Origin of the sequence: Croceivirga thetidis, from assembly GCF_012272815.1 — a bacterium.
Classification (GTDB): Bacteria; Bacteroidota; Bacteroidia; order Flavobacteriales; family Flavobacteriaceae; genus Croceivirga; species Croceivirga thetidis.
Genome location: NZ_JAAWWL010000002.1, coordinates 1,254,368 through 1,485,053 on the forward strand (window position 1 = coordinate 1,254,368; position 230,686 = coordinate 1,485,053).

Below are 230,686 nucleotides of genomic sequence, written 5' to 3' on the forward strand. Positions count from 1 at the left end.
TTGGAGTAAAGATGGCGTTGACCTTTATGCGGATGTTTCATCAGTACCCAACTCCGCATTACAGACCGACCCGACTTTTCTATTCGGATATCGTGGTACACCAGAAACCTATTTCCCCAATGAAGATGGAGCTTACGAGTTTATTGTTTTTGACGGCAGTGGTTGCCATGCAATCTCAAATACGGTGTCTATTCAAGATTTGGGTTCCATTTCGATTTCAGGAAGCCATACACAAATCGTATGCGCTGATTCTGCAACCTCGACTTTGACCGTTTCAGTATCTGGTGGAACAGCACCTTATCAATATAGTCTTGATGGCGGAACGACCTATCAATTAGCAAATAATTTCACCAACTTATCCGCAGGTATATATGAAATTACCGTGATGGATTCGAGTGGCAACGGCAGTGCCAATTGCGTTGAAAATGTCAGTTATGAAATTGATCAACCTTTTAGATTAACTGCTGCTGCAGCTATTGTTGAAGACGCTTCATGTAATCCAAATGGTGCATTGGTTAACATTCTAAATGCTACTGGTGGACAAGCACCATACGAGTACAGTTTTGATGGGGGAAGTAGTTTTGGGGTTACTAATTCAAGGAATCTATTACCCGGAAATTACACCCTTTTAGTTCGAGATAATTTGGGATGCAGCTATACGATGGATTTGACTGTTCCGACAATAGCTCCTGACCCTAATCTAAGTACTACTATAGACTATGCCTGCGATGGACTTGGAACCATTACTGTCAACACTACAAATAGCACAGATTTTTCATATTCATATAGTCTTAACGGTACCTTGAATAGTCCAGCTGATAATAATGTATTTACCAATGTTGCTGATGGTACACACACAATCACAGTAGGATATTCCTCTGCAATAGCACCAGACCAAAGTACCCTGTTCTTAGAAAACTTTGGGGCTGGACCCACTACTCAAATTGCTGAAATTGGACCTGATTACTGCTATGAACCACAAGATTATTCATTGACCTCTTGTAATAGAGGACCCGCTGGAATTTTGGTGAATGGAGAATATACCGTTACCAATTTTGTAACGAATCCTGTTCCTTTTTGGACCAGTCCTCAAGATCATAGTGGGCTCACAGATGGTAGGTTTTTAGCTATTGACGTAAGTACGTTCTCAGATACTGGTTCACCTGTTTTAAACTCGGTGCTGTGGACTAAAGAAAATATTGCGGTACTCCCTAACCGAGACATCACGTTAAGCTTTTTTGCTTTTAACTTAATGGATGTTTCCGGTGCTGGCAATAACCCTGAAGTTCTTATTGAAATCTTCGACAACTCGGGTACGCTTATTCATAGTGAAGTAGCCCCAGAAATTCCAAAAAATTCTGGTGATACGGATTGGCACGAGCGAACAATAACTTTTAACCCTGGTACAAATTCCGACATCGATATTGTCTTTAGAAGCAATGTCAACAGTAACGATGGAAATGATTTGGTTCTTGACGACATTCAAGCAGTTCAACTTCCTGAAGTTTGTGAAAAAACTCAAGACATAACAGTTGTAATTGAACCAAACCAAGCATTTGCTGCCCAACTCCTAGGTACAACAGACCCTAGTTGTAATGGTATTTCTGACGGTTCTATTCGATTTGAGGTAACAAACTTTGATTCTGTTTTAGGTTTTGAATATTCGTTGGATGGCGGAACAACTTGGACGACCGAATTGAGCTCACCAGTAGTTACCCCTTCGAATTTGGGTGATGGAACATACAACATCCAGATTAGAAAAGTGAACGATAACTCCTGTATGGCAAATTTCTCTGCGACATTGACCGAACCGAGTGCCTTAGCTGTTAGTTTGAGTCAAACATCAGATTTTACTTGTCTTAACAGTGGGGCAACCCTTGAAGCTTCTGCGACAGGTGGAACACCAGGTTATGAGTATCAACTTGAGACCACCGCTGGTGTTATTTTCACAGCTTACCAAACCAGTCCAATATTTAATAATGTGTCGGATGGGGATTATCAAGTCAGGGTGCGTGATAACAATACTTGTGAATTGCTTTCTTCCACAGTTGTTTCTGTAAGTCCACCGCAGACCATTGCGTTTAGTTCAACTGCAACCGCTTGCTATGATGGTTCAAATAATGCATCAATCGCAGTAACAGTTACAAGCGGTAACGGAGGATATACCTTCAGAATCAATGGTGGAGCATGGTTGACCCCTACTCCAGCAACTTCAAATAATTTTACGTTTAACAGTTTGGCAAATGGCACCTATACCATTGAAGTTGAAGATGCCTATGGTTGTGGGCCTATTTCTGAAATCGTTAATATTAGCTCACAATTAACGGCCAATGCTGCGCTACAATCTGACTTGACCTGTGCGGCGGATGCCATTATCAATGTCGATGCAACCGGAGGTTCTGGAACATTTAGTTATGAATGGTCCAATAACAATACTGGACCTTGGAATACAACGGGATTCACCGGCAATTCTTTTGCTACAGCTACTGCCGGCACCTATTACTTTAGAGTTACGGATACGACCGTACCTACTGCTTGTGAATTTATTACAGGTAGTGTAGAGGTCACAGTTCCCGCAACTCCTGTAATCAATAGTGTTACACCAACACATTTGAAGTGTAATGGTGATGACTCCGGGTCTTTGGTAATCGATATTGATACTTCAATTGGGTTGGCACCTTACAACATCAATGTCTTGAATACTACCTCTGGTTTCGATTATGGAACCCAAACCACAGGACTAGCGGCTGGTAACTATACTATTACCGTTACAGATGGGAAAAGTTGTTCAATCACAGCTAATACCACAATTAATGAGCCATTGGCAATAGTATCTAATAGTACTAAAACTGACATTGTTTGTGGTCTATCAGGTACTGAATTGGGAACCATAACTATTGATGCTTCGGGCGGAACTGCCGATTACATCTATCAAATAAACAATAACGACTTTAGTGTTAATAGTACATATGACACCTCAACAGGAACTAACGATCATACATTTACCGGGCTCGATTTTGGTGATTACACCCTTACCATCACGGATAGTAACAATTGCCAGTTTATCGAACAGATTGTTATTGCAACTGCCCCTAATGTTTTGATTACGACCTCTGGTACATCGGGTTGTACCCCTGGTAGTGGCGAAATGTTAGTAGTTGCGAACACATCTAGCGGAACTCTAAGTAGTGGCCCGTTCTTCTTTGCAATATATCCGGCCGCCCCTTATAGTGCTACGGATCCTGATTGGTTTGCTTCAGATCCATTACCCGCACCAGCCAATAGTCATAATTTTACGGGTCTAACACCAGGTGTAACCTATACCTTCATTGTTTATGACGCAAACTCTATGTGTGAATATACGCAAGAGGCTACTGTACCTGTTTCTACAACGTCAACATTGACATCCACTATTGACAACATAACACCAATCACTTGTAATGGTAGTGCAGATGGTATAGTTGAATTTACAATTGATAATTACAGTGCGAGCAATGTTAATTTTGAAATATTTACAGCAATTACCAATACCACTACAGGTATTAGTGGGAATATTTCAGGCAGTGGTCCTCAAACAGAAATTAGTGGTAGTCTTTCGCCAGGAGAGTTTTACATCTTATTTACTGAAATGGATGGAGTGAATAGCAATTGTGTTGTTGCTTCTGATGATTTTGTAATCGCTCAGGCTCCTACCCCACTATCAGTAACCACAAACTCAACCAAAAACGAAAACTGTAATGAACTAGGTACGATTAATGCCATAGCGAATGCAGGGGTAGCTCCATATGAGTTCCAATTTTTGGATGCAGCCTTAGCTGCTCCGACTGCTACATCAGCGGGCTGGGTATCAAGTAATACAGCGAACGTTGCCGCTGGAAATTACATAGTATACGTTAAGGATGCCTACGATTGTATTCGACAGGATGCTATCACTGTTGGTTTTGATACTGCGCCCGAAATTGACACTATTAATGTAGTCGATTATTGCGTTGCAAATGGTAGCTACGAAGTAAGTGTTAACTTGACTACTCCTGACAACGCAACTTACAACCTAAGTGTGAACGGCGGGGCACCCCAGACTATTTCATTTACAGGGGGTGTAGGAACCGTTAGTGGATTGAGTTCTTCAACCAGCACGCAAAGCATATCAATACAAGACGTTAATGGTTGTGGCAATTCTGAGTCCTTCGAAATTTTACCAAAGTATCAGGCAACCGCCCAAGTAACAAAATTGTTGGATTGTAACTCCAACGCTGAAATTACCATAACAGCTTTTGACGGATATGGTCCATTTGAATTTGAAGTCTCCGGCCCTGTGGGTCAGGCTCGAACTGCAATTCCAAATCCTTCAAATACTTTTGTATGGGACGGCACTTCGCCAGCAGTCACTATGGTACCTGGTACATATACCGTCTCTGTTTATGATACAGGAACGCCAAGTTGTTCCCCTTTAAACTTTACAATTGAAATTGAAGCTCCGGTCGAGCCAAATTTCACGTATAGCGTTCAAGATGTTAGTTGCAGTGGCGCTTCTGATGGTATTATAGCCGTAAATGAGGTAAACAATGGTGTAAGCCCTTTGACTTTTACTATTGATTCAGGTCATATCTTCAATACAACAACAAATAGTTTTGAAAACCTGCCACAAGGAACTTACGAAGTCACTGCTACAGGACAAAATGGATGTACGACTATTGTTAGTGGAATTGTTGTTGGCGAACCGAATCCAATTACTTTCGATACCCCAACTGTAAACGCATTTGGCTGTTCTGCAGCAAATGTTACCGACAACGCTACAATAAGTATTAATACCTCAAGTATTGCGGGAGGTAGTGGCACATATGTACGCTATGAGTTTACTGATAATACCACTAATGCGGTACTGCAAACAGGTAATAATGCTACTTATATCCACACAGATTTTAATCAGATAGATGTTCGTGTTCTTGTGTTCGATGATGAAGGTTGTTCCGCACAGACAGTAGTCTCAATACCCGCTTATGATGAATTGCAGAATGCAGTGGTCGTAATTGACGATTCAATGAGTTGTACCAATGGAGGCGAAGATATTAGTATCAATGTTACTGGAAGACTAAGTACTTTTGCTTCGAATCCTGCGAATTACGAATTCAGATTATTACCAGCTACGGTATACCAAAGTTCAAATCAATTTTTGGATTTGCCTTCGGGTAACCATGCGTTTGGTATAAGAAATGTAAATACTGGATGTGAACTGACCATAAACCATGTGGTGGAAGAGCCGAATACGTTTGATGTTACTATTGAAAAGCTTGCTGACGCAGTCTGTTTTGGAGACGATGGAAGTATAAGGTTATCGATTTCTGATGCGACTTACTCGGCAGGATTCAATTGGAGTATTTTCAATACCAACGGAACCCCAACTGACAGAACAGATGATGGCCCAGCAGTTTTAACAGGAAATTCTGCTACTATGGGACCAACTTCGGCAATTGCTGTGCCTGCAGGTGAATACTTGGTTGAAGTAACTCAAGATGCATTCCCAGAATGTAGTCAAATACGTTCGTTCTCCATTACTACACCAACGGCACCAATTACCTTGAACCCAATTCAGTTAACAGAAGTTGGTTGTTCAAATGACCAGGGTACCGCTTTGGTAAATCCGCTAGGTGGAGAGGGACCATATGTAATTAACCTGACCCATTTAGGAACAGGGACAACCACGGCTATTTCAAATGTGAACGGTCATATGTTCAATTCGTTGACCGCAGGGCAATATACAATTACAGTAATCGACAATTTAGGTTGCTCTGAAACCTTTGCAAACGCATTTGAGCTTCTATTACCGGACCCAATAACAGGTTCAATCGCAAATACCGATTTGGTTTGTGAAGGTGATAACGATGCGTCTGTATCGATTTCATTAAACCCGAGAAATATAACTGTTGATTACCGTTATGTATTGAATACTTACGACGATGCCACAGGAACCATTGTATTGAGCAATTCCTCATCGCAGACAAATCAAGTTTTTGATAATCTTGGTTCAGGTTTTTATAGCATCACGGCATTGGACGACATTGGTTGTTCTTTTGAAACCCCAATTATTGAAATTGTGGAACCAACTGATGTACAAGCCCAATTGGTAACAAATCAGAGTTTAACCTGTACGTTAGGAGCTGAATTATTGCTGACTGCAACTGGCGGGACAGCACCATATACATGGAGTGCTGATGGGATTAATTTCAATTCAATGAATGGAATCAATGGTGCAAACACCCACGTTTTCCAAAATGTTGTTCCTGGCGCTTACAGCTATTTTGTTAGGGATAGTTTCAACTGTATTTCAATCATTTCGAATGAAGTGACCATAGAAGCTTTAGAAAGTCTTGGAGTAGTATTGGACACTTCAGCTGCAATAATTAATTGTAATGGTGATAGTACAGCTCTGATTGATGCAACAGCAAGCGGAGGTCTAGGCAATTACCAATATGCACTTTTTGCAGATGCAGCCATGACTTCAGAAATCCGTCCAAATCAGTCGGATGGGGAATTTGCGGATTTACCAATTGGAACCTACTATGTAAGGGTTCAAAGCGAAGACTGCGAAGTATTATCAGAAGAAGTACGAATCGAAGAACCTACTCCTTTACAGGTAATACCTAATATTGAAAACATCAGTTGTGCTGGTGAAGACGATGGTCGTATCTCAATTGATGTACAAGGTGGTTCTGGCAATTACCAATTCGCGATTTCACCAAACTTGAACCAATTTGATGACCAAAACACCTTTACAGAACTTTCTCCCGGATCATACACCGTAATTGTTCAAGATGCCAATGGTTGTTTTGAAGTTATTGAATTTGAAATATTTGAACCCCAACCAGTAATGGCCGAGTCAACCGTGACCAATGAAATTTGTGTAGGCAGTGAAGACGGTTCAATAACCTTACAGATTACAGGTGGTACCGCTCCTTATTTTACTAGCTTAAATAGCAACAATGATACAGATTTTGCGCAGGATGTTTTCAACTATGAAAACCTTGCAAGCGGCAATCATGTTGTTTTTATTAGAGATGCAAATGGTTGTGAAATAACTGAAATTTTTGAAGTCCAACCTGGTATCAATCTTGAAGGAGAAGCGACGGTCACATATGAATGTGATTCAAGTGGCACGACCCAAAATACTGTACTGGCCGCCCTAATAGACCCAAGTGTAGCAAATGAGGTATTGTTCGGTTTAAACACCTACGATGTGGCTGCCATGCAATTAGATCCATTCTTTGAAAATGTACCTGTCGGTGAGCATTTTATTTCGGTCGTTCATAACAATGGTTGTATCAACACCTTTGAATTTGAAATTGAATCATTTGACCCATTGAGCTTAGATTTAAGGGAAAGTGACATCAATCAAATTACCGCAATGCCTTATGGTGGTTCTCCTGAATTTACCTATGTAATCAACGATGAACCTCCAACCGATGACAATAGGTTCCAAATTACGGCCACTGGGGTTTATACCATAACTGTAACAGATGGAAACGGATGTAGCGTAACCGAAGAAATCTTTATGGAGTTCATTGATATTGAAATACCAAATTTCTTTACTCCAGATGGCGATGGACTAAATGATACTTGGGGCCCGAGAAATGTTGAACAGTTTCCTAACCTATTTATCAAAATCTTTGATAGATACGGCCGTGGTCTCTACTTGTTCAAAGGAAATGAAGATGCATGGGATGGTACGTATCAACTTAATGACTTACCATCAGGTGACTATTGGTATATCATAAAACTAAATGGGGAAACCGATGATCGAGAGTTTATTGGCAACTTCACCCTTTACCGATAATTTGAATGGCACCGATTGAATAAAAATCAATCGGTGTTTTCTTTTAAACTACAGAATTAAAGCATTTTACAACATAGTTTATCAAAAATTTTAGGCATGTGGTAATTTTGAATTGTGAATCTTAACCTAATTGACAAACTAAGTAAGAAACTACTTTGGTTTCTAGTACTTTTTTTGGGTCTTCATTATGCAAATGCCCAATTAAGTGATTTACATTACCTGCCACCTTTGCGTCAAGGACAAAACAATGGCGCAATTCAACAACAATCCGTATACCTATCTACCCCAGAAACAACTGCTTTCACGGTTAATGTTTACCAAGGAACCAGTGCAACGCCCGTTACTTCATTTTCCATTTCAAATACCGCTCCGGCAGTTTACAATCTCGGTAATGGCAACAATAATGTTACGCTGGTCAATGATTCAAATACTGGTGTAATATTGACCAACAGTGGGCTTCGGTTTGAATCTGTCGGAGGAGAGAATTTTTATGTCAATTATAGGGGTCGATCAGGTTCTCAAGCAGCTTCATTAACTTCAAAAGGTAGAGTGGCCTTAGGGCAAAATTTTAAATGGGGTGGTGTTCCAAACCTTGGGAATCATGTATCTAAATCAAATACATTAGGTATAATGGCCACCGAAGACAATACCACAATAACGCTATCTGGTTACGACCCTGATTGTGAATTTAGAGTTGGTACTGATAGAGCAGGAATTACAGCGGATACGCATACCATAGTACTTGATGCAAACGAATCTTTCGTTTATGAAACCTACATCGGAACTTCACCTACCTTAGCCCATGAAAGAGGTTGGATTGGTGCATCAATCGAAGCAGATAAAGACATTGTAATAAGTAATGGTTCCCTAAACTACGGAAGACAAGTTGGTTCAACAAATCGCGATGCCGGTATCGATCAGCCAGTTCCTGAAAATAGGTTGGGCAAAGAGTATGTATTTATACGTGGTAACGGGAACGCAAACGGATGGACCGAATTTCCTTTGATAATTGCCACTGAAAATAATACCCAAATATTTGTCAACGGTTCAGCTGCAGCTATTGCGACCCTAAATGAAGGTGAGTTTTTTGAAATTCCCAGCAGTAACTACAGTTCGAATACCGTCGGTGCCAATATGTATGTTGAAACTTCAAAAGATGTTTATGCGTACCAATGTATGGGTGGTTCCAATCAGGCCTATACACAAGGCTTAAATTTCGTTGCTCCAGTTAGTTGTTTACTACCTGATGCCATGGATAATATTCCAAATATTCGAGATGCAGCTGGCATTTCATTAAGTGGTGGTGTTACAATTACTGCCGCTACCAATACCCCAGATGCCAATATAACCGTTACCGATGGATCAGGAAGTGTGACACTCCCCGCGTCTTCTCCGGTAGCGGGAACAACCGATTGGAAAACGTTTTACATACCAAACCTAAATGGTGATGTAAGCGTACAATCGACGGGCCCGATAGCGGTCGGATTTTTTGGATTTAATGGAGCAAGGGGAATAGCAGGTTACTATTCCGGATTTGATACCGTACCAGATATAAATCTCCAAATAACAGGAAACAGTTGCCTACCAGGAGCGGTATTGGAGATATCAAGTGGTGAAAGTTTTGATGCCTACCAATGGTACGGGGATGGTCTATTAATCCCTGGGGCAACTTCATCCACTTACACCGCAACCTCAGCTGGGGATTATTTTTTAAGGGTGACCAGAGGGCCATGTAGTTACGACTCCAATTCAATTGCGGTTTACTACTGTGATCCTGATGTTATTTTGAATAAAAACGTCGATCTCAGTAACATCTCGGATGGTTCCAATGTTATTTTTTCAATTACTGTCCAAAATTTTTGGGATAATCCAGTGACGAACCTTGTGGTGACCGACCTGCTTCCGGAAGGACTTGAATTTGTTTCCGCTACCGTAACAACTGGCTCATTTTCCTATCCAAATTGGACGGTAGGAACTGTCAATCCAGGTGATTTGGAAACCTTGACATTAACTGCGAAGGGAGTGATGACAGATATTTATCAGAGTTCTCAAACCTATACCAATACCGTTACCAACACTCAGGATCAAACCGATTTAAACATTACTACGGACAATCCTAGTACGGATGTTACCGTATCAATGATTCAGCCTACAACTGTAATCACAAATCGAAGAATTACAGTGCGTGTGAATAAAAACTGATTTTAAGTTCCGCAAAAACAAAATCGGAACTTGATGTAACAAAAAGAGAAGAGTGTCGTCTAGTTGGTATCAACCAAAAAACACTTCTCTTTTGAGTACAATTCTAACAGTTGACAACCTAACCAAAAAATTTGGTTACCTGACCGCAGTAAAGAATCTTTCATTTACCATTGAAAAAGGAAATGTATACGGGATTCTCGGTCCGAACGGCAGCGGAAAATCCACTACCCTGGGCATAATTCTAAATGTGGTCAACAGGACTTCAGGAAATTTTAGTTGGTTTGATGGCAACACTTCTACCCATGATGCCCTGAAAAAGGTTGGTGCTATAATTGAGCGCCCTAACTTCTATCCTTACATGTCTGCAGTCAAAAATTTAAAACTGGTCTGCAAAATCAAGGAGGTTTCTGAGGATAAAATTCAAGAAAAATTAGAATTGGTAGGCCTTTGGGAGCGGAAAGACAGCAAATTCAAAACGTATTCTTTGGGTATGAAGCAGCGATTGGCCATCGCCTCTGCCCTATTGAACGACCCTGAAATTCTAATTTTAGATGAACCGACCAATGGTTTAGATCCAGCAGGAATTCATCAGATACGTGAAATCATCAAAAAAATAGCTGCTCAAGGCACTACCATTCTCTTAGCCTCTCATTTATTGGATGAAGTTGAAAAGGTCTGTACGCATGTGGTAATACTTCGAAAAGGCGAAAAATTATATTCTGGCCCCGTAGATAGTATGTTGGCCAGTCATGGCTTTTTTGAATTGGCCACTGAAGATCTTGATGCTTTAAAATCAATTCTTGAAAAACATGCGAGTTTCAGTAAAATCGAGGGATATAACGGTACCCTAACAGCCTATCTCAAGGAAGAAATGGATGCAAAGACCTTGAACAAATTGCTGTTTGATAAAGGCATTGTCTTATCCCATCTGGTTAAGCGAAAAGAAAGTCTCGAAGAACAATTTTTAGAATTGACAAAAAACAACTAAGCCATGGTACGACTATTACAAATAGAATTCATAAAACTCTGGAACAACAGGGCCAGCAAGGTCTTGATTACGAGTTATTTTGTCTTGCTTACTTCCATAGCTCTTATTGCTGCCATAAAATTTGACATAGGGCCAGTTAAATTTCACCTTGCCGAACAAGGTATCTTCAATTTTCCTTACATCTGGCACTTCAACACTTTTGTAACGGCAATTTTTAAGCTCTTTCTGGCAATTGTCATTGTATCGATGATGGCTAATGAATATAGCAATAAGACCATCAAGCAGAATTTGATTGATGGACTTTCCAAAAAGGAATTCATACTTTCAAAATTCTTGACAGTTGTTTCATTTTCAGCAATTTCAACCCTCTTTGTATTCGTTGTAAGCCTGATTTTGGGACTGATTTATTCCGATTACAATGAGTTTTCCATAATCTTCTCTGATTTAGAATTTTTATTGGCATTTTTCGTGAAACTTGTTGGCTTCTTCTCGTTTTGCCTCTTTCTAGGGATATTCGTGAAACGTTCGGCATTTGCACTCGGATTTCTAATTCTTTGGCAAGTTTTTGAAGGTTTTGTTAGAGGCATGCTGCGTTGGAAAGTCTTTGATGGCAAAGGTACTGACGCGGTTATGGCGTTCTTTCCATTAAATGCAATGTTCAAGCTTATAGATGAGCCATTTAGTCGATTAAGTGCTGTTCAAAATGTAGCAAGTCAAATTGGTGAGGAATTCAAATTGGATTACTATGTACACTGGTACGAAATCCTCATAGTTCTTGGTTGGACGGCTATTTTTATCTATTTGTCCTACGCCCTATTAAAAAAGCGCGATTTGTAGTAACTTACAGCGTCGAGGATGCTGTATGATGAAAAAATTGCTCCATATTACCCTTTTTTGTTTTGGGTTGTATTCATTTGGTCAGGATTGTCCTGATTTGTTGAGCCCCTTCAATGGTGAAACAAATGTGCCTGTAGATACGAATATAACCTGGGAGGTTGTCCCAGGAGTCCCCGGTTATGAAATTCTTTTAGGTACGACTCCAGGAGGCAATGACCTTGGTGGTGGCGTGGTTGGTAGTGCAACTTCCTACACCCCGCCTTTAGGATTACCAGAGAACACAGAGGTTTTTGTAACGATTATCCTCAGCTTCTTTGCCCAAAGTGGTGGCGGAGACGACATTCCCTGTGATGGGTATTCCTTTACCACAGAAGATGTTACTACCGCCCCTGGCTGTACGCAAATGGTGGTCCCGGCAGATGGTGCAACAAACGTCAGTGTATTTACAAATATCTCTTGGTTATATGCCTCCACTGCGACCAGTTATGACATAACGATAGGAACGACCCCTGGAGCTGGGGACCTTTATACAATTAATGACATTCAAAGTCTGAGTTTTTTCCCACCTACGGAATTTCCACCTAACACCGAGATATTCGTTCAAATTATACCAAAGAACGAAAACGGGTCCGCCAACCCTTGTCAAGAGTTTAGCTTTACCACTCGAGAAGTTTCCCCTTTACCGGGTTGTACAAATCTATTAAGTCCATTGAACGGTTCAGTCAATGTGCCTTTAACGCCCTTGATAGAATGGGTCGCGGTTCCTGGCGCCACAGGATATCGATTGACGATTGGTGACACCCCTGGTAGTAATAATGTATTGGACAACGCCGTATTTACCACCAATTCAACCTTTGTCCTTGACTTTGAGCCAAACAAAACATTTTTTATCACCATTGTACCCTTTAATGATTCCGGTGATGCAATCGGTTGCAACACTGAAACTTTCTCCACACTCCTGGGTTGTGGTCCGTTTTTAGATTTGGATACCGGAGAACTGGTATCCCTAAATCCAGTGTTCGATTTCCCCCCTGTATTTTCCTTTTGTGAAAATGAAGATCCGTTGGTGATATCGGCCCCGATTATTGCTGATGGTTATCGTTGGTTCGAAGTTGATACTTTTGGCAATATTGACCTTATTTCTGAAGATCGACAAATAACCGTTGATGAAATTGGTAATTTCCAATTGGAAGCATATTTCTTGATATCCCAGCCTGGTGATGTTATAGAATGCGCAACCTTGGTTGATTTTGAAGTGGTTTCATCAGAAATTCCAACCATTAATAATTTAAGGGTAACCGATACCGCCTTAGGTCTACGAATAGAAGTAGAAGCTTCGGGCATTGGTGATTATGAGTATGCTATAGATGATATAAATGGTCCCTATAAGGATAGCAACGTTTTTAATAATGTTACCCCTGGTAGCCATGTCATTTATGTTCGGGACAAAAATGGTTGTGGTGTTGCAGAAGAAAGGTTTGAGCAAGATTTAACCGTAGAAGGTTTTCCTAAATTCTTCTCTCCTAATGGTGATGGCGTAAATGACTTTTGGCAATTTATTCAGCCTGACGGTCAAAATATTGTGCTGACTAGTATTCAAATATTTAATCGGTTTGGGCTTCTGCTAAAACAAATTGATCAAAACTCCCGAGGGTGGGATGGCACTTTTAATGGTAACGATTTACCAGCATCCGATTACTGGTTCATTGCCATTGATGATTCAAACAAAGAATTCAGAGGACATTTTTCCCTAAAACGATAGGGCCTAAATCAGCTCAAACTTGATTATTTTCGAGTAATGAAATTCAAAGTCGTATCCGAATTTTCGCCAACTGGTGACCAGCCCCAAGCAATCAAACAACTATCTGAAGGCATTGAAAATGGTGACCAGCACCAAACCTTACTAGGGGTAACCGGTTCCGGTAAAACCTTTACCGTCGCCAACGTGGTTGCTGAAGTACAACGACCAACATTGGTATTGGCTCACAATAAGACATTAGCGGCGCAATTGTATTCGGAATTCAAACAATTCTTCCCAGAGAATGCCATTGAATATTTTGTTTCGTATTACGATTATTATCAGCCAGAAGCCTACATCCCAACCACGGGTACATATATCGAGAAAGACCTTTCTATTAATGAGGACATTGAAAAGCTTCGCCTTAGTACAACTTCGTCCCTACTCTCTGGGAGACGGGATGTTCTAGTTGTTGCTTCGGTTTCTTGTCTATATGGTATTGGAAATCCGATAGAATTTCAAAAAAATGTCATCCAGATTCATCGAGACCAAGTAATTGCTAGAACCAAACTGCTTAAGCTTTTAGTTCAAAGCCTTTATTCCAGAACTACAGCTGATTTCAGAAATGGAAATTTTAGGGTCAAAGGAGATGTTGTCGATGTGTTCCCAGGATATGCTGACCATGCCTATCGCATTCATTTTTTCGGTGATGAGATTGAGGATATCGAGGCCTTGGACCCATTTAATAATACCGTAATCGAGAAATATGAGCGCCTAAATATATACCCGGCCAATATGTTCGTGACCTCCCCGGATGTATTGCAAAATGCTATACGGGAAATACAGGACGATTTGGTCAAACAAATAGACTATTTCAAAGATATTGCCAAGCCTTTGGAAGCCAAACGCCTTGAAGAACGAACAAACTTTGATTTGGAAATGATACGAGAACTAGGGTATTGCTCTGGTATTGAGAACTATTCTCGCTACCTGGATGGCCGTGAACCCGGTACCCGACCCTTCTGTTTATTGGATTACTTTCCAGATGATTACCTAATGGTGATTGACGAAAGCCATGTAACCATTCCACAGGTTCATGCTATGTACGGTGGGGATAGGTCAAGAAAAGAAAATCTGGTAGAATATGGATTTCGATTACCTGCGGCGCTAGATAACCGGCCATTGAAGTTTGAAGAGTTTGAAATGCTCCAAAACCAGGTAATGTATGTAAGTGCCACACCTGCAGATTATGAACTTCAATTGAGTGAAGGGGTTTACGTAGAGCAAGTTATTCGACCCACCGGTTTATTGGACCCTATTATTGAAGTTAGACCAAGTCAAAACCAAATTGACGATTTAATTGAAGAAATTCAAAAACGGGTAGAACTAGATGAACGAACACTTGTCACAACTTTGACCAAACGAATGGCCGAAGAATTGGTAAAATACCTAACGCGAATAGATATTCGATGTCGCTACATTCATAGTGATGTAGATACTTTGGAACGGGTTGAGATCATGCAAGATTTGAGAAAAGGGCTATTTGACGTTTTAGTTGGGGTTAATCTGCTGCGTGAAGGTCTTGATCTTCCTGAAGTTTCTTTGGTGGCTATTTTAGATGCAGACAAAGAAGGGTTCTTGCGAAGCAATCGCTCGCTTACCCAAACAGTCGGGCGGGCCGCAAGAAACCTAAACGGTATGGCAATCATGTATGCCGATACGATTACCGACAGTATGCAAAAAACCATTGATGAAACCAATTACCGAAGGGAAAAACAAATGGCATACAATACCGAAAATAATATTGTACCCAAAGCTTTAAATAAGAGCTTGGACAATGCATTGGCCAAGAATTCGGTTTCGACATATCATTTTGAAAAAGAAGCCATGCGAGCTGCTGAACCTGATTTGGAATACCTTACTCCTGAACAACGGGAGAAGGTGATTCGTGAGAAACGAAAGGCAATGGAAAAAGCAGCCAAAGAACTCAACTTTATGGAGGCGGCAAAACTCAGGGACGAAATAAAAATGCTTCAAGAACAGGAGTAAAAAAAGAAAGCGCCACAAGTGTGACGCTTTCCCTAACTAACCAACTAAACAAACCAACCATCATGAAACACCTTAGTTGGTGCTCTCTGATTTCTTAACCTATTTCAATCAATCTTTTTGGTTTTGGCAATGCCTCTTCTTTTTTGGGCAAAGTCAATTTTAATATTCCTTCTTCATGCTTTGCATGAATTTTGTCTTCATCTATTGTTTCAGGTAATGAAAACGCTCTTTTAAAAGATGAGAATGAAAATTCCTTTCTGGTAAAATTGGCCTCCTTGCTTTCACTTTCGTGACGTGCCTCTGATGAAATGGTTAAAATACTCTCGTCAACTTCAATATTTACGTCTTCTTTCTTTAAACCTGGAATCGCCAACTCCAACTCAAAATTATCATCATTCTCCTTAATGTTCACTGCAGGAACATTTCTGTTTCCATTTTCCAATCCTCCAAACCAATCTGGACTAAGTAAGTCGTTAAACAATGAAGGAAATAACACTTGGTTTCTTTTAACTAAACTCATAACTAATATCTTAAAGGTTAAACTGATTTTTAAGTTCACCAGTTAAAGGACAAAAGCTATACCAACGCTATTTTAATGCCATTATGGCATTTTTGAAAAGAAAATTAATGACGTTTTGTCATTAATTGTAGTGGTTCCGAAATATCTCAATGAGTTTTTTAGGAGGAATGGCAAAATTGGGGTATTTGTGCATTTCAGACAATACCTCTTCAATAGCTGCTGGCGAAAGTCCTAATTTAAAACCCATCTCGTGCAATTTCTTAAGTTCTGAAAGCTGTTGTTTTTGATCAATATTCATTAGCAACAACAACCTATGAAATTGAACAATACGCTCACCTAGCTTTTTGGGCATTACGGGTTCAGGTGCGTCACCAAGTAGCTCGTCGAAGGCTTTTTTGGTCACACCTAGGGTCTGGGCAACATTGAATATAAAATCGTATTCAGATTCTTTGATGGAGTGGTCCGATTGCGCAAAGGCAATCATTTGCGATAAGATGCCGATTTTTTCTTCGTAGGTACTCATAGTTGACTTGGATTACTATAATTAACTCATTTTGAACCCAAATCGTATAAATGAAAAAAATCCTGGGGGGAAATCCCAGGATTTTTGACTAATTCAAATAACCAGTTTTTTAGGCAGTAATCCGAACTGGGACGGTGTAAATTTTTCCTTCCTTAACTTGGCTAAGCTCTACTTTTTGATAATTCAATCGACCTTTCACAAAGCCTTCTAAAGCCTCACTTTTGGTTTCAATTGACAATACAACGATTTCACCTTCTTGATTAACCGTAAATCGCACATCAGCGGTCAAGTCGTCCCTAACCTCTAAGGTGTTGCCATCAAGCATGGCATGAATTTGTTCAGATAGGTTTTTTGTTGGGCCATCAGCTGGACCAGCGGCGTAAGAAGTTGCTACAAATAATAAAGCGGCACTAAGGAATAAACTAATTTTTCTCATGATACATTCGTTTTTTTAAGATTGATAATTTGATGAATATGCAATAAAGACGCCCAAAAATTGATAACGTTACAGGAAAAAATATTTTTAACAGAATTTTAATTAATTGGAGGTCTTGGATTTTTTTGATTCTATTTGAGCCTTGTTGTTTTTAAAATTGAAAAAGGGTAATGCTATGAACATTACCCTTCAACTATCAATCTTAAATAGTTACCCTTACCTCTACAACATAGACCTCATCATAGGAAACTGGGTCAACCGATAGTTTTTCCCCTGCTAACTTATCACCTATAAGTCCTTTCAAGTCTTCTCGTTCGGATTGAATGCGGATCAACTCAATTTCTCCACTTTCATTGAGCTTAAATAGTACCCTTGCTGTAACATCATTGTCAGAAACATCGATGTCATTTTTAGATAAAAGACCCTCCAATTGCTTTGAAATCTTTTTTGTTGGGTTCTCAAATACGGGTTCATTGGCCGATACCAATGCAAAAGCGAACAAAGCCGCCGCTAAAGAATAAATTTTCGTCTTTTTCATGATTGAACGTTTTAAAATGATTACTAATTGATTGATGAATTCATTTAAAAGACTTAATCCTTTTGAAGAATGTTACAGCTAAATATTCTTTTAACGTGTTTTTAAGTTCCTTCTCCTTGGGCATAAAAAAAGAGGCAAAATGCCTCTTTCCTATTTTATATGTTTCTTGACAACTTTAGGCCAACACTTCTTTTACTTTATCAGCTGCTTCTTGAAACTGAACAGCGGAGTGAACCGCAAGACCAGAACTGTCAATAATCTCTTTGGCTAGTTCTGCATTCGTTCCTTGCAATCTTACAATAATTGGAACTTGAATGGCATCACCCATATTCTTATAAGCATCAACAACACCTTGTGCAACACGGTCACATCTAACAATACCTCCAAAAATATTAATGAGGATTGCTTTCACATTAGGGTCTTTTAGTATTATTCTGAATGCCTCTTCTACTCTTTTCGCATCGGCAGTCCCTCCAACATCAAGAAAGTTAGCCGGTTCCCCACCAGCCATCTTGATCAAATCCATTGTAGCCATTGCAAGTCCGGCACCATTGACCATACAACCAACGTTACCATCCAAATCAACGTAGTTCAGACCCACAGCTTTAGCTTCAACTTCAATCGGATTTTCTTCTCGAATATCGCGCATCTCAGCATAGGCCTTTCTTCGATAAAGGGCATTATCATCAATAGTAACCTTCGCATCAACAGCCATTATCTTGTCATCCGATGTCTTTAAGACTGGGTTGATTTCAAAAAGACTGGAATCACTCTCAACATAAGCTCTGTACAAAGCAGTGACGAATTTGACCATGTCTTTGAAAGCAGCTCCAGACAAGCCTAGGTTGAATGCAATTTTACGTGCTTGAAATGGCAATAGACCCACTGCAGGGTCAATTTCTTCCGTATGAATCAAATGTGGCGTTTTCTCAGCAACTTCCTCAATATCCATACCCCCTTCAGTAGAATACATGATCATGTTTCTACCAGTACCCCTATTCAAAAGAACGGACATGTAGAATTCACTGGTTTCGCTGTCACCTGGATAATACACATCTTCGGCAATCAACACTTGGTGAACTTTTTTACCCTCAGCAGAAGTCTGAGGAGTGACCAAATTCATTCCGATAATGCTTCCTGCCAATTCTTCAACTTCTTTCAGGTTTTTGGCAAGTTTAACACCACCACCTTTTCCACGGCCACCTGCATGTACCTGTGCTTTTATCACATGCCACCCAGTACCTGTCTCTTGTGTTAATTGTTTTGCGGCATCAACAGCTTCCTTGGCATTGTGCGCAACAATACCACGCTGAATTCGAACCCCAAAACTGGCCAAAACTTCTTTTCCCTGATATTCGTGAAGATTCATATGTCTTAGTATTATTTAAATCGGCACAAAAATAGGAAACGTGAACCGCAATTAACAATTGAATTGCGAAGAAAAAAACAATGCTAAAGTAAAGTGGCTATTTCACCTCGAAATCATTGAAATCCAAGGGGTCGAAATTCTTAAAATGCCCATTCATTTCAATGGTGGCTTTTGTGCGGTTTATCTGATTGAGAATTTCGATGGTCCCATCCAAATGGTTTGTAATGAAATTCAAACGATCAGTTTCATTTGCCAATTGTAGCAGTTCATATTCTTGCTCAAAAGAAAGGCCCATCTTGTGTGCAAAGGCGTAACTATTGAACTTATCCAAGGTTGTTGGAGGCATTTGAACGGCCATTAAATCATATAGGACCTCGATTTTTTCGAGTACGCTCTTTCGCAAAGACTCTGGCGCGTCGTTGTTACTGTCCAAGAATTCAACCAAGCCACCAGCGTACAACTTTCCATCCATCTCGTTGTCAAAAGTCAGGATACGAAATACCTGTCGGGCAACACAAACAACATCCATCTCGCCACCCTCATAAGAATTTACCACTTCTACCAATTGTACTTCAGTTCCAAATCGCACCCCGTCATCGATATATACCGGAATACCGAATGTAATGGCTTCCTCCCTACAATCGTTGATCAATTGTTTGTATCGTTCCTCAAATATGTGCAATGGAACTGTCTCCCCTGGAAAAAAAACGGACTGCAAAGGGAATAAAGGTAACTTCATAAATGTACTTTGCATAAATGTAGGAAGCACCTCAAAAAGAAACAACTTTAGAATATGTTATTTTTATAACAAATTGTTTGTTTTCTATATTTAAAGAAAGTTATTTTTGCTTTGACCATAGACCTAGACTACATTTACTAAAAATACTTTTGATGAAATCGGAAAGACTTGTAAAAATCGCTGAAGAATTTGGTGCTCCGCTTTATGTATACGATTCTGGAAAAATAAAATCACAATACCAAAGGTTGACAAATGCGTTTTCAGGAGTTAAGAAACTTCGGCTGAATTATGCGGCGAAGGCGCTTTCCAATTTGAGTATTTTGAAGTTATTGAACAGTTTTGGCAGTGGATTGGACACGGTTTCGATACAAGAGGTCAAATTGGGACTCTTGGCAGGTTTTGCTCCTGAGAAAATTATATATACGCCCAATGGGGTCTCTTTAGAAGAAATTGAAGAGGCCGCTGCGCTGGGTGTACAAATCAATATTGACAACCTTTCCCTTTTGGAACAATTTGGGCACAAACATCCAGATATTCCTGTTTGTATACGAATCAATCCGCACGTAATGGCGGGTGGAAACTCAAATATTTCAGTAGGCCATATCGATTCCAAATTTGGTATCAGCATTCATCAAATACCGCACTTGCTCCGTATTGTTGAATTGACTAATATGAACATTAATGGTATTCATATGCATACCGGAAGTGATATTCTTGATATTGATGTTTTCCTTTATGCTTCTGAAATTCTATTCGAAACGGCTAAAAACTTTAAAAATCTAGACTTCATTGATTTCGGTAGTGGATTTAAAGTACCTTATAAAGAAGGGGATATTCAAACAAATGTTGAAGAACTCGGTAAAAAGCTTACCGAACGTTTCAACCAATTTTGTGAGGAATATGGAAAAGACCTCACTTTAGCCTTCGAACCAGGAAAATTTTTGGTCAGCGAGGCGGGTTATTTCTTGGCAAAAGTCAATGTAGTCAAACAAACGACTTCAACTGTTTTTGCAAGTATCGATTCCGGTTTCAACCACCTAATACGCCCAATGCTCTACGGAGCGAAGCACGAGATTGTGAATATTTCAAACCCAAAAGGACGGGAACGATTTTATTCCGTTGTGGGATACATATGTGAAACGGACACGTTTGGAAGCAACCGTCGAATCAGTGAAATTTCTGAGGGCGATGTTTTGGCCTTTAAAAATGCTGGCGCATATTGCTTTACCATGGCAAGCAATTACAATTCACGTTACAGACCTGCAGAAGTGTTGTGGCATGATGGAAAGGCCATCTTAATCCGTAAAAGGGAGACCTTTGATGATATCTTAAGAAACCAAGTGGACACTAAAGATTTATTCCAACCAAAGAATCAAAAGGTTGCCGTAAAGTAATCTAGGGCTTAAGATGCCTACATGAGTGATAATTTTTTGGCACAATTTTCGTTAGTTTTGATATAGTTTCAGACTAAGAAAAAAACACCCCTCATGATTCGCATGATTACATTTTCCTTGTTGCTATTGTTTTCAGCTTCAATCGCTGCACAAGAAATCAATTGGATATCCTTTGAAGAGGCAGTGACAGAAGCCCAAAAAGAGGGTAATACCAAAAAAATCTTTGTCGATGTTTACACCGATTGGTGTGGTTGGTGCAAGAAAATGGATAAGGATACTTTCCAGAATCCTGAGGTGGCAGCATACATGCAGGAGAATTTCTTAATGGTAAAGTTCAATGCTGAGGGAAAAGAACCTATTGAATTTGATGGCAGAACATTTGAATATGTGCCTTCAGGACGTCGTGGTTACCATCAATTGGCCTTGGCGCTATTAAAGGGAAGGTTGAGCTATCCTACCGTAGTTTTTCTTGATGAAGAAATGAAGATGCTATCCCCAGTACCGGGCTACCAGAAGGTAGACCCATTTATGCAAATTGCACGGTATTTTGGCGAAAACATTTACAAAGAACAGGACTGGAAGAGTTACTCTGCCACTGGAAAGTAACGACTTTTTCTTCCGGATTCAGCACCTCAATCCGTATTCCAACCATCTTCGCCCAACGCAGTATTTCAAGACACTATTTAAATTTATTGCAGTCATTTAGTAGCTGTCAACTAGTTAACGGCTTTCCTTAAAGCAGCTACTTAGATGCTATAGTTTGGGAATCTATTGGTTTTCCGAATAAGTCCATCCTTATGAACTTGACCGGTATTGATGTCACCTGTATCCTAGCCAATAAAATTGTAACTTCTACATCCTAAACAACCCAACATGAAATTTCACAAGCTTCAAAGTTTCAGTATCATCCTATGTTTTGTCCTTATGACTTCTTGTTCAAATCTGAATAAGGAATCTGCCACCTTATTGATTCATGGTGGTCCAATTTATACTGTAGATACTATTCAGCCTATGGTCGAAGCAGTTGCAGTAAGTGGAAATCAGATTGTATTTGCCGGCAACTTGGCAGATGCAGAAAAGTTCAAAACCGAAACAACAAAAATCATTGATTTAAAGGGAAAAACCATGACTCCGGGGCTTATTGAAGGCCATGGCCACTTCATGGGAGTAGGCTATAATGAACTGAATCTAGACCTACTCAATACCACTAGTTACCAAGAAATTGTGGATGCGGTTGCAGCCGCTGTACAAGAAGCCGAACCTGGTGAATGGATTACCGGGCGTGGTTGGCACCAAAGCAAATGGGATGAACTACCCGAAGATGCCGTAAAAGGTTTTCAAACGCATTATAAACTCAGTGAAGTTTCTCCTGACAACCCCGTCTATTTAAGACATGCAAGTGGTCATGCAGGGTTTGCCAATGCAAAGGCCATGGAGGTTTCAGGTTTACGACTATTGCCAAAAGAAGGAATTGATCAAATGTCGGTTGAAGGCGGAGAAGTCATTCGTGATGGTTTGGGAAGGCCAACTGGAATTTTCAATGAGCGGGCCATGACCCTAATAACACAACATATTCCCGAAACCACACCTGAGAAAAACAAAAAGGCTTTTGAATTGGCAGTTGCAGCTTGCCACCGATTGGGAATTACAAGTTTTCACGATGCCGGTATTGGTCGTGAGACCATAGAACTCTATGACGAAATGAAAGCCAATGGAAACCTTAAGTTACGTATGTATGGCATGGTAACGGGCTGGGACAAAGAACTAATCGAGGAGTGGTATGAAAAAGGTCCTCATATTGACCCTGATCATATCTTTACCATACGATCTATCAAGCTTAACTGCGATGGAGCGTTGGGGTCAAGAGGTGCTTGGCTTTTGGAAGAGTATACTGACCGACCAGGTCATTATGGCCATGAAACGCTACCTATGGAATTTGTAGAAGAGACCTCCTTTAATGCATTACGCAACGGCTTTCAGGTTTGCTCACATGCAATTGGTGATAGAGCCAACCGCGAAATATTAGATCGCTACGAAACCGCATTTAAAGAATTACCAGACCTAAAAGAAGATCATCGATTTAGAATTGAACATGCACAACACTTACACCCCGATGATATTCCACGCTTTGCTGAACTTGGAGTAATACCCGCTATGCAGGCGGTACATCTTTCTTCTGATCGGCCTTGGGCCATATTCCGTTTAGGATTAATGCGTATTCAACATGGCGCATATGTTTGGCAAACACTTTTACAAAGCGGGGTTCCTATAGTTAACGGTACCGATGCCCCTGTAGAACCATTGAACCCAATACCAAGTTTATACGCGAGTGTTACGCGTAAAACCCTTAAGGGACTGCCAGAAGGAGGATATGAACCCTCGCAAAAAATGACTCGGGAACAGGCCTTAAAGTCATATACCCTTGATGCCGCCTATGGTGCTTTCGAGGAAAATATTAAGGGCTCCATCGAACTTGGAAAGCTTGCCGATTTCACCATTTACAACCAAGATTTAATGACGGTACCTGAGGATGAACTATTGAAAACCGAAGTGGAAATGACCATTTTTAATGGAGAAGTGGTCTATACCAAAACAAAATAGTCATTTAGTATTTGGATAAGGACTTCGAAAGCAAATCAAGTAGCTATCAATTTTTTAATTGAATAAGGCGATTTTTTGCATTTTGATTGCTTGAATCCAACCGAAGTGAAGTTTCGAAACTTGATATGGCTTTTTCGTTATTTCCCATAAAAAAGTAACCCTCACCCATACTATCATATAGGTTTGACGATTCTGGATATAGTCTTGTTGCAAACTCAAAAACTTTGATACCCTTTTCCGCAGTTTTTGGATTAAATACCAATTGCAGGCCCAAATTGTTGAGAGCTCCTTCCGGTATTTCCAATTCAGGATGCTCTTTCCGAAATTCAATGTAGCGTTCAAAAATATTTTGATAATCGTCTTCACGCACCAGTTCATGAAAAACTCTAAAATCAAAATTGGCGGTCTTTGGTTTTTTAGACTCTTTCTGAACTAAATCAGATTTAAGGCCATTTTCCTGTGGTTCGTTTTCCAAAAATTGTAAGGCATCAACTGAACCCTTCAAATGGCCATTAAAAAAATTTAAAACGTATTCGGATACCCATTTATAGGATTCCATTATTTCGGAATCACTTTTGTCCTGTCGGATGTCCCTAGTCTGAAACAACACCCCTAAAGTGCTAAAATACGAGTGGCTCAAAGCATTGAATTTCATTTTATAGGCTGTGCTGTTTTGAAGGGAGTCGTACAACTGAAATTTATAGTTCAGTTCAGGATTTATATTATCCTTTTTAATCACTTCTTCCGGAATTTCCTTTTGTGCAATATGCAGATAGGGAACATCTATTTTTTTAAAATCAAAGAATGGCGATTTTTCAAGTAATTCATATCGATAGCGTTCCGTTCCATCCAAACTCATAACCGCTTTGATATTTGCATTCCGCATTTGCACAACCATATTTGAGAGTCCACCAAAACTAAAACCTATGAGACCCAATTGGTCCATATTGGCAATTTCCATCTTTCGTACCTCTTGAATTAAAAATTCAACGTCCCTAGCCTGCGTTTCCATATCCTTAGCCGTTCCTCCTTCAAAAAAACGATTATCAGCTCCCCTACTTGTACTTGCAATGACGACATAGCCATGGCTTGCCAAGTATTCACAAAGTCTAAAGTTTTCTATGGAAACAGCCTGATAACTGGGGGCATACACCACGACAGGAAATTTGCCCTTGACCGCCCTGAGTTCAGAAAATGCTGTGGTTTGTTCTGATAGGTGTTTTTGATTTTCAGTGGTGTTAGCATAGTAAAACCAATTCAAAATATGCTCATTTGGTAGGTATTCCCACTCTTCCTCAACTTTTAAAATTTCCATATAATTCAATACAGAAAGTGGCTCGAGTGGTGGTGAGGTTTTAATGGCGGGATACCAAATACTGGTTAAGATAGGCCTAGCTGTACTCTTGGTGTCCCAATCAGCAATTCGTTGGTAGGTTCTTGAGCTATCGTAAGTCTTGTAATGACTAAAGCCCACAGCATAATTTCCATTTTTTAAGCCGATTTCACTTAATGAAGTTTGACCCGTGAGTAGATTTATAGAAACAAATAGTAATACTAGTAAAGTTTGGTTGATTCGCATCTTTATTGAAGTAAGGTTTCTTTCGAAAGATGCAAAACCAAAATTTATGTTACAGTTTAAGGCGAAATCATTTCGTCTACCAGAATCTCAAACTGTACTAGTAGTTTTTCGTAACTACCGACAACCATTTCCGTATCAGAATAACCATTAAAACTTTTCTGTTGTAAAACCGCCATTTCATTGTCCTCAGATATGGCATTCCAAAAAATCTTGGCATTCAAGTCCCAATAATCCTTATCTTTTTGGCTTTGTGGCTCTGTTGGCAACAACATAAAAGAATAAAATTGGGTGGTCTTTTCATCAATGGGAACAAAGGAAACGACCATAATATGATCAGGCTCGATTAAAATGACCGTATTGGGAAAAATATGAATCAATATGTTCGCCCCTTGACGAAGTCGCCATTCTGTCTCTGGCAATTCTTTCATTTTTTCTAAGGCCCTTTTTGGAAATACAATTGTACTATGCAATTTGTTTTCCATGTTCAAACTCAAATTGTCCAAAAAGTACTTTCCAATGGTGTTCGCATGGGCGATTTTAAAATGGTAGCCCTCCAAGGCGCCATCAACCACTAATTTCCAATTGCAATCTAAAGTCTCACTGGTGAAGTGGTAAGGATATAAATCACCAAATTCAAAGTCCTCGGTTATCGAGTACACTTCCGAAAGCCAATCATCAATATCAAATTTGCCCTTGAGTTCAGGATTTGGGACCACAAATAGCATCCCGAGGCGTACCCAACAATCCAATTCTATTAAACTGTGCGTTTCAGCATTGACACCATCGAATCCCTGTTCATGAAAAACTGCCTTCAGGCAGCCTGTCGTATCATAGGCCCAAGCGTGATACGGACAGACAATATTTCGCTTTATTTTTCCCTCGGACTCCTCCAATAGTCGAACCCCCCGATGCCGACACATATTTAGAAAAGCACGAACCACGCCATCCTTACCCTTAACAATGAGTATAGGTGTACCTGTCAAATCATGTAAAAAATAATCCCCGTTACTTTGTAATTGACCAGTTGCACCAACTACAATCGGATGGCTTTTGATGATAAGTTCCTTTTCTCGCTCAAATCGTTCTAGGCTTGTATAACGGCCTGCATCAATGATATGGGTGATTCCATCAGCATCCGTTTTATTTTTTTGTTTTTGGAAGTTTTTGAATACCGTTTCAATAATTTGGATTTGTTTGTCCTTTATCATGCTTGTAACTTTTTAAGTACAACCTAAAAATATAGCGGGCATTTTAGAAAAGTCTTGACATTAATCAAGAAATGGATTTGGAACGAATTCGGCTTAAGGTCTCAGGAGTCATTCCTAGCATGGAGGCCAAATAATGAAGTGGAAGTTCATTGAACATTGCACTATCAGATTGAAAGAGGTGCTGATAACGCTCCTCTGCGGTCATAGATAAATGGGCGTAAACCCTATTTTCAAGGGCCGACAGTAATTTAATCAAGAACAATTTTTCATGCTTGTCCCACTCCTGCACTTCTACCCTCAATCGCTGGTAATTTTCAAAGGTCAGGGTTTGCACTTCCACCTCGGTCATGGCCTGAATATTCCATTTAGCAGTTTCTTGAAGAAAGAAGCTAGCCACATCAGTTATCAATTGGTTTTTGCCAAAAATCCAATGGGTGATTTCCTTTTTTTCTGTTGATGAATAAAATCGGAGGTAGCCTGAAGTAATAAAACACAATCGTTTTCCGCGTTTTCCTTTTTCTACCAAAAACTCATTCTTACTTAGAACTTCTTCTTGATAAAACCCTAAAATGTCTTGAATCAGTCGTTTGGGCAGATTCATATCGTTTTGTAGGAAATCACAAAGTTCATTCATAAGTCAAAATTAAAACTACATGAATAAACCTTTTGAAAGCATATCAAGAAAAATAGGGCTACTTATCCGACCAAACAGCCAGTTCATTGCCCGCGGGGTCTTTGAAATGAAATCGACGTCCACCTGGAAAGGAAAATATGTCTTTAGAAATCGTACCCCCTTGTTCCGAAACGGTTTTTTGAATGTGTTCAAGCTTGGAATGATATATAATAACCAAAGCTCCGTTCACAATCGTTTCGTTGCTTCGTTCAAAACCACCTTCCAAACCACTTTCCGCAAAGGCACAATAATCTGGTCCATAATCAGTAAAAACCCATCCAAAACACTTGGTATAGAAGGTTTTCACCGTCTCAAGGTCCTTAGCTTTGAACTCAACGTAGTTGATGTGATTGTCTTGCACTGTTACCTGCTATAGTTTGGGCTTTCTTTTGTAATGGTCACATCGTGTGGATGACTTTCTTTGATGCCACTAAAGGTGATTTTCACAAACTTTCCTGAATCTTTTAGGGTTTGAATGTCTTGGGCACCACAATAGCCCATACCTGCACGAAGCCCACCTATAAATTGGTGCATGCTTTCATATAAATCACCCTTGTAAGGAACTCGGCCAACGATACCTTCTGGAACCAGTTTTTTGATGTCGTCTTCAACGTCTTGAAAGTAGCGGTCCTTACTGCCTTCTTTCATGGCCTCAACAGAGCCCATACCACGATAGCTCTTAAACTTTCTCCCTTCGTAGATGATGGTTTCTCCAGGAGATTCTGCTGTTCCTGCTAATAATGAACCTAACATTACCGAATCAGCACCAGCAGCAATTGCTTTGGGAATATCACCGGTATACCGAATACCACCATCCGCGATTACAGGAACACCGCTTCCTTTTAATGCTGTAGCAACCTCTAGTACGGCGGAGAATTGCGGAAAACCTACGCCAGCAACAACACGAGTCGTACAAATGGAACCTGGTCCGATTCCAACTTTTACTGCATCAGCACCTGCTTCAACCAAATATCTGGCAGCCTCTGCTGTCGCGATATTACCTACCACAACATCGAGATTGGGATACGCCTTTTTAACTTCTTTAAGTGTATTAACCACGCCTTTGGTGTGGCCGTGTGCTGTATCAATGATAATGGCATCGACCCCGGCATTTACCAAAGCCCCTGCCCTATCGACCGCATCTGGAGTTACCCCTATTGCGGCAGCTACACGTAGACGACCGTATTGGTCTTTATTGGCTATCGGCTTCAAGGTCAATTTTGTGATGTCTCGGAAGGTTATCAATCCGACCAACTTGTAGTTGTCATCAACTACCGGAAGTTTTTCAATCTTATTCGCCTGTAAAATATCTTCAGCTTCGTCCAAAGTTGTTCCAACACCGGCGGTTACCAAATTCTCAGAGGTCATCACCTCTGCAATTGGACGGTCGTTGTTCTTTTCAAATCGTAAATCTCGGTTGGTCACGATACCAATGAGCTTGCCTTCGTCATCCACAATCGGAATACCACCAATGCTATGTTCCTTCATATTGGCTTTGGCATCCCTTACAAGTGAATTCAAGGGCATGGTTACGGGATCCATGATCATGCCGCTTTCAGCACGTTTGACCTTACGCACCTTCATGGCCTGTTGCTCAATGGTCATGTTTTTGTGCAACACACCAATGCCTCCTTCTCGAGCCATGGCAATGGCCATTTTTGACTCGGTAACTGTATCCATTGCCGCAGAGACAACAGGTACGTTTATTGAAATATTTCGCGTGAATTTTGAGCGAATGTCAACTTCGCGCGGCAATACTTCTGAATAGGCTGGAACTAGAAGAACATCGTCGTAGGTCAATCCCTCACCGACGATTTTATTTAGGTGAGCTTCCATGGCAATTACGGATTAATTGCGTGCAAAGATACTCTTTTTTACTAGGAAAGATTTTTAGGAGTAATCAGAGTAATTTTATCTTTAATTTTATTTAGACTTATTATAAATAATAATATATTTGTTCGAAAGAAGAGCTATGTGTCCAAACCATCAATTACTAAATCAGAGTAAAAACGGAACCCTTTCGTTTTGCTGTCAGAATAAGTTTTTTAGACTGGTTTTCAACAACCTATGTTTCGAACTGTATGAGTGGGAACTTCAAAAGTTCAAAAAATATTTACATGAAATTGATGTGCCTTATTGGGAGAAACGTTTGGCCGTCAGTATCAATTCCAGAAGAATCCCGATTACTATCGGATGTAAACATGTGATGGTTTTGGTTAACCGACATGAATTGTTTGAATTACAGCAATTACTGGAAAATGAACAAAAAATGAAGTGGCTAGGTCTAAAGGATATCGATTATAATTTTATAGAAAATTAGTCCCTGTCTCCCTACCGTGATATTCTTTTGGATATGAGGACAATCTCAACCTTTTTGAGGACTGAATTATTCCTTATTTCGTTCACCATAAAAGTAAAGGGTATGGTCATCAATATTAATATTGAAAACCTCTTCTATAGTCTCTTTGATATCTTTTATCCTGGGGTCCGTAAATTCCAATACTTCTCCTGAATCCGTAAGAATTACGTGGTCGTGCTTTTTACTAAGGAAAGACTTTTCATATTTGGCCACGCCGTCCCCAAATTGATGTTTGCGAACCAAATGCGATTCTTTCAAAAGCTCCATGGTATTGTACAATGTGGCCCGACTCACCCGATAGTTCTTTTGCTTCATTTGAACATAAAGTGAATCCACATCAAGATGGCCCTCGCTGTGATAGATTTCTTCTAAAATCGCATAACGCTCTGGAGTCTTGCGATGCCCATTCTTTTCTAGAAATTCGGTAAAAACACCTTTGATTATTTTATAACTGCTGATACAGGCCATAATGGATAAACTTTATCAAAATTCGGGATGCCATTAAAGAACCACTCCCTCGTTTCAAAATTACATTATTTTTACTAATTCTAAATAAGGAGCCGCTAACGCAATTTCCCGACAACTGATCTTAAATCGGATTTTTAAAGCACACGGCCAATCAACTTTTTCACCACCTTGGGATTCTCCAATGCGTTCCATACGGTTTCCTTGTCCATTAAATTGGTAATCCTCGGTTTATTATGCTATCTTATGACACCAATACACCTAACCAATGGCACTTTTTAAAAAGAAGTATCCAACACCACCCATTCAAAGTCTTGATTTTTACCTCGAAAATTTCGACAGGCTATGCAGAAAACTTAAGTTGGAAAATGATTTGAGAGAACTACGCGAAGTACTCAAACGAGAATTGGCACCATCGGTTATAAAAATACTTGAACAATCAAATTATGAGGCCCTTGTGGTCACGAATAACGATAAGAAAATAGTTTGGGCCAACAACGGTTTTAAAGAAATGACCGGATATGGAAAGATATTTGCCATGGGTAAGAAACCAACTTTTCTTCAAGGTCCAAATACTGCTGAACAAACAAAAAAAGAGATACGACGGTTACTAAAAGCACAAAAACGCTTTTCTAGCAGCTTGGTCAATTATCGCAAAAATGGCGAAGAGTACATTTGTCATATTGATGTCATTCCTTTAAAGAATCTCGATGACCAGGTTACCCATTTTCTTGCCATGGAGCGGGAAGTAAATGCCGCCTAGACAACTATTTTCAATAACAATCCATCAAGAGCTGTTCTTGATGCTCACTTTCGAATGCTCCTTAAATTTGATACTCACGCAACTAACTTGCCTTAGTCTGCATTCAACTCAGAGCGAACCTTTTCTCCCCAAGCAATCAATTTTGCCTTCTCTGCTTCGGTTAAATTACCATGCATCCAGGTATAGGAATCTTCGGGCATATGACCCTCTTCTACCTCTTCAACCAATTCATCCATTTTATGGTCTTTCTTTTTCAAACTCCAAGAAGCCCAATCCGAAACATTAAAGTGTTCTTTACCTTCTTCCACATGGCCATCAATCCATAGCGAAATCGGTGCAACCTCTGCATACCAAGGATAGACCGTATTATTGCTATGACAGTCGTAACACTTTTTTTCCAATATAGTGGCAACCTCTTTAGATGGCCTAGTCTCTTGCTCAAAGTCAAATACTACGTTTTCAGTGGAGGTATTTTTCTCAGGTCTCCAAAATTGTAATAACAACAGCGCTAGCAATGCAATAGAGAGTATACGTTTAACTAATTTCATTTCTTTCTTGATTTTGGTTAAAAATTGTTTGTTTACTTAGGCTATAATCTTCACACGGTACTCCCCAACTGTTGGACAAAAACTTTAACAGTTTCTAATTGGTTGACAATGAAAAGATAGCATCATGTTATTTTTATTTATTCTAAATAAGCTTTGTTATCTCCATTTAGCATTCTACTTTTGGAGCAATCAAATATACTATTTTTAACCAGTCTAAATAAAATGAGATACTATTTCTTACTGCTTGCACTAACATTAACGCTCTGTGTGAATGGGCAACAACAGTCCTCAAGCATGGATTCCATTCGATTAAAGGAAGTCACTATATCGGCCAAAAAAATCTTTGGTTCAAAATTCGAGGCCAAAAACCGAACGGGTTCCTCCTATTATATTTCACCCGAGGAGATTCAAAAATTTGGCTATACCGATGTCAATAGAACATTACGCCAGGTACCAGGTGTCAATATTTATGAAGAAGACGGTTTTGGTCTGAGGCCCAATATCAGCCTGAGGGGAACCTCACCTGAACGCAGTGCTAAAATAACCGTGATGGAAGATGGGGTGCTTATAGCTCCTGCCCCCTACAGTGCACCCTCTGCCTATTATTTTCCGACCATTGCACGAATGCAGTCGGTTGAGATTCTTAAAGGAAGTAGTCAAATTCAGTATGGTCCCTACACCACTGGTGGTGCCATCAATATGTTATCTACAGAAGTACCCAAGAAGTTCGGTGCTTTTTTGAACACCAGTTACGGTAGCTTTCAAAGTGGGCGGGTTCATGCCTTATTAGGGGATAGTAAAAAGAACTTTGGCTATGCGGTGGAATATTTAAACTACAATTCCAACGGATTCAAGGAACTGGAAAATTTTGACAACACCGGTTTTGACAAGAACGATTTAGTTGCCAAATTTCGATTGAACACAGGTCCAGAGGCTAAAGTGGCACAGGCCTTTGAGCTTAAGTTCCAATATTCCGATGAGACCTCTAACGAGACCTACCTCGGTTTGACCGAAGCTGATTTTGGAGCAAATCCGTTTGCACGCTACGCGGGTTCGCAACGCGACCAAATGAACAATGAACACCTACAATTTACGGGCACCCATACCTTAAAATTCTCTGATTATTTTCGAATAACCACAACAGGGTACTACAACAAATTTGAACGAAACTGGTACAAGGTCGATTTTATTACTGTTGATGGTGAACGCGAAGGAATTTCAAATGTTTTGGGCAATCCTGATGCTTTTGGTGCCTATTTGGACCTGGTGCGTGGAACAGTCGATAGTGATGCTGATGATCTTTTGAATGCACGAGCTAACAATCGCGAATATTATGCTGCAGGGGTCCAGACTAAATTGGATTACCACTGGACCGGGAATCAAACCTTTCATGACCTCGAAGTTGGTTTTCGTTACCATTACGATGAAGAAGACCGTTTTCAATGGATAGACGACTATGCCATGACCAATGGCATAATGCAGTTGGTGAACGCTGGAATACCCGGTACCAATGCCAACAGAATAAGTGATGCTAGGGCTTTTGCTTCTTATGTGCATTACAAACTCAAGTGGAACAATCTTACCGTTCAGCCTGGTATCCGCTATGAAAATATCAACTTGTCCCGCACCAATTTCGGCAACAACGATACCCAACGAAGTGGTAGTGATTTGGCCATTCGCGAAAATCAAGTTGATGTCTTTATACCAGGTCTTGGTTTTAACTACAACTTTGAAAACATCTCTGTTTTCGGTGGGGTGCACAAAGGGTTTTCGCCGCCTAGTAACCAACCGGGCGAGGATGCTGAAGAAAGCGTCAACTACGAACTCGGAACACGTTTTTCATTCGGTGGGCTATCAGGTGAGGTCGTGGCCTTCCTTAATGATTACAGCAACCTTTTGGGCAGTGATTTCGCTGCAACAGGCGGTACGGGTACCCTGGACCAGTTCAATGCGGGCGAGGTCAATGTACAGGGGCTTGAAATACTGCTCAATTATGACCTATTGGCGAACTCCAACAAATTTGCGTTGCCCATTACTTTGAGCTATACGCTGACCGATACCGAATTTCAAAACAGTTTTGGGAGCCAAAACGACATCTGGGGCGAAGTCACTGCAGGTGATGAACTACCCTACATTGCCAAGCACCAATTCAACGGTACTTTCTCTTTGGAGCACGAGAAATACGAAATCAATTTAAGTATGCGGTACAATGGGGAGTTCAGAACCTTGGCCGGTACTGGGGCCATACCTGATGCCGAGCGTGTGGACTCGAACTTTATTTTTGATTTGGCCGGTAAATACCGATTGGGAAAACACCTTAGCCTTACCGCAAACGCCATCAATCTTTTTGATGAGACCTATGCTGTGGCCCGCGTACCAGCAGGCCTACGACCAGGACACCCTTTGGGCATTTTTGGAGGTCTTGAACTACGGTATTAATGTGAGTTTAATTTCGTTTAGGTTTAGTAAGAAACCGAGGTTAGCACCTCGGTTTTTTTATGACCACAATTTAATGCAATCAATATAAGCTTTCAAGCACTGTAAGAAACCTCTTATTTGATAACGAATTATAACTAAAATCATCGCAAAACCCCAGATTTTTTAAGGGTTTTCTGTAGTTGAATGTTACACTAAGCCTTTATATTGCAGGTACTAACCGCTCCCCTAAAATGTAACAATAGAAAAAAAATAGATGATATCATCTATATATTATTATTGGCTAACCTTAGAAAAATACCAAAAATGAAAACAAAACTTAATAGATTTAAAGTATATAATTTTCGCTCAATTGAAGAAAGCGATTGGATTGATATATCAGATAATTCATGCCTTGTCGGTACAAATGAAGCTGGAAAGACTAACCTATTAATTGCACTTTGGAAATTGAACCCAGCAAACGATGAACCTATTGTTCCATTGGACGATTTTCCCAGACATCTATATAGCAAATATAAAGCTAACAACCATTCAGAAGACGTATTTATTGAAGCTGATTTTCTACTTAGCGAAGATATTCAAACTGAAATCGCAAGCGAATTGAAGTGTGATAAGGAACAAGTAGCTATGGCTTATGTGAGAAGGAAATATGATGGTAAGTATTACATTTCTTTTCCATATTCAAAAGTCGATTCTTATCCAATAGAAAAACTACATAAACTAATCGAAGACTTTGAAGAAAAACTGTTTAGTTCAGATGCATTCACAAAAGAAGCTGTAGAACTTCAAGACGGTATTAAGGCTTTCTTAAATCAAGAAAAAGAAGCATTCCCCAAAGAATCATTCAAAAAAGAAGAAACGACGAATCTCAAAAAATCAATTGAAGAATACATTCTTCAGAATTTTGGCAAAAAGAAGAACTTACCAGAAATCTTTAATCGAAATCTGTTAAATCATCTCCAAAAAATGATTGAATCATTTGATGGAGCTCCTGTTAAAACAACTCCAGAGGTTAGACAAAAAGTTCTTAAAGAAATTCCAAAATTCGTTTATTATTCGGACTACGGAAACCTTGATAGTGAAATCTATTTACCCAGAGTAATAGAAGATTTTGAGAGGGATGACCTTTCTGAGTCAGCAAGAGCGAAAGCAAGAACACTTGATGTCTTATTTAAATTTGTAAAGCTTTCTCCAAAAGAAATTTATGAGCTTGGTAATGAGAGTAAAACGATAATTAAAAAACTAAACCATGTAAACCAAGTAGTTAGTACTGAGGAACAAGAAATTTCAGAAGAAGAGATTCAAGAATGGGCTGATAAGAAAAAAGAAAGAGGAATTCTTTTACGGTCTGCCGCAACTCAACTAACACAGAATTTTAAGAGATGGTGGCTTCAAGGAGATTATATTTTCGATTTCGAAGCTGATGGTAGACACTTTAGAATTAATGTCTCTGATTCTCTTCGCCCTGAGCAAATTGAGCTTGAAGGAAGAAGCAGAGGACTTCAATGGTTTTTTAGTTTTTTCCTAGTTTTTCTTGTTGAGACAAAAGAGGGACACTCGAATACCGTGTTGCTTTTAGATGAACCAGGATTATCCTTACACCCTATTGCTCAATATGATTTAGCCAAGTTCTTTCGTAAACTATCAGAAGAGAATCAATTGATTTATACATCACATTCACCTTTCTTGGTTGACATGGAAAACTTAGCAAATGTCAAAGCAGTTTACATTGATTCGCAGACAGGTAGAACTATTGTTTCATCGAATTTAAGATACAATGAAGCTGATGCAGAAAAATCAATATTTCCAATTCATGCTGCTTTAGGGCTTACTGTTTCAGATACCTTACTCCTTGGTTGCCTTCCTATTTTAGTTGAAGGACCAAGCGACCAAATCTATCTTAATTTAATAAAGAGACATTTAATTGGAAACGGAGATTTGAAAAATTCCAAAGAGATTGTGTTTATTCCTACAGGTGGAGTTCGTGGAATGGGGCCTGTAACAAAACTTGTTTCTTCTAGAGATGAGTCTCTTCCATATGTGCTGTTGGATTCCGACAATGTTGGAAAAGATTACCAAAAGCAACTAAAGAAAGGAAGATATCGTGATGAAAAGGAAAAAGTTCTTGGTGTTGGTGATTTCTTAGGTGATAAAAATTGGGAGATTGAGGACTTAATCCCTGCTGATTCACTTGTCACAATTATTGACAGACTTTACAGGTCTGACCAATATTTTGAAGATGTACACAAAAAAGACGTACCAATTGTTGACCAGATTGAAGATTGGGCTAAAAATAATTCAATTGACCTTGGAGATGGTTGGAAAGTTGAAATTGCAAGAATTGCTCAATCTCGATTTGATAGCATTATGAAGTCGATTCCTCAAGCAACTTACAATAAATGGACTAAACTGTTTCAATCATTAACTAAAGAATAAGAACTGTAGCCAACAAAACTTTTATCCTATACTCTTAGTAGATTGGGTTTAGCTAAAATGTTGGTTCGTAAAAAGAAAAAATATGGATATAACTGAAATCGTATCTCGTTTGGATGAAGCTATTGGTTCTGAATTTGTTGCATCACTTGCCGGCTTGTCCTTGGCCGCTGCTGCTTTTTTTATTCCCAACGCAAATAACACACTTGAAAAACTTCAAGAAAGGATAAAAGTTTTGGATAAATCTATAAGCAAAGGAATAAAACACGGGTATAAAGAAACACCATTAAAAAAAGAACTCGAAAAATTAGAGCAACAAGTAGAATCGACAAAAAAAGCTAAAAAAGGACTTATCACTGCTTTTATGATTTTCACCTTTTTTGTGGTTTACACAGTTGGGTTAGATTCGTGGATTGATGAAAATCTTTTCACCCCTGGACTTTTAGAGTTTAACTCCTTAGAATTTACCTTCCAAACGGTAGATGTTGTTATCAGCTATATCTTTCTAGGCTTTGCTGGGCGTTATCTGTGGACTGGCACTAAGGCCATCGGAACTTATTTTGACATTGATTTTAATGAAGAACAAAAACGTTTGAAAGATATTTTTTACAAAATGCATAAGGGTAATAACAACATCTAACAATTTACTTTTACCTGTCCACCAGTGAAAATCCCAGGGTTTTCAGTGTGATGCGTACTTGCTAATCAACTAAAGTAAAATCTAATTAAAAAGAATGTAGGATGTAATTAAATGAAACAAAATGAGTGGACAATTAATAGGAATTTTAGGAGGATTGATTGGTTCAATTCTAACGGTAATTATCTCGAAAATTCTTGATTTAGTTCAAAAGAAGAATGAATATTCATATGACTTAAAAAAGCAATTTTTCAATAAAAAAATGCAAGCTGCCGAAGCAGCTATAATTCAATATTCTCTTTTTTCAGATGCTTTAAATCAATTGATAATTCTATTTGGGAGATATAAAGAAGGAGAAACGGCTGTTGGAGAAAACTTGAATAATAACCTTTTGAAACAAATCAATGAAAAAATAACTCAAGCTAATAGTTCTTCTTTAGTATTATCAAGTTCTATTGGTCTCTATTTTGACTTGAATTCAAATTATACAGCAAACGAAATTCTAAATGGATTTTATGATAATTTAAATAAGTTGGCGCCATATTTGGAAAATTTGGAAATGACTTACGAACAATATTTAAGATTTATTGGAACTGATCAAGAAAAAGAAGCTTTTGAAATATACAAACTAGCTGAAGATTTTATGGCTGAAGCAATGAAGAATGTAGCCGAAGGATACAAATTATTTGATGAAGAATTGGGGAATCAGATGAGCCAAATTAGAAAAGAAATGAAAAAATATGAATAAATAACCACCTTAAAAAACTAACTCTAGATAATTGCTTGTTCTCGGCTACTTTTGATAATTATTGAAATAACTTATGCAACCCACAATCAAAATCCTCCAACCCAAAAAACTCGTTGGTCTTTCACTAAAAATGAGTTTGGTCAAAAATTTAACCGGCCGGCTTTGGGGGCAGTTTGGGCCAAGAATACGCGAGATTCAAAATAGGGTTTCTGAAGACAAGATTTCGATGCAGGTGTGTCCGCCCGACTATTATGCTAAATTTAGTCCCACTACCGAATTTACCAAATGGGCCGCGGTAGAAGTGAGTTCGTATGACATTCTGCCAGAAGGGCTACAAACCTTTGATTTGCATGGCGGGTTATACGCCGTTTTTGATTATAAAGGGTCCAGCGCTGACACCTCCATTTTTCAATACATCTTTACGGATTGGTTGCCGAAGTCCGGTTATGTCGTAGATGACCGTCCCCATTTTGAAATCCTCGGTCCCAAGTACAAAAACAACGACCCCAATTCTGAAGAGGAGATTTGGATTCCGGTGCGGGAGAAGTAGTAAAAACCAAATTTTTGAAGCTCCCCTCTTTTGAGAAGAGGGGAATGAATTATCCGCAACAGGCGGAGAAGAAAGGGGAGATTGAAAAATCAATCCCTCCGTCAGCTACTCTCCGTTCGCTGCCACCTCCCTTTTCTAAAGGGAGGAGCATCATTAAACTCCACCTTAAAATGCTAAATTTGAACTTATGCACCGCCATCACAATAAAAAGCACTTGATTGAGCGTAGAAAAGAGCTTCGAAAGAACCTAACTCCAGCAGAGGCGTATTTATGGATGCAGCTTAAGGCAAAAAAACTAGAAGGCAGACGCTTTCAAAAACAACACAGCATCGACAACTATATTGTTGACTTCTACTGCGCAGCTGAAAAACTGATAATTGAATTGGATGGGGAGACACATAACAATCCCGTAGCTGAAGAACAGGATGCAAAACGGGATACCTACCTACAAAACCTCGGATTTACCGTATTACGGTTTGAGAATAAAATGGTGTTTGAACATTTATCCACGGTTCTTGAAGAGATAAAAAGGCATTTAACAAGCTCCTCCCTTTAGCGAACCTGTGCTGAGCGCAGTCGAAGTAGGGAGGTGGTCTCGACTTGACGGTGAGCGGAGGAATTGAAAATCCCAAAAATCAAAACTGCACTATTACATGCCAAAATTTTACATCTCTCAGGAAACCAATTAAAGCAATTTCGCGTCTATATAGAAAAAGGGCATTTTTGTCAATCAACTAACAATCAAAAAAACACATCATGAAAATACAATTCACCTTACTTCTGGCCCTTGTTCTAGTGATATCGCTTCCCGCGCAGGAAGCAACTAAAACAAAAGACGTTTTACTTATCGGCACCTTTCATTACAACAACCCTGGTGCCGACGTAGCGAAGACCAAATCCTTCGACATACTAAGTGAAAATGCGCAAGAGGAGCTGCAAATGCTTACAAAAGCTATAAAAGGGTACAATCCGACCAAGATTTTTGTGGAATGGCCGTATGACGAACAGAAGGAATTGGATTCCCTTTACCAAAAATATCTTGAGGGCACCTATTTTCAGAATGATAGCCTTTCTGATTTTTACAAGAAAAATGAAATCTTTCAATTGGCGTTTAGAGTGGCTAAAGCCAATAACATTAAGCAGGTGCACGGCATAGATTACAAGACCTCTTTCCCTTTTGATGAGGTATTGGAGTCCATTGAAAAGAACAAACAGGAAGACCTAAAAGAGCAGCTATTTGCTGGCATATCTAAATTCACCCAAGAATTTGACGACAAAATAGCCTCTGGCATTTCACTTACTGAACTTACGCTCTACCTCAACAATCCTGAAATGCGAGCCTTTTCCAATGATTTTCACACCAATTTGATGCTAGGAGCCGGTGCAGTAGATGATTTTTCAGGACCGCTATTAACCGCAGAGTGGTACAAACGGAATTTATACATGTGGTCGTTCGTTCAAAAGCAAACTACAATAGCTGATGAGCGCATCATGGTATTGGCAGGAGCCAGCCATGTAGCCATGTTCGAATTGTTTGTCAATGAAGACAAACGCTGGACAATTACAGAATTAAGCGAAGTTGTTGGGAAATAAGGCGGTACTTCGATTTCTAAAAGTCCTTTCCTAATTTCGTCCTTCCATGAAGGTATTGAACGTTCACTCGCGCATTATCAACCAGCCCAAATCTAAGGTTGTCGAACTCGTCGAGACCTTATCAACGGAACATGATGCCATTTGGCCCAAGGAGAAATGGCCCAAAATGAAATTTAGGGGTGGTATTCAAGAAGGCGCCAAAGGTGGTCATGGTCCAATTCGCTACTCGGTAGAAAAATACGATCCAAGTACCATTATTCAATTCAGATTTTCAAAACCGGAAGATTTTCATGGCATTCACAAATTTGAGATTTGGGATAAATCCAAAGAAAAAACAAAGATTGCCCACACTATTGACATGACAACCTCAGGAAAAGGCACCTTGCTATGGGTATTTGGCATTCGCTCTCTACACAATGCCTTAATTGAAGATGCCTTTGACAAGATGGAAAACCACTTTTCGTCAGAAAAAAAATCCACACCATGGAACCTCTGGGTTCGAATACTTAGAAGCGTGTTAGCATAGGGAAGAAAACAAAAATATAGGCAGTTCGGTTAGAACTCATCATGAGCGATAACCTAGCTCTATTTGATTTAATGATAAACCGAAAATAATTCAGAAGCTTTGTTATAAGCAGCCTCAAAAACCAACCAGTTCACACCAGAGTCCGCTTTTTGTTCTGTAAAATAGGATAGCATTTTTTCGGTGGGCATATTGCCCGTTAATTCGTCTTTGGCCATAGGGCAACCGCCAAAACCTTGAACAGCCCCATCGAACCTTCGACAACCAGCTTGATAAGCGGCTTCTACCTTTTCATGCCACTTGGTTGGCGTCGTATGCAAATGTGCACCAAATTCGATATGGGGATACCTGGGTATCAAGTTTGAAAATAGGTAGGTAATCACCTCGGGGGTTGAACTACCTATGGTATCGGAAAGCGAAAGAATCTTTACGCCCATAGCTGCCAACTTCTCGGTCCACTCCCCTACAATTTCAACATTCCATGGATCTCCATAGGGGTTTCCAAAACCCATTGAGATATAGGTCACCACTTCTTTGTTGGTATTATTGGCAATGTCTAAAATCAGCTTTAGGGTCTCTACCGATTCATCAATCGTTTTATGCGTGTTCCGCATTTGAAAATTCTCAGAAATGGAAAACGGAAACCCCAAATAGTCAATTTCTGGGTGTGTACTGGCATCATTGGCCCCTCTAACATTGGCAACGATTGCCAACAATTTACTTTTGGTTTTTGATAGGTCCAACTTGGAAAGCACCTCGGCTGTATCGACCATTTGCGGAATGGCCTTTGGGGAAACAAAACTCCCAAAATCAATGGTATCAAACCCACAACCCAACAGCGATTGAATGTATCGAACCTTTTCTTCGGTAGGAATGAATGGTTTGATACCCTGCATGGCATCACGTGGACATTCAATTACTTTGACGCGAGAATTAGACATACCCAAAAATACCACTATTCAAGATAGTAGAAGGTAGGCAGCAATACCCAAAAAGACCACTATCTGTAACCACTTTAGAAAAACGCCAACCCCAGGAGTTTTAGCGATATAACTGGAAATTGTTCCAGCTCCAAGGGCGATTGCACCAAAAACCAGTGAGGAGAAAAATATGAACAGTAGACCCAAAATGTAAAACTGAACTACCGTACTAATGGTCTCGCTGAAGAGAAATCCAGGAAAAAAAGCCAAGAAAAATATGGTCACTTTCGGATTGAGGACATTCATCCAAAATCCTTTTTTGAACAGTCCAAAAAGTCCCTTTTGCGTACCATTGGCATTGCTTAATTCAATTTTTCCTTCACTTCTAAAAACCAAGAAGGTCAAATAGAGCAAATAGGCCACCCCCAGCAATTTGATTATTAAAAACAAGGACTCATTCTCTCGGACCAAAGCAGAAACCCCAAAGGCAACCAAGGTCGTATGAATCAGGCAGCCTGTCATTAAACCAGCGACAACGGCCAATCCTTTTTTACTTCCATTGGCCAAACTTATGGCCAAAACAAAAATGTTATCAGGGCCTGGAGAAATTGAGAGGGCAAGGGTTGCCGTAATAAAACCTATAAGTATCTCGTAATCCAAAAGCTGAAATTTACCAGGTATATTCTGGTGGTTGAATATCATTCATGCGAACATAAAGATTTGATTTAGATCGGTGATTTGCCATATGGTCCTGCACATAAAAAAAGGCAAAGGCCCTACTTACAATATTGCCACTATGGTACATCTTACAGGTTTCGTCCAACTTTGCTTGTTCAACAGTATAAATGACTTCAGTCGTGTAATCAAAACTGTCTTCCAACAACTTTAGAATCTCTTTTTTACCCATTTTATTGGCATCTGGGGTATTGGGAGTGACCTCCATGCCCAGAACATAGCGTTTGGTCAATAATTCTGTTGCAGCCGCAATGTGGACCATTTGTTCGGCAAAGGATTTACTTACTTCAGTGGGCTTGTAGTCGTAGCGGTTTTCGGGCATTGCTTTAGCAACATCAAGGCAATGCTGCTTTGCCTCCAACCAAACAGGGAGGTACATTTTTGTGAAATCTGTTTTGGGTGTTCGTTCAGTTTGCGCATTGGAATAAAAGACCGCTCCAAAGGCCATTAGGAGTACAACATATTTCATTTTCAAGGACTTAGTTCTGTTGTCCTAAAATAGCTTTATTGATGTTCTTGACCAAACTAGGTCCTTCATAAATAAATCCGGTATACAACTGCAAAAGGTCAGCTCCGGCTTCCAATTTTTCAATGGCATCTTCAGCAGAATGAATACCCCCCACCCCAATTATCGGAAAGGCTTTGTTGCTCTTCTCTGCCAAAAAGCGAATAACCTCGGTACTTCGTTTGGTCAAAGGTTTTCCACTCAATCCCCCCTTTTCTTCCGTTAGCATAAGTTCAGAGTTCAGGTTCTCGCGAGAAATCGTGGTATTGGTAGCAATAACTCCTTCTATTTTAGTCGATTTGACAATTTCGATAATGTCCAACAATTGTGAATCGGTCAAATCTGGAGCGATTTTGAGTAAAATTGGTTTCTCTTTGGTACCGTGCTTTTTAGCCAACTTGGTATTTTCCTTCTTCAAGGTGTTAAGAATATTCTCCAAGGGTTTTCTATCCTGAAGTGCACGAAGACCAGGTGTATTCGGTGAGCTCACATTTACCACAAAGTAGTCTACGTGATTGAACAAGGCATCAAAACAGATAAGGTAGTCGGTTACGGCATCCTCATTCGGCGTGACCTTGTTTTTTCCAATGTTGCCACCAATAAGAACGTTTTTGTTTTTTTCCAACCGTTCAACTGCTTCAAAAACACCTTGGTTGTTGAAACCCATTCTATTGATTATCGCCTCATCTGGTTTAAGCCTAAACAGCCTCTTTTTAGGATTGCCGGCTTGTGGTTTAGGGGTTAGCGTACCTATCTCAATAAATCCAAAACCAAAATTTGACAGTTCTTGATATAACTTGGCATCCTTATCGAAACCAGCCGCTAGACCTACTGGATTTTTAAATTTCAAGCCGAATAGTTCTTTCTCAAGCCCAGGGTCCTTAAGTTGAAATTTGCTTCGAAAAAGGGCTCCGAAACCAATTTTCGAAAGGAAACGAATCATTGAAAAAGAGAAATGGTGTGCTGCTTCTGCATCAAGTAAAAAAAGAAGCGGTCGGAGGAAACTTTTATACATTAAGTTGGTTTCCGCAAAAATAGAAAGTATCTCCCTAGAAAATGGAATTTATTTGCGCTTTTCGCTCTCTGACCTATTCGCAAAAATCGGACTTAAAAGCACTGAATTGCATAATTGAATGTACAAGTTGTATTGCTCATTATTGAAGGTGCCAAGCATACGCTTGTCTATCATTCTCAGATTGCCACGCATCGAATCTAAATGACCTCTGTAGATGTATGACATCTTTAGCAAATCTTCATGTGAGGAGTTTGGATGGTTCTTAAGCAAATATTCCGCACGAATCACAAAGATTTCATTACGGTATTTTAATTCGGCACCCCAATTCTTAAGATTTCGAATCTGTTCTTCATTTAAATTGAATACTTCGGCAATGGTCTGATCATCGTTACCACCAACGCCAAGAAAACAGTCTTCCTGAGCGGTTACCGATATCGAAAAAAGAAAAAATAAAATGGGGGTAATTTTATTCAAAAAGCGCCTGATTTGGAACAATTTCAAAAATATGTCCGCTTCGTTCCGATTTACAATAAAAGCGGTTGAACAAACCGTATTTTTGTTAAAATGCCCATTCATGGAAAAACTACTTCCCCGATTCCTAGATTTTGTACGAATAGACACACAAAGCGACCCGAATTCTGACAGCACACCCAGTACGGATAAACAATGGGTATTGGCAAAAAAGTTGGTTCTCGAACTACATCAGATTGGTTTAGAAGAAGTTTCCATCGATGAAAATGGCTATATCATGGGTACCTTGCCCAGTAATATTGACAAAGAGGTGCCTACCATCGGATTTATTTCACACTACGATACCTCACCTGATTTTACTGCTGAAAACGTAAATCCCCAACTTGTCGAAAATTATGATGGTGGCCCAATATTGCTCGATGAAAAAGAGGGCATTGTATTAGATCCAGATTATTTTGAAGAGCTGCGACAATACGTTGGTCAGACCCTAATCACTACAGACGGCAAAACCTTATTGGGAGCTGATGATAAAGCAGGGGTAGCTGAAATCATTACTGCGATGGAATATTTGGCAACCAACAAAGAAATTAAACATGGTAAAATCCGTGTGGGATTTACACCGGATGAAGAAATAGGCCGTGGAGCCCATAAGTTTGACGTTAAAAAATTTGATGCCCGATGGGCTTACACCATAGACGGCAGTGAATTGGGTGAACTCGAGTTTGAAAATTTCAATGCCGCCTCGGCCAAGGTGACATTTAAAGGAAAGAGTGTTCATCCAGGCTACGCAAAAGGGAAAATGGTCAATTCAATTCTCTTAGCGAATGCTTTTTTAAGTCTATTGCCTCCGCACGAAGTGCCTGAAAAGACTGACGGGCGACAAGGGTTTTTTCATGTTCACGATATATCCGGTACTATTGAACACTCTGAAATTGAATTGATTATAAGGGACCATGATGAAGAACAATTTGAAGCCAGAAAAACCTTGCTTCAAGATATCGTTCAAAAACTAAAAGAAAAACATGGGGATGTTGTTGACCTTGAAATCAAGGATCAATACAAGAATATGCAAGAGAAGATAGAACCCGTATTTCATATTGTAGAAATTGCTGAAGACGCTATGATGAAATTGGGTATAAAACCCATAATCAAACCAATTCGAGGTGGTACAGATGGATCACAGCTAAGTTTTATGGGATTACCATGTCCTAATATTTTTGCTGGCGGCCATAACTTTCATGGTAAATATGAGTATATTCCATTAGAAAGCATGCAAAAAGCAGTCCTGACCATAGCAAAAATATGTGAGTTGACTGCTGAGCGTTTTTAATTCCTAACCAATGGATAAAGCTGCAAAGATTGAGGCTTATTTTGAAGAAGAACATGAATTCAAAAAAGCAATAGGCACGCTACGTGAAATCATCTTGAAAACACCTTTGGAGGAAACTTTTAAATGGATGTTTCCGACCTATACCCTACAGAACAAAAACGTACTCGCCATTTGTAAATTCAAGAATCACTTTGGCATATGGTTTTTTAATGGTGTTTTTCTAACAGACCCGCTGAATGTTTTGGAGAATGCCCAAGAAGGAAAAACCAAGGCGATGCGGCATTGGAAGTTTTCAAATGAATATGATATTGACCCCAATCAAGTAATGGCCTATGTTAACGAGGCTATTATCAATCAAAAGAACAATAGGGTTTTGACTCCCACAAAAAAGTCTACAAAACACATAGAAACTCCTGAACTTTTAATGGAAGCATTTAAAAAGAATGCCAAACTGAAAAAAGCTTATCAAAATTTTTCAGAATACAAGCGGAAAGAGTTCAATGAATATATCAGCACGGCAAAACAGGAAAAAACAAAACTCAAGCGGCTTGAAAAGATTCTACCAATGATTGAGGACGGTATCGGGCTCAATGACAAATACCGATAAAAAAACCCCTCAAGTGAGGGGTTTTTCATTTTAGCATTTTGCTTTCTTATTTCTTAGAAGCAGCCGGGCTCATTTTTTTACTACCCTCCATTGAAATTGCCGATTTGTCGAATTTCAATTTACCTGCCATGGTTTCAATAATGCACCAATTGTTCTGTTCATTGAGGTCTACTACTTTACCGTAGAGTCCACTCTTGGTCATTACTTTGTCACCTCTTTTCAGTTCAGAAGCAAATTTCTTTTCATCTTTTTGCCGCTTTATCTGAGGGCGAACCATAAAAAAGTACGCCACAACAAAAATTAGAATAAGCGGAAAAAATTGTCCTAATCCTTCCATCAAAAATTAGCTTTTCACTGGTCCTGCAACTGCAGCTGCATTTCCTTTAGGATTTACAAAGGCTTTGATTCTCAAAAGTTCCTTGCCTTTTTCCGTATTTGCAGTTACTGTAATGGTCTTGGTTACTTGGTTTTGTCCTGAACCATTGAATTTAACTGTCAATTCACCTTCTTCACCCGGTGCAATTGGCTTGTCTTTTGGCCATTGTGGAACAGTACAGCCACAGCTCGCTTTAGCGTCTGTAATAATCAAAGGCGCCTCACCGGTATTGGTGAACTTAAATACGGTTTCCTGAGGTGTACCTTGCTCAATTGTACCAAAGTCATGTTCCATTTTATCAAAGGAAATAACAGCAAGTTTCTTTTGTGAAACATCTCTGTTCGCAGCTACTTCTACATTTTCTGCATTGATTTTATCGGCAGCTTTGTCTTTACATGAGGTGTTGAAAGCTACCAAGGCCGAAATAGTTAAAAAACCTAGAATTCTTTTCATTACTTGAATTTTTGTTTTGCAAAATTAATAAAATACAATCAAAGTAAGCCTCTGCCTACCTTTTGAAGCTTACCATTAGCTTTATATTCTTTAACGAGTTTATCGAGAATACCGTTTATGAAAATGCTACTTTTTGGAGTAGAATACTCTTTGGCGATTTCCAAATACTCGTTTATGGTTACTTTTTCAGGTATGGAAGGGAAATTCAAGAGCTCGCAAATACCCATTTTCAAAAGGATATAATCAATCTCTGCGATTCTATCCTTGTCCCAATTAGGGGTTTTACCTTCAATCTCTTTTTCAAGTATACTGTTATTCAGCAAAGTCTTTGTTAGTAGGTCATTAGCAAAAACCATGTCTTGCTGGTCTTTTAAAAGCTGTGGTGTAAAATAAGATGGTTTTGCGTCTTTTGATGCCTTCCTTATACGCTTTACCAAATACGTATTTACGATTGGCAAATCATCAATCCATGTCAATTTCTCATCCTCGAAAAAATCGTAGATTTTGTCATTAGGGGCGATTATTTCGCTGAACAAAGTGATAATGATTTCTTTATCCTCGTCGTAGGTCGACTGGGGCTTGGCCATGTATTTTTTGTAAGCCTCGTGGGTCTTGACCTCATTATAAACCTTTTTTACGTATTCTTCGTTCAATGACCACTGGTTTAGTTTCCGCTTTGAAAGCTCTTCTTTCAAAATAGGGTTGTCAATCAATTGGGCCATTAGTTGATTTTTTACAAATTTTTCCCTGTTCGGATAATTATCGTCCTCTGAAGCGATGTATTTTTTCGAGGCATGTGTAACATGTTTATTGGCCAGTGAATGCAGTTCCAATAAAAAAGAAAGCAGTAACAAATAAAGTGTATACATGTTATCAACGCTTACTTTCAAAAACTTCTCCTGTTTCTGCAAGGAATCGTCATTTGTTTGGATCAAGGCGTAAATGCACTGCATTACTTTGACACGAATATGCCTTCTAGTCAACATTTAATAAGAACTTTAACGGGTTGATGGTCATTCACGGGTTAAAATTAAGGCTATATTTCATCTCTACCCAAACGCTTTTATCTTCTTATCAGTTTTATAACATTTAGCTTGCTTTCGAAAAACTATATTTGTGCTCGCTGGTTTCAATAACAGCGCTCTATTTAATGAAGGAACTTCGCTATTTAAATAAATACCTTAAAAAATATTGGTTAAAGCTGTTTTTGGGAATCATCATTACCATTATCGCACGAATTTTTTCTTTGGTGATGCCTTCCTACGTAAACAAGTCAATCAAAGCAGTTGAAGATTTTGTAGGAAACAGTCTTTCAAGTGAAGAAGCCAAATCGGTATTACTAGAATACATTTTGATCATCATTGGAGCTGCATTGCTTTCAGCCTTGTTTACTTTCTTAATGCGCCAAACCATTATCAATGTATCGCGCTACATTGAATACGATCTAAAAAATGAGGTTTTTGATCATTACCAGCTCCTAAGTCTAAATTTCTACAAACGTAATCGTATTGGAGATTTGATGAATCGTATCAGTGAAGATGTCGGTCAAGTACGAATGTATGCGGGACCCGCAATCATGTATGGAATCCAAACCCTGACATTGTTCGCATGCTTGATACCACTTATGTTCATAAAGGCTCCGACATTGGCATTTTACACGCTAACACCCTTGCCTATCCTTTCCATTCTAATATATCAAATAAGTAAGGTAATCCATAAGCGGAGTACTAAAGTTCAAGAATTTTTGTCAACCTTATCAACATTTACCCAAGAGTCCTTTTCAGGTGTTGCGGTGATTAAGGCTTATGGTCTTGAAGGAAAAATAAATTCGGAGCTTGAAGACTTGGCTATTGAAGGAAAAGATACCAGTATGGCCTTGGCGAAGGTCAATGCATGGTTTTTCCCTTTAATGATATTGCTGATTGGCATTAGTAACATATTTGTCATCTACATTGGAGGTAGACAATACATAAATGGTCAGATAGAATCGATTGGTCTTATCGCTGAATTTATTCTCTACGTAAATATGCTTACATGGCCGGTTGCGGTTGTGGGTTGGTTGACCTCAATTGTACAACGAGCCGAAGCATCGCAAAAGCGGATAAATGAGTTTTTGAAGCAAGTACCATCCATTAAAAATGAAGTTGTCAAAAACACCCCAATTAAAGGTAAAATTGAATTCAAGAACGTTAGTTTCACCTATGAAGACACTAATATCGAGGCTTTAAAGAACGTGTCCTTCACGATTGAAGCCGGACAATCAGTTGCGTTTTTAGGTAAAACTGGTTCAGGAAAATCGACAATTTTAGATTTGGTCGCCCGTCTTTATGATGTGACCAAAGGAGAGATTAAAATTGACGACATTCCCTTGCAAAAATTAAACCTTGACTCACTCAGAAGTTCAATTGGTGCAGTACCCCAAGACGCATTTCTTTTTTCAGATACAATCGCCAACAACATTCGTTTTGGTAATGAGGAAGCTTCTCAGGACCAAATTGAGTTGGTGGCGAAAAAAGCGGTTGTTCACGATAATATAATAGGATTTACCAAAGGCTATGATACTGTATTAGGGGAACGTGGCATAACCCTAAGTGGCGGGCAAAAGCAACGGGTTTCAATTGCTCGGGCGCTCATGAAAGATCCCATCGTATATCTTTTTGATGATTGTTTATCGGCCGTGGATACTGAAACAGAAGAAGAAATACTAACCAACCTACAACAGGAATCAAATAGCAAAACAACCCTTATTGTCAGTCATAGGGTGTCTTCAGCTAAGAATGCGGATAAAATTATCGTCTTGGAAGATGGTAAAATACTTCAAGAAGGAACCCATGCCCAGCTTAACAACAGCGAAGGGTATTACAAAGAACTTTACCAAGACCAACTCTCTGACAAAGATTAAACAAAAGTTGTAAGGTTAACTTTTTTTTTACATTTTTGATAGACTAATTCAATGTTTTAGAGACACGAAACACGATGGGGGGAAAAGATTTGATTGAACAAGAAGAAATCTATTCTAAAGTACTTAGGGCAGGTAGACGCACCTATTTCTTTGATGTTCGAAGCACAAAAGCCGGTGACTATTATCTAACAATTACCGAGAGTAAAAAGTTTACACATGATGATGGTTCTTTCCATTACAAAAAGCATAAAATTTACCTTTACAAAGAGGATTTTTCAGCTTTTAGGGAAATAATGGAGGAAATGATGGACTACATTATTGACGAGAAAGGAAATGAAGTAATATCCGAAAGGCACCAAAAAGATTTTAAAAAAGAGGACGAACCTTCAGAGAATGGTTCGACAGCTGAAAATTTTACCGATATCGACTTTGACGATATCTAAATAACCATCAAATATTCTTTGAAGACGGCCCCGCTAAAACGGGGCCGTTTTTTATCTTTAGCTGTATTGAACCGAAAACTTTCCAAATGAAATTTTTACCGAACTACGTCATATTACTCTGCACCTTCATAAGCTTTGCACAGAATGAAGTAACCTTAGATTACTATCTGCCACAAGACATTAGTTACGATACCAATATCCCTACACCTAAAGAAATTATTGGTCATGAAGTTGGGGAATGGCATGTAACCCACGATAAACTAATGTTCTACATGAAGACTTTGGCAAATGCAAGCGAAAGAATAACCATCGAAGAACGAGGTACAACATTTGAAGGGAGACCTCTTTTATTATTGACGATTACGTCTAAAAAAAATCATCAGAATCTTGATAATCTACGTCAGGATCACCTAAGCCTAACAGAGCAAGGAAGCGCTAGTTTAGATACCAGTGAGATGCCGATTGTAGTTTATCAAGGATTTTCAATACACGGAAACGAATCAAGCGGTTCTAACGCTGCCTTAGCCTATGCATATTACCTAGCTGCGGCACAAGGGCCTAAAATTGAGGCAATGCTTGACAAAATGGTCGTGCTATTAGACCCTTGTTTTAATCCCGATGGGTTACAAAGATTTGCCTACTGGGCGAATATTCATAAAAGTCAAAATCTAAATCCAGACCCGAATGATCGCGAATATGACGAAGTCTGGCCCGGGGGACGAACAAACCACTATTGGTTTGACATGAATCGTGACTGGTTACCGGTACAATTACCTGAAAGCCGTGCTAGAATTCAAAGTTTCTATAAATGGATGCCTAATATTTTGACAGACCATCACGAAATGGGCACGAATTCAACCTTCTTCTTTCAGCCTGGAGAAGCGAGTAGAGTCCATCCATTAACCCCTAAAATAAATCAGGAATTGACCACTGAAATTGGTACCTATCATGCAAAGGCACTTGATAGAATTGGTTCCTTGTATTATTCTGAAGAAAATTTCGATGACTATTATTATGGCAAGGGGTCTACTTTTCCAGATGTAAATGGTAGTATTGGAATCCTTTTTGAACAGGGCAGCTCTCGAGGTCACATTCAAGAAAGCGAAAATGGAATCATAACCTTTCCCTTTACGATTCGCAACCAATTTACTACCGCACTTTCAACAATCGAAGCTGCGCATAATATGCGCCAAAAAATTCTTGATTATCAACGTGAATACTTTGCGACAATTAAAAATGAGGTTGGGCGAAATAAAGTCAAGGGGTATGTTTTTGGTGATTCAAAAGACGTAGCTACAACTTGGCACTTGGCAGAAATATTAAATAGGCACAAGATAAAATTCCACGAACTTGCTTCAGATGCAACCATTGGTGGAAAACGATTTGAAAAAGGAGCGGCCTATGTGGTTCCAATGAATCAAAAAAACCCTCGTTTGATTCAGGCGATGTTCGAAAAACGCACCACCTTTATTGATAGTCTATTTTATGATGTTTCGGCTTGGACGTTACCCCTTTCTTTTGGTTTGGATTATACTGAATTGAACTCGCTGAACAACGCAGGTGCTATGGTTGCTGAGTTCAACAAACCATTTGGTACGGTATCCAATAAAAGTAGCTATGCTTATCTATTTGAATGGCACGAATACTATACCCCTAAAGCTCTAAATGCAATTTTAGAAAAAGGATTACGAGCGAAAGTAGCTAAATCACCATTTACACTTGAAGGTAAAAATTATGATTATGGCACCATTATGGTTCCCGTTCAAAACCAAAAATTGAACACAGAAGAACTTCACGAATTCCTTTCTCTTATCGCCAAAGAATGTCAAATTCAAATAACTTCGGTTTCTACTGGTCTCACTAGAGGAATAGACCTAGGTAGCAACGATTTCGATGCGGTTCAGAAACAGAAAGTTGCGCTTTTAGTAGGAGAAGGTGTTCGCTCTTATGATGCTGGTGAAATTTGGCATCTTTTCGATACGCGATATGATATGAAAATAACCAAGCTTGATACCCGTAACTTCAATTCAACCGATTTAAGTGATTACACTGATTTAATAATACCAAGTGGCTGGGGAAGCTCCATGCTGGATAAACGCGGCGCTGAGAAAGTAAAGGAATGGGTAAAGAAGGGAGGAACTGTTATAGGGTTTCGAAATGCTGCGGATTGGTTCAAGAAACATGAATTTTTGAAGTTTACAAAAAAGAAAGACAGTCTAGTCGCTAAGGATATTCCTTTTGACCAAAAACGAGACTTTCTAGGGGCACAAGTAACCGGAGGTGCGATTTTTGAGGCAAAATTAGATCGTTCACATCCTGTCGGATATGGATACAAGAACAATCGGATTTCACTTTTCAGGAATACAAATATTTATCTTGAACCAGAGAAGAACAGTTACGACAACCCAATTCAATACACCAATGCTCCTTTGCAAAGCGGTTATATTTCGGAAGAAAAAGCAGAACTAATTAAAAAAAGTGTACCGTTTAAAGCAAGTCGAATGGGTCGAGGTCGGGTAATTTTATTCACTGATAATACAAATTTCAGAGCCTTTTGGTATGGCACCAATAAACTTATGATGAATGCTATTTTCTTTGGTGGGATGATGTAAGCCCTATTTTCACTAATAAAAGATTTAAGACGGCATGACCAACAACTATGGTTAATGCCGTTTTTTCTGTAGCAAAAAATGGTAAAACGAACAGTATTAAAAGATAAAAGAAAGGATACCCAAGAAGAACAAATCCGAATCGGAACGTAGCCATAAACTCAGGCTCGGGAACTTTTGGTTTGAGTATGGTCCTCCAGACAAAAACCATAGGAAAATTAGTTATATAAAAAATTATTTTGAACGACCTTGAAATTGGATTGGTCTGAAATCTAGGCAAACCTGTAAAGTCGGATTTAATCAAGGCCTTATTTATTTCTTTAGGAAAAAGGAAGTTCGTACTATTTTGCTCTAGTAGCGATAAGGTCCTTTCGTAATCCTCCTCTTTTATATGTGTGGTTAATTGTTGAAGTGATTTAGAGACCGCTTGTCGCAACGATTCAATTTTATTTGGTTTGTCCCAATGATCATTTACTGCTATCGCTTTGCCAAAATATAAAGCTGAACTATCACCAGCCTCTGTTGGTGATTGATAATTTTGACCAACTGTAACAATCTGTATATCAAGTCTTGGGTCCTTTTCTAGGGCATCTTCCAAAATTCGGGTGAAACCTTTACTCAATGGCCGAACCTTTCTTTTGAGTGAGTGATTTGCCTCTGGAAAAAGAAGTATTGCTTCATCGTTTATTAGCAGTTGGGCACATTTAGCAAAGATTTCCTTGTTCTTATTTAGTGAACTTCGCCCATCACGAATACGGTAAATAGGGAGCATTTGCAAGAAAGAAAACAGAGGTCTGAACAAGATACTTTTAAAGACATCAGCTCTTGTTAAATACCACGGTTTCCGTCGGCACTTAGTTGCAATTAGAAAGATATCCAAAAGGGCATTTTGATGGTTGGAAAGAAAAAGAACAGGCCTATTTTTGGGTATATTCTCAACACCTACAACTCGGACTTTTTTATAGTAAAAGAACAATCCTAGGGAGACCCATGCTTTAAAAAAAAGGTAACCCAATGTTTTCATACCAATTCTTCTTTTTTAATTGGTTTGTATCCCCAGAAACTTCCTAAAAGTAATCCTGAAACCAAATGCCAAATACCCCAAAAAGCGGTAAGTATGGCCATACCACCGAGTCCATCAAAAAAAGTAAAAATCAATAACAACCCTAATCCAGAATTTTGAATACCTGTCTCAATCGTTATGCTTCTAATATTTTCAACTGAAAAATTAAACGCCTTTGCTAAAGAAAAACCTGTAGAGAAAGCTACCAAATTGTGCACTATAACCAGCCAAAACACATACCATATGTATTCAAGGAAAATATCAGCGTTTTTATAGAGGGCCAAGAAAACCAAAGCGACAAAAAACAATAGCGAGCCAATCTTAAAAAACTTGGCCAATAGTTTCGCGAGGCTCGGTTTCTTTTGATTTACCCACATTCCCAAGACCAAGGGCAATCCTAATAACAGTGCTACCAATTTGACCATTTCTAGTGGTGCAATGGAAATTTCTTCTAGAATAGTTGAAGTAGGCTCGTACAATGAACCCCAAAGTTGAAGATTGAGCGGAGTCATAACAATTGCCAATAGCGTGGCAATAGCTGTTAGTGTAACGGAAAGTGCAGCATTACCTTTCGCCAAATTTGTAATAAAGTTCGAAATATTACCACCAGGACACGCAGCCACCATAAACATACCCAAAGCCATACTTGGCATTGGTTCAATAACCATGACCAAAAGAAATGTCATGACTGGAAGCACAACAAATTGACTGGCCACTCCGACCAAAACCGACTTTGGTTTTTTAAGAAGTCTTTTGAAATCGTCGATGGAAATTTCTAAGGCGACGCCGAACATAACCAAAGCCAAAGCAATATTCAACGTCCAAAGTGATTGGGCATCAAAATTTATATGAACGTTATCTATTAGTTGGTCCAAGTATAGTTGTTGTAAATACAATTATAATCTTTTCTCTTCGATTACTTTTGCAAAAACAAAACTATGGCACGAACTCCTAGCAATATGTTACCCCTGGGTACTCTAGCTCCAAATTTTGAACTCGTTGATACCACAAGTGAGACGAAAATGACGCTTGATGCATTGAAAGGGGCTAAAGGAACCTTGGTAATGTTCATTTGTAACCATTGTCCATTTGTAATACATGTGAATCCTGAACTGACGAAAATTGGTAAGGAATACCAACAAAAAGGAATAGGAATTGTTGCCATTTCAAGTAACGATATCGAGAATTATCCGCAAGATGCGCCACAGTTAATGAAAGTAGTTGCTGCAAAAGAAGGCTATAGCTTTCCATATCTCTTCGACGAAACCCAGGAGGTAGCGAAAGCCTATGATGCTGCGTGCACCCCTGATTTTTATCTTTTCGATGGTGATTTAAAACTGGTTTATCGTGGTCAATTGGATGATTCAAGACCTGGAAATGGTCTGCCGCTGAACGGGCAAGATTTACGGAATGCAATGGATGCACTTCTAAATGGAATTGATATCGACACAGAACAAAAACCAAGTATTGGTTGCAATATTAAATGGGCAACACCTTAAGATTTGCAGTCTTTATCTAATGGGCTTGAAAAAGTATAAGCCCTTGAATTCGAATGGAAATCAACTTTGAAGCGCTTACTGAAAAAACCATTCCAACCTATTCTTCACTAGGAAAACAATCCTATGTAGAACACTACCTACATCTGTGGCAAAATAGCAACCCCAAACCGTATATTGAATCCAGTTTTACTGTTGATGTTGTCACAACGGAATTTAAAGATTCCAATTGTCAAAATTTTTTGGTTAAATACAATGGTAGTAATGCTGGGGTTTTAAAAGTTTCTATAAATAAATCTTGCAACGGTTTCACGGCTGAAGAGGCACTTTATTTACATCGCATTTATTTGCTAAAGGAATTTTCCGGAAAAGGAATCGGTAAAGCCACCTTGAAATTTGTAGTCAAACTTGCTAAGGAATTTCAAAAAAAAGTGATTTGGTTGGAGGCCATGAAAAAGGGGAAAGCACATCAATTTTATCAGAGCAATGGTTTCAAAACCATTGGTGAGACAACGGTGAACTTACCAAATGTTCTTCCCTGGGAAAGTGCAATGTGGATACTCGCGAAAACTATTTAAATCACCAGCCTTCTCGCTGAACTAAATTTGATATATGCGCATAATGGTGTGAACCATGCCAAACGTAACGGCCTACGTTTTCTTTAAGCGTTGTGACCTCATTACCATCTGGATGGGTAAAGGTTCTATTTAGTTGTTCATCTGAAAGGCCTCTTAAGAGGTAAACCAATTTAAAGTGCACTGCGCTTAAATGGTCGAGAGACATTTGGATAGGGGCGGTACGGGTATCGAATAAATTCGCCCACTCTTGTTCAAAATAAGGTTTTATAACAGGATTATCCTCCGTAAGACCCCATTTAAATCTAATATAACTATTGTGATGGCTATCGGAAACGTGGTGCACAACTTGACGCACGGTCCAACCTTGTGGACGATATGGGGTATCTAGTTGTTCATCGCTCAGGGATGAAGTTAGTTCTGCAAATTTATGCGGTAATTCTTCCAATATCGAAATCCAATTCGATAATATTTCATCGGTTATCGGTTTTGGAATTTCGTATTTACCTATGGGATATTTCAGTTTTTCAAGGTCCGTTTCTCTCATATATTAAAAATACAAAAGTTCGCTTGGCATGACATCAAACTCCAATCTATTTTGATTCATAACGTTTACTTAACCCCTTTGAATGCAACCAAAAGCGGACATCGTATCTATATTAAAAGTTTAGCCATTAGATTCGACTAGTACAAAGCTTGTTATTGGTTTTACTGGTATTAAGATGATGTCGTTTTTAGCGACTACTGACAACCTAATAAAATTATCAATTGGAGTTTATTGCATACCCTTAGGAAATTTGACTTATTTCAATACGATTTAAGCGCATATCAATCTAAATATGAAGTGATTACATCCAATTCTTTAATAATTTCGTATCTTAAGTTCAACAACACTACTAATAAATAACCATGACTATTTTTCTCGGAATTTTACTGTCCCTACTCGCCATAAATGCTCTGCTCTTACTTTTTTCTGTAAATAGAAGTCAAAATAAGTAGGGTTTTTCTTCGTTTGGTTGTTATATCAACACCCATCACCTAACGAATCTTATTTATGGAAACATTTTTTACTATCCTTATTCTACTTTTGATAGTTAACGTTTTGCTCCTTTTCTTTAATTTGAACAGGGTCAAATAAAAAGCCCCCAAAAGGAGGCTTTCTTATTTAAAATTTCAAGAATACATTCTGTATTCTCGAACTTACCAACGTATTATTTAACGTCCATTAATTCAACATCAAAAATTAAGGTTGCATTTGGAGGAATAACGCCACCTGCACCTCGACTTCCATATCCTAAATCAGAAGGAATAACAAATCGCGCCTTATCTCCCACTTGCAATAGTTGAATACCTTCGTCCCATCCCGAAATAACCTGGCCAACACCTAATTGAAAGTCAATAGGTTGTTTGCGCTGGAAAGACGAATCAAAAACTTGACCATTGGGCAAACTTCCTTCATAATGAACCGATACCATTTTGCCTTTTTGCGCTTTGGCACCACTTCCTTTTTGAATCATCTTATATCGAAGTCCAGATTCGGTCGTTTCAAATCCGGCAGCTAATTTTTCGAGTTCAGCCTCTGCTTTGGCCTTTTTTTCAGCTTCACGTTTTTCACGCTCTCCATTAAATTTTCGAAAAGCTTCAATAGCATTATAACTTTCAGCCTCGGCCCCAACACGAACAATTTCAAGACTTTCTATGGTGTCATTTTGAGCTATGGCATCCACTACTTCTTGACCTGATTCAACATGACCAAAAACAGTATGTTTTCCATCCAACCAAGGTGTAGGTACATGGGTGATAAAAAACTGGCTTCCGTTAGTACCCGGACCGGCATTGGCCATAGAAAGTACTCCAGGGGCATCGTGCTTTAAATCGTCATGAAATTCATCTTCAAACTGATAGCCTGGACTACCTGTACCAGTTCCTTGAGGACACCCCCCTTGTATCATAAAATCAGGAATTACCCTGTGAAACTTCAAACCATCATAATAGGGATTACCCTGTGGTTTAGCTCCATTCTCCATGTTTCCTTCAGCCAAAGCCACAAAATTCCCAACAGTACCTGGGGTTTTATCATGGGTTAATTTAACTAAAATCTCTCCCTTACTCGTATTGAATTTGGCGTAAATACCGTCTTCCATTATGTCTATTATTTTTTTATTGTAAAGGCTGCAAAGATAACCTAATTAAGGCCTTCCGAAAAAAGCGATATGTTTACCAATAGCCATTGACTGTAATTAGATTGTTCTACCATTTCTTCGATTACAATTCTATTATTAACTTCGGATTGGAACCAATATAAAAATCAACGCCCAAATGAGTCATTTGAAGATTTTGCCTAAACAAGTATTCTTACTTTTCGTCATTACCGCTCTGGGCATTCAATGTAAAAACCAGACACAAAAAGAAGAAAAAGTTGCTGACGCCAGTAGTACTGAAGAGTGGAATCTTGTTTTTGAAGAAGAATTCGACAGCGATTTATCCCAATGGAATGCTTGGAACAGTGGTGCCTTTAATGAAGAAATTCAAATGTACCAGCCAGAACAACTTTCATTGGAAAATGGCCTACTTACAATTTCCACCCAAAGAAAAACAGTATCGGGTGCGAGTACCGTTGCCGATAGTACAACCAAAGAGTTCGAATATGTTTCAGGCAGAATCGAAAGTAAAGAACTCTTCGGACCAACTGAACTTGAAGGTAAAAGAGAATATAAATTTAAAGCTCGGATCAAACTGCCAAATGGCCATGGCATGTGGCCTGCATTTTGGACCTACGGAGATCCTTGGCCCCTACAAGGTGAAATTGATATTCTAGAGGCCAGAGGCGGAAAACCATTGGAATTTCTTTCAAATCTTTTTTATGGTACACAACCAGGTATAAGTATTATAAATGAGATTGACGTGCTTCATAACATTGGGCAAGATTTAACCAAAGAATTCCACGTTTATGAAATGATTTGGAAGGCCGATTCCATTTCAATTCTTTTCGACGGAAAACTACTTCACACTTATCAGGCAAATCAAGAGAATTATGTTGCTGAGTTTTTTGATAAGAAACAAAAGGTAGTATTGAATATCGCCGTTGGGGGTTGGTTTTTTGAAGATCAAAATTCGGCAAATTATGCTGATTCTGCTATAATGCAAGTTGATTGGGTTCGTGTTTTTTCTAGATAAAATCATTTCTTTAAAGTTAGTTGCATGACCGAAAAAGAAAAAATGCTCGGCGGATTGGCCTACGATTCAAGAGACCCAGAATTGTTGGAAATGTACCACCGGGCTAGAAGTCTATTACTTGACTACAATACATTGAATTCAAGAATGCTCGAAGAAAGGATTGCTATTTTGGCAAAGCTGTTGGGCACTTGTGGGCTAGGCGTATGGATTGAGACCCCCTTTTTTTGCGACTACGGAACCAATATTTCAATTGGAGCGAACACCTTCGTTAATACCAATTGCATGTTTCTCGATAATAATACAATTGAGATTGGTGAAAATGGACTCATTGCCCCTTATGTTCAAATATATACAGCTACCCATCCGATTAAGGCTTCGGAAAGAATACATATCAATGATGGCAAATCACGCTACGTAACTTCAACAAAACCAGTACGAATTGGTGATAATGTATGGATTGGTGGAAACTCCATAATATTTCCTGGTGTAACAATTGGTGATAATGTTACAATCGGCGCAGGTAGCGTTGTTACTAAAGATATACCCAGTAACGTCTTCGCCTTTGGAAATCCATGTAGTGTACAAAAAGTACTTTGATTTTATTTCTTATTATTTTTAAAATAACAACCTTAATTCAACACGATGGCAACGACACCAGAACATGATGCGCGAATTGCAAAAATGACCTTTTCATCTATCTACCCCCATTATGTAAATAAAATTGAGAAAAAAGGAAGATCTGTTGACGAGCTTCATAGGGTTATCCATTGGCTCACAGGTTTTGATGAAAAAAAACTAAATGAACTAATTACTCAAAAGGTAACCTTTGAAGAGTTCTTTGCCAAAGCCCAGTTGAACCCGAATGCCCATTTAATAAAAGGTGTAATCTGTGGTTATCGGATTGAAGAAATCGAAACTCCCTTGACCAAACAGGCACGCTACCTGGACAAGCTGGTTGATGAACTTGCCAAGGGCAGGAAAATGGAAAAAATATTGCGTGCTAACCCTTAACCTTTATTGGTTGAGTAAACCCGTATTTGTCAACCAAATAAATCAAACTCGTCATTGTGGCAGCGCCAAGCTGTAATTCGCGTTTATTGACATGTTCAAAAGTATCGTTCTCCGCATGATGATGGTCAAAATAACGTTGACTATCAGGTCGTAGTCCAGATAGCACAATATTCTCATTTTTAAGTGGGCCAACATCAGCACCACTGCCCCCACGAACAAACATATGAATCAAATAAGGTTCGAATAGGGTTTTCCAAGTTTCGATTTTTTTAAAATTTTCATCGGAACAATCGAAAGAGAATCCTCGTGGTGTAAATCCTCCTGCATCACTTTCTAAAGCGAATATGTGGTTTTCACTCTTTTTCTTAGCTACTTCGGCATATTTGTTTCCTCCACGCAGACCATTTTCCTCATTCATGAATAGTACCACTCGCAAGGTACGTTTCGGCTGGTAACCAGTCTTCTTTAAAAGATGAAGAACATCCATGCTTTGCACGCAGCCAGCACCGTCATCATGGCTCCCGTCTCCTAAATCCCAAGAATCAAGATGACCACCAACAATCATAACTTCATTCGGATATTCGCTTCCTGTAATTTCACCTATAACGTTATACGATTCTACATCTGGTAATTGTTTGCAATTTTGATTGAAATAAAATTGAATGTTGGGATTCAATTTCAAAGTAGTACTTAATAACTCTGCCCCATTGGTACTTATCGCAGCAGCTGGAATACGTTGCGTAACTGGGGTATCACCATAATTCATCGAACCGGTATGCGGATAATCATCCAAACGTAAATTCATGGAACGAACAATTACCCCTGCAGCACCATACTTAGCTGCCTGTTCTGCCCCGGAATATCGCTGATTTACACAGCCTCCATAAGCTTCAAAAGTGCTTATGAGTGTAGGGTCCATTGGACGGTTGTAAAAAACGATTTTTCCCCTTACCCTATCAGTACCCAAAGCCTCTAGTTCTTCAAAACTTTGTACTTCAATTACATTTGCTTTTAGTCCTCCATCTGGTGTAGCAACTGAACCACCAAGAGCACAAATAGGAACATTTGTCGTCAATCCAGGTCTTGTTTCGATATAAGCAAACTCAGGTACACCCCTTACCCATTTTGGCACCATTACGGGTTGTAACCATACTCGATCTAGACCGAGTGAATCCAATTGCCTCTTGGTATATTCTACTGCTTGTTGGGCTTGTACCGAACCTGAAAGGCGACCTCCTATTTGATTGGAAAGATAATTAAGCCAATCATATCCCTTTCCTTCGGTAAGCGAAGCATCATAAATCTTTTTAATTTGCTGTTCATCCGCAGATTGGGCCAATACGTATGAAGAGGCGCATAAAAGAAGTATTACTAAGAGGTTTTTCATCATTATTCTTTTTCAAGTTCTTTTTTGAATGAATCCAAGTTAGCTTTTATTTTATCATCGAGTTCCGGTTCATCGATGTCTTTGTATTTTTTTAACGCATCAAAAAGAATATGGGCCACAATACAACGTGCGGCCTTTTTGTTATCGGCAGGAATTACATACCACGGAGCATTTGAATTGGAAGTTTTATTTATCGCTTCTTCATAACACTCCTGATAGTTATCCCATAGTTTCCGTTCCTTTAAATCACCAGGTGAAAATTTCCAATTTTTTTCCTTTAAATGAATTCTACGCAACAGTCGTTTTCTTTGTTCTTCCTTGGACAAATGCAGGTAAAACTTGAATATTAGAGTTCCATTTTCCGCTACATGTCTTTCGAAATCATTGATTTGACGATACCGCCGCTCCCAAAATTCTTCATTAATTGACTCAACCGAATCAATCCCAGGTATGTTTTCACCTAAAATATATTCGGGATGAACCTTAGTTACCAGTACGTTCTCGTAGTGTGTTCTATTGAAAACTGAAAACTTTCCCCGTTCGGGCAAAGCAATATAATGACGCCATAGATAATCATGCTTTAATTCCTTCTCAGTTGGCACCTTAAAACTATGCACCTCTACTCCTCTCACATTAAAATCTTTAAATACTTCACGGATAAGACTATCCTTACCAGCAGTATCCATACCCTGTAAACAAATCAGCACCCCATATTTTCCATGGGCATAAAGGGTGTCTTGAAATTTTCCGAGTTTTCTCCGTATGCTTTTTAGCTCATCTTTCAAATCATCATTTGATAATCCAAAATCAAATGATGTACTACGTTCTGAGAGTTTTATAGGAGCGTCAACCCTATAACTGTTCCAATTTTGGTCTTTCATAAGATGAATATAGGATTTTTGACCTGCCATTCAAAGATGTATATGAACACTTTACCCAGAAAAAATTGGTTGAACTGCTGATTATAGAAGAAAAAAAACCAGTAGACGAACTTTTTTCATAGCTCAAAATTCACATCCTAATTTTGGGTCACCAAACTTATCGAAAATGAAGACCTACAAGACGATAATTCTTATTATCTGTATTATACTTGCCATTATCGGGTTTTTAATGATGGCCGCCTTCAAAAGTTATAATGCTTGCGAATATGCAGGTAGCAGTATCAATTTCATAAAAATTCAAACCGAAACAGCGCTCAATTCTAAGAGTCATACCATGATGAAGTTCTTTAGTGGTAAGGCTTTGAAATCAATGAAAGCAACCAAATCAAATTTTAATGAATGTGGTTGTTTAACGGCTGATAGGCACTTGACTTTCGTAGAACAAAATTTACTTTTTGCGATGCGCGCACCTCAACTATTGAAATCTAAACAACATTTACTCATTGTATTAAGTGGTGTGAACGAGAGTATCGAATTGTTGGAAGATTTTGAAAACGATGTCAGTTATTACGGAGAATCAATATTAACTTTAAATACCAAAACGAATATAGAGCTTCAAGGTGGGGTTGCTTTTTTGCCAAAAGCAAAAGAAAAGGAACTTCAAGTGGAAGCTAGTTTAGAGGAATTTCAAAAATCAATTTCCAAAGTGGTAAACGAGGTTGAATGCGAAGAGGCCTTTAGGTTTATTTCGAATATACATAACGAGGCCAAGAACAAAATCACTTTCGAAAATCTCTCTGATTCGAAAAAATTCTATCATACCCGGGTTATGGAGATTGCTCAAAAGGCTCTTGTTGAATTGGAGGGGTGCCCTGCCAAATAGAAAATTAAGATTATTATTTACTAGCGAATAATTTTACGTCATCTTCCGAGACTTCTTTCCCACCAAGAATTATAAGTCTTTCTACCACATTGCGCAGTTCACGCACATTCCCTGTCCAATCATAGCTTTTAAGCAGCGCTATAGCCTTATTAGAAAAGGACTTTATTGAGTTCCCTTGTTCAGCGGCAATTTTATTGGCAAAATGTTCAATTAATAAAGGAATATCGTTTCTTCTGTCGTTGAGGGCCGGTACTTTTATTAAAATAACCGCTAATCTATGATAGAGGTCCTCACGAAATTTACCAGCTTCGATTTCCTTTTTTAAGTCTTTATTCGTTGCTGCCAGAACCCTAACATCAACTTTTATATCCTTATCGCTGCCAACACGAGAGATTTTATTTTCTTGTAACGCCCGCAATACTTTTGCCTGGGCCGATAGACTCATATCTCCAATTTCATCCAAAAAAATGGTACCCTTGTTTGCAGCCTCAAATTTTCCAGCTCTGTCCTTAACCGCAGAGGTGAAAGCACCCTTAACATGACCAAACAATTCACTTTCAATCAATTCGGATGGTATAGCTGCGCAGTTGACCTCGATAAACGGGGCAGCAGAACGAGGGCTTTTTTGATGTAACCAATGTGCAACTAGTTCCTTACCTGTACCATTTGAACCCGTAATCAAAACCCTTGCATCGGTTGGCGCGACTTTTTCAATCATTTCTTTTATAGAATTGATTTCGTCACTATCACCAATCATTTCATAATTCTTACTGACCTTTTTCTTGAGTATTTTATTCTCGACGACCAGTTCTTTTCTATCGAGTGCATTGCGCACAGTGGTCAATAACCGATTTAAATCAGGAGGCTTTGAAATATAATCAAATGCTCCAAGTCGCATGGTATTAACGGCGGTATCTAAATCACCATGGCCCGAAATCATAATAAATGGAATCTCAGGTTTTACTTTTTTTGCTGCCTCGAGAACTTCAACACCATCCATCTTGGGCATTTTAATATCACATAGAACAAGGTCATAATCTTCCTTTTTCAAAAGTTCAAGGCCTTTACTACCGTCTTCAGCCTCAAAAACCTTGTAAGCTTCGTTTTCTTCGCTTAAAATTTTTAGCAACACCCTTCTAATTGCTGCTTCATCTTCTATGACCAATATTCTCGACATGTTCTTATTTAAAAAAGTGAAAATCGTATTCCAGTTCTAAAGTACTGATTAGATTCATTATTGAGTAAAAATGTACTTTGGCGTTTGTCGTTACGCAATCTACCCCATTGCAATATGGTACCCCCACCAATCAGGTAAAAACGCAACTGTTTTGTAATGTTGTATTGATAACCCAAACCGGTAATTAGAGCTGAAAGTGAAACTTTTGATCCAATTTGGTTATCAGGTAAAACAATATCGTCCTGTACATTTATAAAATAACCATCCAAGAACAATGCCAATTCTATCGAATGTCTTTTTTCTTGAAATTTAAAATTTGATTTTGAAGTCCCTAAGGTATAGGACCACTTGGGATGGAATTGCTTGTAATAACTTACCAACGGTAATGGTACCGGTAGGCCAGTTGTGCTATTAAAGGTTAAACCCAAAACAATTCTAAAGGGTTTATCCGCATCGGATGCCTCTTTCCATAGAGTTGCTGTAGCATTAAAAAAGAAATCATCCGATTGCGCACCATTTGTAAAGTTTGAAGCCATCCGCGGAGTAATGATGCTTATGAACCGCCAATTCTCGTTCCAATTCGTAAGATAGCCAACGTTCATATCGACGATATAGAATTTTTCTAAGCCACTAGTATCAAACGGAAAAGGTTTGGAAAAATCAACTTGAAAACGATTGTATTCCCCTCCTACAAAAAGGTAATTGTCTTGCTTTAATTTAATAGGATAATTGGCCAATACCCTATACTTAGAAGTGGTAATTCCTGAACTATTTTCAGGCAAATGAGAATATTCAACGCGAAATAAGTCTGTGCTTTGGGCACATAGCCAACCACTCATCATTAAGATGATAAAAACAAATGAAAATTTTGGTTTAAACCTCACCAATTCAGGGCTCACAATTATGATTTTTGCTGAAACAGATGTACATCGCGCTGCGGGAACGGAATTGTAACGTTATTTTCCCTGAATTTCTTATCTATTTTAAATCTTATATCACTTTTTATTCTAGGATCCCTAAAGCTCTCATTGGTAAAGAATTGCACTGAAAACAATAATGCTGAATCTCCAAAGTCCTCAAAAAGTACAAAAGGCTTTGGATTTTTGAGAACACCTTGCTGCTCAACCACTGACTCAATCAACAAATCTGAAACCAATTCGACATCACTACCATAAGCAACACCAACTTTTACCGACTCCCTGGTTGTCCTATGGTTCTGTGTGTAATTATATACAATGTCGCTTATAAATTTATGGTTTGGAATAATTATTACCTTATCATCTCTTGTTATAGCACGTGTCGTTCGAAGTTTAATTTCAAAAACCTTTCCTACTTTACCATCTACCTCTACGATATCACCTACATGTAAAGACTTGTCGATAATTATCATTATACCCCCAATGATATCTTGAAATAGCTCTTGCAGCGCAAGACCCAAACCGACAAAAAGTGCAGCCGAAGCAGTAAGAATTACCGTAACATTGATACCAGCTGCATTCATGGTCAATAAAATGACGACCATGTAAACAACGTATTTGATGAATTTGAAGACACTTATGAATTTAAGTTTGTCTTCATTCTCCATTTTTCGGGTCAAAAATTTCCGGAGCCATTTCATTAAAAGTGAAGTGACCAAAAAGGCAACAATCAATAGCAGCAATAGGCCTATTGTCAAATGTATGTAACCTTCACCCGCTGGAATATGAAATCCAAGATTAAGAAAATCAAGAATCGTCCCCCAGATATCCTCTTCAATGATTTCTTTTATTTCTTGTGTTTTATCCTGTATCAAAACCTTAATATTTCAGCCATTTGTAAAGCTCCTTGTATGAAGGCTTTTTGCCATACATCAGAATTCCAACACGATAAATTTTAGCGGCTAGCCATACAATGGCCATAAATGTAACTACTAAAAGAGCGATAGATAGTACAAATTGCCAAATTGGGACCCCACCAGCTCCAATACCACCTGGCAATCGCATTAACATTACAATTGGAGAGGTTAATGGAAACAAAGAGAAACCAACAGCAATTGGACCGTGCGGATTACTAAAAACAGAAAAGAATCCGACATAAATCGCTAACATTAAGGGTAATATAATTGGAAAAATGAACTGTTGAGTATCTGTTTCGTTATCAACTGCAGCCCCAATTGCAGCGTATATTGAGCTATAAATCAAGTAACCCAAAACGAAGTAAATTAAAAAAGAGGCAATCAACGTAAACCATGGTATACGGAGTATCTCACGACCTACTGATTTTATTTTCTCAAAATCGTCTGGCGAAAAATCGCGAGCGGCACCTGCTGTCATGGCCTTGATATTTGAACGATCGAGCAGAATCATTGGATCAATACCAAAAATAGCAAGGGCAATAACCAATAAAATGCCGGCAGCAACCACCCAAATGGTAAATTGAGTAACTCCTGCCAAAGAAGTGCCTATAATCTTTCCCAACATCAGTTGAAAAGGTTTTACAGATGATATGATAACCTCTATTATTCGTGTCGTTTTTTCCTCAATAACACTTCTCATCACAAAACCTCCATAAATTATGATGAACATCATGATGAGATATCCAAAACCACCACCAACCAAAGCCCTGATAATATTCAGGTCCATTAGATTTCGTTCACCTTCAAATGTGGCCAAACTCACTGTATAATCTTGTTGTATTTGAGTGAACTCTTCTTTGCTCAACCCAAGTGATTGTAATCGGTGTTCCCTAAGTCGGATTTCAAAGACCGACTCTACTTTCGACAATACTTCACTTATTGGACTGTCTACCGAATAGAATACTGTACTATCAGCAACGGTCTCTAAATTTTCATAAGAAGGTATATGAAGTAATCCGTAAAAACCTGAAGAATTCGTAGAATCTTTAGCGGTCTTTAGGTCAATGTTCTCGAATTGCAAAAAAGAAAGTGTCTCGCGAGGGTTAAATGATTCAGAAAAGAATTCGCTTTCATTTAATACCGCAATAACCCTTTTTTCACTGTCATTTAGTTTGGTCAAGTAGGCAATCAAAACAACCATACCAACCATTAGTACAGGACTTAGAAAAGTCATTATAACAAATGACCTATTCCTTACCTTAGCCAAATACTCCCGCTTTATTATTAGTTTCAGTTTTTTCATCTAACTGGCCTCTCCCACTGCTTTTATAAAAATATCACTGACCGAAGGAACGGTTTCTTCAAAATGAACAATGTTTCCTTTTGAGGACAACGTAGACAAAATTGATCGGGTATCATTATTCGGCAATTGAATCTGGAGGTCCATTAAATGCTCAGCTGTGCTATATTCGGAAGTCTTGACATTGTAGTTTGAAGTAATTTCCTTTAATACATCATTGGCATTACCATTTAATTGAACCGAAATGTTGTAAATATTGTTCTTGTAGGCTTTCTTGATATCTTTTAATTTACCATCCAAAACCTTTTTTGCATTATTCAGCAATGCAATGTGGTCACAAAGCTCTTCTACAGATTCCATACGATGGGTAGAAAAAATTATTGAAGTTCCTTTATCCTTTAATTCTTGAATTTCTTCTTTAATTCGGTTGGCGTTTATTGGATCAAATCCACTAAATGGTTCGTCAAAAATTAGGAGCTTAGGTTCATGTAAAACGGTGACAATAAATTGGATTTTCTGAGCCATTCCTTTTGAGAGCTCTTGGATTTTCTTGTTCCACCAATCTCCAATTTCCAGTTTTTCAAACCACATTTTCAATCTTGATTTGGCTTCGGCCTTTGACAACCCTTTCAATTGGGCAAGGTACATGGCTTGTTCGCCCACTTTCATACTCTTGTAAAGTCCCCTTTCTTCAGGTAAATAACCAATCTGGGCTACATCTTCAGGTTCGAGCTTACGACCATCAAATAAAATAGAACCCGAATCCGGGTGCGTGATTTGATTAATAATGCGAATAAATGTGGTTTTACCAGCACCATTTGGCCCTAGAAGCCCGTAAATGCAGTTTTTTGGGATGGATAATGAAATATTGTCCAACGCTACATGACCCACAAATTTCTTGGTTACCCCCTCGGCAGCAAGAATATGCTCCATAAAAAAGAATCGATTTAATCAAAGATACATATAAACATTAGCTATGAAGGCCAGTTGTAGTATTCAGATTTACTCTGAGGCAATGGTATAAAAAACAAAACCCACCCTTAAAAGGATTAAGGATGGGAAAAAAATTGCTATGAAAAAGAAAATTAGATACTTAAACAGTATCAGCTCCAAATATACACTTTTTCGTTAAACAAAATAGATTTTACTTATGAGAACATATCTTTTACCTTTTCAAAAAAAGACTTATCAGACTTAGCTGGATTGGGTTCAAAATTCTCATCGTTCTGCATTTTTTCAAAGAATTCGCGTTGTTCTTTGTTCAATTCCTTTGGAGTCCAAACATTTACGTGAACCAACAAATCCCCACTTCCATAACCGTTTAAGCTAGATATTCCCTTTCCACGCAAGCGCAAGATTTTTCCAGATTGAATTCCAGATTCTAATTTTATTCTCACTTTACCACCAATTGCATCAATTTCCTTTGAACTGCCAAGTACGGCCTCAGAAAAGCTGATATACAAATCGTAATGAAGATTGTCTCCTTCACGCTTTAAAGTAGGATGCTCAATAGTTTCAATAGCCACCAATAGGTCGCCTGCAATACCGTTACCAGGTGCGCCATTTCCTTTTCCTGATACTTTGAGTTGCATACCGTCTTCTACCCCCGCTGGTATTTTAACGGAAACCGTTTCTTCGACAGCAATTAGACCTTGGGCATCAGCACCTGAAGGTTTTTTATCAATTATTTGCCCTGCACCACCACAGGTGGTACATGTGGTCGCTGTTTGCATTCTACCTAATATGGTATTGGCAATTTTGGTTACTTGACCTGAACCATTACATGTAGGGCAAGTCTTATAGGTAACCCCGTCAGCTTGTACTTTTCGTTTAACTTTTATCTTTTTTTCGACCCCATTGGCAACCTCTTCCAAATTAAGCTTAACACGAATTCTTAGGTTGCTTCCCTTAACCCTTCTTTGACCACCGCCAAAACCACCAAATCCTCCAAAACCACCGCCAAATGCACTACCAAAAATATCACCGAATTGGCTGAAGATGTCGTCCATATTCATGCCTCCACCTCCAAAGCCTCCACCTTCGAATGCTGCATGGCCGTATTGGTCGTATTTAGCCTTCTTGTTGGAATCACTTAGAACTTCATAGGCCTCCGCTGCTTTTTTGAACATTTCTTCAGCTTTGGCATCACCAGGATTTTTATCAGGATGGTATTCCAGTGCTTTCTTTCTGTATGCCTTTTTTATTTCTGCTGCAGTAGCACTTTTTGAAACACCCAGAATGTCGTAATAATCTTCTTTCATCTTTTAGATTTAGTTACCAACAACCACTTTAGGGTGCCTGATAATTCGTTCACCTAGCTTAAAACCTTTTTCGATTACGTCAATAATCTTTCCCTTCATTTTTTCTTCTGGAGCAGGAATTTGGGTAACCGCTTCATGAATTTCAGCATCAAAAGTGTCACCAGCTTTTACCTCAACTTGTTCTAAGCCTTTGTTTCTGAGCGTGTCTCTAAATTTATTACTGATCAATTCAACACCCTTGAAAAGTTCTTTGTCCTCGGATTTCGAAATTTCATTGAGCGCACGATCAAAATCATCCAATACTGGCAAAAGGGAAACCATGATATCTTGGCCAGCGGTTTTGAACAAATCCATTCGTTCTTTAGATGTTCGCTTTTTAAAATTTTCAAATTCTGCAAAAAGTCGCAAGAACTTGTCTTTTTCTTTGGCCAACTCTTCCTTTAACTTGTCTTCCTCGGTTAAATCATCATCCTTAGTTCCTTCTTCTTTTTCGTTTGTATCGTCAGATTGTGTTTCGAGTTGTTCAAGATCTTTTTTCTCCTCTTCCAATATGTCTTTGGACGTATTTTTTTTGCCCATGGCCGCTTTAAAATTTGAATTCGTTTTAAGTTGGCAAAAGTATTGCCAATTCTGTTAAAATGTCAAAATGTCATTTTAGAAATAAAAAAATCCGCCAATGGCGGATTTAAGGGTGTCGTTATTGGTAAAATCTAAATAAAGTTGTTTTCTGTATATGCATTTGAAACTTCCTTATCAAAATCTTCAATGTAAAAGGATTCCAACGCATTGGTGATATTGGTAAATGTAAAAACAAATCCTTCGTTTTCAATTTTTTTACTGCTCACGCGCTGACTAGCCAATAGAACATAAGCCATCTCACCAAATATCATTTTAAGAACAAATCTAGGCACATTAGGCAGCACAAGTGGCCGCTTTAATATTTCAGCAATAGCCTTTGTCAATTTATTATTGGTAACAGGGTTGGGTGCAACGCCATTAAAAATCCCATTCAAGCCATTTTCGAAAATATGTATGAATATCTGCGAAAGGTCTTTAATATGTATCCAAGATTGCCACTGCTCGCCACTACCCAATGCAGCGCCAGTGTAATTCTGGATAGGTTGTGCTATTTGTGGTAATGCTCCACCGTCGTTAGAAAGAACCAAACCAATTCTAACTTTGGCTACACTGAATCCTTGATTTAAAAATTGGTCTGCTGCATTTTCCCAAGCTTGAACCACTTCACCCAAGAAGCTGTCATCAATTTTAGTATAGTCTTCATCATAGAAGGTGGTATTTGAATTCGGATAAATTCCGATTGCAGAGGCCGAAATAAAGGAAATTATCCCTTTGTTTCCCGATTTTTCCAATCCCTCATTCAGGGTGTTTAGGGAATCGACCCTACTGTTAAGGACAAGCTTTTTATATTCTGAAGTCCACCTTTTGGCTATACTGGCGCCCGCCAAGTTTATGATGACCGAGACATCTTCAAAACAATTAGAATCAATCTCACCCACTGAAGGATCCCAAAAAAACCCTTGGAAATTTGATTTGTTTTCAATTTTTGATTTATTCGTTGTGAGATAGTTGACACTGTAGCCTTTCTCGAGTAAATCTTTTGTCAATTGCTTTCCAACCAGACCGGTGGCCCCGGTAATCAATACTTTCATTCCGCAAAATTTAAGCAAATGTAAGGGGTTAACAATCTGATACTTACCCCTTATAAAAGGTTTAACAGTATTGTTTGATCTTTAGCACAATTTAAGACTTAATTGAAGTCTTGTTTTAACAAGCTTTTGATAAGTAGTCAGTGTTTTTGGGCGACAAGCATTTCGCGCTTTCCTGGTGGCCCTTCAGTTCGCTCAACCAAAAAGCCAACAGACTGCAAAGCCCTTCTCACCGCACCTTTAGCTGAATAGGTAGTAAGCCATCCTTTGGGTTTTAGCGAAACATACATTTTCGAAAAGATTTCTTCAGTCCACAATTCGGGTTGTACCCGAGGGCCGAATGCGTCAAAGTAAATTAGGTCGAACTTACTATTGAACAAAACATCCTCAATCTTCATTTTGTACTTTGTCAGGCAGAAGTCAGCTGAAATTTTAACGGTTTTTGACCATTCACAGGCATGCATTTCTTGGAAGACTGGCATTTTTTCATGAGAATTCAAAGCCTCCGTATAATTTAATTGCTGTACCTCCCTTAAGGTTACCGGAAATGCCTCAATACCCGTATAGTCAATAGTTTTACCTGATTTCTGACTTTCTATGAATGTGATTATAGCGTTTAAACCGGTACCAAAACCAATTTCAAGAATGGATATTTCTTTTTTCTTTAATCTATCTAATCCGTTTTTGATAAAAACATGGTAGGCTTCCTGAATTGCGCCATGTTTTGAATGGTATTGCTCGTTCCAATCTTCAAGCTGAATGGTCTTGGAACCATCGCCAGTTACTATGATTTTTCGTTTCACTTACTTTTAATAAGCACGCCATCCGCCTCGAAACGGAATGTTTTTTTGGGTTCGGTGATTCGAGCAAGTTCTTCCTCTGTCGCTCCCTTATCCGCAGCGTAATGTTTTTGGTCTTCAACCGACATTTCTTCAATAAACGCTATCCCATTTAATACCGTTGATTTTTCTGCAGAATCTGTAGGGACAAAAAAGCCGTAATCTTTAAAACGCACGAAGACCTGCTCACCATCCGTTAAATCTACCTTCATCCAACAACCTTTAGCTTGGCATACCTCTACTATTTTACCCTCTAACTGAAGGGAAATTGAATCTTTCTTGGTTAACACTTGTAGTTTGTCAGACTTTGTGGCTACCATTTTAGCCTCAAAAGAGTCTCCGTAAAATTTACCTTCAAGTTGCTGTCCTTTCAAGTGGCAACTAAAAAGTAGAAAAACAACAAATAATCGAACAACTATGTTAAAATGTTTCATAATTCTGAAAAAACGTTTTTCTATTAACAATAAGCTATTGTAAAATTACAAAGACCGACTAAAACTAGGCGGAAATGGCTATTTTTATTCTTCAAATTTCAATTATGGAGACTTTAGTGAACAACATATCGATTGAAAAATCATCAAGCTCAAAAATAGGTTCTGTAGATTTTGACAACCTACCATTTGGTAGTATCTATACCGATCACATGTTGGTCTGCGAATACGTTGATGGTGATTGGGAAAGACCCAAAATTAAGCCTTATGCCAACCTAAGTCTCGACCCGGCCTCCAAAATATTTCATTACGGACAATCCATATTTGAAGGTATGAAAGCCTACAAAGATGAAGATGGTCAAGCTTGGCTGTTTCGACCAGAAGATAATCATGCACGATTGAATATATCTGCGTCAAGAATGGCCATGCCAGAATTACCAAAGGAATATTTTATGGAAGGTCTCACAGCCCTTTTACAATTGGAAAAAGATTGGATTCCAACTACCGAAGGAAGCTCTTTATATATTAGGCCCTTCATGTTTGCTTCAGGAGTTGGGTTTCATGCCTCACCCGCTGACCGTTATACTTTTTTAATCTGCCTCGCCCCATCTGGGCCCTATTTCGGCGGTAAAGTAAAAGTTTTGATTGAAGAGAAGTTTGCAAGAGCAGCCAATGGTGGTGTTGGTTATGCTAAGGCTGGTGGTAATTACGCCGCACAGTTTTACCCAACAAAACTTGCTGTTGAAAAAGGGTACCAACAAGTTATTTGGACCGACGACAACACCCATGAATTTATAGAGGAAGCAGGAGCAATGAACATATTTGTACGAATTAACGATACCTTGTTGACGGCTCCAACAAACGATAGGATATTGGATGGCATTACCCGAAAAAGTATTCTGGAATTGGCCAAAGCAGAAGGCATTCAAACAGAAGTTAGAAAGGTAAAGGTATCTGAAGTTGTTGATGCTGCTCAGAATGGTTCCTTAAAAGAATTATTTGGTGCCGGAACGGCTGCCGTGGTCTCACCCATCGCCGGGTTTGGTTATCAAGGCAAGGATTACGAGCTTCCTGAATTAGAAAATAGTTTTGCCAAACGTCTTAAAAAGAGAATTACCGATATTCAATACAATAAAGTCGAAGACCCTTTTGGGTGGAGGTTTAAGGTTTAACTATCAAGTATTTGCCCAATTTTAGGCTTAAAATAATTTGGTCCTTTTAATACTTTACCATCTTCTCGGTAAATTGGTTTGCCATCGGCTCCAAGTTTGCTCATATTGCTTCGTTGTATCTCATTAAAAACCTGTTCGATCTTATGTTGCATACCATGTTCGAGAATGGTTCCACATAATATATACAACATATCGCCCAAGGCATCGGCAACTTCAACTAAATCACCATTTTCAGCAGCTTCCAAATATTCCTCATTCTCTTCTCGCATGAGCTTGTAACGTAAAAGAATTTTGTCCTTGCCCAAATCAGCCTTTGGTTCATTTAATATGCCAAGTCCAAAGGCTTTGTGAAATTCTGCTACTGCATCAATTTTTTCTTGCATTTTTTCGGTTATTTGTGCTAAACCTACAAAATTATGTTCAGCACAGGTCAACTTATTTTTGCACTACTTTTTGTCATCGCATTTGTACTAATTATAGTATTTGCCTACAAAAAGGATACTAAACTCCATCAAAAGAATTACAAAGGTGCTAAGTGGGTACTTGTATCTTTTGTCATTTTTATAATTTTCCTTTTCCTCGTCAAGGGTTTGCTAAAAAATTGACATAAATCTTACCTATACCACAAAAATTGCCTGTTTCACAACATTTTACGACCATTCGTCGATAAAGATTGGAAAAAATGTAATTTTGTTTCCTAAGAAATAACCATCAGTAAATGACCTTTTTCTTTGGCATTTTAATAACGCTACTTGTCATCAATGTTGTGCTATTGGTTTTCACCACTAGTAGCTCACAAACCTCTCTGAATAAGACTATTCAGAAAGCTTCAGAAGGCTCAATAACAAAACTTTTCCCTCGTCAAGCCTCTGAAAACGAATACAAAAAAGCGGTTTAGTTTATACCTTTAGGGTATGAAACAAGTAATTCTTGTCTTTATAGGGGGCGGACTCGGCAGTGCGCTTCGATATTTAATTTCAATTAGGCTCAATCCCATTTTAAATCATTTCTACCTAGGAACTTTCTTGGTAAATATTATAGGGTGCCTGTTAATAGGGTTATTACTTGGTCTTGGAAGTAAGGAAGATATTATTTCACCTTCAACTTCCTTATTATTGGCTACCGGCTTTTGTGGAGGTTTTACTACTTTTTCAACCTTTGCTTTTGAAAAATACGATTTACTAAAGGCCGGAAACCTGATGGCATTCTCCCTCTATTTAGGACTTAGTGTGATTGTTGGAATCATTTCGGTTGCCTTAGGCCTATATTTTTCAAAAAGTCTCTAGTTTTTAGCCCTGCATTAGACAAACTGCATCAAACTTCGTTTATAGGTTAAATAATTGTAACCAAAAATTACTTTCCCTGATATTTTGATAATCAAAATTTAAAATAAGTAAGGTTTTTTTTGACTACCCCTAAAAAAAAGGGGGGCTATTTTGAATATACCTAAAAAGTGGTCCTGTTAGGTGTAAAAAAATTAGGTTAGTATTCGCCTTAACATATATTTGGCACTTCAAACAATTATTTAATCATGAAAAAAGTCGAGGCAATTATTCGAAAATCAAAATTTGATGAGGTGAAAAAAGCCCTTCATCAAATTGAGGTTAATTTCTTCAGTTACTGGGATGTAACTGGGGTTGGTAATGAAAAACAAGGTCATGTTTATCGTGGTATTTCATATAGTACTACAGACATTCAAAGACGCTACTTATCAATTGTGGTTTCTGATGAATTCTTGGACCGTACAGTTGAGTGCATTTTAGACAATGCTGTAACTGGAAACGTCGGAGATGGTAAAATCTTTGTATCAGAAGTAACAGAAGCGTACAGAATACGAACCAAAGAAAGCGGTCACGCAGGTATCAACTAAACAATTAACCAACTACAATTTATTTGATTATGGAAGCAGGATTATTTACAGCAAATAACGTATGGATGATGGTTTGTACCGCTTTGGTATTCTTCATGCATCTAGGATTCTCTTTTTTAGAGATTGGACTGACCAGACAAAAAAACACGGTCAATATTTTATTTAAAAACGTATTCATTATTACAGTAGGATTGCTATTGTACTACATAGGTGGATTTAACCTTATGTACCCAGGAGACTTTAATGGATTTATTGGATTTGCAGGTTTTGGTTTACCCGCTCCTCTGAATGAAGCAGGTACTCTTGATTTAACATATAATGAAGGCTATACCTATTGGACAGATTTCCTATTTCAAGGAATGTTTGCCGCAACTGCGGCCACTATTGTCTCAGGAGCTGTTGCTGAACGTATCAAACTTGGGGCGTTCATGGTATTTACTCTGTTATACGTAGGATTCGTATACCCAATAGTCGGCTCTTGGCAATGGGGCGGAGGATTCCTTTCTTCATTAGCTTATGGTGAGGCTGAAGGTTTCTACGATTTTGCCGGTTCTACACTTGTTCACTCTGTTGGTGGTTGGGGTGCTTTAATTGCAATCTACCTTTTGGGAGCTCGTATCGGAAAATTTGGCGAAGATGGAAAACCAAAAGCGATACCAGGACACAATCTACCATTAGTAGCTGCGGGTGTTTTGATACTTTGGTTAGGATGGTTTGGATTTAATGGAGGTTCAGTTCTTTCTGCAGATCCAGAATTGACTTCATTGGTATTGGTTACTACTTGTTTAGCTGCTGCCGCTGGTGGTGTATCGGCATTTCTAACTTCCTATATTCGTTACAAGAACTTTGATTTAACCATGTTTTTGAATGGTATTCTTGGTGGTCTAGTTGGAATCACTGCTGGTGCAGACCAAATGTCACCAAACGAAGCCGTTATAATTGGTCTACTCGCTGGTGTCATCATCGTATTCGGTGTTGCCCTTATTGATAAATTAAAACTTGATGATCCTGTTGGTGCCGTAGCGGTACACCTTATTTGTGGTATTTGGGGAACTTTAGCGGTTGGCATCTTTGGCGCAATGGCAGGTTTCGACCAATTCTTGGTTCAATTGGCTGGTGTTGGAGCAGCTGCTACTTTTTGTTCTGTTTTTGGTTTCCTAATTCTTTTCGTAATCAAGAAAGTTGCTGGTCTTCGAGTATCGGAGAAAGAAGAACTTGAAGGTCTTGATTTGCATGAACATGGTATGGAAGCTTATGCTGATTTCCACGCACACGAGAACTAAAATTTAAAAATGCAAACGGAGTGTTTGGCAGAACACTCCGTTTTGTAACCATTTCAATTCAATAACACAATTCTTAAAAACAACAGCCTGTTTTTTGGGCAGGCTTTAATAGTAATTATTATGAAAGCGATTACAATTACAAAATACGTAAAAAAAACACTTTTATTGAGCTTGTCAATGATGACAATCGGTGCAATGGCACAGGATGATGAAGAGAAATCACCGTTCAGTCTTAGTGGTAGCATAGACGGCTATTTTAGAACAACAGGTATGGACGCAGGTCTGGGCACGACAGCTACACCAACCTCTTTCGCAAATCAGACTGGATTCGCCCTAGGTATGGCAAACATAATTGGAAGCTATGAAGGAGCTTCAACAGGTGCTGTTGTAGACTTGGTTTTTGGCCCAAGAGGTACAGAAGCAACTTTTAACAATGACATCTTAAATGGTGTTATCAACCAAGCGTATGCTTACTGGAATGTTTCAGACAAGACTACCTTAACAGTTGGTCGTTTCAATACCTGGGTAGGTTATGAAGTTATTGCTCCGGCAGCGAATTTTAACTACAGTGTATCTTACCTTTTCTCAAACGGACCATTTTCACATATTGGTGCCAAGGCAGATTTCACATTATCTGACGATGTTAGTTTAATGTTGGCAATCACCAACCCTTGGGATACCAATGACATCAGTACGTCAGGCATTTATGCTCTAGGCGGGCAATTGGGTGTTTACGGTCAGTATCTAAATGTTTATTATGATGGAGGTGGCCAGGGAGGTCTTGGATTTGAAATAGACTACACTGGAGGATTTGATGTTTCTGAAGACTTCTTCTTAGGGATTAATGCTGCATACAATGATAACTCTGAAACTGAAACTGGATTTTATGGTGTTGCCCTTTATCCTCAATTATCAACATCTGATAGCTTTGCAATCGGTTTAAGAGGTGAATATTTTCAACCAACCGCTGATGCTTTTGACCCTGAAGGTGTGACTGCAATAACCTTAACTGGTAGTTATACCAAAGAAAATTTAATCATCAAACCAGAATTAAGATTGGACTCTTCTGACGGACTATTCCTTGATGGTGACGGTGCTCCATCAGATAGCTTAGCTTCATTCTTGATAGCTGCAATTTTCTCTTTCGATTAAAACTCGATATTGAATATATGAATAGGCAAAAAGTCCCCCACACGTTTGTTGGGGGATTTTTTATTCTTTTTTAAAATCACGTACTCCTGCCATCACTTTGGTCGTTAAATAATTTTGCCTTGGCACCAAGGGGCAGGAGTATTTTTTATTGTAGACACAATAAGGATTATACGCCCGGTTAAAATCAATGACCAAAGTATTACCCTCGGGTATTCGCAAATCAATATAGCGCCCCCCACCATAGGTTTCATTACCGTTGGTTTCGTCTAAAAAAGGAAGAAACAGATAATCTTCGAAACCATCATCTTCCATTAAATCCAAGTCCTGATAAATTTCCAATTGAAATCTCTTACCATTTAAAACAAAACTGGCAATGCCATAAACCCGCTCAAGTGACTTTCTCTCCGTAGTTGTGGGCATCATAAATGATTTTGAATCAGGAGTAAGTTCTAGATTAGCCTCAACGATATAATTGGTATCTGCTTCGAAAAAGTCCAACGATTCAAATTTTGCACGATACCTATCTGGTAATGGAGATGTTTCTGGATTTTTATAAGAAGCATTTAATTCTTTTTGAAACTCCAATATATCATTCAACAATTTTGAATTTGTATTGACAGCTGATCCTATTTCATCATGATACTTCTTTCCTTCTTTACAAGAAAATGCGAACGTTACTAAAAGCAACAAAAAAAGTTTACGATTCATAAATCAAAATTACGGCCTTTTGCTTTTTGCTATCTTACTCCAAATATCAAAGTATGAAAAAACTGTTTTCCCTTGCGTTTTTATTATTGTCGATTGCTTGTGTTAAAGAACAGAAATCCAATTCTCCACGTGTACTACCAGACCTAAAACCCAATCATTATAACGTGGCTTTTTTAATAATGGAAGGGGTATATAATACCGAATTTACTGCGCCATATGATATCTTTCAACACACACAATATCGTGACAATATTAAACCTATGAACACTTTTACGGTTGCGAATACGCTTGAGCCGATTCGCAGTTTTGAAGGCGTACGTATACTTCCAGATTACGACTACACTAAAGATTCATTACCTCAGATAGATATTTTGGTTGTACCGAGTGCTGAGCACCATCTTGATTCTGACCTCAAAGATTCCATAATGCTTGATTTTGTTAAACGAGTTGATGAAAAAGCATTGTTTGTAACCTCTCATTGTGACGGTGCCTTTGTACTTGCAAAAGCCGGATTGTTAAACAAGGTTACCTCAACCACATTCCCGAGTGATATTGCATTGTATAAAAAAACCTTTCCCGAATTACAAGTAAAGGATAGCGTACTATTTGTGCATGATGGCAAATATATTACCTCAGCAGGTGGGGCCAAAAGTTTTGAAGCTGCCCTCTATTTATGTGAACATCTATATGGTGCCGAAATTGCCAGATCATTGGCAAAAGGATTAGTAATCGAATGGGATTTAAGTAAATTGGACTATCACGTTATTCCTTGATTTCATACCTGGCCGATTTCAAGTATTTCTCTACAACTTCGTTAAATTCAGGGGTAATTCTCAATAGTGCCGTATTTGATAATTTGTATAACCTATCTCTATCAGTAAACCCTTTTTTTAATAGCTCCTCAAGATAGAATATAGCAGTACCGAAATCTTCATATTTGGCACTCAATGAAATTACCCGCAGATAGGAATCCGTGGTGTCTGGCGAAGTAATGGTTTTTAGCATGTTGAGAAAAAGTAGGGCTTCATCATCTTGTTTTCCTTCCTCTTTTAATTGATTAAAGTCGATTGCATCATCTATGAGTGCGTTTACATATCCCGCTAATCGCTTCGCCATTTTTTGTTGTTCAATGCTCTCGCCTTTATCTAATTTCTGTAGTTCTTCTATTTGATATTTCCACCAACCTAGATTATTGTAATTAAAAGTCCTAACGTCCTCATCTAGATAATACTGATAATCTTCCTTTAGGAACACTTCTTTAAAGAGGGCATCTTCATGCTTTCGTTTTTGACTTCTATAATTCTTATCACGCTTTAGTTCTCGAATAGCATTTTCAATAGAATCAGTGTTTATCAAAACGCGAAAAGCATTTTGAATTTCTTTTAATTCACGATGAGCTAATAAAAATTTGTTAGTGCTAATTAATGTTTTAACATCATTTAAACTTTCAGTCAAAACCCCTTGAATGAAAATGGAATCCATTTCTGTGTAAACTTTAGCCATTGAGCGCAACTTCAAATAATCCAGCGCTTTAGATAGTTGTCGCTTCGGTGGCCATACCTTACCACCTTCATGTAATAAGATATTGTTGTCAAACTTCAGTTTATTAAAAAACGCTTCGTTGTCCCGTAGATTTATGTAATCAAAGTCTTCTAAGCCCACTATACCAATAAAATGAAATGGGTTCTTAGAATCTACCAGTTCTGTATTACTAAAATTGGCACCACATGATATGACGCCGTTTAAATTTTTAAAGAAAATAGGCATCAGGTTTGCCAATCGACCACCAGCATCAAATCCGCCCACATATACCCTGTTGTTATTCAAAGGAAACAAGGCGCTTAAACTTGCAAACAACCGTCCCATTCGCTGAACATTTTCAGTTATGGAGAGTGAATCGTTTACTGCATTGGAGGCCGCCATTATATAACCTTTATCCTTCCCAGCTTCACTAAAAGTTGATAATGATTTTTTGCCCCTACCCTTTTCATCTATGACCACTAACAATGGCCAGGTTCCTTTATTTTCGAAATTCTCTGGAAGGAATAAAGCAAATGTTTCCTCAGGGGTGCCTTTGACATTTATAGAATCAACAACGATTCCTTTTTTAATGATAAGTTCTTGTGCATTACAAAAATGCAGCGCAAAAAATAAGACTAAAAATAGGGAAGGTAATTTAGTGTTCATGCACTAATATCATCAAAAATCTAGCCAAAAATAGGTTTCATTCTCAAATTTTAGGGTCTTTTTAACGGAGCGTTAGAAATTACACTTGATAGAATAATGTGTGTTCTGGTTTCACCATAGGTAATTAAGGTGTCAATGAAACCTTCCAAATGCAATTGATTTCTAAAAACAACTTCCATTATTATATTTTCATTTCCTGTTATACGATAACAATTGATGACCTCGTCAAAATTTTTGACCTTTTCTAAAAAGGGTTTCAGTTTCCCTACAAAAGCCCTAAGTGTAATTATGGCTTTTAATTGAAACCCAAGCTCTTGATGCTCTGTAACGGTCTTAAATCCTTTGATGATACCATTGTCTTTCATTTTAGCAACTCTTTCAGCAACCGCAGGCGAAGTTAAGCCGACCGATTTACCTATACTGGTAAAAGATGCTCGCGCATCTAATTGTAACTGCTCTAAAATTTTCCAATTAAGATCATCCATAATTTAAAGAAAATACGCTTATTTCTTTCAAAATTAAAATTTAAATAGCAATATCCTTTATTTTTTAAATTGTCTTACTCTAAAAGCGAAGTAATTTTATAGGGTATTTTTACCATAATGGGTCGATTCAATCCTAATACTTCTTCGATATTCCAAAAATCCCTTGCTGTATGTGATATAAGCACGGCTGTGTCATCCTATTTTGCTACTGAATCTAGCTTAGTTCGATTGACCAAGTTTGCGCCATTACGATACGAAATCGCATTATCGTTGGTAAATGATGCCAACCTGATTCCAAAATCGGTAACGGAAGTTCTGACTTCTGATTCGAAGGAACAACGGGTATATCAATTGTCTTTGATAAATATCAGGTTGAAAAATTTACTATCTTATTGTAATGGCCTAGAGAAAGATGGGGTAAAGGAAAAGGAGTATGTAAATCTACTTAGAGCAGAAATAAAATCGTTTAAGCGAAGTTTTAAAGCTTGGCGAAAATCCCTTCGCTAATTTCTCTTCACTAAGTTTTTCTTTTTTGTGGTTTAATTCTTTACTTAATTTGAAGGGATTTATAAATTACCTATTTGAACCATATTATTCTCATTAATTGCAAAGACCGGGCTGGAATTATACGTGCCGTAACCAGTTTCATTTTTGAAAGTGGTGGAAACGTTGTTTACCTCGACCAACACGTTGATAAAGACGCAGGTATTTTCTTCATGAGAATTGAATTTGAATCCTCGGATAATTTTGAAACTATGAGATTCAAAGCGAATTTTGAATCTAAAATTGGCCTTCCCTATCAAATGGATTGGAGCATGTATTCACCCGAGACAATTCCTAATATGGCCATTTTTGTTTCTAAATACAACCATTGCCTTTATGATATACTCAGTAGATACAAATCAGGTGAACTTAAAGTTAACATTCCTTTTATTTTGAGTAATCATAATGACCTACGATACATATCAGAACAATTTGAAATACCGTTTTATCATATACCCGTAACAAAAGAAAACAAAGCTCAAGCGGAATACGAACAACTTGAATTACTAAATAGACACAAGGTTGACTTTATCGTACTCGCCAGATATATGCAAATAGTGACCGAAAATATCATTTCAAAGTTTACCAATAAAATCATCAACATACACCATTCGTTTCTTCCAGCATTTGCAGGCGCTAAACCTTATCACGCGGCTTTTAAAAGGGGTGTTAAGATTATTGGTGCTACTAGTCATTATGTTACTGAAGAGTTAGATGCCGGACCGATTATAGAACAAGACGTGGTTCCAGTATCCCATTCCCATAGCATTAAGGATTTTATTTCAAAAGGCCGAGACTTGGAAAAAATTGTGCTTTCGAGAGCGGTAAATCTTCATGTTGAGCGAAAAACCATGGTTTACAACAACAAAACAGTCATATTTTCTTAGGCTATAGGCTATTTTTTAATTTTAGTATTTAAAACCCCAATTATGAAAAATGCAAGCATCTTCTTTTCAATTCTACTTTTTGTATCGTGTGCTGAACTGCAACAGGTTGTAAATCAATTGCCACAAGGAGGGCCCCTAAGTGAACAGGAAATTGGCGCCGGACTTCGACAAGCACTGGATTTTGGAATCGAAAAACAAGTAACTTCATTAGCAAAGGAAGGAGGTTTTTTCAAGAATGAATTGGTCAAGATTCTTTTACCCGAGGAATTACAAAAAGTAGACAAAACTTTACGTGATATCGGCCTTGGCAATCTAGCCGATGAGGGATTGAGAATTATGAATCGTGCTGCAGAAGATGCTGTTGGTGAAGCCATTCCAATATTCGTAGATGCGGTTAAAGGAATCTCTTTCAACGATGCCAAAAACATACTCTTAGGTGAAAAAGATGCAGCAACCAGATACCTTCAACAAGGAACTGAAGAAGCCCTTTACACCAAATTCAATCCAGTGATAAAAACCTCATTTGAAAAGGTCGGTGCCGATGAAATCTGGAATTCAATTATAACGAGATACAACCAAATTCCACTTACGAAAAAGGTTAATCCCGATCTAACCGACTATGTTACCCAAGAGGCTTTAGAAGGGGTATTTACGATGATTGAAGTTGAAGAAAATAAGATCAGGACTAACTATTCTTCACGAACAACCGATCTTTTACGCAAGGTTTTTGCACTTCAGGATAGGTAATTGAAATATTTCTGTCTAAAGTACAATAGAAAAAAATCCACTGCGTTATAACTATATAATAACAAGGCATTTATGAATCTCTTAGTGCTTTTGACAAAAATTCAAACACACTAAAATATTTTTTACCAAGTTATTTGAGTTAGCATTTTTTTTGAGTTAGTTAGTTTAAAACCGGTGACATTCACCGGTTTTTTTATTGAAAAAACTCTAAAACCAAAATAAAACGCACCTTTTCCCCTCTACCAAATATTTGGCATTCAGAAGGTAAACTCTTATCGGGACTTACCGTTTTTAAATTTTTTTTAACGCTACCTCTATTTCAATTTTATACCTTGTTAGAAGTCTACATCATCAATCAAACAAACGGGACAATACTTGAAGCGAATTGTCTTTATAATGGTATTGCTCCATGCTTTCATTGCATGGGGTCATAGCGGCTCATACAAGAAAAACTTGAGTGGCCCTAACTTGTCATTTCAAGACTCGATAGAATGGGCTGATTATTATTATAATATTCACAGGTATAAAAAGGCGATTCCCCTTTACAAAAAGAACCTTTCTGATTCGGCAATTAAGAACACCCGAATACTGAAAAAATTAGCATTATGTGAAGCTTCATTAAACAATCCTCAAGAGTCAGTTGATTACATACACGATTATCTCTTAATTGAATTCAATCCTTCCTTTTTGTTGAATGAAGATTTTTCATCAATACGAAATAGCAAAGAGTTTCAATTGATTTCAGAAAAAGTACTTCCTAAAATATCTCTGTGGCCTGTTTTTTATTTTTTCATCGCTGTCATTGGCATTTACATTGTCATGGTCTTGATGGGAAATAGAAAAATAGGATTGGAATCAAGAATTCTAGTATCACTTTTTGTTTTTATCCATAGCCTTTTCATGTTAAACCTTAGTGTTAACCTATCAAATTACGTGTTTGAGTTTCCCCATACTTATCTCATGTCAACTTGGTCTTCCTTTCTCTACGGACCTCTGCTATTTCTTTATTTTAAGCGAATTTCACACCGACGAAGATTGAATCACATTGACTATTTACACTTATTACCAACTTTACTTCTAACCTTATTTTTACTTGAAGAGGTCTACTTAAAAACTGGGCAAAGTAAAATAATCTTAATGTTAAACAGGATTCGTTATGGACTGTTGCCGGGTGATTCAGAAAAACTAATTCTCATCGTAGTCCTTAAAACAATTTCCCTTGCCATATATGGTCTTTTTGTTTTTAAAATTCTAAAAACAATCAATAGGGCCAATTCAAATTCCAAAACCACAAGATGGCTAGGAAATATCTATTATATTCATATTGCTTATGTCTCAACTTATATAATCTATGGCATATCAATAATTCTAGGAAGTAATTCTGGTGTCTTTTACCATACCCCAATTCTAATGATGGCGGCAATGGTTGTTTACATCGGCTATGCGGCAAATGTTCAGCCCGGTGTATTCAGTGGGCAGTACGAATACATTAATAAATTATTCACCAAATACTCGAAATCAGGTCTCACTGCAAGTCTTTCTGAGGAACTTAGATCTGAACTTGCGCGCTTGTTCGCCGAAGAAAAATTATACCGCAAGAGTGATATTAATCTTGATTTCGTTGCATTAAAACTAAATACATCAAGACACAATACTTCTCAAATTATTAATGAACACTTCAATATGGGATTTCATGAGTATGTGAACAAACATAGAATTGAAGAGGCCAAAGAACTATTAGCAAATACTGAAAACCTTAATATAATTGATGTGGCTTACGAAGTTGGATACAACAATAAGGTAACTTTTAACAAGGCGTTCAAAAAAGAAACCCAATTGACCCCAAGTCAATTCTTAAATGAAAATAAATTCGATAATTGATAAGTAAACTCTTATCGGGCGAACCTTTTTTGGCTTAATTAATTAGTAACATAGCACTATCAATCAAAATCAATAGTCATGAAAGTATTTATTCAACAACTTCGGTTTTATCAAAACAAACAAGTACATCAGGAATTAACTGAGCGAAAAAACAGCGAGAAATACAAAAAGTCAGGTTTGACCCCAGAAAAAGCCGAGTATATTAAAGAACTCATATTCGAGGCCTTTGAAAAAGAACAGCTTCACCGAAACAATCGACTCGATTTGAATCAATTGGCCGAAACAATCAAACAAGACCGTTATAAAATATCAGAAGTTTTAAATTCTTATTGCTCCAAGAACTTCTATGCATTCTTGAATGAATATCGAATTAGAGATGCCAAAAGCTTATTGGCACAAAACCCATTCGTTAGTGTAAAATCGGTTATGTACGAAGTGGGTTTTAATAGCAAGAATAGTTTTTATACTGCCTTTAAAAAAGATACCGGTTTAAGCCCAAACGAATTTAGAAATCTAGCAAGGTATCAGTACTCTACACAAGTAGCTTAGTTAATTGTAGTTCTGATTATTTAGTTTGTAGCCCTTGAAAATATCAAGGGCTACTTTTTTGCTTAAATAGCTAGAAACTTGAATTTGTTAAAATTGGTACTCACCCATGGGACGTAAAATCAAATTGGTTCTGCCCGTTTTAAAAGTACTTCTTCAACAATTGTTATGAATTCTTTTGTTACGCAATTGTAAAGGTTGGGCGGTGAGAGGCCTTACCACTTTCAATATTTAGATTCCATTAAATCCAATTTCATTGGTGGTATTATTTGAATTAGCTATTTAGAATACTTCTGCCGCCTGCCTTTCTCAGTTGCATTGACTCATTTAATTACTAACAAATTTTAACTCTATGGAAGTAAAAAAACTGATTAGGGCATTAGGGCTAATACTAATGGTTTGCACCGCTGGTATTTCCCAAGAAAAAACAATTACCGGTACCGTTTCAGACCAAGATGGTATCCCTTTGCCCGGCGTTAACATTGTAGTTGAAGGGACCATTAATGGAACTCAAACTGACTTCGACGGCAACTATACCATTAGTGCCAGTGAAGGTCAGACCCTTCTTTTTACCTATTTAGGACAAACACCAGTTAGAAGGGTAATTGCTGCATCTAATATCATTGATGTTCAAATGTTGGAAGATGCTCAAAACCTACAGGAAGTGGTTGTTACGGCCCAAGGTATTCAACGAGAGGAAAGGTCTCTCGGATATGCGGTCACAACGGTTGATGAAGAACAAGTTTCTTCACGACCTGAAGCAGATATCGGCCGAGTGCTCCAAGGTAAAGTTGCTGGGGTTAACATAACTTCAAATAATGGTTTATCAGGTTCCGGAACGAATATTATTATTAGGGGCTATTCTTCGGTAACCCAATCAAACCAACCTCTATTTGTGGTTGATGGAGTTCCGGTAGATTCCGGCACCAATACCCAGACCTCTTTCTTGGACGGTAATACGGAATCAAGCAGATTCTTGGATATTGATCCCAATACGATTGAAAGCCTCAGCGTGTTAAAAGGTTTGAGTGCGACCGTGCTTTATGGGAACAGGGGTAGAAACGGTGTAATCTTAATTACGACCAAAGGTGCATCGACTGGGGAATCAGTTAGCAAGACAGAGGTAACTTTCAATCAATCCATTTTCATGTCAGATGCCATATTGCCTATTTATCAAAATAATTATGGCGGGGGTTTTCATCAGGGCTTTGGTTATTTTTTCTCTAATTGGGGACCGCGATTTGACAGACAGGATGACGATGGTATTTCTCAAGCCGCGCAATTTACTGGTAACCCAACAGGCACGGCAATTCTTTTGCATCCCTATAACTTCATAGCGGACCAAACATTGATTGCAGGTAACGAAGATTTACTTGGCCAACCTTACGAATATCGGCCTTATAATGGTGTCGAAGAATTCTTTAGAACAGGTTATGTTTCAAGTACTTCTTTGAACATAAGGGCAGGGGCCGAAAACGCAAGCTTTAACTTGAATTATGGTAGAACTGAAGATCGAGGTATAACGCCTGGTAACAGATTACTAAGGAACAATTTTAGTATTGGGGGTAACGGAAGATTGTCAAACAATCTAAGTATCAACGGGGTATTTAACTTTATAAGAACTGATTTTAAATCTCCTCCAAACGCTGTAAGTACAGGAAGTGGGGCCGCATTTAACGGAGGTGCGGTATTTGGAGATCTCTTATATACCCCTAGAAGTGTAGATTTAACTAATCTACCTTTTCAAGCTTCTGATGGCAGAAGCGTTTACTATAGATCGGGTAACGATATTCAAAACCCTTATTGGACTGTCGCCAATGTAAAAACCGCCCAACAAACCGACAGGTTTTTAGGAAATGCTTCATTGGCCTACCAAATCAATGATTGGATGAGTTTATCTTATCGTATGGGCCTTGACACCTACACCGAATTCAACTTATATGGCCAAAACAAAGGAGGGGTTGATGGCGTGCCATTGGGCGTTTTACGTACAACCTCGGTTAGAAATACAATCTGGAATCATGATATTATTCTAACGGCCGACCGAGATATAACCGAAGACATTAATTTAAAAGCGATTGCTGGCGCCAATAGTCGTCGAGACGAATACGCACAAGATGGTATTGAAAGTCAAGGACAATTGGTTTTCGGTGTTTTGGAACATTTCAATTTCACTACACCATCTTCTGTAAATTCCTTGGTTAGAACTGGGAATGCCAATCTAAATCAAAACTTTGAAGAGAATCTGGTTGGGGTGTATCTTGATTTGACCCTGTCCTATAAGAACTTTCTATTTCTAAATGCAGTTGGGAGAAATGATTGGTCCTCTACCCTAGAATCTGAAAACAATTCACTGTTCTATCCAGGGGCCAGTATTTCTTTTGTACCCACAACTGCATTTGAGAATATGGGTGGGAATGCCCTCAATTATATGAAGCTTCGTTTCGGATACGGCTCTTCAGCTGGCTTCCCTACTCCTTTCAGTACAAGAAGTGTCCTTGGCCTTAATTCAAGAAACTTGGTTGATATCAATGGTAATGTTATCTCATCGAATACAGTTGACAACGTTTTGGGAAATAGAACCTTAAGACCTGAAAGAATCGAAGAGTTTGAATTAGGGTTGGATACAAGGTTGTTCAATAGGATTAACCTTAACGTAAGTGTTTTCCAAAAAACTACCACAGATTTAATTACCAACAGAGCACTTGATAGTTCAACCGGATTCCAGAGTACAACGGTCAATATTGGTGAGATTCAGTCTGAAGGTGTTGAAGTAGATTTTGATTTTGACATATTCAAAGAGTATGAGGACAAAGTCGGTTTTAATATTGCCGGTAATTTCTCAGCTATTGAAACAACCGTAACTGACTTAGCTGAAGGAACCAACAATATTTTGCTAACGGACGCTATCGGTGGAGAAGCAGCGAATTATGCGGTTGAAGGCAGACCGTTTGGAGTTTTACTTGGTAGTACCTTTCAACGCGATGAGAACGGAAATAGACTTACGAATGATGCTGGTAGGTATTTATTTGATCCTACCATCAGTGAAATCGGTGACCCAAATCCTGATTGGACCGCGGCATTGATTCCAACAATTCGATTTAAAAACTTTACGCTATCAGCCAATTTACAATACAGACATGGCGGTGATATTTACTCTGTAACCACTGCTGCACTATTAGGCCGAGGGGTAGTTGACTTTAATGATCCAATTGATCGCGAGTCTCAATTCATATTGCCTGGTGTTAAGGCATCAGATGGCACACCAAATGATATTGCCATCACAGCGACCGAATACGGTTTCAATACATTTTTTGGTGGAAACATTAATGAAATAAACATTTTTGATGGTACTACCATAAGATTGCAAGAAGCTTCATTGGGTTATTCCCTTCCTAAAAAGCTTCTAAAGGATACACCTTTTGGCAATTTGTCCTTTACAGTATCTGGCCAGAATCTTTGGTACGATGCGGTAAACTTTCCTGACAATGTGCGATATGATACCAATGCCTCCAGTACCGGAGTAGGTAATGGTCAAGGTGTTGACTTTTTCACAGGTCCTTCGGCTAGAAGGTATGGATTCACAGTAAGAGCAACTTTTTAAAGCGTCAAGAAATGAAAAACATGATAAAGAATATGAAAAAAAGGTTTAAGTCGATAAGGCTAATTTTGGCAGCTTCATTAATTATGCTGACTAACGGTTGTGAAACTACCAGCTTAGATGTAGTTCCCAGTCCTAATTTTTTGAACCCTGACCAAGCAGATGTTGATTTCTTTTTAAACAGCATACAGCAATTGGTGGCAAAATTACATTCGGGTACTGAGGGGAGAGCTGAAAATGGATGGGCTCAATTCGGCATGGAAGCGGTGCGAATGCAGCACCAATTTGGTCCAACATATCGAGAGTCTTATGAACCATCGGATTTTGATCAGATTTGGGATGATGCTTATTCCGAAGCTCTTATTGATATCCGAACGATGACACCATTAGCAGAAGAAGCCGGACAATTTACCCACATAGCAATTGGGCAAATTTTAGAAGCCTATATAATCACGACATTGGTAGACTTATTTGGCGATGTCCCTTATACAGAAGCAGTTCGAGGAACGGAGAATATTTTCAATCCAGCGGTTGATTCCGGGGCATCCATCTACGCCGCAGCTGACCAGTTATTGGTAGATGCCATTGCCAATCTCAATCGAGATGAAATTACGCTTCCTACAAATGATCTCTATTATGGTGGCGACGAGTCAAAATGGCTCAAAGCTGCCAATACCATGCGTTTACGTCTTGCCGTACAGTCGAGGCTTGTAAATCCATCTGAATCAACAAGTGTTATCAATGGCCTAATAGCAGATGGTAATCTCATTCTAGGTAACAGTGATGATCTTCAATTTCAATGGGGAGTCAATATTGCCGCTCCTGATAGTCGTCACCCTTATTTTGATGCCAATTATGATGGCCAAGGCCCAAGCTCGGATTTTTATACCTGTAATTATTACATGAACTTAATGGCGAATCAATACAACAATATTGATCCAAGAATTAGGTATTACTTCTACAGACAACAAAGTGATTTTTCAGGAGCTGATGTAATTACTAAGGAGTGCGCTACTGAAGTTGTTATACCTGCTTGGTGGGCAGATTTCGATATCTATTGCCTTGTTCCAAATATTAATGGTTACGATGGCCTTTGGGGCCGAAACCATTTGGATGATGACGGTATTCCTCCTGATGATGCTTTTAGAACGTTACATGGCGTATATCCTATTGGTGGGCCATTTGACGCCAACGATTTTAGAAATGTTTCAGGTTCTGCCGCTATTAATGAAGGTTTGGCTGGAGCTGGAATTTCACCAATTCTTCTAGCTTCCAATACGAATTTACTTTTAGCAGAATCAGCACTAGTTCTCGGAACAACCGGGAATGCGAGAGTATATTTAGAAGCTGGCATCAGAGAATCTATGACCAAGGTAACCGCTTTTGGTGCTTCTTTGGCCTTAGGTTCCGGGTTTGATGCCACTAATGACCAAATAAATGATCACGTAAACGATATACTTACTGCATATGATTCGGGTAATGACACTGATAAGCTCAGGATAATTGCTGAACAGTTATTGATTGCCGATTGGTGTAATGGAATGGATGCATATAACGCCTATCGTAGAACCGGTCAACCCGATAATTTGACACCTGCAACTAGAGTTCAAGATCCAGGGCTCTTTTTAAGATCAATGTGGTATCCTCAAGTCGCTGCAGATAACAATATTAATATTACTCAAAAGACAAATCCTGATACACCTGTATTCTGGGACACTAACCCTGCAGGATTTGTTAACTGATACTAAAAATTTACACAGATGAAAAACATACATAGGTACATTGTTTTATTACTTCTCATCCCAATCGGATTTATCTCTTGTAAAGATGAGGACAAAGACCCCTTTACAGTGGCACAGCAAGAAGAAAATATAGCGCCATGGGTTCGAATTAAAGACTTTACGACTGTGGTGGCAGCCGGAGACATTGGCTCAAGTAGTTTCGACGCAACTGTAGATGTCGTAAGGGATAATGTAAGCTCTTGGGATCTTTCGGTAGTCTTGGAATCGGGAGACAACTCTGTGGGTCCTGCATCAGTTACCACAATAACTGATTTTCCTTCAAATATTTCGATTCCGTACACGGATATAATTTCGTCTTTGGGATTAACCACCGATGAAATAAATGGCGGAGATTTCATTCGGTTTTTAGGAAGGACGACGGCAACGGATGGAAGGGTATATACCTTCGAAAATTACAGTGGGAGCGTTACCGGTCAACCGGAACAACTACAAGCATTGAATTTTGTAGTTCTAGTAAAATGTTCTCCAATAAGTGATGCCACTATTGCAGGAACTTGGGTAGTTGAAATGACAGATCTTTTTGGTGATGGTTGGGACGGCGCGTTCTTGACTTTTGAAATTGATGGCGTAGCCACCAACTACACGATTACCGCAGGTGATAGTGCTACCTTTAATATAGTGGTGCCTGAAAGTGCATCTGAATTGGTCATTTCATATACCAGTGGAGCGTTCGAAGAAGAACACGTCTACACCATTGAAACACCCGATGGAGATGTTAGGGGACCTTTTGGACCAAATCCCGCTCCTTGTATAAATTAGACGTAACCTAATCATTCTTAAATACAAAAGCAGTCGGTATTCTTCTGGCTGCTTTTTTATTAAAAAGTCCTTTTAAAATAATATTCAGTCATTATTGGTGGGCTATGACCTTTAAGATTTAAATAGGTCATACCTTTATATTATGAAAGAAACGGCCCTGTTATCGCTTCAAAAGATTTTGTTTTTATTTGATAGTAGTTTGAATTAGTCATCAAAAAAACAGGGCTGTCTTTTCATTTTTTTCTGGTATAGCTACCATCAAACAAAGTCTTATTTACCTCGCCTTCTTTTAAAACTTCCCAATGTTGTCGAACGGTTCCATCTTCATTAGATGTCCAGGTAATTCTATTAACCAATATTTCGCCATTCTGAGCTTCGAATTCATCAGATTCGAGTATCATCTGATTACCCACTTTTTGCCCATAAAGCTTAAGGTATTGTCCTTGGTTATCAACCCAGAGTTGTTCCCATCTTTTCAATTTGGAATTGTAGAAATTATAGCTGGTACCTGTGTATCCGACTTGAATACTTGTCCAGTTCTCTTTTATGACACACCCATTTTCAATTTCTGAAATTACGCTTAAACCTGCTTCAGAACCATCCGTATTGGTTACAATCCACTCTCCAACCCAAAAATCGAAGGCATTATGGTTTTCAGAACAACAAGCACATGCATTTTGCTGGGCCTTAACAACTGAAATGCACCAAAAAAGAACGAATACCAATCCGAATTTGAAATTCTTCATCTCGCGAGTCCGTTTAAATAATCAATGGTGGCAGTATTGAAAATCTCAGGTTTTTCAACGTTTACAACATGACCACAATTTTCAACTACAAATAGCTCGGACTTTGTGTGTGCTTTTACAATTTTGCGAATACTAGGTAGAAAAAGATAGTCTTCTTCACCCATTACATAGAGCGTAGGTATTTTAATGTCAGCTGATCTGAAAAAGCGAAGCAGGGGATTAATCTCAGAAGTCAATCGAAACCAACGAATGAATTCCTTTTGATAGAGTTTCTTGGCTTCGCGAACAAATAAAAGTCTTGACTCTTTATGATTCCTGTTTGGCATTATTATGAATGCAAAAAACTTATACAACCATAAGTATGGGACGATTGATTTACATATGATTCCCAATCGCATTAGTACCTGAGACCGAAAATTCAATTTCATGACTGCACCACCCATTATCATACTATCTACTTTCTGCGGATATTTTTCGGCCAAATTCCTTATAAGAATTGTTCCCAACGATATTCCTATAAAATGGGAACTTTCAATTTTCTCATGTTCAATTACTTCAACAATATCATCGGTTATGCTATCAAATGTGTATTTGTCGTTAAAGGCCTGTTTTAAATTGAGTTTGGAATTGCCGTGACCACGTAAATCCAAAAGAAGGATATTGAAATGTTTTTTAAAATCTCGCAGTTGTTTGTACCAAATAGAGGAACTCCCACCAGCACCGTGTACGAAAGTCACCCATTCTTTAGTGTTTTTGTTTGGATAAACGCTGTAATGTAGCAATACAATTTTTTCTTAAAAGTAATTGAAAAATACCCCAAAAAGGGACCAATAGCCTTTACATTCTCTGAATGTTTCGTTAAAAATAGACAAACTGCTTGATTTTTAGTTAAATAGCCTACAACACATAGTCCAATATTTAAGTTTCAAACGTAATTTTATAGCAACAAATCTTTAGCTATGAATAATCAGTATTGCAAGGTGGGAAGCACCACTCCAATTACACAAGTGAACCAAGCGATGTCAGTCTTGGAATCGCAATATCGAATTTTTGTCGAAAAAGCCACCATCGGTATGGACTCAAAACTCAATGAGTTCTTCGAAGCAAAAGCTAATGGCTTGAGAAAGATTTTAGACGAGCTTGTTTAACAGTTCTTTTTAATTCAAGAACGTAGCCATCTGTTCTTGAAGTTCTTTGGCCTTATCAGCTGCCGCTTGCGCAAAGTCCGTGCCGGACGAAGCATAAATAATACCGCGTGAAGAGTTAACGAGGAGCCCTACGTTATCCGTCATACCGTATTTACAAACTTCTTCCAAACTACCTCCTTGTGCCCCCACACCTGGAACAAGCAAGAAGCTGTTTGGAACTATTTCACGGATTTGTTTAAGAAATTCGGCTTTTGTTGCACCCACTACATACATCAAACGTTCTGCGTTGTCATAAGTTTTGGATACCGACAAAACCTCCTTATACAACTCTTGATGTTCGAAAGATTTGGTTTGAAAATCAACAGAACCTGCATTTGATGTTAAAGCTAGAAGTATAGTGTGCTTATCCTTGAATTCGAGAAATGGTTCGACTGAATCCTTACCCATGTAAGGGGCTATGGTAATGGAATCAAACTCCAATTCTTCAAAAAATGCCTTTGCGTATCGTGTAGAGGTATTTCCGATATCACCCCTTTTTGCATCAGCTATGGTGAACTGTTCAGGATAATTTTCGTTGAGATAATTTATTGTTTTCTCTAACGAGAGCCATCCTTTTAGCCCATACGCTTCATAAAAGGCAATATTCGGCTTGTACGCTACACAAAACTTCTGTGTTGCTTCAATAATGGCCTTGTTGAACTCAAAAATTGGGTCTTCAAGTTGCAAAAACTGTTTCGGAATCTTATTCAAATCAGTGTCTAAACCAACACATAGAAAAGATTTCTTTTTCCTGATTTGATAAACTAAATCTTCAAGCTTCATTAGAGTGTTTCAGAGGCTTCCTTTAATTTCTCGGTGTTATCAACCAACATTAATTCATCAAGTATTTTCTGTATATCCCCATTGATTATATTCTGAAGATCGTACAATGTTAGTCCAATCCTATGATCGGTAACCCTACCTTGTGGATAATTGTAAGTTCTGATTTTTGCAGAACGGTCACCACTACTCACCTGGGAATTTCTTTTAGCTGCATCTTCGGCTTGCTTCTTTGCCAATTCAAGGTCGTACAACCTAGAACGTAGTACCTTAAATGCTTTATCCTTGTTTTTATGCTGTGATTTCTCGTCTTGACATTGGGCCACAATACCGGTGGGTAAGTGTGTTAGACGAACCGCAGAATAGGTTGTATTAACCGATTGTCCACCAGGCCCAGAAGAACAGAAATAATCGATACGCACATCTTTCGGGTCTATTTGAACATCGAATTCTTCAGCTTCTGGTATAACCATCACAGTTGCCGCTGAAGTATGTACCCTGCCTTGGGTCTCTGTCTGTGGAACTCGTTGCACACGATGAACGCCCGCTTCAAATTTCAAGGTTCCGTACACATCGTCACCGCTAACCTCAAAATGTATTTCCTTGTAACCTCCTGCCGTACCTTCGTTTAAATCAATGATGTTGGTTCGCCAACCACGACCTTCGCAATATTTGGCGTACATACGGTACAAATCTCCTGCAAAAATACTAGCCTCGTCACCTCCCGTACCAGCACGAATTTCCATTACCACATCTTTGGCATCTTCAGGGTCTTTAGGAATCAATAGAAATTTGATTTCATCTTCCAGTTTAGGAAGCTCATCCTTAGCCTCATCAAACTGCATTTTGGCCATTTCCACCATCTCAGCATCAGAACCATCAGCAATGATTTCTTCGGCTTCCCGAATTCGTTCTGTTAATGTGATGTACCTATCCCGCTTATCAACAAGCACCCTAAGATCCTTATATTCCTTGTTTAAAGCTGCATATCTTTTCTGGTCAGAAATAATGTCAGGTTGGATAATAAGGTCGGAAACTTCATCAAATCGCTGTTTAACAATATTCAGCTTATCTATCATAAATCAGTCGACAAAAATTAGTTAGCGAATTTACGATTTTTGAAAGTATCGTAATCGACAAGCAATGGTTGAATCAATCCAAAATAAAACTGGTGCCCAAGGTGAATATTGAAGCATCCAATCCATTATTGCGTTGATAATAGCTATAGCGTAGATCAATGGTCTTCAATCCAAAAAACCAAATTTTAGTTTCATTGAAGATATCTTTGTACTGAACACCTATGCTATATTGGTTGGCATTGTAATCTGAAAGGTCAAAATCAGAGGTGTAAAAATCAAAACTTGAAAGGGCCAACTCCTTTGCATAAAAATAGTCAGCTGCGGTTTGGGTATAATACCGAAATGCCGGATATGCTGTAAATCTATCCCCTAGTTTAAGAGGAACTTCAATGTTAAAGGTATGGGAGCGAATACCCCAATCGTCAAAATAATAGCGATAGTAGGTTCGTATTACCATTGCATCATTCAAATAATAGTTTAGACGTGCCCCCAAAGGAAATTTAAGCCTTGAATCGGGTAACCTTTCCACATCATCTGCCAATTGAAAGTCTTCAACGAAAAAGTCGTCCCTGTCACCAAAGTAAACGCGCTGAAAAGGTGTACTCAACAATCCGTTCTGTAGCACGGCATCGAAAAATATTGCCCCTTGCAACTTTTTTGAAAGTATCTGAGAAAACCCAACGGAAGCAGAATATGAATTTCTACCCAAATTCGAAAAGGTAGTAAAAAGAGGGTCATATCCTGCAACAGAACCCGCAAAGCCGCCACGGAACTCTATGGGGTATTGTGGATTCCAATTATCGATAAAAGCATTTGCAGAAATCGAAAGTTCCGTATTTTTTTCATTGAACAATCGCGCAAAACTTCCACCAAAACCAATTGAAAAATAATCATACTCGTTGGACACATAACCATTTACACTCCAAATGGTGTTTCTATCCTCTGAATACTTTTGATAGGATGGATTGAAATAAGCTAAAACATCTTTTCTTGAAGCTCCGGAGGACGTGTCGAATGGGTTAGCAGGATTGCTGCCATCAAATGGGTCAATATTGCTTGACGAAGCAGAAGTATAGGCTGAAATACCTGCGTCTATTGTTAAAATTCCATCTTCAGAAATAGGCATTCGTAAAACAATCGTAGAAGTAGCATCGGTTAGTTCTTCGGTGCCTTCACCGCCAGTAACTGCAGCATTTACCCCCTCTTGAGAATAATAACTAAAAAGCAAATCTACTTCACTTGATTCAAGCACTCGTTTTTTATAGGTGGTGTCTGTTTGTTGTGAAAACCCACAAAGGCAATAGCCCAATAGAAGGTAGACCAGTTTTTTATGAGCTAATGTCAAGGAAATCGTCATTAGTTCTCGTTTTTTAAATAACAATCGTCTCTTAAGAAACCCTTCTTTTGCAACTGTGTTTTGCCTGATTTTTATTTTAAAAGAGGGGTTTCATTATTACTTGATAAAGTTGTTGCGGTTAGCTAATTACAACCACAACCACCACCGGTTTTACCACCATTGGCCCCAGCCGCAGCTTCGCGATAGATTTGAAAATTCGTTTCAAATCTTTCACATGCCTTTGCCGACAAAACCATCTCCGCATCATTTAAATACGCTTTGTCATATTCCCTAACCACAACACAAGAAGAAAGTGTTGTCATCAAAATGAAAAACAGTAAATATATTCGGCCATCCATATTCTAAATTTACGATTTAATGCGAAGTATTATCAATTCATTTCTTCCGTCTTGTTGAATATGATACCAGAACTTTTATGCACCTTATTGTCATCATCGATTACAACCACTTCGACACCGTCTAACTGATTTACCATGTGAATTCCACTGTCCCGGCCCATTACAAAGACTGCAGTGGCCAGCGCATCACATAGTTCTGCTTTTTTAGCAAATACGGTAACACTTCGCGTACCAGTGGTCGGGTAACCGGTTCTTGGATCAATTATATGGGTATACTTTTTGCCTTCGTAGTGGAAAAAACGTTCGTAGTTTCCTGATGTGGCCACAGAAGACTCTACCACCGGCAACCACGAAAACACTTTCTCTTTATCCAAAGGATTGGTTATACCTACTGTCCATCGTTCTTTTGTTTCCTTGGTACCCCAAGTGGTTAGGTCACCACCAGCATTGATAACACCACCAAGCACTTCTTTTTTTACCAAAAGTTCTTTGGCTTTGTCCGCAGCATAACCTTTACCAATAGCACCAAATCCTATTTTCATTCCGCGTTCAGGAAGGAAAACTGTACTTGCCTTGGCATTTAATTTGATTTTTTCGTGACCTACTTTAACAATGGATAACTTGACCTCTTCCTCCGTAGGGAACCGATTCATAGACCCATCAAATCTCCAAATTTTGTCCATCGAGGCATAGGTTATATCAAAAGCCCCACTTGTGATTTCCGCAATTTTCATTGAACGTTCTATCAAGGCAAAAACCTCAGGACTTACTTTAACAGGTCGTATACCTGCAAATCGATTAATCTCGGATGTCTCTGAGTCCAAATCCCACGAAGAAATCAATTTTTCAATGCGTTTGATTTCCATTACGGCCTCGTCAATATTGACGTAGGCAATCTCTTCATTTGGAGCCACTACGGTAATTTCAAACCGCGAACCCATCAATTTCAAGACCTTTTTTACCGAAGTATGACGATTGCTATTCTGACCAAAAGTCACAAGAACGAATAGGAGTGTAAACAAAGGCAACAATCGCTTCATGGAAGGAGTGCTTTGATTTTCGCAACATAGGCAGTAGGGGGTATATTTTCATAACCCATCTCTCCAAGGGTATTCCCTTTTGAATCCAACAGAACCACTAAAGGAAAGTAACCTTTGTAGTTGTATTTCTCAGCTAGTACTTTATTGGAATTTGTCAGCTCTTCCGCAAGCTTATTTTTCTTTTTTTGAGGAAAATCGGCCCGATACAATACCAAATTCTCCTTGGCATATGATTTAAAAGCCTCAGACTCCCAAATATTCCGTTCCAACTTCATACAAGGTATACACCAGTCAGAACCTGAAAAGACGAGTAACAAGGACTTATTATTTACACTAGTACTTTTTAGGGCTTTTGAAAAATCAGCCTCCCATTCTTGTGCAATACACAAATTTGAAACAACACTAAGAACCAAAAAAACAACTAGATTACGCATACCTCTTTATTCAAAAACACGTAACACGTCTCCTTGCAGCTCTGTTTGAAAGATTTTTAGAGGGTTACTTGTTGTAGCCAAGTTCAATGAAGTTCCATCTTGGGCAAATTTTGAACTGTGCGTAGTACAAATGAAAACGCCGCCGTCTGCAGTACTGAAACGAACCTCTTCTGTTTGTTGATGACTACAAATTTTACTAGCGGCTATTAATTCTCCTTCGAGGTTTCTGGCCACTACAATATCCAAATAAGGTAATTCAGGAGTGGATTTCTGAAAAATGAAACCGCCATTGTTGGCCAAGGGGGCTGCCTCAGGCGAGGTCAAATCAACGGTAAAATTTACACCTGTTGGTTCAGGAAAAGTCTCCAAATCCTCTCCGTCTTTTGAACATCCGTGAACACAAGGGAACATCAACGCAAATGCAGCTCCTGCGCCAATGCTCTGTAGGAATTCCTTTCTTTCCATAGCATTTCGTTTGTGGGGTTAATAATCTAACGGGAAATACGAAGAATTTCGTATCGGCAGATGTTTTTCTTAAGGTTTTCTTAGTATTAAGAATACTCAAAAACCCCAAATTCACTCTTAATGGTCAACTTTTTGGTGTTAGAAGTCTCCACCCGACCAACTATTTGAGCATCAATACCAAAGTTTTGGGCAATTTCAATTACAGCACTAGCAACACTTTCTTCTAAATATAGTTCCAAGCGATGACCACAATTGAAAACTTGATACATTTCTTTCCAATCGGTTCCGGATTGTTCTTGAATTAATCTGAATAATGGTGGAACCTGGAAAAGGTTGTCCTTAATTACATGCAAATCTTCAATGAAGTGTAAAATTTTAGTTTGGGCACCACCACTGCAATGTACCATGCCATGAATTTCATTTGACGAGTATTTGCTTAAAATCTCTTTTACAACGGGAGCATATGTTCTTGTAGGTGAAAGAACTAGTTTACCAGCATCCAAAGGGGAGTCCAATACATCATCGGTCAATTGTTTTGTTCCTGAATACACCAAATCGTTTGGTACTGCAGGGTCAAAGCTTTCTGGGTATCGTTTTGCAAGGTAATTGGCAAAAACATCGTGGCGTGCAGAGGTCAGTCCATTGCTACCCATTCCGCCGTTATATTCTGATTCATAAGTTGCTTGACCAAATGAAGACAATCCTAAAATTACATCACCGGACCTAATGTTGGCATTGTCAATTACCTGGCTGCGTTTCATTCTTGCCGTAACTGTAGAGTCGACTATTATGGTCCTAACCAAATCACCTACATCGGCGGTTTCACCACCGGTGGAGTGAATGGAAATTCCATGGGCTTTCAAATCCGAAATTAGTTCCTCAGTTCCATTGATTATTGCCGAAATCACTTCTCCTGGAATTAGATTCTTATTCCGGCCTATTGTAGAGGAGAGCATGATGTTATCCGTAGCACCAACACAAATCAAGTCATCGATGTTCATTATTAGTGCATCTTGGGCGATGCCCTTCCAAACACTCAGGTCTCCCGTCTCTTTCCAATAGAGATAGGCCAAGGAAGATTTTGTGCCAGCTCCATCAGCATGCATAACCAGGCAATGTTCGTCGCTACCCGTTAAATGATCTGGAACGATTTTACAGAACGCTTTTGGAAACAATCCTTTATCTATATTCTTTATGGCATTATGAACATCTTCTTTTGATGCCGAAACACCTCTCTGGTTATAGCGTTTACTGTTTTCTGATGACATTAATTGAGTTTCGTCAAAAATAGGCATTGTTGACTTTTTACAACGACTACTTTTTCCACTCAATTAGAGGATGACTAATGTGAAAAAAATCACAATTTATATTTTGTTTAATTATTTTATGATTTTATTAAACATTCTTCCCATTCTATTGTAGTAATCTTGGATAATCATAAAAACAAAACACTATGAAAAAGCTTTTATTAAGCGCCTTAGTCTTAGGTAGTATAACTGCTGCCCAAGCAATCAATCCAGAAAACGACAACAAATCAATCGATGCTGTTGAAGTAAACGCAGATGACAAAAAAGACAATCCAACGATTGTAGGAGTCGCTGTAGGAAATGAAAATTTTTCAACTTTAGTTGCGGCAGTTAAGGCTGCTGGATTAGTTGAAACCCTTAATGGTGATGGACCATTCACGGTTTTTGCACCAACAAATGACGCTTTTGGAAAATTACCGGAGGGTACAGTGGCCGGTTTGTTGAAACCTGAAAGCAAAGAAACCTTAACTGCGGTATTAACGTACCACGTTATCGCAGGTGAATTTAGAGCTGCCGACGTTGTTAAGGCTATTCAAGACAATGGTGGTTCTTTCTCTATTACAACTGTTCAAGGTGCAACTTTAACTGCTTCATTAGAAGGAGATAAAGTGGTATTAACAGATGCCAAGGGCGGAAAATCTACTGTGGTTTTAACTGATGTTGAGGCTTCAAACGGAGTAATCCATGCAATTGACACTGTAGTGATGCCATAATTATAGCAGGCTATGAAAAAGATGAGCGGTCCATAAAGGGCCGCTTTTTTTGTGGCTGTAAGTCAAATATTTACCATTTGCATACGCGTTAAGCAATTCAAAAAATGGTCGGATTTTGTGGTACAAGCCTTATTTTTGATTAAGGCAAAATTATCAATATGAAAAAATTAGCACTTTTATTTTTAAGTATGTTTATTTTTGGGTGCTCAACAACGAAGAATATTGCATATTCTTCAAAAGACAAGAGCAACAAACAAATTTTACCTCCGGACGTTCCGTCCAATAAATATTCCAAAACAAGACAAGGGGGTTGACCTGTAATTATGAAATTACTTTAAATTGGCCTTTCATTAGAATCAAACCGAAAATATGAAAGGCCAATTTTTTTTACCCTTTTTCGCATTTACTTTAATTATTTGCTCGTGCTCTCAAAAAAACAAGAAGGAAACGCAGCAATGGAATACTAAAAAATTGGCTCTTGAAAATCAGGCACACAACCAATTATTGGACATTGAAAAGGAACAGGGCTGGCAATTGCTTTTTGATGGCAATACTTTGGATGGTTGGCACCTTTACAACAAACCGGATTCCACCTTATTCTCTGCTTGGGAGGTAAAAGACGGTTTGCTCCATTGTGATGCTGCAAATGAAAATAAAGTGTTTGGGGATCTAATAACCAATACTGCCTATGAAAACTATGAACTGGTCTTTGAGTGGCAAATGGCATTACGGGGCAATGGTGGTGTCTTCATAAATGTACAGGAATCTCCGGCGCACGCTGCAACCTATAGAACAGGACCAGAGTACCAATTACTTGAACCGGCCCATAGCGATACACAAACCCCAAAAAAAAAGGCAGGCAGTCTTTGGGGGGTATCTGAACAAACCAACCCAACCGTACCTAAACCAGCTGGGCAATGGAATTTATCTAAAATCATTCAGAAAGATGGGAAGGTCGAATTTTATTTAAATGGCGTTTTAACGGCAAAAGAGGACTTCAACTCTTCTGAGTGGAAAGCTAAATTGAACGATAGCAATTTTTCCGATAATCCTGATTTTGGAAAAGTGACCAAGGGCAAGATTGCTTTGCAAAATTGGTATTTTGATTCGTGGTTTCGCAATATGAAAATTCGTGAACTGTAAGAGCCGATTTTGGGATTTTAAAGCTAAAATCCTACTTCAGTAAAATACCTACCGCTTTACAAACTCCATTTACGGCCAATTTCTTTCAAAGGCACACAACCATCGTAAGCTCCAGGAATAGGGTCGTAATTCAAAACATTCTCACCTATTTCTTTCGAAGAAAGATATGCCCAAAGGGTCATTGATTTTAAAGAACGGTAAAATCCTATTTCTTCCTGAGGGCCGACTGGAGTTCCCCAGACACCTCTGCCGAACTGACCAGAATTTTCCTCTTCTGACCTTAAGAATTGATTCTTATCCGACGTAGATAATTGACTAAAATCCTTACCAAAATTTGATTGGCATTTCTGGTTAAACCTCAATATTTCACTTCTCAAGTTTTCTTGACCCTCTGCATCGTAAAGATGCGCAAAAACCTTGTCCAAAAAGATATCTGCCTTAACATCCAACGCGCCAGGCGTATCTGTTTTTGGCAAAATCGTATCCACAAAATTTGAAAGGAATTCGGCCTCACCCGATGTTAAAAATTCGGGTTGCCAATCGGGACGATGAACCTGATTACACGATTGCAAAAGGGATAGCAACGAAGGGGCTGTGATTGCAATTGCAGCTAGATTCCCTGAATATTTTAAAGCTTTTCTCCTATCCATAATCAAAGGTTCATTTTTTTAAGTTCTTCAACGGCATGATTGGCAGCCCTTGCGGTTAATGCCATGTAAGTCAGTGAAGGGTTCACGCAAGAGTTGGATGTCATACAGGCCCCATCAGAAACAAATACATTTTTAACGGAGTGTATTTGATTGGTCGCATTTAAAACGGAAGTTTTGGGGTCTCGCCCCATACGCGCCGTACCCATCTCATGTATACCATAGCCTGGTTCGTGTTTATTGTCAAAACCAATAACCTCTTTGAGGCCAATTTTTTCTAACATTTCCACGGCATCTTCTTGAATCTGTTTGTTTAACGCAAGTTCGTTTTCCTTATACTCACAGTCTATTGAAAGGGTAGGTTGCCCCCACTTATCGGTAACCTCGTTATTTAAATAAACTTTATTTTCATGGTAGGGCAAACATTCTGCAAAACCCGTAATGAAAAATTCCCAAGGTCCTGGTTGCATGACCTTTTCCTTGTAATCTGCTCCGAATTCTTTGATGTTAGCCGCATTTCCACCTCGAAAACCACCGCCTTGAAAACCAAAGCCACGAAGAAACTTATCCGATTTTGAATTTTCATCAATATTCCAATATCTAGGTATGTAAATTCCATTGGGTCTACGGCCGCTATAATAGTTATCTTCAAATCCTTCAACTTTTGCGGTAGCACCAATGCGATATGTATGGTCCATTAGGTTATGTCCCAATTCACCACTATCGTTACCCATCCCTTCCGGGAACCTATCTGACGTTGAATTCAACAAAATTTGGGTTGTACTCAAGGTAGAAGCATTACAGAAAATAACCTTCGCCTTGTATTCGATATCCATATTGGTTTCAGCATCGATAATGCGCACGCCCGATGCCTTGCCACTTTCATTATCATACATAATGGACTGCACAATGGAATAAGGTCTAAAGGTTAGGTTTCCTGTTTTGTTTGCCGCGGGAAGCGTTACAGCATTACTACTGAAATATGCGCCATACGGACAACCGCGACTGCAACGGTTACGATATTGACACTGACCGCGACCGTTTAAGGGCTCTGTCAGGTGTGCAACCCGACCAATTATCAAGTGCCTACCCGGAAAATCACGTTCAAGTCTTTGCTTTACTTCTTTTTCAACACAGTTCAATTCCATTGGTGGCAGAAAATGACTGTCTGGCAATTGAGGTAATCCCAGTGGCTCTCCACTGATACCGGCATATTTTTCAACATACGTATACCAGGATTCCAAATCTTGATATCGTATCGGCCAATCTACCCCATACCCATCCATAGCGTTCGCCTCAAAATCCAACTCACTCCAACGGTACGTTTGCTTTCCCCAAAGTAGTGACCGCCCACCCATTTGATGACCACGAATCCATAAAAAGGGTTTTACTTCTGTATAAGGGTTCTCTTCATCATTGGCATAAAAGTGTTCGGTATCTTGGCCAATAAACCCGGAGCGTATACTTTTATAGTGTTTTTTGCGCTGCTCAGGCGTGATTCCACCGCGAAACTCCATATCCCACGGGTCTAAATTTGCAGTCTTGTAATCGACAACATGTTCAACTATAGGGCCACGTTCTAAAACAAGGGTTTTAAGTCCTTTTTCGCAGAGCTCCTTGGCCGCCCATCCCCCACTTATTCCCGAGCCAATAACAATGGCATCGTAGGTATGTTTAGGGTCGGCATCAATATTAAATCTAGGCATCTATTCAATTGGTTATGATGCCTTAAGATACCAAAAATTTGAGTGCTATTTCTTTTTCTTGTAGGGAAGGATATTGAAGTAATAAACGTTCACCTCATCTGAATTGGCCTCAATAATATCTAAATATCCATTACCATTAAGGTCGACAAATTTTATGTCGTAGGTATCATATTCAAGAGAACTAAGCTCCATTGGTTTAAAACCTTGCCCCTTTCCTTCATTTTCATATACCAAGTTTTTTTCTTCGGCATTGCCCACCAAAACATCTAAATGTCCATCGTTATTAAAATCGCCCAAGTCCAACGAAAAAGTGACATCTTCAAGGGAATGTAACAACATCTCATTTTTAAAAGTCATCGCTTTGTCTCCGAAACAGATTGTATTTGCGGTGCCAATATTTCCTAGTACAATGTCATTTAAGCCGTCGCCATTTATATCACCAACTGCGACACTTCGGGTGTCATCATCACCAGAACCAAAAGGAATCTTCTCCTCAAAACTCAAATCGTCATTCAAGTAAATATAATTCTGCATGCCGTCACGGTTGGCAAGAACCAAATCTTTATCTCCGTCTCCATCCATATCAACAACATCAACATCTATTGTAGAATCATCTTCCTCGCCAAAGTATCGTACCTCATTGAATTCTCCATTACCATTGTTAAGGCAAATTTCATTTTGGCTGCCCCTATTGGTAATTAAAATATCAATATCACCATCATCATCGATATCGGCCAAGGTGATATTCCTAGTGGGATTGGTATCCCCTCCAAAGGTTCCTTTTTCTTGAAAATTTCCTTCACCGTCATTGAAGAATAGTCGATTTGGTGCTTCGTCATTCCCAGTAGCTACATCTAAAAATCCGTCCCCATTAAAATCGCCCAGTTCAGCGGCATAAGTAGTCGATTTATATTTACCCAATTGGTAAGAAGTATTAAAAAACCCTTCCCCATTGTTTAGATAAACTTCATTGTAATCGGCCCAATGTCTACCGTTAGCTATGACAACATCAATATCCCCATCACCATCAATATCGCCATAACTTGCTGATGAAGTTTTCTTTACGTCTTTTCCAAATGAGATTCGATTACCACCAGGATTATGAAAAACTTGACTTTCAATAGTAATAAACGAACAGCCAAAGGCTAAACACAGGAGTAAATTCTTTGAAGACATTATCTTTTTAGCTATAAGTATCGCTCCAAACAAATCTGTTACATTCTTACATGAAATAATAGTTTTTAAAGACAATACTTACCTGATCATATTTGAGGCTACTAACCCAAAATTCGAATCTTCGTTGATTATGATAGTTAAGGTGTTTTTGTTTTGGTAAAGGTCTGCTACGCTAAATCATACTTGAAAACACACCATGTTTTATTTCCGGCCAATCATCCTTTAAAATACTGTAGTAGACTGTATCTCGACGAAAACCATCAGACATTAGGGTATGACTTCTAAGGGTGCCCTCATAAACCCCTCCGATTTGTTCAATCGCGTTCTGTGATTGAAGATTTCGTTTGTCGGTTTTAAATTCCAAACGCTCAAATTTTAGTTCTTCAAAAACATATTGCATCATCAAAAACTTGCAATTGCGATTGAGTCCAGTCCGCTGAAAGTCTTCACCTAGCCAAGTGGAGCCAATCTCTAAGCGTAAATCCCTTTGTGAAATATTCATAAAACTTGAGGACCCTGCGTAGGACTTTTGCTCTTTGTCATAAATGGCAAAGGGATATTTGAGGTTTTGCGTTCGTAGCGCAATGTTGTTTTCAACATAGGCCTTTAAAAACTCTTCTGTCCCAAATTTTGGTGGTGAATATTTTAATAAGTCAGGATGTTTTAATGCTATTGGTATTAAGAAATCAATATGCCTTAACTCGAGTGGCTCGATTCGTACCCGCCGATTTTCAAGTACTATGTTTTCTTTGAAATCCAATCTCATTCCAAGCTGCGCTCATTTTCAAAATAGTCCATCGCCCTTAAGTATTTTTGACCACCAACCTCTGTCTGATCATTAATAAATCCGTTCAATTCAGGATGGTATTGATCAATCCAATTCACAAGTTCATCCCGATTCTTTACAAATAGGGAATCATTGAAGTTTACGTACTTAATGGTTTCGATACTTGAAATTTTATCATTCTTAAACCGCAGTATTTGGTTCGTAATAATCGGTTCTTTGTGCAGAAATTCTATCCTTTTATCAATTTTTGAAACCCGAACTTTCACCTCATCATTCTCTTCTACCATCTCAATTACCTCATAGGTTGGTTCAAAAGCGGCATCCCATTTTAACCATTGCACATAGTCTTTCATGGCATAGGTATATTCGTAATTGTATTCCGTTTCTTTGGTTAGAATACTATCTGCCAACAACGGTACTAACCCAACATCATCTGAGGTATCGAGCATCTTATAGTATTCTTCAGCAATTTTAATCCGGTCAATTTTAGCTTCTTGCTTACATGAGCTTGCAAAGCTTACCAACACTAGGCAGCCTATCAAAATTTTCTTCATTCGTATTTAGTTTATCGTAATTAGGAATTTCAAAGGTAATTCGATTCAATTTTGGTTTCAACTGCTATTAAAGTTTTAATCAAAATCCGCTACCTAATCCTTCTTCCAGCTTTGTAATTCAATTAAATTGCCCTCTGGGTCGCGAACATAGACAAAAGTGATTTCCCCTACCCCATTAACGTAACGTTTTACAATTTCACCATTTGCTTGCCCTCCATTAAGCAATACCCTTTTCAGCATCTCTTCTACCTCATCTACTTCAAAGGCCAGATGGCCAAAACCACGGGTGTTTGGCGAATTCAAAGATTGCGCTTCAATGTTTTTGTATTGGTATATTTCAAGAGTAGGACCATTACCACTATGACCTGGCAACAGTAAGTGTGCCCCTTCTAAATTTGCATTTTTTACCCCAGTACCCTTGTCGAGCCATTCTCCAGATTGTTTGCGAATCGGTGGAATTATTTTACAATCAAAGGTTTCAACATAGAATGCTACTAGAGCCTTCCAATCCGTACTGACAATATTGGTATGGGCAAATTTAATTTTCAAATTGTTTCTACTATTTAAGGGACTTTATTATTGGATTTATTAGTATTTCTAACTGCCATGGCACAACTGAAAATCCAAATTATAAATGTGGCTTCAACAACCCTCTGTATTAGCCCAACGAATTCTGAATTGACTTCAGAAAATAAAACAACCACGAATAACAGCGCCAGTATGCCTAATACTGTTGATTGAAGGGAAAATTTTTTGTCATCTGAACTTTTTCGTAAACCTTGACCGATTACTATCATGGTAATTGGAACAAAAAGATACGTCAACATTCCAACCAAATTATGGATTAATTGAGAAACACTGGGGTCAATTAAATCTGGATTGCAGCCGCTATCACAAGGAAATATCGAAACGACTACAGTGGCCAAGCCGTAGAATAATGCGATACCATAAAACCCTATTTTAACCGATTTGGAGCCGGGAAAATAGTTTATGGCTAGAATGCTAAATAAGGCAAGTAGTACACCACTGGGCACAAAGCCGAACATTCGCAATGCCAGACCATGTTCCGTATCAATAGCATAGGCCTCACTGATGTATTGACTTATAACACTGTAGTCTTCAATGAGGAACCCGCCGACAATACTTGTTACGACAAAAAGAACGGCCCCAACAATTCCAAGTACGGAAACGGATTTGTTGTTCATAACACTTTTATTTACCTAAGGTATTTGAGTGCAGTAGCCCGATTTTGTTACAATTAAATTTCTGCCTTGACGCTCAAAATGGGCATTAGGCTAACAAATGAAGTTAGATTTATAGTGTCTGAACTAGCTGAATGTTATTGCCGCAGGTATCGTTGAAAACCGCAAACTTTACCGTTCCCATTTCTGTTGGTTTGACGCTAAATTCAACATCAAGACCTATCATTCTTTGGTACTCAGCTTCAACATCTTCAACATCAAACTGAGTCCACGGGATACCGGCCTCGAACAATGCATCTTGAAAGACTTTACAGGGTTCAAAATGGTTGGGCGCAGGTTCTAGCAGCAATTCAGGGCCGTCTTGCCATTCTGGTGAAACCAAGGTTATCCATCGGTTACCACCTTCCAATGGTGCGTCTTTCTTTATGAGGAAGCCTAACTTCTCAGTGTAAAATTTTAATGCTTTTTCTTGGTCTCTTACCGGAATGCTAATTAATGTTACTTTCATCTTTGATTGGTTCTGTTTTCGTTTTCAAAGTTTAAAAGTCTCATTCTAAATTGCTTCTCGAAACTTGCTCTTTTTGAAATTGACTTGGTGATTTACCGGTCTTGGTTTTAAATAGTTTACTGAACGAGCCAAGACTTTCAAAACCAACTGCAAAACAGGTTTCGGTCACGGAAATCCCGCTTTGCAAATATTCTTTCGATTTTTCAATGCGTTTGTCAATTAAGTATTGTCTTGGAGTAAGGCCGTAATACCTCTTAAAAAGTCGTTGTAGATGAAATTTTGAGGTAAAATTGATGTGGGAAAGCACATCCAATTTTACATCTTTTTCAAAATTATTGTCTATAAAATTCCGGGTCTGCTTTACAGTTTCCAACTGCTTCTCGTTTGAATAGCAGCTGTTTTTGATATGCTCTAATTTTTCTTGGTAGAAATTCATAACAATCCTGTTGGCCCTTGTATTTAAACCCGATTTTGATTTAAGAACTTCAATTTAATGAATTAACAATACAATTGGTGCTACGAGTTCGGAAGGGTCAACTCATTTCTTTCAGCCCATTCTGTCCATGAGCCATCGTAAATCTTAATGCTCGGACCATGGCCCAATCTTGATGCAAGCATTACGATACAAGCCGTCAAACCAGAACCGCAACTAAATACGAGGTTTTGCTCACCCTCGCACTTTTCTTGAAAAATAGCATTCAGTTCTTCAGTTGACTTGAATTTACCGTCGGTGAGGACGTCTTGAAAGGGAATGTTGACAGAATGTTCGATTTTTCCGCTTTGCAGGTGTTTTCTGGGTTCTGGTGCCGTTCCCTTAAAGCGACCTTCGGACCGGGCATCAACAACCAAAAAATCAGGATGCTTCACATTCGCACCAACCTGTTCGAATGTTACGACTTGATTTTCATCATACTGGGCTTTAAAATCTCCCTCGTAGAATTCGGTCAAATGATTCTTTACGGTAGGATGCCCTTCGTCAATCCAGTTGGGGAGCCCCCCATCAAGAACAGCTACTTCATTATGCCCCATCACCTTGAACAGCCACCAGGCCCGAGGACTTGAATACACACCATTCGTATCAAAAACAACAATTTTTGAATTCTGATTAATGCCCAGTTTTTGACAATCGCGCTCAAAGTCCTCGGGTTTTGGCACTGTGTTGGGGAATGCACTTGTTGCATCACTGAACACATTTTTTATATCAAAACGACGGGCATTCGGTATGGTTTGGTCGAATGTTTCAAAGGCCTTACCACTGGCACTGGCGGCAATACTAGCGTCTAAAATGATTAAATCAGGATTGTCGAGGTTTTGGTTGAGCCAATCGGTTGATACGATTTCTTTCAATGGTCTGTTATTTTTTGGTTTTGTTGGTTACATCAACGGTTTTCAGTTCTTTATGATAAGCATCTATTCTTGCATGTGCATTACCGTCAACTAAGAGAATAACAATCAACATGGCTATGGTTGTGATGCCTATGGCACGCCATGTTGGTGTATTTAGCAATAAAATCAACAAAGCTGCGACGATTATCAAGACTGGTATTACCTTGAATACCACGGTGTACTCTTTTAACGTACTTTCCGAACGCTCCAACTTTGATTGGTAAAAGGCTGGTGTATTGTTGTTAAATTCTTTTTGAAAGGTTTTCACACGTTGCATATTGGTAAATAGGAGTCCACAACCGATAATCAACAATAGTAGACCTGCAACTAAAGTGGGTATGATATAGGCGCGAGCCAATTCGGTTTTACCGAGTTGCCAAAACCCGACACTGGCTACCAAAAATAGCAGGGCAAATAAGATAAAAAATCGAGTGGAAAAGACCTCAGCTTTGGCCCAATCTGTTGCCAGTTTTAATAGTTCCATTTTAATTTAGTTTATACTTTTCTTTGAATTCCGTCGGACTTATTCCTTCTTTCTTTTTGAATAGTCTCGAAAAATATGCTGGATATTCGAACCCTAATTCATACGCAACTTCTGATACATTTTTATTAGGTTGAAGTAAAATGTTCTTTGCTTCATCGATTAGATGCAAGTGTAAATGTTCAGTAGTGGTCTTACCTGTTTCTTTTTTAAGCGTATCACTTAAATATCGTTGCGAAACTGACAATTGCTTTGCAACCTGCTCTATATTCGGAATTCCATTTTGTTGTAGTTTTCCCGATTCAAAATAGGAATCCATAAAATGATTGAACCGCTCCAACAAATCGTTGGATAATTCCTTACGATTTAAAAACTGTCTTTCATAAAAGCGGTTGGCGTATTTGAGCAAGGTGTCCAGCTGAGCAATGATGATATCTTTACTAAACTCGTCTTGGTTGCTTTTATATTCAAATTCAATATTTTCAACAATGGATTCGATTTGTCTTTCTTCTTTAGGCGAAAGGTGTAAAGCTTCATTTACCGAATATGAGAAGAAACCATATTTTTTTATGCGTTGTGCTAATTCCGTTCCCTTTAGGAAATCCTCATGGAAGTTTATTGAAAATCCTTTTTGTTCAAAAATTACGCTGTTATCCCATTGCAAGACTTGTCTTGGTGAAATAAAAAATAGCGCACCATTGGTGAAATCGTAATGGGTGCGACCGTAGCTTAAATTACCTTCAATAAATTTTTTAAAACTTATGGTATAACAGTCATTGGTAATTGGGGGTGAGCTTTTTTTTGGACAAGGCAAATAACCATCCCCTCTTGAGTTAAAAACACTCAGCATAGGATGCTCCGGTCTAGGCAACTCCAAATACTCCAAATAGGACGATAAGGTTTTGAAGTGTTCCATAGAACTAAATTAAATATTCCATTTTACTCCTGTCTCTTTTTCTGAAAGCTCCCAAAGTCGTTTCGCCACTTCTTTATCTTTTGCATGTGGTTCTATTTTGTGTGCTCCAACGGGACCTACCCAATTACTTCTTCCTGTGGGACCGTAAAAACCGCTTTGATCTAAATTTGGTTCAGTTGCACACATTAATTGTGGATATGCACCTTTTTCAGCTGATTGTGTTAAAGGCATCATTAGATAAAACATAATTCGCATCATTAAACTTCCACTTGTACTTATTAGGTTTGTTCTTGAGGCCCCTGGATGACAAGCATAGGCTTTAACAGCTGTTTTACCAACTTCTTGCAGCCTATCTTGCAATTCATATATTGACATTATCTGCGCTAGTTTACTTTGGCTATATGCATTATTCGGCGTGTAGCCATTATCCCAATTCAAGTCATCAAATTTTATGGTTTTGATGCCCATATCATAACCCATACTCCCAACTGTTACAATGCGTCCTTTGGATTTCTCAATAATTGGAAACAATAAAGCTTGTAAAGTCCAATTTCCATAGTAATTCGTTCCCATTTGACTTTCCCAACCATCTTCAGTTATCATCTGTTTTGGTACTTGGGCGATAGCAGCATTACAAATAAGAGCATCGATTTGAGATGTTGTTTGTAGAACTTCTTCAGCGGCTTTTTTAACTGAGGCCTGCCTAGATAAATCCATTTGAATGTTAATGACATCAATATCATTACCTAGTCCTTGTTTTAATGATCTAATGGTGTCTTCTGCTTTTTTTAGGTTTCTATTGAGCATTACCACTTTCGCACCTTTTGAAAGTAGGATTTTTGATGCTTCAAAACCCGTACCGCTTGTAGTACCTGTTATAACGAACACCTTGCCATAAAGATTACCAATTCTATCAGGGGTCCAACCATTTTTGCCAAATTGATTTGCTTCCATTTTCATCTTTTTTTATCAAAAGACAAAGGTCATTCGGAAGTAAGTCAATATCCTTATACAGAATTTCGAATATCGAATACTTTTTGGTTGGTTTTATCCAAATATGTAGCGGAGCTCGGCTAAGATTTCGTTGTGTGGTTTAACCTTAAACTGTGAATTCACACCAAACAGAAAATCCACTAGGTTTTTCAGAAGCGATGGCCTGAGCTCGTCGAATACCAGGCGAGAATGGCTTCATTGCTTATAGCGATTTTTATGCTCAGTTTTTTAATTTTCCAATTCGTTGTCCTTGTTCAACAGTCAAAGAACTCAATTTTCCTTTTTCGAAAATTAGTAATACCGTCGAACCGCCGTATTCAAAATGACCAAGCTTTTCTCCTTTGTAAATTCGTTTGGGATTATCACTATGAATTTTCTTAAAGTCATCTTCAAATACTACAGAACCCACCGTCTGTAATCCTATGGGAATCATTGCTATGTATCCATAATGGTCTGTTTCTATAATAAAATAGCCGTGTTTAAAATCTTCAAAAACACTGTAATCTTTGTTGTAAGCTACATTCCCATTATTAATCATATCTAGCATGTTGGGCATCCCAAAAAGTCTATTTCCAACACTCTCGTTCGATTCGACTATTTTCCCCGTTGTGGGCGAATGGTAATGATGGTAATTATCTGGCATTAGAAAAATGGCCAATGCCGAACCTCCAATAAAATTTTCTGCATATTTAGAATTGTCGAGCAGTGAATTCAAACTCATGGTCATTCTGCCTTTTGTCGGAATTTCAGTGTCCAATTCAAGTTCATTAGCTATCATATTTATTATTCCATCCGCTGGCGATACAAGAATGGATTCATCCGTAGCATCGTCTATTGGTCGCGTTCCGGGTTTTAAATCTCGTGTGAAAAACTCATTGAATGAATTGAAACCCCGTTCAGGAAATACGAAGTCTTCATTTTTAAGGGAGTTATCGGCTAACCATTCGGCAATGATTTTTGCTGACTCTGGGCTATCCATAAATTTCCCGCGTTCCTCAATGAATACGTTAGTCCAACTAAGCCCTGGTTCTGATAGAACGAATTTCATGCCTTCAGGGTTTTTGTAATACAGAAAAGTGAATTTTAGAATTCTATCAAGTCCATTATGGGTATTTGGAAGAAAGTAAAACCATTCGTTTAAAAAACTATAGAGATCCTCGACATTCTTGTTTTTCCAAGGATTTGGATTCCCATTTGGCAGTTCGTGCACATTCTCGAACATCGAGTCAATAGTCTTTTTGAACTCTTTATTAGACGCGTAAAGGCTTTTTAGATTCTTGACGGGAATGCATTCTTCCTGAGCTGATGTATTTAACCCAATAAATAAAAGTGTGAGCAGACAAATAAATTTTTTGATCATATGGTTGGTTTTGATTGCGTACGAAGGTTCGTAAAACCTCCATTTACAGGCTAATTTGCTTCAATTTTTGATTTAGAACTGAAAATAGCGATTCCGAGTGGATTCTAGCCTGCCCTGAGCGCAGTCGAAGGGTAGTCGTATCCGCCGTAATTGCGGTTATTCATTGTTGTAAACAATACTTTTTTCATTCCAACCAGTTTTTTGATATTCCAAATATTTTGTCAAAGTCATTTCCTTCCAAACTAATAATTTGATTTTCCTTCACGTAACTGTAAACCAAATTTAGTCTACTAAAATCCATTTTATTTTCCGCGAAAGGATGTTCAAATAGCCAATAATTAGCATTAGGAATATTTGACGGAAACACTTTTGTTACCAAAACTCCGCTTACGTTTTTTAATTTAGGTTTTCCTGAATTATAAAATACACCATCCATTGCTCTAGTCATTCTACCATCTCGATTATCCGGGTTTGTAGAATAAGTGTATTGTAAAGAACCCCAAATCACATTTTCAATATCAATTTTACCTGAAGTTTTTTTACCAAGTGCATTTACGCAGATTAAGTACGGAATATCAAATTTTCCATATCGCTTTGCTTTTTTCAAAATTGACTCTCTTAAAGAATTTTCACCACCACCCCAAAAAGTCTCGAAAGGAAACATTCCAATAGGGTTCTTACTAATTTTATCTCTTTTAGATTTGATTAAGGGCATAGGTTGTATTAAGATTTTAAAATCGTCATTTTCATAATTAATGAACGGAGAACCTTCAAATCCGTATTTTTCCATTTGTGATGTAATTGCTTCAGGGTCTAGTAAGGATATTTCAGTTTCAATTTTTGAGATTAATTCCTTAGTTCTTGGTTGTTTAGTTGTTTTAAATTCAAGTTCTGCAATCCTAAGTAAAAAACCTTTAATTCTAGTTTTATTTAAAGAATCATAGAATTCATTTCGACGCCGTTCAAAAGCCATTTCACTTTCAGATTTGTCATAACAGATTTTTGCTTCAACATAGGCTGAGAAATCTTTCTTTTGAATTAAAAAATCAGGTCTCTTACTTGAATCTTTAAGTTTTGGATGTATCTCTATTTCAAAATTTAAAGAACTAAATAATTCGTGTAAAAAGAGTTCATAAAATGCAGAATCCATATCCTTTTTGAATCTGTTTTTCAATTCCTTTTTTTCTTTGTTCGGGTAATTGAAAAACCATTCTTCTAAAACTTTTCTAATAACAGCCATATCTTTCCTATCACTTTTATGATAGTAGTTAAAGGCATTTTCATTGTTATTAGAAGGACCTTTTATAACTTCTTCGGTATGGTCAAAAAGTTTTATCAAATTGATAGGTGCCTTGGTATTGTTGCCAACGTTTAAGGCTATGTGCAGTATTGCGACGGTGCGGACCAGAAATGCGAAGCATTTTAGCACCGCTCCGGTTTACCACAATGAAAATGCCACTATTGTACCATAGCCCATGTTGGGCTAAGTAAAAATACCGTTTTAATGGTTTTTTGCGGAGTCTTACCCCTGCCATTTTAAATGAAATCCACCCAAACCTAGCGGGCGGGGGCACTATGGGATAGCGGGCAACTGCCCCAATTGGTCTTCTTTCCAAATTTTTTGGGTGGTGGGTTGGTCCATATTCCCACCAGAGACAATGACCAAAACCCGTTGTTTGCTCACTTGGGTTTTTAACCATTCAACGACGGCTCCCATCGGCATGGCACAGGTTGGCTCCAACCGACATTTCAACAAGTGAGTCAGCCACTGGGTCCAATACACGATCTGCTCTTCAGCAACTTCGTAGAAACCATCTAATTGCTTGAGGTATTCAAAAGTAATGTCGCCCACAGCCATGGTCATGGCGCCATCGGCCAGGGTATTGGGTATGCCTGGTAGTCGCTGAATAGTTCCCATACGCAACGATTCCGCGGCGTCATTGGCATTTAAGGGTTCCACACCAAACATTTTGGTTTCAGGTGAGAGTCCTTTGGTGGCCACCAATGATCCTGAAGTCAGGCCACCACCACCACAGGGCGTAAAAACGGCATCAATGTCATCCAATTCTGAAAGGGCTTCGTAGGCCGCCGTTCCCTGCCCACAGATTACCTGCTCATGGTTGAAGGGGGGTATCCAATAGGTGCCTTCTTCTTTTGCGGCTTCACGTACCAATGCATCCGTAATATCGCGGGTCTTGCTCAAAACCACCTCTGCACCATAACTTCTGGTAGCTTGAATCTTTACTGCCGAGGAATATTCAGGCATAAAGATGGTGGTGGGTATACCGAACTGTTGGCCGGCATAGGCTACCGCTTGGGCATGATTGCCTGAACTGTTGGCCACAATACGTTCCGGTTTCTGGCCGGTTTCAATTAACCAAGCCACGGTATTGAGTCCACCACGGGCTTTAAAGGCCCCTATCTTTTGAAAGTTCTCGCATTTAAAATAGATGTCGTGCCCCAACCAGCCATTCAATAAAGAAGAGGTGAGAATTGGGGTTTCGTTGATATAGGGGTCAATCCGTTTTTTGGCGGCTTGAATGTCACTTAATGTCAATTTCATAAAGTGAATTTATGGATTCCTGCCTTCGCAGGAATGACAAAAAACTATTATTTGATAAATAGTAGCTCTCGGTATTTGGTCAAGGGCCAATGTTCGTCAGAAATCAATTTTTCAAGTTCATCAGCATGGGTTCGAATCTCATCAAAATACGGTCGAATGGTATCGCAATAGGCCTTTGCCTTTTTGGCCACTGTGGCCATATTATCAGCACGGTTTTTGGCATCGAGCATGGCATCGGTCAGTTTTTTCATTTCTGAGGTGTGTTCCGCAATCTGCTCCAAAATGTTATGCTGTGGTTCGGTAAAGTTTTTATGGGCGGCACCGTAAACTTCCTTCATGCCTCGAATGTTTTGCAACAACACATTCTGATAGGTCAGCGCTGCGGGCAAGATGTAATTGTACACGAGTTCCCCTAAAATTCGGCCTTCAATTTGAATGTTGAAAACATAGTTGTCCAGCTCTACTTCTTGGTGGGCAGAGAGTTCTACCTCACTCATGACCTCGGTCGCTTTAAACAGGTCGATACTCTCTTTTGAGGTCAACACCTGAAGTGCTTCAGGGGTGTTCTTATTATTGCTCAGTTTTCGCCTTCTGGCCTCTTCTTGCCATTCAAAGCTATAGCCATCGCCATCAAAGCGTATGCGTTTCGAATTTTTAATATACTCGCGGAGTACGTTGAAAACGGCCTCGTCTTTCTTGAGGTTCTTTTTGTCAATAAGTACATCAACCTCCTTTTTGAAATCGACCAATTGTTTGGCGACGATGGTATTCAACACAGTCATCGGTTTAGAGCAGCTCATCTTGGCTCCTACCCCTCTGATTTCAAATTTATTCCCGGTAAAAGCGAAGGGTGAAGTTCGGTTTCTATCGGTATTGTCCAATAAAATCTCAGGTATCTTTCCGACCACATTCAATTTAAGTTCTGTTTTTTCCTGAGGAGACAATTTTCCTTTGGAAACGCCTTCGAGCTCATCCAACACATCACCCAATTGCTGACCAATAAATACGGATATGATAGCGGGTGGTGCTTCTTGCCCTCCCAAACGATGATCGTTGCTTGCCGAAGCAATAGACGAACGCACCAATTCTTCATAGGTATCAACTGCCTTTATCGTGTTGACAAAGAAGGTCAAAAACTGTAGGTTCTTCATTGGCGTCTTACCCGGGCTCAACAAATTCGTACCCGTATCCGTAGCCAATGACCAATTGTTATGCTTACCTGAACCGTTGATTCCAGCAAATGGTTTTTCATGGAAGAGCACCTTAAAACCGTGTTTGTCAGCAATCTCATCCATAACGTCCATCAATAATAGGTTATGGTCCACAGCCAGATTGGCTTCTTCAAATACCGGGGCCACCTCGAATTGGTTCGGGGCAACTTCGTTGTGCCTGGTTTTTACAGGAATACCCAAAACCATGCACTGTTGCTCCAATTCATTCATAAAGGCCAGCACTCTAGAATGGATAACCCCAAAATAATGGTCATCAAGCTGTTGGCCCTTTGCCGGAGAGCGCCCCACCAAGGTTCTACCTGTCATCAATATATCTGGTCTTGACTGGGCCAAGGCTTTATCCACCAAAAAATACTCCTGTTCCCAACCAAGGGTAGCATTCACCTTTCGCACGTTCTTATCAAAATACTGAGCTACTGCAGTAGCGGCCTCATCAACTGCATGCAGTGCGCGCAATAAGGGTGCCTTATTGTCCAAAGCTTCACCTGTATAGGCTACAAATATTGTTGGAATACAAAGTGTGGTTTTATAAACGAATGCAGGGGATGTAGGGTCCCAGGCAGTATAACCGCGAGCTTCAAAGGTGTTACGAATTCCGCCACTCGGAAAACTTGAAGCATCGGGCTCTTGCTGCACCAATTGTTGACCGTCAAAACGTTCCATAGGTCGACCGTCATCCAATAAGTCGAAAAAGGCGTCGTGTTTTTCCGCAGTGGAACCCGTCAACGGTTGAAACCAGTGGGTATAATGGGTCGCGCCAAGCGATAAGGCCCAAGCTTTAATGCCCTCTGCCACCTGATCAGCGATTTTTCTATCGATTTTCTTTCCTGAAAAAATTGCAGCTTCTACTTTTTCAAAGGCATCCCTTGATAAAAACTGCAACATCTTGTCACGATTGAAGACGTTTTTAGCAAACAAAGTTGACCTTTTTTCAATCTCTCCGATAGCAATGGTTGACCTATTACTACTTTCATTTAATGCATCGAATCGCATGGTAGGCATTTTAGTGGAATTTATTGGTCGACAAAATTAACAAATTGGTAATATTGGGCTAAAAAAATCCAATTTTTCGTAATCTACCCCCTCTTAAAAAGGGGTGCTATTAAAATTAAAGGATTTTTTGGTAGTTCACCCATTAAAAAGTTGCTATTTATCATTGATCATATACTTTTGTGACTTCGTTCAATTGAAATTTTTAAAAGTTAATAATCAACATTATGAACAAGGCAAAATTAGAGTACATCTGGTTGGACGGTTATTCGCCAACTGCCAACATGAGAAGTAAAACCAAAATCGAAAAAGATTTCAGTGGTAAATTGGAAGACTGCCCAATGTGGTCTTTTGATGGAAGCTCAACACAACAGGCCGAAGGTGGTTCTTCTGACTGTTTGTTAAAGCCAGTAGCTATCTACCCTGACCCAGCAAGACACAATGGGTTTTTGGTAATGTCTGAGGTTTTGAATTCTGATGGAACTCCTCACGTTTCTAACTCACGTGCTACTATTGATGATGAAAACGACGATTTCTGGTTCGGTTTCGAGCAGGAGTACTTTATCATGGATACTGAGACTCAATTGCCTTTAGGTTTCCCAATGGGTGGTTACCCTGGTCCTCAAGGAATGTACTACTGTTCCGTAGGTGGTAAAAACACACACGGAAGGGATTTGGTTGAGCGCCATGCTGATATGTGCTTGGAAGCTGGATTGAACTTTGAGGGAATCAACCAAGAGGTTGCTTCTGGTCAGTGGGAATTCCAGATTTTCGCTAAAGGAGCTAAATCTGCAGGAGACCAAATTTGGGTTGCCCGTTACATGTTAGACAGATTGACTGAAGAATATGGTTTCTACATTGAGTACCACCCAAAACCTATTAAAGGTGACTGGAATGGTTCTGGTATGCACGCTAACTTCTCAAACTCCGTTTTGAGAACTGCTGGTAACAAAGAAACCTACGAGAAGATTTGTGAAGCCTTCCGCCCAGTGGCGAAAGATCACATTGCCGTTTACGGTGAATTCAACGATCAACGTTTGACCGGTCTTCATGAGACTGCTTCAATCAACGATTTTAGCTATGGTGTTTCTGACCGTGGTGCTTCTATCCGTATTCCAATTGCAACTGTAGAAAGTGGTTGGAAAGGTTGGTTGGAAGACAGAAGACCAGCTTCTAATGCTGACCCATATAAGGTTGCAGCTAGAATCATTAAAACTGTAAAGTCTGCAGACGTATAGTCTTTTAAATAAACTTTAAGGCAAGCCCGGTATTGAGTTAATCTTAATACCGGGTTTTTTTATTCTACCGATTTGAGCGGGGTATTCATCCAAAGCCCCTCAAGTGATACATCTTTTGGTAGAACTGGCTGATTGAAATGGTTCAATGATTTGCTTTTGTCTACCCATGCGCTGTTAGGCTGTGAACCTGAAATAGTTTCTACCTTTTGGGCAAAAAACTCCCGGAATTGCTCCAATAGTTCTGACTTGCGTTCACCCAATCGGTTACCTTCGGCATCGGTCATATTTTTGACCTGAACCACAAAACTTGGTCTGGGATTTTCGGTCAAATCGGTCAATAAGTCATCAAATTGCTTTTGAAGGTTCTTGTTTTGCAAGGCGAACGTAAGGATAAATGCAGAGTCACCATTTCTTAACGCACTTTTCATTTGCATTTTTCTTCCGTTGTGCACGACATCAAAATCTTTTATTTCCAAATCATACCAATTGGCAATGGGCTTGTTCAACCTGACTTTTAGTTGTTTCTCTACAGAATCCAACTCAGCCCCAATTATGGCAAACTTAGGAGGGCGTACCAACTGAAATTGGTTGTGGAATGATATGTAATTTAAATACATCTTATCCCCAACATCTTGATATTCCACCAAAATCTCATAGAGCAACGTCCTTGGCAGTAAGACCCCTTCTGAAGAAGGATTCTGTGGCGGACTAAGCCTCCAAACCGAATAATCCAGTTTTCTGATGGAATAATCATCAACATCCACATAGATAATACCGTTGACCTCGTAGGGCATCACACTTTTTGAGATTCGAATCTTATATACCAATTCGTCTCCAAAGGTGGTATTCTCGAGTCTTTTAAAACGGTGTTCTTTTATGAAGTCTTCAATGAATTTATATACAAAGGAATAGGCATCTATATTGTGGTTGCGAATGGCATCGTGTATAAAAAGCAAAACCAATTCATTACCTACATAGTTACCCTGTAAAGTCGCATCTGGAATTATCTTGTCCCTGTTTGAATAATCGTAGGGTTTTGCAGCAAAAGAATCGCGCTCAAATTCAAGATTCCGCATATAATCATATAGACCAAACTGCAAGGTTTGGTAATCTTTAGTCTCAAAGCCTTGGTCACTTACCCGAATCAAAGCTTCATTTAAATTCAGGTACTTCTTATTCTTGAGTTGGTAGTCACGGTAGTAGCCCACAAGCTCAAAAGGTTCCTTTTGATAGTTTTGTGGTATTTGTTGAATGGCCCTTTTTAGAATTTGCTTCGCCGTTAGTCTTTTTCGTTTAGATGCCGTGACCACCGCCTCGGAAAGCTCAAAGGCCGAAGGTTCGAGATATATTCTATTAATTATTTTTTCCTTCAACTCGGCAAAAACGAGTGTTTTGGTCTGATATCCCATACATGAGATTTCAAGGGCCTCACCCTCTAATTGAAAATGGACCGGAACTTTAAATCCCCCATCATTATTTGATATTACACCAATAGCCTTGTTCTTGACGCGTATGGTTGCAAAAACAACCGGTTCACCAGATTTTGAATCAAGGAGCACACCGGTAATAAAGTCATTTAGATTTTGAGCGAGGAGGCTGTTGGAAAGGAATATCAAGAAAAAAAGTAGCCCTGCTTTTTTGCGAGATATCATATCGTTTTAAGTTACGGTCAGGTAGACAAAAGTGATATAACAAGTTAGTAAAATAAGTCCATCTCGCCAGCCTAGACGCAGGCCTTTAGGTATAAAAACCAAGGGCAAAATCAAGAATGATATACCTAGCATCCACCATATATCATTGGTCAACAATCCTGGGTCAACAACTGAAATTGGAGTGATTATCGAGGTAATGCCCAATACAGCGAGAAGATTGAAAATATTGGACCCAATTAAATTACCGACTGAGATAGCCTTTTCTTTTTTAAGAATGGCAATAATCGAGGCTGCAAGTTCAGGAATACTAGTGCCCACAGAAACCACGGTAATACCAATAACACGATCACTAACCCCCAACGAAGCGGCTAAATTTTTCGCACCTTCAATTAACAATTCCGATCCGCCCCAAAGTGCAGTTCCACCTAAGCCCAAAAACAATACGGTTCTGTACAACGGCAAGAGTACATCGTCTTCTGGCAATTCATCTTCAACGGCTTGTTTTTGAAATCGAAGCAGGTATACCAAAAAGAGAAACAACATAACAACCATGATGATACCCTCATATCTGGTCAGAACGCCATCAAAATAAATAAAGCCCATAAAGAGCAAGGAAGCCGCCATCATTACCGGCCAATCCGTAGTGTAAAAGCTTTTTCTAACGTTGATACTGCCCAGTAGTACCGTTACTGCCAAAACCAAACCAAGATTTGCAATGTTCGAGCCGACGACATTACCCAAGGCCAAATCAGGGAGGCCATCTAATGCTGCTTTTACACTTACAATAAGTTCGGGAGCCGAAGTAGCAAAGGAAACCACGGTCATTCCAATAACAATCTTCGGAATGTTCAATCGCAATGAAAGGGCCACCGCAGACTTTAATAGCCAATTGCCTCCTAAAATCAATAGGGCCAAACCAACTATGATAAAAACAACATCGAGCATTTTGTGTTTAGTATGGAGCAAATATAATCTAAGTTTTAGGAGGACTGTTTGGTATTAAAAACTAAATAAATAGTTAATAAACTATAAAAATAGTTGTTCAACTATTTTTTTCGTCTTATGTTTGGCACATACAATTGGAATTATGCAAAAATTGACCAACAAAGAAGAAGAAATCATGAAGATTCTTTGGCGTTTGCAAAAGGCATTTGTCAAAGAGATTCTTGAAGAAATTGAAGGCGAAAAGCCACATTACAACACGTTATCAACCATTGTGAGGAACTTACAGGAAAAAGGTTTTGTGGATCATGAGGCTTTTGGCAATACCCATCGCTACTTTCCGATAGTAAGTAAGGAGAACTACCGCAAACGTTTTGTGAATTCTGCTTTGGCCGACTATTTCGATAATTCTTACAAAGGTTTGGTATCGCATTTCGCCAAGGAGGAGAAAATTTCAGTCAGTGATCTAAAGGAAATCATCAAACTAATCGAAAAGAAAGACTAATGGAAGCCTTGTTTGTTCACGTTTTAAAATCAACGGCACTGACCGTTCTGTTCTTGGGCTGCTATTTGGTATTCCTCAGAAAAGAGACTTTTTTCAATTCAAATAGAATCTATCTCTTAGGTGGTATAATCATCTCTTTGCTGCTCCCTTTTCTCAAATTCACAAAAGTGGTTTGGGTAGAACGCCAACCTATTGACTATGGAGCGTATAATGTTGTTGAATCAGCAGCACCACTTGTTGAAGAAGGTTTCAATTGGTTCGGCCTCATTACTTCGGTATATTTTATAGGTATTGCCTTTTTCTCCATTCGGCTCTTGGTTCAATTATGGTCAATAAAACAAATAAAGAAAAAGAGTATTGTTTTTAAGGAAGATGATATTAAGCATGTGCATTCCGAAAAACAACTTTCTCCTTTTTCCTTCTTTAAAAACATATTTTACTGTCCTACTCAATTTGAAGAAACAGAACTAGAAGCCATTCTTACACATGAAAAGGCACATGCAAGACAGCACCATAGTATCGATGTGCTGCTAATGCAAATCGTTTGTATTCTTCTTTGGTTCAATCCACTGGTTTGGCTTTACAACCACTATATCAAGCAAAATCTTGAATTTCAAGCAGACGCACTCGCTTTGAAAGGAATCAGCGATAAAAAGCAATATCAATATGTAATGCTCAAACAAGCTGTTGGCCATGGCAATCTAAGAATCGCCAGTGCCTTTTTTAATTCATTAACCAAAAAACGAATTACCATGTTACATCAAAAACAATCAAAACAAATCAATTCACTAAAATTAGTACTGGTGCTGCCCTTTCTTGTAGTTTTTCTATTAAGCTTTAATACCAACGAGGTTGTAAAATTCAATGAAAGTAAGGTGCCAAAAACAGTTCTAGAAGACCTCCCACCAGATTTTGTAAGCCCACTGCGACAAACGGATATCAAAAAAGTCAGTTCCGATTTTGGTCCTACACGAAACCCCTTCACCAAACAAATGCAATTTCACAATGGCATTGACCTCGTTGCTTCTTTGGGCAAACCAGTAATGGCGAGCGCAAGCGGCATCGTAAGTACTTCTTCAATTGATTCTGAAAGGGGAAATTATATAGTTATAGAGCATGCTGACGGGTATAGCACCAAATACATGCACTTGGAGAACCGTTCCGTTGACAAAGGTGATAAAATTGCAACAGGTACTACAATCGGATATGTCGGTAATACCGGAAAATCTAAAGGTCCGCACCTACATTTTGAAATCTTGGAATCAGGAAAACCTGTCAATCCGGCCAGCTTTGTTCCGTTCAAAGTCACTGAAGAGGTCAATGCTGTCAAAGCCGTAAATAAACCCGCGGCCGCCAAATCAGTTAAAAGCATCGAGCTAATGATTAACAAAAACACCACCAACGAAGAGCTCGAAAAAATGAAGAGCGATTTGGCGAAGGATAATATTGATTTCAGTTACACCACCGTACGCAATGAGAATCGTGAGATAATCGATATTGCAATTAATGTATCAGGCGGTGGTGACAACGGTCGAAAATTTAGTAACTCACACAGTTCTTCTGACAATGAGAATGGTATTTCACCGGTCATCATTAAAATAGACCCTAAGAATAATTCTGCCTCGATAATGACCAAAGGGGATTACAAATCGAATATGAAGAAAATAAAGACCAGTGCTAATGCTACATGGATAAGTGCAGATGACGACAATCAAGAAATAATCATCAAGCAAGAGGACGGTGTACATAAAATAATCATCGATGGTGAAGAAGTGGATGTGGATGATATAGATGATGATAGTGTAGAAATACACTTAGATAAGAATGGCAAAGGCAAGACCAAATACAAACGTATCAAGGTTGAACGCAGTAATACAAGTGACGGTGATTCCAATGTTTTCATTATTAAAGATTCAGACGAAGAAAGTGATATGGAGGTCATAAGTGAAGATGACAGCTTCTTTTTTATAGATACTGATGGTGAAAAGGACCCTTTTTATGTAATAGACGGTAAAGAGGCCAAAAAGAAGGATGTTAAAAAAATCGCTCCTGATAGTATTGAAAGCATCAATGTCTTAAAAGGAGAAGCCGCTAAAAAGAAATACGGCAAAAAAGCCAAAAACGGCGTTATAGAAATAACTACAAAAAATTAGAATTAGTCATCTAATCATCAATCCAAAAACGGAGAAAGCCGGCCTACCTTTAGGTCGGTTTTTTTATGGCCCATCGAAACGAAAAGACCAAAAAGGGCCTTTTTTTAAACGAAACGCCCCTTGGTTTTGAAAAAAAGCTCGAAAAACCCCCTACAATTACTACAGTTTTGATATTAATCGTCAATTAAACATTACATATAGAAACTTATATCAAGGAAGTCACATAAATATTGAAGGTAAAAGTATTTAAAAACTTACATATTCATATTTAATTTCACTGATTTCCTTCAAATTTCTTGGAAACATGACATTCCTCATAATATATTGAAAACTCAATCATCAAAACAGGAGTTTACGCTCAATCAAAAACGAAATAATTCATAACAACTAAATAGCAATCAAAATGATCACCATTGTAAAATTCTTACTGACTTTGTTACTAAGCTTAATGGTAATTTTCTTTTAATCCAAGAAATAAGGGCAGCCTAATCAACTGCTTGTAAATACCCAATTATTCATCAATCAAAACCCCACCTTTAGGGTAAACGATAATCAACCAAACTAATATCGGGGGAACATTTAGTTTGGAATACACCCTGACATTACTGTCAGGGTTTTTATTTTTTGAACTTGGTTTGATTCTATTCTTCGCCAATTTTCTGCAAAAACTCAATATCGTTTTCAATTGTCAATAGAAGTAAGCTGGTAGCCGTGCAAAAAACTGGGCTTGTGATGCAATGATGACCGTTCCAGCTCCCATCTATATTTTGAATTTTTAGGATTCGTCCGCTCATATCGTCATACCATTTTTTCCAATCCTCATCATTATTGACCAACATCGATTCGCCGGTTTGTAGGTAACTCAAGAATTCTTCGCCCCCATTGTTGCCAAACCCATTCAACACATCTTCTTGCTGCGCAGTTGTTTTGGCAGCATTATATACATTATAAGCCGCTTGATATTTCTGGGCCTCCCCTTTTACATAACCTATTGCTTCTAAATTTTCTGCAGTGATTTCAGCATCAGTGGCCAATTTACCTTCAGCTTTTGCCTTTTCTATATCGGCTTTTACTTTACGTGCCTCTTTCGCACTTGCCCTAACACTACCACTAACAGCATATAGCACAATACCCGCACCATCATCGGCCCGTACGGTACCATCTTTATTGTAATTATCTTTTTGATATTCCCTAGACCGACTCAAAACATCCTTGTCGATTTTAGCTCCAACTGCTTGGGCTGACTCCAAGGCACTGTTCGCCATTCCACTTTGCAATACCCCGGCCCAACCTGCACCTTTTTGAGTTCCATCGGCATTCGTGCCCTGCTGAATTTTAGAAATGCAAATGTCAAGGCATTTTTCAAGTCTTTTTTTATCCAATTCATTAAAATCGCGTTCAATAAGATTTGATAGGAATTGTGCGGCTAACACTGCATCAATATTCTCACCCAATTTTGTCTGTATCTGGGTATTCCTTATTTCAGTAATGTAGGGTGAATCTGGATTTACATTTTCAATTGTTTCCAAAAGGTAATCCACCAAAGCCCTTAAATTCTTTGAATTGGTCTGCCCTTGTATAGTGGTACCATTTCTTAACATTGCCATACCGACCATAGCAGAAGTAGCTGGGTCGTCATTGACAGCATGTGGGTCTTTTATATGTTGTGCGGTATGACTTCCCGCACCATAACCCCCATTTGGCAATTGAGCCTTGGATAACCAATCAAGCCCATCACGAACCGCAAGTTGCAAGTTCTCGCGTGATTTAAATTGGTCAAAGCCTTTTGAAGATTGATCTCCCATAACGGTCATAAAAACACATCCCTTTTCAGGTATTATTGTTCTATTAGGTTTTGAAGCAGTTAGTGCAAAATATAATATTGTAATTGCCAGACCCATTACCGGTAATAGTAGAATTTTGAGCTTTTTTTTCATGATTACTGTTTTTTAATTTGGGATGAAACTATCGAAGACATTTGGAGCTCCAAACCTAGATTTAGTGAAGGTAGCTTTAGAATGAGGGAACTGCTTTGAGAAAAGAGTAAACGGTAACACGAAGATTATGCTACCTTTAAACTTTGAAAAAGACCTAGCATAACCAATGGAAAAATCAATTTATAGAACCTTGGCCAAACTGAACAAAATCGTGTTGCCATCAATGACCAAAAGAAGACTGGACCTGGCCAAAGCGAAAAAATGGCAATTGGCACTTATAGGTTATCGCGCCTTTGTTACCAAAAAAGCGTTGGGTTAATATTTTAGAAGCGCTGCGACAGGATAGTCTTTGAGTTTAGCGGCCCCTTCTAAAAATCCCAGGTGTATCAAAAAATTACATTGAACGATTTCACCACCCAACTGCTTGACTAGTTTACAAACTGCCTGGGCAGTACCTCCTGTGGCCAAAACATCGTCGTGCACCAGTACCTTCTCCCCGTTTTTAATAGCATCTATATGGATTTCAAGGGTATCGGTACCGTATTCCAAATCATAAGACTCTGAAACCGTTTTGTGCGGAAGTTTACCAACTTTGCGAACAGGAACAAAACCGGCACCCAGCTTATTGGCCAACATGGGTGCAAAAATAAAACCACGACTGTCCACACCAACCACCTTATCTATGGCTTGGTCTTTAACCAATCGAAATAGAGCATCTGCAGCTGCTTCAAGAGCTGAAGCATTCATTAACAAAGGAGTTATGTCTTTAAAAACAATGCCTTTTTCAGGAAAATCTTCAACATCGCGAACGTAGGTGCTAAAATCCATGGAATAAGTTCTTTGGGTTTTGTGGTAAATTTAAAAAGAAATATATTTGCACCCCTATTTAAACGGCCTCGTGGCGCAACTGAATAGCGCATCTGATTACGGCTCAGAAGGTTGCAGGTTTGAATCCTGCCGAGGTCACTTAAAGCGTAAACCCTGTATGAAAATGCAGGGTTTTGTTATTTTAGGAAGTATCAAAGCCAAAGGTTTTTGTAAACGGAATAATATTACAAAACCGCATTGCCAAAGCAGTGCAGGACTTCATTTTCAGGAAGGAGCGCAAAGGATGTGCAAAGCGAATCCTGAAGAGTTCTTTAAAAACTGAGTCAAATAGATTTCAAAAATTTAGTTATCAATGCTATTTAGATAATGTGTATCTGGTAGCTCCTGAAGTGTCTTGGCAGCTTGTTCTGCGGTAATATCCCGTTGTGGATTGGCAAATAACTCATAACCTACCATAAATTTTTTCACGGTTGCAGACCGCAGTAATGGCGGATAAAATGACATATGAAAATGCCATGCCTCGTGTTCCCTTCCGTCTGTTGGAGCTTGGTGGATACCCATGGAATACGGAAAAGATGTTTCAAATAAATTATCAAACTTAGTGGTCACCTTTTTGATTGCTTTAGCAAAACTTTTTATCTCATTTGCATTGAGTTGTCCGATATGTTGCAAATGCCGTTTGGGAGCTATCATCACCTCGTAGGGCCAAACTGCCCAAAACGGTACAAGTGCAACAAAATTTGAGTCCTCAAAGAGTAAGCGTTCCTTTTTCTGAACTTCTTGAATTAAATAGTCTCCCAATATACTTCGTTGGTACTCCTGCCAATATTCCTCTTGTTTTTTACTCTTTTTCAGCACCTCTTCTGGAATGGAACTTTGCGACCATATCTGTCCGTGTGGATGTGGGTTACTACATCCCATTAGTTCTCCTTTATTTTCAAATATTTGAACGTAATTGATCCCATCAATGCTACCTAAACTTTTGTATTCATTACGCCAGAGTTGTATTACTTCTTCAATAGCGGCAACCTCCATCAATGGCAGTGTAAGGGAATGATCTGGTGAGAAACAAACTACTTTGCAAATTCCGCTTTCCCCTTTGGCACGAAACAATCCATCTTCAAATTTATCAGATGGTGTATCCGCTAAGAGTGCTGAAAAGTCATTGATAAAGGTGAACGTAGAAGTATAGTTCGGATTGACCTGCCCATTTGACCTTGTATTACCGGGACACAAATAGCAAGAAGGGTCGTATGAAGGCTTCTTTTCGTTTTGAACCTCTTCTTGTTTTCCCTGCCATGGCCTCTTAGTTCTGTGTGGTGACACCAATACCCATTCTCCAGTCAAGATATTGTATCGTCTATGCGGATATTCGTTCAAATCTAGGCTCATTGAAAATCCGTGGTTATATGGGTTCCTCGGCTTGGTACCGTTTGAAAATGCGAAAGTGGAATACCAAACTCCTCTTTGTAAGCCACTGAAGCATGGTTAACAAATTCATTTACAACATCTTTATGAATAAGGTTTAGTGTGCATCCGCCAAAACCGCCACCCATCATTCGCGCTCCTAAAATTGAAGGCTCATTTTTAGATAACTCCACTAAAAAATCGAGTTCAGGACAACTGACTTCGTAATCTTTACTTTGCCCTTGATGGGAAGCATACAATAACGCCCCCAATTTATTTAAATCGTTAGCCTTTAAAGCCTTCGCCGCCTCAAGAACGCGTTCATTCTCTTCTAAAACATAACGACACCTCTTATACCGGATTTCACCCAATTGCTCCCTACAAGCATCCACCATATGCTTATCAATGTTTCGAAACGATTTTTCAACACCAAATTGGTCACAAATTAGTGCGAGACCGGTTTCACTTTCTTCCCTTCTATCGTTATAACCGCTGGTTGCCAAATTATGGGTGACATTGGTGTTCAGCAATAGAATTACATAAGGATCAATTTGGGTAGGTATGTACTCGAATTCCAACGATTGGCAATCCAACAACATGGAATGTTCCTTTTTGCCCATTACAGAGGCAAACTGGTCCATAATACCGCATTTGGTTCCGACAAAGTTGTGTTCCGCTAGTTGACCAATTTTTATCAATTGCCACTTTTCTAAACCAAGGTCAAATAATTCATTTAAACCAAATGCCAAACCACATTCCAATGCCGCCGAGGAACTGACCCCTGAACCAATAGGAACCTTACTCTCCATTTGGCAATCAAATCCTTTAAGGCTACAACCTATTTTTTGTATTTCATTGATGACACCCAAAACATAATCATGCCAGCCTTCGGTACCCTTCTCAAGGTTTTCCAAATCAATAACGAGGGTACTATCAAAACCCTTGCTCTTTACCGTACATCTGTTTTCATGACCATTTTCTTTAAATGTCATGTAAATGCGTTTGTCAATTGCAGCTGGCAGTACAAAGCCATCATTGTAATCAACATGTTCGCCAATCAGGTTTATCCTACCTGGTGAAGAAACCTTTAGCATAATTGCCAACTTCTAAAATTCAACCGTTTGACTGATAGGATGTTCAGCAAGAATTTGGGTTTCATTGGCATTAATATTTTTAAAGTTAGAAGATAAAATAGGTGCTTAGAACGATGGCAGTGATTATGATACCGGCCAGTAAGGCATGTTTCCAAGGGGTGATATCGATTTCATCTGTAATTACCGGTTCATAAGGCGTAGTCTTTGGTTTGATTTTGGAAACCAATAGCATGATACCCACATTGATTACAAATAATATACCCATGATATGTAAAAAGTGGGGATACGCCTCTGCTTTTATAATGGAAAGCTCCTTAGCATCCGTAATTCCATTTGCCGCAGCTTCGGCTAAGGCAGCATCTACAGCAATTGGGCTTATTACAAATTGGCTTATCAGGTACATGACCACACCAGCGGTCAATACTATTTTAGCACCTAAGGCTGGAACTTTTTTTGTATAAATACCCACTAGCACCACTGCCAAAATTGGTACGCTCAAACTACCCAATGATTCTTGTATGTAAGCAAATAGACCATCTGGTGCGGAAGCAATAAAAGGAGCTATACACAACGAAACAAGTGCCAACCCAATTCCGAAACGTTTTCCCGCTTTTACTGTTTGTTCTTCAGATGCATCTTTATTAAAAAGTTGTTTGTACAGGTCAAAACCGAACAAAGTAGCACTACTGTTTAAAAGACTATTAAAAGAACTTAACACTGCCCCAAATAATACTGCTGCAAAAAACCCGATTAAAGAGGCTGGCAATACTTTTCGAACCAATTCAGGATAAGCCAAATCTGCTTTTGGTAAATTACCATCAAATACGTGCCAAGCGATCACTCCTGGTAGCACAACTACTACTGGAATCAAGAATTTCACCAAGCCAGCAAGGATGACTCCTTTTTGACCTTCCTTCAAATTCCTTGCTCCAAATACACGTTGCAAAATCGATTGGTTTGTACCCCAATAGTACATCTGAGCCAGTATCATCCCCGTGAATATGGTTCCAAAAGGAATGGATGAATCTACTTCACCTTGTAGGTTAAACTTTTCTGGATGCTCGTTCCATAAGGTATTAATCCCCTCACCAATACTCCCATCTCCAACCAACTTTAATCCAAAGTAAGGTATCAAGATTCCGCCTATTAATAGACCGATTGCATTTATCAAATCTGAAACTGCGACTGCTTTAAGGCCTCCAAATATGGCATAAACCGAACCTATAATTCCAATACTCCATACACAAAGCCAAATAGTTGCATTTTGGCTAAGCCCCAGGACGTTTGGCAAATCGAACATAGAGCTGAACGCCAATGATCCAGAGTAAAGAATAGTGGGCAACAGTACCAAACCATAGGCAAACAAGAATAGAATAGATAAAATGACCTTTGTCTGTTTATCAAATCGTTGCTCAATAAACTGAGGAATGGTTGTAATGCCAGACCTCATGTACTTTGGCAAAAGCACAATAGCAGTAATAATCATAGCTACAGCTGCCAATGTCTCCCAAGCCATTACCAATATCCCTTCTGTAAATGCCTGGCCATTAAGTCCAACAATCTGCTCTGCTGAAAGATTGGTCAATAACAAAGAACCGGCGATAGTAACTGCACCCAAACTGCGCCCTCCGAGAAAAAATCCATCAGCTGATTTTTCATTTGTTGAACGTGTTCCATACCATGCGATAAGGCCTACAAGTATGGTAAAGCCTAAAAAAGAGATTATTGATATTGGTTCCATAAGTTGTTGGTTTACATTTTTATTTGAAGAATTCCACTTTTTGGTAAAGCAAGTAAATTACAACCTTTTTTGAGTGTGCTATTGAATTCTTCAACTAATTCACCGCAACAATTATAAGCAACACCTGTAAATTCCTTAGTAACTTCAGAAAGAATTACCACATGTTCTTTCAATCTGGAATTAATAATATCAATGCTCCTTTCCTCTCCTGAAATGGATATGATATGATCAGAATAAAGTCCTATGATCTTCTTTCCACCCTGCTCGGCATACAGCGCAGGATAGTTCTCAGATGGGGCTTTTGGGTAAAAATTCTGAGAAAGTAGAATGTTCTTGTTTTCCTCCCAGTATTTCGTAAAAAAACCAATCATTCGAACATGCGATTCTGGAATCTCATCCAGCATTACAGAAACCTGCGGAACACCGAACAATGTATTCATGTAATGCAGTGCAGCTATTTCTACAGATTCATCTTTGTGCCAAGTAACCATATCTGAATGCACAGCAGTATTACCAGCAAGCATCTTTATGTCAGCGATACGAACTCTGTTCATAATGTAATCTCCAGGACAATCAAACGCCCTGAGCATATTGCCATACTTTCTTATGGCAGGCCCTGTGTACTTTTGACGAAATTCTATGAATATTTCAGGATTGATTTTCTTTAATTCACTGGATACTTCAGAAAGCAATCGGTCAACGGCGCCGTTAATTGAAAGTATATCCTTCCCATCCCATTCAAAACTGGTTTCTGGGTAACTCTTGAAATCATCAATGAAATCAAGTTTTAAACCATCCAATCCGTAATTTTTTACCGCTTCGACATAAGTCTCCACCAAATATTGGCGCACTTCTGGGTATCTAGGATCAAAAACAGGTGCCCATCTATGGTTTTCAGTTAAAAATTTTCCCTTGAATTTTTGATAAGCCTTTGATTTCACCCCACAAAAAGGAACCGAATACCAAATACCGACTTTCATTCCGATATCTTGAATTGACTTGACCAATTCCTTAAAATTCGGAAACCGTTCAGGTTGCCAATCACCAGTAAAATCGTACCCCCTATTATTATCCTTAGTCTGCCAGCCATCATCTATTATTATGGCTTCAAAACCCATTTTTTTAGCAATGGAACATTCCGATATTAATTGATTTTCATCTAAATCTTGATGAAACTGGTACCATGTTGAATACAGTGGTTTTTTTGCAATATCAGGCACATATGCAGGTTTTAAAGAATCATAGGATTCCCACCAAGTTGATACTTCCCTAAGGGACTGGGCAAAATGAATATCACGGTAATCAATTCGAATATCGACCGTAAATTCCTTTAAAGGATATCGACATTCCGTGAATAGTATAATTTTACAATAGAAATGATCATCCTCCTCTCTATACTTCGCAGAAAGTTCAATTCTATTTACAGCATTTGAACATGAAAAACAAAGCCTATTCTCATCTGCACTTCCAAAAAGGGATATCACCGGTGCATCAATGGAGATTCTAGATTCATGGTTTTGTAGTTCCCAATCCGCTTCTATTCTCTTCGAAAAGTCTGCCGTAGGCTTCCATACTCCCTGAACATTTTTTGCAGGAAATTTCCAACCTAAGGTAATCGGCTTTGGAATGAACTCTTGACTATTTTTTAGACTTAATCGATGAATAGCAAGATCATCTTTATCATGCAACGGGGTCAAGTAACAAACCACCTGATTGTCATTCTCTATTACTGCTATTTCTTGATTTATTCCGCTCAATACCATGGTTAGGGGTTTGGTTGAATTGAAAATGCTTTTAAACTATTATTTCGTTGTGCCGCCAATATCAATTTTTCAGATTCTTGACCTGTAATTTGAATTAAGGAAGTAGTATGTTCAGGAAGATAAAATCCGCTTTCTGAAGCAGATATGGCTCGAAAATTTCCTTTACCATTACCTTTCAAATAAATACCTGTTACGGCATCATACCTTCCAAAAACACTTTCAGCATAAAAGTCATTGCCCGCCAAAAGTGCATCTAAATTTCCATCTTCATCAAAGTCATCGACGAGAACACAACTTATTGGGCCTAATTGTGTTAAGTACGGTAATGGATTAATCGAAAAGGCGGCGTTTCCTTTGTTTTCCAAATAGATGCTTTGTGAATTCGAGACTTTAAAAGTTTCTTCAGAGAGATTCTTAATTTCCAATAAGGACACAAAATCGACTTCGGCAAAATCCTGATAACTATTTAATCGGTTTTTTAGCGCAGGTAATTGCTTCATAACATCGTCCCTAGAATGCAACGGCATTAATTTTTTGCCAGCCTCGGTATCATAATACATTCCAATAAGGGGATCGACACTACCATTATTATCAAAATCTTTAGTGTACAGGTATGCAGGATATTCCTCTGAAGGATTTATGAAATTATTGTTGCCCTGATTACCCAATAGAAAGTCAATATCACCATCGTTATCAAAATCTCCGGAAGCGATGGTATTGTACCAACCAGAAGTGTTTACCTCTACATCATTCCCATTGAAAAATTTGGTTTCCAAGGGCTCTAGATTTCCATCACGGTTCTTAAATATTTGTATGGGCATCCAATCACCAACAACAATCAAATCATCCCAACCATCTCCATCAATATCTTGCCAGGCAGCGTCTTTGACCATTCCTAGTTCTTCAAAAAAACCGGTTGTTTTAATAGAAAGTTTGCCATTTATATTTTCGAGCAGGTAATTTTTCGGTTTTGAAGGATAACTATGGGGTACAATATTGCTGCCAACAAATAAATCCATATCCCCATCCTTATCGAAATCAGAACTTTTTACACAAGAGGTTGAGGAAGGGGAAATTGGGAGCACTGTTTTGCCATACTCAAAATACCCTGCCCCGTCATTTAAATAGAGCCTATCTTGATAAATTTCTGACCCAGCAGGTTGGACATTTCCGCCACTTGCTAAATATAGGTCTAGGTCGTTATCATTATCAAAATCAAAAAATAGCGCATCTGTAACCTCGAACGGTAAAGTAATCTCTTGCACAAATTCATGCACATTGCCTTTATTACTTTTCCAAATCTGACTAGGCTTTGCAGTCGAATTACCTACAAATACGAATTCTGATTCCAAGTCGTTCAGTGGTGAACGTTTTAGGATTGGAGAATTCATTGAATGCTGTGTCATTAAAAGGTGTTGAAAAGCATATTCATTACTATACTCTTCATTATGTGTGAATTCTATTGTCGGAGTAACTGTCGTAAACAATTTACTGAAGTTGCCTTTTTCAATTGATTGGATTTTTGCATCATCAATGTCTAAATAAAGGGTTTGATTAGAACTTACCCTATTCATTTTAGTCACTTTCCCATTAGGCCAGACTACCCTAAGCGAATCCGCTATTGGGGCATTGATACCAAAAAAAGCACCATCTTCAACAGAGGACAAATAACCCCTTACAACCGACTGAAAATGAGTTCGTTCCAAGGAACCTTCCCAAATAGAAATTTTTGCTCCAATTGCACTAGGATTTTTTCGCTCCCCTTTCAGCTTTACTTTGATGTATCTAAAATCTTCATCTTCTGACGCAGTATTTTTTAGAATCAATGCTTTTTGGTTGATATTATTTATAATCAAATCAAGATCACCGTCTAAATCTAAATCGGAATATGCCGCGCCGTTTGAAAGTGTTTTTATATCAGGGAGCCATTGTTTTGTTCTGTCTTGAAATTTCAGCTCAGAAGTGTTCTCAAAAAGAAAATTATTCATTGATACAGGAGGTAGCTCGTCTATAAAACCTTTCAATCGAACATCCTTTGCCTCTCTAGTTCCGAAAATATTACTTTGTTGTGTGTAGTTTATAAAGTCGAGATTAGTAATGTCTTTTCCATAACCGTTGGTAATGAAAATGTCATTATCCCCGTCCATATCAAAATCGGCCAAAAGTGGTGCCCAACTCCAATCGGTTTTCCCTACTTCCGAGAAAAAAGACACCTCAGAAAACCTTACTGGTTCTTCATTAATAAAACCGCTATTTATATGTAACGTATTTCTCATATACTGCGGCGAATAGCTATTTCTTAAGGCAAGATTATATTTATCGTAGTTCATGGACCCTAGCATGGTTTTTTGTCTGTAATAATCTTGAGGTAGCATGTCAAGAACAAAGACGTCGGGCCTGTTATCGTTATTCAAATCAGCAATATCAACCCCCATAGCGTTATAGGTTTGATGCTGAAAATAGTCTTGAGATTGGTCAATAAATCCAATACTATCAACAGGTTTGGTAAAATTCATGTAGAGTAAATCGTTGCTTATAAAATCGTTTGCAACATAAACGTCTATTAATCCATTGTTATCAAAATCGTTAATACCAACTCCCAATCCAAATCCCTTATGTGTTATTCCCATTTTTTCGGAAACGTCAATGAATAAGGGATGGTCCAAACTATCTACTTTCACATTTTCGAAAAGGGCATCAGTTAAATGCTCTGGGAAGTATTTCTTAGGGATTGGAGAATTTTTATCAAATTTGAAATTACCATTCCTTAACACATAAGCATCTAAATCACCATCAAGGTCGTAGTCAAAAAAGACTGTTTGTTGTGAATAGTTCGCGTCGGCTAAACCATACTTTCCTGCCATTTCTTCAAAAAAGGGAATCCCGTTTTTGTTTTTACCTTGATTTATAAAAAGTAAGTTGTCACAATCATTTTGGCAATCTGCCCCACCCACATTTAAATAGATGTCTGCTAAACCGTCTGCGTTAACATCAACGATTGAAACACCGGTTAGCCAACTATCGGATATCAATCCGCTTGACTCAGTAATATCAACAAATTGCAAATCACCTTGATTCAAATAGAGCCTTGCCCCTACTTGATTACCCGAGAAAACCAAATCTGGTAATCCGTCTAGATTAAAATCACCAATACCAACACCACCACCGTTGTAGCAATACTGAAAGTCAATTACATTAATGGTATCATCGGTTTTGATTGTGTTTTCAAATTCAACATTACTTTTTGCAACTTCAACCAATTGAAAAAGCTGTCTTGAATCTTTCTCTCCAGAACAAGACAGTAAAACAATGAATACCAATACAAGTACTATCGAACGCATCATGCAAACATGCTACACTTTTTAAAAAGAGCCAAGTAACAAAAAATGTCACTTGGCCCTAAACTGATTAGTGAACTTAAACTAACTCAAACTAAACTTAAAATTTTAATATCCTGGATTTTGAACCAAATTGGGATTTGCATTTAATTCTGGCACAGGAATCCAAAGTAACTCATCACGACCAGGAGTAAAGAATGCTGATTCTCCTGCAAGAGATTTTGGATGTCTTCCGCCAGCGATTGTAGATCCTTGGCCCATTACATCATCAGCAAGACCCCAACGGACTAAATCTAGGTAACGGTGACCCTCTCCTGTTAATTCCATTATTCTTTCTGCAACAATAGCATCAAATACTTCTTGTTGTGAAAGGCCTGCTGGTAAATCGGCTATCTCGGCTCTTTGTCTTACTTGGTTAACCAAATCTATTGCTGCTGCTGAATTTCCATTTGCATTTTCAGCTTCAGCTAGCATCAACAAAACATCTGCATAGCGAATTAGTCTCCAGTTTACACCAACCGTTTGTCCGAAACCAGGTAGTTCAGCACGTGAACCAGCAAACAACATTGCATATTTTCTAGTAAACAAAGCGTCAACACCAGCTACTTGAGCAGCTTCAATATCTGGAGCAAAGTCTTCTAAAAATGGGGCTCCGCCATAACCAGTAGCACCTGGATAATCAAATGCAATAGTGGCATTTCTTCTTACCGTGTCACCATTATCCTCAAATGTCTGCAAGATGTGAGGATTGATGTAATGGCTTCTATCCAAACTAACTGTTGGTGGTGAATAGTCAATATAAAAATTACTTTGTGCACCAGTTAAGGGAACATCCGAACCCCAAACGAAGTTGTCTTGAGGTGCAAACTGCAATTCAAAAACCGACTCCGCATTGTTTTCATTTGCCGTGGTAAAGTTATCATCATACTGTGCAGCTGGAAGCAGTGAATACACTCCGCTATTGACAACTTGCTGAAAGTCTGCAGCAGCCGCAGCATAATTCTGCATAAAAAGATGTGTCTTACCTCTCAAAGCTAAAGCCGAACCACTAGTTGGTCTTCCTAAATCATTGGCAGACCAGGTAGCTGGCAACATTGAAGCAGCCATATTCAAATCGGCAATAACCGAATTGAATACTTCAGTCTGTGTCGCTTGACTTGGAAAAAAGTCCGCATCTGACTGTGGTGTGTTTAAAACCAAAGGTACGTTACCCCAGAATGCTCCTAGATACCAATTGGCAAAAGCCCTCATGAAATAGGCCTGCCCTAAAATCTCATCTCTAGCACTGCCCGCTGGCAAATTTTCATCATTGGCCTCTTCTAAAATAGTATTTGCCCTAAAAATTGCTTGATACAATTGTGGGAACATGTCTGTGGCCCATCGGCTCACGCCAGGAACACCTTGTAATGTTGACATTGTCGTGTTGTTCGCAAAAGGCACAACATTAAAAGCATCAGATCTCAATAAAGGTCCAGTATGAACCACACGACCCCAGAAGAATACTGCTGTAATTGGATGAATCATACCATTAACGGCCACCCTAAAATCAGCCTCATTTCTAAAAAAGTCCAATTGGGAAACAGTATTGGGATTGGAAATCTCCAACTTATCCTCATCACATCCGTTAAGCGGCATCAATAATGCCATGCATAACGTTAAGACTAATAATCTGTTTGTTTTGATTTTCATTTTATTAATTTTCATTATTCATAACCATTATTAAAATGCAACTTGTAAACCTAAGATAAATGTTCTTGGTCTTGGTTGCGCTCGCAAATCAATACCCCTACCAAAAATCGGTGGTGTATTGTTCGGATTACCAAAGAAACCGCCGCCAGTTCCGGCCAGGGTCGAACCAATTTCAGGATCGTAACCTTCATATCCTGTAATCGTGAACACGTTTTGCATATTGTAAAATATTCTTGCGTTGCTCACCCAAGGCATATTGATAACCTTTGTTAAATCATAACCAACTTCAAGACTTCGCAACCTCAAATAAGAACCGTTTTCAACATAGAAGTCAGAAGGCAATTGATTACCCGCAGCATTTGGCAAAGAAGCCCTTGGAATATTGGTATTCTCATTTTGCCCTAAGACGAAAGCGTCACGAACATAACCAAACTTGTTTCCATCTAAGAAGAAGGTTCCTGTAAAGCGTGTGGCATTAAATATTTCCACACCTTGAACACCGTTAAAGTTTAATCCAAAGTCCCAATTCTTATAAGTGGCATTAAAATTAATACCATAAGTGAAGTCTGGAATTGGAGAGCCAAGATTTGTTCTATCATCATTATTTATAACTCCATCACCATTTAGGTCAACCCTTCTAAAATCACCTGGCTGTAAAATAGCTCGGCGTTCTGGGTCATTGGCAACACCTGGATCACTATCAATCTCAGCTTGACTTCTATATATACCGTCGTTTTGGAAACCAAAAAAGAAACCGATTGGTTGCCCGACTTCATATCTGTTGGGCGTATTTCCTTCTTCATCAATTGAAGGACCTACCAAAGGATTTGGCAACTCAGTAAGTTCATTCTTAAGAGTCGCAAAAGTTAAACCAGCATTCCATTGGAAATCCCCTCCATTGTCATGGGTATAATTCGCTTGCAATTCAAAACCTGAATTTCGGATAGAAGCGGCGTTTTGCGTTACTGGATTTCCGGAACCAGTTGTTGATGGCACTGCTACTGGAGCCAATACATTGCTATTGTCTCTGACATAATAATCCGCGGCAAAGGTCAACCTGTTATTCAACATTGCCCCATCAATACCAACACTAGTTGATTTCGCAGTTTCAAAAGAAATATTTTGATCAACCAAATCGGTTATTGCAAAGCCCCCTGCAGTCGTATTGTTAAAACTAGCATTTGATGTAGAATTCAAAACAGATTGGAACAAATAGTCTCCAATATTCTGAGAAGCCAATTCACCGTAACCTGCACGGAATTTCAAGGTATTGAATAAAGAATCTTCAGGCCACCAGCTTTCGTTGCTGATTACCCAGCCAGCAGAAAATGCAGGTAGAACTATATTATTGAAATCATCCTCCGGAGAAAATCTCGAAGATGCATCCCGACGTACTATGGCCGTGAACAAATACTTGTTATCAAACTTGTAGTTTACACGACCAAAGACTGAAAAAATTCTTGATAGGAATCTGCCACCACCTGAATTCACAATTTGATCTGCAAAACCTGCGATGTTAGTGATGTTGTTTGAAGGCAAACCCTCTGCATACACCGCTAATGAATTGTTATCGATTTGCTGACGTGCACCACCTAACAAAACATCAAGGGAGTGCTTACCAAATGTATTTTTATAATTTAAGGTAGGCTCAATGTTTGTTGAAATAATTTCTCCTCGTACCTCAGTCAAATCATTCAACTCATTTAGGTTGACTTGCTGGTCTGTTGGACTCATATTAAAGGTAGGCTGAAAGAAGTTGGAATATGTATTTCTATAATCTACACCAACATTTACACTTGCCGTTAGGCCCTCTACGATTTCATAGTTGACCTTTAAATTCCCCAACACATTACGTTGTGTTGTTTGATCATTAAGTAGTTGAGCAAGCGCATAATTATTTGTACCGCCTGAACCGTTATACAAGTTGGAATCAATAGCTTCAAAACCACCTAAGTTTTCAGGCGCAGTTTCTCGAACAATGGGAGCAGTAAATGTACCGTTACCAAAGAATGGATTGGTATTCAAATCTCTTTGGTTGTAGGATAGTGATTCTTCGAAGGTGAATTTACCAGCTTTAAAACGACTATTTAATCTAACATTAAGTCGTTCAAAACCTGTACTTGTAACAATACCTTCTTCATCGTAGTAATTGGTCGAGAAGAAATATGAGGAATCCTCACCTCCACCCGAAATATTGAATCCGACATCGGTTATAGATCCTGAATTCAAAGTGAGATCTTGAAAATCAGTGTTTACTCCTGGATCTACAATATTAGCTGGTTGCCCTTCATTAATACTTCGCTGATTTAAAAAGGCAATAAATTCAGGACCATTCAAAAAGTCCAATGTCCTTCCAACTCCGTTTACCCCAGCTCGAACATCCACTGTTACTAGAGGTTCAGAATTCATTGAACCACGATTTGTCGAAATGATAATAACACCGTTAGCGGCCCTTGTACCATAAATGGCGGCAGAGGTGGCATCTTTTAATACCTGGATATCAACAATATCCTTAGAGTTCAAAAAGGTAATATCGTCAACTATGGTTCCATCAACAACGTACAATGGAAAGGTATTGGTCAACGAACTAATACCCCTAACGATAACGTTGGTTGGAGCACCAGGCTGACCACCGCCACTTTCAACTTGAACACCTGCCAAACGGCCCTGAAGCGCGTTTGTAGGGTCAGCATTTACGATTTGTCTTACTTCTTCTTGCTTAATTTGAGCAATAGCTCCAGTGACATCAACTTTGGCTTGGGAACCAAAACCTGTTATCACTACTTCATCAAGAGCTTGGGCATCAGCGGCCAAACTGACATTAATACTGCTTCTTCCGGCAACTTCAACCTCTTGGGTCATGTACCCAATATAACTGAATACCAAAATGGCACCTTCAGAAACATCTATGGAGTAATTCCCATCAAAATCTGTGGTAACTCCGTTTGTGGTTCCTTTTTCAATAATGTTCACACCAGGAAGCGGACCTTGATCATCCGATACATTTCCTGTAACGTTGGTCTGAGCAATGGCCATACCTGAAAACAGAAAGGCCATAAAAACCAACAGTCTTTTTAAGTGGTTTCTTTTCATATAGATTTAGTTTAGATTAGCAGTTATTATACTATGATAGTCTATGCTACTTTGTCAAAAGTATAAAATTATTGTTAATTTCAAATTTTTAATTAAATAAAATAAGGATTTAACAATTTAGAGGATGAATATTATCAATATCTAAATTGCACTAAATTGACCCTCTTTCTAATAGGCTAGTTGGAATAATGGAATTGTCGTAGCTGAGATTTCTTATATTTTTGGCAGTAAGGGTTGCCATTTCTTTAAAATCGGCTGATATGGTTGTGATGCCACCTGATATTATTTCTTTTACCACATGATCGTTAAAAGAAAGTACTCCTACATCCTTTCCTATTCTAAAATCACTATTACGACAGTCCTTTAAAAGTAACCACAAGTCTGCATCATCAATACAGATGTAAAGCGTGTCCTTTACCACTTCTTCACTTTCGTACATCGGAAGAATTTGTTGGTCAATGTCATTTGCCGAACAAAATTCTTCGAAAGACCTCTTAATACCTTGTGGGTAGTCTCGGTCTTCACGATAAAATAAAACAGACCGCTTGTATTTTTTCATTTTCGGTAGTAATTGATTGAATACTTTCAGGGTACTGTGATAGAATTCTTGAACAACATAACTGTATTCCTTCCCTATATCCAAATACCTGTCAATTACAATCAGTTTCTCGGGTTGCAAAGAAGCCAATACTTCTTTACTCCGCTCATGCTCAATTGGGGCAACTACGTACATTCCATATTTGCCAACAATGTTGCCGAAAATGGTTTCAAAAACATCTTCATTGTTATGATGAAAAAAAACGTCGATTTGAACCTTATCTTCCAAATTTTTACGCAGTGTATTGTAGAATTCCTGCTGGAATCGTTGAAATGAATACATAATAAGTGCAATCCTCAAGAAAAGTTGGGTATTGCTGTTAACAACAAAATAACCTTTGGTCTTTTTAGATTCGACCAATCCTTTCGCTTTTAGCTCCTCATATGCCTTTACGATGGTCTTACGAGCGAACCCAACTTCGTCGACCATCACATTTATTGAAGGTAATTGATCCCCAATGGTCAAATGGCCTGAATTGATAGTGTCAATAATTCCCAAAACCAACTGTTCGTGTTTTGACAATGTCTTGACTTCTTTAAGCTTGTCTATTAATTCTAAAAGCTTTTCGAGACTATTCGAATCCATTTTTTAGTTAAACCGATTTTTGAAAAATACCAACTTTTTCGGAATTCAAGTTTTTAGTTGACGATAATTCCAACACAAATTGAATTGCTGTGTTAGCATAAAAACCATTTGGAATTGAAATAAAACAATGCAGTTTCACTACAAACACTGCAAAGCCTTATCCAAGCAAAAATAAGTCAACGATTAAAATTTTAGACGCTCTTCAGCATCCCAAAGTCCCCAAAATGCCCCGACGTCGCCTTCAGCACCAACTTTCCATGACTCATCAAATGAAGAAAAATAAAAAATTTCCATTTGATCTTCCGTCGCCCATTTTTGGGTGTTCATGAAGTACTTTAAATAATTTTCAAAAGAAGGATAGGCGCCTTCCAAATTTGAGCCTTGACTAGGCCAGCCTGTTTCTGAAATAATAACTTTCTTTCCTTTAGCTGCTCTTTCAGCTTGTCGGTACATATCTTTCATATACAATAAGGAGTAATCAGCATCACATCCTTCCCAGAACGGATAACAATTTGCCAGAATAACATCACAAATCTCAGTTATACGAGGGCGTTCCCTAAACTCGTAATAGGCATCTACGTACCCGACAGGGATGTGGGTAATAGCTTCTTTACCGCGCTTAATAAAAGACAACAATTCTTCTTCCGTCAAGTCTCCCCTGTACATAACCTCGTTCCCAATTGCCGCAACATCAACATGCCCATCGTTCGCTAGTTTAATAAGGCCCTGCATTTCTTTTTCGTTGATCTCAGGGTCATCACCAAGCCAAGCACCCACCAAAGTCTTTATCCCATATTCTTTAGCAATCTTTGGGATGGCCTCGTTGCCTTCTGTACAGGAAAAAGACCTTATCCATTTGGTATACGGTTTTATTATTTGCATACGGCGATGAATCTGCTCTTCACTTACCAAATCTCCAGGTTGCTGATTTTCCATATAGGGACTAAAGCAAAGGCCATGCATTCCCTCTTGAAGTACGGCCCGGGCCATTTCCTTGAGTTCATCAGTGGATTTACCATCATAATCCAGCGATGCGAGGGATAGTAATTTTTCTTTTCTACCAGATGACATAAGGGATTATTAAGATTTCATCTCGCTTTTACGCGCTTCTAGCTGCAATCGTATTTCATTGGCCCGTTCTTCCGTAACATCGTAATCACGCATAATATACATGGCGGCGAGGGTCCCTAATAGCGGGAAAAAACAGAAAAAAGCATGTAATCCATTGACGGCGCCCAACTGCTCAGTAGTAGGCAAGTCTGAATTAAAACCAACGAGCCATATAATCAGGCCACTAAAAGCACCTGCTATTGCAAAACCAACTTTAACCATCCACCAATAAATAGCGCCAAAAATACCTTCTCTTCTTTTTCCGGTATTCAATTCATCGATATCGATTACATCAGCAGTCATTGACATCATTATGGTGAACAAACTACCGATACCAAATGAAAAGAATGGCAATGAGATGATATACATCCAAGGTTTTCCTGGAATAAAGAGGAAAAACATCATGACGTATCCAATTATTGAAATAGCCTGCGAAAGCATAAATGCTTTTTTCTTGCCCATTTTTTTTGACATTCGGGCAACGATTGGAATAACGATGAACGTTGTTCCCAAAGCCCCTAAACAACCAAATAACGAAACCCAGATACCGCTGGCTCCGGCGTCTCCGTTAAATAATTTATAGACAATAACAAAAAAAGTAAGTGAAGATACTGCCATGAAGGCGTTATAAATGAAGAAGGTGGCGCCGCACAACTTTCTGAACTCTTTTATTTTAAATGCTTCCTTAAAACTACCCAGAATTTTTTTCAAGCTACCACCAATGTTCGATAGGCTCAGTGGTTCATAATCCTTATCAAGAGTGGATTCACTTTTGATAAACAAAGCTGGAACGATTGCGCAAATTGCACATGGAACAGCAACCCATATGGCAAGTTCCCGGGCTGCAACATCAGCTGAAGGAAACCATTCAGGATCATACATTATTATCCAAAATAAAGGCGCTATTACCCAGGCCCACTGCCCTATCCACTGTGCTATCGCCATTATATTGGTACGTTCATGAAAATCATCACTCATTTCGTAACCCATAGCCACATAGGGTACGCTAAAGAATGTAAGACCCAAATAGAAAACAACAGACCATAAAAAGAAGTACCAAAAATTATATTGGACAGAGTTCTCAATAAAAAGCTGCCACATAAAGACATAGGCCACTCCCATAACAACTCCACCAATCAGCACATACTTGCGTCTTCTTCCCCATTTTGATTTTGTATTATCAGAGATGAAACCCATTAAAGGATCCGTAATTGCATCAAACAATCTTGGAAATAAGTAAATCATACCCCACATCAATCCGGTAAACTTCAAATCTTCTACCAAAACGACCATAAAAATTCCTAATATCGCTGGGAACATTTGATTGGCGAACATACCTATGCCAAAGGCTATTTTCTGCCCTAAAGGCACTTTCTTTACGGTTGTCAATTGATTTCTATTGCTCATTTGTCTGGTGGTTTAATTTGTTATTGTTGATTCGCCATTACATCAGGTTTTGAAGGGGGTGTTTTTATGTAACTCATCAGGTAGTCGAAATCACCATCGAAAGACTTCACGATTTCGTTACCGCCTCTGGTCAATCCTTTAAAAGCTCCTTGGTCCACTAAATCCCATATTACATATTTGGCCTCTCCGTCAACAGAAAAAAGTCCAAAATGGTTCTCAGAACCACCAGGATTTTCAGCATCTTTCCACGGTTCATCAAAGGCTTCAAAGTAAAAACAAGATATTCCTGATTTATTGGTCCAATCGCGCATTAAATTATAAAATAGGGCTTCTTTATATTGATCGCAGGCTATGGAACCATCATCTCCATAAAAACCATTAGAAAAACTGGCCCAACCTGTTTCACCAATATGAACAGGCTTATCAATGCCCAAGGATTTCATATAAGCAACCACACTATTGTATTGGTTCTCTGCATAATTTTGAGCTCGAATCATTGCAGCTTTAATCTTCTCCGGTTCCGAAAAACTTTCTTCGGTTTCCAAAACTCCCCAAAAATTTGGATTGTAATGGGTATCATGCATTGGATAAGTGTGCATCGATATGTAATCCACAGCTGCTATCAATTTGTCTAAATCCTCAATATGGTATTCTGAATCACCACCGCCCCAAGAAGCAAAATTATCAGAACTGGTAATCCATAGATCTTTGGAAAGTTCACCCTTCGATTTTAATTCTTGTAGATGGTTAACCCATTTCAAAATTACCCGAGGCTGCACAAAGTAACTTGTTGCCCATTTCACCATAGCTTCATTGCCAACCGCGATTACCTTAACAATTTCTGGATACTTTTTAGCTAGACGTACAGCTTCATCAATTTCAGCTGAATTTCGTTCACTTTCATATTCATGGTCAGGCTCTAAATCAGTCCATGCATTTTTGCAATCAATCCATGCGCCGAGCATCACATACATTTCAAAATTCGGATCTTCTTGTCTTAGTTCTTTTATTGCTTTCAATACATTTGAAGCATGTGGTAAATGAACCTTATAAGTGCGTAGCACTTTGATGCCCATTGCAGCAAGAATTTTCATGTCTTCTTTCAATTCTCCTATAGTAGGTTCAATTGAATGGTCGGCATGTCGATACCCTCCGTATGAAATTGCCTGATACTCCGAATTTCCTAAAATATCTGAAGCTGTCACTTTTTTTTCAATTTGAGTTTTTGGTATACTTCTATTGTTCTGTTCTTTACATGAATTCATCAATATTACAATTGATACAGCGGTAAATATTAAGATGCCTATCGTTCTTCTCATCTTAATTGTGTTTCATTAATATTGAGTCTTATAGCGATGATTTCACCAGACCTGGCAAACAGTTTTTCTGTTAATTCTTCTGTTAGCTCATTGGTATCGAATATTGTTTCAGAACCATCGTTCAACACAACAACCATCTTAGGTTCACTAGAAATCATATAAACAATGGGAACTTGACAAAGGGTAAATGCCAATTGACCTTCAATCAATTGTATTTCATTTTCATGACCCATCAAATCCCTAAACTGAAAAACTGAAGGCGTACTCAAGAATTCGGATTTACGCAGGAGACCAAAAGCAAAACAAACCTTGCCATTTTTTAGTCGAACACCAAGTTCACCAAAACGACTTAAGATATCTTCTTTCACCTGACCAGTCATACCTGGTTGCTGGGCTCCTTTACCTCCTGGAGTGTGTGAATATGGATCAGTGGGAAAGGCACCGTAAAGTTTAGGCGTCTTATGGACCCCAATACCTTCATTAATCTCGTAATAGTGTTCCAATAAACGACCAATAACCTCGTCACTTGCCTCACTTTCAATGGCATTAAGACAGCATTCTTGGACTGCTAATAACAATTTGGAAACCATATGCCAATAGATAGACCCAAGTCCTTCGTATCCATAAAATGTTCCCGATCGCCCCGTAAACGATTTATGGTTAAAAACACTTTCGAAAATATTCAAAATAGCTTCCTCCTCAGAATCTACCAGATTCGAATATTTTGTTTCACGAAGCTCGTCAAGAGCATTTTGAACATCATTTGCATTTCTAAAATTGCCATTGAAATGATAGGTACCCTTAACACTTTTTGAAATAAGGTCAAAGTTGCCCTCAGCTATCAACTGCTTTAGTAATTCAGATTTATCAACATCCTCTTCTGAAATACGATTCTTTTGAGCAAACAATGGCAAATCTTTATTGGGATAAAGTAAATAACTGTACTGATCCGCACGAAAAAGCTTGCTTTGTTTTAGCCCATCCAAAACCTCCAAAGCAGCTTCTGGACAAAGATATTTTGAACTCAAAACAGCCACTTGACCTTCTAACATTTCATCTAGGTGCGAAACGGAAATTTCTTTTTCATTCTCAACTGTCATTAAGTTGTAAGCATGGTACATATTGTCAGAACGCTTATTGGCTTCAATGGAATGCTCTAAGTAGTTTAGCGAAAGATGTAAGAAGTTCAACAGCTCTTTTTTTGAGATGTTTTCTTTTTTTCCAGAAAAGTGATTCTTGTAAATCTTAGTGCGGAATGTTCCTGCGGCATTACCTAAACCGTCAGCCACCCTTTTTCTGGCAGTATTGTCCACTTTACCTTCAAGGATAAATTTTTCAGCTTCGAAAGTTGCATTGATTTCTTTGAATAGGTCGGCTAATTCATTTGCAACTTGAAATTCTGATGCCTCGGACTTTTCAAAAACGGCGCTAAAAAAAGACAAAAATCTGCGCAGGTAATAAAGGGTTGCCATGGAGACCCCATTGCCTACCAATGCGTTGTTGGCATCATTCCATTCTGGGCGCTGGGTATTCATCCAAATACCAGCTTCTGGAATAAAATTCGAAACTTTTGCTAGTGCCGTGGCTAGGAGCTTTTCGACAAAATTAACGGTAATGATTTCGCCTTCCTTATTTCTTAAAAGTGCCCCATCTGCACCAACTTCATTCCTGGTTTTTCGAATTTCCTTATCTAAATCCTCGTCAAACTCTATGGTATCTTTGGGGTTCTTAAGAATATCATCATAGTCCTTGATTCGATAAGGTACATTAGCATATACAAATACATCCTTTGTAAATAGCTTTTGTAATTCACCAGGAGCAGTGTCCTCATAAAATTCCAAAAACTTCAAGAGATAAATTATTTGGTGATCACCCCAATAACCGATGTAACTCCAAGGATCGTCTGGTTCAATAATTTCCCAATCGAACCCACCCTTAGTTACCCGATATGGATTATATCCATCGAAAGTAGAAGCATTCAAAAACTTATGAATCATACTTTCAATGAATTGTGGATAGGATATCGCTAAAGCCTCCCAATTTTGAAAAATATCACGCCAGTTGCCTTCATAGTCCAAAATTTTCGAACCATCTTTCTCGCTTCGGGTATTTATTGAAAATCGATTCCATGGCCTACTTGGATCTCCGTGTCTTCTACTGAATTTTAGAGGCAGGTATTCTTTACAGAGTCGGGTGAAATTACTATCACCTATTTGATTCGCAAGTTCTTCTATGGTCTTACGATTAAAAGTTTCTGGTAGTCCATTTAGCTCCTTCCTTACTTTTTCAAATAAGGTTTTATTGGCGTTTTTGAAGTACTTTTCGATATCCCATTTCTCAAGAACATAACCGTGGTCAAAAATTCCACCGCGCATTATATTAAAGAGGGTATTGCTAAAATGTCGTGTATTTCGTTGAACATCTTTGGTTTTTTGTAAACCATCTGAAGCTGCACAAAGAGCGATCAAATTATCCGTACCTAAATTTATGTCGTTTAGAAGTTTTGTGTCAAGATTTGGGTCATTTTTTATGGCGCTATCCAAACCAAATACGGCGGTATGGTCATGACTAACGTTAGCAATTATTTTCCAATTCTTTTTTTGATCGGCCGATAAATGAAAATCATCTTGTACAAAGTATGCTCCTTTCTCCGCCTTAATATCAGTCTCTTGAAGCACTGATTCACCCTTTCTAAAATCATCTACCTGTAAAGAAGACAAGAGATGTTTAGGACTACTGAAACCCAACGACCAAACAACATTAGCCTTTAACGCCTCACTTGGTTCTGCTTTGTCGACAATAATTGCACTTAAAGCAAAAATGCCCAAACCAGATTCTTCGAGCAGTTCAGTTCGTTTATAAGCATCGACCAAATTACTTGAATTGGTTTGCGTATAACTACCTACACCATACGGAAGAACATTTTGAATGCCATCCAAAACACTGACGTTAACTTCTAAGTCGCCATTATTGATAAGATCTACCGAACGAACAAAACCATATAAATTAGAATTGGCCCATTGATATTTGAAGGTGAGCTTTAAATCTAAATTGACTTCCTCAAAAATAATTTTGTTGCCATAACTATTTTTATAGAGATTTCTAGCTATGCGATATGCAGTGTCTCCTTTGTCTGAAAAAGGTTCCCAAATTGCTGTCGAATTTTGCTTTTGAATTCGAATGATGGTCTTACTTCCTGTGGTTTCAACTGATTCTGTAATTTTATCATCAGTGTAATACGGAAAAAGCGCATATTCAGAGTTTTTACGGCCTGCAGTTAACCCACCGTTACTTGAAATGAACATCCAGTGATTGGAATCACTGACAATACTCATGAAAAAAGGCCTCATGGAATCATGATTGCGAATCTTGAAATACAATTCGCCATCTATGGTAACATGCTCTAACTGATTGTCTTCCAAATTTTTGATTTGTGACATGTAGTAGGTTTTGGTTGTTGAGAGTTTTTCGATTTTAAAAATGAAACAAAAAAGACCAGGAAGACCTGGTCTTTTGTTTAATTATTTTAATCCATTTATTGATACATTCTGATGTAATCAACTTCCATGGTAGATTCGGTAAAGGCTGGGTCGATATCGCCTCCAAGACTTCCACCCATCGCTACGTTGAGAATGAAGAAGAAATCTTTGTTGAAAGGTAAAGTCCCATCGTTTGTTACAGAATGGAATACAACTCCATCAACCGCGAACATAATACTGTCCTGTGTCCACTCCATTTCATATATATGGAATTCATCAGAAGCACCCTCAACAGTAACTGTTCCTGTTCTGGAGTTACCACCGAAATTATTAGGATCATGCGTAGAACCTAAAACTACGTCTTGATTGTTTCCGACATGCTCCATGATATCCATTTCACCAGCTCCAGGCCATGGGTTTGTTTGGTAGTCAGCACCCAACATCCATATTGCAGGCCATGTTCCACCACCTGTAGGAAGTTTAGCTCTGGTTTCTACCCTTCCATAAGTAAACTCTTGCAAGCCTTCAGATTTTATTCTAGCTGAAGAATAGGCTGGTGCAGCTGTTCCAGGGTTTCCAAAATCAAAGAAAATCACAATCCTATCGTAGTTAAAGGTTGCCGCCCCGCTGAAATCAAATGTCAGTTCTTCCCAAGCTCCAGATGTGCTTGTAGTTGCATCAACTTCAGCAAAGTTATTTCCATCATTTGAATCTTCGATTTTCAAACGAACAACAGCATTGGCAATGGGTGACCATGTTTTTACTGATATTGTAGGGTTCGCTGGAACGTCTATTGCTGGTGAAACATCAAAAAACGATGCAGCAAATGTCTCAGAACCAAGACTCTTTGTCGTTCTAGCCACTGTAGCCGAAGTGTTAACACCACTGGCATCAGGATTGGAGATTACCTCAGTTGTTGCACCTCCAAAATCGGTAAATGCTGGTGCTGCACCTTCAAAATCTTCAACAACACTTTGACTCACGCCTCCGGCATCCAATAACTGAAAATCATCGAAATAATAAACTCCTTCACCAGTAGCCTCTTCTGCTCTTGCCGTAATTTTGAGGTTTCCTCCTTCAACGATAACATTTGTAGCATCACTAGTGTAAGACTGTATCTCACCATTGCCCCATCCATTATCACCTGTTCCTAAATCATAGTCCCAATTTGCTGCGTCAGGAGCACCATCGGTATTGAATTCATCGGCCCATACTAAAGTGGTAAACACGGTAACCAAATCTTCGCCAACACCTTCACCAAGGGTATCGCTTCCGTCTCCTCCTTCTGTTAGGGATACATTATCGATGTTGACCATTCCGACTTCGCCACCATTGTCAAATAGTACACGGCTGTTTGCATCACCGAAACCATCCGCATTCAGATTTAAAGTAAACGTTTGCATGTCCATAGTCAAATTAACAGGAACACTGGAATTAGCAAAATCTCCGCCACTGAGGCCGATACCTGCAATTATACTTCTATCGCGATCAGACCATGCGTCAAATTGTAATACATAATTTGTTCCTGGAACTATATTCAAACCTGTCTGGCTTAAGTTTACACTAAAGACATCACCAGCAGTTTCAACCATTACCGAATAGTAAGTATTGCCATCAACAGTTACTACCGGTGCTGGATCAGAACCGACGCCAACGGTCCATGGATCTGCTCCTGCTTCAAAATCACCGTTGATAAGCTCACCGGTTCCCATTCCACCATCATCACCGCCATCATCTACTACAACATCGCTACCGTCACCTTTAACCATTTTGTAATTCCAATAGATACCCGCTGCGGTTTCAATAACAACGTTCATGGTTTCACCATCATCCGAAAGAGTTACATTGTATGTAATTGAATCCGGTAAATCGACATTTGGAAGTTCACCTCCATTTACGGCTTTCGGTAAACCAAGATAGGCGCCTGCACCAGAAATGGTCAACGTACCAGCAGTTGGATCAAAAGAATAGGTTGCATCAGCAGAACCATCATGAGGAGCTACTGGTGCTCCACAAGCATCTGCCATTCCACTTTGCCATCCTTCTAGCCATGTTTCATCACCAAGATTGTTTGTAAACGAACCATCATCACCAAAAACATAAGTATCATTAAAATAACAAGCTCGTTGAACAAGTCCTGCTGCATCTATAGCAAAGAAACTCACGTCTCCTGGAGCTGGTCCAACACCTAACGATCCTGCTTCATTGGCCATTACCCATGAACCAAAAAGGGGTTCGTTCGGATCAGCTTCTACATTAACGTCAACTGTTTGCGTGATTGTAGCATTACCCAATCCTTGTCCATAAGCTACGATTGTTATTGTGTAGCTTCCACCGACAGCATAGGTATAAGTCGCACTTTCACCCGCTTTTATAACGGACGAAGCACCCTCTTCAAAAGTAATCAAGAAACTGATTGCATTCTCCGCGGCGGGGGTAATGGTAACTGTACCTGAACCATCTGCCAAAGCATTTATTGCCGCAGTGACATTTGTAGGTGTTATTACCTGTTGTGTAATGTCATCATCCTCACAAGAGTTTAGGACGAAAAGGAGGCCAAAAATCAAAAGGCCATAAAGTGAGATTTTTTTTCTCATAACAAAATAATTTTGAAGTTTAGTTTTTGCAGGAAGACTAATGAATGTATGTAGCAAGCCTTAAAGCGCTTCGAAATTAAAAAGCATTATTAGGAAATTCGTATTCTTGGCCACAACAAAAAATATACATAATTGAAAATAATGCTCATTTATTATCAAATAGCTATTTAGAGCCCTTGTTTATTGACAATTTATCAATTCGAGGTTTTCTTGGAAAAACTAACTGAATTGTGTGAAATTCGGATTTGTATAGGTGATGTTGAGGTTTAATTGCCTTTTGTATAGGAATTATAGGTCTAAGATGTAGTCAGTCAAATTTTCATCATGAGACAAATTCATTTTTTTTCGCAATCGATATCGCTTTATTTCAACACTTCTAGGAGATATATTGAACAACGGTGCTATTTCCTTAGAGGATAAATTAAGACGTAGATATGCACATAAACGGATATCATTTGGTGTTAATTTGGGATGGGCATTCTTTAATTTTTTCAAGAATTTACGATCAGCATTATTAAAAGCTTCTTGAAATAATTCCCAATCATCGTTTCTATTTAAACTATTATCAATTATATCATAAACCCCTTCTAATTCCCCTTCATCATCAAACTTTTCTTTCAATAAATTCTTGACCTCGGTCAAAACATTATTTTTTCTGATAAGGCTCATGGTTGACGCAGCGAGCTCGTTACTCTTCATTTTATAACGCTGGTTTAATTGTTCATTTTTCAACCGAATCAATTCCCGCTCATTTTTTGCTTTTTCCAACTGCATTTCGCGTTGTGTCTTGCTTATCAATTTTTCTTGTTTTCTTCGATAATATCGCCTGTATGAACTATGCAACAAAAGAAATCCAAGTATTCCACAGATAACGTAAGCTATCTGGGCAACCGTACTTGCAAACCACGGTTTACGTATCGTAAAAGAATACGAAGCGATATTTTCAGAAAATGTCTTTCCAACCATAGAACGTGTTTCAAATTCAAATTCTCCGTAAGGTAGATTCTTGAATGAGATTGATGATTGATCTGACAATTCGCTCCAATTAGGATACAGGCCAAGAAGTCTATATTGATATAAAGGCTTGTCGTGTTTATTGTACTGAGCGGTAAACACCGAAAAGTTTATATTATTCTGGTTTTTGGAAAGTTGGACCGGACCTTCAAGGCTTAAGCGATTTTTGATTTCGTCTGGGTCCGTCTCTGAAATTTCTTCAATTTTACCAATCTGAATTAGATGTGGTTTTTGCTTTTGGCCATCTAGTTTCATTGTCAAGTAACCTGAACCACTGCTCAATATATAATGTCCTTTTTTATTCAGATTAGTGATGTTCTCGTATCCTGCTATATTGTTATGAAGTTCTTCACTTAATGGAATTTTTTCAATAATAGGGTTATTGGAAAGGTTACCAGAATTTACGGATGCTAAATGTGATTTTGCGAAAAACCACAACCTATCTCCATTGGAAATCATCTTACCAGAAACATATTCTTCTTCAATAAAAACCTTTGATAAGGAAGTATCTTTTTTAAATTCTTTAAGTCTCGAATCGTATTTAAAGACCCCTTCTTTATAGGTATAAATAATTTCATTTTTATATTTAGCTAATCCGGAATTATGCCCTCGAATTGTAGTATCGACATTAATTTGCAAGGCTTTTGTTAGGTCTGTATCCGTTTCGATTCGAAATACCCCTTTGTATTCATGATTCACAAAAATTTGGTTGTCCCAATATTCAATAAATCGTGCTGAATTATCAAAACCCTTAACCTTATTTCTTACCCGCCAAACATCTTCTTTCTTTTCCAAAACATACAGGCCGTCGTAATTTCCCTGAAGAATACGTGTTTGATTCTTCATGCTTTTAAATGTCCAAGTTCCTGGAATAGAACTGATTCTTCTCGCATTTACATCTTCAATAATGAATGTTCCGGTATGATGGCCGCAAAACAACTCGCCATTAATATTTTCCAACGACCAAACTTGACCTTGGGTACCTTCGATTAATTGAAAACCAGCATCATTCTCTTTTTCCCTGACATAGAGACCTTGATTAGTGCCCAAAAACAATCTTCCATCGAATTCACTTGCGGTATATACACTCCCAACATTACCTTGAATTCCGTTGAAAATCTTAAAGGGTGCTTTGGTATTTATACAACTCAATCCGTAGTCTTGCCCCAACCAAATATTACCATCAAAATCTTCGTGAAGTGATAACACCGTATTGTTTTGCAGTCCGTTTTTCTCATTTATTTGATAGATAAGATTACCTTCTTCATTAATTAGAAGATAGCCAGCGGAAACAGTACCAATGGCAATTTGTTTATTGGCAAGCTGTATTGCGCTATAAACCGTTGCTTGACTTAATATACCATCAACATTGGTATTCCATGGCTTCAAAGTATCATCTGAAATCTTAAAGAAACCCTGATGACGACTTAACACAATTAAATCGTCTTGAAGTTCAAAAAGGGATATAACCTCATCGTCAATAAAAGGTGTAAAATCGTAAACCTTGGTCTTTTTTCCTTGGTTCAGCTTGAATAATCCCTTATTTGTTATGTGAAAATAAATTTGACCATCCACATACCACATTCTTGGAAAGGAGGAATTTGCCTCAATTGTCGTTAGGGATTGCTCTTTTAAATCATAGGTATAAATTCTTTTTTTGGATTGAAAAAGGACAAAATCTTCCACATGAAGAATGTTCCAAAACTCCTCATCTTCCAATTGTTGTGAAAAATCCTGGGAAAGAGATTTATAATCCAATATTCCAAATTCATTTTTTTGCCAGTAGCCAAACTCTCGGTAACATCCTGTGTAAATTCTATCACCGACCACTTCAACAGAACGAATAGTAGTTTGATTCGGTGTTTTGTACAGCGACCAGTCTGCCCCGTTAAATTCCAATAGGCCCTCATTATTTGCAATATAAATGAGTCGGTCATTGGATTGTGAAATTGACCAGTTCTGATTTTCACCATTATAGTCTATGGGCGTGAAATAATTGATGGGAGGAATTTCCTGTGAAACTGCAACAGTGTTAATGGTAATAACACAAATCAATACTGTGAGAAGCCTCAATTTAGGGAACTTTTGTTTAGAGGAATATACAAAAACTTCAACGAACAGGAGGACTCTAAGGGCGCTTATACAATTTCAGCACTTAATCCAGCATCCAATAATTTGGAACATCTTGGTTTAAGATCATTGTATTCACCGGTCTTTACAGTACACTTACCCTTATAATGAACAATCAAAGAACATTGTTCAGCCTGCTCAGGAGTATGTTCACAGACGTTCATAAGGGTCTTTATAACGTGGTCGAAAGTATTCACGTCGTCATTGAAGAGAACGATTTCATTTAAATCGACAGTTTCTTCCTCAACTAATAGTTCTTCTTGATGTTTTTCTTGAAAGCCCATTAGTACTATGCTTATTTGCTCAATTTACATATTTTGACGAGACCCAACGATTCTTTTCATAATTTTTATCAAATTTCAATCCAAAGGACTCGCATTTTGAATTTATAACGGTTAAATCTTCCAAATAGAAGCCACTTAAATAGAGTTCTCCACCTGTGTTCAATGACTTAGCGTAGATGGGTATGTCTTGTAAAAGAATGTTTCGATTGATATTTGCTATTATTACATCGTAGGTTTTTCCTTCCAAAAGACTTGAATCGCCTTGATAGACTTTTATTTTGGTACAATTGTTACGCCCTACATTTTCTATTGAATTTTCGTAGCACCATTCATCGATATCGATGGCATCTACACAAGCAGCTCCTTTTAATTCAGATAGTATGGCTAGAACACCGGTTCCACAACCCATATCAAGCACAGATTTTCCCTTAAAATCATTATCCAAAATTTGCTGAAGCATCATATGGGTAGTCTCATGATGACCCGTTCCAAAACTCATTTTTGGTTCAATGACGATTTCGAAGTCTACCTCAACGCTTTCATGAAAAGGGGCCCTAACCACACAAGTATTTCCAACTGTAATTGGATGAAAGTTGGCCTCCCAAGCTTGATTCCAGTTTTGTTGTTTTACCTCTTTTGAGGTCCAGCTTATGGAAAAAGCTTCATTTTTGAGAATGTAAAGTTCTTCCAACTGGGAACTGCGAAAGTCTTCTTTAAGAATATAGGCTTGTAGACCCTTTTCATTCTCAACAAAGCTTTCGAAACCTAACTCTCCCAATTCTGCAATGAGAATTTCAGAAGCGGGTTGGAGGGGTTGAATTATAAAATCGAATTCTAGATACGTCAAATTGCCTTTACAATATCGATGAAGTCATCACATTTTAAGGAAGCACCACCAATCAATCCACCATCCACATCAGATTGTGAGAATATTTCTTTGGCGTTACCTGGTTTTACACTACCACCATAAAGGATAGTCACGTTTTCAGCAATACTTGAGTTAAATGCTTCTGAAATCGTTTTTCTTATGAAGGCATGCATTTCTTGCGCCTGTTCAGGAGAGGCTGTTTCTCCTGTTCCAATGGCCCACACAGGTTCATATGCCAAAACCAATTTGCTCCAAGCAGAATCTGGCAAATCAAAAAGTGCATTTTTAAGTTGACCTTCAACCACATTAAAATGGTTGCCCGACTTTCTATCTTCCAACTCCTCGCCAAAACAAAAAATAATTCTAAGTCCCTTTTCTAGAGCTGTTTTTACTTTTTTGGCCAGTAGTTCATCTGTTTCCCCGAAGTGTGAACGTCTTTCTGAATGTCCCAAAATAACAACATCAACATCGATATCAAGCAGCATATCTGCTGAGATTTCACCAGTGTAAGCACCGTTTTCAGCGAAATGCATGTTTTGCGCAGCTACTTGAATTATCGAAGATTCCAAATGTCTTGCCGCACGTTGTAGGTTCACAAAAGTTGGTGCGACAATTACTTCTGCCTTGGTGTCTGGAAGTTTTGCCGAAATCTCACTCAATAATGCTTCCGTTTCTGAAAGTGTTTTGTTCATTTTCCAATTACCGGCTACTATTTTGGTTCTCATTTGTTCTCTTTTGAAGTTTATTTGATTGAATATTTAGAAGCTTAAATCTTCCAAATCATTGTAATGTACCTTTTGTTTGATTGTTCCCCTATTGAGCACCAAAACGCCCGGGTTTGAACGAACAATGGTCTTTAAAGTGGTTTCGTCAGTAAAGTAAAAATCAAAATTTAATTTGTATTCTTCCTTTATCGTATTTCCAATTTCGTTTCCTGAAGCTGACATGCCAATCACCTTATAACCTTTAGCAATTGCCTTATCTGTTATTTTCCTTATGCTTAAAAATGCCCGTAGGTCACTCTTGGCCAAATCGTAAGCGATTACCATTACAAGTTTGGGCTCTTCCAACATTTGGGCAGTAAAGTCCTCACCATCTCTCTCTATTGTAAAATCATGAACCGGGGGCTCGTAACCTTCTTGTATCAGTGTTGTCTCAACATCAACGAATTCACCATTTTCAACAGTAGGGTAATCTCCACTGGTGGTCACTATTTTTTCTTGTCCATTAACCATGAACTTCCAAGCATAATCATACACTGCTTCAGGGGCATTTTCAGGAATCTCCATACCCTCTTGAATGTTTGCAGAAATCTTATAGGGCCTAAAGTCTTTGGCTGGTAAATGATTCAAAACGTAATAGCAAAAAATAACACAACCAACCAATGAAGTTGCTGCTATGGCTCGGGTTGTATTATTATTGAGAAAGGGTTTGATGTACCGCAAACCGATAAATAAAACCAATATCAAGACAAGCAGTACTACGTCTTTTGTAAAAGATTCCCATGGGGTTAGTTTAATCGCATCGCCAAAACACCCGCAATCAGTAACCTTGTTGTAATAAGCCGAATACCAAGTAAGAAATGTGAAGAACACAATCATTCCCAGTAAGCTCCAAACAGTTGTTTTGGGCCAAAAACCAAGCAAGAGCATTACACCTAACAATACCTCAATTATGACTACGATTATGGCAATGGAAAGTGCATAAGGCATAAAGAAGGGAAGGTCAAGTACGCCTTGACTAAAATATTCTTCGAGCTTGAATGAAAACCCTAGCGGATCATTAAGCTTAATCAATCCACTGATTATAAATAAAATACCGACGAATACCCGACAGAATCCCACTAGATACTTCATGACTTTGATTTTAGGTGGATTAGAGCAAAGACCGCATAATTCACAATATCTTGGTAATTCGCATCTATACCCTCGCTAACTACCGTATTGCCCTGATTATTCTCAATGCTTTTCACACGCAAGAGTTTCTGTAGAATTAGGTCGGTCAGCGAACTAACACGCATATCACGCCATGCTTCACCATAATCGTGATTTTTATTCTCCATGAGGGTTTTGGTAACCTCAACCTGTTCATTGTATAGTTTGAGTGCTTCGGCAGCATCAATATCAGGTTGTTCTGCAACACCTTTATTCATTTGAATCAATCCCATTAGGGCATAGTTGATAATGCCAATGAACTCTGATTCCTGACCTTCATCAATTTTTTGTTCTTGATTTTCTTGAAGTCCTCGAATTCTTTGCGCTTTGATAAATAGTTGATCTGTTAATGAACGTAGTCTCAATATTCGCCAAGCGGTACCGTAGTCTTTTCCTTTTTTGGTAAAAAGAGACCTGCATTGGTCTATAACTTCGTCATACTCCGCCGATGTTTGCTGCATGAATTGAAGGTGATTGTTGTAATTTCGCTTATCGGTATGCAAATCTGCACCCGCCAAAGATAAGGAAACCCATGACAATTAATTGCAAAGGCGAGCTATTGGATTTGTCCCAATCCAAGGTAATGGGCATCCTCAATTTGACCCCTGATTCTTTCTATGACGGGGGGCGCTTCATAAAGGAAAAAGAGCTACTTCATCAAGTTGAAAAAATGTTGAATGAGGGCGCCTCATTTATTGATATTGGCGGATATAGTTCACGGCCAGGAGCAGACGACATTTCAATTGATGAAGAAAAGAAAAGGGTGCTACCGGTTCTTGAGGTTGTACTCAAAATGTTTCCCGAAACCTTGATTTCCATTGACACCTTCCGCAGCGAGGTTGCGACGGAATGCTTGGAAGGTGGAGCTGCAATGGTCAATGATATTTCAGGAGGAAGTCTTGATGAAAGAATGTTCGAAGTAGTAGCAAAATATCAAGTTCCCTACATCATAATGCATATGAGGGGTACTCCACAGACCATGAAATCAATGACGGATTACGACGACTTACTCAAAGAAATAATTTACTATTTCTCAGAGAAAATTGCCCTTGCCAATCAACTTAAAATCAATGATGTAATCATAGATCCTGGTTTCGGTTTTGCAAAGACCGTTGAACAAAACTATTTCTTGCTTAAAAACCTTGCTCTTTTAAAAAACCTAGATAGACCAATACTGGCTGGTCTAAGTAGAAAATCAATGCTGTATAAAACACTTGGCATCTCTCCTGAAGGAGCATTAAATAGCACAACAGCAGCAAATATCTTAGCACTCGAAAATGGTGCTAACATCTTAAGGGTTCATGATGTAAAAGAGGCCGTGGAGTGCATAAAAATTCATGAAGCCTATAAAAGTTCTATTAGCTAATGTGCATTTTTCTATTTTTACATTAATGGATTTTTTGAATTTCCTTGATTTTAAGGTTACCGATTTTATAGACATTGTTCTTGTAGCCATTCTACTTTACTATGTATACAAATTAGTCAAGGGTACTGTTGCCATCAATATCTTTATTGGAATAGTTATCGTTTGGGCACTTTGGAAATTGACCGAACTGCTTCAAATGAAAATGATAAGTAGTGTGGTAGGCGGATTCATGAACATTGGACTAATCGCCCTTATCATCGTTTTCCAACAAGAAATTCGGAAATTCCTGCTGCTCATTGGCTCCACAAATTTCGCCTCCAAACGAAGTTTCATAAGGCATTTCAAGTTTTTAAAGCAAGAAGCATTACCCACAGATGTGGATGTTGAGGCCATTTTAGGAGCTTGTAAGAATATGGGCATGAGCAAAACAGGAGCCATTCTGGTTATTGAACGGACCAACAACCTCGATTTTGTAAAATCAACGGGTGATGATATGAACATTAAAATTACCCAGCCCATTCTTGAAAGTATTTTTTATAAGAATAGCCCGCTTCACGATGGTGCAGCCATTGTTCAAGACAATTATATCACTGCCACAAGGGTTATTTTGCCCGTTTCCAATGAAAGGAATATTCCACTGAGATACGGGTTGCGACACCGTGCGGCTATTGGTATCACCGAAAAAACAGATGCAGTCTGCCTTGTGGTTAGCGAAGAAACAGGGATGATTTCATATATCAAAAATGGAGAGTTCGTTCTATATAAAAGCTTGGAAGAATTGACCGCAATGATAAAAAAAGATTTAGGCTAATGGAGTGTAAAAATTGTGGGCATTCCTTAAGAAGGGATTTCAGCTATTGTCCTGTTTGTGGTGCTAAGGTCATTCACAACCGGTTGACGCTAAAGAATATTTGGCAAGACATTAGTTTTCAGGTTTTTGATTTGGACAACACCATCTTAAAGACTTTCAGGCATATGTTCACAAAGCCCGAAGTAGTTGTGGAAGGTTATATCGGGGGCGCTCGAAAGAAATACATGAATCCAATAAGTTATTTTGCGATTGCCATTACACTTTCTGGATTACTCTTTTACATTCTTCGCAATTGGTATGGTATAAACATGACGCAAAACACTATTAACGGTCAGAAAGGTCCTGATATGGACTTTATTTTCGACTATCAGGGGCTTCTATCCTATCTTATGATGCCCATATATGCCTTAATGACTTGGATTCTGTTTTTAGATAAAAGGAAACTCAATTTTACCGAACACCTGGTTACCAATGCTTATACAACTGCACAAATGTCTTTTGTACAGTTCATCGTACTATTGCCCTTGTTCGGTTTATTTGACTTGAATTACCAATCGATAAATTGGTACGTGCTCTTGGTCATGATAGGATTCCAATTTTATGTCTTTAAAAGAATACATGGTATTGGAATAGGTAGTACCATTATCAGAGCCTTGGCTTATGTCTTCCTATTTTTTATGGTATTTATGGTAATAGGAATAGTCATTGCTATTATTGGATTCATGACTGGTTTTATGGACATTGAAGATTTTAGGCCAAAATAGCAATCATACCAGTTCCTCAGCCATAAATTGGGCTTCATATAAATCACGGTAATACCCGTCAGATTTCAATAGCTCTTTATGCGTTCCCATTTCAACAATATTACCCGAATCCATAACCAAAATCTTATCAGCCTTTTTTATGGTCGCTAAACGGTGGGCTATGATAATTGAAGTTCTACCCTCGGTAATTTTTTCGGTTGCCCTTTGAATGAGTTGCTCAGAGTAGGTATCTACTGAAGAAGTCGCCTCATCTAAAACCAGAATGCTTGGATTACTGACATAGGCCCTTAAAAATGCTATCAATTGTCGTTGCCCGCTTGATAACATGGTTCCTCGTTCCTTCACGTTATATTGATACCCTTCGGGTAGACTGGATATAAATTCGTGCACCCCTATTTGCTTCGCGGCCTCTTCAATTTGAGTTACAGTAACCGATTCGTCTTTTAAAGAAATATTATTGGCAATGGTATCAGCAAATAGGAACACGTCTTGGAGCACCACAGCAATATGGGAGCGGAGCGATTTTAATGAATATTGCTGAATATCAATATCGTCAACCAAAATTTGACCCGAATTGATTTCATAGAATCTATTCAAGAGATTTATGATAGTTGACTTACCAGCCCCAGTGGCCCCTACAATGGCTATGGTTTGACCTGCCTTGACATCAAAAGATATTCCATGGAGCACCTCTTCATCAGCTACATAACCAAAATGAACCTTATCAAATCTAAGGTCACCCTTTATCTGTGGTTTTTCAATTGTACCACCATCTTGAATCTGACTTTCGGTATCCAGGATTTTAAAGACACGATTTGCGGCAACCATACCCATTTGAAGGGTATTGAATTTATCAGCTATTTGACGTAAGGGACGAAATAGCATTCCTGAAAAAAGAATAAAAGTGAAGATGTCACCATATTCGTCAGGAGCAACGCCAGCTACGTTTTGCAATCCGCCAAACCAGACAATCAAACCAACGCTCACAGCAGCCAACAACTCAGCTACAGCGAAGAAAATACTGTTGTACCAGACCGTTCGTAACCAAGCGTTTTGGTGTTTTTCATTAATACGACGAAACTTTTCTTTTTCAATACGTTCACGATTAAACAACTGAACGATTTTCATTCCTGCAATTCGTTCCTGCACAAAGCTATTGAGATTAGCCACCTGAGCACGCACCTCAATAAAGGCAGATTTCATTGCCTGCTGAAAAAGACGTGTAGCATACAAGATTACCGGAAGTATAGCAAATACAATCAAGGCCAATTTCCAATTCATTACCAACATTATAACTGCAACGACCAACATCTTTAGTAGGTCGGCCACTATTACAAAAAAGCCCTGGCTAAAAATTTCACCAATACGTTGCATATCGGCAACTGCTCGGGTTACCAAAACACCAATTGAAGAGGTGTCAAAATATTTCATTTTGAAACCGATAATCTTCTTAAAAAGTTCGATTCGGACGTCCTTAATAACAGATTCCCCTAAGAGGTTGGCAAAATAGGTAAACAGTAACTGGCAGGTCACCTCTCCTATCAAAACGCCTAACATGGCCAATACCAAGTATAAAAGTCTTTCGGCATTTTTATTGGTTATAGCTCCATCTACAATATCTCCAATAAGAATTGGCGTCAAAACCGAGAATGCTGAAAGCAAAATTGCTATAAGCGCAACGGAATAAAACAATACCCGATACGGCCTCGTTTTTTCGAACACGCGCTTAAATAGCTTAAAATCAAATGCTTTTCCTGTCTCTTTTTCGTTACTCATATATGTATGGAATCTGGGTAGACCACTTGGGTCAAATATAGGCCTTTTGCAGGCACTGAAACACCGGCCTCACTGCGGTCCTTACTTTGTAAAACATGTTGCATCCATTCTACCGGTTTCCGTTTTAAACCTATTTCCAATAAGGTGCCAACAATAGCCCTTACCATGTTTCTGAGGAATCTATCTGCAGTAATATGAAATACTGCCTTTTCATCTCCTATTCTCCAAACTGCATTTTCAATGTTGCACAAATACGTTTTTACATCGGTATTTGATTTTGAAAAACATTCAAAGTCCCGGTGTTCCAATAAATAAATGGCCGCTTTGTTCATAGCCTCAAAATCCAGAGGTTCCCTTATAAAATGAGCACTGTCTTTGTAAAATGGGGATTTATCTTGAACCAACCAATATTCATAGCTCCGTGCTATTGCATCAAACCGAGCGTGTGCCTCCACGCCAACCTCAAAAATTTGTTGAATAGCTATGTCTTCTGGTAGAAAGGCATTCAATCTTCTTTTAAGTTCAGGGCAATCAATGGCATCCTCAAAATCGAAATGTGCAAAAAGTTGCTTGGCATGAACACCAGCATCAGTACGACCGGCACCCATCAATTCAATTTTGTTGCGCATTAAAGTTGAAAGGGCTTCTTCTAGGGTTTGTTGTATGGAAACAGCGTTGGGCTGACGTTGCCAACCATGATAACCCTTGCCGAAATACGAAAGTTCAATGAAAAACCGCAAAAAAGTGTTTGAATTGGTATGCATCAAAGATAACCTAATAGCTTCCATACTGCTTTGCCGACAAATTACTTTAGCATATTTTTAGCGTCATGACCAAAATCCTCTTGCTTTCCGATACCCATGGCCATATGGACAAGTCCATATTGAAGTATGCTGAACAAGCTGACGAAATTTGGCATGCGGGTGATATTGGCAGTTTAGCGGTGACCGATAAGTTGGCGGCCATAAATACGCTAAGAGGGGTTCACGGTAATATTGATGACCATGTTATCCAAAAAGAATTTCCAGAACACAATCGTTTTTTCTGTGAGAAGGTCGATGTTTGGATAACTCATATTGGCGGATATCCTGGCCGATATAACATTCGTGTTCGTGATGAAATAAGGGCCAATCCTCCAAAACTATTTATTTGTGGCCACTCGCATATTTTAAAGGTCATGAATGATAAAAAGTTGCAAGTATTGCACATGAATCCAGGTGCGTGCGGAAAACATGGTTTTCACCAAGTTAGAACCATGCTTAGATTTGTTATAGATGGTGATAAAATCAGTGACCTTGAAGTAATTGAGTTAGGAAAAAGATGAAATACTTACTTCTATTCATATCGCTTATTTACGCTATTCCCAGTAATGCGCAAAACAAAGGGGTTACCTTACTTATTTTAGGTACGGTTCAAGATGGTGGAAGCCCACATATAGGGTGCCAAAAAGAATGTTGTGCTGTTCTTTTTGACGAACCTGACCCTTCAAGAAAGGTGGTTTCCCTTGGGGTTATTGACCATGAAAATCAACGAACATACATTTTCGATGCCTCACCTGACTTTACAACGCAACTCAAAATGGTTCAGGAATACACACTACCTGAGCGAAAAGCACCTGACGGTATCTTTTTAACCCATGCACATATTGGTCACTATACAGGGTTAATGTATTTGGGAAGGGAAGCTCTGGGCGGCAAAGATGTTCCGGTTTATGCCATGCCTAAAATGAAACTTTTTTTGGAGAAAAATGGACCTTGGGACCAATTGGTCAACCTAAAAAACATCGAATTAATCGAAATGACAACTGATGAAAAAATGCAGTTGACACCAAACCTAACCGTAATACCTTTCCTTGTTCCACATAGAGGGGAGTATGCTGAAACGGTTGGATTTAAAATAATTGGCAGTAAAAAATCTGCACTTTTTATCCCAGATATTGATAAGTGGTATTTGTGGGAGAAATCAATTGTCGAAGAGTTGAAAAAGGTCGACTTTGCCTTTTTGGATGCCACCTTCTTCGATGCAAATGAGGTAAACCATAGAGACGTTTCTGAAATTCCACACCCGTTTGTGATTGAGAGCTTGGAGCTATTTAAAGACCTTCCAGAAAACGAAAAATCAAAAATTCACTTTATCCATTTAAACCATACCAATCCATTGCTTGATTTAGAAAGCAAAGCATCAATGGAAGTCCGTTCAAAAGGGTTTCAAATAGCCCAATTCAGTGGCACTTTCAAACTTTAGTTCCTGTTTTTAATTAGCATAGTAAGTTACTAGGTTTTTATCGTCTAAGAGGGTAAACAACTTTTAAAGAGAACAACATGAAATCTAATTTTTTAGGAATTTTTGTTTTAGCCAACCTAGTGCTCATCTTTTCTTGTGCTGAAAAGGCGAAAAAGGAAAACGCAAAAGACGAGCTAATGGCTGAAGAAATGGTGGCAGAACCTGTTTACGATACCAATAACCTAACTTCAGTTTTTGCTGCAATGGAGTATGCACATGGGGGCTGGGACGACCTTTACAGCAAAAAAGATGTTCAATATACCTACCGTTATCATAGTCCTGCAGCTAATAAAACGGATCTTTCAACGGAACGCTATATCTTTTCGAATGAAGCTAGTTATGGCAAATACACCCAACATGAAATTAATGTAATGCCTGATAAAGAAGGTGTAGTGGAGCAACATTTTGATGGTTCGGCGACTAAAGTTATGGTTGATGGAGAAGTAAACGAAGACCCTCAAAATATTGGCATGGGTGAATTTTTACGTAGGGCCAATTTCTTCTGGTTTGTAATGCCCTATAAATTGAATGATTCGGGAACCATTTCTGAGTATATAGGTCAAGAAGATTTCGAAGGAAAAATCTATGATAAGGTTTTGGTCACGTATGACCCAGCAGTTACGGGTAAAGAACAAAACGACACCTATATACTATTTATCGACCCAGAGACCAAAATGGCGAGCCGTTTTCTATTCTCACTACCAGCCTTAGGGGTCAATGAACCAATACTTATTGCAAATTATGATTATACCAATGTGGGCGGGCAAATGATAGCTACAAAACGTACTTATTTTCTACCCAATGAAAAAGGTGAGTTTTCAGAAGAACCCAGCTTGGTACAGACATTGACGGATATTAGTTTCAACAACGGATTTACCGTTGAAAACATCATGGAGTGACACCATTTCAAAAAAATAAAATAGTCAGAAACAAAAAAGCCCCTGAATTCAGGGGCTTCTCGCACTAATACTACTAAGATGTTAGGTTTAACGTAAACGATCAACAGATTTTACAAGATCTTCATCCTTTTTGATAGCCCTGTTGGCCAGGACCAGAAAAACGATAGAAAATACAGGAATCAGCATCCCAATACCCTTCTCAGAAACCGCCGTCTCTCCGGATAAGTTTAGCGATCTGTAAACGAAAAATCCTAGTAAAAGAAGATTTAATATCATGTTCAGTCTGTTCACCACAAACTGGTTTTGTCTTTTCTTATATAGAAATATAGAAATCACGGCAAGCAGCGCAATCAAAACAAAAGCAACCAGAAACAGCATGTTGTTTTTGGCGAAGATTGGTCCACTTTCTTCTTCAACCCATAAACTGACAAAGAACGGTAAAACTAGGTTCAACAAGGCAACCAGTGTCAAGTAAAACGTCTGTATGCGTTGTATCATTGTTTCATTTCCACTTTAGAGGGCAAAAATAAAGGTCTTTTCGATAAATTGGCATTGTTGTTACGATTTTATTTGTATCATTGCACCGTAATGGTTTGAGACTTACCCCGGGAATTCTTATCCCCTCGTTATCTACAACCTATTTCACTTCAAATTTTTTTTAGAAAACAAGTACAATTAACCTTATTAATTAATGTTCGAGATTACGGATCTTAAGGCAAAAAAACTTGCCGAACTTCACGAGATTGCCAAAGAAATGAACGTTCCCAAGTTCAAATCTTTGAAAAAATTGGATTTGGTCTATCAAATCCTAGATGTTCAAGCATCAAACCCGAAAAAAATTACAGCTAAAGTTGAAGAAACAAAAGCTGAAGCCCCAGCAAAAAAATCAAACGAGGCTCCAAAGCAAAAGCGAGAACGAACTCCTAAAAACGAGTCGCAAGGTGGTTCTGAAAAGTCTGACGGAGACAAGGGTAATGGCCAGAAAAATGCCAGAAACCATGACAACAATCGTCAAAACAACAAAAACCAGAACAACCGAAAAAACCATCAGAACAATCGCAACAACCGACAAGAAAAAAATAGCAATTACGACAAGGACTTGAAAAACCGTTATCGGGAACCTGAGTTCGAGTTTGATAGCATCATAACCAGTGAAGGTGTGTTGGATATTATGCAGGATGGCTATGGATTCTTGCGCTCTTCTGACTACAATTACTTGTCTTCGCCTGATGACATTTACGTTTCACAATCGCAAATTCGATTGTTTGGACTAAAAACAGGTGACACGGTTTTGGGTAATATTCGCCCTCCGAAAGAAGGGGAAAAGTATTTTCCACTGATTAAAGTGAACAAAATCAATGGCCTTGACCCACAAGTCGTTCGCGACCGTGTGTCATTTGAGCATTTGACACCACTTTTCCCAAAAGAGAAGTTCAATGTTGCCGATCGTCAAAATTCATTGTCAACACGTATAATCGACCTTTTCTCACCTATTGGTAAGGGGCAACGTGGTATGATTGTAGCACAACCAAAGACAGGTAAAACGATGTTATTAAAAGACATCGCGAACGGTATTGCTGCCAACCACCCAGAGGTGTATCAAATCATTTTATTGATTGACGAACGCCCTGAGGAGGTTACCGATATGCAACGTAACGTTCGTGGCGAGGTGGTTGCTTCTACTTTTGATAAAGAGGCTACCGAACACGTGCGTGTGGCGAACATCGTTATTGAAAAAGCCAAACGTTTGGTGGAATGCGGTCATGACGTTGTAATTCTCTTGGATTCGATTACACGTTTAGCGCGTGCGTACAATACGGTTCAACCAGCATCAGGTAAAGTACTTTCCGGTGGTGTGGATGCTAATGCACTGCATAAACCAAAACGTTTCTTCGGTGCGGCTCGTAACATCGAAAATGGAGGTTCACTTTCAATCATTGCGACTGCATTAACTGAAACAGGCTCCAAGATGGACGAGGTGATTTTTGAGGAATTCAAGGGTACCGGTAATATGGAGCTTCAGTTGGATAGAAGAATCTCTAATCGTAGAATCTTCCCAGCTATTGACCTGATTTCTTCTTCAACACGTCGTGACGATTTGTTGTTGGATGAACAGACCATTCAACGCATGTGGATCATGCGCAAATATTTGGCAGACATGAACCCAGTTGAAGCCATGGAATTTATGGAGCAGCGTATGAAGCAAACTAGAAATAACGAAGAGTTTTTGCTTACGATGAATGAGTAATTCAATTTAAAAGCACTTAAACGATACCTATTAAAATTGTAAGAACCCCACCGAAAGGCTGGGGTTTTTTCTTAACATTATTTAAGAAAAGCCATATCTTTAGGTTTCAACTTAGCCATTAAAATTGGTTGGGTAAATGAAATCCCCCAAAAAACAGAACACTAATTAAAATCGTGTAAAATGAAAAAAACACTTAAAACCATTTCTGGGTTTGCAATGGTAACGCTTTTGCTTATGGGGGCTTGCCAAGAAAAACCCAAGGAGTCAAAAGACGAAGAACCGATGGAGGAAACGGAAGTACTAGTTACTCCGAAACAAATTATTTCAATTGATCAAGCCGATTCGCTTTTCGTAAACTACAAAAGAAGACGGGCCAACAGCATTCAAAAGTTTGAAATGGGCTTGCAAGACGAGGGTGACAAACCCTTTGAGCCTACCCAGTTTGTGACCTTTAATCTTGAGGTGGTAAAAAACTATATCGCTTATGTTGAACAAGAGGCCTACAAAGCTGGAACAACGGTTGATAGCTTGCGTTTGTATTTAGGCAACTATGGCAACACTGAAAAAGGCTGGAAAAAGAAAAGAAGAAATACGGTCTTTATAGTGCCTGCGGCAGAAGCTGAGGATGGCTATGGAGGCATTTATATTGGTGAAGACGGTAAGGCCAAACTAATACGGAATTTATTCAATGGAGGACAAGAGGGCGAACCGAGACAAAAGGCATCCCTATTACCGTCATTTAATACTTCATTATACAATGGTGGTAGTCTAATTTTGAACAGAGGAGATGCAGGGCCACCACCTTTTGGGGATTTCTAAAAAATGATTCAAGAGCTATTTGAATTCGCACTAAAGCGATATAACATAATCGCTTATTTAGTAGCACTTATTCTAAGCATCAGATATTATGGAAAGTACTTTGACACTGCGTTAAAGTACTTTCCAATGATTATAGCCTATACTTTATTCAATGAACTCTTGGGTTACTTCGTAAGAAATTACGATGATTTTGCATTCTTTTCAGATAATATTTCGGCAAACGATTTAATCTACAATTTTTATGACCTAGTGATATATAGCTATTTCTACTTTCTTTATTGGAGACTAGTTGATAACAAGGTAGCCAGAAAATGGATTAAAATTTTATCTATTTCTGTTTTGATTTCATATATCATAAGTAGTTTTTATCAAAACCCTCTTAAGATGTCACTTTTCTATGCAACTTGTTATGGATCATTGATTATTGCAATCTGTGTAATATTCTATTTTGCAAACCGAATAAAATCAGGAGGTTGGAATTGGAACTGGGAAAAATATAACTTAATGACATGGGTTTCGATAGGTCTTTTCGTTTTTTATCTACTATTTCCAATTATTTATCTAATTGGTTTTTTAAGATATGACTTATGGCAAAAGTTCAATCTTCAAACTACGCTTTTGATTCTAATAACCTGCATGTACATATCTTTCTCAATTGGCTTTTTAAAAAGTAGTCGGCGGTTTTTTAGATAATTCGTCTTAACAAACCCTCTTCTAGATACTACCACTTTTTCTTACTTTTAGAACACTGTTAATTCAAATAACTAACTACATGAAATTAAAACAATTAGGAGGTGTTGCCCTAGGTGCGTTCGCCTCATTCTTGGTCATCATTGCGTGCCAAGAAGATTCAGAAGATTTAAATCAAGATGCGGAACAAGGTGCTATCGAAGCACCGGCAAAGCTTATTAGCTTTAGTGCTGCCCAAAACATGCACAACAATTATATGGTAAACCGTGCCAGTGTTATTGAGAAGTACGAACGCGAGGTGAACCAAAAAGACGATTTTGTAGCCATTCAATATTCTGAGTGGGATTTGGAAACCATCGAAGAATACATTGCCTACGTTAAACAAGAGGCAAATGCAGCCAATGTTAATGTGAATACCTTACGTTTCTATTTTGGTCAATACGACCAATCACAAGATGGAAAAAGCAACCTATTTATTGTACCAACTACCGATTTTGATGGTGTCAACCTCGGCTTTTACATTGATGGGTCTGGTGCTGCCTCTCCATTAAAAGGCAAAGGTGATACATCGAGCAAAAATGGAGGGAGTTTAATCTTAAACTACAGCCAAGGAGGACCTCCACCACCGGACGATTTTTAAAAATTATTTGAAAAGGGAGCAATTTGCTCCCTTTTTTAGTTTCTAATTTTGATAATTCGTTTAAAATTCTACATTAGCGTTTTATCAAATTATTTCTTAGTAAGGGCCTTTGATTCCATATTACATAATTTTTTATTTCATCGCACTGGTGGCTTCGCTGGTGACCTTTAAGAAGTACTTTGATACACCCCTCAAAATATTTCCGTTACTTATCGCTTATACTTTTTTCAATGAAATTCTAGGGTACTTTGTTTTATTCTATGAAGAATTTTCATTTTTCGACGAAGAGGAATACAGTTGGCATACGGTAATTATCTACAACATCTACGATATATTCTTTTATACCTATTTGTACTGGCTGTATTACAAACTTTTAAAAGATGCTAAAAATCGACTCCTGGTAAAAGTCTTTGCCGCGATAACACTGGTTGCGGTACTCATATCGTTATTCTTTCAAGACCCTTTTCATTCAGGGCTATATTTTGCGAATTGTTTGGCCTGTATTTTTATAATAATAATCATTAGTCTTCACTTTCAACAATTATATCGACTTAACAAAACCCAACCAAGTCGTTACAACCATATGATTTGGTTCAATATTGGAATGTTGGTTTTCCATTTTTTCTATCCATTCTATGTATTAAATGGCTACCATAATGTGGAGTTCTTTCTAGAGTACAACCTTCGCTTAATTTTATGGTGGGCCATCAGCATTATGTATGTCTTTTTTATCATCGGTTTTTTATTGGGCAAACGACCGTATTTCGGTTAGGTAGTTTTAAAATTTAGGACAAAAAAAATCCTGACGGTTTACCATCAGGATTTTCAATAGATTTTTAGTGTAAGCTTACATAGCCGCAACCTTGCTGGCCAATTTACTTTTTAAGTTGGCAGCCTTGTTTTTGTGTATGATGTTACGCTTTGCAAGCTTGTCAATCATGCCTACAACAGAAGGCAAGAAAGCTTCAGCCTCTTTTTTATCTTCTTCATTCCGCAGTTTCTTGATTGCATTACGAACTGTTTTGTGCTGGTAACGGTTACGTAAACGTACTGCTTCGTTTCTTCGAATTCTTTTTAATGCTGACTTATGATTCGCCATTGTCTTAATTTAAATTTTTTCTTGTAGCCCGTAGGGGAATCGAACCCCTGTTACCAGGATGAAAACCTGGCGTCCTAACCCCTAGACGAACGGGCCGTGTATTGGAAACTTAGAAATCGAAGGATGAAACCATCCATTTTTAACCTTCCACCACATCAGTAGCCCGTAGGGGAATCGAACCCCTGTTACCAGGATGAAAACCTGGCGTCCTAACCCCTAGACGAACGGGCCAAATGTTTTGCAAAGAACGTTAGTTGCATAATTTGCGGACGCAAAAATACAACTATTTTGCAGTATTGCAAGTGGGTATATTTATTTTTTGAGCCTTCTAGTAAGCCTTGGCAAAAAGTACGCGATAAGGTGAGGATGCTCCCGTCACCATACATTTGCCCTCTTCCTTTTCGACATTCAAAGGAATGCAGCGTATCGTAGCCTTGGTTTCTTCTTTGATTTTGTCTTCTGTGGCTGCTGTACCATCCCAATGGGCAGCAATAAATCCGCCCATTTCGTTAAGTACTTTTTTGAATTCCTCATAGGAGTCTACATTCGTAATGTTCGCATCGCGATAGGTCTGCGCCTTGTTGAATATGTTGTCTTGAATAGCCACTAACAGGGTTTCAATTTTTTCAATGACTGCATCGAACGACACCGATTCTTTTTCTAAGGTGTCCCTTCGCGCCACCTCAACAGTACCGTTTTCCAAATCGCGTTGACCGATTGCCAGACGTATTGGAACTCCTTTTAATTCATACTCGTTGAACTTGAAACCTGGCTTGTGGGTATCACGATCATCGAACTTTACAGAAATTCCTTTAAGCTGCAATTGTTTTACCAAAGGGTTGACTTTTTCCGCAATAGCAGCCAACTGCTCCATTCCCTTATATATTGGAACGATAACTACTTGAATTGGAGCAAGTTTAGGTGGTAATACCAGCCCGTTATCGTCGCTATGGGTCATAATCAATGCCCCCATCAGTCGGGTTGAAACACCCCAAGATGTTGCCCAAACATGTTCCTGTTTTCCTTCTTTGGTTGCGAACTTTACATCAAAGGCTTTTGCAAAGTTTTGGCCTAAAAAGTGTGAGGTTCCTGCCTGGAGTGCTTTACCATCTTGCATCAATGCCTCAATACAATAGGTCTCTTCTGCCCCTGCAAAACGCTCACTTTCGGTCTTTAAGCCGCGAACAACTGGCACGGCCATGTGTTGCTCAGCAAAAGTGGCGTAAACGTCTAAAATCAATTCCGCCTCCTTCACGGCTTCTTCCCGTGTTGCATGTGCCGTATGCCCTTCTTGCCATAAGAATTCTGCCGTTCTCAAGAACAAGCGTGTACGCATTTCCCATCGAACCACATTGGCCCATTGGTTTAACAACAAGGGGAGGTCACGGTAGGACTGAATCCATTTTCTATAGGTGTCCCAAATAATGGTTTCTGAGGTAGGTCGAACAATGAGTTCCTCTTCAAGTTTTGCATCTTCATCCACAACAATGCCGCTACCGTCTTCCGCATTCTTTAATCGATAATGGGTAACAACAGCACATTCTTTAGCAAAACCCTCAACATGGCTGGCTTCCTTACTCAGATATGATTTCGGTATAAAGAGCGGAAAATACGCGTTCTGATGCCCTGTATCCTTGAACATTTTATCAAGACCAGCTTGCATTTTTTCCCATATGGCAAAACCATAGGGTTTGATGACCATACAACCACGAACCCCAGAATTTTCAGCTAAATCAGCCTTAACGACCAATTCATTATACCATTTTGAATAATCTTCAGTTCTACTCGTAAGATTTTTACCCATTTAGAATAGTTTGGCACAAAACTTGTGACTTATTAAATGAAAAATAGAAGGTCAAAACTAACTATTTTTTAATTTGTTGAACAATTAAAGCAGATATAATGAGTAACATTTTACCCCGCCAAAATAAATACATCCTTCCAGCATTTTTGATGGTAGGAGTGTTGATTCTTTCTTCCTGTGGTTCGTACCAGCAAGCCTCTTATTACGAGGAAGATGGCATCTATTCAAATGGTAATCGTGTAGTTGTGGTTGAAAAGAAGTCGGCTGAAGCGGTTCGAAACGAAACACGGGAACAAAACCTTTACGGTGATTATTTCGGTCAAAAAGCAGACCAATATGCAGAGATATTGGATTCCGAGATATTCACTGATGTAGATGGTTATTATAGCGGAACGGAAAATGATAGTATTCCGTTAGGGGAACAAACTGATTATTTTGCATACAATAATACCTATGAGGGAAATCCTGGCTGGGGAGATAACCCTACAAACCTGACCATCAACGTTATTGACAACGGTTGGGGTTGGAACAACTGGGGCTGGGGCGGAGGCCTTGGCTGGGGCTGGGGCTGGAACGACCCTTGGTTATGGAATGGAGGCTTTGGTTGGGGCTGGAACCGCTGGGGCTGGGGCTGGAACAATCCATGGCGCTGGAACCGTTGGGGCTGGGGCTGGAACGCAGGCTGGGGCTGGAACAACTGGGGTTGGAACGGTGGCTGGGGCTGGAACCAATGGGGTTATGCCGGTAACTGGGGTAGATATGGTAACTACTATAACCGATTCAATAGAAGAGGATACAATAATAGCTTCATCAATAACAATGGCGTTGCCAGAACCTACAATAGAGGACGGTCAAGTGCAAATTACCGAGGTACAGCAGGACGTTCGTCTGCAGTTAGACGTGCAAGTTCAGGAAGGAGTAATATCTCTGGTAGAAATTCCACCGCCTACAGGCGAAGTGGTACGGCTACGTCACGAAGCTCCATAAATTCTTCGGCAGCACGTAATAGACAATATCGAAGTAGCAGAAGCACTAGAGCGGTACCGCGTTACAATGGTATTACGCGATCAGGAAGAACCTACAGTAGTACTGCACCACGCAGTCGAAGTGCCAATAGCAATATTTATCGCAGTAGCAGATCTTCTCGTGCCAATAGCTCTGGTTACCGAACCTCAAGAAGTTCGTCACCGCGCAGCAGCACCTATTCAAGAAGTGCTCGAAGCAGCTCTTCAAGAAGTTATGGTAGCAGCTCTCGAAGCAGCAGAAGTTCCAGCTATGGAAGGTCATCAAGTGGCGGAAGAAGTTCAGGAAGCTTCAGCAGGAGTTCCGGTGGGAGCAGAAGCTCGAGCGTAGGCAGAAGTTCTGGCGGCGGGAGGTCTTCTGGCGGTAGAAGTTCAGGAGGTCGATCTGGAGGTCGCGGAAGACGCTAATCATTCAATCAAAAATCATAGAAAATTAAACTGATGAAAAGGACACTATTTTTCATAATGGGATTGGTATGCACCATTGCATCCGGTCAAAACATAAATGATGTATTACGGTTCAGCTCGGAAGACCTACAAGGGACGGCACGATTTCAAGCGATGGGCGGTGCATTCGGTGCCCTCGGCGGCGATTTATCTTCCTTAAATGTGAATCCTGCAGGCTCAGCGGTTTTCAAATTCAGTCAATTTGCAATTACCGGAGGAGTATACGATCGCGATAACGATGCCTTTTTTGGAAATTCATTGGTGAATTCAGAGGTCAATTCTTCAGAATTGAACCAAGCAGGAGGAGTATTTGTATACAAGTCAAATAATAGTCCTTGGAAACGATTAGCGTTGGCGGTTAACTACGATCTGGCACAAAATTTTGACAACCAGTTTCGAGCCATTGGTAATACCAGTCAAGGAATTGACAATTACTTTCTAAACTATGCCCAAGGCGTTCCTTTTGGACCGATTCAAATTCAGAATGGCGAATTAATTGAAGACGCTTATTTAGATATTGGGGCTAGTTTGGGCTTTCCTGACCAGCAAGCTTTTTTAGGGTACCAAGCTGGACTCATAGCACCCGTTGACAATACTGCTGATAACTCGGCCTATGTTTCAAATGCGGCTTATTCAAATGTTACCCAAGATTATTTGCAATCGACCAACGGCTACAACGGCAAATTCACTGTTAACTTTGCCGGTCAGTACGAAGAAAACCTTTTTGTTGGGGCGTCTGTAAATTTTCACTCGGTTTTGTATGAACGTTTAACCTCACTAATTGAAACAGGTTATGATGCCGATTCTAGAATACAGCGTACCACATTCGATAATTTTCTGAGAACACAAGGTGAAGGATTTTCCTTTAGCCTAGGTGCCATTGCCAAGGTCAATCAATCTCTGCGATTGGGAGCAAGTTATCAATCACCTATTTGGTATCGTTTATTGGATGATTTTTCACAACGCATTGAAACAAACGCTCCAGAAACCAACGAATTATCATTCATTGATTTCAATATTGTAAACCTTTATCCGGAATACCGAATAAAAACGCCATCAAAATTTACAGGTAGTGCTGCCATTATTTTTGGCCCACAAGGGTTGCTTAGTTTTGATTATAGTTACCAAGATATGTCGCAAGCCGAATTAAGGCCGACATCGGATCCTTCTTTTGCGAGCGAAAACGATTTTATAGCATCACAATTAAAACCGGTCAACACCTATAGAATCGGAGGTGAATATCGCATAGAACGGGTTAGCCTTCGAGGTGGTTATCGCTTTGAGGAAAGTCCTTACGAAGATGAAACCATTATGGGTAATCTAGAAGGTTTCTCGGCGGGAATCGGTTATAGTTGGGGACCAAATAGGCTTGACTTAGCATTTGCGCGTACGGAAAGAGATGTCAATGAACTGTTCTACGAATCTGAAATCATTGGAAATTCGACAGACATTACGAGGATTAATTCAAACATAAGCTTGGGATATACCCTAAAGTTCTAAAGTATAGAAAAGGAAAGGCCGGCAATTGCCGGCCTTTTTTTATCGTTTTAATGTAAAGTGTCGCCTAACGGTTCTGGCCACAAGAACGGTCTGCTCATCACGTTCATAATCCAACTTAAACCAATAATCTGAGCTTGGCAGGTCCCTACCATTAAAGGTACCGTCCCAACCTGTGGAATTCTGATTTAATTGTTTGAGCAATTTGCCATAACGGTCGAAAATAAAAACCGAAGGTTCGGTCAATTCTTCGATGCCCAATATCTGCCAAAAATCATGTATACCATCGCCATTGGGGGTAAAGAATTTTGGATAACCCACCACTAAGAACTCTATAGGTTCAGTAGTACCACAGCCATTTTTATCATTAACGATTACGGTATTGATTCCCGGAGGAACATCAAGGAAGGTAGGGTCATCTTGAAACTCGCCACCATTTATCGCATATTCATAATCGCCATCCCCATCAAGTTCAAATCTGATATTATAAGGGTCTGTTTGATCGCTATTTAGAAAATCGTCGATAACAATAATATCATCGGGCTCTACAACAGGAATACCATAGAAGGTTATCAATATATCATCCGATACTGGATTATTGAACCCTGAAGATGGAATGACTTCGACAAAATAGCGCCCAGAATTTGGACTAGTAACGGTTAATTGGGCTCCAAAAGGACCTTCACCGGTTAGGGTATCGTCAATTGTACCATCATCATCATAGTCAACTGTCCAAATTACATTCGCGATATCAGCGCCCAAAGGTGTATTCAAAGCACTCAAGACGATATCTGGGTCTCCTTCGCAAGCAATAATATCCAATCCTAAAAATTCATCACGTAGGGTACAATCCAGTGCGGTATCTTGATTTGCATTTACCGATGACCCTGTAAAAGTAAGGGTAAAGGGTTCTGGGTCACCATTAGGATTATCATTGTAATTATTAATGAACAAATAGTAGATTTCCCCGGCAAGAACATCAATGAATTCATCATAGGTATTTTGGGAACCTGGAACATTTATACCTCCTTGCTGACCAGTAACTGGATTGACGCCCAAGCCGGTAAAATTACTGGTGTTGTATTCGTAATTACATCGGATTGGCTGTATGGTACCATCACCAATTGTTGTACAGAAATTTTCACCTGAAAGCTGGTCAAAAGGCCCATAAAGTGCAAAGTCAAGGTCTGAAAAAACCAAATCTCCAGGGTTTACTGGCAAGGCCTCAAGGTCGAATCCTATTTGACCATCGGTACCAGCCCTGAATACATACCAAGCCGTATTATGTTCAATTCCGCCAGGTCCAAGTTGTCCTCTTTCGAGACATCCGGATTGACGAATAACATCGGGGTCAAAATCTTCAATATCCCCTAAATCATCAACAGAAGATTGAATTGGGCCATCTGCACAGACCGGTACGGCTGTTCTACAATCACCCGAACTTTGGGCAGAACTTTTGGCGTACAAAAGAAGGCACGCACAGCTCATAAATAATAGTGTTCGCATTAGGTTTTGAGGCTTTGGGGTGCTTAGGTTAAAGTGATAACTTTAATTGAGGCACTTTTAGTATACGATTCGCAATAAAACAACAACTATTCGATAAAAAACCCTACAATTCTTATCGCCTCAATGAAAAGTGATTTTGTATGTACTTGGCCTCTACCCTATTACCTGTATTATTCACATACGTCAATTTAAACCAATAGTCGCTGGCAGGTAGCAACTGTCCATTGAATAGACCATCCCAACTTTGATTTAAATCGTTCAGCTGTGCCAATAACTTACCGTAGCGATCATAAATGGAAAGAATTGGTTGATTGACCGCAGATAATCCTTCAACTTGCCAGTTCTCATTGGCGCCATCCCCATTCGGAGAAAAATGATTTGAAAAGCCCATTACAACAATGGGTTCGGTTATCGAACCACAACCCTCTAAATCGATAATGGTAACCGTATGTTCTCCGGGAAAGACTCCATTAAAACGATTACTTGATTGAAATCGACCATCATCCAAACGAAATTCATAGTTACCATCGAATTCGGGTATAATGGTTACGGAATTATCACTCTGAAGGTCGTTTACTTGAACAGAACCGATTCTTGGAGATAAAGACTCGAGCACATTGATTACCTGGGTTTGGGAACAGGTTGCCATTCCATGGGAATTTGTAACTGTTAGTGAATAACTTCCTGGTCCCGCAACTGCAATTGTTGGCGTTAATTCACCTGTACTCCATTCATAACTAAAATTCGGATTAGGATTTTCTTCACCAATGGTGATTGAAGCTGCATTCTCACAAATGGAAACTTCGCTAGCGATATTAGAAATATTGACACCCAAGGCATTCAGGCGAAAACTTTGAAATGAGTCGTAACATTTTGGATTTTGAACCGATGTGGTTCGAATAAAAATCGTTTCATCACCCAATGTCTTTTGATATTCTTTGGGTAGAGGATTGAGTCCTAAATCTGCATCAACCTGACTGCTATGGTAACTTACTGTAAATTCTTGAGGGGCAAGAGGACCTCTCGCTGTTGCGTCAATTGCAGATAAATCGAAAATCGAATTCGAATCATCAAAACAATAGATGATATCTTGAACTGCCTGTGTTACGGGCACTTGGTTAAAAGCAACTTGTACATCACTGATGATTGATTCTGTAGGTGTTATTACACGAACCCTATAAAAGGCGTCTTGAAGCACCTGCAACGTAGCATTATTGGCACCTAAAATCTCGTTGAAACCCATGCCTAAATCTTCGTACCATGCGTAGGAACTTGCATTTGGTGTAGTGGCGTCCAAAATTACCGTTTCGTTCTCACAGGCGGCAATAGGTGGCCCCAGTAAATTACTAACAATGGAACAGTCTAAAGCATCTGTGGGGTTGGTTGTAAAAACATCACCTGAGAACTGAATTGAAAAACCGGAATTGTTGTTACTGAAATTATTGATGAAAAGGAAATAGTCTTGTCCTGGCTCTACCTGAATCCAATCCTCATATTGCACATTTGCTGTATCACCAGAGGGGTCCATTCCGATTCCGATAAAGGTATTTTGATCTCTATTGTCGAAAAAATTACAGCGGATTGGGTCTCCTAATGTATTACAGTCATCAGCTAAGTACAAAGCAAAATCCCAATCTTCACTTGAATCATGTCCGATATTAATGCCCAACTGACCAGAAGCCGCGGTTCTAAAACGATACCAAGCTGAATTTGATTCTATGACCCCTGAAGTTGACACTTCCAAACAGCCACTGGAGTGGGCTCCGTTAAAATCGTCAACACCATAACTTAAAGTACCCCCATTAACAGGAGTATTACTGCATATTGGAACAGCCGAAGAACAATCAGGAGAAACCTGACCTGAAAGAGGAAGGCTTAAAATTAGAAACGCCAAAAGAAGTTGACATTCAAATCGCATAAGTGGCCTAAATTGTTTGGGTATCTCAAAAATACCATGACTGGTTTCCTTAACAACAATTTATGTTGCGAAAGCCCGTATTGCGGATGTTAAGTAGGGTATTAATGTATATCTTTGCTCTCTTTATCGCGTACCAAATGAAAGTTGAGGATACTTTGCAAGAGCAAAATGAAGATATTGGTGATGACCATATGTCATCATCTCAAGAAACACCGCTTAGAGAGGATGCTTTCGACCTTAGTGATGAGGAGAAAATAGAGCGTATTAAAACGAACGTTCGAGACATCATGCTAACCCTCGGATTGGACTTGGATGACGATAGTCTGCAAGGAACCCCGAACAGGGTAGCAAAAATGTACGTAAAGGAAATTTTTGGAGGGCTACATCCCGATAGAAAACCAACATCTTCTACGTTTGACAACAAGTACAAATACGGTGAGATGTTAGTGGAAAAGAACATTACCCTCTACTCCACTTGTGAGCATCATTTACTACCAATTGTAGGTAAAGCACATATTGCCTACATTTCAAATGGTACTGTTGTTGGTCTCTCAAAAATGAATCGCATTGTTGATTACTACGCAAAAAGGCCACAAGTTCAAGAACGACTCAATATTCAGATTGTCAAAGAATTACAACGCGTATTGAAAACCCAAGATGTAGCCTGCGTTATTGATGCAAAGCATTTGTGTGTAAATTCCAGAGGAATACGGGACATTGATAGTAGTACCGTCACAGCAGAATATGGAGGAAAATTCAAAGAGGAGGCCATTAGGCGCGAATTCTTGGATTATATCAATCTAGAAACCGAATTTTAATGCAACTGTTTCAAGAACAGACCTTAAAAGTCACTAATTCACTTAGCGGAAAAAAAGAGGAGTTTAAACCTATTAAAGAAGGCTATGTCGGCATGTATGTCTGTGGGCCAACGGTTTACAGCAACGTTCACCTAGGGAATTGTCGCACTTTTATGTCGTTCGATATGATTTTCAGATACCTTAAACATTTAGGGTATAAGGTTCGATATGTGCGCAATATTACCGATGCGGGGCACTTGGAGAATGATGCGGATGAAGGGGAAGATAAGATTGCCAAAAAAGCAAAGTTGGAGCAAATTGAACCTATGGAAGTCGTTCAGAAGTACACTGTTGATTTTCACGATACAATTCAAAAGCTGAATTTACTCCCACCGAGTATCGAGCCAACTGCCACAGGTCATATTATAGAGCAAATCGAAATCATCAAAGAAATACTTAAAAAAGGGTATGCTTATGAGGTCAATGGCTCTGTGTATTTCGATGTTGTGACCTTCAATGCCTCAAATGATTATGGCAAATTAAGTGGGCGCAAACTGGAGGATATGATTGCCAATACGCGAGAGCTTACGGCACAAGATGAAAAAAGAAATCCTCAAGACTTTGCGCTATGGAAAAAAGCGGAACCACAACATATCATGCGATGGCCCTCACCATGGGGCGATGGATTTCCCGGCTGGCATTTAGAGTGTACCGCCATGAGCACAAAGTATCTCGGTGAAAATTTTGATATACATGGCGGTGGTATGGATTTAAAATTTCCTCATCACGAATGTGAAATTGCCCAGGCTGAGGCCTGCAATTCAAAATCTCCAGTAAATTATTGGTTGCATGCCAACATGCTGACATTGAACGGCAAAAAAATGTCAAAATCAACTGGTAACAATATTTACCCTTCAGAAATGTTTACAGGGGAAAATGATATTTTAAGTAAACCATTCTCACCAGCTGTGGTTCGCTTTTTTATGATGCAAGCCCATTATACCAGTATCCTAGATTTAAGTGACGATGCGCTATTGGCTTCAGAAAAAGGATATCACAAGCTAATGGAAGCGGTAAAAATCCTACCCGGCCTTGAAACAGGAAACACAACGGATTTTGATTTGGACGGTTGGAGGCAAAATTGTTATGACGCCATGAACGATGATTTCAATACGCCAATTCTCATCGCTCATCTATTTGAAGCCGTTAAACAAATCAATTCGATAAAGGAAGGGAAATCCTCAATAACAGAAGAAGATAAAAAAGCCCTGCAATCTAGTATTGATGCCTTTATCTACGATATTCTCGGACTCCAAAACCAGCAACAAGACAATTCGAGCCAGTCAAAAGCTCTAGATGGCGTTATGGATCTTTTGATTGATATTCGGAATACAGCACGCGCCAATAAGGATTTTGGAACTTCAGACAAGATTAGGGACGAATTATCAAATCTTGGAATTCAGTTGAAAGATGGCAAAGATGGAACCACATTCAACATCAAGTAAATTTAAAAAGGTCTTAGTCGCTCCCTTTATTTTTTTGGTAAGGGTTTATCAAAATGGTATTTCACCTTACACCCCAGCTACTTGTCGCTATCAGCCGACCTGTTCTCAGTATACAGTAGAGGCCCTTCAGAAGCATGGTTTATTCAAAGGTGGATGGCTGGCTATTAAAAGAATATTCAGTTGTCATCCCTGGGGTGGTTCGGGGTACGACCCAGTACCTTAAAAAATACATCAATCCAATTAGCTAAATCGATATCTTCGTCAAAAATTAAAGTCCCATGTATTTTCTTGGTTTTGTTTGGAATCCTGACGACACACTTTTCAAAATAGGCATTCTGCAGATAAAATATTACAATCTCATGTGGATTGGAGCCTTTGTCTTAGGCCTATTTATAATGAAACGAATTTTTAAGAGTGACAATAAACCTCTTGAAAAATTGGATTCCCTATTTGTGTATGCAGTTGTTTCGATAATGCTCGGGGCACGACTTGGCCATGTCTTTTTCTATGATTGGGACTATTACAAAAATCATTTAATTGAAATATTACTGCCCATTCGTGAAAGTGCCAATGAAAGTTTATTTGGTATAATCAATGGTTATGAGTTTACCGGGTTTACTGGCCTGGCCAGTCATGGTGCCGCAATAGCTGGTGTGATTGGCCTTTGGTTGTTTTCTAGAAAAAATAAGGACATGAGTGTCTTGTGGCTTTTAGACCGGGTAACAATAACCTGTGCAATTGGTGGAGCAATGGTCAGATTGGGCAACTTTTTCAATTCTGAAATCAATGGAAAAATTGTTGACAAGGCGTTCTTTATGGCGACCAAATTTGTTCGCGATTCCGATGATATGCCTGCTTATAAAGCCATGCAGATCACTAAAGAAAAAACAGCAAGTGCAGCCTACAAAGCACTAGAAACCAACCCCGATTTTGCTACCTATCTCGAGGGCATACCCTACAGACATCCAGTTCAACTCTATGAAGCATTAGGATATTTGGTGGTATTCATCATCATGTATTTTTGGATGTATCAAAAAACCAACCTTAAAAAGAAAGAAGGATTCCTTTTTGGATTTTGGTTGGCCACCATGTGGGGACCTATTCGATTTATTTTGGAGTATTATAAGAAAAGTCAAGGAGGCTTTGAAGAAACGTGGGGCACTTTCACCACAGGGCAATGGTTAAGTATTCCGTTCATATTGATTGGGCTTTACTTAATGTTCAGACCAACGAAAGAAGTTAAAGGATAAGAACAGCTATTATGAAAAAAATACTTGCAATAGCTTTTATACTTACAATCTTTGTTCTTGCCTGCAAGGAAAAAGCTACCCAAGAAATTAAAACCGAAAAGGTGTCCTTCACTAAAGAAGGAGAATTACAGATTTTTAAGGCCGACTCGTTATTAATCAATTTGGATATTGAAATTGCCGAAACTGACTACGAGACACAAACAGGACTTATGTATCGAGAGTCAATGGAAGATAAACAAGGAATGCTCTTTATTTTTCCTGATGTGGCCATGCACTCCTTTTACATGAAAAATACGGAGTTCGCCCTAGATATCATTTTCATTAATGAAAAATTGGAAATCGCCAGTTTTAAAGAAAATGCACAGCCTCTTGATGAGGCCGGATTGTCTTCTCAAGTACCTATAAAATATGTATTGGAGGTCAATGCCGGTCTTGCTGAAAAATGGCTCCTAGAGGTCGGAGATAGCATTTCGTTCACACGGAATTAGGTATGGGTTTCGTTCGGGAAGACGGGCTGCTCGATGTTGGCCGCGAATTTGAATTGGCCTACACAAAATTTTGTCCCGAAAGCGAAGTAAAAAAAGTACTTCTAATTTCTTCTGCTACCAGTGTGCCTCAAGAGTTCTATTGGAAATTTGCCGGATATCTCGCCGAAAACGGAATAGCCGTTTATACGTTTGATTATAGCGGAATTGGGCGTTCAGGGAGTTCGATTGAAGCTTTAAAACTTCATTCTGGTGGGGTGAAAAGTTGGGGAAGTGTTGACCAAACAAAAATTACAGAACTGGTATTAGGTGAATATCCAAATCATAAAATTTGCCTGGTAACGCACAGTATTGGTGGTCAAGTACTCGGCTTTAATCCCTTGAACCTTAAATTCGAAAAAGTAATCATGGCAGCATCGCAAAGCGCGTCGTGGTACATGTTCAAAGGTTTCTCGCGCTTTAAGATTTACCTTTTCTTTAATTTTTTCATGCGAAGGCTCACCCCCATTTTCGGATACTATCCAGGTTCAAAAGTTGGCATATTTGAAGATTTACCCGGCAGTATGGCTATGGAATGGAGCCGTTGGGGAAATCAGAAAGAATACATGATGCAATTTCATAACGAAAATGAATATCACTTTGACCAATTAAAAGCAGAGGTCAGGTCGTATAGTTTTGAAAATGATTGGTTGGCCTCCAAAATTGGTGTTGACTGGCTGGCCAAACAATACCCCAAAGCAAGAGTGGACCGCATTCATTTCACTGGAAAAGTAAATGGACTAGAACCCAAACATTTTGGCTTTTTCAGGGAACACTTCAAAGAAACCTTTTGGGAATCAACCCTAAATTGGATTTTAGAATGAGGCTTAGTGAAAATCTTCTGCTTGAAAACCAAGAATCAGAACGCCTTTTATTCAGAAAGATAACGCCATCCGATTTCGAAAAATGGTTGCCTTTTTATTACGACCCAGATTCAACCAAACATTGGGATGGATTGCCAGAAGACCCAATAATTGCATGTCAACAACAATTCGATAGGGTATTTGAGCGATATGATAGTAATCTGGGCGGTATGAATGCCTTGATTTCGAAAGAAACACAGCAACTGGTTGGAATTTGCGGATTACTCGTGCAGGTGGTCGATGAAATTCAAGAACTTGAGATTGGGTATTCCCTTCTTCCAAAATTCAGAAAAATGGGCTTTGCCATAGAAGCAGCACAGCGTTGTAAAGATCATGCCATGCAATTTGAATTGTCTGAGTCCTTAATTTCGATAATTCATGTTGACAATCTTCCTTCGCAAAATGTTGCCCAGAAAAATGGGATGCATCTTGACAAAACCACTACCTACAAACAAAATCAAGTTCATATTTTTAGGGTTCATTTGTAACAATGAACTCGGCAATCCTCATATCAAGTCAAACCAAAAGCAATGACCTCATCAAATCATTGAAGCAAGGGGTTTGGAGAGAATTTGAATGGTTGCAAAATGAAGAAGTCGGTATTTTCTCCACCCAAGAAATCGAACGATTTATTGAAGAAGAAGAGATACACGATAGAACTACACTCACAGAAAATAGCGCGCAATCACTGAAGTCTATGAGTAGCGGGGAGCGTAAAAACGCTTTACTGAATTATTTACTGCAAAGAACTTTTCAAACCTTGATTTTAGTCAATCCTTATGACAATCTTGATACGGAAAAAGTTGGTCTCTTAAAAACGAAGCTCGAAGAAATAGGGAATCGAATACAACTAGTTCAACTGCTCACAAGAGCCTCTGATGCCTTGGAAATAACCCAAAGTTATTTTTGTTTCAGAAACAGCACGATTGAAAAATTTGCAGACCGACAAACATTTCTTAGGACGCAAGCAAACCATACAGAAATTGCAAATCAAATACCAGAACCTATAGAAGTTCTTGAACTGCCTATAAAAACATTGATATCATTTAAAAAGGTTAGTGTAAGCTTTAACGGTAAACAGGTCTTGCAAAATATTTGCTGGGATATTAGGCCAGGTGAGTTTTGGCAACTTAGGGGTCCGAACGGTAGTGGTAAGAGTACGTTATTAAATATGATAACCGGTGAAAGTCACAAAGGGTATGGTCAGGACCTTACGTTGTTTGGATTAAAAAAAGGACATGGAGAGAGTATTTGGGATATAAAAGAGCTTCTCGGCTACTTTACCCCGGCCATGATAGATAGGTTTCGGGGATACCACACCATCGAAAATATGTTGATTTCTGGTCTTCACGACTCCGTCGGTCTATACCAAAAACCATCTCACAAAGAACAGGAATTGGCTTTGCAATGGTTGACAATATTAAATATGTCAAGTAGGAAGAATGATTATTTTCATCAATTGAGTCAGGGCGAAAAAAGACTGGTCATGACAGCTCGAGCAATGATAAAGCACCCTCCCCTACTAATTTTAGATGAACCTACAGTGGGTCTTGACGACAATAGAATCAACTTTTTTGTAGCCTTGGTCAATAAATTTGCTCATGATAGTCGAAGTGCCGTTGTCTACGTTTCGCATCGAACTGAAAAAGGTCTCAGACCCCAAAAATGCTTTGATTTACTTCCAACCAAAGAAGGGTCAAAGGGGTTAATCAATATCACTTAAAAAAGAAGAGAGCCAAAAATTTGACTCCCTCCAAACCAACTAACCAAACTTATGGTTCAAGATTTTAAATTCTAGAGATCAAATGACCATGTGGTATACAGCTGAAATGCACCATGCTTAACACGATTATTGTTCTTTGGAAAGTTACTTAGTCCAGCCGCATATCTCACACCAAATCCCAATCCTAAATCAGGTATTCTATATCCCGCACCGAATGCCAATGCAAAGTCAACGGTTTTTATTTGCTGGGTAAATGTCGAATTAGCGACATTGGCATCGTTAGATTTTCCTACCGCTGAGAGAAGCACACCAACTTGAGGTCCCAATTCTCCATACAAACCATCTATAGGATGTATTTTAGCCATTATTGGTACATCAACATAATTATAAACCTCTTTTCCAGTATCAAAATTGGCTCCTTTAACTGAATACAAAAGTTCTGGTTGGATACTGAGTAAATCAATAATTTGAATTTCCACAATACCACCAACCTGTAAACCTGCTAAAGTTCTGTCGGTGGTAACCAAAGAACCCGTATAGTTGGCCAAATTCACACCTAGTTTGGGTCCTATCCTAATTTGGGAATGTGAGAATTGAACAGTCAAAAGTATTAGTACTATTGTAATAATTGGATTTTTCATAATGTGCTTTATTAAAGTTGACACTAAGAAAAAAAGTGAGCCGCGGAGTAGAAAAAACAACCTAAAAAATACTGGTTTACCAGTAGTTTTTCTAGTGGAAAAAGTAATCAGACCAACGCTTTTTCAATTGCTATTTTGACCAGTGAAGCAGTATTGGAAGCTTTCATCTTTTTCATCAAATTTCGCCGATGGGTTTCAACGGTCAAGGGACTAATAAATAATTCTTCGGCAATTTGATTATTGGTTTTGCCCGAGACAATAAGTTTTAATATTTGCTTTTCCCTTTTTGTAAGACGAGGTGTGTTCCCCATAGAATGGAAAATCGTATTTGCCATTGCCTTCTGAACTTCTACACCGAAATATACGTTACCTCGGTAGACTTTATTTATGGCCTCTATAAGCTCTGTTTCAGTAACATTTTTAAGTAAATAGCCCTTTGCGCCATTCGATATCATTTGGTTGATAATACTTCTCTCACCATAGGTACTTAAACCAATTACAGCAATCGTGGGGTGCTTCTTTGATATTTGTTCGCAAATATCAATTCCACTTGTATCGGGTAAATTGATATCCAACAAAACGATATCAACAAAGTTGTTCTGCAGGTATTGCAGGGCATGATATCCGTCATTACAACTTTCTACAACTTTAATGTCTTGGTTGCCCCTGAGCAAAGACTTCAATCCCTCTATTACAAGTGGATGATCGTCGACAATCAATACTTTTATTTTCATCGTACTCAGTGCCATCTAGACTTCTATTACAATATTTACATTAGTACCTTCATTGGGTATTGAATCAAAATCAATTTCGCCATTAAGATAGGCAACCCTAGTCCTCAAGTTGTTCAAACCCATACCTCCACTTGTGACCGATTCCTTTGGTGAAAAGCCATTTCCATTGTCCTCGACCGTAATATGAATTTTATCATCTTCAATAAGGTATTGTACCAAGACTTCTTTTGCCTTAGAGTGTTTGACCGCATTATTAATCAGTTCTTGCATTATGCGATAAATTGTAAGAGATTTTGAATTTGATAGCTCTCGGTCATCATCATAGAATTGAATGATAAACTTAATATCGTCAATACCAGAACTTATGGAAGAACAATAATCTTCAATAGCATTTTTAAGTCCGTACCTAAAAAGTGTTTCGGGCATTAGGTTCATGGCAATTCCCCGGAGTTCACTAAGGGAATCATCAATATTTTTGGCAGCCTGTTTAAACTCTAGCTCCGCGGTTTGGCCATTGCTCTTTTTTGCCAATTTTTCTAATTTAATTCTAGTGGCTGATAATCTTCCTGCCAATCCATCATGAAGGTCAATTGCCAGTCTTTGACGCTCGTTTTCTTGTCCTTCAAGCATAGCGCTGTAAACTTTTGATTCCTGTTCATATTTCAGCTGATTGATTTCAGCTGACTTTAGCTGATCCTGCTTTTTAAAGTTTCGGTATCCGAAAAAAGTCAAACTCGCCAAAATGAACAATCCCAAAGAAATGGAAATTAAAAAGTAATTCTCTGATTGTTTCTTTGCCAATTCTAATTCGGTTTCATTGTTCTCTGACTTTAACTGAAAAATTTGGCGTTCTTTCTTTTCAGATTGGTACTGGCTCTCCAATCGATTGATCTCTTTTTCTAATTCTGATGTATTAATAGTATCAGAAATCGCCACATAGCTAGCCAAACTTTCTAATGCCTCACCATCCCTTCCTAGTTGATGTTGGTAATATGATAACTCCTTATATATTTCAGCCTCAATAATTTTGTTTTGATATTGCAGCGCTAATTCACGGCATTTTTGTGCATATTCCAGTCCTTTTCGATAATCTTTTTTAGCCCTATAAACATTCATAAATGTCATGTACAAGGGCAACTTATTGGATTGGATTGGATTCTGATTTAAGAACCTTTCTGCCTTTTTTAAGTTAATTATGGCTTTATCATAAGCCTCAGTTCCTATAAAATATTCAGCAAGAATGGTATGATAAAGTTGCTGCTTATCTTTTTTCGGTAGCGAATCAAGAACAGGCTTAACATTATCTAATTCCATTTTAGCCCTTGAGAGGGAATCCATTTGTAAGAGACAAGATGAGAATAAAAGTCGATTGGTGATGTAGCTTTGAAAATCATTGGATTTCAGGTGTTGGGGAGCGCCCAATTTAAAATATTCATAGGCCTTTTTATGTTGACCTTGATTAAAAAAACCAATACCAATATTGGTGTTGGCCTTTGCCAAGATTTCAAAGTAACCAATCTTTTCGGCAACTTTTGAAATCTTATTTATATAGTAAACGTCTTCATTAATTCCCTGCATTGAACGGACAACCCCAATATTAAAATTGGCCCTCACCCAAAGTTTTAAGTATTCTTCTGAAGAATCTTTTTTAATGACTTCACTGAGTACCGTATCTGCAGTTTTGAGATGATATTCAGCTTTGGTATGATTTCCATAACCATCATAAAAATCACCCAATAAAAAATGCCCTTTGCCAATTCCAAAGGCGTTATTTTTTTTCAACGCGCTTTCCAGTCCTTTGCGAACGTACCCTAAAGCTACCGCAGAATCTATTTCTTCATACAACTCTGCAATATCATAATTGATAAATATGCTACTGGGATTTTCCTTTAAAAAGGAATCAAGACTGTCTATTTTTACTTGAATATCTTCTTGTGAAAAAAGAGCACTTAAACTGAAGAGTATAAGGATTATGCTTCCAAATAAGTTTGATGTTCTATTCAATTTAAGCGCTCTTGTCAATGGTTAGTGTAAGATAGCAAATCAGCTCTTTTCAAAAATTAGGGTACTATCGAAATTAACTCTCCAAGTCAATTTTCGACCTTCGATGTATATTTCAATGGCCTCATCACCGATATAATAAAATCCTTCTTGAATGCTAAGATTTTCTGAACTATCAACTACTAACTCGCAACTACCATCTTGAAGTAAGTCCAATAAATAAAATTCTATTGTTTGGCCATCGCTTCGAATATAGGATTCTTGATAACAATCAAGATTCGAAACATCAGTATCGTTGATGGTAATTAAGAACCACTGCCCTTCGATGGGATCCCCTCCCCCATTATCAAAAAGCTCTCCCTCTTCTTCAGAAGTTGTTTCTGAACAAGCTGTTAGCAAGAACGTAAAAATTAGTATCCACAAGTTTAATTTGATTTTCATCCTAAATCGATTTAAGGTTACATTCAAAACAAACCCGTTTTATCATAGAAGAAAAAAGTGCGTTTATAAATACTGGTTTCTTGGTATTTTTTACTACTGTTATCATTGTAGTATTTCCCTACCAAAATTCTGATTACATTTAATAAATGGACAAGGAACATATTATAAGCGCTATAGTTAGTAACCACGATGCATTCTTCGCCAAATTGGATTCGCTTTCAGATGAGGAATTTTTGAAACAACCTGGTAATAAGTGGTCTGCTGGCCAACAATTGGATCACCTTATTAAATCTGTAAAACCCGTTGACATGGCCTTTGGGTTACCTATGTTCGTACTGAAGATGAAATTTGGAGTAGCCAATAGACCGAGTAAAAGCTATGAAGATTTGGTCACCAAATATTTGAATGCACTAGGTAAGAAGAGTGACTTTAAAATACCAAGTGAATTTGACCCGAAACAAATACCCTTAGAACGCCGCAAAAAGGCCTCAGAAAAACTTGACAAACTGGTTCATAAACTATGTAGCAGATTATCAAAGTTTTCAGAAGAAGAACTTGACAATTATATTTTGCCGCACCCTTTAATGGGTAAAGTCACCTTGCGAGAAATGCTCTATTTTACGGCCTATCATGTGCAGCATCATGATAAACAAATTCTGGAGAACTTAGCCAATGCAGATTCGAACAGCTAGAATTGAAGATGCGGAATATATCGCCTTATTGGGTCGTGTGACATTCACTGAAACCTTTGGACATTTATTTACAGACCCAAACGACTTATCGAATTATCTCAACCAAACGTTTGGTGTTCAGAAAATCAGAAATAGCCTTACTAAAGAGAACAACGTTTTTTGGCTTGCTTTCGTAGAAGAATTACCAGTTGGTTACGCCAAACTCAAACTTAATTCACCTTCAGAATTCATATCAGAACAACCTATTTGTCAGTTGCAAAAAATCTATGTCTTAAAGGACTTTTTATCCAGAAAAATTGGCAAGGTTTTGCAAGATGAACTACTGAATCATAGTAAAAATCTTGGTTTTAAGAGAATTTGGCTATCGGTCTTAAAAAGCAATAAACGAGCAATCGGCTTTTATCAAAAAAATGGTTTTGAACTCATAGGTGACCACTCGTTCACAATCGGTAAAGAAAAATTCGATTTTCAAGCCATGAGCAAAGCGCTATAGCCTTCGATTCCCTTATTTTTATTAAAATTTTACCGAATTACACAATGGAGTCTACTTTAGATTTTTCACCTGAACATTTCAAGGATTTATTGGACAAAACAACTGAATTGGTTCTAAATCAATTTGAAAATATCAATACGTTGGATGGCTACAATGATTTTCCACAGCCTGAAGTAGAAAGTTGGTTCAATGAACCCTTGCCAATAGATGGAATGGATGTTTCTGATTTACTTGAAATAGTACAAGAAAGGGTTTTGAAAACTGCCACAGGAAACTTGGGTCCACATATGTATGCATATGTCATGTCGGGAGGAAATCAAACTGCGATAATAGCTGAAAAATTAGCAACTACCATCAATCAGAATCAAACTAAATGGCACTTGGCACCTGCTTTAAATGAGATAGAAAAACGAGTGGTTTCTTGGACAGCTGAGCTGCTTGGTTTTCCAAAAGATTCGGGTGGTGTTCTTGTAAGTGGAGGGTCAGCAGCCAACCTTACCGGAATGACGGTAGGAAGAAACATCTTCTTTGAAAAGCAAAATATTCGTAAAACTGGACTTTTCAATCAAAAACCTTTTGTGGTATATGCTTCAGAAGAAGTTCACAGCTGTGTTGACAAAAGTGTTGAACTCCTAGGTATAGGAACCAATCATCTAAGAAAAATCACGACTGACTCAGAGTTTAAAATCAACCTTGATGAGTTGGAAACAACCATCAAAACAGATATTGAAATCGGTTTGCAACCATTTTGTTTAATAGGTAATGCAGGAACCGTAAATACAGGTGCCATTGATGATTTAAATGCGCTCGCCGATATTGCAGAGAAATATAACCTTTGGTACCATATTGATGGCGCTTATGGTTCGCTTGCAGGTATTCTAGATTCCTTAAAAGCTGACTATCGGGGAATGGAGCGAGGAGATTCAATTGCCATAGATTTTCACAAATGGCTATATGTGCCATTTGAAGGGGGCTGTACGCTAGTTCGAAGTTGGGATAAACTAAAACGAACATACTTCAAGAAAGCCGCCTATTTGGATACTGAGTTGGCAAACGAAGGTAACCGTATGGAATTTAATGAGCACTATTTTCAGCTTTCGAGAAATTCTAAAGCGTTCAAAGTCTGGATGACCATGAAGGCCTATGGAATGCAGCGGATAAAAGAAATGATTCAAAAAGATATCGATTTGACTGATTATTTGAATGACTTGGTTCGTGAATCGAATGATTTTGAATTAGTAGCTGATTCAAAACTGGCCGTTTCTTGTTTTCGATATGTTGGCACCATGAAATCAAAAGATGAAATAGATGATTTCAATAAAAAACTCATGCCCGAGTTGGAAAAAGATGGTCGAGTCTTTATTATGGGTACCACATTAAAGGGTGAATATGCAATCAGGGCTTGCCTAATCAATCACCGTAAAACTAAGGATACCACTAAATATCTATTGGATGTTATTCGGGACGTTGCCCAAAAAATGCTCCTTATAAAGACTTAAATTCAATTACTAGTGTAGGTTCAAAAAATTCGACTCTCGTCACTCTTAAAAACAAAAAAAACCACTGCATGAACAGTGGTTTAAAATTTGAGTTAGTTTCCTGATTAAATCAGGAATGGAATTATTCTTTGCCCGAAGCAATTTTCTTTTTCAATGAATCGAACATTACTGGTGTTGCGATGAATACAGAGGAATAGGTACCAACGATAACACCTACAATCATTGCGAACATAAATCCGCGTAGGGATTCTCCACCAAATACAAATATGGCAAGCAATACGATTAATGTTGTCAAAGACGTATTCAGGGTTCGGCTTAATGTACTGTTCAAAGCTTCGTTTACGTGCTCGCCATTCTTCCAACCTTTTAGGCCTACTACCTCACGAATTCGGTCAAATACAACCACGGTATCATTCAAGGAATAACCGATTACCGTTAGAATAGCAGCGATAAAAGCTTGGTCAATTTCCATATTAAAAGGCATCACCGCACTTGTAAGCGAGAAGATTCCGAGTACTATAAGCACGTCATGTGCAACAGCAGTAACGGCACCCAGTGAGAATTGCCATTTTCTAAAACGCAATAAGATATATAGGAAAACTACGGCTAGGGAACCTAATATTGCCCAATATGCATTTTGTTTGATATCATCAGCAATTGTTGGTCCAACTTTGGTTGATTGTAGTATTCCTAATGACTTTTCAGAGGCTCCAACTGTAAAGTCTTCAAATGTATATCCATCTGGCAAATACTTTTGAAGTGAGGAATACAGCTTGTTTTGAATTTCGGTATCAACTTCTATACCTTCTACATCAACTTTATACGGTGTAGTTACCTTTATCTGATTTGCTTCACCAAAAGTCTTAACATTGGTACCACTGCCAAAGACGGTATTCAATTCAGAAGCAATCTCTGAAGGATTTACCGCTTGTTCAAATCGAATTTGGTAAGAGCGTCCTCCAATAAAATCTACTCCTTCTTGCAATCCAGTAGTAAATAAAGAGAACAAACTTACAGCAACCAATATTCCCGAAACCACATAAGCAATCTTTCTTTTACCTAAGAAATTGATACTCATACCGGTGAACAATTTCTTGGTCATTGGTGTTGAAAACGCCAAATCCCTCCCCTTTTTCGCGGTATACGCCTCCACCATCAAACGGGTAATGAAAATTGCAGTAAATAAAGAAGTAACGATACCTATTAAAAGCGTTGTCGCAAATCCTTTAATTGGTCCTGAACCAAAAACAAAAAGGATAATAGCAGTTAGACCAGTAGTAATGTTCGCATCAAGTATTGACGATAAAGCATTGCTAAAACCATCTGAAATAGCTTGGGCCTTGCCTTTACCTCTGGCCAATTCTTCTTTAATACGCTCAAATATAAGTACGTTGGCATCTACCGACATACCGATGGTCAATACTATACCTGCAATACCTGGCAACGTCAAAACAGCACCAAGGCTTGTCAAGACACCAAAAATTAATAAGATATTGAAAATCAAAGCGATATCAGCAAAAATACCGGCACGCCCATAGTAAAATACCATCCATAGAAGTACGAAAGCCATTGCAATCAAGAATGACATAAAACCACTATCGATTGCTTCTTGTCCCAATGAAGGTCCTACAACCTCAGATTGGATTATTTCCGCTTTGGCAGGAAGTTTACCCGCTCTAAGAACGTTTGCAATATCCTTGGTCTCATTAACAGTAAAAGTTCCTGTAATCTCTGAACGACCTCCTGAAATTGGACCTGTGGAAACACCTGGTGCAGTGTATACTTTATTATCAAGAACAATAGCAATACCTGTCTGATTGTTGAATGCATCGCCGGTCAATTTCTCCCAATCCCTTGCCCCTTTTGTATTCATGGTCATGCTTACCGCAGGCTTGCTAAATTGGTCAAAAGTGTCCTGAGCATCTGAAACAACGTCACCACTGATACGTGGTACATTATCACGATTAGATTTTAGTGCATAAAGCTCTGCTACTTCTGATTCTTTTGGAGGGCGCTCCCAAGCAAATTTGGTAAACTGAACATCTGCTGGCAACAACCTTCTAATTTCTGGCATTCTTAGGTATTCACCCACCTCTGCCGTATCGGTAAGGGCAACCCTTGCAATTGCATGGCTTCCTGGATTTGCAGGGATTAATTTGCTTAAAAGTGGGTTACTACGTGCAATATCCAATGAATCTTCCGCAACATCAGACAACAAAGAATCCAACTCTGATTCCTGTGCAGAAAGTGAATCTTGTTCCTCTTCTTCGGGTTTTAGAATTTCGGCCAAACGCTGGTCCGCATTCACGAAAAATTGTCCAAGACTTTGATTACTCTGTTGGTAAGTCTCCCAAAATTCCAATTGGGCCGTACTTGATAAAAGCTCTTGAGCCCTTGCAATATCTTTAGCTCCCGGTAATTCAACTAGAATTCGCCCAGAAGTACCTTCACGCTGAATATTCGGTTGAGTTACCCCGAAACCATCTATACGTTCCCGTAGCACCTCAAAAGCAGAAACAATGGCTTCATCCAATTTTCTTCGAATTACTGGCTTAACCTCATCATCGGTCATTTGAAAATTGACCTCATCACTTAGTCCTTTGTTGGAAAAGATTTCGGGAGATGCCAATTTGGTATCACCTTTAATTGCATCGAATGAATCGAAGAATAATTCAACATAGGAATCCTGGCTGTTCTTTGACGCTTCATCAGCATCTGCCAAGGCCTTATTAAAAATCGGATTCTTTGTGTTATTGGCCAATCCTTTAAGGATATCCTTTACTGAAATTTGAAGGGTAACATTTATACCCCCTTTAAGGTCGAGCCCTTTGTTTAATTCCTTGGTCTTAGCATCGGCGTAACTTGTGTATCCCAAGACAGGATTGTCGGCTACTGAATCCAAATATTTGGCTTCTACAGCTTCGCGTTTTGAAACATAGTCTTCTTCAGCTTCTGAAATCTCATTCACTGCGAAAGTTGCAGCGTCTTTTTCAATTTTACTGGTTACGAAGGTGAAGGACAGTTGGTAGATGCTCACCAATCCGAATAGGATGGCAAATAGTCTTATAAGTCCCTTATTTTGCATTTTACTATTTTTTTGTGTGAATAAAGTTTTTAGTAGCTGTATCAACTACAGCGAAGATTACTTTGAATTAAGTAATCGATTGTACATCAATTAAAGTAATTGAGAATTTTAGGCATTTATTTGATGAGAAGGGCCAGCCCTTATTTCAGGAATTCGATATGAAAATTTATCGAAGGCGATTAAAATATTGCTATTTATTTTGAGCGTTTGAACTGAGCTAGGACATGTATTAAAATCTAAAGTTGCACCAAATGATAAGGTGTCCTGAAATGGCGATGTTTGTCTTACATCGCTTTTATTTTGATTGGAAACTAACGTTCCTTGTGTATTGAAAGAGCCATCTACCTTAGCGTATAGGTCTGATACAACAAGTTGATAGTTCTTAGATTCATTTTCCTTTGGAAAATCCGTAGGAAACTCATCGCCATTTGATGTTGCCGTTTGGTTTTCATTGGTAAGAAATCGCTCAACGGTTTCAACATCTATCTCACTGTAATACCGTACACTTATTTGCCGTTGGTCATTTTCCACTATTTCAATAGCTTCAATACCCAATAACTTCAGCTTATGCTGAATATCGGCCAAGACCTTAGCATGGTCAGTTTCTGAAGCTAATTCTAAGTCAACAAATTGTAATACTATTTGTTGATTTAAAGCTTTATTGGGCGCCTTACTTAACCCAAATAAAACTAGAAGAATAAATAATGTACTTGCGTACCATTTTGCATTCATGCGGCAAATATAACTTAATTCGCTTCTAGACAATATATTTTTTTACAGTACCGAAAGGCGGAATGAACCATGACCTTACCAAAAAAGAAAACCCTTAACTGAATACAACTGTAAAGGGTTTTCGTTATTGTGTTTAGGCGCCAACGCTATAGCTCCAATAAACCGTTGGTTTTAGATACCCCCTCGGCACTTTCGGCCATTTTGGCCATTTCAGCATCGGAAAGGTTAATTTCAACCACCTTCTCTATACCATTCTTACCTAATATTACTGGAACACCGATACAGATATCGTTCAAGCCGTATTCACCTTCTAAATATGTTGAACAAGGGAACATCTTCTTTTGGTCACATGCTATTGCCTGTACCAAACCAGATACCGCTGCTCCTGGGGCATACCATGCACTTGTTCCCAACAATTTGGTCAAAGTAGCACCGCCAACCTTGGTTTCTTGAACTACATAATCCATTTGGTCCTGCGTCAAAAATTCTGAAACCTTAACACTGTTTCTGGTGGCATGTCCGATTAAGGGCACCATACCTTTGTCACTATGACCACCAATGACCATTCCGTCTACATCAGAAATAGGTGCCTCACAAGCTTCGGCCAATCGATATTTAAAACGTGCACTATCTAGAGCACCACCCATTCCAATAATTTTATGTTTTGGTAAATCAGTTGTTTTATGCACCAAGTAGGTCATTGTGTCCATTGGATTACTGACAACAATAATGATGGCATTTGGGGAATGTTCCAAAAGACTTTGGGAAACGCTCTTCACGATTCCTGCGTTGATTCCGATAAGTTCTTCTCTGGTCATACCAGGTTTTCTTGGAATGCCCGAGGTAATTACAGCGATATCACTACCTGCTGTTTTTGAATAATCGTTTGTGCTACCTGTAATCTTCGTGTCAAAACCATTTAAAGAGGCCGTTTGCATTAAATCCATGGCCTTTCCTTCTGCATATCCTTCCTTAATATCCAGTAAAACAACTTCAGCTGCAAAATCCTTAATGGCAATATATTCTGCACAGCTTGCTCCAACTGCTCCTGCGCCAACTACGGTAACTTTCATTATTTGGTGTTTTTAAGTTAAAAATTCGAGCAAAAATACGGATTTTAAGGGTATTGGTTTATGAATTGCCCCACTACTTCAGTTCAATAATTTTGTTAAAGAAATAGGTAACTCAACGAAAAAATCCTGAACAGCTGTAGTTCATCGAAATCTTTGAAATACAGTTATTTCTATGTCGTTGTAGTAGTCCCAAATCTTAATTAACCTACTTAACCGCATGAAGAAGCTCTTTTCATTGCTTGCTATCATGGCAATTCTTGTTGTGAGCAACTGTTCTAAAATTCCCGAGAATAATGACCCTATTCTGGGCACTTGGGAAAACGAAACCACTTTATCACCTTCTGGAAAATTGAATGTAGATATCAAAGAAGAATGGATATTTAACGACGTTTATCTTGGCCGTTACCATAAATTCGAAAATGGCCAGCTGACCATTATTTCAGATTTTCGTTGGAAAAAAGACGACGAACAATATACCATTTCATATCCAGGACTTGACCGCGCAGACGAAGAAGTAAACATGGATTATGAAAATGAAAGTGAAGTGTTGGAAAGGATGGATGGCAAAATCTTCGCAAGAAGAAGATAACCGGAAATAAAAAAAGCCTCTCGAAGACCGAGAGGCTGAAATTGTTTTGTTTTTTCTATCTGAAACCGAAGTTGACTCCCAAGGTTGCTGTATTGAATTCGGCCATATTGTATTCGCCGTTTATTCTAAAGAAACCTAGTTTTAGTTTAAAACCAACATTGGCATTGACACCACTAACATCATTATTGACACTAAAAGGGTCGTTGTAGGTAGTTTGAAATGGACCAGAGGTAACGATATATTCCCCCAGAATATCAGCTTCAGACTTTCCAGAAATATATCCTAATCCACCATAAAAATTAATTACGGGGAGTTTGGTAGACACCACTGCGCTAAAATTCCATGTTGTTATATCTGCTTCAACCTTTTGATTGGAACCATCAATTCCACTGGCATCAGTGAAATCGTATTCCCCACTTAAGTTCGTGTAACCAATTACTGCAGATATTGCAATTGGCAGAACCTTATCCGCAGGTAATAATTTTGTGAATTCATATTGAATACCAGCACCGAAAAGACCGATTTCAGCACTATCTTCAAACTTCAATTTAGGTAAAAAGCGCGCTTTTACCTCTAGGCCTTTTATAAGACCAACACTGCCTTGAATGTATCCTGAAGGCACAAAATTAAAATCCTCAGCCGCTAGACCTGCAGGCAAATCAAATTCTTCTCGGCCTAAACCATTTTCATCTTCAATGAATACACGAACACCTTGAATTTCACCCAATCCTGTTGAAACAGGTCTGGCAACACCAGGGTTATCAACAAAGTCCAAGTTTTCGTAATCATTGGGATCTAAAACAAAAGTTTTTTTGTCAGACTTATTTTTAAATCCTGTAATGTTACCGACAATGGATATTTCAAATCCAGCCAGGGGTTTGGCATCAGCTGTATTGTACCAACCATTCGAGATACTATAAATACCAGCTTCTGTTACTGGGGCCAAATAATCGTTGGCATATCTTTCTGCATCCGCTACACCAGAAATTAAAAGTTGGTTAAAATCCTGAGCTTTGACAAGGGGCATTGCCAATAAAGCTAAAAGTAAGATTGATTTCCGCATTTGTACTAATTTTCCTTAAAACTAAAAAACCCTGACGCTATGGTCAGGGTTTTTGTTGTGAAAGTCTTATTATCTATACATCAATGTTGGCATAAACGGCATTTTTCTCTATGAATTCCCGTCTAGGTGGTACTTCATCACCCATTAACATTGAAAAGATACGGTCAGATTCGGTAGCATTGTCAATACTAACCTGACGTAGTGTTCTGAATTCTGGATTCATCGTGGTGTCCCATAATTGTTCAGCATTCATTTCACCAAGACCTTTGTAGCGCTGTATTCCTGCTCCTCCACCCATGGATTCGACCAATTCATCACGTTCCTTATCATTCCATGCATAACGTTTCTTACTACCCTTTTTTACGAGGTATAGCGGCGGTGTTGCAATGTAAACGTGGCCTTGTTCGATTAATTCCTTCATATAGCGGAAGAAGAAGGTCAAAATCAAGGTTTCGATGTGGCTTCCATCAACATCCGCATCACACATGATCACTACTTTGTGGTAACGTAGTTTTTCAAGGTTCAAAGCCTTACTATCTTCTTCAGTACCGATAGTAACACCAAGAGCAGTGTAGATGTTTCGAATTTCTTCATTTTCAAACACCTTATGCTGCATTGCCTTTTCGACATTCAAGATCTTACCCCTGAGTGGCAGAATAGCTTGAAAATTTCTATCACGGCCCTGCTTAGCAGTACCGCCTGCAGAATCACCCTCTACCAAGAATACTTCACATTTGGTTGGGTCTTGTTCAGAGCAGTCCGAAAGCTTCCCTGGCAATCCACCAACGCTCATTGGGTTCTTACGTTGAACCATTTCACGGGCTTTTGCCGCAGCATGGCGCGCCTGCGCGGCCAACTTCACCTTTTCTACAATTTGTTTCGCATCATCTGGATGCTCTTCCAAATAGTTGGTCAGCATTTCAGAAACAGCCTGACTGACCGCACTGGTAACTTCTCTGTTACCAAGTTTTGTTTTAGTCTGCCCCTCGAATTGCGGTTCTGCAACTTTAACCGATACGATCGCAGTTAACCCCTCACGAAAATCATCGCCTGAAATTTCAAACTTCAACTTATCCAATAGGCCTGAGTTGTCGGCATACTTCTTTAAAGTACTCGTCAATCCTCGACGGAAGCCTGAAAGGTGAGTTCCACCTTCATGGGTATTGATATTGTTCACATATGAATGCAGGTTTTCGGAGTAACCCGTATTGTAAATCATCGCAACCTCAACTGGAATACCGTTTTTCTCCCCTTCCATGGAGACCACACTTTGAATAAGCGGGTCACGGGTTTCATCTAAAAACCGAATAAATTCCTTTAAACCTTCTTGCGAATGGAAAACTTCACCAATGAATTCCCCTTTCTCGTCTTTATTTCTTTTATCTGTAAGTGAGATTGTTATACCCTTGTTCAAATAGGCGAGCTCTCGCATACGATTGGAAAGGGTCTCATAGCTATATTCCGTGGTTTGGGTAAAAATGGTATCGTCAGGAGTAAACGTAACGATTGTACCGGATTCTTTGGTTTCACCGACACTTTTTACTGGATATTGGGTTTTACCTCTTTCATATTCCTGCTCCCAAATTTTTCCTTCGCGATGAACAGTCGCCTTTAAATGACTTGATAACGCATTCACACAAGAAACACCGACACCGTGCAAACCACCGGAAACTTTGTAAGAGTCCTTATCGAACTTTCCACCCGCCCCAATCTTGGTCATTACTACCTCAAGAGCAGATACTCCTTCTTTTTTATGCAATCCAACCGGTATACCTCGACCATTATCCTGAACCGTAATTGAGTTGTCTTCATTGATGGTCACTTTGATGTTATCGCAGTGCCCACCCATGGCTTCATCAATAGAGTTATCGACTACCTCATACACCAAATGGTGAAGACCACGCGTACCTACATCGCCAATGTACATTGAAGGACGCATTCTAACGTGTTCCATGCCCTCAAGGGCCTGTATACTATCCGCTGAATATTGTCCTTTTTTCTTCTCTTCGCTCATAATTTTATAGCTAGGTTTTATTGCAAAAATTAAATCTTACAAATATACCGAAAAGCCAGTGATTATGCAGCTTTGGTGCCTATCGGACTTGTTAAGTTATTAACAAAAAAACGTTGATAAATCAACGTTTTTTTAACCTTTTTCAAAATTAGATAATTCGGACCCTAGCAAACCATTGAAAAGACCCTTCGGCTTTACTCAGGGTGAATTCGACCAGCAAGTTTCCACAAAAACTTGGGTCTTATTTCACATAGGCATCTTCATGAACATTTGCCACTGCCCTACCTGAAGGATCATTCATGTTTTTAAAAGCTTCATCCCACTCTAGAGCAATTTGTGTACTACAAGCCACAGAAGCCTCCTGAGGCACGCTCAAAGCGGCTGCATCCGAAGGAAAATGTTCTTCGAAAATGGAACGATAATAATACTCTTCCTTACTAGTAGGGGTTTGTATAGGAAACTTGAAATGGGCATTTGCCAATTTCTCGTCGCTTATTTCCTCTTCTACCAAAGCTTTTAGTGTATCTATCCAACTGTAACCCACGCCATCTGAGAATTGCTCTTTCTGTCTCCAAGCTACACTTTCTGGAAGGTATTCCTCAAAGGCTTTTCGAACCACCCATTTCTCCATTCGTTCAGGAGTTATCATTTTGTCTTTAGGATTAATGCGCATTGCAACATCCATGAATTCCTTATCAAGAAAAGGAACCCGCCCCTCAATACCCCAGGCTGCTAGGGACTTGTTAGCACGCAAACAATCGTACATGTGCAGTTTACTCAACTTGCGAACAGTCTCTTCGTGAAACTCCTTGTCATTAGGAGCTTTGTGAAAATATAGGTAGCCACCGAATAATTCATCGGCACCTTCACCTGACAGTACCATCTTTATTCCCATTGATTTGATGACCCTTGCCATCAAATACATTGGCGTGCTCGCACGAATGGTAGTGATATCGTAAGTCTCTAGATTATAGATTACATCGCGTATGGCATCCAATCCTTCTTGAATGGTGAATTTTATCTCGTGATGCACCGTACCGATGTGGTCCGCAACTTTTTGGGCAGCTGCCAAATCAGGAGAGCCCTCCAATCCAACTGAGAAGGAATGCAATTGCGGCCACCAAGCCTCTTTGGTACCGCCACTTTCAACGCGCATTTGGGCATGTTTTTTAGCCAAGGCCGATGTTACCGAAGAATCAAGACCCCCCGACAATAAAACTCCGTAAGGTACGTCTGACATTAATTGTCTTTTAACTGCTGCCTCCAAGGCGTCATGAAGGTCTTGTATACTCGTTTCGTTTTCCTTAACAGCATCGTATTCCATCCAATCCCTTTCATACCATCTTACAAATTCACCTTTAGAACTGTGCATATAATGACCCGGAGGAAACAACTCTATCTTCGTACAAGTACCTTCAAGAGCCTTAAGTTCAGAAGCAACATAGAATGTTCCGTTTTCATCCCAGCCTATGTACAAGGGAATGATACCCATATGATCGCGAGCAATAAAGTATTCATCTTTTTCACTGTCATATATCGCAAAACCGAATATCCCATTCAACTCGTCAACAAAATCAACGCCTTTCTTTTGGTACAAGGCTAAGATAATTTCGCAGTCAGACTGAGTTTGAAAATCGTAATCTTCAAATTGGTCCCTAAGCTCCCTGTGATTATATATTTCACCATTGGCAGCTAAAATCAACTTGCCATCTGGACTGAACAAAGGCTGTTTACCCGAAGCGGGGTCTACAATTGCCAATCGCTCATGGGCCATAATGGCATTTTCATTTGCATATATTCCACTCCAGTCAGGACCTCGATGCCTAACTTTTTTTGACATCTCCAATAATTGTGGCCTAAGGCTATCCGTACTTTCTTTCAAATCAAAGGCACATACAATTCCGCACATAATTCAAATAGTTTATTTCAAAATGAACCCCAAAGATGAACTGAATATTTCAAATAGTAAACATAATAGAACTATTGATTATATTTTTTAAATTTTTGCAGTATTCAAATATAAAAGTGTTAGCATAGCTGGATTAAAAAAAGGAAATAAGAACAATATGAAAGATGTTAAATTTTAACTTGATTTTAAAGTCTGTTGTAAGGGAAGCCCTTAGATTTGGACTCTAATAAAAAATAACACCATGAAACGAATCATATTTAGTTTAGCGGTGCTTTTATGCGCCAGTCAAGTATCAGCTCAAGACTTTAAAGATTTGGATAAAAGTCCTGCTGATATCGCGGCCTTCCCATCCAAGTACAACATCTCTGATAAACTAGTTCGAATTACCTACAGCAGACCTCAATTAAAGGGACGTGATGTTGCAGATTTAGCTCCAGCCGGAAAAGTATGGAGAACAGGTGCGAATGAAGCTGCTGAAATTACTTTTTACAAGGATGCCAAAATTGGTGGTAAAAATGTAAAAGCCGGCACCTATTCTTTATTTACTATACCAGGTGAAGGGGAATGGGCTGTAATATTGAACAATAACCTCAACCAATGGGGTGCCTATAGTTATGAGAATGCAGCGGACGTATTGCGTGTGAAAGCCAAGGCAACAACATCTGATACTTCACTGGAAGCGTTTTCCGTTGCATTTGATGATGATGGAAATCTATTTATGGGATGGGGCAATGTACGAGTTGAAGTTCCTATGAGCTACCAATAGAAATTTAAGGTTACCAAAGAAATAAAAGAGGGTGTCTTTATAGACATCCTCTTTTGTTTTTATTCCACTTTAAACCTGATTTTTCCGCTTTACCTTGATTCTTTTGCTATAAAATCGGTCGATGGCTTCTTTTGCTGCATAATTCGAAAAGAAAGAAAGCCATGAAAAAATTAGTTTGTTTTTTGTTTGTTTTTATCCTTGTAGTTTCCTGTTCAACAGAAGATACCGAGGAACAAATTCCGATAATAGAATCCACTCCTGAAATCAGTGAAAACCAAGACACCTCTTCCAATCAGGGAGAAAATTCTGAAAATGAAAATCAGGAAAACGATGAAGGTAACGACGATGATGAGGAAACAACCAGTAGCACCATAAGCTTTGCCGCTAACATTCAGCCCATCATAAATAGCAATTGCACCACCTGTCATCAAGACCCACCAAGAAATGGCGCTCCATTTCCACTTTTGAATTTTGCCCAGGTAAGTAATGCAGCAGATTTGGTGTTGACTCAAGTAAGTGCTGGATTGATGCCCCCTTCTGGAAGGTTAGCCGATGAAGAAATTGCGTTGATTCAACAATGGGTTGATGATGGTACACCTGAATAAACACCTCATATCTTTCTAAGCCTCCCAAGGGAGGCTTTTACTGTTGTGCACAGCCAATGACGTTACCGTCTAAATCATAAACTTCTTCGGTATCAGGAGGACATGTATCCTTTTCACATGCAACCAATACGGAAAAAGTTAATGCAAAGAATAATAGAAATTTGTATTTGAACATTCATCTAAATTTTGGCCAATAATTTAAATTAATGGAAATATTTCGATTTTTTGAAGTTATATCAGAATTGAAATTATTGACATCTATAAAACCTAAATCATAACGGAATATTATACTAAATCGATTGACATTTAGTCCAAAACCAAATCTTCCTCCAAAGTCTATTTTTTTATTAGTATCGAATACGTCAATTGCTACTATATCCTCATCTATGTATTTTCCTGAAATTAATTAACTTAAATAAGTTCCCATTTCTAAAACCGGACCAATTTTCTTTTTCTTTGAAGCTATCAGAAATGTAATCGGAACTTCAATAAAGTTTAATTCAATTTTGGCTTCGCGAAGGTTGTTTGCTCGTTCATCTTCACCAAATCTATTGCTTCCTTTTTTAGTAAAATTGATACCGGTTAGAAATAGTAAATTAGGATCCAACCGTTTAGTATAATTGATACCTAAGCTATAGCCAAATTTGTTCCCAAATTTTTCAAAATCATTTTCTCCAACAATCCTTCCTTGTTTTTGGCTAGAAGAATTAATCCCAAATGAAAATCCTAAGTTTTGTCCTTTGAGAGAAAGTGGGCAGGCGAAAAGCAATAATAAAATAGTAAACTTATTCATTTATGATTTCTGGGGTTAGAGCAATCCTAGATTATAACTATTGATAAAACATTTAAGGCTTTGCCAAGTACATTTCCCGATTTAATCAAACCTATTCCTAATAATACGAAATCTTTAAAAAATTTATCCTGGTTATTTTACCTGTTCCACACCCATAAATACTTTTTCCGCTTTTAGTTTTGGTATTTCCTGATCGGGAAGGTCATAATATCATTCCTGAGCATCGCAAAATCGGCTAGTTTTTCAACCTCCAGACTTCCTTTTTCGTCTTCCTCAAAATTTGAATGGCTTTCCTAAATGGTCATGCCCTTCAAAATATTGTCACACAAAAGGCATCCTATATTTTAAAACCAGGTACTGGTTATTATGCAAAGTTTTTCTTTAAACACAAACTTTTATTATTTGCCATGTTTTCTTCCCCACCGTCGTTATAAACAATGCTTATGAGAAAAGGTTTTCTATAGAGCGAGATTCCCAAATTGGAACATAAAGCCATTTGTTTTTAAATAAAAAACCCCTAACAATTAAATTGTTAGGGGTTTAAAATTCTTCGTTTAGGGCGCTTTCTAACCCAAACAAACAATTGACTGTGGATATTATTTTTCTTGATAATCGGTCATTACAAATTCAACACGACTGTTGGCAATACCCCCTGATTTTACGTTTCCATTACCCAATGGTTTAGTGTCTCCGATACCTTCCCATACAATTCGGTCATCACTTATTCCCATTTTTTTAAGGTAAAGCGCTACTGCCCTTGCTCTTAAAGAAGATATGAATTTATTGTATTCAGGGCTTCCCAAGCCATCAGAATGACCTGTTATCTTCATCTGTACTTCTGCATTTTCCTTTAAGTACTTAAAGATTTTTTCTGCACTTGCCCTTGCAGCCCTGTCCAATTCATAACCTTTTGGCTCAAATGGATTTCTTTCCATTACATAAATTTTGTCCTTTTCATAGTTGATTCTTGGAAGTTCTTCCATATCAAAATCATCAATAAAATAGTAGGCAAAATCACTGGTACTAATTTGTTCCGGCGCTTTAATCAATTTGGTATCAATATTAGAATTGAAATTTCCGATTAGAATATGATTTTCAAACCCTTTGGCCTCAAACTCGGCGGTAAGGGTAATCCATTCTTCAGTATCTGACATTGATTTGTCGGCAGTTACAGCAACTTCATGAAATTGAAGACCCTCGACCAAATCCAACCTCGAACTCGTTAGCACTTTGCTATTTGGTATGTTCAATTTCTTGTTTACCAATACAATCGATAAATTCTTTAAGGCAAGCTTTGAAGTTTCGGCTAGGCTAACCTTAAATCTGATTTTGTAAGGGTGTTTTTCTCTAAGAGTTTTCGTGGTATTCAATTGTAAATACTCACGATAATCATTCATGGCATACATGTAGGCACCTACATATCCATTTCCCTCCATTGGCTCTTGAACCCCTTTAAAATTGTTGGGAGCACTGTTGTCTTTGGCTAAGTGGGAATGAAAATAGTCTGTTGAACTAGATGTAGGCGAAGAGACATCCAATAAATTAAAGGATAAGGTCTTTTCACAATTATCGCATTCCTGAATTTCTTCAAATCCAGGATTCGTTATCAAATTCTGCGCAAAAAAAACATGGTTGCAAAAAAGCAATAGGGATAAAATACCCAAAGTAGTTTTTTGTTTCATAGTGGATAAGATTTGTTGACGTCTACGTTAACGGAAGTAATTGCCCAAATCTTGTTTTTTCTATCCTACTTTGTTGTTTAACAGGGCATTTATGTTGTGAAACGCTCGTTGTAATGGATTTTTTCACTTCATCGAATAAGCATATGGCGCCAACAATATTGACCTTTTGGATGCGTTCTACTACCCCAAATCTTACTAAAAATGTTAAGACAAACTATACTTGTTGTGGTAGTTTTGTCCTGTTTTTCATGCCTTGCCCAGCACAAGGTAACAGGAACAATCGTGGACGAACTAGGCCTTCCGGTAAATAAAGCCAAGATTACCATGGAAGACTCCCCGACGGAAATTTTTACAGACTACCAGGGATCATTCTCCATTTCAAGTGAAACCGATTTTTATTGGAAAATCAAGATTTCTTGTGAGGGATTCTTAACAGAGACCTATTATGTTTTAGATGGAGGAAATGCAGGTAATATCACCCTGGCCTACGATATTGACCTCAATAAACTGCTGGAAGACGGCAACGGTCTTAACTTGAATCGAAGGTTTGATTTTGAAGAGAAGGGTCAATTGGCATTCAGTTATTTAAAAAATGACCTTTTGAACTTCTCATTAAGACTCTAATCGATTGTTTAAAATTCAGTTGGATTTAAATATAAATTCAGCCCTTCTATTTTGTTTTCGTTGTTCTTCCGTTGAATTCTCCACCAAAGGCTTTGTACTGCCGTGCCCAAAGCAATGAATACGCTCCTTTTCAATTCCTTTCAAGACAAAAAAATCGGCAATACTATTGGCCCTAGATTTAGAAAGGTCGTTATTGTATTCATGTGAACCTAAGTCATCTGTATGCGCATGAATTTGTAATTGCAATTTTGGGGCTTCAAGAAGTCGTTCTAGAATACGTTCAAGCTCAAGTACGGCTTTAGGTGTCAATTCATATTTGTCAAAGTCAAAGTTTACATGTCTTAATACGTATAATGAATCTTTTTCCAGCCGGTCTGAAGGGCTGGTTTCTCCACCTATTTTTGTTAACCTCAAATTGTCAATATAGTAGTAGGCTCCTTTTTTACTTTGCCTTCGCTTAGTTTGCACTTTTCTCGTCATTTTATTGTCACGTAAATTGCCAATCGAAAGGAAACGTTCAAAACCTTTGGCCCTAAACACCAATTTGACCTTGAACCAATTGCTTTTATTCTCATGAAATTCATCATGCTGTACTTCAAAATATTGGAAACGTTGATTGGTCTTATACATTCTGCCTTTGGAAAGTACTTGCTTGGTGCTGCCCGAGAACTTGCCTTCACTCAACACAATACCAAAATCCTTAATGGCAAAATCTGAGCCTTCGGCCAAACTCGCGTAAAATGAAAGTTCGTATTCCAAACCTTCTCTTAAGGTAAACCGCAACTGGTTTTGCACATACTCCCTGTAGTCTGCTGGAGCGTAAAAATAAATACCTGCATAAGCCCTACCATCAATGGGTTCTTGCTCACCATTGAAATTTTCGGGTGCACCCATGATAACGCTGCATTTATTGAAATAATCACTTGTACCCGCTGTAGGGGTACTCCAATACTTTACATGTTTTGAAAAAGTTCCAAGAGCGTTAGGGCAATCAATGAAGTCTTCAAAGCTTGGATTTTGCACCAAGTTTTGTGCAAAAACCGTGGTCGAAATCAAGAATATAAAAGTTTGAATGGCAACTTTCATATCTCAAAATTACTGATTGTGAGATTTTAAATGAAAGAGAGGTTGATTTTCAAATTCATTTAGCCCGTCTTGAATACCGCTACTTAATTTTCAGAATCATCGTCGGCAATTACGGTAGAAGAAAAAGATTGTTTGCTTAACCTAAATTCAGCCCTTCGGTTTTCTTGTCTCCCTGCTGCACTTTCATTGGTTTGCTTAGGTTTTAGCTCACCATAGCCAATCCATTGTATTCTATTGCTTGGGAAGCCTTTGGCTATCAAATATTCCGAAATTGCCTTGGCTCTATTATTGGATAAGGTTACGTTATAGTCAATGGCTCCGACATTATCGGTATGTGCCTGTATAGTTAAAAAAGAGTCTTTTTCTTCATTCAAGCGCAAATACAATCGATTTAAAATTTGTTTTGAAGCTTTTGTTAATTCAAAAGAGTCCGTTGCGAATTTCACGTCTTTTAGAACATAGGTTTTATCCATCTGAATATGTTCAAAACTTTGTTCACTTGGAATTTGGGTGACAGAAACCATATCTAAATAATAATAAGCCACCTCTTTTGAACCTTTTGATTTTCTGATACCCGTATGTTCGTCTGTATGAAAATTACCTATAAGTATATAATTTTCAGTGCCTTTCGCTACTATTTCTGTTTCAAGTTTAACCCAATCATCAGTATTCAAAAAATACTTGTAATTTTTGATACTGGAAAGATTCATCACTTTTTTCTCCTCCCTTAATTGTTTCAACTTTAAGAACTTTTCATCGTTGGTTTTCAGTTGATTTTCAGAAAAAAGAACATTAATTTCATTTAGACCATACTTAGAGGATTCGGCCAAACTTATATAAAATGAAACAGCATATTTCTTACCTCTTTCAAGGGTAGATTTCAATTCGCCTTGTATATACTCCCTGTAATTGTTAGGAGCTTTTAAATAAAACCCAACATAACCATTTCCGAACTTAACCGCTTGATTACCCACAAAATTTTGAGGTATGCTTGCCGTATCGCTACAACTATTAAAATAATCTGTGGTACCTAAAGTAGGAGCACTCCAACCTATAGTATCTTCAGATAGGTTACTGATTTTCTCTGGACACTTTATAAATTCCTCAAAGCTTGGATTAATTACAAGGTTCTGACCTAAAAGAATAAGCGGGGTAATAAATAGAACAAAGAGGTATTTTAGTTTCAAAGCAAAAAAGTATAGCCCTTAATTTAGCAACTATTCTTTACTTCAAATTTGTAATATCGGTCGGAAACCGTGTAGCATAGACCAATCGGATTTATCTTTCTACAAATACTAAAAGATTTTAGCAGAGAAAACTATCCTTCAACGCTTTAGAAATCAAATTTATAAGAAGCTCCTGCCAATGCTTGAAAGCCTTGAACCCTGAAATTGTACCAGCGCTGGTAGTTGTTATTCGCAATATTGCTCATGCGAGCAAATATGGACAATTGGTCATTAAACCGATACCCCAAATGCGCATTGGCATCGAAGAATCCTTCCAAGGTAACGGTTTCAGATGGAAACTCATTTGGTAAAACACTCTCAATTACGATAGCCCTCAAATCTTCCCGTTCACCAACATAGAATAGATTAGCCCCGAAGAACCACTGTTTCCCTATTTGGTAATCCATAAATAACGAACCTTTTAATTGTGGTAGGTTCCAAGCTGGATTATCCGTTTCCGTGTTAAAAGAGTAGAATTCTGCATTGAGACCTAGAGTGAAATCGCGATTGACATCAACGTTCAATTCCCCAAAAAAGCCGATGGTTTTTAGGTCGTCATAAAATACCTGAAACGAGTTTCCGTATGCGTAACCCTCCTCACTTCTAAAAAGGTTTTGAGGATTTAAAAGAAACAATGGTTTTCTATTCTCGGTGACATAAGAAGCCTTTACATTATACCCAAGATTTGGTAACAATTGTCCCTTTAGCCCGACGTAACCGTTGTACTGGGTATCAGTAGGCTGAATTAAAAGTGTTGGGGAGACATATGGATTATCACCTACCAATTCATAATAAGAGTTTTGATGAAGGTCACCTTCCAATCCGCCGTAGGCAATGACGGTTTCATCAACCAAACGGTAGGACGCCGTTATAGCAGGATAGATATAAAAATTACCATTGTTGTTCTCCAAATCCATTCCATAAACAAAATTGGCCCCTAGATTTACTGAAAGCTCATTACGTAGGATAAGGATGCTTGGATTAAGTGCAAATTGAGCGAATCCGTACGAGTTTTCACCAGTATTTTGGGTTTGGTTCAGATTCGAATTTTTAAAAGTACCTCCAACATAATCCAATCGACCGTCAATTGTTATCCACTCTTCTGCAATAGGTAGTTCAGCCGATGGTGAAATGATTGCTCTATTTTCAAAAGACTCCGTTGCATCCCAGAACCTTCTAAGTACCAATTCACCCCCTGTAAATGGTGAGTCTTCTAGATTAAGGTGGGCCTTGGCCTGCCCCATGAAATAATTCTGTGTCTCGTCTATCGCCAATACCTGGTCTTGGGTAAAAGCACCACTTTCCAAACCGTACCAATTGTATAGTTTATGTTCTAAGCCTACGCTAGCACCCCAATCCAAATCACGGGTTCTTTTGGTGTAGGAAACGTCCAAATCAGTATTGTAGAAATTTGTTTCCAAAGGCGTGGTAGCAATATCGCCTCGTGAAGAATGATGGGTCAATCCAACATCAAAAAAATCTTCTCGTCTATTTATTTCGCGGCTGGTGTAGAAATCAACCAAAGCATTATTAAAGTTTCCTAATCCAATGGATGCATAGGAATTGTAAAGCGTAGGCGGGGGTGTCTTTTCCACTGTTGCAGCTTTACCCTTAGCTGGTGTAAATGTTGAAGCAACCGGCACCGAAAATATGCTGTATGTTATGGGTTTCTTCTGTAGTACAATGGAATCGTTCATTTTCGGCGACAACTTAATCTTAAAGGCATCAGAAACGGTAGGGGAATACGATTTGGTAACCGTTACCGTTTCAGTGCCAATGTCATTGGTCTCTTGGGCAAAAACCCGACCAATAAGGCTCAAAAGTACTAGAGTGAAGAGGTATTTTTTCATGATGTTCTCGTTTGGATCAGTTCTGATTGATTGATGAATTGGTTTGTGCTTCACGTGATTTTATCAACGCCAACTCTCCTTGGGCATTGGCCGTGATTTCGGGGTATTCAGAAAAATTCTCAATTACACTTTCTAGGATATAGGTCGCCTGAAACACATCACCCAGAGCGTAAAAATTCTTAGCCATGATGACCAAACCTTTACCACCCCATTGTTTATAGGCTGCATAGTCTTTAGCTAATTTCTGAATGGCTGTATTTGAGCCGTCATAATTACCATTCTTGTTCTTGAAATAACCGTCATAGTACCAAGCTTCTGCCGCTGTTTCTCCGGAAGCAATTTTCTTAACCTCTGCGAAAGCAGTTTCAGCCAATTGCTCATTACCCGTCTCAATGGCTGAACGGGCAATCATAATTTGGGCATCGCTTCTAATTCTATTATCGATTTTGGGCGCATTCAAAACTTTTTCTGCATAGGATAAGGTTTGTTGATAATCCTTTTTCCCATAGTACCCCTTCATCAAATTTGATAAAGCGAAGGTTCGGTTCTGACTAATCTCAGCTTCTTGCTCTAAACGAAGCAGATAAGGGAAAGCGGCATCATACTGATTCTGGCCTACATATATTTCACAGACCCGGGTCAAGGCTTGTTCTGTATATTCACCATTGCTATTGGCCACGGTTTTAAAATGCAACAAGGCATTATTTTTTTCACCCTTTGCAAAATACAACTGGGCCAAATTGAAACTTACTTTAGTGGCTTGTACGCCATTAGGAAATTCCTTCAAGTAATCCTCATAACCTCGTATTGCAGCTTCTGAATTTCCTTCAACATACTTTTGTTCTGCGGCTTCGAAGCTGGCATTTTCCAGTTCAGAATCAGAGACCTCAACGAAATCAAGGTTTCTGGCCCAAGCGGCATATTCACTGACCCGACCCATATCTACATATACCAATTTTGCCTGACCCACAGCTTGTTTCGCCTCTTGGGTATTGGGGTACTCGCTTACAACACTCTTGAATTTTTGTAAGGCCTGTTCATTCCTGTTGGCATTATAATGTACAAGCCCTTGGCGAAGCATGGCCCTAGGAGCGAATTTACTTCTGCTGTATTCAGAAATCAACTGATCATAGGTTTCCAAACCCAACTGTTCATTTCCTTTTTTTACTTGCGTATTCGCTAATTCAAATAAGGCATCATCTCTATATGATGATTTAGGGTTGTAATTCAAAAAACTGCTCAATTCTTCAATTTCCTTAGTGTCGTTTCCTAAAAAGCCATAACTAATCGCCTTTTGAAAAGCTGCATAATCGCGCTCTGCACCGTTCATTTTTGAAGCTTTTTCATATGCTGCTATTGCGTTTTTATAGCTACTCGTTACGAAGTATCCATCGCCCAACCGGACATAGCTATCAGCAACCATATCTTGACTAGCGTCAATAGTATTGGTCACATTTTTAAAAAATGGAACGGATTTCTTATACTCTTTTAACTTAAAATGACAATAACCGAGACTGTAATCCAAATTTTTAAACTCTTCTAAATCCTTGGATTTTGAGTTCCTCTTAAAATCTTGATACACCTCAATTGCTGCTTTAAAACGGTTTAAGTTAAAGGCTGATTCTGCTTTCCAGAATTGTGCTCGAGCTTTAAATTGTTGGTTCTCCCCTTTCTTAAGGGATTTTGAAAAACGAGCTATTGCTCCCTCGTAGTCCCCATCCATGAAGAGTTCGACCCCTCTGTAAAAGGCGACTTTTTGGTAGGTTTCAGGGCTGGCGAATTCTTCATTCTCTTCGAGAAGCTCCATGGCCCCTTCAAAATTGCGAGAGGTAATATAAGAATCGACAAGTAAGTTCTGTATTTCATTTTGATGTTCATCATTCGGGTATTTTTCCAAATAGGCCATCATTACTTCAGGCACCGGCTCATAGGCATTACCTATTTCGTAACTCAATCTTGCATAATTCAACCATGCGTCTTTCTCAATATCAGCATTGAATTCCATTTGAGAAGCATTTCGAAATGCATTCAAGGCTTCTGATTTCTTATCAAGTTTTAAATAGCATTCCGCCAAATGGTAGTAGGCATTTTGGGCAACCCCATTGTTCCCGTCAATTATTTTGTTGAATTGCCCAATTGCCTGTTCATAATTATCAAGCTTGTAGTAACTATATCCCAAGAAATAAAAATCAGTATTGCTGAATCTTCCTCGCTTACCTTGGTATTGCTTCAAGAAAGGTATGGCCTCTTGATACTGTTGTAGATTGAAATAACTTTCCCCAATAATTTTGTTCAGTTCTGATTGTTCCCTTCGGTCAGCCTTTGACATTTGTTTTTTTGCCATGTCAATGGCAGTTTCAAAATTTCCTGATTTAAAATTCAGGTCGGCCTGATAGTAAGCCAATTTTTCTTCAAGAACTTTAGGATCATTTATTTGGTCAAAACTTTCGTTCGCTGTTGCGTAATCGTCCTGCTCATAAGCTATATACCCCAAATAGTATTTTGCTTGACTACCAAATTTTTCAGAATCGCGAACCTTACCCAAATACTTTTCGGCCTCTTCTGGTCTTTTTGACGAATAGTACGCATAGCCCGTATTGAAGTTAAATCGCTCCAAATCGCTATTTGCCATTGAAGCCTGATCTACTTTTTTGTACCACTTTAGGGCATTAGGATATTTACCGGTTTCAAAATAATAGTCGCCCACATCCATAAATGCAGAGTTTCGCTTGGTAGAAGTAGGATACCGTTCTACAAAATCCTCCATTTTTTGGTCTGCACCGCGTTGTCCCAAACGAATAGCAGCATTCGCTGAATAGTAGGCACTGTTAGCTTGGGTCTCATAGTCCTTTGTCGAGGCATTCACCTCATCAAAAAGAACTTGTGCAGCCTGATATTGCTGATTGTTATAAAGGGCCAGGGCGTCCTGAAATTGTTTTCGTTCGTGCTGATATACTTCCGTTGCCTGAGCAAATCCGTTTGAAATAACAAATATGACCAACGAAAAAAAGGAAAGCTTTCTTTTCATTTTATATAGGTGTTCCGATTGATTTTGAATCTGATATTAAAAATCCGGTTTAATTGGTTCAGACCACCACAAAGGGTGTTGTCTTTAAAACAGAATCTTATTTAGTGTAGAAGTTTTTCCAAATTCATTAAGATAACGTCAAAATTCGCGCCAAAGTATTTTGTTCCTCAATTCAATCAGCAAGAATTCGAATTTATGTTTCTTTTTTGAGTTGTATTTTTGATGAAGTCTGGGATTCTTGTTTTCTTATTAGCAATCAAAACTACTAAATAGAGATATGCACCTCGGACTAATAAAAACTTGAAACCCAAATAAAATGCCCGAAACCATTGTAAAACTTCAAGACGTTGCCATTTTTCAAGAAGACAATTTGATTTTGAGCAATATCACCATGAAGGTGGAAAAAGGGGAATTCGTATACATCATCGGAAAAACTGGTAGTGGTAAAAGTAGCTTTATGAAAACCCTTTATGGGGATTTACCCTTACGCGATGGTGAAGGCCATGTAGTAGATTTTGATTTGGGTAAAATGGTTGAGGATGATATTCCTTTTTTAAGACGAAAACTTGGAATTGTTTTTCAAGATTTTAAGCTTCTGCCCGATAGAAATGTAAACAACAATTTAAAGTTTGTGCTAAAGGCCACTGGTTGGACGGATGATTCTAAAATGGCGGAAAAGATTGAAGAGGTATTGGATAAGGTTGATATGAAAACAAAGGGTTTTAAATTCCCTCATGAGCTTTCAGGAGGCGAACAACAACGTATAGCGATTGCAAGGGCACTTTTGAATGATCCCGAACTGATTTTGGCAGATGAGCCTACGGGAAATCTTGACCCTCAGACCAGCGTTGAAGTCATGAAGGTACTTCAGGAAATCAATAAAAGTGGTCGAACCATAATTATGGCAACCCACGATTATGCGTTGATTTTAAAGTTTCCACAGAAAACAATTAAATGCGATAACAGTAAAATGTTCGAAGTTGTACAACGTGCGGTCTAATTTTGCGTTATGGTATTGAAAACCACCTCACAAACTACAAAGTAGGCCTCATTAAATCTTTTTTATTTCTTTTGTTAAAATTTAATCTGTTCTATGGAACTCTTAGGTATTGATATCGGCGGATCAGGTATGAAAGCTGCACTGGTGAATGCTGAAACAGGTGAAATGTTATCTGAACGTCACCGAATCCCAACTCCAACCTCAAAAAAACCAAAAGAAATGGCTAAGGTCATAAAACAATTGGCCGACCATTTCGAATACAAAGGAGCAATTGGTTGTGGATTTCCGACAATCGTAAAAAACGGAGTTTGCACCTCACCCGGAAATCTTCATAAAAGCTGGGTCGGTGTGAATGTTGAAGAACTCTTTACTCGTGTCAGTGGCAGGGAAATTACCGTAATCAACGATGCTGATGCCGCTGGTTATGCCTCAATGAATTATGGTGTTGGCAGAGGAAAAGAAGGATTGGTCATTTTTGTGACGGTGGGTACTGGTCTTGGTAGTGGAGCTTTTTTTAATGGTAAGCTTTTACCAAACTTTGAGTTAGGACAAATACCCTATAAGAAATTCGAAAAAATAGAGCTTTGGGCTTCTTCAAGATCTCGCGAGCAAGAGGGTCTATCCTATGATAAATGGGGAAAACGATTCAACAAATTTCTCGGCTTGGTAGAATTGTTGATCAATCCTGATTTAATAATTGTCGGTGGAGGAATTTCCAAAAAATGGCATGAATTTGAACACCGAATCAATATTAATACCGAAGTGATTAAAGCTGAATTAATGAACCATGCTGGAATCATTGGGGCAGCATCAGCCTGCCTACATGAAAAGCATCATGGGCATTTGCAGCTTTAAACTTTACTCCTTATTTCTTTTTCGATCTACTTCCTTCAAATAAATTTTACGAAGGCGTAAGTGGTTTGGTGTAACTTCAACCAATTCATCTTTTTGGATGTATTCGAGTGCCTCTTCTAACGAAAATTTGATTGCGGGTACAATCTTTGCTTTATCATCTGCACCTGCCGAACGTACGTTTGATAATTTCTTGGTTTTCGTCACATTGATTGTCATATCGTCTTGACGGCTGTTCTCACCAATTACCTGGCCTTCATAAATATCCTCTCCTGGATCAATGAAGAACTTACCACGTTCTTGTAATTTGTCAATGGAATATGGAATTGCAGTTCCATTTTCCATGGAAACCAAAGAACCATTAATACGACCTGCTATCTCACCTTTGTAAGGCTGATATTCTAAAAATCGATGCGCCATTATAGCCTCACCCGCAGTTGCTGTCAGCAATTGGTTACGTAAACCAATAATACCTCGAGAAGGAATAATGAATTCACACAACATTCTAGAACCTTTGGCCTCCATACTCACCATCTCTCCTTTACGGATTGATACCATCTCGACGGCTTTACCAGAAACTTCTTCAGGTAAATCAATGGACAGTTGTTCTACCGGTTCGCATTTTTGCCCTTCTATTTCCTTGATGATTACTTGGGGTTGCCCAATCTGCAATTCATAACCCTCACGGCGCATGGTTTCAATCAATACGGATAAGTGCAAAACGCCACGGCCAAAGACCATGAATTTGTCAGCACTATCGGTTTCTTCAACTCGCAATGCTAAGTTCTTTTCAAGTTCTTTTTCAAGACGTTCTTTTATATGACGAGAGGTAACAAACTTACCGTCCTTACCAAAGAAAGGGCTATCATTAATAGTAAAAAGCATACTCATGGTAGGCTCATCAATGGCAATGGTTTTCAATGCTTCCGGATTTTCAAAATCCGCAACAGTATCCCCAATTTCAAAACCTTCCATTCCAACCAATGCACAGATATCACCTGTCTGTACTTCTTGAACCTTTTTACGGCCCAATCCATCAAAAACAAAAACTTCCTTAATTTTCGACTTCACACGTGAACCATCTCGTTTGACCAATGTCACCTGTTGCCCTTCCTTCAAAGTTCCACGGGTTAATCGACCGATGGCAATACGACCGGTAAATGAAGAAAAATCCAACGACGTAATCAACATCTGGGTACTCCCTGTTGATGGTTCGAATTCAGGAACATGCTCCAACACCATATCCAACAAGGGTGAAATATCCTCATTCGGTTTTTGCCAATCTTCACTCATCCAACCCTGTTTTGCAGAACCATAAACTGTAGGGAAATCCAACTGCCATTCTTCAGCTCCCAACTCGAACATTAGGTCAAAGACCTTCTCATGAACTTCCTCAGGCGTACAGTTTTCTTTATCGACCTTATTAATAACAACGCAAGGTTTCAGACCCAAATCAATTGCCTTTTGCAGTACAAAACGTGTTTGAGGCATCGGTCCCTCAAAGGCATCGACCAATAATAACACCCCATCGGCCATGTTCAATACTCGTTCTACCTCGCCACCAAAATCGGCGTGCCCAGGAGTATCGATAATGTTGATTTTTGTATCCTTATAGACCACAGAAACATTTTTTGAAACGATGGTAATTCCCCTTTCACGTTCCAAATCATTATTGTCCAGTATTAAGTCTCCCTTGTTTTCATTTTCACGAAACAATTGACAATGAAACATGATTTTGTCTACCAAAGTGGTCTTACCGTGATCGACGTGAGCAATAATGGCAATATTTTTAATCTTCTGCATGGCCTTATTTTGAGGGCGCAAAGGTACTGTTAAATCATAGAGTAACAAGTTGGTAATGAAAATTTTATTGCCAATTGACCATGAAGTGAATATGACGCATACAAAAATGGCCACCTAAATAGAATAGATGACCATTTTTCACTCTCTTACCCCTACTCAATTGCACACGAATAGTTGTAATCCGCATGCAATTTATTACTAGCCATTACAATTGCGCACAAGGATAGCTTTATTGTTCTCGTCTATCACCAATTGTAAGGTATTGCCATCAGCGCTGAATTCAAAATTCCAAATACCACTAAAATGAGATGCCTCCGATGGATTTATTTGTAATTGGCAAGTTTCAGATAACGAACCCCAGGATCCAAAAGATTCACTTATTTCGTTGGCTGTACCTGTAAATCGCATCATATCCATAGAGCCATCAGTATTGAATTTTACTAATGTATTGTTGCTTGTATAACTAATTGTTTCATCATTTCCGTCCCGAACAAAACTTTCAATCCTAAAATGACAACTGGTCAAGAATATTCTTTGCATGTCACCAAGACAGTTTGGAGAATAATCCGTGCCTTCATTGGTAGATTCATCGGTACTCTCATTACCGCTTTCGGTCGAACCCTCTTCTTCGTTGGTTGTTCCCTCTTCACTGTTGTTATTGGTTTCATCCTCAGATGAAGAAGTATCTTCCCCACTATTATTTTCTTCAGTGTTATTTTCCTCACCATTTTCTGATTCATTATTGCTTTCAGAATTCGGGTCTTCATCTTCACTGCTCCCATTATCTTCTTCACTGCCAGAGTTTTCATTTTCCTCCTCCGTATTGCCAGTATTTTCCTCTTCGTTAGAATCTCCATTTGAAGAGCTGGAATTGTCATTTTCTGAATTGGAATCTTCTGAGTTAGCACCCTCTGAAGAAGAAACTTCTTCATCTTCGATAGCATCCAAAGTATAGGTAAAACAAGCCGTTGAACCATCGCAACCTGGTAGCTCGACCATAAGACAAAACTGCGTTTCACCAACTTTTGGACTCCAGTTTAATCGCGCAGATGAATCTCCAGAAATTTCGTGTTTTTCATCTTGTTCTTCAACGATCCAGGTGTAGGTCGCGCCTTCAATAGATGACAAAAGTTCATCGGCCACTACCATAATATCGGAGCCCGGCTCTACTTCTTCATTAAGCACAAGATTAAAGTCCATACATTCAGTTTGAACTTCGTCTTTTTCACATGAAGCAATTGATACTAATAACAGGAATAGGTATAAGGGATTGAATTTCCTTAGAAGCATTTCAAGTAGGTTTTAGAGGCGAGATTTGGGGTACTCAACCAGTTATTTGATGCAAAGCAATGAATTCTTCCATTGATATGTCAAAAAAGTCGTTTGAACGGCTCAGATATCGGATTAAAGGAATAATTACACAAATTTTATTGTAAGAATTGTATTTCAATTTCTCACAAACAACACTTGTATTAATTTGCTATCCTGTCTTGAGCATCCTGAATTCCGGTATTTCTTTTGCGTGCTTTTTTGATTTCATTTCGTCCGAAATCATAAGTTAGCGCAAAGGCAACTTGTCGGCTATCGCTGCCACCAGTTCCATTTATGAATAGATCCCCAAATTGTGTTACCCCTCTCCATGGGGAAGTAAACAAAATATCATTGAACGAAAGGCGCGCCGTGAATCGATTATCAAAGAGTTTTTGTTGAAAGGCAACGTTTAATGAACCAAGGGATTTTGTTTGATACGTACCCCCCCAGATAGATGGTGAACTATACCAACCGGAAACCTCCATTCTTAGCTTCTTTGATAGGTTAAAAGTGTTTTGGGCATAAAAACTCAAGGTTTCTTGACGTACGGGTAAAAACTCATCGCTGGTTGCTGTAAAATCACTGATGTAGGCATTTAAACTAAAATAAACATTCCACCATTCGTATATCTTTTTGGGGTACGAAATACCCAGGTTATACACTTCTTGGTCCGCCACATTTAAGGTGGTCAAGAAATTAGTGGTTTGCGTATCAGCTATCGTAACTTGAGCAAAAAAATCGGTGACCTTACTATAGCTAATTGAAGTGGTTAGTCGATAGTTAAAGGTATGCGACAACTTCAAATTATTAGTGTACTGTGGTTGCAAAAACGGGTTGCCCTTGCTGAAGGAAAGCTCATCCAATTGGTATTCAAACGGATTTAGTGATTGGTAATTAGGTCGTTGAATTCTACGACTGTAGGTCAGTGCAAATTGATTCTTTCGGTTCAAATGATAGGTTAGGCCTCCTGAAGGGAAAAAGTCAGTGTAATTGCGCTGAACCCTATCGTCGGCATTTTGCTGTTCGCTGGTCAAAATACCGTCAGAATCAGTATTCTCAACCCTTAAACCAAATTGTAGATTCCATTTTCCCCATTTACGATTGTAATTGAAATAGGCTGCATTGATATTTTCTTGGTATTCAAATTGGTTACTTTGATTGGTATCTAGAACATTTTGTCCGTTTAGTTGATTGAAGAAGTCAAAAGTATTATCCGTATTGATGTATGAGAGTTTAAACCCTACACCCAGTTTTCCCTTTAAGAAATTTTGTTCATAATCCGCCTGTATGGTGGCAATGTTTATATCAATTGGGGTTTCCTGAAAAGTAATTCGCTCACTTAGAACCTGTGACTCATCTCCATTAAAATAAGTGTTCGGCTGTAAGGCATCCCTTTCGCTATTGTAACGACCATAATCAAAATCCACATTTATGGAATGCCCTAAGGTATCGGCATATTTATAATTTAAATTGGCATTTATGTTATAGGAGGTATTTTGTCTTTGGTTCAATGCTACGAGCACACTATCATTTTGTATCGCACCTACGTCCCTAATCGGAGTTCGAGTGGTTGAATTGGTAAAGCCATTATTGAAGTTTCCATTTACAATGGTACCAATGGTATGTTTAGAGTTGATATAATAATCATAACCCAATTTAATATTGTTGGTATTGCGATCATAAATGCTCGAAGAGCGCGAATCAAATTGGGTGCCAAACTGACTGCGCAACAAGTCTATAAACCCAGTACTTTTTCCGAATCGGTTGCTATAAGTACCATAAAAATTTCCCTTTTTTTCGCGGTTGTTAAAGTTGAGGCTTGAGTTCGTACGCCCAAAATCACCGACTGTTATGCCCGAAGTAAACGAACCATTGGTACCAAGACTTTTATCCTTTTTGAGTTTTATATTAATGATTCCGGCATTACCTGCTGCATCATATTTTGAAGAGGGTTGGGTGATTATTTCCACGGCCTCAATATCAGTCGCCTGTAGGCTTTCTAAAAAATTTATCAAATCCTCCCCTTGAAGTATCGACAATTTTCCATCAATAAAAATTTGCACACCTGTCTTTCCCTCAACAATAAAACTACCTCCGTTATCTACAATGACTCCTGGTGCTTTTCGTAAAAGTTCAAAGGCACTGGTTCCAGTTGCATTGATGGTATTTTCAACATTAAAAACCGTTTTGTCGGCTAATACTTGTACCATTGGCTTTTCAGACACCACCGTTACTTCCTCCAAATTTTGTGCTTGAGAACTTAGATTAATGATTCCTAAATCCAAAACATCTCCTTTGTATGTTATAGCCCTCGAAAAATCCGCATAGCCAATATTGGTAATCTTCAATATGTATTGTCCGGGTGCAATCCCTTCGAATTTAAAAACGCCATGGTCTGCCGTAATTGTTGCTTTTACCAAACTTGAATCTTGTGGGCTGTTAAGCATTACTGCTGCAAAGATTACCGGCTCATCGTTTTCTTCAACGACCTTACCACTAATGGTTTGGGCGCTCAAGGTGATGCTGAATACTAAAAGAAGTGAAGTAACTAAGTTTTTCATGACTGTTCGTTTTTTGATTACGAGGCAAATGTGGCGCAATCCATTTAAACTTAAAATGGATAGCCGACGGGTTGCCCTATTTGCAGATGAATTGACCTGGGCCATTCAGCTTATTAGGGGACCACTTGTCGTTGTTGTATACTCAAAAAATTAGCTTTAGTTACTTGTTAAAGAAATTTTAAGGTGCAGAATATTCAATAATGGTCCATCCGTCAGTGTATAGGTCAATTCATCGATGACCATGCATTGATTTGGTCAAGAAGTCTTTAAATTCAATTCAAATTTAAATGATGAACAGAATAGTTATTTGGGGAATTCGCGTAAAAGAACTGCTTGCACTGCTCGTACTTTATATTTTCTCTTCATGGGCATACCATATAGTTATATGGTTGAATTACCCCTTGGAAAAACGTTCAAAACTTGAACTCTTTAATCTCGTCGCATATATGGATAGCAGTGGACTACAGTACATTGTATTCTTTTTATTCACCATACCCATTTGGTGGTTCATTTTTCGGGGACTTCGAAAAGAATCCTTATGGGTTCGAATTTCCGCTCATCTAGTACTCCTTCCTTCTTTTGTTTTGTTATCTAAATATGCTTATTACAATATTGCAGAATTCGTAGGTCTTTATCATTTAAATGGTTCAGGGGAAATATGGGATATTTACATCCCTGCCCTCTTTTATCAAATTCAATTTGCAATTTTTCATGTATATGAGTACTTCATTGAAAATCAGAAAAAACTCAAGCTGCAGGGCGAACTTAGACAAGCAGCCCTGAAAAGTGAACTGGCTGCAATAAAAGCACAGCTCAATCCCCATTTCCTTTATAATGTATTTAATACCATAAACGCATCGGTACCGCCAAAACAAGAAAAAACCAGGAGGATGATTGCGACCCTTTCCGATTTATTTCGCTATCAATTAAAAGCTTCTAAAAAAGAACTTGTAAGCCTTGAGGAAGAGCTTGAATTCGTTAAAAACTACCTCGAACTTGAAAAAGCCCGTTTTGAAGAACGATTGAACATTAAAATCGATGTGCCTCAAAACTTGTATTCAGAGAAAATACCGCCAATGTTATTGCAGCCCTTAGTCGAAAATTCGGTAAAACATGGCATATCAAACACTTTACAGGGCGGTGAAATTTCAATTTCTATTTTTAAAGAAGAGGGGAAACTAAAATTCGAGATTGCGGATACTGGAAAAGGAGTTACAGATAAAAAAAGTTTGTTTGGTAAAGGGATAGGTCTAAGCAATACCCAACTACGATTGCAAAAAATGTATCAAAGTCAGCTGGAAATATTAGACAATCACCCACAAGGTTTAAAAATTAGATTTGCCATATGAAAAAGGTGCTCATTGCTGATGATGAAAACTCTGGTCGCAAACTTATCAAGGAGTATCTGGAAGACTTTCCAAATCTGGTCCTTATAGCCGAAGTAAACAATGGGGTTGATGCCATTTCCGAGATAAACCGTTTTAAACCGGATTTAGTCTTTTTAGACATTCAAATGCCTGGTAAGACCGGTTTTGAAGTCTTAACCTATTTGGAAGAACTGCCTGATATTATTTTTTCAACGGCCTACGATGAATATGCCTTAAAAGCATTTGAAGTTCATGCAGTCGATTATTTATTAAAACCCTACACAAAAGAACGGTTTAAATCGGCCATAGAAAGGCTTAACGGTGATAATCAAAAATTGGGCAACCTCACTGAATCGTTGATAATGGATAAAACCGAGTATCCGTCAAGGGTTTTGGTCAACAAAAGCAAAAAACTGATTACCATAGCTGTAGACGAAATTCAATGGGTTGAGGCTTATGGTGATTACTCTAAACTTCATGTTGGACAAGACATTTTACTAAGCAATTTTGGAATTTCTGATTTGGAACAAAAACTTAGCCCTCAAAAATTTCTTAGGGTCCATCGTTCCTCTATTATCAATTTGGACAAGGTTAAGGAATTGAACAAATACGGAAAAAGTTACGACGTCACCATGCTAAATGAAGAGGTTGTCCGTGTCAGTCGTGGCTACATGGAGGCCATAAAGAAAATCATGTTGTAGGCCTTTAGTTCTTGATTTGAAAGTTCGAATTTTTCTTTTTTCGTTTCGTGGCCACCCATCCAAAAGTAATATGGACCATAGGACCATGACCATTTAACAGTCCATCACCACGCATATAACCATAGCCCACTTCAGCGTTTATATTGAATCCTTTACGGTTGGTTCGTTGTATACCATAAACGCCTCCATAAAACGCAAAGGCCCAATCGCCCGTATCTGGCATATTGTCAATAAGCTGTAAGGGTTCAAAGAAAATTGATCGTGCGGCAGCAATATAGTTCGCTGAATTCCCCACCACATTCTTATTGATATCCAATCGTTGATTAAAATTATGGTAATAACGTAATCTTAAATGCCATGAATATCCGAAAGTATATCCCTCTTGATAGGTGGCAAAAGCCGGAGTAAAACTGGTGGATGCTGTTACATTTCGAATAATGCCAATTTCATAACGAAAACCAGGACCCAGCAAGTTAACCGTAAATTGATGCCGTTCTAGATTGATGATGCCGATACCTTTTTCTTGAATTCGCTGTGCCTGTAATGGAGCAATAAATAGCACACTAATAATTGGAATTAGGAATAGGTTGCGCATTTCAGTTGATTTGAAACTGAAAAATAGTGAAATGCGCTAGGGTGCCTTGAAGTTTAAGAAAAGTTTAATTCAGGGGTTTGGTTCTTGATTTTCAAGAAACTTGGTGATTACCTCGGCACAATCTTTATACTTTTCTTGTTTTGCAACCAAGGCATACCTATAAGAACCCAGAATATTATTGAACAACTTATTTTCAAAAATTTTACGACTTGGCGCTTGAGAATTGTATAAATCAGCATTGGACTTTAAGTATTCATAATATTCATTTGCACCTTCAAAAGACCTTAATTGAACTGATTCCGTCCAATCGTAATAACCATAAAGGGAAACAATCCTCTTTTTCTCCTCAAAGTCCAAAAAACGAATGTCACCACTTTCAGTTAGGGTAGTGTACGCATTTTTACGAATGTAAAAATATCCTGAATCGTCAAATAGCTTTAATGCCATTTGCTTTAGTATTTCTGACTCTGCGCCATTCTTTATAAGCATGGTCATTGAATCAAGAGTTTCAATACTTGAAGCAACCGCCTTTTGCGCATACCGGAGTGAATATTGATTAGACTTGGTTTCCTCCAGTAAAAAAGTGCGGTGCTCCGCGAGGTTTTCTTCAAGCTTCCTATTCTCAGAACATTTATCCAGTTGAAAGGCAATAAGAATACCGATGATTACCACAAAAAATTCTAGGGAATGGTTTAACCAATCTATTTTCTTTTTCATTCGATTGAAACTTTACCTTCTGAAGGTATAAAATCTTCATTGAACATGCATCAGTTTCAGTTTGTCCCAAAGCAAATTGTTGAGTTATAATAAGGTTCTAATTATCGACCTATACACCAACGTTTTTCGCTGACAATCCAACCAATACTTAGGTTTATAATTGGTTGAATTCCACCTCTAAATGGTCCAACATAATAACCTGCTCCAGCATCTATTGAAAAACTGAAACCGGAATTGAAACTGCGTTGAATTCCATAAACCAGACCTCCATATCCGTGAATCCCATCAACGGGGCGATTGTCCACTAACCTTGCATCAGGTGAAAAAACAGCTACGGAAGGGGCCAGATAATTACCGGAATTGCCATATATCTGGCGACCCCTTTGGTAACGTCCATTAAAATTATGGTAATACCGATTTTGTAGGGTAATTGCAGGAAAGAAGTCATAGTCTTCAATGGCATTCTCAGAAGCCGGTTCAATGCTGGCTTGCCAGGCTACCCTTAAATCAAGTGTGCTGTTGACACCCAAGGCCATTTCATACTCCACACCAGGATTTATGGCATTGATTTTAAATTGCCGTAGTTCGCAATTTTTACCGAACTGGGCCAGGGTTAATTGAAGGGAAAATAGCCCAAGTAGCAAGAACAACTTTTGCATAGTAGGTAATTCAGGACATACCTATAACACCTGCGACAGTAAAATAGTATTTTTGCAAAAATTTCTTTTGATGGATTTAGCCAAGATTCCGCAATTAAAACATACCGATTCAAACAACTTTTTCCTGCTTTCTGGACCCTGTGCCATTGAGGGTGAAGATATGGCCCTGCGTATTGCTGAGCATATTGTGGAAGTTACCCAAAAGTTGAAAATTCCTTATGTGTTTAAAGGAAGCTTCAAAAAAGCGAACCGAAGCAGAATCGATTCATTCACTGGAATTGGTGATGAAAAAGCCTTAAAAATCCTGAGAAAAGTATCAGAAACTTTTGAAGTACCTACCATAACGGATATTCATGAGAAATCAGACGCAGCTATGGCCGCAGAGTATGTAGATGTGCTCCAAATACCTGCTTTTTTAGCTCGACAAACCGACCTTTTAGTGGCCGCCTCTGAAACTGGTAAGGTCGTGAATATAAAAAAGGGCCAATTTATGAGTCCTGAAAGTATGAAGCATGCCGTGACCAAAATTACTGAAACGGGCAATGAACAGGCCATGATTACAGAGCGCGGCACCATGTTCGGCTATCAAGATATGGTGGTCGATTTTCGGGGCATTCCTACGATGAAGCAATACGCTCCGGTGGTATTGGATGTTACCCATTCCCTACAGCAGCCCAACCAATCCTCGGGCGTGACTGGTGGTCGACCTGCACTTATTGGCACCATGGCCAAGGCCGGAATTGCAGCGGGAGTGGATGGCTTATTTATGGAAACGCACTTTGACCCGGCAAACGCCAAAAGTGATGGGGCCAATATGCTTGATTTAAGTCTGCTGGAAAGATTGTTGACGGATTTGGTGGCGTTGCGCCAGGTAGTGAGTGGATTCTAATTACGCTTATAAAAACCTTTGTGTTTTAAACTGTGTACCTCCTCAAGCACCTCAACCAAAATTTCATCATTGATTTCTTCGAGGGTTTGATATCGAAATGATTTAACCACTTTTCGCTTTTCAGAATACATCAGTTCAACATGTTTGGTCAAATGGGCCGAGTTCCAAAATGCGATATCCACAAACTTTCCTTTGTGTGAGGCATTCAAATAACACATAGGATGCTTCTCCGCATAAAAACAGGGTATCCCCCATTTATATTTCATATTTACATCTGGAACAACGACTTCAATTACCGACCGTAGATGTAATAACATGCTTCGATACGGTTCCGGTTGGTTTAAGATATATTCCTCAGCTGGGTTCATACTTACAAGGTAATTGCATTTTATCGAAAAAAGTAACCACAATTGGAAAATATATATTTACTTTGTTTTTCAAAGTACTTTTAAAATGGACTCTAAAAAATACATTGAAGATATTTCCCAAATAAAAGACATGATGAAACGCTCCTCGCGTTTTTTGTCACTCAGTGGTTTGTCAGGAATCATGGCCGGTTTATATGCCATTGGCGGAGCGGTCATTGCTTATTTCTTTCTGTTTCCTGCAAGAGGGGAATACTTGACCTTGCACAGCTGGAACTTTAAAATGACCATTGTATTACTCCTAAGTGTGGCAATCTTAAGTATTATAACCGGATTTCTACTGACAACCAGAAAAGCACGTAAGAACAATGAAAAAATATGGGATGAAACTACACGCAGGTTGCTATTTCATTTTCTGGTACCCCTAATGACCGGTGGTATTTATATTCTGATCAAACTTAACAGTCAACATTATGGGCTTACAGCTTCATTGATGTTGATATTTTATGGCTTGGCCCTATTGAATTCCTCAAAATACACCTTATCTAATGTGCAATATCTGGGCTTAGCAGAAATCGTTCTTGGTCTTATTTGCGCCGCTTTTCCTGGTTACGGGTTTTGGTTTTGGGTAATCGGTTTTGGTTTACTTCATGTTATTTACGGAAGTCTTATTTATATTCGGGAAGAGCGTAGCAAAACATGGGCCTGATTGATAACATCAACAAAATTTTTGACCACCGTATTCGGCTGGGAATCATGTCTATCTTGATTGTGAACGACAAAGTGGAATTCAATCGGTTAAAAGAATTGTTGGAAGTCACTGATGGTAATTTGGCGAGTCATACCAAAAAGCTTGAGGAAGCCGAATACATTAAAATTGAAAAGTCATTTGTGGGCAAAAAGCCCAATACAAAATACATGGCTACTAGAGTAGGTAAAAACG

General features: G+C 38.7%; 210 protein-coding genes and 3 tRNA genes (2 of these 213 cut by a window edge). 88 read left to right on the plus strand and 125 right to left on the minus strand.

Features of this window, described 5'->3' with window-relative positions; genetic code table 11:
- The 6 genes from HCU67_RS13295 to uvrB form a co-directional block, all read left to right on the plus strand.
- Positions 1-7,831, plus strand: the 3' portion of a protein-coding gene (locus tag HCU67_RS13295; RefSeq protein ID WP_168553088.1) for a T9SS type B sorting domain-containing protein. The gene continues 4,541 nt to the left of window position 1, outside the view; only the last 7,831 of its 12,372 coding nucleotides appear in the window; the start codon falls outside the window, past its left edge; its stop codon occupies positions 7,829-7,831.
- Positions 7,832-7,945: 114 nt separating this feature from the next.
- Positions 7,946-10,033: a DUF11 domain-containing protein gene (locus HCU67_RS13300; RefSeq protein WP_345890714.1), complete on the plus strand. Its 2,088-nt coding sequence runs from the start codon at positions 7,946-7,948 to the stop codon at positions 10,031-10,033.
- A gap of 91 nt (positions 10,034-10,124) precedes the next feature.
- Positions 10,125-11,021: an ABC transporter ATP-binding protein gene (locus HCU67_RS13305; protein ID WP_168553089.1), complete on the plus strand. Its 897-nt coding sequence runs from the start codon at positions 10,125-10,127 to the stop codon at positions 11,019-11,021.
- Between the two features lie 3 nt (positions 11,022-11,024).
- On the plus strand, positions 11,025-11,858 hold the full coding sequence (locus tag HCU67_RS13310; protein WP_168553090.1) for an ABC transporter permease: 834 nt from the start codon (positions 11,025-11,027) through the stop codon (positions 11,856-11,858).
- Between the two features lie 28 nt (positions 11,859-11,886).
- Positions 11,887-13,620, plus strand: coding sequence for a T9SS type B sorting domain-containing protein (locus HCU67_RS13315; RefSeq protein ID WP_168553091.1), 1,734 nt, complete (start codon positions 11,887-11,889; stop codon positions 13,618-13,620).
- Between the two features lie 36 nt (positions 13,621-13,656).
- Positions 13,657-15,645 (plus strand): excinuclease ABC subunit UvrB, encoded by a 1,989-nt coding sequence (gene uvrB / locus HCU67_RS13320; RefSeq protein WP_168553092.1) that lies wholly within the window; start codon positions 13,657-13,659, stop codon positions 15,643-15,645.
- A 94-nt stretch (positions 15,646-15,739) separates the two neighbouring features.
- Here uvrB and HCU67_RS13325 read toward each other — a convergent pair whose 3' ends face one another.
- From HCU67_RS13325 to HCU67_RS13350, 6 genes are all read right to left on the minus strand, one after another.
- Positions 15,740-16,165 (minus strand): Hsp20/alpha crystallin family protein, encoded by a 426-nt coding sequence (locus HCU67_RS13325; RefSeq protein ID WP_168553093.1) that lies wholly within the window; start codon positions 16,163-16,165, stop codon positions 15,740-15,742.
- A 121-nt stretch (positions 16,166-16,286) separates the two neighbouring features.
- Entirely contained in the window at positions 16,287-16,688 is a 402-nt protein-coding gene (locus HCU67_RS13330; RefSeq protein ID WP_168553094.1) for a TerB family tellurite resistance protein, read from the minus strand.
- A gap of 109 nt (positions 16,689-16,797) precedes the next feature.
- Entirely contained in the window at positions 16,798-17,124 is a 327-nt protein-coding gene (locus HCU67_RS13335; protein ID WP_168553095.1) for a hypothetical protein, read from the minus strand.
- A 202-nt stretch (positions 17,125-17,326) separates the two neighbouring features.
- Positions 17,327-17,662: a hypothetical protein gene (locus HCU67_RS13340; protein ID WP_168553096.1), complete on the minus strand. Its 336-nt coding sequence runs from the start codon at positions 17,660-17,662 to the stop codon at positions 17,327-17,329.
- Positions 17,663-17,837: 175 nt separating this feature from the next.
- Entirely contained in the window at positions 17,838-19,031 is a 1,194-nt protein-coding gene (gene sucC / locus HCU67_RS13345) for an ADP-forming succinate--CoA ligase subunit beta (protein WP_168553097.1), read from the minus strand.
- A gap of 97 nt (positions 19,032-19,128) precedes the next feature.
- Positions 19,129-19,785 carry an LON peptidase substrate-binding domain-containing protein gene (locus HCU67_RS13350; RefSeq protein WP_246865782.1) on the minus strand — a complete coding sequence of 219 codons (657 nt, stop codon included), beginning with the start codon at positions 19,783-19,785 and terminating at the stop codon, positions 19,129-19,131.
- Positions 19,786-19,922: 137 nt separating this feature from the next.
- Between HCU67_RS13350 and lysA the strand changes: the two genes are divergently transcribed.
- The 3 genes from lysA to HCU67_RS13365 all read left to right on the plus strand — a co-directional run bounded on the left by lysA (position 19,923) and on the right by HCU67_RS13365 (position 23,765).
- Entirely contained in the window at positions 19,923-21,164 is a 1,242-nt protein-coding gene (gene lysA, locus HCU67_RS13355; protein WP_168553099.1) for a diaminopimelate decarboxylase, read from the plus strand.
- Positions 21,165-21,257: 93 nt separating this feature from the next.
- The gene (locus HCU67_RS13360; RefSeq protein WP_246865783.1) at positions 21,258-21,770 is read left to right on the plus strand and encodes a thioredoxin family protein; all 513 of its coding nucleotides are present in this window, start codon (positions 21,258-21,260) and stop codon (positions 21,768-21,770) included.
- Positions 21,771-22,037: 267 nt separating this feature from the next.
- On the plus strand, positions 22,038-23,765 hold the full coding sequence (locus tag HCU67_RS13365; RefSeq protein WP_168553100.1) for an amidohydrolase: 1,728 nt from the start codon (positions 22,038-22,040) through the stop codon (positions 23,763-23,765).
- A gap of 46 nt (positions 23,766-23,811) precedes the next feature.
- On the opposite strand, the gene HCU67_RS13370 is transcribed toward HCU67_RS13365, so the two are convergent.
- From HCU67_RS13370 to guaB, 5 genes are all read right to left on the minus strand, one after another.
- Positions 23,812-25,344: a dienelactone hydrolase family protein gene (locus HCU67_RS13370; protein ID WP_210423712.1), complete on the minus strand. Its 1,533-nt coding sequence runs from the start codon at positions 25,342-25,344 to the stop codon at positions 23,812-23,814.
- 56 nt (positions 25,345-25,400) lie between these two features.
- A complete protein-coding gene (locus HCU67_RS13375) occupies positions 25,401-26,552 on the minus strand; it encodes an aromatic ring-hydroxylating oxygenase subunit alpha (protein ID WP_168553101.1) in 1,152 nt (383 codons plus the stop codon).
- A 64-nt stretch (positions 26,553-26,616) separates the two neighbouring features.
- A complete protein-coding gene (locus HCU67_RS13380; protein WP_168553102.1) occupies positions 26,617-27,186 on the minus strand; it encodes a Crp/Fnr family transcriptional regulator in 570 nt (189 codons plus the stop codon).
- Between the two features lie 58 nt (positions 27,187-27,244).
- Positions 27,245-27,586, minus strand: coding sequence for a VOC family protein (locus HCU67_RS13385; protein ID WP_168553103.1), 342 nt, complete (start codon positions 27,584-27,586; stop codon positions 27,245-27,247).
- 2 nt (positions 27,587-27,588) lie between these two features.
- Positions 27,589-29,061: an IMP dehydrogenase gene (guaB, locus tag HCU67_RS13390; RefSeq protein WP_168553104.1), complete on the minus strand. Its 1,473-nt coding sequence runs from the start codon at positions 29,059-29,061 to the stop codon at positions 27,589-27,591.
- Positions 29,062-29,179: 118 nt separating this feature from the next.
- Here guaB and HCU67_RS13395 point away from each other — a divergent pair, with 118 nt between their 5' ends.
- The gene (locus tag HCU67_RS13395; protein ID WP_246865784.1) at positions 29,180-29,545 is read left to right on the plus strand and encodes a DUF6686 family protein; all 366 of its coding nucleotides are present in this window, start codon (positions 29,180-29,182) and stop codon (positions 29,543-29,545) included.
- 66 nt (positions 29,546-29,611) lie between these two features.
- Here HCU67_RS13395 and HCU67_RS13400 read toward each other — a convergent pair whose 3' ends face one another.
- Positions 29,612-30,052, minus strand: coding sequence for a Fur family transcriptional regulator (locus HCU67_RS13400; RefSeq protein WP_168553105.1), 441 nt, complete (start codon positions 30,050-30,052; stop codon positions 29,612-29,614).
- A gap of 265 nt (positions 30,053-30,317) precedes the next feature.
- Between HCU67_RS13400 and HCU67_RS13405 the strand changes: the two genes are divergently transcribed.
- Entirely contained in the window at positions 30,318-30,812 is a 495-nt protein-coding gene (locus tag HCU67_RS13405) for a PAS domain-containing protein (RefSeq protein WP_168553106.1), read from the plus strand.
- A gap of 92 nt (positions 30,813-30,904) precedes the next feature.
- Here HCU67_RS13405 and HCU67_RS13410 read toward each other — a convergent pair whose 3' ends face one another.
- Positions 30,905-31,360 (minus strand): heme-binding domain-containing protein, encoded by a 456-nt coding sequence (locus HCU67_RS13410; RefSeq protein WP_168553107.1) that lies wholly within the window; start codon positions 31,358-31,360, stop codon positions 30,905-30,907.
- Positions 31,361-31,582: 222 nt separating this feature from the next.
- On the opposite strand from HCU67_RS13410, the gene HCU67_RS13415 reads away from it, so the two are divergent.
- The 8 genes from HCU67_RS13415 to HCU67_RS13450 all read left to right on the plus strand — a co-directional run bounded on the left by HCU67_RS13415 (position 31,583) and on the right by HCU67_RS13450 (position 40,283).
- The gene (locus tag HCU67_RS13415; RefSeq protein WP_168553108.1) at positions 31,583-33,799 is read left to right on the plus strand and encodes a TonB-dependent receptor family protein; all 2,217 of its coding nucleotides are present in this window, start codon (positions 31,583-31,585) and stop codon (positions 33,797-33,799) included.
- A gap of 303 nt (positions 33,800-34,102) precedes the next feature.
- Positions 34,103-36,232: an AAA family ATPase gene (locus HCU67_RS13420; protein WP_168553109.1), complete on the plus strand. Its 2,130-nt coding sequence runs from the start codon at positions 34,103-34,105 to the stop codon at positions 36,230-36,232.
- 82 nt (positions 36,233-36,314) lie between these two features.
- On the plus strand, positions 36,315-36,869 hold the full coding sequence (locus tag HCU67_RS13425; protein WP_168553110.1) for a hypothetical protein: 555 nt from the start codon (positions 36,315-36,317) through the stop codon (positions 36,867-36,869).
- A gap of 121 nt (positions 36,870-36,990) precedes the next feature.
- A complete protein-coding gene (locus HCU67_RS13430; RefSeq protein WP_168553111.1) occupies positions 36,991-37,614 on the plus strand; it encodes a hypothetical protein in 624 nt (207 codons plus the stop codon).
- Positions 37,615-37,687: 73 nt separating this feature from the next.
- Complete coding sequence (locus HCU67_RS13435; RefSeq protein ID WP_168553112.1) at positions 37,688-38,164, plus strand: GyrI-like domain-containing protein; 477 nt, start codon at positions 37,688-37,690, stop codon at positions 38,162-38,164.
- A 187-nt stretch (positions 38,165-38,351) separates the two neighbouring features.
- A complete protein-coding gene (locus HCU67_RS13440) occupies positions 38,352-38,720 on the plus strand; it encodes an endonuclease domain-containing protein (protein ID WP_168553113.1) in 369 nt (122 codons plus the stop codon).
- Positions 38,721-38,920: 200 nt separating this feature from the next.
- Positions 38,921-39,757 (plus strand): DUF5694 domain-containing protein, encoded by an 837-nt coding sequence (locus HCU67_RS13445; RefSeq protein ID WP_168553114.1) that lies wholly within the window; start codon positions 38,921-38,923, stop codon positions 39,755-39,757.
- Between the two features lie 46 nt (positions 39,758-39,803).
- Positions 39,804-40,283, plus strand: coding sequence for a hypothetical protein (locus HCU67_RS13450; protein ID WP_168553115.1), 480 nt, complete (start codon positions 39,804-39,806; stop codon positions 40,281-40,283).
- 68 nt (positions 40,284-40,351) lie between these two features.
- Here the strand turns inward: HCU67_RS13450 and HCU67_RS13455 are convergent, their stop codons facing one another.
- From HCU67_RS13455 to HCU67_RS13475, 5 genes are read right to left on the minus strand one after another with little or no spacing between them, the layout of a single operon-like run.
- Complete coding sequence (locus tag HCU67_RS13455) at positions 40,352-41,221, minus strand: hydroxymethylglutaryl-CoA lyase (RefSeq protein ID WP_168553116.1); 870 nt, start codon at positions 41,219-41,221, stop codon at positions 40,352-40,354.
- 18 nt (positions 41,222-41,239) lie between these two features.
- Positions 41,240-41,902, minus strand: coding sequence for a LysE family translocator (locus tag HCU67_RS13460; protein WP_246865786.1), 663 nt, complete (start codon positions 41,900-41,902; stop codon positions 41,240-41,242).
- Positions 41,871-42,404, minus strand: a complete 534-nt coding sequence (locus tag HCU67_RS13465; protein ID WP_168553118.1) for a DinB family protein — start codon at positions 42,402-42,404, stop codon at positions 41,871-41,873. The genes HCU67_RS13460 and HCU67_RS13465 overlap by 32 nt, the downstream gene beginning before the upstream one ends.
- A gap of 10 nt (positions 42,405-42,414) precedes the next feature.
- Entirely contained in the window at positions 42,415-43,455 is a 1,041-nt protein-coding gene (locus tag HCU67_RS13470; protein ID WP_168553119.1) for a quinone-dependent dihydroorotate dehydrogenase, read from the minus strand.
- Positions 43,456-43,503: 48 nt separating this feature from the next.
- On the minus strand, positions 43,504-43,929 hold the full coding sequence (locus tag HCU67_RS13475) for a hypothetical protein (RefSeq protein ID WP_168553120.1): 426 nt from the start codon (positions 43,927-43,929) through the stop codon (positions 43,504-43,506).
- Positions 43,930-44,029: 100 nt separating this feature from the next.
- Between HCU67_RS13475 and pepT the strand changes: the two genes are divergently transcribed.
- A complete protein-coding gene (gene pepT / locus HCU67_RS13480) occupies positions 44,030-45,256 on the plus strand; it encodes a peptidase T (RefSeq protein WP_168553121.1) in 1,227 nt (408 codons plus the stop codon).
- Positions 45,257-45,266: 10 nt separating this feature from the next.
- The gene (locus HCU67_RS13485; protein ID WP_168553122.1) at positions 45,267-45,863 is read left to right on the plus strand and encodes a YdeI/OmpD-associated family protein; all 597 of its coding nucleotides are present in this window, start codon (positions 45,267-45,269) and stop codon (positions 45,861-45,863) included.
- A 46-nt stretch (positions 45,864-45,909) separates the two neighbouring features.
- On the opposite strand, the gene yajC is transcribed toward HCU67_RS13485, so the two are convergent.
- From yajC to nusB, 3 genes are read right to left on the minus strand one after another with little or no spacing between them, the layout of a single operon-like run.
- Positions 45,910-46,200, minus strand: coding sequence for a preprotein translocase subunit YajC (gene yajC, locus HCU67_RS13490; RefSeq protein ID WP_168553123.1), 291 nt, complete (start codon positions 46,198-46,200; stop codon positions 45,910-45,912).
- Between the two features lie 6 nt (positions 46,201-46,206).
- Entirely contained in the window at positions 46,207-46,692 is a 486-nt protein-coding gene (locus tag HCU67_RS13495; RefSeq protein WP_168553124.1) for a DUF1573 domain-containing protein, read from the minus strand.
- 38 nt (positions 46,693-46,730) lie between these two features.
- Entirely contained in the window at positions 46,731-47,678 is a 948-nt protein-coding gene (gene nusB, locus HCU67_RS13500) for a transcription antitermination factor NusB (protein WP_168553125.1), read from the minus strand.
- A 164-nt stretch (positions 47,679-47,842) separates the two neighbouring features.
- Here nusB and HCU67_RS13505 point away from each other — a divergent pair, with 164 nt between their 5' ends.
- The 3 genes from HCU67_RS13505 (at position 47,843) to HCU67_RS13515 (ending at position 52,649) form a co-directional block, all read left to right on the plus strand.
- Complete coding sequence (locus tag HCU67_RS13505; protein WP_168553126.1) at positions 47,843-49,594, plus strand: ABC transporter ATP-binding protein; 1,752 nt, start codon at positions 47,843-47,845, stop codon at positions 49,592-49,594.
- A gap of 74 nt (positions 49,595-49,668) precedes the next feature.
- Complete coding sequence (locus HCU67_RS13510; RefSeq protein WP_168553127.1) at positions 49,669-50,037, plus strand: PUR family DNA/RNA-binding protein; 369 nt, start codon at positions 49,669-49,671, stop codon at positions 50,035-50,037.
- 86 nt (positions 50,038-50,123) lie between these two features.
- The gene (locus HCU67_RS13515; RefSeq protein ID WP_168553128.1) at positions 50,124-52,649 is read left to right on the plus strand and encodes a M14 family zinc carboxypeptidase; all 2,526 of its coding nucleotides are present in this window, start codon (positions 50,124-50,126) and stop codon (positions 52,647-52,649) included.
- Here HCU67_RS13515 and HCU67_RS13520 read toward each other — a convergent pair.
- Complete coding sequence (locus HCU67_RS13520; RefSeq protein WP_168553129.1) at positions 52,624-53,670, minus strand: 1-acyl-sn-glycerol-3-phosphate acyltransferase; 1,047 nt, start codon at positions 53,668-53,670, stop codon at positions 52,624-52,626. The genes HCU67_RS13515 and HCU67_RS13520 overlap by 26 nt on opposite strands.
- Positions 53,667-54,584 (minus strand): bile acid:sodium symporter family protein, encoded by a 918-nt coding sequence (locus HCU67_RS13525; protein ID WP_168553130.1) that lies wholly within the window; start codon positions 54,582-54,584, stop codon positions 53,667-53,669. The genes HCU67_RS13520 and HCU67_RS13525 overlap by 4 nt, the downstream gene beginning before the upstream one ends.
- 63 nt (positions 54,585-54,647) lie before the next feature.
- Here HCU67_RS13525 and HCU67_RS13530 point away from each other — a divergent pair, with 63 nt between their 5' ends.
- The gene (locus HCU67_RS13530) at positions 54,648-55,208 is read left to right on the plus strand and encodes a thioredoxin family protein (RefSeq protein ID WP_168553131.1); all 561 of its coding nucleotides are present in this window, start codon (positions 54,648-54,650) and stop codon (positions 55,206-55,208) included.
- A gap of 53 nt (positions 55,209-55,261) precedes the next feature.
- Positions 55,262-55,783, plus strand: coding sequence for a GNAT family N-acetyltransferase (locus HCU67_RS13535; protein ID WP_168553132.1), 522 nt, complete (start codon positions 55,262-55,264; stop codon positions 55,781-55,783).
- A gap of 1 nt (position 55,784) precedes the next feature.
- On the opposite strand, the gene HCU67_RS13540 is transcribed toward HCU67_RS13535, so the two are convergent.
- Both HCU67_RS13540 and HCU67_RS13545 read right to left on the minus strand, forming a co-directional pair.
- The gene (locus HCU67_RS13540; RefSeq protein WP_168553133.1) at positions 55,785-56,327 is read right to left on the minus strand and encodes a YfiT family bacillithiol transferase; all 543 of its coding nucleotides are present in this window, start codon (positions 56,325-56,327) and stop codon (positions 55,785-55,787) included.
- Positions 56,328-56,991: 664 nt separating this feature from the next.
- Positions 56,992-57,924 (minus strand): peptidylprolyl isomerase, encoded by a 933-nt coding sequence (locus HCU67_RS13545; RefSeq protein ID WP_168553134.1) that lies wholly within the window; start codon positions 57,922-57,924, stop codon positions 56,992-56,994.
- Between the two features lie 175 nt (positions 57,925-58,099).
- Between HCU67_RS13545 and HCU67_RS13550 the strand changes: the two genes are divergently transcribed.
- From HCU67_RS13550 to HCU67_RS13560, 3 genes are read left to right on the plus strand one after another with little or no spacing between them, the layout of a single operon-like run.
- A complete protein-coding gene (locus HCU67_RS13550) occupies positions 58,100-58,957 on the plus strand; it encodes a glycoside hydrolase family 16 protein (RefSeq protein WP_168553135.1) in 858 nt (285 codons plus the stop codon).
- 24 nt (positions 58,958-58,981) lie between these two features.
- Positions 58,982-59,554 carry a sugar O-acetyltransferase gene (locus HCU67_RS13555; protein ID WP_168553136.1) on the plus strand — a complete coding sequence of 191 codons (573 nt, stop codon included), beginning with the start codon at positions 58,982-58,984 and terminating at the stop codon, positions 59,552-59,554.
- Between the two features lie 45 nt (positions 59,555-59,599).
- Entirely contained in the window at positions 59,600-59,968 is a 369-nt protein-coding gene (locus HCU67_RS13560; RefSeq protein ID WP_168553137.1) for a DUF2200 domain-containing protein, read from the plus strand.
- On the opposite strand, the gene HCU67_RS13565 is transcribed toward HCU67_RS13560, so the two are convergent.
- The gene (locus HCU67_RS13565; protein WP_168553138.1) at positions 59,958-61,355 is read right to left on the minus strand and encodes a M28 family peptidase; all 1,398 of its coding nucleotides are present in this window, start codon (positions 61,353-61,355) and stop codon (positions 59,958-59,960) included. The genes HCU67_RS13560 and HCU67_RS13565 overlap by 11 nt on opposite strands.
- Before the next feature lie 2 nt (positions 61,356-61,357).
- Complete coding sequence (locus HCU67_RS13570; protein ID WP_168553139.1) at positions 61,358-62,236, minus strand: PPK2 family polyphosphate kinase; 879 nt, start codon at positions 62,234-62,236, stop codon at positions 61,358-61,360.
- Between the two features lie 166 nt (positions 62,237-62,402).
- Here HCU67_RS13570 and HCU67_RS13575 point away from each other — a divergent pair, with 166 nt between their 5' ends.
- Positions 62,403-63,119: a hypothetical protein gene (locus HCU67_RS13575; RefSeq protein WP_168553140.1), complete on the plus strand. Its 717-nt coding sequence runs from the start codon at positions 62,403-62,405 to the stop codon at positions 63,117-63,119.
- A gap of 13 nt (positions 63,120-63,132) precedes the next feature.
- Here HCU67_RS13575 and HCU67_RS13580 read toward each other — a convergent pair whose 3' ends face one another.
- From HCU67_RS13580 to HCU67_RS13625, 10 genes are all read right to left on the minus strand, one after another.
- Positions 63,133-64,296 carry a sigma-54-dependent transcriptional regulator gene (locus HCU67_RS13580; RefSeq protein ID WP_168553141.1) on the minus strand — a complete coding sequence of 388 codons (1,164 nt, stop codon included), beginning with the start codon at positions 64,294-64,296 and terminating at the stop codon, positions 63,133-63,135.
- An 8-nt stretch (positions 64,297-64,304) separates the two neighbouring features.
- Positions 64,305-65,195: a DUF6268 family outer membrane beta-barrel protein gene (locus tag HCU67_RS13585; RefSeq protein WP_345890715.1), complete on the minus strand. Its 891-nt coding sequence runs from the start codon at positions 65,193-65,195 to the stop codon at positions 64,305-64,307.
- 2 nt (positions 65,196-65,197) lie between these two features.
- Positions 65,198-66,085, minus strand: coding sequence for a mechanosensitive ion channel domain-containing protein (locus HCU67_RS13590; RefSeq protein WP_168553532.1), 888 nt, complete (start codon positions 66,083-66,085; stop codon positions 65,198-65,200).
- A gap of 7 nt (positions 66,086-66,092) precedes the next feature.
- Positions 66,093-67,433, minus strand: coding sequence for an ABC transporter permease (locus HCU67_RS13595; protein WP_168553142.1), 1,341 nt, complete (start codon positions 67,431-67,433; stop codon positions 66,093-66,095).
- Positions 67,434-68,363, minus strand: coding sequence for an ABC transporter ATP-binding protein (locus HCU67_RS13600; RefSeq protein ID WP_168553143.1), 930 nt, complete (start codon positions 68,361-68,363; stop codon positions 67,434-67,436).
- A gap of 215 nt (positions 68,364-68,578) precedes the next feature.
- Positions 68,579-69,691, minus strand: a complete 1,113-nt coding sequence (gene dnaJ / locus HCU67_RS13605) for a molecular chaperone DnaJ (protein WP_168553144.1) — start codon at positions 69,689-69,691, stop codon at positions 68,579-68,581.
- A 9-nt stretch (positions 69,692-69,700) separates the two neighbouring features.
- On the minus strand, positions 69,701-70,270 hold the full coding sequence (locus HCU67_RS13610) for a nucleotide exchange factor GrpE (RefSeq protein ID WP_168553145.1): 570 nt from the start codon (positions 70,268-70,270) through the stop codon (positions 69,701-69,703).
- Positions 70,271-70,401: 131 nt separating this feature from the next.
- Entirely contained in the window at positions 70,402-71,361 is a 960-nt protein-coding gene (locus tag HCU67_RS13615; RefSeq protein WP_168553146.1) for a TIGR01777 family oxidoreductase, read from the minus strand.
- A 137-nt stretch (positions 71,362-71,498) separates the two neighbouring features.
- Positions 71,499-72,161, minus strand: coding sequence for a tRNA (5-methylaminomethyl-2-thiouridine)(34)-methyltransferase MnmC2 (gene mnmC2 / locus HCU67_RS13620; protein ID WP_168553147.1), 663 nt, complete (start codon positions 72,159-72,161; stop codon positions 71,499-71,501).
- Complete coding sequence (locus HCU67_RS13625) at positions 72,158-72,631, minus strand: DUF4920 domain-containing protein (protein WP_168553148.1); 474 nt, start codon at positions 72,629-72,631, stop codon at positions 72,158-72,160. Before HCU67_RS13625 ends, mnmC2 begins: the two co-directional genes overlap by 4 nt.
- A gap of 104 nt (positions 72,632-72,735) precedes the next feature.
- Here HCU67_RS13625 and HCU67_RS13630 point away from each other — a divergent pair, with 104 nt between their 5' ends.
- Entirely contained in the window at positions 72,736-73,800 is a 1,065-nt protein-coding gene (locus tag HCU67_RS13630) for a branched-chain amino acid aminotransferase (protein WP_168553533.1), read from the plus strand.
- Here the strand turns inward: HCU67_RS13630 and HCU67_RS13635 are convergent.
- Positions 73,797-74,183, minus strand: coding sequence for a pyrophosphohydrolase domain-containing protein (locus HCU67_RS13635; RefSeq protein ID WP_168553149.1), 387 nt, complete (start codon positions 74,181-74,183; stop codon positions 73,797-73,799). The genes HCU67_RS13630 and HCU67_RS13635 overlap by 4 nt on opposite strands.
- Before the next feature lie 335 nt (positions 74,184-74,518).
- Here HCU67_RS13635 and HCU67_RS13640 point away from each other — a divergent pair, with 335 nt between their 5' ends.
- The 5 genes from HCU67_RS13640 (at position 74,519) to HCU67_RS13660 (ending at position 78,105) form a co-directional block, all read left to right on the plus strand.
- On the plus strand, positions 74,519-74,698 hold the full coding sequence (locus tag HCU67_RS13640; RefSeq protein ID WP_168553150.1) for a hypothetical protein: 180 nt from the start codon (positions 74,519-74,521) through the stop codon (positions 74,696-74,698).
- A gap of 16 nt (positions 74,699-74,714) precedes the next feature.
- Entirely contained in the window at positions 74,715-75,086 is a 372-nt protein-coding gene (gene crcB, locus HCU67_RS13645) for a fluoride efflux transporter CrcB (protein ID WP_168553151.1), read from the plus strand.
- Between the two features lie 245 nt (positions 75,087-75,331).
- On the plus strand, positions 75,332-75,670 hold the full coding sequence (locus tag HCU67_RS13650; RefSeq protein WP_168553152.1) for a P-II family nitrogen regulator: 339 nt from the start codon (positions 75,332-75,334) through the stop codon (positions 75,668-75,670).
- A gap of 29 nt (positions 75,671-75,699) precedes the next feature.
- Entirely contained in the window at positions 75,700-76,953 is a 1,254-nt protein-coding gene (locus tag HCU67_RS13655) for an ammonium transporter (RefSeq protein ID WP_168553153.1), read from the plus strand.
- A gap of 120 nt (positions 76,954-77,073) precedes the next feature.
- Positions 77,074-78,105: an outer membrane beta-barrel protein gene (locus HCU67_RS13660; RefSeq protein WP_168553154.1), complete on the plus strand. Its 1,032-nt coding sequence runs from the start codon at positions 77,074-77,076 to the stop codon at positions 78,103-78,105.
- Between the two features lie 60 nt (positions 78,106-78,165).
- Here HCU67_RS13660 and HCU67_RS13665 read toward each other — a convergent pair whose 3' ends face one another.
- Complete coding sequence (locus HCU67_RS13665) at positions 78,166-78,813, minus strand: DUF1684 domain-containing protein (protein ID WP_168553155.1); 648 nt, start codon at positions 78,811-78,813, stop codon at positions 78,166-78,168.
- A 53-nt stretch (positions 78,814-78,866) separates the two neighbouring features.
- Here HCU67_RS13665 and HCU67_RS13670 point away from each other — a divergent pair, with 53 nt between their 5' ends.
- Positions 78,867-79,586: a DJ-1/PfpI family protein gene (locus HCU67_RS13670; protein WP_168553156.1), complete on the plus strand. Its 720-nt coding sequence runs from the start codon at positions 78,867-78,869 to the stop codon at positions 79,584-79,586.
- On the opposite strand, the gene HCU67_RS13675 is transcribed toward HCU67_RS13670, so the two are convergent.
- Together HCU67_RS13675 and HCU67_RS13680 are read right to left on the minus strand one after the other, a co-directional pair.
- Positions 79,576-81,000, minus strand: coding sequence for an alpha/beta hydrolase (locus tag HCU67_RS13675; RefSeq protein WP_168553157.1), 1,425 nt, complete (start codon positions 80,998-81,000; stop codon positions 79,576-79,578). The genes HCU67_RS13670 and HCU67_RS13675 overlap by 11 nt on opposite strands.
- A gap of 50 nt (positions 81,001-81,050) precedes the next feature.
- Positions 81,051-81,485, minus strand: coding sequence for an Lrp/AsnC family transcriptional regulator (locus HCU67_RS13680; RefSeq protein WP_168553158.1), 435 nt, complete (start codon positions 81,483-81,485; stop codon positions 81,051-81,053).
- A 189-nt stretch (positions 81,486-81,674) separates the two neighbouring features.
- Here HCU67_RS13680 and HCU67_RS13685 point away from each other — a divergent pair, with 189 nt between their 5' ends.
- The 8 genes from HCU67_RS13685 to HCU67_RS13720 all read left to right on the plus strand — a co-directional run bounded on the left by HCU67_RS13685 (position 81,675) and on the right by HCU67_RS13720 (position 92,251).
- Positions 81,675-81,992: a hypothetical protein gene (locus HCU67_RS13685; protein ID WP_345890716.1), complete on the plus strand. Its 318-nt coding sequence runs from the start codon at positions 81,675-81,677 to the stop codon at positions 81,990-81,992.
- Positions 81,993-82,066: 74 nt separating this feature from the next.
- Complete coding sequence (purU, locus tag HCU67_RS13690; RefSeq protein WP_168553160.1) at positions 82,067-82,915, plus strand: formyltetrahydrofolate deformylase; 849 nt, start codon at positions 82,067-82,069, stop codon at positions 82,913-82,915.
- 42 nt (positions 82,916-82,957) lie between these two features.
- Positions 82,958-83,662, plus strand: a complete 705-nt coding sequence (locus tag HCU67_RS13695) for a DUF4197 domain-containing protein (RefSeq protein WP_168553161.1) — start codon at positions 82,958-82,960, stop codon at positions 83,660-83,662.
- A gap of 375 nt (positions 83,663-84,037) precedes the next feature.
- The gene (locus HCU67_RS13700; RefSeq protein ID WP_246865788.1) at positions 84,038-85,543 is read left to right on the plus strand and encodes a helix-turn-helix domain-containing protein; all 1,506 of its coding nucleotides are present in this window, start codon (positions 84,038-84,040) and stop codon (positions 85,541-85,543) included.
- 78 nt (positions 85,544-85,621) lie between these two features.
- A complete protein-coding gene (locus tag HCU67_RS13705) occupies positions 85,622-86,092 on the plus strand; it encodes a helix-turn-helix domain-containing protein (RefSeq protein WP_168553162.1) in 471 nt (156 codons plus the stop codon).
- 391 nt (positions 86,093-86,483) lie between these two features.
- Positions 86,484-89,693, plus strand: a complete 3,210-nt coding sequence (locus HCU67_RS13710) for a SusC/RagA family TonB-linked outer membrane protein (protein WP_428047538.1) — start codon at positions 86,484-86,486, stop codon at positions 89,691-89,693.
- A gap of 32 nt (positions 89,694-89,725) precedes the next feature.
- Positions 89,726-91,432, plus strand: a complete 1,707-nt coding sequence (locus HCU67_RS13715) for a SusD/RagB family nutrient-binding outer membrane lipoprotein (protein ID WP_168553164.1) — start codon at positions 89,726-89,728, stop codon at positions 91,430-91,432.
- Between the two features lie 18 nt (positions 91,433-91,450).
- Positions 91,451-92,251, plus strand: a complete 801-nt coding sequence (locus tag HCU67_RS13720) for a hypothetical protein (protein ID WP_168553165.1) — start codon at positions 91,451-91,453, stop codon at positions 92,249-92,251.
- A gap of 233 nt (positions 92,252-92,484) precedes the next feature.
- Here the strand turns inward: HCU67_RS13720 and HCU67_RS13725 are convergent, their stop codons facing one another.
- Positions 92,485-92,997 (minus strand): hypothetical protein, encoded by a 513-nt coding sequence (locus tag HCU67_RS13725; RefSeq protein ID WP_168553166.1) that lies wholly within the window; start codon positions 92,995-92,997, stop codon positions 92,485-92,487.
- Positions 92,994-93,779, minus strand: coding sequence for an alpha/beta fold hydrolase (locus tag HCU67_RS13730; RefSeq protein WP_168553167.1), 786 nt, complete (start codon positions 93,777-93,779; stop codon positions 92,994-92,996). The genes HCU67_RS13725 and HCU67_RS13730 overlap by 4 nt, the downstream gene beginning before the upstream one ends.
- A 177-nt stretch (positions 93,780-93,956) precedes the next feature.
- Between HCU67_RS13730 and HCU67_RS13735 the strand changes: the two genes are divergently transcribed.
- Complete coding sequence (locus tag HCU67_RS13735) at positions 93,957-94,145, plus strand: hypothetical protein (RefSeq protein WP_168553168.1); 189 nt, start codon at positions 93,957-93,959, stop codon at positions 94,143-94,145.
- A gap of 9 nt (positions 94,146-94,154) precedes the next feature.
- Here HCU67_RS13735 and pyrF read toward each other — a convergent pair whose 3' ends face one another.
- The 8 genes from pyrF to HCU67_RS13775 all read right to left on the minus strand — a co-directional run bounded on the left by pyrF (position 94,155) and on the right by HCU67_RS13775 (position 100,945).
- Positions 94,155-94,967: an orotidine-5'-phosphate decarboxylase gene (pyrF, locus tag HCU67_RS13740; protein ID WP_168553169.1), complete on the minus strand. Its 813-nt coding sequence runs from the start codon at positions 94,965-94,967 to the stop codon at positions 94,155-94,157.
- On the minus strand, positions 94,967-96,043 hold the full coding sequence (gene prfA, locus HCU67_RS13745; RefSeq protein ID WP_168553170.1) for a peptide chain release factor 1: 1,077 nt from the start codon (positions 96,041-96,043) through the stop codon (positions 94,967-94,969). Before prfA ends, pyrF begins: the two co-directional genes overlap by 1 nt.
- Before the next feature lie 73 nt (positions 96,044-96,116).
- On the minus strand, positions 96,117-97,400 hold the full coding sequence (locus HCU67_RS13750) for a DUF3570 domain-containing protein (RefSeq protein WP_168553171.1): 1,284 nt from the start codon (positions 97,398-97,400) through the stop codon (positions 96,117-96,119).
- 122 nt (positions 97,401-97,522) lie between these two features.
- Positions 97,523-97,738 carry a DUF4266 domain-containing protein gene (locus HCU67_RS13755; RefSeq protein ID WP_210423714.1) on the minus strand — a complete coding sequence of 72 codons (216 nt, stop codon included), beginning with the start codon at positions 97,736-97,738 and terminating at the stop codon, positions 97,523-97,525.
- A 32-nt stretch (positions 97,739-97,770) separates the two neighbouring features.
- On the minus strand, positions 97,771-98,778 hold the full coding sequence (locus tag HCU67_RS13760) for an FAD:protein FMN transferase (protein WP_168553172.1): 1,008 nt from the start codon (positions 98,776-98,778) through the stop codon (positions 97,771-97,773).
- Positions 98,775-99,212, minus strand: a complete 438-nt coding sequence (locus HCU67_RS13765; RefSeq protein WP_168553173.1) for a thioredoxin family protein — start codon at positions 99,210-99,212, stop codon at positions 98,775-98,777. Before HCU67_RS13765 ends, HCU67_RS13760 begins: the two co-directional genes overlap by 4 nt.
- Positions 99,213-99,218: 6 nt before the next feature.
- The gene (locus HCU67_RS13770) at positions 99,219-99,677 is read right to left on the minus strand and encodes a Rieske 2Fe-2S domain-containing protein (RefSeq protein WP_168553174.1); all 459 of its coding nucleotides are present in this window, start codon (positions 99,675-99,677) and stop codon (positions 99,219-99,221) included.
- An 86-nt stretch (positions 99,678-99,763) separates the two neighbouring features.
- Positions 99,764-100,945 (minus strand): AIR synthase related protein, encoded by a 1,182-nt coding sequence (locus HCU67_RS13775; protein WP_168553175.1) that lies wholly within the window; start codon positions 100,943-100,945, stop codon positions 99,764-99,766.
- A gap of 185 nt (positions 100,946-101,130) precedes the next feature.
- On the opposite strand from HCU67_RS13775, the gene HCU67_RS13780 reads away from it, so the two are divergent.
- The gene (locus tag HCU67_RS13780) at positions 101,131-101,697 is read left to right on the plus strand and encodes a fasciclin domain-containing protein (RefSeq protein ID WP_168553176.1); all 567 of its coding nucleotides are present in this window, start codon (positions 101,131-101,133) and stop codon (positions 101,695-101,697) included.
- Between the two features lie 369 nt (positions 101,698-102,066).
- Positions 102,067-102,840 carry a 3-keto-disaccharide hydrolase gene (locus HCU67_RS13785; RefSeq protein ID WP_168553177.1) on the plus strand — a complete coding sequence of 258 codons (774 nt, stop codon included), beginning with the start codon at positions 102,067-102,069 and terminating at the stop codon, positions 102,838-102,840.
- 56 nt (positions 102,841-102,896) lie between these two features.
- Here HCU67_RS13785 and HCU67_RS13790 read toward each other — a convergent pair whose 3' ends face one another.
- From HCU67_RS13790 to HCU67_RS13875, 18 genes are all read right to left on the minus strand, one after another.
- Positions 102,897-103,490: a gluconate 2-dehydrogenase subunit 3 family protein gene (locus tag HCU67_RS13790; protein WP_168553178.1), complete on the minus strand. Its 594-nt coding sequence runs from the start codon at positions 103,488-103,490 to the stop codon at positions 102,897-102,899.
- Between the two features lie 2 nt (positions 103,491-103,492).
- Positions 103,493-105,193: a GMC oxidoreductase gene (locus HCU67_RS13795; protein WP_168553179.1), complete on the minus strand. Its 1,701-nt coding sequence runs from the start codon at positions 105,191-105,193 to the stop codon at positions 103,493-103,495.
- 45 nt (positions 105,194-105,238) lie between these two features.
- Entirely contained in the window at positions 105,239-106,369 is a 1,131-nt protein-coding gene (locus HCU67_RS13800; protein ID WP_168553180.1) for an FG-GAP repeat domain-containing protein, read from the minus strand.
- Between the two features lie 172 nt (positions 106,370-106,541).
- Positions 106,542-107,135, minus strand: coding sequence for a GNAT family N-acetyltransferase (locus HCU67_RS13805; protein ID WP_168553181.1), 594 nt, complete (start codon positions 107,133-107,135; stop codon positions 106,542-106,544).
- A complete protein-coding gene (locus tag HCU67_RS13810) occupies positions 107,132-107,710 on the minus strand; it encodes a hypothetical protein (protein ID WP_168553182.1) in 579 nt (192 codons plus the stop codon). Before HCU67_RS13810 ends, HCU67_RS13805 begins: the two co-directional genes overlap by 4 nt.
- 93 nt (positions 107,711-107,803) lie before the next feature.
- Positions 107,804-108,259, minus strand: a complete 456-nt coding sequence (locus tag HCU67_RS13815) for a VOC family protein (RefSeq protein WP_168553183.1) — start codon at positions 108,257-108,259, stop codon at positions 107,804-107,806.
- A gap of 14 nt (positions 108,260-108,273) precedes the next feature.
- Positions 108,274-108,915, minus strand: a complete 642-nt coding sequence (locus tag HCU67_RS13820) for a DUF998 domain-containing protein (protein WP_168553184.1) — start codon at positions 108,913-108,915, stop codon at positions 108,274-108,276.
- A 109-nt stretch (positions 108,916-109,024) separates the two neighbouring features.
- The gene (locus HCU67_RS13825) at positions 109,025-109,420 is read right to left on the minus strand and encodes a VOC family protein (protein ID WP_168553185.1); all 396 of its coding nucleotides are present in this window, start codon (positions 109,418-109,420) and stop codon (positions 109,025-109,027) included.
- A gap of 40 nt (positions 109,421-109,460) precedes the next feature.
- The gene (locus tag HCU67_RS13830) at positions 109,461-109,856 is read right to left on the minus strand and encodes a helix-turn-helix domain-containing protein (protein WP_168553186.1); all 396 of its coding nucleotides are present in this window, start codon (positions 109,854-109,856) and stop codon (positions 109,461-109,463) included.
- 80 nt (positions 109,857-109,936) lie between these two features.
- Positions 109,937-110,767, minus strand: coding sequence for a sulfurtransferase (locus HCU67_RS13835; RefSeq protein WP_168553187.1), 831 nt, complete (start codon positions 110,765-110,767; stop codon positions 109,937-109,939).
- A gap of 7 nt (positions 110,768-110,774) precedes the next feature.
- Entirely contained in the window at positions 110,775-111,290 is a 516-nt protein-coding gene (locus HCU67_RS13840; RefSeq protein ID WP_168553188.1) for a hypothetical protein, read from the minus strand.
- A 1-nt stretch (position 111,291) separates the two neighbouring features.
- A complete protein-coding gene (locus tag HCU67_RS13845; RefSeq protein WP_168553189.1) occupies positions 111,292-112,203 on the minus strand; it encodes a helix-turn-helix domain-containing protein in 912 nt (303 codons plus the stop codon).
- Between the two features lie 9 nt (positions 112,204-112,212).
- Positions 112,213-113,157 carry an SDR family oxidoreductase gene (locus HCU67_RS13850; RefSeq protein WP_168553190.1) on the minus strand — a complete coding sequence of 315 codons (945 nt, stop codon included), beginning with the start codon at positions 113,155-113,157 and terminating at the stop codon, positions 112,213-112,215.
- A 259-nt stretch (positions 113,158-113,416) separates the two neighbouring features.
- Complete coding sequence (locus tag HCU67_RS13855; protein ID WP_168553191.1) at positions 113,417-114,556, minus strand: phosphatidylserine decarboxylase; 1,140 nt, start codon at positions 114,554-114,556, stop codon at positions 113,417-113,419.
- A gap of 184 nt (positions 114,557-114,740) precedes the next feature.
- Entirely contained in the window at positions 114,741-115,895 is a 1,155-nt protein-coding gene (locus HCU67_RS13860) for a hypothetical protein (RefSeq protein ID WP_168553192.1), read from the minus strand.
- On the minus strand, positions 115,879-116,091 hold the full coding sequence (locus tag HCU67_RS13865) for a hypothetical protein (RefSeq protein WP_210423715.1): 213 nt from the start codon (positions 116,089-116,091) through the stop codon (positions 115,879-115,881). The genes HCU67_RS13860 and HCU67_RS13865 overlap by 17 nt, the downstream gene beginning before the upstream one ends.
- A 38-nt stretch (positions 116,092-116,129) precedes the next feature.
- On the minus strand, positions 116,130-117,119 hold the full coding sequence (locus tag HCU67_RS13870; RefSeq protein ID WP_168553193.1) for a serine/threonine dehydratase: 990 nt from the start codon (positions 117,117-117,119) through the stop codon (positions 116,130-116,132).
- A 47-nt stretch (positions 117,120-117,166) separates the two neighbouring features.
- The gene (locus HCU67_RS13875) at positions 117,167-119,353 is read right to left on the minus strand and encodes a glutamine synthetase III family protein (RefSeq protein WP_168553194.1); all 2,187 of its coding nucleotides are present in this window, start codon (positions 119,351-119,353) and stop codon (positions 117,167-117,169) included.
- 215 nt (positions 119,354-119,568) lie between these two features.
- Between HCU67_RS13875 and HCU67_RS13880 the strand changes: the two genes are divergently transcribed.
- Positions 119,569-120,579: a glutamine synthetase beta-grasp domain-containing protein gene (locus HCU67_RS13880; RefSeq protein ID WP_168553195.1), complete on the plus strand. Its 1,011-nt coding sequence runs from the start codon at positions 119,569-119,571 to the stop codon at positions 120,577-120,579.
- Positions 120,580-120,638: 59 nt separating this feature from the next.
- Here HCU67_RS13880 and HCU67_RS13885 read toward each other — a convergent pair whose 3' ends face one another.
- Positions 120,639-122,231 (minus strand): carboxypeptidase-like regulatory domain-containing protein, encoded by a 1,593-nt coding sequence (locus HCU67_RS13885; protein WP_168553196.1) that lies wholly within the window; start codon positions 122,229-122,231, stop codon positions 120,639-120,641.
- A 6-nt stretch (positions 122,232-122,237) separates the two neighbouring features.
- Positions 122,238-123,176 (minus strand): calcium/sodium antiporter, encoded by a 939-nt coding sequence (locus HCU67_RS13890; RefSeq protein ID WP_168553197.1) that lies wholly within the window; start codon positions 123,174-123,176, stop codon positions 122,238-122,240.
- Between the two features lie 142 nt (positions 123,177-123,318).
- On the opposite strand from HCU67_RS13890, the gene HCU67_RS13895 reads away from it, so the two are divergent.
- The gene (locus tag HCU67_RS13895; protein ID WP_168553198.1) at positions 123,319-123,678 is read left to right on the plus strand and encodes a BlaI/MecI/CopY family transcriptional regulator; all 360 of its coding nucleotides are present in this window, start codon (positions 123,319-123,321) and stop codon (positions 123,676-123,678) included.
- Entirely contained in the window at positions 123,678-125,831 is a 2,154-nt protein-coding gene (locus HCU67_RS13900; RefSeq protein ID WP_168553199.1) for a M23/M56 family metallopeptidase, read from the plus strand. The genes HCU67_RS13895 and HCU67_RS13900 overlap by 1 nt, the downstream gene beginning before the upstream one ends.
- 641 nt (positions 125,832-126,472) lie before the next feature.
- Here the strand turns inward: HCU67_RS13900 and HCU67_RS13905 are convergent.
- Positions 126,473-127,768 (minus strand): prenyltransferase/squalene oxidase repeat-containing protein, encoded by a 1,296-nt coding sequence (locus HCU67_RS13905; RefSeq protein ID WP_168553200.1) that lies wholly within the window; start codon positions 127,766-127,768, stop codon positions 126,473-126,475.
- Between the two features lie 178 nt (positions 127,769-127,946).
- Here HCU67_RS13905 and HCU67_RS13910 point away from each other — a divergent pair, with 178 nt between their 5' ends.
- Entirely contained in the window at positions 127,947-128,087 is a 141-nt protein-coding gene (locus tag HCU67_RS13910) for an SsrA-binding protein (RefSeq protein WP_168553536.1), read from the plus strand.
- Here HCU67_RS13910 and HCU67_RS13915 read toward each other — a convergent pair.
- Complete coding sequence (locus tag HCU67_RS13915; protein WP_168553201.1) at positions 128,084-128,596, minus strand: adenine phosphoribosyltransferase; 513 nt, start codon at positions 128,594-128,596, stop codon at positions 128,084-128,086. The genes HCU67_RS13910 and HCU67_RS13915 overlap by 4 nt on opposite strands.
- A gap of 64 nt (positions 128,597-128,660) precedes the next feature.
- Between HCU67_RS13915 and HCU67_RS13920 the strand changes: the two genes are divergently transcribed.
- Positions 128,661-128,734, plus strand: a tRNA-Arg gene (locus HCU67_RS13920).
- A gap of 204 nt (positions 128,735-128,938) precedes the next feature.
- On the opposite strand, the gene HCU67_RS13925 is transcribed toward HCU67_RS13920, so the two are convergent.
- The 19 genes from HCU67_RS13925 to HCU67_RS14015 all read right to left on the minus strand — a co-directional run bounded on the left by HCU67_RS13925 (position 128,939) and on the right by HCU67_RS14015 (position 160,507).
- Positions 128,939-129,988 carry a UDP-glucose--hexose-1-phosphate uridylyltransferase gene (locus HCU67_RS13925; RefSeq protein WP_168553202.1) on the minus strand — a complete coding sequence of 350 codons (1,050 nt, stop codon included), beginning with the start codon at positions 129,986-129,988 and terminating at the stop codon, positions 128,939-128,941.
- Entirely contained in the window at positions 129,985-131,097 is a 1,113-nt protein-coding gene (gene galK, locus HCU67_RS13930; protein ID WP_168553203.1) for a galactokinase, read from the minus strand. The genes HCU67_RS13925 and galK overlap by 4 nt, the downstream gene beginning before the upstream one ends.
- An 85-nt stretch (positions 131,098-131,182) precedes the next feature.
- The gene (locus HCU67_RS13935) at positions 131,183-132,838 is read right to left on the minus strand and encodes a solute:sodium symporter family transporter (protein ID WP_210423717.1); all 1,656 of its coding nucleotides are present in this window, start codon (positions 132,836-132,838) and stop codon (positions 131,183-131,185) included.
- Positions 132,839-132,849: 11 nt separating this feature from the next.
- Complete coding sequence (locus HCU67_RS13940; RefSeq protein ID WP_168553204.1) at positions 132,850-134,601, minus strand: glycoside hydrolase family 36 protein; 1,752 nt, start codon at positions 134,599-134,601, stop codon at positions 132,850-132,852.
- 2 nt (positions 134,602-134,603) lie between these two features.
- Entirely contained in the window at positions 134,604-137,945 is a 3,342-nt protein-coding gene (locus HCU67_RS13945; protein WP_168553205.1) for a VCBS repeat-containing protein, read from the minus strand.
- Positions 137,946-138,047: 102 nt separating this feature from the next.
- Positions 138,048-139,628: a RagB/SusD family nutrient uptake outer membrane protein gene (locus tag HCU67_RS13950; protein WP_168553206.1), complete on the minus strand. Its 1,581-nt coding sequence runs from the start codon at positions 139,626-139,628 to the stop codon at positions 138,048-138,050.
- Positions 139,629-139,658: 30 nt separating this feature from the next.
- Entirely contained in the window at positions 139,659-142,721 is a 3,063-nt protein-coding gene (locus HCU67_RS13955; protein ID WP_168553207.1) for a SusC/RagA family TonB-linked outer membrane protein, read from the minus strand.
- Positions 142,722-142,872: 151 nt separating this feature from the next.
- Positions 142,873-143,904: a GntR family transcriptional regulator gene (locus tag HCU67_RS13960; RefSeq protein WP_168553208.1), complete on the minus strand. Its 1,032-nt coding sequence runs from the start codon at positions 143,902-143,904 to the stop codon at positions 142,873-142,875.
- A 183-nt stretch (positions 143,905-144,087) separates the two neighbouring features.
- Positions 144,088-144,975 carry a glycoside hydrolase family 17 protein gene (locus HCU67_RS16670; protein ID WP_168553209.1) on the minus strand — a complete coding sequence of 296 codons (888 nt, stop codon included), beginning with the start codon at positions 144,973-144,975 and terminating at the stop codon, positions 144,088-144,090.
- Positions 144,976-144,984: 9 nt separating this feature from the next.
- Entirely contained in the window at positions 144,985-146,421 is a 1,437-nt protein-coding gene (locus tag HCU67_RS16675) for an MFS transporter (RefSeq protein WP_168553210.1), read from the minus strand.
- Between the two features lie 20 nt (positions 146,422-146,441).
- Complete coding sequence (locus HCU67_RS13975) at positions 146,442-147,740, minus strand: glycosyl hydrolase family 17 protein (RefSeq protein ID WP_168553211.1); 1,299 nt, start codon at positions 147,738-147,740, stop codon at positions 146,442-146,444.
- On the minus strand, positions 147,737-151,180 hold the full coding sequence (locus HCU67_RS13980) for a hypothetical protein (RefSeq protein WP_168553212.1): 3,444 nt from the start codon (positions 151,178-151,180) through the stop codon (positions 147,737-147,739). The genes HCU67_RS13975 and HCU67_RS13980 overlap by 4 nt, the downstream gene beginning before the upstream one ends.
- A 95-nt stretch (positions 151,181-151,275) precedes the next feature.
- The gene (locus HCU67_RS16800) at positions 151,276-153,816 is read right to left on the minus strand and encodes a family 16 glycosylhydrolase (protein ID WP_168553213.1); all 2,541 of its coding nucleotides are present in this window, start codon (positions 153,814-153,816) and stop codon (positions 151,276-151,278) included.
- A 288-nt stretch (positions 153,817-154,104) separates the two neighbouring features.
- A complete protein-coding gene (locus tag HCU67_RS13990) occupies positions 154,105-156,903 on the minus strand; it encodes a triple tyrosine motif-containing protein (RefSeq protein WP_168553214.1) in 2,799 nt (932 codons plus the stop codon).
- A gap of 65 nt (positions 156,904-156,968) precedes the next feature.
- Positions 156,969-157,244, minus strand: coding sequence for an ATP-dependent Clp protease adaptor ClpS (locus tag HCU67_RS13995; RefSeq protein ID WP_168553215.1), 276 nt, complete (start codon positions 157,242-157,244; stop codon positions 156,969-156,971).
- Positions 157,245-157,263: 19 nt separating this feature from the next.
- Positions 157,264-158,091 (minus strand): 50S ribosomal protein L11 methyltransferase, encoded by an 828-nt coding sequence (prmA, locus tag HCU67_RS14000; RefSeq protein WP_168553216.1) that lies wholly within the window; start codon positions 158,089-158,091, stop codon positions 157,264-157,266.
- Positions 158,088-158,837, minus strand: a complete 750-nt coding sequence (gene tpiA / locus HCU67_RS14005; RefSeq protein ID WP_168553217.1) for a triose-phosphate isomerase — start codon at positions 158,835-158,837, stop codon at positions 158,088-158,090. The genes prmA and tpiA overlap by 4 nt, the downstream gene beginning before the upstream one ends.
- A 33-nt stretch (positions 158,838-158,870) precedes the next feature.
- Positions 158,871-159,968: a BT_3928 family protein gene (locus HCU67_RS14010; protein ID WP_168553218.1), complete on the minus strand. Its 1,098-nt coding sequence runs from the start codon at positions 159,966-159,968 to the stop codon at positions 158,871-158,873.
- A complete protein-coding gene (locus tag HCU67_RS14015; RefSeq protein WP_168553219.1) occupies positions 159,965-160,507 on the minus strand; it encodes a DUF1599 domain-containing protein in 543 nt (180 codons plus the stop codon). Before HCU67_RS14015 ends, HCU67_RS14010 begins: the two co-directional genes overlap by 4 nt.
- Positions 160,508-160,578: 71 nt before the next feature.
- On the opposite strand from HCU67_RS14015, the gene folP reads away from it, so the two are divergent.
- From folP to HCU67_RS14030, 3 genes are read left to right on the plus strand one after another with little or no spacing between them, the layout of a single operon-like run.
- A complete protein-coding gene (gene folP / locus HCU67_RS14020; RefSeq protein WP_168553220.1) occupies positions 160,579-161,412 on the plus strand; it encodes a dihydropteroate synthase in 834 nt (277 codons plus the stop codon).
- Positions 161,413-161,437: 25 nt separating this feature from the next.
- A complete protein-coding gene (gene cdaA, locus HCU67_RS14025) occupies positions 161,438-162,223 on the plus strand; it encodes a diadenylate cyclase CdaA (RefSeq protein WP_168553221.1) in 786 nt (261 codons plus the stop codon).
- Positions 162,223-162,987 (plus strand): DUF3667 domain-containing protein, encoded by a 765-nt coding sequence (locus HCU67_RS14030; RefSeq protein WP_168553222.1) that lies wholly within the window; start codon positions 162,223-162,225, stop codon positions 162,985-162,987. The genes cdaA and HCU67_RS14030 overlap by 1 nt, the downstream gene beginning before the upstream one ends.
- Before the next feature lie 3 nt (positions 162,988-162,990).
- Here the strand turns inward: HCU67_RS14030 and HCU67_RS14035 are convergent, their stop codons facing one another.
- Positions 162,991-164,763, minus strand: a complete 1,773-nt coding sequence (locus HCU67_RS14035; protein ID WP_168553223.1) for an ABC transporter ATP-binding protein — start codon at positions 164,761-164,763, stop codon at positions 162,991-162,993.
- Positions 164,760-165,527 carry a tRNA pseudouridine(38-40) synthase TruA gene (gene truA / locus HCU67_RS14040; RefSeq protein ID WP_246865789.1) on the minus strand — a complete coding sequence of 256 codons (768 nt, stop codon included), beginning with the start codon at positions 165,525-165,527 and terminating at the stop codon, positions 164,760-164,762. The genes HCU67_RS14035 and truA overlap by 4 nt, the downstream gene beginning before the upstream one ends.
- A 65-nt stretch (positions 165,528-165,592) precedes the next feature.
- On the opposite strand from truA, the gene HCU67_RS14045 reads away from it, so the two are divergent.
- From HCU67_RS14045 to HCU67_RS14055, 3 genes are all read left to right on the plus strand, one after another.
- On the plus strand, positions 165,593-166,087 hold the full coding sequence (locus HCU67_RS14045; protein WP_168553225.1) for a metallophosphoesterase family protein: 495 nt from the start codon (positions 165,593-165,595) through the stop codon (positions 166,085-166,087).
- Complete coding sequence (locus HCU67_RS14050; RefSeq protein WP_168553226.1) at positions 166,084-167,007, plus strand: MBL fold metallo-hydrolase; 924 nt, start codon at positions 166,084-166,086, stop codon at positions 167,005-167,007. Before HCU67_RS14045 ends, HCU67_RS14050 begins: the two co-directional genes overlap by 4 nt.
- A 77-nt stretch (positions 167,008-167,084) precedes the next feature.
- Entirely contained in the window at positions 167,085-167,945 is an 861-nt protein-coding gene (locus HCU67_RS14055) for a DUF6503 family protein (RefSeq protein ID WP_168553227.1), read from the plus strand.
- 87 nt (positions 167,946-168,032) lie between these two features.
- On the opposite strand, the gene HCU67_RS14060 is transcribed toward HCU67_RS14055, so the two are convergent.
- Positions 168,033-168,443, minus strand: coding sequence for a DUF4293 domain-containing protein (locus HCU67_RS14060; RefSeq protein WP_168553228.1), 411 nt, complete (start codon positions 168,441-168,443; stop codon positions 168,033-168,035).
- A 193-nt stretch (positions 168,444-168,636) separates the two neighbouring features.
- Between HCU67_RS14060 and rho the strand changes: the two genes are divergently transcribed.
- The 5 genes from rho to HCU67_RS14085 all read left to right on the plus strand — a co-directional run bounded on the left by rho (position 168,637) and on the right by HCU67_RS14085 (position 173,114).
- The gene (gene rho, locus HCU67_RS14065) at positions 168,637-170,193 is read left to right on the plus strand and encodes a transcription termination factor Rho (protein ID WP_168553229.1); all 1,557 of its coding nucleotides are present in this window, start codon (positions 168,637-168,639) and stop codon (positions 170,191-170,193) included.
- Between the two features lie 180 nt (positions 170,194-170,373).
- Positions 170,374-171,012: a hypothetical protein gene (locus tag HCU67_RS14070; protein ID WP_168553230.1), complete on the plus strand. Its 639-nt coding sequence runs from the start codon at positions 170,374-170,376 to the stop codon at positions 171,010-171,012.
- Positions 171,013-171,015: 3 nt separating this feature from the next.
- Complete coding sequence (locus HCU67_RS14075) at positions 171,016-171,705, plus strand: hypothetical protein (RefSeq protein ID WP_168553231.1); 690 nt, start codon at positions 171,016-171,018, stop codon at positions 171,703-171,705.
- 79 nt (positions 171,706-171,784) lie between these two features.
- Positions 171,785-172,342: a hypothetical protein gene (locus HCU67_RS14080; RefSeq protein WP_168553232.1), complete on the plus strand. Its 558-nt coding sequence runs from the start codon at positions 171,785-171,787 to the stop codon at positions 172,340-172,342.
- A gap of 109 nt (positions 172,343-172,451) precedes the next feature.
- The gene (locus tag HCU67_RS14085) at positions 172,452-173,114 is read left to right on the plus strand and encodes a hypothetical protein (protein WP_168553233.1); all 663 of its coding nucleotides are present in this window, start codon (positions 172,452-172,454) and stop codon (positions 173,112-173,114) included.
- A 75-nt stretch (positions 173,115-173,189) separates the two neighbouring features.
- On the opposite strand, the gene rpsT is transcribed toward HCU67_RS14085, so the two are convergent.
- The 4 genes from rpsT to proS all read right to left on the minus strand — a co-directional run bounded on the left by rpsT (position 173,190) and on the right by proS (position 175,245).
- Entirely contained in the window at positions 173,190-173,441 is a 252-nt protein-coding gene (rpsT, locus tag HCU67_RS14090; RefSeq protein ID WP_168553234.1) for a 30S ribosomal protein S20, read from the minus strand.
- A 24-nt stretch (positions 173,442-173,465) separates the two neighbouring features.
- Positions 173,466-173,537: transfer RNA gene (locus HCU67_RS14095), tRNA-Glu, on the minus strand.
- A gap of 63 nt (positions 173,538-173,600) precedes the next feature.
- A tRNA-Glu gene (locus HCU67_RS14100) sits at positions 173,601-173,672 on the minus strand.
- 97 nt (positions 173,673-173,769) lie between these two features.
- Positions 173,770-175,245 carry a proline--tRNA ligase gene (proS, locus tag HCU67_RS14105; protein WP_168553235.1) on the minus strand — a complete coding sequence of 492 codons (1,476 nt, stop codon included), beginning with the start codon at positions 175,243-175,245 and terminating at the stop codon, positions 173,770-173,772.
- A 98-nt stretch (positions 175,246-175,343) separates the two neighbouring features.
- Here proS and HCU67_RS14110 point away from each other — a divergent pair, with 98 nt between their 5' ends.
- Positions 175,344-176,675, plus strand: coding sequence for a hypothetical protein (locus HCU67_RS14110; protein WP_168553236.1), 1,332 nt, complete (start codon positions 175,344-175,346; stop codon positions 176,673-176,675).
- A gap of 33 nt (positions 176,676-176,708) precedes the next feature.
- The gene (locus HCU67_RS14115; protein ID WP_168553237.1) at positions 176,709-178,214 is read left to right on the plus strand and encodes an OmpP1/FadL family transporter; all 1,506 of its coding nucleotides are present in this window, start codon (positions 176,709-176,711) and stop codon (positions 178,212-178,214) included.
- Between the two features lie 39 nt (positions 178,215-178,253).
- Here the strand turns inward: HCU67_RS14115 and HCU67_RS14120 are convergent, their stop codons facing one another.
- Both HCU67_RS14120 and HCU67_RS14125 read right to left on the minus strand, forming a co-directional pair.
- Positions 178,254-179,717: a T9SS type B sorting domain-containing protein gene (locus HCU67_RS14120; protein WP_168553238.1), complete on the minus strand. Its 1,464-nt coding sequence runs from the start codon at positions 179,715-179,717 to the stop codon at positions 178,254-178,256.
- Between the two features lie 112 nt (positions 179,718-179,829).
- Positions 179,830-181,635 (minus strand): T9SS type B sorting domain-containing protein, encoded by a 1,806-nt coding sequence (locus tag HCU67_RS14125; RefSeq protein WP_168553239.1) that lies wholly within the window; start codon positions 181,633-181,635, stop codon positions 179,830-179,832.
- Between the two features lie 137 nt (positions 181,636-181,772).
- Between HCU67_RS14125 and folE the strand changes: the two genes are divergently transcribed.
- From folE to HCU67_RS14165, 8 genes are read left to right on the plus strand one after another with little or no spacing between them, the layout of a single operon-like run.
- Positions 181,773-182,453, plus strand: a complete 681-nt coding sequence (folE, locus tag HCU67_RS14130) for a GTP cyclohydrolase I FolE (RefSeq protein ID WP_168553538.1) — start codon at positions 181,773-181,775, stop codon at positions 182,451-182,453.
- Positions 182,453-183,937 (plus strand): cysteine--tRNA ligase, encoded by a 1,485-nt coding sequence (gene cysS, locus HCU67_RS14135; protein ID WP_168553240.1) that lies wholly within the window; start codon positions 182,453-182,455, stop codon positions 183,935-183,937. The genes folE and cysS overlap by 1 nt, the downstream gene beginning before the upstream one ends.
- A complete protein-coding gene (yidD, locus tag HCU67_RS14140) occupies positions 183,912-184,160 on the plus strand; it encodes a membrane protein insertion efficiency factor YidD (RefSeq protein WP_168553241.1) in 249 nt (82 codons plus the stop codon). Before cysS ends, yidD begins: the two co-directional genes overlap by 26 nt.
- A 55-nt stretch (positions 184,161-184,215) precedes the next feature.
- Positions 184,216-185,187: a prolipoprotein diacylglyceryl transferase gene (gene lgt / locus HCU67_RS14145; protein WP_168553242.1), complete on the plus strand. Its 972-nt coding sequence runs from the start codon at positions 184,216-184,218 to the stop codon at positions 185,185-185,187.
- Positions 185,188-185,198: 11 nt separating this feature from the next.
- A complete protein-coding gene (locus HCU67_RS14150; protein ID WP_168553243.1) occupies positions 185,199-185,675 on the plus strand; it encodes a DUF192 domain-containing protein in 477 nt (158 codons plus the stop codon).
- Positions 185,676-185,677: 2 nt separating this feature from the next.
- A complete protein-coding gene (locus HCU67_RS14155; RefSeq protein WP_168553244.1) occupies positions 185,678-186,535 on the plus strand; it encodes an alpha/beta hydrolase family protein in 858 nt (285 codons plus the stop codon).
- Entirely contained in the window at positions 186,532-187,062 is a 531-nt protein-coding gene (locus tag HCU67_RS14160) for a GNAT family N-acetyltransferase (protein WP_168553245.1), read from the plus strand. Before HCU67_RS14155 ends, HCU67_RS14160 begins: the two co-directional genes overlap by 4 nt.
- Positions 187,063-187,064: 2 nt before the next feature.
- On the plus strand, positions 187,065-188,297 hold the full coding sequence (locus HCU67_RS14165) for an ABC transporter ATP-binding protein (RefSeq protein ID WP_168553246.1): 1,233 nt from the start codon (positions 187,065-187,067) through the stop codon (positions 188,295-188,297).
- Between the two features lie 71 nt (positions 188,298-188,368).
- Here HCU67_RS14165 and HCU67_RS14170 read toward each other — a convergent pair whose 3' ends face one another.
- The 4 genes from HCU67_RS14170 to HCU67_RS14185 all read right to left on the minus strand — a co-directional run bounded on the left by HCU67_RS14170 (position 188,369) and on the right by HCU67_RS14185 (position 192,114).
- Positions 188,369-188,938 (minus strand): porin family protein, encoded by a 570-nt coding sequence (locus HCU67_RS14170; protein WP_168553247.1) that lies wholly within the window; start codon positions 188,936-188,938, stop codon positions 188,369-188,371.
- A gap of 107 nt (positions 188,939-189,045) precedes the next feature.
- Positions 189,046-189,672 carry a response regulator gene (locus tag HCU67_RS14175; protein WP_246865790.1) on the minus strand — a complete coding sequence of 209 codons (627 nt, stop codon included), beginning with the start codon at positions 189,670-189,672 and terminating at the stop codon, positions 189,046-189,048.
- 15 nt (positions 189,673-189,687) lie between these two features.
- Positions 189,688-191,676, minus strand: a complete 1,989-nt coding sequence (locus HCU67_RS14180; RefSeq protein ID WP_210423718.1) for a tetratricopeptide repeat-containing sensor histidine kinase — start codon at positions 191,674-191,676, stop codon at positions 189,688-189,690.
- A 39-nt stretch (positions 191,677-191,715) separates the two neighbouring features.
- The gene (locus tag HCU67_RS14185) at positions 191,716-192,114 is read right to left on the minus strand and encodes a hypothetical protein (protein ID WP_168553250.1); all 399 of its coding nucleotides are present in this window, start codon (positions 192,112-192,114) and stop codon (positions 191,716-191,718) included.
- Positions 192,115-192,260: 146 nt separating this feature from the next.
- On the opposite strand from HCU67_RS14185, the gene HCU67_RS14190 reads away from it, so the two are divergent.
- Genes HCU67_RS14190 through HCU67_RS14200 form a run of 3 tightly spaced genes read left to right on the plus strand, consistent with a single transcriptional unit; the run spans position 192,261 to position 194,798 of the window.
- Entirely contained in the window at positions 192,261-192,806 is a 546-nt protein-coding gene (locus tag HCU67_RS14190; protein ID WP_168553251.1) for a DinB family protein, read from the plus strand.
- Positions 192,787-193,299, plus strand: a complete 513-nt coding sequence (locus tag HCU67_RS14195; RefSeq protein WP_168553252.1) for a GNAT family N-acetyltransferase — start codon at positions 192,787-192,789, stop codon at positions 193,297-193,299. The genes HCU67_RS14190 and HCU67_RS14195 overlap by 20 nt, the downstream gene beginning before the upstream one ends.
- Positions 193,300-193,343: 44 nt before the next feature.
- Entirely contained in the window at positions 193,344-194,798 is a 1,455-nt protein-coding gene (locus HCU67_RS14200) for a pyridoxal phosphate-dependent decarboxylase family protein (RefSeq protein WP_168553253.1), read from the plus strand.
- A 121-nt stretch (positions 194,799-194,919) separates the two neighbouring features.
- Here the strand turns inward: HCU67_RS14200 and secDF are convergent, their stop codons facing one another.
- The 3 genes from secDF to mdh all read right to left on the minus strand — a co-directional run bounded on the left by secDF (position 194,920) and on the right by mdh (position 199,688).
- On the minus strand, positions 194,920-197,883 hold the full coding sequence (secDF, locus tag HCU67_RS14205; protein WP_168553254.1) for a protein translocase subunit SecDF: 2,964 nt from the start codon (positions 197,881-197,883) through the stop codon (positions 194,920-194,922).
- Positions 197,884-197,991: 108 nt separating this feature from the next.
- Positions 197,992-198,615, minus strand: a complete 624-nt coding sequence (locus tag HCU67_RS14210; RefSeq protein ID WP_168553255.1) for a hypothetical protein — start codon at positions 198,613-198,615, stop codon at positions 197,992-197,994.
- A gap of 146 nt (positions 198,616-198,761) precedes the next feature.
- Entirely contained in the window at positions 198,762-199,688 is a 927-nt protein-coding gene (mdh, locus tag HCU67_RS14215) for a malate dehydrogenase (RefSeq protein ID WP_168553256.1), read from the minus strand.
- Positions 199,689-199,905: 217 nt separating this feature from the next.
- On the opposite strand from mdh, the gene HCU67_RS14220 reads away from it, so the two are divergent.
- The gene (locus HCU67_RS14220; protein ID WP_168553257.1) at positions 199,906-200,277 is read left to right on the plus strand and encodes a DUF2147 domain-containing protein; all 372 of its coding nucleotides are present in this window, start codon (positions 199,906-199,908) and stop codon (positions 200,275-200,277) included.
- A gap of 55 nt (positions 200,278-200,332) precedes the next feature.
- Here HCU67_RS14220 and HCU67_RS14225 read toward each other — a convergent pair whose 3' ends face one another.
- The 3 genes from HCU67_RS14225 to asnB form a co-directional block, all read right to left on the minus strand.
- Complete coding sequence (locus HCU67_RS14225) at positions 200,333-201,340, minus strand: DUF6588 family protein (RefSeq protein WP_168553258.1); 1,008 nt, start codon at positions 201,338-201,340, stop codon at positions 200,333-200,335.
- A 73-nt stretch (positions 201,341-201,413) separates the two neighbouring features.
- Positions 201,414-203,354 (minus strand): DNA topoisomerase (ATP-hydrolyzing) subunit B, encoded by a 1,941-nt coding sequence (gene gyrB / locus HCU67_RS14230; RefSeq protein WP_168553259.1) that lies wholly within the window; start codon positions 203,352-203,354, stop codon positions 201,414-201,416.
- A 241-nt stretch (positions 203,355-203,595) separates the two neighbouring features.
- Positions 203,596-205,263 carry an asparagine synthase B gene (gene asnB, locus HCU67_RS14235; RefSeq protein ID WP_168553260.1) on the minus strand — a complete coding sequence of 556 codons (1,668 nt, stop codon included), beginning with the start codon at positions 205,261-205,263 and terminating at the stop codon, positions 203,596-203,598.
- 241 nt (positions 205,264-205,504) lie between these two features.
- On the opposite strand from asnB, the gene HCU67_RS14240 reads away from it, so the two are divergent.
- Complete coding sequence (locus HCU67_RS14240) at positions 205,505-206,029, plus strand: DUF2911 domain-containing protein (protein WP_168553261.1); 525 nt, start codon at positions 205,505-205,507, stop codon at positions 206,027-206,029.
- Between the two features lie 161 nt (positions 206,030-206,190).
- Entirely contained in the window at positions 206,191-206,634 is a 444-nt protein-coding gene (locus HCU67_RS14245; protein ID WP_168553262.1) for a hypothetical protein, read from the plus strand.
- A 37-nt stretch (positions 206,635-206,671) separates the two neighbouring features.
- Here HCU67_RS14245 and HCU67_RS14250 read toward each other — a convergent pair whose 3' ends face one another.
- The 3 genes from HCU67_RS14250 to HCU67_RS14260 all read right to left on the minus strand — a co-directional run bounded on the left by HCU67_RS14250 (position 206,672) and on the right by HCU67_RS14260 (position 209,109).
- On the minus strand, positions 206,672-206,809 hold the full coding sequence (locus HCU67_RS14250) for a hypothetical protein (protein WP_168553263.1): 138 nt from the start codon (positions 206,807-206,809) through the stop codon (positions 206,672-206,674).
- A 231-nt stretch (positions 206,810-207,040) separates the two neighbouring features.
- Positions 207,041-207,427, minus strand: coding sequence for an outer membrane beta-barrel protein (locus HCU67_RS14255; RefSeq protein WP_168553264.1), 387 nt, complete (start codon positions 207,425-207,427; stop codon positions 207,041-207,043).
- 596 nt (positions 207,428-208,023) lie between these two features.
- Positions 208,024-209,109, minus strand: coding sequence for an OmpA family protein (locus HCU67_RS14260; protein WP_168553265.1), 1,086 nt, complete (start codon positions 209,107-209,109; stop codon positions 208,024-208,026).
- Between the two features lie 201 nt (positions 209,110-209,310).
- On the opposite strand from HCU67_RS14260, the gene HCU67_RS14265 reads away from it, so the two are divergent.
- On the plus strand, positions 209,311-209,733 hold the full coding sequence (locus tag HCU67_RS14265) for a carboxypeptidase-like regulatory domain-containing protein (protein ID WP_168553266.1): 423 nt from the start codon (positions 209,311-209,313) through the stop codon (positions 209,731-209,733).
- A 15-nt stretch (positions 209,734-209,748) separates the two neighbouring features.
- Here the strand turns inward: HCU67_RS14265 and HCU67_RS14270 are convergent, their stop codons facing one another.
- The 4 genes from HCU67_RS14270 to HCU67_RS14285 all read right to left on the minus strand — a co-directional run bounded on the left by HCU67_RS14270 (position 209,749) and on the right by HCU67_RS14285 (position 216,923).
- Positions 209,749-210,819 carry an OmpA family protein gene (locus tag HCU67_RS14270; protein ID WP_168553267.1) on the minus strand — a complete coding sequence of 357 codons (1,071 nt, stop codon included), beginning with the start codon at positions 210,817-210,819 and terminating at the stop codon, positions 209,749-209,751.
- Positions 210,820-210,902: 83 nt separating this feature from the next.
- The gene (locus HCU67_RS14275) at positions 210,903-212,006 is read right to left on the minus strand and encodes an OmpA family protein (protein WP_168553268.1); all 1,104 of its coding nucleotides are present in this window, start codon (positions 212,004-212,006) and stop codon (positions 210,903-210,905) included.
- A gap of 146 nt (positions 212,007-212,152) precedes the next feature.
- On the minus strand, positions 212,153-213,895 hold the full coding sequence (locus tag HCU67_RS14280; RefSeq protein WP_168553269.1) for a TonB-dependent receptor: 1,743 nt from the start codon (positions 213,893-213,895) through the stop codon (positions 212,153-212,155).
- A gap of 16 nt (positions 213,896-213,911) precedes the next feature.
- Positions 213,912-216,923: a tetratricopeptide repeat protein gene (locus HCU67_RS14285; protein WP_168553270.1), complete on the minus strand. Its 3,012-nt coding sequence runs from the start codon at positions 216,921-216,923 to the stop codon at positions 213,912-213,914.
- 316 nt (positions 216,924-217,239) lie between these two features.
- Here HCU67_RS14285 and HCU67_RS14290 point away from each other — a divergent pair, with 316 nt between their 5' ends.
- Positions 217,240-217,923: a cell division ATP-binding protein FtsE gene (locus HCU67_RS14290; protein ID WP_168553271.1), complete on the plus strand. Its 684-nt coding sequence runs from the start codon at positions 217,240-217,242 to the stop codon at positions 217,921-217,923.
- 93 nt (positions 217,924-218,016) lie between these two features.
- Entirely contained in the window at positions 218,017-218,778 is a 762-nt protein-coding gene (gene ppgK / locus HCU67_RS14295; protein WP_168553272.1) for a polyphosphate--glucose phosphotransferase, read from the plus strand.
- Between the two features lie 3 nt (positions 218,779-218,781).
- Here ppgK and typA read toward each other — a convergent pair whose 3' ends face one another.
- The 3 genes from typA to HCU67_RS14310 all read right to left on the minus strand — a co-directional run bounded on the left by typA (position 218,782) and on the right by HCU67_RS14310 (position 224,450).
- Positions 218,782-220,578, minus strand: a complete 1,797-nt coding sequence (gene typA / locus HCU67_RS14300) for a translational GTPase TypA (protein WP_168553273.1) — start codon at positions 220,576-220,578, stop codon at positions 218,782-218,784.
- Between the two features lie 198 nt (positions 220,579-220,776).
- Positions 220,777-221,868, minus strand: coding sequence for a hypothetical protein (locus HCU67_RS14305; protein ID WP_168553274.1), 1,092 nt, complete (start codon positions 221,866-221,868; stop codon positions 220,777-220,779).
- 182 nt (positions 221,869-222,050) lie between these two features.
- Positions 222,051-224,450, minus strand: a complete 2,400-nt coding sequence (locus HCU67_RS14310) for a TonB-dependent receptor (RefSeq protein ID WP_168553275.1) — start codon at positions 224,448-224,450, stop codon at positions 222,051-222,053.
- Between the two features lie 287 nt (positions 224,451-224,737).
- Between HCU67_RS14310 and HCU67_RS14320 the strand changes: the two genes are divergently transcribed.
- Both HCU67_RS14320 and HCU67_RS14325 read left to right on the plus strand, forming a co-directional pair.
- Entirely contained in the window at positions 224,738-225,799 is a 1,062-nt protein-coding gene (locus tag HCU67_RS14320; RefSeq protein ID WP_168553277.1) for a sensor histidine kinase, read from the plus strand.
- Entirely contained in the window at positions 225,796-226,518 is a 723-nt protein-coding gene (locus HCU67_RS14325) for a LytR/AlgR family response regulator transcription factor (protein ID WP_168553278.1), read from the plus strand. Before HCU67_RS14320 ends, HCU67_RS14325 begins: the two co-directional genes overlap by 4 nt.
- 4 nt (positions 226,519-226,522) lie before the next feature.
- Here the strand turns inward: HCU67_RS14325 and HCU67_RS14330 are convergent, their stop codons facing one another.
- The 3 genes from HCU67_RS14330 to HCU67_RS14340 all read right to left on the minus strand — a co-directional run bounded on the left by HCU67_RS14330 (position 226,523) and on the right by HCU67_RS14340 (position 228,489).
- Positions 226,523-227,113: a hypothetical protein gene (locus HCU67_RS14330; RefSeq protein WP_168553279.1), complete on the minus strand. Its 591-nt coding sequence runs from the start codon at positions 227,111-227,113 to the stop codon at positions 226,523-226,525.
- A 69-nt stretch (positions 227,114-227,182) separates the two neighbouring features.
- Positions 227,183-227,830 carry a hypothetical protein gene (locus HCU67_RS14335; RefSeq protein ID WP_168553280.1) on the minus strand — a complete coding sequence of 216 codons (648 nt, stop codon included), beginning with the start codon at positions 227,828-227,830 and terminating at the stop codon, positions 227,183-227,185.
- Positions 227,831-227,931: 101 nt separating this feature from the next.
- Positions 227,932-228,489 carry a hypothetical protein gene (locus tag HCU67_RS14340; RefSeq protein ID WP_168553281.1) on the minus strand — a complete coding sequence of 186 codons (558 nt, stop codon included), beginning with the start codon at positions 228,487-228,489 and terminating at the stop codon, positions 227,932-227,934.
- A gap of 70 nt (positions 228,490-228,559) precedes the next feature.
- Here HCU67_RS14340 and kdsA point away from each other — a divergent pair, with 70 nt between their 5' ends.
- Positions 228,560-229,378, plus strand: a complete 819-nt coding sequence (gene kdsA / locus HCU67_RS14345) for a 3-deoxy-8-phosphooctulonate synthase (RefSeq protein WP_168553282.1) — start codon at positions 228,560-228,562, stop codon at positions 229,376-229,378.
- Here kdsA and HCU67_RS14350 read toward each other — a convergent pair.
- Positions 229,375-229,746 (minus strand): DUF1801 domain-containing protein, encoded by a 372-nt coding sequence (locus HCU67_RS14350; RefSeq protein WP_168553283.1) that lies wholly within the window; start codon positions 229,744-229,746, stop codon positions 229,375-229,377. The genes kdsA and HCU67_RS14350 overlap by 4 nt on opposite strands.
- An 85-nt stretch (positions 229,747-229,831) precedes the next feature.
- Between HCU67_RS14350 and HCU67_RS14355 the strand changes: the two genes are divergently transcribed.
- Together HCU67_RS14355 and HCU67_RS14360 are read left to right on the plus strand one after the other, a co-directional pair.
- Complete coding sequence (locus tag HCU67_RS14355) at positions 229,832-230,452, plus strand: hypothetical protein (protein WP_168553284.1); 621 nt, start codon at positions 229,832-229,834, stop codon at positions 230,450-230,452.
- Positions 230,443-230,686, plus strand: the 5' portion of a protein-coding gene (locus tag HCU67_RS14360) for a winged helix-turn-helix domain-containing protein (protein ID WP_168553285.1). It continues 50 nt past the right edge of the window; 244 of the gene's 294 nt are visible here — the first part of the coding sequence; the start codon lies at positions 230,443-230,445; the stop codon falls past the right edge of the window. The genes HCU67_RS14355 and HCU67_RS14360 overlap by 10 nt, the downstream gene beginning before the upstream one ends.

Coding starts and splice junctions, on each gene's coding strand:
- HCU67_RS13720 (WP_168553165.1), top strand. CDS start 91,451: ATGAAAAACATACATAGGTACATTGTTTTATTACTTCTCATCCCAATC.
- HCU67_RS13850 (WP_168553190.1), bottom strand. CDS start 113,157: ATGGAAGCAAATCAATTTGGCAAAAATGGTTGGACCCCTGATAGAATT.
- kdsA (WP_168553282.1), top strand. CDS start 228,560: ATGGATTTAGCCAAGATTCCGCAATTAAAACATACCGATTCAAACAAC.
- HCU67_RS13775 (WP_168553175.1), bottom strand. CDS start 100,945: ATGTCATCAGAAAACAGTAAACGCTATAACCAGAGAGGTGTTTCGGCA.
- HCU67_RS13900 (WP_168553199.1), top strand. CDS start 123,678: ATGGAAGCCTTGTTTGTTCACGTTTTAAAATCAACGGCACTGACCGTT.
- HCU67_RS13425 (WP_168553110.1), top strand. CDS start 36,315: ATGGATATAACTGAAATCGTATCTCGTTTGGATGAAGCTATTGGTTCT.
- HCU67_RS13415 (WP_168553108.1), top strand. CDS start 31,583: ATGAGATACTATTTCTTACTGCTTGCACTAACATTAACGCTCTGTGTG.
- cysS (WP_168553240.1), top strand. CDS start 182,453: ATGCAACTGTTTCAAGAACAGACCTTAAAAGTCACTAATTCACTTAGC.
- HCU67_RS13370 (WP_210423712.1), bottom strand. CDS start 25,344: ATGCGAATCAACCAAACTTTACTAGTATTACTATTTGTTTCTATAAAT.
- HCU67_RS13890 (WP_168553197.1), bottom strand. CDS start 123,176: ATGCTCGATGTTGTTTTTATCATAGTTGGTTTGGCCCTATTGATTTTA.
- HCU67_RS14075 (WP_168553231.1), top strand. CDS start 171,016: ATGATTCAAGAGCTATTTGAATTCGCACTAAAGCGATATAACATAATC.
- HCU67_RS13485 (WP_168553122.1), top strand. CDS start 45,267: ATGGATAAAGCTGCAAAGATTGAGGCTTATTTTGAAGAAGAACATGAA.
- HCU67_RS13430 (WP_168553111.1), top strand. CDS start 36,991: ATGAGTGGACAATTAATAGGAATTTTAGGAGGATTGATTGGTTCAATT.
- yajC (WP_168553123.1), bottom strand. CDS start 46,200: ATGGAAGGATTAGGACAATTTTTTCCGCTTATTCTAATTTTTGTTGTG.
- HCU67_RS13440 (WP_168553113.1), top strand. CDS start 38,352: ATGCACCGCCATCACAATAAAAAGCACTTGATTGAGCGTAGAAAAGAG.
- HCU67_RS13810 (WP_168553182.1), bottom strand. CDS start 107,710: ATGAAGAAAATTTTGATAGGCTGCCTAGTGTTGGTAAGCTTTGCAAGC.
- HCU67_RS13405 (WP_168553106.1), top strand. CDS start 30,318: ATGGCACTTTTTAAAAAGAAGTATCCAACACCACCCATTCAAAGTCTT.
- HCU67_RS13915 (WP_168553201.1), bottom strand. CDS start 128,596: ATGGATTTTAGCACCTACGTTCGCGATGTTGAAGATTTTCCTGAAAAA.
- secDF (WP_168553254.1), bottom strand. CDS start 197,883: ATGCAAAATAAGGGACTTATAAGACTATTTGCCATCCTATTCGGATTG.
- mdh (WP_168553256.1), bottom strand. CDS start 199,688: ATGAAAGTTACCGTAGTTGGCGCAGGAGCAGTTGGAGCAAGCTGTGCA.
- HCU67_RS14240 (WP_168553261.1), top strand. CDS start 205,505: ATGAAACGAATCATATTTAGTTTAGCGGTGCTTTTATGCGCCAGTCAA.
- tpiA (WP_168553217.1), bottom strand. CDS start 158,837: ATGAGAACCAAAATAGTAGCCGGTAATTGGAAAATGAACAAAACACTT.
- rpsT (WP_168553234.1), bottom strand. CDS start 173,441: ATGGCGAATCATAAGTCAGCATTAAAAAGAATTCGAAGAAACGAAGCA.
- HCU67_RS16670 (WP_168553209.1), bottom strand. CDS start 144,975: ATGTCATCTGGTAGAAAAGAAAAATTACTATCCCTCGCATCGCTGGAT.
- HCU67_RS13420 (WP_168553109.1), top strand. CDS start 34,103: ATGAAAACAAAACTTAATAGATTTAAAGTATATAATTTTCGCTCAATT.
- pepT (WP_168553121.1), top strand. CDS start 44,030: ATGGAAAAACTACTTCCCCGATTCCTAGATTTTGTACGAATAGACACA.
- HCU67_RS14350 (WP_168553283.1), bottom strand. CDS start 229,746: ATGAACCCAGCTGAGGAATATATCTTAAACCAACCGGAACCGTATCGA.
- HCU67_RS13460 (WP_246865786.1), bottom strand. CDS start 41,902: ATGATATTCAACCACCAGAATATACCTGGTAAATTTCAGCTTTTGGAT.
- HCU67_RS14030 (WP_168553222.1), top strand. CDS start 162,223: ATGGAGTGTAAAAATTGTGGGCATTCCTTAAGAAGGGATTTCAGCTAT.
- HCU67_RS13365 (WP_168553100.1), top strand. CDS start 22,038: ATGAAATTTCACAAGCTTCAAAGTTTCAGTATCATCCTATGTTTTGTC.
- guaB (WP_168553104.1), bottom strand. CDS start 29,061: ATGGAAGCTCACCTAAATAAAATCGTCGGTGAGGGATTGACCTACGAC.
- HCU67_RS13820 (WP_168553184.1), bottom strand. CDS start 108,915: ATGAACAACAAATCCGTTTCCGTACTTGGAATTGTTGGGGCCGTTCTT.
- HCU67_RS13515 (WP_168553128.1), top strand. CDS start 50,124: ATGAAATTTTTACCGAACTACGTCATATTACTCTGCACCTTCATAAGC.
- HCU67_RS13495 (WP_168553124.1), bottom strand. CDS start 46,692: ATGAAAAGAATTCTAGGTTTTTTAACTATTTCGGCCTTGGTAGCTTTC.
- HCU67_RS13755 (WP_210423714.1), bottom strand. CDS start 97,738: ATGGATGGCCGAATATATTTACTGTTTTTCATTTTGATGACAACACTT.
- HCU67_RS14280 (WP_168553269.1), bottom strand. CDS start 213,895: ATGAAAAAATACCTCTTCACTCTAGTACTTTTGAGCCTTATTGGTCGG.
- HCU67_RS13880 (WP_168553195.1), top strand. CDS start 119,569: ATGAACAAGGCAAAATTAGAGTACATCTGGTTGGACGGTTATTCGCCA.
- truA (WP_246865789.1), bottom strand. CDS start 165,527: ATGCATACCAATTCAAACACTTTTTTGCGGTTTTTCATTGAACTTTCG.
- HCU67_RS14110 (WP_168553236.1), top strand. CDS start 175,344: ATGAGTAACATTTTACCCCGCCAAAATAAATACATCCTTCCAGCATTT.
- nusB (WP_168553125.1), bottom strand. CDS start 47,678: ATGTTGACTAGAAGGCATATTCGTGTCAAAGTAATGCAGTGCATTTAC.
- HCU67_RS13550 (WP_168553135.1), top strand. CDS start 58,100: ATGAGTCATTTGAAGATTTTGCCTAAACAAGTATTCTTACTTTTCGTC.
- HCU67_RS14035 (WP_168553223.1), bottom strand. CDS start 164,763: ATGAGTAACGAAAAAGAGACAGGAAAAGCATTTGATTTTAAGCTATTT.
- HCU67_RS13725 (WP_168553166.1), bottom strand. CDS start 92,997: ATGAAGAATTTCAAATTCGGATTGGTATTCGTTCTTTTTTGGTGCATT.
- HCU67_RS13770 (WP_168553174.1), bottom strand. CDS start 99,677: ATGGAAAGAAAGGAATTCCTACAGAGCATTGGCGCAGGAGCTGCATTT.
- gyrB (WP_168553259.1), bottom strand. CDS start 203,354: ATGAGCGAAGAGAAGAAAAAAGGACAATATTCAGCGGATAGTATACAG.
- HCU67_RS14080 (WP_168553232.1), top strand. CDS start 171,785: ATGAAATTAAAACAATTAGGAGGTGTTGCCCTAGGTGCGTTCGCCTCA.
- HCU67_RS14290 (WP_168553271.1), top strand. CDS start 217,240: ATGCCCGAAACCATTGTAAAACTTCAAGACGTTGCCATTTTTCAAGAA.
- HCU67_RS13935 (WP_210423717.1), bottom strand. CDS start 132,838: ATGGAACCAATATCAATAATCTCTTTTTTAGGCTTTACCATACTTGTA.
- galK (WP_168553203.1), bottom strand. CDS start 131,097: ATGCTAAAGGTTTCTTCACCAGGTAGGATAAACCTGATTGGCGAACAT.
- HCU67_RS13555 (WP_168553136.1), top strand. CDS start 58,982: ATGACCGAAAAAGAAAAAATGCTCGGCGGATTGGCCTACGATTCAAGA.
- HCU67_RS13705 (WP_168553162.1), top strand. CDS start 85,622: ATGAAAGTATTTATTCAACAACTTCGGTTTTATCAAAACAAACAAGTA.
- HCU67_RS13980 (WP_168553212.1), bottom strand. CDS start 151,180: ATGTCACAAATCAAAAATTTGGAAGACAATCAGTTAGAGCATGTTACC.
- HCU67_RS13785 (WP_168553177.1), top strand. CDS start 102,067: ATGAAAGGCCAATTTTTTTTACCCTTTTTCGCATTTACTTTAATTATT.
- HCU67_RS14340 (WP_168553281.1), bottom strand. CDS start 228,489: ATGCAAAAGTTGTTCTTGCTACTTGGGCTATTTTCCCTTCAATTAACC.
- HCU67_RS13505 (WP_168553126.1), top strand. CDS start 47,843: ATGAAGGAACTTCGCTATTTAAATAAATACCTTAAAAAATATTGGTTA.
- HCU67_RS13330 (WP_168553094.1), bottom strand. CDS start 16,688: ATGAGTACCTACGAAGAAAAAATCGGCATCTTATCGCAAATGATTGCC.
- lysA (WP_168553099.1), top strand. CDS start 19,923: ATGAAATCGGAAAGACTTGTAAAAATCGCTGAAGAATTTGGTGCTCCG.
- HCU67_RS14195 (WP_168553252.1), top strand. CDS start 192,787: ATGCAGATTCGAACAGCTAGAATTGAAGATGCGGAATATATCGCCTTA.
- HCU67_RS13325 (WP_168553093.1), bottom strand. CDS start 16,165: ATGAGTTTAGTTAAAAGAAACCAAGTGTTATTTCCTTCATTGTTTAAC.
- HCU67_RS13575 (WP_168553140.1), top strand. CDS start 62,403: ATGAAGACCTACAAGACGATAATTCTTATTATCTGTATTATACTTGCC.
- HCU67_RS13670 (WP_168553156.1), top strand. CDS start 78,867: ATGAAAAAACTGTTTTCCCTTGCGTTTTTATTATTGTCGATTGCTTGT.
- HCU67_RS13455 (WP_168553116.1), bottom strand. CDS start 41,221: ATGTCTAATTCTCGCGTCAAAGTAATTGAATGTCCACGTGATGCCATG.
- HCU67_RS14285 (WP_168553270.1), bottom strand. CDS start 216,923: ATGAAAAGAAAGCTTTCCTTTTTTTCGTTGGTCATATTTGTTATTTCA.
- HCU67_RS13960 (WP_168553208.1), bottom strand. CDS start 143,904: ATGGATTCGAATAGTCTCGAAAAGCTTTTAGAATTAATAGACAAGCTT.
- HCU67_RS13650 (WP_168553152.1), top strand. CDS start 75,332: ATGAAAAAAGTCGAGGCAATTATTCGAAAATCAAAATTTGATGAGGTG.
- HCU67_RS13710 (WP_428047538.1), top strand. CDS start 86,484: ATGGTTTGCACCGCTGGTATTTCCCAAGAAAAAACAATTACCGGTACC.
- HCU67_RS14160 (WP_168553245.1), top strand. CDS start 186,532: ATGAGGCTTAGTGAAAATCTTCTGCTTGAAAACCAAGAATCAGAACGC.
- HCU67_RS13445 (WP_168553114.1), top strand. CDS start 38,921: ATGAAAATACAATTCACCTTACTTCTGGCCCTTGTTCTAGTGATATCG.
- HCU67_RS14115 (WP_168553237.1), top strand. CDS start 176,709: ATGAAAAGGACACTATTTTTCATAATGGGATTGGTATGCACCATTGCA.
- HCU67_RS14210 (WP_168553255.1), bottom strand. CDS start 198,615: ATGAATGCAAAATGGTACGCAAGTACATTATTTATTCTTCTAGTTTTA.
- HCU67_RS14255 (WP_168553264.1), bottom strand. CDS start 207,427: ATGAATAAGTTTACTATTTTATTATTGCTTTTCGCCTGCCCACTTTCT.
- HCU67_RS16800 (WP_168553213.1), bottom strand. CDS start 153,816: ATGAGAAAAAAAATCTCACTTTATGGCCTTTTGATTTTTGGCCTCCTT.
- HCU67_RS14150 (WP_168553243.1), top strand. CDS start 185,199: ATGAAAAAAATACTTGCAATAGCTTTTATACTTACAATCTTTGTTCTT.
- HCU67_RS14120 (WP_168553238.1), bottom strand. CDS start 179,717: ATGCGAACACTATTATTTATGAGCTGTGCGTGCCTTCTTTTGTACGCC.
- HCU67_RS13875 (WP_168553194.1), bottom strand. CDS start 119,353: ATGCCTACCATGCGATTCGATGCATTAAATGAAAGTAGTAATAGGTCA.
- HCU67_RS14200 (WP_168553253.1), top strand. CDS start 193,344: ATGGAGTCTACTTTAGATTTTTCACCTGAACATTTCAAGGATTTATTG.
- HCU67_RS13510 (WP_168553127.1), top strand. CDS start 49,669: ATGGGGGGAAAAGATTTGATTGAACAAGAAGAAATCTATTCTAAAGTA.
- HCU67_RS13845 (WP_168553189.1), bottom strand. CDS start 112,203: ATGGAACACTTCAAAACCTTATCGTCCTATTTGGAGTATTTGGAGTTG.
- HCU67_RS13865 (WP_210423715.1), bottom strand. CDS start 116,091: ATGGCAGGGGTAAGACTCCGCAAAAAACCATTAAAACGGTATTTTTAC.
- HCU67_RS13665 (WP_168553155.1), bottom strand. CDS start 78,813: ATGAATCGTAAACTTTTTTTGTTGCTTTTAGTAACGTTCGCATTTTCT.
- HCU67_RS13760 (WP_168553172.1), bottom strand. CDS start 98,778: ATGAAGCGATTGTTGCCTTTGTTTACACTCCTATTCGTTCTTGTGACT.
- HCU67_RS13315 (WP_168553091.1), top strand. CDS start 11,887: ATGAAAAAATTGCTCCATATTACCCTTTTTTGTTTTGGGTTGTATTCA.
- HCU67_RS14125 (WP_168553239.1), bottom strand. CDS start 181,635: ATGCGATTTGAATGTCAACTTCTTTTGGCGTTTCTAATTTTAAGCCTT.
- HCU67_RS14355 (WP_168553284.1), top strand. CDS start 229,832: ATGGACTCTAAAAAATACATTGAAGATATTTCCCAAATAAAAGACATG.
- HCU67_RS13995 (WP_168553215.1), bottom strand. CDS start 157,244: ATGGGCTTTCAAGAAAAACATCAAGAAGAACTATTAGTTGAGGAAGAA.
- HCU67_RS13715 (WP_168553164.1), top strand. CDS start 89,726: ATGAAAAAAAGGTTTAAGTCGATAAGGCTAATTTTGGCAGCTTCATTA.
- HCU67_RS13540 (WP_168553133.1), bottom strand. CDS start 56,327: ATGAGAGAAACGGACCTTGAAAAACTGAAATATCCCATAGGTAAATAC.
- HCU67_RS13765 (WP_168553173.1), bottom strand. CDS start 99,212: ATGCGTAATCTAGTTGTTTTTTTGGTTCTTAGTGTTGTTTCAAATTTG.
- HCU67_RS13790 (WP_168553178.1), bottom strand. CDS start 103,490: ATGGATAGGAGAAAAGCTTTAAAATATTCAGGGAATCTAGCTGCAATT.
- HCU67_RS13360 (WP_246865783.1), top strand. CDS start 21,258: ATGATTCGCATGATTACATTTTCCTTGTTGCTATTGTTTTCAGCTTCA.
- HCU67_RS13640 (WP_168553150.1), top strand. CDS start 74,519: ATGACCTTTTTCTTTGGCATTTTAATAACGCTACTTGTCATCAATGTT.
- HCU67_RS13450 (WP_168553115.1), top strand. CDS start 39,804: ATGAAGGTATTGAACGTTCACTCGCGCATTATCAACCAGCCCAAATCT.
- HCU67_RS13350 (WP_246865782.1), bottom strand. CDS start 19,785: ATGCAAAGTACATTTATGAAGTTACCTTTATTCCCTTTGCAGTCCGTT.
- HCU67_RS13465 (WP_168553118.1), bottom strand. CDS start 42,404: ATGAAATATGTTGTACTCCTAATGGCCTTTGGAGCGGTCTTTTATTCC.
- HCU67_RS14325 (WP_168553278.1), top strand. CDS start 225,796: ATGAAAAAGGTGCTCATTGCTGATGATGAAAACTCTGGTCGCAAACTT.
- HCU67_RS13780 (WP_168553176.1), top strand. CDS start 101,131: ATGAAAAAGCTTTTATTAAGCGCCTTAGTCTTAGGTAGTATAACTGCT.
- HCU67_RS13870 (WP_168553193.1), bottom strand. CDS start 117,119: ATGAAATTGACATTAAGTGACATTCAAGCCGCCAAAAAACGGATTGAC.
- HCU67_RS14250 (WP_168553263.1), bottom strand. CDS start 206,809: ATGTTCAAATACAAATTTCTATTATTCTTTGCATTAACTTTTTCCGTA.
- HCU67_RS14165 (WP_168553246.1), top strand. CDS start 187,065: ATGAACTCGGCAATCCTCATATCAAGTCAAACCAAAAGCAATGACCTC.
- asnB (WP_168553260.1), bottom strand. CDS start 205,263: ATGTGCGGAATTGTATGTGCCTTTGATTTGAAAGAAAGTACGGATAGC.
- HCU67_RS13940 (WP_168553204.1), bottom strand. CDS start 134,601: ATGGTATTGAGCGGAATAAATCAAGAAATAGCAGTAATAGAGAATGAC.
- pyrF (WP_168553169.1), bottom strand. CDS start 94,967: ATGAAGCTTGAAGATTTAGTTTATCAAATCAGGAAAAAGAAATCTTTT.
- sucC (WP_168553097.1), bottom strand. CDS start 19,031: ATGAATCTTCACGAATATCAGGGAAAAGAAGTTTTGGCCAGTTTTGGG.
- cdaA (WP_168553221.1), top strand. CDS start 161,438: ATGGATTTTTTGAATTTCCTTGATTTTAAGGTTACCGATTTTATAGAC.
- HCU67_RS13635 (WP_168553149.1), bottom strand. CDS start 74,183: ATGCAAGAAAAAATTGATGCAGTAGCAGAATTTCACAAAGCCTTTGGA.
- rho (WP_168553229.1), top strand. CDS start 168,637: ATGTTCGAGATTACGGATCTTAAGGCAAAAAAACTTGCCGAACTTCAC.
- HCU67_RS13470 (WP_168553119.1), bottom strand. CDS start 43,455: ATGTATAAAAGTTTCCTCCGACCGCTTCTTTTTTTACTTGATGCAGAA.
- HCU67_RS13945 (WP_168553205.1), bottom strand. CDS start 137,945: ATGATGCGTTCGATAGTACTTGTATTGGTATTCATTGTTTTACTGTCT.
- HCU67_RS14320 (WP_168553277.1), top strand. CDS start 224,738: ATGATGAACAGAATAGTTATTTGGGGAATTCGCGTAAAAGAACTGCTT.
- HCU67_RS13855 (WP_168553191.1), bottom strand. CDS start 114,556: ATGATCAAAAAATTTATTTGTCTGCTCACACTTTTATTTATTGGGTTA.
- HCU67_RS13570 (WP_168553139.1), bottom strand. CDS start 62,236: ATGAAAGACCAAAATTGGAACAGTTATAGGGTTGACGCTCCTATAAAA.
- HCU67_RS14170 (WP_168553247.1), bottom strand. CDS start 188,938: ATGAAAAATCCAATTATTACAATAGTACTAATACTTTTGACTGTTCAA.
- HCU67_RS13675 (WP_168553157.1), bottom strand. CDS start 81,000: ATGAACACTAAATTACCTTCCCTATTTTTAGTCTTATTTTTTGCGCTG.
- HCU67_RS13580 (WP_168553141.1), bottom strand. CDS start 64,296: ATGTCGAGAATATTGGTCATAGAAGATGAAGCAGCAATTAGAAGGGTG.
- HCU67_RS14055 (WP_168553227.1), top strand. CDS start 167,085: ATGAAATCTAATTTTTTAGGAATTTTTGTTTTAGCCAACCTAGTGCTC.
- HCU67_RS13800 (WP_168553180.1), bottom strand. CDS start 106,369: ATGTCTTCAAAGAATTTACTCCTGTGTTTAGCCTTTGGCTGTTCGTTT.
- HCU67_RS13750 (WP_168553171.1), bottom strand. CDS start 97,400: ATGACGATTTCCTTGACATTAGCTCATAAAAAACTGGTCTACCTTCTA.
- folE (WP_168553538.1), top strand. CDS start 181,773: ATGAAAGTTGAGGATACTTTGCAAGAGCAAAATGAAGATATTGGTGAT.
- uvrB (WP_168553092.1), top strand. CDS start 13,657: ATGAAATTCAAAGTCGTATCCGAATTTTCGCCAACTGGTGACCAGCCC.
- HCU67_RS14045 (WP_168553225.1), top strand. CDS start 165,593: ATGACCAAAATCCTCTTGCTTTCCGATACCCATGGCCATATGGACAAG.
- HCU67_RS14010 (WP_168553218.1), bottom strand. CDS start 159,968: ATGAAGTATCTAGTGGGATTCTGTCGGGTATTCGTCGGTATTTTATTT.
- yidD (WP_168553241.1), top strand. CDS start 183,912: ATGGAACCACATTCAACATCAAGTAAATTTAAAAAGGTCTTAGTCGCT.
- HCU67_RS13830 (WP_168553186.1), bottom strand. CDS start 109,856: ATGAATTTCTACCAAGAAAAATTAGAGCATATCAAAAACAGCTGCTAT.
- HCU67_RS13735 (WP_168553168.1), top strand. CDS start 93,957: ATGAATAATCAGTATTGCAAGGTGGGAAGCACCACTCCAATTACACAA.
- HCU67_RS14310 (WP_168553275.1), bottom strand. CDS start 224,450: ATGAAAAACTTAGTTACTTCACTTCTTTTAGTATTCAGCATCACCTTG.
- HCU67_RS13310 (WP_168553090.1), top strand. CDS start 11,025: ATGGTACGACTATTACAAATAGAATTCATAAAACTCTGGAACAACAGG.
- HCU67_RS14270 (WP_168553267.1), bottom strand. CDS start 210,819: ATGAAAGTTGCCATTCAAACTTTTATATTCTTGATTTCGACCACGGTT.
- HCU67_RS16675 (WP_168553210.1), bottom strand. CDS start 146,421: ATGAGCAATAGAAATCAATTGACAACCGTAAAGAAAGTGCCTTTAGGG.
- HCU67_RS14050 (WP_168553226.1), top strand. CDS start 166,084: ATGAAATACTTACTTCTATTCATATCGCTTATTTACGCTATTCCCAGT.
- HCU67_RS13795 (WP_168553179.1), bottom strand. CDS start 105,193: ATGCCTAGATTTAATATTGATGCCGACCCTAAACATACCTACGATGCC.
- HCU67_RS14330 (WP_168553279.1), bottom strand. CDS start 227,113: ATGCGCAACCTATTCCTAATTCCAATTATTAGTGTGCTATTTATTGCT.
- HCU67_RS13595 (WP_168553142.1), bottom strand. CDS start 67,433: ATGAAAAAACTGAAACTAATAATAAAGCGGGAGTATTTGGCTAAGGTA.
- HCU67_RS14155 (WP_168553244.1), top strand. CDS start 185,678: ATGGGTTTCGTTCGGGAAGACGGGCTGCTCGATGTTGGCCGCGAATTT.
- HCU67_RS13840 (WP_168553188.1), bottom strand. CDS start 111,290: ATGGAACTATTAAAACTGGCAACAGATTGGGCCAAAGCTGAGGTCTTT.
- HCU67_RS14190 (WP_168553251.1), top strand. CDS start 192,261: ATGGACAAGGAACATATTATAAGCGCTATAGTTAGTAACCACGATGCA.
- HCU67_RS13565 (WP_168553138.1), bottom strand. CDS start 61,355: ATGAAAAACCTCTTAGTAATACTTCTTTTATGCGCCTCTTCATACGTA.
- HCU67_RS14225 (WP_168553258.1), bottom strand. CDS start 201,340: ATGCGGAAATCAATCTTACTTTTAGCTTTATTGGCAATGCCCCTTGTC.
- HCU67_RS14245 (WP_168553262.1), top strand. CDS start 206,191: ATGAAAAAATTAGTTTGTTTTTTGTTTGTTTTTATCCTTGTAGTTTCC.
- HCU67_RS13625 (WP_168553148.1), bottom strand. CDS start 72,631: ATGAAACATTTTAACATAGTTGTTCGATTATTTGTTGTTTTTCTACTT.
- HCU67_RS13535 (WP_168553132.1), top strand. CDS start 55,262: ATGGAAATCAACTTTGAAGCGCTTACTGAAAAAACCATTCCAACCTAT.
- HCU67_RS14060 (WP_168553228.1), bottom strand. CDS start 168,443: ATGATACAACGCATACAGACGTTTTACTTGACACTGGTTGCCTTGTTG.
- HCU67_RS13905 (WP_168553200.1), bottom strand. CDS start 127,768: ATGAAAAAAAAGCTCAAAATTCTACTATTACCGGTAATGGGTCTGGCA.
- HCU67_RS13545 (WP_168553134.1), bottom strand. CDS start 57,924: ATGGAAGACGGTATTTACGCCAAATTCAATACGAGTAAGGGAGAGATT.
- HCU67_RS13410 (WP_168553107.1), bottom strand. CDS start 31,360: ATGAAATTAGTTAAACGTATACTCTCTATTGCATTGCTAGCGCTGTTG.
- HCU67_RS13335 (WP_168553095.1), bottom strand. CDS start 17,124: ATGAGAAAAATTAGTTTATTCCTTAGTGCCGCTTTATTATTTGTAGCA.
- HCU67_RS13615 (WP_168553146.1), bottom strand. CDS start 71,361: ATGAAAGTATTGATTACCGGGGCCACCGGTCTGGTTGGAAAGCAATTG.
- HCU67_RS13895 (WP_168553198.1), top strand. CDS start 123,319: ATGCAAAAATTGACCAACAAAGAAGAAGAAATCATGAAGATTCTTTGG.
- lgt (WP_168553242.1), top strand. CDS start 184,216: ATGTATTTTCTTGGTTTTGTTTGGAATCCTGACGACACACTTTTCAAA.
- HCU67_RS13435 (WP_168553112.1), top strand. CDS start 37,688: ATGCAACCCACAATCAAAATCCTCCAACCCAAAAAACTCGTTGGTCTT.
- crcB (WP_168553151.1), top strand. CDS start 74,715: ATGAAACAAGTAATTCTTGTCTTTATAGGGGGCGGACTCGGCAGTGCG.
- HCU67_RS13630 (WP_168553533.1), top strand. CDS start 72,736: ATGGAGACTTTAGTGAACAACATATCGATTGAAAAATCATCAAGCTCA.
- folP (WP_168553220.1), top strand. CDS start 160,579: ATGACAATTAATTGCAAAGGCGAGCTATTGGATTTGTCCCAATCCAAG.
- HCU67_RS14015 (WP_168553219.1), bottom strand. CDS start 160,507: ATGCAGCAAACATCGGCGGAGTATGACGAAGTTATAGACCAATGCAGG.
- dnaJ (WP_168553144.1), bottom strand. CDS start 69,691: ATGAAAGAAGATTATTACGACATTCTGGGTGTTTCAAAAAGTGCTACT.
- HCU67_RS13885 (WP_168553196.1), bottom strand. CDS start 122,231: ATGATATCTCGCAAAAAAGCAGGGCTACTTTTTTTCTTGATATTCCTT.
- HCU67_RS13925 (WP_168553202.1), bottom strand. CDS start 129,988: ATGAGCCTAGATTTGAACGAATATCCGCATAGACGATACAATATCTTG.
- HCU67_RS14305 (WP_168553274.1), bottom strand. CDS start 221,868: ATGCTTCTAAGGAAATTCAATCCCTTATACCTATTCCTGTTATTAGTA.
- HCU67_RS14220 (WP_168553257.1), top strand. CDS start 199,906: ATGAAGAAGCTCTTTTCATTGCTTGCTATCATGGCAATTCTTGTTGTG.
- HCU67_RS13520 (WP_168553129.1), bottom strand. CDS start 53,670: ATGAAAACATTGGGTTACCTTTTTTTTAAAGCATGGGTCTCCCTAGGA.
- HCU67_RS14265 (WP_168553266.1), top strand. CDS start 209,311: ATGTTAAGACAAACTATACTTGTTGTGGTAGTTTTGTCCTGTTTTTCA.
- HCU67_RS13340 (WP_168553096.1), bottom strand. CDS start 17,662: ATGAAAAAGACGAAAATTTATTCTTTAGCGGCGGCTTTGTTCGCTTTT.
- HCU67_RS14185 (WP_168553250.1), bottom strand. CDS start 192,114: ATGAAAATCAAATTAAACTTGTGGATACTAATTTTTACGTTCTTGCTA.
- HCU67_RS13975 (WP_168553211.1), bottom strand. CDS start 147,740: ATGAGAAGAACGATAGGCATCTTAATATTTACCGCTGTATCAATTGTA.
- HCU67_RS13610 (WP_168553145.1), bottom strand. CDS start 70,270: ATGGGCAAAAAAAATACGTCCAAAGACATATTGGAAGAGGAGAAAAAA.
- HCU67_RS13680 (WP_168553158.1), bottom strand. CDS start 81,485: ATGGATGATCTTAATTGGAAAATTTTAGAGCAGTTACAATTAGATGCG.
- HCU67_RS13825 (WP_168553185.1), bottom strand. CDS start 109,420: ATGAAAGTAACATTAATTAGCATTCCGGTAAGAGACCAAGAAAAAGCA.
- HCU67_RS13560 (WP_168553137.1), top strand. CDS start 59,600: ATGGCAACGACACCAGAACATGATGCGCGAATTGCAAAAATGACCTTT.
- HCU67_RS14260 (WP_168553265.1), bottom strand. CDS start 209,109: ATGAAACAAAAAACTACTTTGGGTATTTTATCCCTATTGCTTTTTTGC.
- HCU67_RS13805 (WP_168553181.1), bottom strand. CDS start 107,135: ATGAGATTGGATTTCAAAGAAAACATAGTACTTGAAAATCGGCGGGTA.
- typA (WP_168553273.1), bottom strand. CDS start 220,578: ATGCAGAAGATTAAAAATATTGCCATTATTGCTCACGTCGATCACGGT.
- HCU67_RS13375 (WP_168553101.1), bottom strand. CDS start 26,552: ATGATAAAGGACAAACAAATCCAAATTATTGAAACGGTATTCAAAAAC.
- HCU67_RS13530 (WP_168553131.1), top strand. CDS start 54,648: ATGGCACGAACTCCTAGCAATATGTTACCCCTGGGTACTCTAGCTCCA.
- ppgK (WP_168553272.1), top strand. CDS start 218,017: ATGGAACTCTTAGGTATTGATATCGGCGGATCAGGTATGAAAGCTGCA.
- proS (WP_168553235.1), bottom strand. CDS start 175,245: ATGGGTAAAAATCTTACGAGTAGAACTGAAGATTATTCAAAATGGTAT.
- HCU67_RS14335 (WP_168553280.1), bottom strand. CDS start 227,830: ATGAAAAAGAAAATAGATTGGTTAAACCATTCCCTAGAATTTTTTGTG.
- HCU67_RS14175 (WP_246865790.1), bottom strand. CDS start 189,672: ATGAAAATAAAAGTATTGATTGTCGACGATCATCCACTTGTAATAGAG.
- HCU67_RS13600 (WP_168553143.1), bottom strand. CDS start 68,363: ATGGAGCATATTCTTGCTGCCGAGGGGGTAACCAAGAAATTTGTGGGT.
- HCU67_RS13400 (WP_168553105.1), bottom strand. CDS start 30,052: ATGGCCTGTATCAGCAGTTATAAAATAATCAAAGGTGTTTTTACCGAA.
- HCU67_RS13950 (WP_168553206.1), bottom strand. CDS start 139,628: ATGAAAATCAAAACAAACAGATTATTAGTCTTAACGTTATGCATGGCA.
- HCU67_RS13655 (WP_168553153.1), top strand. CDS start 75,700: ATGGAAGCAGGATTATTTACAGCAAATAACGTATGGATGATGGTTTGT.
- HCU67_RS13695 (WP_168553161.1), top strand. CDS start 82,958: ATGAAAAATGCAAGCATCTTCTTTTCAATTCTACTTTTTGTATCGTGT.
- HCU67_RS13660 (WP_168553154.1), top strand. CDS start 77,074: ATGAAAGCGATTACAATTACAAAATACGTAAAAAAAACACTTTTATTG.
- HCU67_RS13380 (WP_168553102.1), bottom strand. CDS start 27,186: ATGAATGAACTTTGTGATTTCCTACAAAACGATATGAATCTGCCCAAA.
- prfA (WP_168553170.1), bottom strand. CDS start 96,043: ATGATAGATAAGCTGAATATTGTTAAACAGCGATTTGATGAAGTTTCC.
- HCU67_RS14070 (WP_168553230.1), top strand. CDS start 170,374: ATGAAAAAAACACTTAAAACCATTTCTGGGTTTGCAATGGTAACGCTT.
- HCU67_RS13955 (WP_168553207.1), bottom strand. CDS start 142,721: ATGAAAAGAAACCACTTAAAAAGACTGTTGGTTTTTATGGCCTTTCTG.